The following is a 230,686-nucleotide window of genomic DNA, read 5'->3' as shown; positions in this document are numbered from 1 at the left end:
CTCTCATGGTGTCAAAAAACTGTTGAGGTAGTTTTAATAAGTGTTTGTAATATCCTAATATTAATCGGGTATCGATTTGCTGACCCGTTTTGATCAAAAACACATCTTTATAAACTCCAATCACAAACTTTAGAGCTAATAATCCAATCATAATCACTCCAAGTAAGTTAAGCAGTTTCGTATTTCCACCGACCAATACATAATCCGTTATTTTCTGAATAAAAATAGAAGTAGAAAATCCTAGTAAGGTATATACAATAGCTCCAACTAGTGCTTGTAATACAACCAAACGATGTGGTTTTAATAGGAACCAAAAGCGTTTATAGGAAGAGATTTTTTCATTTCCTTGTTCGAAACTTTCATTTGGCGCTAGTAATACCAATACTCCAGTCCATTCTTTCTTAAACTCCTCGTATGATTTTTTATGCATTTTACCATCGCCAGGATCCATAATTGTAATGTGATTTTTGGTCACCTCATAGATGACTACAAAATGTTGTAGTTTCCCTCTCACGATCACATGGGCAATTGATGGTTTTGGAATTTTGGATAAGCTATCAAAATCTCCACGAACACCTTTAGCTGTAAAACCAATTTTTTGTGCAGCTTCCATCAATCCTAAGATATTGGTGCCTTTTTTATCGGTGCTGGCATATTGACGTATCCTAGCAATAGGTAGTTTTAATTTATAATACGCAGAAATAGATGCCAAGCAGGCAGCACCACAGTCTGTAATGTCATGTTGTTTTATTTTTATTTTAGCCATGATACGTTTTTTATGGTTGAACTTGAGCAATAGTTGGAGTTGATGGATTTAACCAGTCATCTACTTTGTCATACAATAGATCAAAAAGGGTGCGTTCTGTTAACTGAAATCGAGCGCTAAGTGTCATCCCTTTATTAAAATTTCCTTTAAAGCCGTTTTTTAACTCCAGATGTGTTTGATCAATAGCACAACGAACTTTAAAAACAGGTTCGTTATTTACGACGTCTACATCTTTACTAATATCTAGGATTTTTCCTGTCGCTAATCCCCATTGGTTATAGTTAAAGGCATCTACCTGAAAGCTTACTTTTTTCTCTTTGCTTACCAATCCTATATCCGAAGGAGACAGATAGCATTCTACAATGAGTCCAGTATCTGGTGATATTTCGGCTATTGGAGATCCGCTAATGATCATGCTTCCTGGTTCTATTCCTTTTACACTTTTTAGAATCCCATCTATCGGAGCAGTAATAATGTAATCTTTTTGATTTTGTTGTATCTGGGATACATTGCTTTGCAGTTCTCGTAATGCTACAGAGTAATCAGTTAGCTGGGTTTGCCAAGTGTTTTTTTGCTGTTTTCTGAATTGATGTAATGTGTTTATAGATAATTGATGCTCGAACTCGCTATTTTCGAATTCTATTTTGGCAATCACTCCTTTTCCGTACAGTTTTTGATCTCTTTCGAAATCTATCAGTGTTTTTTCGAATCGAGTTTGTAGCTCTCCAATTTTTTGAGTGTAGTATAAAAATTCTTTTTGATAACGTGCTGATACCAGTTTCTCAAAACGTGGATGCGTAGCATTGATTAGATATTTGCAATCTGTAATGAATTCTTGCGTTTCTGAGATTTTGGAGGAAGAAAGTTCTATTTTTTCATCGAGAATTTCTTTATTGGTCATGAGAAGTGTATCTCCTTTTTGCACTTGCTGATTGTCTAGTAAATCTGCAAAAACTACCTTTCCTGATTGCAAAGGAGTAATGGTAATTCTTTCTTTACTGGGTTTTAGCATACCACGAGCCGTGGTATAAATGTCTACTTTTATAAGAGGTAAAAGGATAAACGCAATACAAATAGCAATTAGAATGATACCGTAAATCACTTTACTGCTATTGCGATGTTTAAACTGATGTACCTCTACAGTATTTTCGATAATCTCTTTTGGAAATAATTGTTTCATACGATCCGTTTTTTGTGAGTTAAAAAATGAAATGATATATCGATATCATGACGTCTGCTAGATGAGTGATAATTTTTATGAGTACAGTAACCATCTGGTGTAAATTATTGATGGTTCAAATATAGTTTGGGTAATGACCTTATTACAAGGAGACTACATCGGGATTCTGGGAAATCAGACTCTGTATTCGCGGAATTCAGACATTGTTTTGTAGCGATAAAAAGCTGGTTGATTGCGACTTAAAAAAATAAGGATATCATTTTTAAAAAAAATGAAAGTGGTATATTTGCACCCTATTATTTAGGTAGACTATAGCCCCAAAGACACTAAAATTTCACCACTATTGCAACGATTATTTTGTAGTATGGTTTATATGGATAATAAAAAATAGTCTATATAGATAAGGCATACTTATTGTGAATGGCTATGTATTAAAAATTTAATATTAGGTAGGTACATACCATGTATGAAATGATAAAACGTTACACCAATCACTTTGCAGTTTGCATTATTTTCTTTTTACTCCACCAACTCTCTGCACAGCAAAATCAAATAGTGGATTCTTTAGATATAAAGAGTTATGAGGAACAGTTAATAAAACTTCCTGTACCAGATTCTATTATTAATAAAAACTATTCCTATGAAGAGCTTTATTATTATTATTATAATTACTCTTTTACAAAAAAAAATAAGACACTCGCCACGGCATTCGCCAATGCATATATAAATCTATCAAAAACAAATAAGGATAGCCTTCGTTTGGCTGAAGGATATTATAGTCTTGGCTTTATATTAAATAAGGATTTGGCCACAGTATATATGGATAGTGTTATAACATTAACAAAAAATTTAAATAACCCTAGGTTTCCTGCTTCTGCTTATTATTTTAAAGGTACAATATTTTCAGGTAAAAGAGCATTTAAAAAAGCTTTAGATAGTTATATTCTTGCGAATGAATATGCTCGTAAAAATTATAATACAGATTTGATTTTTAAAGTGAATAACGTAATTGGGTTATTAAAAGATCGAATTGGGGATCATAAAGAAGCTCTCTTTTTATTTAAGGAAAATTATAATTATTTAAAACATAATAATGGTAAAAAAACTAAAAATAGACAGTATTTAAGTAATTTGTTTTCCATTACCACATCTTTTTATCGTTTGAGAGAATTAGATTCTGCTACTTACTATGCTAATATAGGTATGAAAGAATCTTTGGCAAGAATGAATACTGAAAATGTTAACCGTTTTACCATATGTAAAGGTGTTATTGATTACTTAAGAAAGGATTACGATATTGCTCTGAATAGAATAACAAAATCAGTAGAATATTTTCAGGAAGTTGATGATAAACCAAACTTGGCCGTTGGTTATTACTATCTAGGAAAGATTAATTACGAATCTGACAACAAAGAAAAAGGTATTTTTTATTTTAAACAATTGGACACCATTTTTCAGCAACAGAAGGACATTCTTCCAGAAACTCGAAATGGTTATGAGATGCTAATCGACTACTATAAAAAAACCAATAATCCTGAACAACAATTAGTCTATATTGAAAAACTCATAAAGGTCGATAGTGTATTGAATAGTAATTATAGATATTTACAGAAGAAGATCACTCAAAACTATGATACTCCATTATTAATTCAGGAAAAAGATAAAATCATTGGTTCTTTGGAAAACGAACAAGTAGTGTCTCGGTTTGGAATCATAGGGCTAACCGTTATTAGTATTATAACAGGGGTGTTTTTATTTCTTAATTATACTAAAAAGAAGAAATATCAAAAAAGATTTGAAAGTCTTCTTACTAAAAAAGAAGTTCCAAAAGAAACACCTATTGTAAAAGAGTCTGAGAAAAAAGAGGCTGAGGATATTGGGATTTCAGAAACCATTGTACAACATATTTTGGCGTCGTTAGATGATTTTGAGGGCAAAAAAGAATATTTGACTCCAAATATTACTACAGCTGGATTAGCAAAACAATTTGAGACTAATGCAAAGTATCTTTCTAAAGTGATTAACTTTTATAAGCAAAAGAGTTTTATCGCCTATATCAATGACTTAAGAGTAGACTACGTGGTAGAAAAATTACAGACCGATCAGAAATTAAGGAATTATACAATTAAGGCAATTGCACGAGAGATTGGTTTCAATACAACCGAAGCTTTTTCGAAATCTTTCCTTAAAAAAACAGGAATTTATCCGTCTTATTTTATAAAACAGCTAGAAAAGAAGAAAGTTTAGGTAAAAACATAAAAAACTTGTTTTCAGTTTGTTAAAGGTCGGAATTCCTGAATACAGAGATCTACTGTAGAATAATTGGTATAATTACAAGCAGATTTGATTAGTTTTGACCCAGACAAATACTCACAAAAATATTACTCTAATATGAAGAAGAAGAGAAACGAACAAAAACTATCTTTAAACAAATTAAACATTGCACGATTAAATAACGCTCATGTAATAAAAGGAGGATCCTTTTTTGTAGATGCATTTCTAGATGATGACGATGGGACTGATACAGATCATGATGATCCAGATCATCCAAGACCACCGGTATGTGTTACTTCAAAACCTATTGGTCAACTGGGATAATATAAAAGTAAAAACAACCTTATAGCGAAAAGTTATAAGGTTGTTTTTGATTCGTCTTAACCTATATACAGACTAAAAATGTTATATAAGAAGTTCGGTACATATATTTGTTGTTTTCTGTTAGGTATTCTCTCTGATGGAGAGATAATTAGTCAGGTGAAACCAAGTAAATTCAACAAGGAGTTTGCCTCTCAATGGTATTATCAGGATTTATTAAATGATTCTATACCAGGTATTAGTCTAATAAAAGCTTATGAAAGCTTAGATAACATTCCGCAAAAACAAAATGTCATTATAGCCATCATTGATATGGCTATGGATATTGATCATAAAGATTTAGAAGATCAGATATGGACTAATATAGATGAAATCCCTAATAACAATATTGATGATGATAACAATGGATATATAGATGACATTCATGGCTGGAATTTCTTAGGAAATGCAAAAGGTGAGAACGTACTTTTTGCCAATTATGAATACACGAGAATCATTAGAAAATACGATAGTGTTTTTAAGGATAAAGGGATTAATGATATTTCCAATGATCTTAAGGATGATTTTTTACAATATCGTAGGGCTAAAAAAAAGTATGAAGAGCGATTAACATATGCTAAAAATGATAAAGCTTATATCGATTATTATGATATGGGCTATTTAGAAGCTTCTATAGCGTTAATGAATTACTTTCCAAAGAAAAAGTATACTAAGAGGAAGTTAGATAGTCTTAAAAGTCTTTATAAAGATGATAAAATTTTAAATGCTCATTTAGATTACATGTTGGTATACGTGGAGTATAAGCTAACACCAAAATGGATACAAGACTATAAGCAAAAAGCTTATGAAAGATTAGACAAGCTTTTAAATTTAGACTATGACGAGCGTTTGGCGGTTATTGGAGATGATCCACAGGATATTACTAATATTGGATATGGGAATAATCAGGTAAATAATAATACTCATATTATTTCGCACGCAACCAAAGTAGCGGGAACGATTGCTGCTACAACTAATAATCCTAAGGTTAACAAAATCGATAATCAAATCCAACTTATGTCACTGTTGGTTTCTCCATTTGGGAACGAGCATGATAAAGATATGGCGCTCGCTATACGATATGCTGCAGATAATGGAGCAAAAGTGATTAATATAAGTTCTGGGAAAGAATTTTCATTATATCGGAAATGGGTTTTAGATGCCATAAAGTATGCCGAAGAAAAGCAAGTGTTAATAATTACCTCTGCTGGGAATGGTGCTCAGAATCTTGATGAACCATTAGCATATAATTATCCCGATGATACTGATAAAGATGGCAATGAGGTTGCTGCTAACTTTATAAAAGTAGGTGGTACCAGCTCAAGCTTAGATAAAAATATCTTATATAAGTACAGTAACTATGGGAAACGAAAAGTAGATCTTTTTGCTCCTGGTGTAAAAATTTTAACGTTGACGCCTGATAATCAATATAAATTAGAGAGTGGTACATCAATATCTTGTGCGGTGGTTTCTGGAGTAGCGGCTTTGATACGATCGTATTATCCTGGATTATCCGCTAGCCAAGTAAAAGAAATTCTTATGAAATCCGGAACCTCATATGACATAGAGGTTGAGGTTGAACAAAGCGATAAAACCAAAAAAATGATACCTTTTTCAGAGCTTTCTAAATCTGGAAAAATAGTAAACGCATATAATGCTTTACAAATGGCAAAACAGTTTTCTTTGGAATAATTGGATACTTGTTTTTTTGAAAGGTAAGTTCGAAAGATTGCGTATTGTTATTTTTAGTTTTATATCAAAAGAACATAAAGTCTAAAAGCTATATTATAAAGAACCAGCTACAAATCATTGTAACTGGTTTTTTACTTTAATTATCAACTATTTCTTAACAAGCTATGACAGCACTCGAAAGGATTCGAGCGCTAGCGGGGTTGCTAACATTTTATCTTTTGCCTTATGGCAAACTGGACATCCAGATTATCAACCTAAGTAATAGTTAGGATCTTTGTATAAATAAATTCTAGTTGAATTTTGGATCGCTCGGATTTCGAATCTACGCAATTAAGATTATAAACAATATTTTTATCTTTGTGTTATCTTTACATATTGCAAACTCATGTTATCAGGACAAATGAATGAAGATGATAGAGGTACTATTAAAAAGCTAATTGATGCATTTATCACCAAACGTAAACTCCAAAAACTAGCACAGTAAATTCATATGAGATATTTATTATTAACCCTATTGTTATCTACAATAACAGGGTGTTATGCGCAATCAAAAGACTGTAGTAAATTTAAGACTGGAACTTTCAAATATCCTAACGATAATTCAAGTTTTGTAATTACTCGTAATGATTCTATACAGGTTGAGTTTGATAAAAAGAATAATTTTAAAATGGTGGGGTCTGTAGAATGGTTGTCAGATTGTCAATACAAATTAACTTATACTGAAGTTAGTGACCCAAGAGCAAGTAGTCTTGTAGGTGTTTCATTTACAGTAGATATTACCAGTGCCTCTGATAATACTTATAAATATCATGCTTATGATAATGAAAAAGAAATTAAAGGTAAAATGATTAAAATAAAAAACAGTTACAAACATTAAGTCTGTAACTGTTTTATTACTGTTTATGATTAGATGTTAAACTTTTTTTCTATAACCGAAGATTGAGTTCTTTTCAAATAATCTTTAAAACAATTTGCACAAGAACCTGGATCACCACTTATTTTTGAAAATTCAAATTCAAAATCATCTACATTCATCTCATTATTAAATTGAGAAATATTTTCAGATGTGGTAAAGTAATGAATAAAACTTTCGTTAATCTCCTTAATATGAAATATTACCCTAACAATATTAGCCCTTTTCTTTTTTAAAAAGAAATCATGGAGAATCTTACTCATTTGTACAATTTTATTTTCTCCATGTTCTTTGCAAATTATTATCCCCATATATTATTGATTATCAAATAATGTTTTAATAAAACCATACTCTCTTAAAGGACTATTTGAGATGTTAACACCTCCATTTCTAAGTACATTTCCAACATGATTAACGCAAGAATTACATTTCTTATCATAAACACCAAGTTGTTTACCCACCTGACCGTTTTGATAATCCTGAGCTGCCTTAGCATTTGGCAATTGAATTTCCGCTGTGTTTGTTGGATTTTCTGCTGTACGAGTTCTTATCGTGGTTGTTGATAAATCTGCACTAGTAATTACTTGATCTGTCATCACTGAATTTCCATTAAAATTAGTTTCTATTGCATAATGTCCAAATGGATTATCTGGAGTTGCTTCATATTGAAAAACTGTTGCTGTACCTGCTTCATTTACATTTTTAGCAAGTGCTTTGGCACCTTTTTCAATTAGATTAGCCGCTGCTTTAGTAACATCAAGAACATCACTCGCACCACCTGTTGCTTGCGATAAAACTTCATCTTTTGCTTCATTTAGTAAAAAAGCACCAGTAGCAGCTGGACCAGCTTCTAAAGCAGCTACCATAGCAATAGGAGCAGCTACAAATCCTACAGCAATACCAACTGAAAGTTTTGGATTTTCTTGTTTCCATTTACTAACATTAGGGTCTCTAGAGGCTTTAGCAGCGCTCCAAACAGCAAGTTCTAAACCTTCTAGTTCAACCCCCATTCCAATTTTATTCTCTTGAAATGCGTAGGTAGAATTATAGGTGTAATCTTCTGCTAATGGATCAATTTGCCAGAATCGCCCAATTGCAGGATCACTTACACGATATCTCCATTCATGAGTATTTAATCCTAAATCTTCTGTAAATTCCTGATCTTGATAGGTTTTGAGGTTGTTCTTAACACCTCTAAGTGTAGTATTGTAACCTTTATGTTCAAGCCCAAAAGGATAGAAATTTTGTTCTCTTCTGATTTCGTGTGCAAGATCACCGTCACCATCAATATCTGCATTATTTCGAACTAAGTCTATTTTCCCATCATTATCACCATCTGAGTATGTGATTCTTACATTATTCCAGATATCCTTGAGTTGATATACATAATCATAACCACTATTTCCATTGGGTTCTACATATCCTTCAGAGGTATTGAAAAACTGTAACTGTCCATTTTCATAGACATAGTTCCCAGCATATTCTGTTGTTAAAGAACTTCCACCAGAGACGATCTTTTTTTGTTTGACTCCAGTGGCGTCGTAAATATAGCTAATATTTCCCGTGTTGGAACGTACCTGATCATTTATTGCTATCGATGTAGGTAAGTTTAAATGATTGTAAGCGATATTAGTTATTCCTTTATTACAATCGATGGTCATATTCCCGTTCACATCATAAACATAATCATTATTGGTATTAGTGCCATCTATAAAACCTTCATCCTTATGAACTGTGGTTATCGCCTCTCTAACTTTTTCTAATTTATTATTGGAGTACGTATAATAAAGCTCATCAATGGTTTTGGTAGCTCCTCCTCCAGGTCTTCCATTTCTGGTAATTCTTCCGATATTTCCATTTTTATCATATGCAATCCCCCAAATACTATAAGCATCTCCAGCCATTAGCGAGTTGTCTTTAAGACTATTAGCTCTTGTAATTCTATTAAGGGCATCATACTGATAAGAATACGATCTTTTGGTATTATCATTAGCCGTTCTCCAGATGGTTTGGGAAATATTACCATTGTACAACTCTGGTACATCATAAAGCCCTTCTACGTCTGTATAATTAATTTTAAAAGTAAACAGATCGTCTCCTATATTAGCTACATCATTAATATCGGTTAGCCATCCACGTACGTTGTATTTGTAATCTATGGTTTGTAATGGAGCTTGTTCTGCATTTCCTACTTTTTTATTTTCTAACTGTCCCAGATCATCGTAATTGTTTTGTACAATTAATTCTTGTGGATGGGTGCCTATTTGTTGTTTTTGAGTCAATAATCGTCCCATATGATCATAGGTAAAAGTATCTGTGGTAACAATCGCAGCATTGCTCCCTTTAGTATGTGTAGTTTTTACTTGGATTGGTTTTCCAGTAAAATCTAATTGGGTTTCTACAATATCCGTCGTATTTAAATAATCATTACGACTACCAGTCCAAATAACCTGTCCTTTGCTATCATATGCTATTACTGTAGTGATCCACTGATTGGTTCCTAATACACGTACTTTAGATCCTGTGGCTAATCCTTTGGTAGCATTGGTAGTGGCTACACCAAATATAGTAGCTGGTTTGTTCATGCCATCTCTATCGAAGGTATAGTTGTCGTAGTAATTGATGGTATGCATTTCTCCTCCACCAGGAAAGGTGTTATTACTGTAATAAATTTTTATTCCATTCACTATAATGTATTTATCATCAGTTTTTGCTTCATATTGCGCAGCATCTACATCATTATCTAGATTCTGTTGCAATCCAGCTCTTGTTGTATCCCAAGGGAAAGTCTCTAACCCTGTAAATACAACTCTTCCAAAAGCATCGTATTTGGTAAACAACCATTGACGATTAGGTCTTTGCACTGCATCTTGCGTAAGTATAGGTTGATCCAGTTTGTTATAGATGATATACTCCCAACCTTTTCCTGGTATTTTCTTTTCTACCAATCGGTTTCTACGATCATACTTGTATTGATACGCTAGTTCACTAAGCTCCGTACTAGACACACCATTGTTCACTGTAATCTTAGGAGGTAATACAAAGGTTAGATTCCCAAAATCATCATATACATAATACGTGTCATGAGGAGTATTGTTATTAAATGTTCTTTTTAAGATAACCCGTCCTAATTTATCAGTATACTCCTGTGTAGTGTGATCACTTTCATCACTTTCTGTCCAGTTTTCATCTTTGGTAATGGTCACAAAAAGTTCATTTGCTGGATAATTACCTACCTTTTGTAAAATCGGGATTACTGTATTACCGGCATGAAAGTTTACCTTAAAATACACTACATTATCTGCATCACTATTTAAGGTTCTATCCAGTTTGATGGTATGATCATCTCCTGTACTTTGTGCTTGCCAGTCTGCTCCTGGTGCAGCTTGTTTTAATGGTCTGTTTAATGGAGATGCTTCAAAAATAGTTTCCGAATATGGATTAGGTGTATTCTGATATTTTGGAGTGTTATAAAAAGCATTTAGTTCTGCTAGTGGATTGGTATAGATATCACCATTTTGTGTTTCCTCTGATGCGTAAGGTAGGTGCTCTTTGGCTTGTCTACCGTAGTTATCATATGCATAGTGTGTAATGATATCTTTTGGTTTGGTCTGTTGGATGAGTTCTGTAACAGGTACGCCATTTCCATCAATTTTAGTCAACACAGGATTCCAAAAGTACTGACGTACATTGGTGTCTGTAGCATAGTATAAATAACTTCTAAATCGTGAAGTGGTCGTATTGTTTCTCCATTTAAAATCATTTCCTGATTTTACTTTAGTACCATTGATATCATAGACACCACTAATACCAGAATTACCACCACTATAGGTATGCGGATGTACGACTCCAACTAATAAATACCATTGATTCAGATTTGGCATATCTCCAGACCAGAAATAAGGATTATTGTTAGCTGTACCACTTAAATTGTTTACGTTTTGTGTTCCATGGTATGTTCTTCCGTCTTGTGATCCGGTACGTTTTACCCAAACGGTATAACGATAGGCTACATTTTTATCCACTGGGATATAATCAGTATTCCAACCACCATCAGCATCGTTATTGCTATCATTACCACATCTCCATACAAGAGATTCTTCTCCAAAAGGATTAGTGTCAAATATTCTTTGGTTATCAGAAGATTGGCCATTGATGTTAAATAAAGGAGTAGTTCCTGTGCCTACTGTCCAATCATCTGTCCAATCTAGGATATTGGTGTTTTGTTGTTGTCCACCAGCTCTAACGGCTATCGTTTGTTTGGCTCTTCCTAAGCCATCAAAATAATTTACCGATACAATCTTATCACTTTCTAATACTTTAGATTGCTCACCTTCTTGCACATCGGTTTGGTAGGTGGTGGTTTTCACATAGTTTTCTGTTTGTGTCTGTGCGCTAAGGGCTGTAATGCATAATACAGCGATGGCTACTAGTATGTTTTGTAATGTTTTCATGATACTGCTGTATTAGTTGTTTGTATAGTGATATTCATTTTCTGATAAAATGTTTCCATCCTGATCTTTTACTTTGGCTAATCGATGAAAATTATCATATTCATAGTACATCACATATCCTTTTGGGTCTGTCATGCTAGTGACTCCTACAGATGGATTGTAGGTATAGGTAGTTACCTGTGCATTGGCAAAAAATGTGTTATCTCGTAAGTTTTTTAACTGAGTTCTCAGCGTATTTTCTTCGCTAATTGAATTTTCAGAATTAGAGGTTGTTTTTATTTGATTGATAAGATTGGTGACAGCTGTCGGCATTCCTGTATAAGAAGCATTGGCAATTTTTGCAATCGGGTAACGATTATTGTATCCCCACACAAATATGATCGAGGTTCCATTGGCTTGGGTTACTTCTAAAGGATTTCCATGGGAGTCGTATTTTTTATAATACATACGATCTTCTAGCGTGGTATTTCCTTTGGCAAATTGTACCTTTTCTGGTAAAGCAATGCCTTGACCCCAATCTTTGTAAAAGGTTTTGCGAGTAGCTAATTTAAGAGTAGTTTCATCTTCTTTGATGGTGCTGCTTTCTGTTTGGATCACTTCGGTAAGACGATTGCTAGTTACCAGTAATTGACTACCTGCATCGCTAAAATCCTTCGGATAAGAAAACATACTTTGTTCTTTAGCGCCATCGATTCCCGTAGTTGTGCTAGTACGTAGTAAATAGTCTACAGCAGGATCATAGCTCATATTGCTTACTGTAGTAGTTTGCTTGTCATCAAAGTATTGAGTAGACTTCACCTGGATCGTATTACCAGCAGTACCTTGCATAAGATTTCTCTTTAAAGAAAGGGTAGAGAGATCAAATCGTTCAATGCAAGTAGCTCCTGGAGCATCACATCCTGCAGGTCGTTGCGGTGTATAAGCTCTATTTTCTGCCTGTACGATTCCACCAACTCCTGCACTACCTACAAATCCTTGAAACCAAACAGGTTCTAAATGGCGGTACCTGTATTTATTTGTAGAAGCATCGTAATAAATTTGTATGTATTTGATGCTATTGTTTTCATTGTGAGTAAGAGAAATTCCGGCTGTAGAAAAATATAAAGGGTTATTGTAGCTGTTTTCTGAAGAAGAAATGGTATCATTATCAGCATTAAAAACAAAGTTCTTTTTTTCCTTACCCACTTTGTATGTTGGGATAAAACTATTAGTAAAAGGCCTTATTTCGTTGGTAACGATTCCATCGGATCCCGTGTTAAATTCATGAACAGTGCGTCCATTACCTGTACTACCATTTAGAATATTCTCTTCATATATAGTAACTTTTGGGTATACCACATGAGGTTGGTTACTAGATGCTCCTGCTAATCTATGTAGAGTATAAGCAGTAGGATTACCTGGTTGGTTGGTAATTACTTTAGCTGTTGTATATACCAGTGTAGGATCAAAAACTGTTTTACCAGAATTGTATACATATTTTTTAGAAGATACTTTTTGGTTATTACTGTCGTAATCTGTAATTTTTTGGATACGAATTCCTGCTTTTAAGAATTGTCCATTGGTTGTTTCTGTTTCATCAATTTGTTCTTCTCTAAATACCCGAACATTAGAAGTTCCAGATAGAGAATTTACCAAAGTGATTTGATAGGTGCCTGGCTCTAAAAGAATTTGTCTTCTATCCGCGGTACCATAATTACTCCATAAGACAGAAGAGCTTATTTGTCCCGTAGATTGATTTACAATTTGATCGTAAGGAATTACAGTCGGAGTAAAATCAGGATCTATAAGAGGGTTGTCATCTCGATTATCACCAAGATCAATATTTCCAAATACTCTTAAAATATAAGCTTCTCTATTTCCTAGTCCAGTTGTTTTATAGTCTAGTTCGTAATAGTAAGGTTCTGTGATCGTAAATAAGTTACTTTGAATTTTTGGTATTACATCACCAAATTTGTCTTCACATGCATTTCCACAAACATCTGCATTCGAAGGATCATGACCACCGGTTAAACTTGCTCCTCCATATACTACTTCTCTTGTTACAATAGTATTAGAAGATCCTCCACTGGATGCTCTATTGGATCCATAAGTAAAGGTGGTATATCCTCCTGTTGGGTAGGTGATTTTGGTAAGCATCCCTGTTTTAGCTTTGTCAAAATCTGGTAATCGGTTTGCTCCAGTATAGATATCTCCATTTCTAGTGTATTGTGGATATAATACCGAGTTATTCTTGCCATTATAAAATCCCATATAATCCTGAGAAAGGGATTTTCTGGAAGGTACTCCTGGAGCATTATCATATGTAAAAGAATATTGTTGATAGCCATTGTCATTGGCATCCGTAATCTCTATATTATCTAGTTTTAGACGAATATCATAAGCATCACTATTGGCAGGATTTGCTGAAGGAGAGATTCCAAAGTAAGAATGTGTAAATTTTATCTTTTTAAGTATTGGAGCTATTAATCCACTGCTCTGTGGAGTATAAATTCGCAATTCATCTAGTCCACTAGGCACGGTCAGTTTCATGTCATATCTATTTTTAAGAACAGTGGATACGATCAATTTTCCATTGTGTTGTATTTGACTTAAAAAGGACTGATTTAGCTTAGTAACTGGTTGAAAGGTGGATCCACCTGGATTGCTAAAGGTGTTTCCTCCAGGATTATCTGGCATGGGATTGGTAGCATGACTTACTGGAGCCGATGAAAAAGGTTGATTCCAATATCCTGTACTGGTATAGCTAAATTCATATGTATCCTTTAATGTTGGAGACTCTATTTTGGTTAATAACCAAGACGATACATACTCTTTAATCACTCCGCCTGTGGCAGAAGCGTCATTACCCTGAGTATGTGTTTTTTCTTGCTGTTCGAAATAATATTTAGTTCCGTTCTCACTGGTAATGGTCCAATGGCGAATATATCCGGATCTATAGTATTCTACTTTAGTTCTTGGGTTTTTAAGACCTCGAGCCTGTAGAGTTTGCATATCAATGACTACCATCTCGTTAAGACCTGGCGCATTAACACTAAAAAAGTCTTGCTCTATTTCTTTACGTCCTTTATTTACGCTTTCTAAAAAGTAGAAGTAATCGATAGCTTTTTGTTGTGTATCAAAAGAGAAATTGTTTGCAGTATATTCAATAATTTTTGATCTAACGGAATTATCGAAGATGCTTTGATAATCGGAATCGATATAATCATCGGGCATCCCATTTACAATTCTCGAAACACGACCGCCAATAGTAAGGTTCCAACTAAGACCTACCCAAGAGGCTTGCTGTTCGACTTTTACACCTTGTGCATCATATGATAATTGAATAGGTAACCCTAATTCCTGACCTGGATATTGATACAATGGAATACTGATTTCTGGAGTTCCAGTATATAAGCTTACAGGAGTATTACCGAATTTAGTTAAAGTGGCGGCTTCTGGCGCTGTGGCAGCGCTGGCGATTCGAGTGACTTCTTCACTGTAATCTACTATAGGACCTGCACCCCCAGGAATGGCTTGACTATATACCCCCAAGCTCATACTGAGTAGTAGCATTAAAACAATTTTTCTCATAAAGTGATTTTTGATGGATTTGATTTTATTTGTTGTGTTTTAATTCTGTTTTCTATCTCTTTTGTGTCATAAAGAATAAAATTGTTACCTCTGTTTTTTGATTTTTTTCTAAAAATGTTTTTCAGGATTTATTTTAATTTATGAAATAGAGAAGTGTTTGGAAGAATAAGAAATAATGGCGACGCTACTGAGTACTACGTTGAATATAAGTAAGAAGAAGAGCAATATTTTACAAGTATGTAGTGGTTTATCGAAATATCCAACAAAAAAACCCAGCCTACAATGGTAAGCTGGGTTTTTGATTATTATTGTATCACTTCTCCATCTTTATCATGGAAGTGATATTCTAAATACGTGTAAGCGTCTCTAGGTATAACTTTTACCCATCTCTTATGGTCAAAAAACCACTTAGATCGGGCGGATGGAAATCCTTTGGTTAAAAAAGCTGCAATAAAAGGATGCGCGCTTAGCGTCAACTTTTTATGATCTTTTTTAATTAATTTTTCTAAATCGACCTTTATTTTATCTACTAAAACTATGGGCGCCTCAACTTCGCCATTTCCTCCGTTTGGATTGTCCTCACGGGTTTTGATATTCATTTCTGGTCGAACGCGTTGTCGCGTAATCTGAATCAAACCAAACTTACTTGGTGGTAAAATTTTGTGCTTCGCCCTGTCGTCTTTCATCTCTTCTCGTAAGTGGTTGAAGAGTGTTCTACGATTATCAGCATTATTCATATCTATAAAATCGACTACGATAATACCTCCCATATCTCTTAGACGTAGTTGGCGGGCAACTTCGGTTGCACTGATTAGGTTGACTTCTAGTGCAGTGTCTTCTTGGTTCTTGGCTTTGTTAGATCGGTTACCACTGTTTACGTCAATGACATGCATTGCTTCAGTGTGTTCAATTACCAAATAGGCTCCCTTACTCATGGATACCGTTTTGCCAAAACTGGTTTTAATTTGTCTTTCAATACCGTATTTCTCAAATACCGGTACTTTAGACGTGTGTAACTTTACAATTGATTCTTTTTTTGGTGCAATTTCTTGCAGATACTCTTTAATTTGGTTGTAGAGATCTTGTTCATCTACAACAATAGAGGTGAAGGTATCATTAAAAACATCTCTTAATATCGAAGATGCTCTGTTCATTTCACCCAAAATTTTTGATGGATGGTGTGCTTTGTATAATTTTTTACACATAGACTCCCATCGGTCCATCAAGTTTTGCAAATCTCTATCTAGCTCTGCTACTTTTTTGCCTTCTGCTACTGTACGTACAATAATTCCAAAACCTTTTGGTTTGATACTTTTTACCAGTCTTTTTAGACGTTCTTTTTCTTCTGAAGATTCTATTTTTTGCGAAATAGAAACTCTACTAGAAAAAGGTACCAAAACAATATATCTACCAGCAATCGAAAGTTCAGAACTAATTCGAGGGCCTTTTGTAGAAATAGGTTCTTTTACTATTTGTACTAATAGCGATTGATTTGATTTTAACACGTCGGTAATAACGCCGTGTTTATCAATATCGTTCTCAAAAGAAAAATTCTTAAGAGAGTAATCTTTTACTTTACCTGTGCTTACACGTTTAATGAATTTAAGTAAAGAAGATACTTGAGGACCCAGATCATGATAATGCAAAAAAGCATCTTTTTCATACCCTACATTTACAAATGCAGCGTTTAAACCTGGAACAGCTTTTCGAATTTTGGCAATAAATATATCACCAACCGAAAAATTACTGTCGTCTTCTTCCTTATGCAATTCAATTAGTTTTCCATCCTTTAATAAGGCAAAATCTGTAGAGGAACCAGATCTAATGATCAATTCTTTGTTCACTCTGATTAGATTTTTATTCCGAATGATATCGGAATGGATTAAACAAATTTTTTCACAGGAATTTTTAATAATTCCGTTGAAACAAAGTCTTATAAAGGTAGTGATATAAGAAACTCTATTTCGATTTCAAAGAACATTCTTAAATACCAGAAAAAGTAGTTAGAAAACTACTTTTTCTTATGGCGATTAGCTCTTCTTCTTTTTTTACGCTTGTGCGTAGCTACCTTGTGTCTTTTACGTTTCTTACCACTTGGCATAGTGCGTCTTATTTATTGATTATTAATTTTTTACTTAACTTCTACGTTAGTTTTTACACCTTCAACAAACACTTTCGCTGGCTTAAAAGCAGGAATATTGTGTGCAGGTATTTTGATTGTAGTATTTTTAGAAATGTTACGCCCAGTTTTTTCTGCTCTCGTCTTGATGATGAAGCTTCCAAATCCTCTTAAGTATACATTGTCTCCACTCTCTAAAGAACTTTTTACTTCTTCCATGAATGTTTCAACAGTTGCCTGAACATCTCCTTTTTCAATTCCTAGTTTTTCTGAAATTTTTGCTACAATATCTGCTTTAGTCATTATATTACCTATTTAGGGGTTTTTAAATTTTCAAGGGGGCAAATATAGCAATTTAAAATCCAAAATATCAATACTTAAGATGAAATTATCATCTTTTAATGGTTTAATTTTACAAAACTTAAGAATTCCTTATGATTTTCTCTAAAAAACTCATTTCGTGGTACTTACAAAACAAAAGATCGATGCCCTGGCGAGAAACTATCGATCCCTACCGTATTTGGTTAAGCGAAATTATCTTGCAACAGACTCGAGTTGCGCAAGGATTGCCTTATTATTTAGCTTTTACAGAGCAGTATCCAACCGTTTTCGATTTGGCGAATGCAGAAGAGGAACAAGTACTAAAATTATGGCAAGGTTTAGGGTATTATTCGAGAGCTAGAAACCTACACACTACTGCAAAATATGTTGCCAATGATCTTCATGGTGTTTTTCCCACTTCATATAAAGAGTTATTAAAACTTAAAGGAGTAGGAGACTATACTGCTAGTGCTATTGCCTCTATTTGTTATGATGAGGTAGTACCTGTGGTAGATGGAAATGTATATAGAGTGTTATCCAGATATTTTAATATTAGTACTCCTATTAATAGTACAGAGGGAATAAAGGAATTTAAAAAAGTGGCGATAGAGGTTATGGAGCAAGAGGAACCTGCTACGTACAATCAGGCAATCATGGAATTTGGAGCTTTACAATGTAAACCACAAAATCCTTATTGTATAGTATGTCCTCTAAATGATAGTTGTGAGTCTTTGCAAAAAGGAACTGTAGCGTCATTGCCAGTAAAATTGAAAAAATTAAAAGTTAAAAAACGATATTTTAATTATTTGATCTTTTTGGTAGACGATAAGCATACAGTGATTCGTCAGAGAACAGGAAAAGGAATATGGCAGAATCTATATGAATTTCCATTAATCGAAAGCGATAAAGATGTGAATTTGGAATATGTAGAAAAGCATGAAATACTAAAGGAAAGTATGTCAACCTCTTCCTATAATATAACTGTGTATGAAGAAGAGTTTAAAATTCATAAACTTTCGCATCAGCACCTGTACACACGGTTCTATATTATAAGGACAGATAATTCTCCTAAGTTTGATGATTCTTATCAGTTAATACCTATTGATAAAATCAAAGAATATCCTGTTCCTATATTATTAGGTAATTTTATAGATTCCTTTTTTAAGGTATGATGCTTTTTTATTACATTTACTATAATTAATAATAAAGAATATGTCTGGAACGTTGAATAAAGTAATGCTTATTGGCCATACGGGTGATGAGGTAAAGATGCATTATTTTGAAGGAGGAAACTGTATTGGTAGATTTCCACTGGCAACTAATGATTCTTATGTAAACAAAACCACAGGAGAAAGAGTTACTTCTACCGAGTGGCATAATATAGTAGTACGTAATAAAGCTGCAGAGATCTGCGAAAAGTATTTAAAAAAAGGAGATAAGGTATATATCGAGGGTCGTCTAAAAACCAGGAAATGGCAAGACGAACAAGGAAAAGATCGATATAGTACCGAAATACAGTGTACTGATTTTACATTTTTAACACCTAAAACTGAAGGTCAGCACTCTGAAATAGTTCCAGAAAAACAACCAACTATGGGTAATACTCCATCGGTTAGTACACCACAATCGGTTACATCTTCGCCAACAGAAATGGAAGAAGATGATCTTCCGTTTTAATTTGTTTAACTAAAGAGCTATAATTTGGACCCTGATCCTGAACCGTTATTTATTGTTTTAACAACTTTTGATTCGATGCAGGCAATCAATCTGATTGTCCTTGTTATACTATTGATCTGTTCGGCATTGATCTCCGGCAGCGAAGTGTCTCTATTTTCGCTTACGCCTTCTGATCTAAAAATAGAAGGAGAAGAAGAAACAATTCATCAAAAAATAATCTCAAAACTACTAAGCAAGCCAAAAAAACTATTGGCTACGATTTTGGTAGCTAATAACTTCATCAATATTGCTATTGTATTGCTTTTTAATACTCTAGGAGAGGTGTTTTTTAAAGATCTTGATGATTTAGTAATTCCTTGGGCCACCTGGATTGATGTGCGATTTGTAGTAGAAGTAATTTTGGTGGCTTTTCTAATTTTATTATTCGGAGAAATACTACCAAAGATATATGCGAGTAGAAATAAAGTAAAGTTTGCAAGTTTTATGGCGCGTCCTTTGCAGTTTCTAGATTGGATCATTACTCCAATTAGTTTACCTATGCGTAGTGTTACCTTATTAATTCACAATAGATTAGGAAAACAAAAATCCAATATTAGCGTAGATCAACTTTCACAGGCCTTAGAGTTAACATCGGATACTGATACTACTTCCGAAGAAAAGAAAATATTAGAAGGGATTGTATCTTTTGGAAATACAGATACCAAGCAGGTGATGAAGCCTAGGATTGATATTTTTGCGTTAAATAAAGAAAAGAAATATGCAGAGGTACTTCCGGAGATAATAAAACAAGGATATTCGCGTATTCCTGTATATGAAGATAGTATCGATAAAGTGGTAGGGATTTTATATGTAAAGGATCTTTTGCCATACATTAATCATAAAGACTTTGATTGGGTTGGTTTAGTTAGGGATCCCTATTTTGTTCCTGAAAACAAAAAACTAGATGATTTGCTAAATGATTTTAAAGATAAAAAGAATCATTTGGCTATTGTTGTAGACGAGTATGGAGGTACAAGCGGACTAATTTCTTTAGAAGATATTATCGAGGAGATCGTAGGAGATATTAGTGATGAATTTGATGATGTAGATTTGGTGTTTTCTAAATTAGATGATCAAAATTATGTATTCGAAGGAAGAACATCACTAAAAGATTTTTACAAAGTATTAAAACTAGAGGATCATTCTATTTTTGAAAATAAGAAAGGAGATGCAGAAACGATTGCTGGTTTGTTGCTGGAAATGTCAGGAAGTTTTCCTAAAATAAATGATACAATAACGCTGGAACAGTACGTTTTTAAAATAGAATCTTTAGATAATAAGCGTATTAAGAGGATAAAACTAACAATTAATGAGGAAGAGTAGGTTATACATATTTTTGACTTCTATCATAATAGGAGTATTGTATTCATGCGGAGGTGAAACCTTGCCAAAACCAAAAGCAATGTTGCGTTTATCGTATCCATCTCCAAAATATGAAAAAGCCTTGCTAGATTGTTCGTATTCGTTTGAAAAAAATAGTTTAGCATCTTTTCAGAAAGCAAGAAATAAAAAGGCTTGTTGGTATAATCTAGAATATCCACAGCTAAAAGCTACTATCTATTTGTCGTACTATGACATTGATAAAAATTTAGATTCTTTATTACGTGATGCTCAAAATCTAACTCAGGAGCATTTTATAAAAGCTGATGCGATACAGCCTAAGGATTTTGTATATCCAGAGAAAAAGGTCTATGGAAGAATATATGAAGTAAGTGGAAATGCAGCTTCTTCTTGTCAGTTTTATCTAACGGATAGTGTACAACATTTTGTCTCTGGTTCGGTTTATTTTAAGGTGAAACCTAACTACGATTCAATTCTTCCTGCTGCAAAATATCTAAGAAATGATGTAATCCATTTTATGGAAACAGTGCAGTGGAAAGAATAACGCTAAACGTTCGTTAATTTTTCTACATTACGAATTGTAGCTTATTTATTTTATTCATTTTTGCAGCTTATTAATTATCAATGCAACAGACTAAGCTCAAATGGATATACCTTGCGATATTGTCGTTAGTATGGGGTAGCTCATTTATTTTGATCAAAAAATCTTTGATCGGACTTACACCAATGCAGTTAGGTGCATTGAGAACCTTGTTTGCTGCGGCATTTTTATTTTTGATAGGTTTTCGTAGTATGAAAACCATTAAAAAGGAAGAATGGAAATGGGTTATAATATCGGGTTTTTTAGGAACTTTTATTCCAGCATTTCTTTTTGCTTTTGCAGAAACCGAAATAGATAGTGGCGTGGTATCGGTACTTAATTCGACTACTCCTTTAGTTACATTGATATTAGGAGTTGTGTTATTTTCTATAAACTTTAGCAGAAATCAGCTTATTGGAGTCATAGTTGGCTTAATAGGTTGTTTGGCACTTATATTAGAAGGAGCTTCTGTAAATCCAAATCAAAACTATTGGTATGCTGGTTTAGTTCTTTGTGCTTCAGTTTGTTATGCTACCAACGTGAATATTATCAAAAGGTATATGCAACAGATTTCTCCAATTGCCATTGCTAATGGTAATTTTATCGTGTTGGTAATTCCTTCGCTTATTGTTTTGTATTATTCAGATTTTTTTGAAGCTGAAGTTGTTCAAAGTCCAGAAGTACATACCAGTTTGATGTATATATCCATACTTGCGGTTGTAGGTACTGGTATCGCAAAAATATTATTCAATAAATTAGTGCAGATTAGCAGTCCCGTTTTTGCTACTTCTGTTACATACACCATACCTATCGTGGCATTGATGTGGGGATTATTGGATGGAGAGGAATTTTCTTTTTATCAGGTATTGGCAGCAGGGGTAATTATTCTTGGGGTGTATATTGCTAACAGAAAAAAATAAAGGTCCGTATTACTACGAACCTTTATCATCTTTTTTCTTGAATTAGATTTTATTTAAAATCTTCATCACTTACTCCTTCGTTCACTTTAATTTCTGAAACATTAAAATCGAATTTCTGAGGACCAGCAGCAATAGAGATGGTGTGTGGGAACTTAATTCCGTTTACCTCTTTGTAGTTGCTATATCCAACGGTAGAAGAAATCTTTTGTCCTCCTTGTTCTTGGATAACGATATCCTTTATTTTAAGTCCTGTTTCCGTATCAAAGAATGAAGTTTTCTTATCACTTATTTTTACCTTGTATGCTTTTCCGTTTTCGTATGGCTCTATTCCTTCTAGCGTAGCATCTGTATTCTTTAATTCAGAAAATGGATGTGAATCCTTTTTAGCATCAGCAATCTGGGCTTCTGTATAGTCAATTTTCTGGCCTTGCGCCATTACATACCCTTTAGTTCCATCAAAAACATTTTTGTTTACCGAATTTCCGCCGAATAAAATATTAGAAAGTGTTTGGCTTTTAGAGGTCACTTTAAGGATCATGTCTAAGGTAGCTCCTCCCATAGATGCTTGAGCTGTTGTAAATGTAGAAGTAACTGCTTCTAATTTATCTTTTCCTCCAATAGCTTTAAAATAAGCGTCAAAAACAGATTGAGCCGTAACTCCTTCTGGTAATGCAGCGTTATAATCTGGTTTTTCGGTTTTATTTCCGAATTTATCAAAATATAGGATAGGGATTTTCTTTCCTTCGAATTGGATTTTTTCAAGGTTTTCAAGAACATCACTCCCTTTACCAACTAATACAATTCTTGCTTTATCTAAATTAAAATATTTATTAGCAATTCTTTTGATATCTGCTTTACTAACAGCATTAATTTTAGCAATAAAAGTTTCATAGAAATCTTTTGGAAGATTCTGAGTTTTGATATCAATACTTCTAGAAGCAATTGTTCTATCGTTTTCAGAAGCTAGGATAAAGTTCCCTAAGAATTTTGCTTTTGCATTTTTTAATACTTCATCATCAACATCTTCCGTTCTGATTCTTTTGATTTCTTTTAATGTTTCTACAACAGCGCTATCGGTTACCATGTTTCTTACTTTGGCAGTAACTCGAAATGCAGTCTTGAAATTTTTATTTCTAGGCATTGTAGATCTCGCACCGTATGTGTATCCGTGCTCTTCTCTTAAATTCATATTTACATAACTACCAAAAGATCCTCCTAGGATATAATTAGTAACCAACGCAGCATGATGGTCTTCATCTGCCATTTTAAGATCAGAAATATTCATAATTGCCATTTCTGTTTGTACAGCGTTAGGCATATCGATAAAGTTGATCTGTCTGTATTGAGCATCTTTTACATCAGGAATACCAAATGAAGGTGCTTTTCCAGAGGTCCAAGAAGTGAAATACTTTTCTACAAGATCTTTGGCCTTATCGTTATTGATATCACCGCTAATTACCATATAGGCATTTGCAGGAACAAAGTTCTTTCTATAATATTTCTCTACATCTGCTAATGTAATATTGCTTACAGTTTTTTCCGTTATGTATTCTCCTGCAGGATGGTTTTTCCCATAAGCTAATACACTTCGTACTCTACTTGCAACAGCTTCAGCACTGTTTTCTCCAGATTTAATTCCTTCAATAAGTTTCTTTTTTTCTAGATCTAATTCTTCTTGTGTGAAATTTGGATTTAAAGAAGCATCTGCGAATAGTTCAATGATTCGGTCAGAGTATTTTGATAATGACTGTGCAAAACCGCCAGATGCACCAACATTTACAAACGCCCCAAGAAAATCAACTTCTTCATTAAAAGCGTCTTTACTAATGCTTTTAGTTCCTTTTCCCATCATTTCTGAAGCGATTGCTTCAATTCCGGCTTTTTCTCCTTCTGCATTTGGAGGATTGTCTAGGGACAAGCTTACTGTGATTCTTGGTAGCTTTTTATTTTCTACCACAAGTACCGTTAAACCATTACCCATTTTAAAGGTATAAGGTTCTCCTAAATTAATTACAGGTGTAGGTCCTGATTTTGGCATTTTAGATCGATCTATTTGCGCCTGAGCACTAACAGCAACCAATACAAATGCTATGATAAAGATTATATGTTTTTTCATCGTAATATTCTTTTTTATTATTTGCTCGACTCAGGTAAGTAGTCAAGATTAAGACGTTGGTTTTTATTTAAGTATTTTTTTGCAACGTTCTGAATGTCTTCTCTTGTAATAGATCTGTAAATGTCAATTTCTTTATTGATCAAACTAGTATCATTATATAGCATTTGGTATCTAGCTAATGAATTAGCGATCCCTTCTATACTAGAATTGGAATTCACAAAGTTATTTTCAAATTGATTTTGAAGTTTCTTAAACTCTCTCTCAGAAATCAATTCGTTTTGTAATTTTTCGATTTCAGCATCCATTTCTGCTTGTAGTTTATCCAGGCTTACATTTCCGAGAGGCAAGGCACCCATAATATAAGTTCCGTAGTCTTCTTGAGCATCTGTAAAAGCTAGTACCTGCAATGCCATTTTTTTGTCTTCTACCATATTCTTGTACATTCTAGAACTATTACCTCCAGTAAGAATTGTAGATATGTAGTTTAATACATAAGCATCTTTATCTGTTTGTTTTGGTGTTCTGTAAACCAGTACTTTTGCAGGAATCTGAATGTTGGCATCCTTCTCTGTTGCTTTGATCTCTGTAGTAATAGGATCTTCTTTGATTACGGTTCTGGTTATTTTATCGCCTGTATTTTTTATAGGGCCAAAATAATCAGCAATCATCTTCTTGGTGTCTTCAATCTGAATATCTCCTGCTACGACTAAAGTTGCATTATTTGGATTATAGAATTTTTTGTTGAAAGCAATAAATTCATCAAGTTTAGCAGCATCTAAATCTTCCATACTTCCGATCACAGATTGTCCGTAAGGATGCTTTTTGAAGATGTATTTGTTAATTCCAGTTCTGTAGATAATCTTTCCATAAGGAGCGTTATCTATACGTTGTCTTTTCTCTTCTTTTACTACTTCGTTTTGAGTATCTACACCTATCTTATTAATCACTGGGTGTAACATACGTTCTGATTCCATCCATAATCCTAGCTCTAGATTGTTAGATGGCAAAGTCTCGTAGTAGTAAGTTCTATCTTGAGTGGTATTTGCATTATTTCTTCCTCCATTGGCAGAAACGATATCAAACCATTTTCCTCTTTCTATATTTTTAGTACCCTCAAATAATAGGTGTTCGAAAAAATGGGCAAACCCTGTTCTTCCTGTTTCTTCATCTTTAGCGCCTACGTGATACATCACACCTACCGTTACAACAGGTGCTTTGTTTTCTTGATGTAGAATTACATGTAGACCATTATCCAGGTCATACTCTGTGTATTCTACTTCTTGCGCATTTCCTGATACTGCCATCAGGAATCCACAAGCAATTGTGTAAAGTTTAGTTTTCATTTATAACAATTTTGTTTATTGAATTTGTATGCAAAGATCGGATTTTGTTACAATTTAAACGAAAAAGAATTTTAACGTTGTAAATAGCTAGTTGCTAATAAATTAACAGTTCTTTAAGGGTGAAAGCCGTTTATTATCGATAAATTACTGTAAAAACTAAACAAGAAAATTATGAAAAAGTCTACTATTCCTGTTAAATATGGTGTTTTGATTGCAATTGGATTGATTGCTTATTTTTTACTTTTATCATTAGTTGGAGCACAAACCAACCCAGCTTTTAGTTTAGGTAATGGTTTTATTGTTGCTTATGGTCTCTACAGAGCAATGAGGGATTATAAGTTAGAAAAAGGAAGTCAATTTGAATATCAAAAAGGATTTATGGCAGGTTTATTCACTGGATTTAATGCTACTTTAATCTTTACTATTTTCTTTGCTATATACGTTACCAATATCAATACAAACTTTCTTCCAGAAATGCTGGCTAATTGGAGTTCACATTATCATGTAGGAGTTGGTATTGTTGTATTTGTAGCTGCCATAATGGGATTTGCTACAACTTTTGTGCTTACCTTATCCTTTATGCAATTATTTAAAGAAAGTTGGAATATTAAGAAAAAGCATCATTCTCACCCTATAAAGGCGTAAAATATTTGTCAGTTAATTAATTAGCAGTATATTTGCATCCGCTTATTTAATAGGCGGTTGTTCTTTAAATATAAAAAATTAATTAAACGTTACGCTATGTACGCAATTGTAGAGATAGCAGGGCAGCAATTTAAAGTTGCGAAAGACCAAAAAGTTTTTGTTCATCGTTTAGCAGGAGAAGAGGGAGATACAGTTTCTTTCGATAAAGTTCTTCTTACTGCAGATGGAGATAATGTTACTTTAGGCGCCCCGGCTATAGATGGAGCTCAAGTAGGAGCGAAAATCACAAGACACCTAAGAGGTGATAAAGTTATTGTTTTCAAGAAAAAGAGACGTAAAGGTTACCGTGTAAAAAATGGTCACCGTCAATCTCTTACTGAAATCGTAATTGAAAGTATTGTTGCTTCTGGAGCTAAGAAAGCTGCTCCTAAGAAAGAAACTAAGAAGGCTGAGCCAAAAGTAAAAGCTGAGAAAAAAGTAGAAGCACCAAAGAAAGCTGCTCCTAAAAAGGAAGCGAAAGCAGATGATCTTAAAAAGATTGAAGGTATTGGACCAAAAATCGCATCTACATTAGTAGAAGCAGGAATCGCCACTTTTGCTGATTTAGCAAAGACTGATGCTGCTAAGATTTCAGAAATCATCGCTGAAGTACGTGGTAACCACGTAACAGACACTTGGCCTGCACAAGCAAAATTAGCTGCTGAAGGGAAGTGGGACGAATTAAAGAAATGGCAAGACGAATTGGATGGTGGTAAAGCTTAATTGCTTCATTCAATTTTAAGTTTAACATAATAAAACCTAGAAATTATGGCTCATAAAAAAGGAGTTGGTAGTTCGAAGAATGGTAGAGAATCAGAATCGAAACGATTAGGTGTTAAGATTTTTGGTGGACAAGCTGCCGTAGCTGGAAACATCATTGTAAGACAAAGAGGTACAGCACATAAGCCAGGTGAAAATGTTTACGCTGGTAAAGATCATACACTACACGCTAAAGTAGATGGTGTAGTAAAATTCACTAAGAAAAAAGATAATAAATCTTATGTTTCTATAGTTCCTTTTGAAGCATAAGAATATTTTCCTTTGTAATAAAGACGAAGCCCTTTTCAAATAAACTTGAAAAGGGCTTTTTATTTGAATTAAACTTCTTTTAAACCTAAATTTTATGAAATTACTACTAAACCGAATTGTGCTTTGCTTTGTTTTTCTTTTGATCGTAAGCACTGTAGCCTCGCAGGAAATACCAAAATATGATTATTTAGAAATCATAGTTGTCCAAAAAGCTAATAATAGTGGAAGTATTAAAAGAATAAAGGTGGAAGAACAGGAGTCTTTAAAAGGTAAAGCGATTTCGATTAAAGAAGTTGAAGATCTAGATGGGACTTCAGATTTGTTGAATTATATGAATGCAGCCAATTGGGAGTTCGTAGACCGTCAATCTGTAGTTTCTGAAGAAAATGATCCGGTATGGATGAGTTATATTTTCCGGAAACGGAAATATTAACTTAAATATGGTATACTAGTATTGTAGATTAGGTTTGCAAATTTTTATAGCTTAAACCAATAAAAAAACTCCTTGTTTAATAAACAAGGAGTTTTTTGTAAATATATACGTTTTAAGATATTATCCTAATTAATATCTATAGTGTTCTGGTTTAAACGGTCCTTCTACCGTAACACCAATATAATCAGCTTGATCTTTTCTTAATTCTGTTAATTCTACTCCGATTTTAGCTAAGTGAAGTTTAGCTACCTTTTCATCTAAGTGCTTTGGTAACATATATACTTCATTTTTATAGTTTTCGCTATGTTTCCAAAGCTCTATTTGTGCTAAAGTTTGATTGGTAAAAGAATTACTCATTACAAAACTTGGGTGACCTGTTGCACATCCTAAATTCACCAAACGACCTTCTGCAAGAATGATCACATCATTACCATTGATATTATATTTATCTACTTGTGGTTTGATGGTGTCTTTTGTATTTCCGTAGTTTTTATTTAACCACGCCATATCGATTTCGTTATCGAAATGTCCAATATTACAAACAATTGCTTTGTCTTTAAGGGCTTCGAAATGATGTCCTTGTACAATGTCTTTGTTACCTGTAGTAGTAATTACAATATCCGCATTTCCGATTACAGTTTCTAGTTTTTTAACTTCGAAACCGTCCATTGCAGCTTGTAAAGCACAGATCGGATCTATTTCGGTAACCGTAACAATAGAACCAGCACCTCTAAATGATGCAGCTGTTCCTTTACCAACATCTCCGTATCCACAAACAATTACACGTTTACCAGCTAACATTACATCTGTTGCTCTTCTTATTGCATCCACCGCACTCTCTTTACAACCATATTTGTTGTCAAATTTAGATTTAGTAACAGAATCATTTACGTTAATTGCTGGCATAGGCAACGTACCGTTTTTCATTCTTTCGTATAAACGGTGAACCCCAGTAGTGGTTTCTTCAGAAAGTCCTTTAATACCATCCACTAGTTCTGGATATTTATCCAATACCATGTTTGTTAAATCTCCACCATCATCTAGAATCATATTTAATGGCTTACGATCTTCTCCAAAAAACAGTGTTTGCTCTATACACCAATCAAATTCTTCTTCATTCATTCCTTTCCATGCATATACTGGTATTCCAGCATCTGCAATTGCTGCTGCTGCCTGATCTTGAGTAGAAAAAATATTACATGAACTCCAAGTAACCTCTGCTCCAAGAGCTTGTAATGTTTCAATTAGTACTGCGGTTTGGATAGTCATATGTAGACAACCTGCAATACGAGCTCCTTTAAGAGGTTGTTCCTCTTTATATTCTTCTCTTAAGGACATAAGACCTGGCATTTCTGCTTCCGCTAGTTCAATTTCTTTTCTCCCCCAAGCAGCTAATGAAATGTCTTTAACTTTGTAAGGAACATAAGGTACTGTTTTGGTACTCATAGTATCTGTTTTATAGTTATCAAGTGCAATAATTTTAGTATTTCGCACCAAATTATTCTAAATTCGTTTCTCGAAAATTAAGGTCTTCACTCCTAATTTTCAGTTTGCAAAGGTACATAATAACTTTAAGAATTCGCATGCCTCTTTACAAAACTATAACAGTAGATGAAACCACTAATATATTGATTTGGAAGATAGAAGAGTCTTTTGAAGATCTGTCTGATGGAATTGAACTTACGGACCATTGTCAAAATAGAGTTGACAATATGAAATCTGATCTGCATAGAAGAGGATTTATGAGTGTTCGTCATTTATTAGCCATTTTTGGATATACAGATCATGATTTATTCTATGATGATTTCGGGAAACCACATTTAAAAGATGGAAAACAAATTTCTATTACACATTCCTATGAATTTGCTGGTGTTATAATTAGTGATAAATTAGTGGGAATTGATATCGAAAAGCAACGAGATAAGATTGTTAGGATTGCTCATAAATTTGTGGAATCAGAACAGGAATTTGTCGAGCAATTTCAAGAAGAAAAGGTTAGGGTTTTGACGGTTATTTGGGGGGCCAAAGAGTCTTTGTACAAATTATATGGAACGGCAGGTCTTAGTTTTGAGCAAAATATTCATGTAACACCATTTAATCTCGGAATGCCTTTTACAACGGCAAGTTTACATTATAAAAACAAAATTAGCTATTATGATATTACTTTTTTAGAGTTTGAAGGCTTTACCTGTGTATATGCTTTACCAATATAAATCATTTTTTAAAATAGAAATAACTAGGTTTTACACGTTTTTATTTTATATTGATAAACCGAATAATAAATATCAAATAGGCTTTCGAAGCGGAAACTAACTGTTAAAATTGAAAACAAGATTGAATACTGTGTTTTTGTTTCTGACTAATAAAAGAATTTACAAAAGTGAATATTACAGATAAAGATATTAAGCTGATAACCTCAAAAGGATTAACTGTAGAACGGGTATTATCCCAGATAGAAACCTTTAAAAATGAAATTCCCTTTGTTGCATTAAGGAGTGCGGCAAGTTTAGAGAATGGTATTTTGAAGTTTTCAGACCATTATCAAACCGAATTAACTAAGTTATATGAATCTAAGTCCGCAGATTTAGATACGATTAAGTTTGTTCCTGCATCTGGTGCAGCAACTAGAATGTTCAAAGACCTATTTAAGTTTTTGGATAATTACGAATATAAAAAAGAGAGTTTGAATTCTTATACGAATCACGAAAAAGCAACTGCTATACGTTTATTCCTGATTGGTTTAGAAAAGTTTCCTTTTTATGAAACTGTAATGCAAGATGTGAAGAATTCGTATCCTAATTTTGAGTCTCTTTCTGAAGGACGTCAGTTATATATATTTATTGAGATGATGTTAAAAGAAAAAGGTTTGAATTTTGGTTCATATCCAAAAGGTTTATTACCATTTCATAAATATCCAAATAGTATAGCTACTTCTTTCGAGGAACATTTATACGAAGCTGCAGGGTATAATAAGAGCGTTAATGGAGATTCTAAACTGCATTTTACTATTTCAAAAGATCACTTGGATGCATTTAAAGATGAGTTTGAGAGAATTAAGAAAAAGGTAGAGGAGAAAACAGATACTAACTTTATCATTACTTATTCTTTTCAGAAATCAGAAACAGATACTATTGCAGTAGATGAAAATAACGAACCTTTCAGAACGGAAAAAGGTTCCTTGTTTTTTAGGCCTGGAGGGCACGGAGCATTGATCGAAAATTTAAACGAACTGGATTCTGATATTATCTACATAAAGAATATTGATAATGTGGTCGTTCGAAAATATCAGGATGAGGTTTCTGGATATAAAAAGATACTGGCCGGTAAGTTGATAGAAATTCAGGAAGAAGCTTTTAGAATATTACATGCTATTGACAAAAAACCCCCAACTGAAGCAGAGCTAACTGACATAAAGAAGTTCTTGGTAGAGCAACTTAATGTTCGTTTGCCTTTAGACTTTGACAAATTTTCTGAGAAGTATAAAATCGAATTTTTACAGGAATCTTTAAATAGACCGATCAGAGTTTGTGGGATGGTAATTAATGAAGGAGAACCTGGAGGAGGACCTTTTTGGGTTAAGAAAGATAATGGAAGGTTAGTGTTACAGATTATAGAAACCCCTCAGATCAATACACAGGATCATAGACAACGTGAAATATTGGAAAGCGCTACTCATTTTAATCCGGTAGATCTGGTTTGTGGAGTTAGAGACTATAAAGGAAATAAATTTGACTTAACGCAATATATTGATCCAAATGCTGGATTCATAACTACTAAATCATTAAATGGAAAAGTTTTGAAAGCGCTAGAACTTCCAGGATTGTGGAATGGTGCTATGGCAAATTGGATTAGTGTTTTTGTGGAGGTTCCTCTTACTACTTTTAATCCCGTAAAAACTGTAAATGATTTGCTTAAATCTGCTCATCAAGTAAAACTTTTTTCGTGAATACTTCTGTTCTTCTCAGCGAATTGAAATTTAAATCTGTACGAAGTTCTGGAGCTGGTGGTCAACATGTAAATAAGGTGTCCACTAAAGTAGAGCTTAGTTTTCATATACAAGATTCAAAAGGGATTACAGAAGAAGAAAAAGTAAAGATTTATAATAAGCTTGCTTCTAGAATAACAAAATCTGGTCATTTGATCTTACAATGTGGTGATACAAGAAGTCAGCACAGAAATAAGGAACTTGTGATTACTAGATTTTTAGATGTTCTAAAAGCGAGCTTACAGGTGAAAAAGTCCAGAAAACCATCAAAGCCTACAAAAGCATCTGTCAAAAAAAGGTTAGAGAATAAAAAACAACATTCCTTAAAAAAATCAAATCGTAAAAAACCACTTTTTTGATTTGCTGCATTTGTCAAAAAGTGTGTAAAATTTCTACACTTTTATGTGGATTTTACGAGTTTCCACAGTTTTTTGATTTTTCATTTAATTTGTAATTAACTGTTTTACAGTGTTTTGTAATTTTTTCCGTATTACTTATTTTTTGGAACAATTATTCCTTTCTATATAATCGTAAAACCAGTTTTTACATATTAACAAAATGAAAAATTTACAAATGATCATCGCGATAGTAGTAAGTATTATTTCAGCACAAGGAGTGATAGCACAGGATGAGTTAGCTGAAAATGATGGATGGGAGTTTATGGATTACGAATATGAGCTGCAAGAATATACTGAAATTGAAATTGTAGAATTACCTATGATGGTTCAGGATGCAGCCGCTAAGGATTTTGAAAACTTACGTATTTATAGAGCTTATATATCTAAGGATAATACCTATAAAATTGTCCTTAAAGGTAAAGATAACTATACTAAAGTTGTATTTGCAAGCGCTAATGGCGAATGGATTAAGCCAGACGACAAATCTTAAATCTAGGGGTAGAAAAGGATATCGTTTTGCAACCAAAAGACGATATAAAGTTGTTTAGTGCTAAAAAGAGACCCAATCCCAAGGGTCTCTTTTTTATTTTTTACGTTTCTTTGAAGAAGAGAATTATTAAATGTATTTAATATTTAATTTTATATAATACATTTAGAATTAAATGATATCATATGTCCAAATTACTGATTGTTGAAGATGATGTGGCTTTTTGCACAATGCTTAAGACTTTTTTACAAAAAAAAGGATATGAAGTATCAACCTCATTTTCTGGTAGTGAAGCTGTTTTACAAATTCAAGAACATACATTTGATATAGTCCTTACAGATGTTAGACTGCCAGATAGAGATGGAATTACTTTATTAGATGATATTAGAGCAAAAAATCCAAAAACTCAAGTCGTTATTATGACTGGTTATGCCGAAATTAATATGGCAGTTAGTGCTATTAAACAAGGGGCTTTTGATTATGTTTCTAAACCATTTAATCCAGATAAAATACTACAAATTTTAGAAAATGCCTTAAAGGTAAAGGATGTTTCTCAACCCGTAAAAAAAGAATCTTCTAAAAAAGAAGAGGTAGTAGTGTCTCAGAATAATTCCTTTGTCAAAGGAGTTAGTGATGCATCCAAAAAACTAAATGAATATGTAGCTTTAGTGGCTCCTACCAGAATGTCTGTTTTGGTAATTGGTGATAGTGGTACAGGAAAAGAATATGTAGCTAGTAGTATTCATAAAGCAAGTAAGAGAGCAGATAAACCTTTTGTTCCCGTAGATTGTGGAGCAATTCCTAAAGAAATTGCTTCCAGTGAATTTTTTGGACATATAAAAGGTTCTTTTACGGGTGCTGTTAATGATAAGGTAGGTCATTTTGAAGCAGCGAATGGAGGAACTCTATTTTTAGATGAAATTGGAAACCTAAGTTATGAATTACAGGTACAGTTGCTAAGAGCATTGCAAGAAAGAAAGATTAAGCCTGTAGGAAGTAATAAGGAGATAGAAGTAGATATTCGAGTGATTGCAGCTACCAATGAGGATTTAAGTAATGCTGTAAAAGAAGGAGAATTTAGAGAGGATTTGTATCACAGACTAAATGAATTTTCAATAAAAGTTCCACCTTTAAAGGATAGAATTGAGGACTTAATGTTGTTCGCAAATTATTTTCTCGAAGAGTCTAATATAGAGCTAGATAAGCACGTTGTAGGTTTTGCAGATGAGGTTCTCGATACATTTAAGAAATATGATTGGCCTGGAAATCTAAGGGAATTAAAAAATATCGTAAAAAGATCTGTGTTACTTTCGCAAAATGATATGATTACCCTAGATGTATTACCAAATGATGTGGCATATGCTTCACATAATGCGAAACAAACCTATGGGTTGTTTAAAAACCAAAATGAACAAGAATTGATTTTGGATGCCTTAGAAAAAGCTAATGGTAATAAAGCAAAAGCTGCACGCATGCTTGATATAGATAGAAAAACACTTTACAATAAATTAAAGCAATACGATATAAGTCTTTAGTGTTTTACTTTAAGCTTATCAATTAGGTTTTCTATCTTTTGTATCCCTTCTTTAGTGAGAGAAAGAACTTCTTCAGAGTTTAGTTCGTAGTCATCCAGATGTTCAAGTGTATCTAATATAGGTACGATTTCCTTGGCTTTTATCTGTTTAAACATAGGTAGCATTTTATGTGCTAACCTTTTAATTTGTTCTAGATCGCCATCATTAGTTGATACTGCTGTTTTTAATTCTTTTATATGGTCTGTAGTACTATCGCAAAAGGTTTCTAAAATAGCATAAAGAGATTCAGAATCTCCGTGTGCAAAAAGCATCAGATCACTTAAAGAATAATCGGATTCTTCTTCCTGATCAGTAATTGGGTTTTCGTATTCGATATCAGGCGCATCAATTTTTAATACGGATGCAACCAGATCTATAAGTGACTGTGGTGCGTATGGTTTTCGCAAGCTACTAGAAAAACCTGCTACTTCATATTCCGATGCTGTAGTATCGGTTCTGCCTGAAAGTGCGATAATTGGAGTATCCACATATTTTGAGTCTTCTTTTACATTTTTCAAAAGTTCGAAACCATCCATTTTGGGCATTTGAATATCTGTAAGAATAAGGTCATAGCTGTTTTTTTTGAGAAGTTCAAGAGCATCTAAACCATTTTCACAGATATCATAAGATAATCCCATAAGTGAAACAACTTCACTAGTTAGATCTAATTGACTTAAGTCATCATCTACAATGAGTGCTCTTTTATTTGTGAAGTGTTCTATTTTTGCTACTTCATGTTCTTCTTCAGGGATTTGATTTTTAGCAAGTTTAATAGGTATGCAAAACGTAAAATTACTTCCTTTATTAGGTTCACTTTCTAAGCGGATTTTGCCATTAAGTAGTTGGATTATTTTCTTTGTGATAGCCAGGCCTAAACCAAATCCACCATACTTTTTTTCAGTGTCATCATCGCCTTGAGAAAATTCTTCGAAGATATATTTTTGTTGCTCTTTTGTAATACCAATTCCTGTATCCTTAACAGAGATTTTCAGTTCTTTTTCTGCTAGCCCGTTTTCCGTAATTTCTGCATCAATCGTAATGGAGCCTACGTCCGTAAATTTATACGCATTATTAAGCAAGTTAGTAAGTACCTGCTTGATACGGAAGGGATCTCCTAAATATTGTTTTTTTAGTTCATTTTTGGTGTTGATAAAAATATCAAGGTTTTTAGCATCATTTACTGGTATTACGCTTGTAATGGTATTTATTATTAATTTTTTTGGAGAAAAGGGTAATTCTTCGATCACCATTCTACCAGCCTCTAATTTTGATAAATCAAGCAAGTCATTCACTAAATGCAGAATGTAATCCGATGATTTTTTGAGATGGCCTAGATAATGTTTTTGTTTATTGTTTAATCCTGTTTTTTCTAATAAATCGGAATATCCAATCACTGTGTTTAGAGGAGAACGTAGATCATGAGTAACCGTGTTGATTAAAGATTCTCGGGTTTTTAATAAAGACTCTGTGTATGTTTTTTCATTCTCCAATTCATTTCTGAATTTCTGACTTTTAGAAATATCACCAGTAATTAATACAATAAAAATAATAGCAATGACAAGACTTATTGCAGAGATAATAATGATAAACGTAAAGGTTTTATCCATGACCTCACTCGAAGCTTGGAATCTCTTTTTAAATTCGTTTCTCTCGTTTTGTTCAATATGAGCTAAAATATCTCTTAATTTTTGAGTAATAACCTGATCGTTTTTTAAGAGTTTATTTTCTTTATACCAAATCTCATATCTATATCTCCGGTCTTTTGCTTCTAATTCTGCAAGTACTTCCTTTACCGTATTGGTAAGAGATTCTACTGTTTCGTTGGTTAACCTTTTTTCATTGTCCTTTTTTAATAATTCTATCACATTAGAAAAAAGTTTTCTCTTATCAGGAGACTTGTCTTTAAAACGTTTTTCATAGTTGGTGTCATAATCTTCGAAGTTAGCATTGGTCTTTTTTAACTCATCTATAGCTGTTTGATAAGTACCTTTTCGATTACGTTGTTTATAAATGTCTATTAACTCTGCAAAGTTTTTATTTTTATTATCTACTAAAATTTTAATACTATCTATTTTTCTAATCTGAACACTATCGGAGGAAACGTATGCAAGTTGATCAATCGTATTAATAATAGAATCTACTTTGGCAGTGTAATTTTGAAATTTCTTGTTCTTATTAGAAGTTTGAATGATATTTCTTGTAAGGCTTTCCGCTTCATATAATCTGGTAATAGCTTCTCCGACAAGAACTAATTTTTCATTATTTTCATTCTTTATTTTAGTGCTTTCTGTGTAGTTATTTAATTGACTATAGATTATCCAAAAAGAAAGAACGGCCAAAACGGTCGCAAGACTATAGCTAATAATTACCTTTGATGTTATGGCACGTTTGGTATTTTTCATTGGTTTATATGTATTGAGTTTCCAATTTTAAAAGAGGAATCTCTAATAATCAATTTAATTAGATTTAAATTGATAGTAATAACTTATTTCTTAGTATACTAACTTCAAAAAAGGAGAAGCATTGTTTAACCGATTTATAAATTTACAATAAATCATTGGAACCACCTTGTTTATTGATGATACAACTCGCATTAGCATTTCGTTTTGAACAAGGATTACCCTTGTCTTTCTCTAGCATCTAGACTTTAGATTTTCATAAAAAGTTTATAAATAGGAAAGTAGATACTGTATTTATTTTTAGATTCCTTACCTTTACCAAATAAACTTTAGGGGTGTCTCCGAAAAAGGAGTCTGAGAAATACCCTTCGAACCTGATGCAGTTAATACTGATGAAGGGAAAAGTTAATGTCACTGCATTATTGTATGTGATTTTTCTTCTCGTTATAGGTATGTGCCTAAAGTTTATGGATTTAAGATTTTAGAATGACCATAAACGTTAATAATCAAGAAAAAACTGTTTCCGAAAATAGTTCCATAACATCTTTGTTAGAGCAGCTATCCATTGCTAAAGATGGAATTGCAATAGCAATAAATAATGAAGTTGTTACCAAAAAAGAATGGAGCCAGACTTTAATCAAAGTAAGCGATAATATTACTATAATTCAAGCTACTCAAGGAGGATAAATACATTACAGATAAACGATTACCAGAAGCTAAAACAACATGTTTATGAAGAAAAAAGATACCGCACCACAGCAAGAAAAAATTACTACAACACCTTTTCCCAACTCTAAAAAAGTATATGTAAAAGGAAGTATCCATCCACAGATCAATGTGGCGATGCGGGAAATAGAATTGAGTGATACAGTAGATTCGATGACTCGTAAGAAAACGCCAAATGAGCCTGTAGTAGTATATGATACAAGTGGACCCTATACAGATCCTACCAAAGAAATTAATGTTCATAATGGAATTGAACGTATAAGAGAGCAATGGATATTAGATCGTGGTGATGTCGAAGAGCTAGATGGTTTTTCTTCTGAATACTGTAATCAAAGGCTAAATGACCCAAGTTTAGATCACCTAAGATTCAACCATCTTAGAAAACCAAAAAGAGCAAAAGCTGGTAAGAATGTTTCTCAAATGTATTATGCAAAGCAAGGAATCATTACCCCAGAAATGGAATATGTTGCCATTAGAGAAAATCAAAAAATAGAGGAAGCAACTAGAATTGCCAAACAGCATCCAGGTCAGGATTTTGGGGCGAGTATTCCTAAGAAAATTACTGCAGAGTTTGTAAGAGAGGAAGTAGCAAGAGGTAGAGCAGTAATTCCTTCTAATATTAATCATCCAGAAGCAGAGCCAATGATTTTAGGGCGTAACTTTTTGGTAAAAATTAATGCTAATATTGGTAATTCGGCAACTACTTCCAGTATCGAAGAAGAGGTAGAAAAAGCTGTATGGGCGTGCCGTTGGGGAGCGGATAATATTATGGACCTTTCTACAGGTCAGAATATTCACGAAACCAGAGAGTGGATTGTTCGTAACTCTCCTGTACCAATAGGGACAGTACCAATTTATCAAGCGTTGGAAAAAGTAAACGGTAAGGCAGAAGATCTTACCTGGGAAATTTTTAGAGATACTTTAATTGAGCAAGCAGAGCAAGGAGTAGATTACTTTACCATTCATGCAGGTGTTCGTTTAGCATATGTGCCAATGACTGCTAAAAGAGTTACAGGAATTGTATCTAGGGGAGGATCGATCATGGCAAAATGGTGCTTAGCGCACCATAAAGAGAGTTTCTTATATACTCATTTCGAGGAGATTTGCGAAATCATGAAGTCTTATGATGTTGCATTTTCATTAGGAGACGGTTTGCGTCCAGGAAGTATTGCAGATGCTAATGATGAAGCCCAGTTTGCAGAATTAGAAACACTAGGTGAATTAACAAAAATTGCCTGGAAGCATGACGTACAAACTTTTATTGAAGGACCAGGTCATGTACCTATGCATATGATTAAGCAGAACATGGATAAGCAGTTAGAAGCTTGTGGAGAAGCTCCTTTTTATACATTAGGGCCTTTAACTACAGATATTGCGCCAGGATATGATCATATTACTTCAGGAATTGGAGCGGCAATGATAGGATGGTATGGTACTGCAATGTTATGTTATGTAACTCCAAAAGAGCATTTAGGATTGCCTAATAAGGAAGATGTTAGAACAGGAGTGATTACTTATAAGTTAGCAGCACATGCCGCGGATTTGGCAAAAGGACATCCAGGAGCACAACATAGAGATGATGCTTTGAGTAAAGCACGATTTGAGTTCAGATGGGAAGATCAATTTAATCTTGCCTTAGATCCAGAAAGAGCAAGAGAATATCATGACGAGACCTTACCGGCAGAAGGAGCAAAAATCGCTCATTTCTGTAGTATGTGTGGTCCAAAATTCTGCTCAATGAAAATATCTCAAGAAGTACGAGATTATGCCGCTAAAAAGGAAATTGATGATCAGAAAGCGCTAGAACAAGGAATGCAAGAAAAAGCAGAAGAGTTTAAAGAAAAAGGAAGCGAAGTTTATCTATAAGTATCAAGGTACTTGGAGTTGGGTATCGGACATCGAATCTTGTACCCGATTCCATGTCAAATAGAATAGCAAGCAGAAAAATGATCATCGTAATTACATCAGAAAAGGCTTTGCCAAATGAGGCAGAACAAATTAATCAATTGTTTAAAGAAGGCTTAGAAATATTGCATCTACGTAAACCTACATTTACGATAGATGGATATCGCTCACTTTTGGAGCAGATAGACACAAAGTATCATAATAAAATTATGACACATCAATTTCCTGAGTTAACACAACAGTATAATCTAAGAGGGATTCACCTGCAAGAACAAGCAAGAATTGATCTGAAAGATGCGTTAGAAGTAACTATTCAAGTCTATAAAAACAAAGGTTTTTCTGTAACGAGTTCTTTCCATTCTAAAGAAGATATTAAAGCGTGTAAAGCTGCTTTTGAATATGTGCTATTAAGTCCTGTTTTTGGTTCTATATCTAAAGCTGGATATGAAGGTAAAGGTTTCGATGTAACTGATATGGATCATACTATAATTGGTATGGGTGGTATCAATGAAAGCACACTACAAAAAACCTATGATTTAGGATTTAAAGGGGTTGGAATTTTAGGAGGTGTTTGGAATTCAGAAGATCCAATAAAAAGTTTTATTAAGATTAAAGATGTTCATGATGCTGTTGTTAGGATTATGAATTGAAAGTGTATGAAAAAGCGTCCTAATGTATTAACAATTGCCGGTTTTGATCCTTCATCGGGAGCTGGATTAACGGCTGATATTAAAACGATGGAGGCTTTAAAGTGTTACGGATTTGCTGTATGTACCGCCAATACGATACAAAATGATACTGATTTTGAAGAGTGTATTTGGATTGATAAAGAGGTAATGAAAAATCAAATTGCGATTCTTTTTAAAAAGTTTAGCATTGACTTTGTGAAGATCGGAATTGTTCAGAATTGGAAAGTACTAAATGAAATTATCGATTTTTTATTGAAAAATAATAGTAAGATAAAAATCATTTTGGATCCAGTATTGAGATCTAGCTCTTCCTATGATTTTCATTCCGAAAGTGAAAAACTAGATCATGAAGATAGGAAAGATGATAAAAAGTACTTCGAAGAAGTCTTGCAAAAGATATATCTAATTACTCCTAATTACGAAGAGATCGAAAAACTGTATGCTGATAAGAACATAAAAGAAACTATAAATCATATTTCTGGCTATACGAATGTACTTCTAAAAGGAGGGCATCGTAAAGAAATGGTGGGTAAGGATGAATTGTATACTAAAAAAGGTAATTGTTTTACATTAAACCCAAAGCGCAATAGAATCACAGAAAAACATGGTAGTGGTTGTGTATTATCATCTGCTGTTGCTGCATATTTGGCTTTAGGTTTTCCTTTATTGAAAGCATGTTTTAGAGGAAAAAGATATACAGAAAATGTATTAAGGTCTAATAAGACATTATTGGGCTATCATAAGTTTTAGTGGTTAAGTAGTTGAAGAAGTTAAGAATGTATTAATATGATAAACTTACAATATATATCACAAGGAAATTCTCCACAAGAGCATTTGCAGCATATAGGAGAAGTTTGTGAAGCAGGTGTAAGATGGGTGCAATTACGTCTAAAAAATGAAGATCCAGCTACCATTTTAAATACTGCTCTAAAATGCAGAGAAATCTGTGATCAGTATGGAGCGATTATGATCGTAAACGACAGCGTGAGTATTGCGCAGGCATCGCAGGCAGATGGAGTGCATTTAGGATTAAATGATATGAACCCTAAAGAAGCCAGAAATATTTTAGGCCCTAATTTTATTATTGGAGGTACTGCAAATACACTGCAGGACTGTATACAACATAAGAATGATGGAGTAGATTATATTGGCCTTGGTCCTTTTAGATATACTACAACCAAAGAAAAATTAAGTCCTATTCTTGGAATTGAGGGATATCGATCTGTTATTTCAGAATTAGGAGTTCAGGAAATAGAAATGCCAATTGTAGCGATTGGTGGTATTGTTGAAGAAGATATTGCTGGTATTATGGAAACTGGTGTATCTGGAATTGCTGTTTCTGGAATGCTTACCAATCAGGAAAGATTAGAAGAAAAAATACAACATATAAAAGTGCTCATGGCTAACAAGCTTATAGCGAAAGGCTAAAAAATGGATACATTAAAAATTGCAGATAAAGAGTTTTCATCTAGATTATTTACAGGTACAGGAAAATTTAGTTCCTCTGATCTAATGAGAAAATCATTATTAGCATCGGAAAGTGAATTGATAACAGTAGCTCTAAAAAGAGTAGATGTTGAAGATGATAATGATGATATATTAGGGCATTTAGATCATCCCAGAATTAATTTATTACCAAATACATCGGGAGTTAGAGATGCTAAAGAAGCTGTTTTTGCTGCACAATTGGCAAGGGAAGCGTTAGAAACGAATTGGATCAAATTAGAAATTCATCCTGATCCAAAATATTTGTTACCAGATCCTATAGAGACTTTAAAAGCGGCAGAAGAGCTTGTAAAATTAGGATTTGTAGTAATGCCTTATATTCATGCCGATCCTGTTTTGTGCAAAAGACTCGAAGAGGTAGGAACGCAATGTGTTATGCCTTTAGGAGCGCCAATAGGAAGTAATAAAGGTTTAAAGACATTTGATTTTTTAGAGATAATCATTGATCAAAGTAACGTCCCTGTAATTGTAGATGCAGGTATCGGTAGTCCATCACATGCTGCTTTTGCAATGGAAATTGGAGCAGATGCTGTATTGGTAAATACGGCGATTGCAGTTTCTCAGGAGCCTATTGCTATGGCAGAGGCTTTTAGAATGGCTGTTAAAGCAGGTAGGCTAGCTTATAATGCAAAATTAGCGCCTGTTAAAAAACACGCAGAAGCAAGTAGCCCATTAACAAGTTTTTTGAATGAGTAGTTTCAAAGACATATTCGATAAGTTTGATTGGAACGATGTGCTTTCCGATATTTTACAAAAAAATGAACAAGATGTTCAGCAAGCTTTATATACTTCGAAAAGAACTATTGAGGATTTTAAAGCGTTAATTTCTCCAGCCGCAAAACCGTATTTGGAGCAAATGGCACAATTAAGTTATCAACTTACTAAGAAACGATTTGGGAATACCATACAGATGTATGCACCCATGTATCTTAGTAATGAATGTCAAAACATTTGTACATATTGCGGTTTTAGTATGACTAATAAAATTCCTCGAAGGACTTTGACCGATGAGGAAATACTAGCAGAAGTAGCATATTTAAAGTCAAAAGGATATGATCATATTTTATTGGTTACTGGAGAGGCAAATAAAACTGTAGGTGTTTCATATATCAACAACGCGATACGGTTAATTCAGTCAAAATTTGCAAATATCAATATAGAAGTACAACCATTAGATCAACCGGATTATGAGTTGCTTATAGAAAGTGGTTTGTATGCAGTGTTGGTGTATCAGGAAACTTACCATAAAGAAGAGTATAAGAAGCATCACCCAAAAGGGAGAAAGTCTAATTTTGACTATAGGTTAGAAACTCCAGATCGATTAGGACGTGCAGGAATTCATAAAATAGGGTTAGGAGCTTTGTTTGGGTTGGAAGATTGGAGAGCAGATAGTTTTTTTACTGCGTTGCATTTACAATATCTTCAAAAAACGTATTGGAAAACTAAATACTCTATATCATTTCCGAGGTTACGACCGCATAGTGGAGGATTAGAGCCTAAAGTAGAAATGACAGATTCGGATTTAGTACAATTAATATGCGCATTTCGATTATTAGATGAAGATGTGGAGTTATCTATGTCTACTCGTGAGAGTGAAGTTTTTAGAGAAAATATTGTCAATCTAGGTATTACTTCTATAAGTGCAGAATCCAAAACAAATCCTGGAGGATATGCTGTAGAACCTCAATCTTTGGAACAGTTCGAAATTTCTGATGAGCGTTCTACCGAAGAAGTGGTCACTATGCTAAAATCTAAAGGTTTAGAAGTAGTTTGGAAAGATTGGGCACATAATTGGCAATAATAACTAAGGATAAGTCAGTGCTGCATATGTTAAACAAAGAAGAAAACATTCAATATAGTCGCCATATTTTACTCGATGAGATAGGTGTCGAAGGGCAAGAAAAATTAAAATCTGCCAAAGTTTTAGTTATCGGTGCAGGTGGTTTAGGATGTCCAATTTTACAATATCTTACTGCCGCAGGAGTTGGAACTATCGGTATTATTGATAATGATATAGTTGATCAAACTAACTTACAACGACAAGTTTTATATACAATTAGTGATATTGGAAAGTCAAAAGCAAGAGTTGCTTCAGAAAGGTTAGCAGCGCTAAATCCTTTTGTTTTTTTTAAGGTATATGAAGAATTACTAGATAATGACAATGCTGTAGAACTATTTTCAGCCTATGATATTATAGTGGATGGAAGCGATAATTTTCCGACCAGATACTTAGTGAATGATGCTTGTGTACTAGCTGATAAACCACTAGTTTTTGGATCTATTTTTAAATTTCAAGGACAAGTTTCTGTCTTAAATTATAAGGATGGACCAACATATCGTTGTTTGTTTCCTTCTCCTCCATCTCCAGGAGCTGTTCCTAATTGTTCTGATATAGGAGTTTTGGGGGTGTTACCTGGAATTATTGGAAGTCTTCAAGCCAATGAAGTAATCAAAATGGTTACAGGAATTGGAGAAGTATTACGAGGAAAGCTTTTTTATTTTGATACGCTAACGATGCAACAGCAGGTCATTGCATTCAAGAAAAATCATGATATTGAAATAGACCAACTAGAAGAGGATTACGATTTTTTCTGCGGAATAAGTTCTTATGGTTTTGAAGAAATCAATGCAGTAGAACTGAAAAAACATATAGAAGATTATCAAATTTTAGATGTCAGATCTTTCGAAGAGTTTAATCATTTTAACATAGGCGGTACGCATATTCCTTTAGAAAGTATTTCGGATCATATAATGGAATTGAATGGTAAGAAACCAATTGTAGTTTGTTGTCAATCAGGAATTCGTAGTAAAAGAGCAATAGAACTTATTAGAGAAAAAAGAAATGATCTTCATCTCATTAATTTAAGTAATGGATTGTCTGCTTTTTAATTAGAAATTACCAAAATATTTTGCTCTCTTCTAATCTGATATCTCAATAAAGGAAAACCACCTTCTCCTTCTAATTGCTGCCCATTGATGATTTCATAAGCGTTATCATTACCACAATTAGATTCGGCTCTAATACCAGTTACATTTAGAGCTGAACAGTCACTTGGAGTAATATTAGGATCGCTAAGTTCAAAAGCAGAATATAATGTGTTGTCAACATTGTAGATAATCACACCTTTGATACCAACTCCTTCAATTCCTATTACTTCAGAGTTTCCAGGAAATTTAAGATCATTAAATTGTGGAAGATCTAAATTTACCGTATGGTTAAAACTGATTGACGGAAGGTTAGGGTTATTAGAACGATTATCATCACTACTACAAGAAATGATACATAGTGAAATGGATAGTATAAATAGTATTTTTTTCATTTGTTTACTCTTAAAAAAAGAAAGATATTCTTTATTTACAAAAACAGGGATTTTTTAAACGACCAAATTAGTCAAAAATGTGATTCGGTATTATTTTTTCTTATATTTGTTTTAGATAAAGTCCCATAGCTATGGGATTTTTTGTATTTATATAAACGATGAAGTTATGAGCAAAGTATCCTATTACACTGCAGAAGGGCTAAAAAAATTAAGAGACGAGTTAAATAACCTTAAAGATATAGAAAGACCTAAAGCATCACAAGCAATTGCAGAAGCACGTGATAAGGGAGATTTAAGTGAAAATGCTGAATATGATGCGGCAAAAGAAGCACAAGGACTGTTAGAAATGAGAATTTCTAAATTAGAAGAGACTTTGGCTGGAGCTCGTCTTATTGATGAATCTCAGTTAGATACTTCAAAAGTGTTAATACATTCTACGGTAAAGATAAAAAACCAAACCAATGGTGCTCAAATGACGTATAAACTAGTAGCACAAAGTGAGGCAGATCTTAAAACTGGAAAAATATCGGTAGATTCTCCAATCGGCAAAGGTCTTCTAGGTAAAAGCGTTGGAGAGGTAGCAGAGATTCAAGTTCCTAACGGAATTATGAAGTTTGATGTGGTAGAAATAACAAGAGAATAGTATAAATAACATAGAATACGAAAACCTTTCTTAAAAAAATGAGAAAGGTTTTTTTATGATTATTATTTTCCTAGAAATGTTCTATATTTCGTAACAATAAACCAACCAAAATTTATAACAAATGTCTACCCTTTTTACGAAAATAGTTGCTGGTGAAATACCCTCATATAAAGTTGCAGAAGATGAGCACTTTTATGCTTTCTTAGATATTAACCCCAATGCCAAAGGGCATACGCTATGCATTCCAAAGAAGGAAGAAGATAAAATCTTTGATCTAGACGAAGAAACTTATATAGAACTGATGCGTTTTTCTCGTAAAGTAGCAAAGGCAATTGAAAAATCTGTACCCTGTCTAAGAGTTGGGGTTGCTGTAGTAGGTCTAGAAGTACCTCATGTTCATGTGCATTTAATTCCACTTAATGATATGAGAGAGATGACATTTCAGCATAAAGTATCAATGAGTAAAGAAGAGTTTGAAACATTAGCCGAAAAGATTCAATCTAATTTGTAAATGAGTACCTCTTCAGAATTTAAACTTTCACTACAGCTTAGGATTGATTGGAGTGAAATGGATACCTATCAGCACGTAAATAATGTTAACTTCATGAAATACATGCAGAGTGCGCGTGTTCAATTTTGGGAGGTGTCTGGTTTGGCAAAATTATATGCAACAACCAAAAAAGGACCTATGTTGGTTTCTACCAAATGTGATTTCAAAAATCCTTTATTTTTTCCTGGAAATGTATTGATAAAAACAAAAGTAGCCTATATCAAAAATTCAAGTTTTGGTTTGTATCACGAACTTTACAATGATGATGGTACTTTATGTGCTGTTGGTAACGATGTAGCTGTTTGTTTTGACTTTAATATTGATAAAACATTTGTTATTCCTGAGGATCTTAGAGCTGTAATGAATGAATATGCTTAGAGTTTATCAGCAAAAAGATCGGGGAAAAATAGAAATGCTCCAATAGCACAAGAAACTATCAGAATAAGTAAAAAGAGTATTGTGTAAAATAGTTTAGTAAATCTGATTCCAGAAGACGCTACGGATATTGTTTTCTTATGATATTCATAAACTCTTTCGATATCATCGGTCCATCGACCAGGGTAGATAGTGGTGTCACATTTTTGGCAATCCATACTCTCTATAACATCCTTTTCTGTTTTAATGTATAATTTAGAAAGAACCTTTTTTTGTTTAAAAGAAAGTTGTAGGCTTTTTGTAGCGTAACATTCAGGACAATTATTATTTAGAATGGCGTTTTTTAAAATGATATACTCAGTTTTCACGTTACATTTATTTTAAAAGATAACGTGCGTAAAAACATTATGTTATGCTAGAAGCATCATATTTACTTAAAGTAATCTGAAATGTAGTACCCTTTCCTATTTCCGATCTTAGTACTCGAATTTTACCAGAATGGTATTCTTCAATGATTCTCTTAGCCAACGAGAGCCCAAGTCCCCAACCTCTGGTTTTAGAGGTGTAACCAGGTTCGAAAATCTTAGTAAATTTACTTTTTGGGATTCCTTTTCCCGTATCGGTAATCCTAATGTAAACACGTTTACTATCCTGAGATAAATCAATATTAAGATCTCCTTTTCCTCTCATAGCATCTATCGCATTCTTAACCAAATTTTCTATGGTCCAACTATAAAGCTGAGAGTTTAGAAGTACCACAATAGACTCATCGGGAATGTTTATTGAGAAATTAATTAATTTAGAACTTCTACTTTGTAAATACGTGTATGCTTCACTCGTTTCTTTTACAATATCTGATTCTTCCAAGTTCGGTATCGAGCCAATTTTAGAAAATCGTTCTGTAATTACTTTCAATCTAGAAATGTCTTTTTCGATTTCTACAATGTATTCTGGATTTACTTGTTCTGCTTTTAAAATTTCGTTCCAGCCAACTAATGAAGAAAGTGGTGTTCCGATCTGGTGCGCTGTTTCTTTAGCCATACCAGCCCACAATTTATTTTGTTCACTCGCTTTAGAAGTAGTAAAAAAGAAATAAATAACACCAATAAGCAAAAAAATGATCAATGCAATGGCTATAGGGTAGTATTTTAATTTATTAAGAATAGAAGAATTGCCATAATAGACGTATTGTACGGTATCTTTAAGATCTAAAACAATAGGTTCATTTTCTGATTTCATATTGTCCAGATGATCCCTTAATTCAGTTTCGGAAATGTCTTCTGGAAGGTTTAACGTGGTGCCCTGAATGTCAATTCTTCCTTTGGAGTCTTTGATCAAATCTCCTTCTGCATTTGTAATAATGGTAGGTATTGTATTGTTAGTACGATTGATTAGGTTTGATAATTCTAAATAATCATCAAGACTAAGTTCATCCGAACCGTCTATACCAGAACTACTCAGCGCTTTAAAAGATTGAGCCCAAACTTGCATTTTGATACTTTCATCTTTCTTTAAGCGTTGCAAAAACAAAGAGGTGTTCCATAATACAAGACCTGTAATTACAAGAACGGCAAATATTATAAAGTAACTAGCTAAATTACGTTCGTCAGAAAAGTTCATAAAAAGTGTATTGCAAGTCCTAAATATAAACGTTTTTATACGATTTTATTGTTTTATACCAAGGTAAGTAAAACCAAACAAATGAATGTTAATCGGGTTAAAGTTTAATTATCTTTGTCTTATTAGATTTTTATATGATACGAATTGATCCTTTAGAAGTTTCCACTGGAAAATTACACGGAATGATGCTTGGAGCAATAGGCCCAAGACCTATAGCCTTTGCCAGTACAGTGGATAAGGAAGGGAGTCCAAACCTTTCTCCTTTTAGTTTTTTTAATGTATTTAGTGCTAATCCACCTATTCTTATTTTTTCTCCTGCCCGAAGAGTGAGAGATAATTCTACCAAACATACTTTAGAGAATGTTATAGCTACGGATGAGGTAGTAATTAATATTGTTAATTATGATATTGTTCAGCAAATGTCCTTGTCTAGTACAGAATATCCAGAGGGTGTTAATGAGTTTGAGAAAGCTGGATTGACCATGTTGCCTTCAGAAAAGATAAAATCTTTTAGAGTAGCTGAAGCTCCAGTTCAGTTTGAGTGCAAGGTAAACGAGGTTGTTTCATTGGGTGATAATGGTGGTGCTGGTAACTTGGTTATTTGCGAGGTCTTATTGATGCACGTAAAAGAAGATATATTAGATGCTAATGGTAAGATCGACCAATACAAAATTGATCAGGTAGCTCGTATGGGTGGTAATTGGTATTCTAGAGCAAATATGGGAATGTTCGAAGTGCCAAAACCTCTAAGTACTATAGGAATTGGAATTGATGTACTACCAATTCATATTAAGAATAGTAGTGTTTTTACTGGTAATGATTTAGGCAAATTGGGAAATATTGAAAGTATCCCTGAAATAAACAAAGCCAAAGATTTTGTTAATAACAATAGTGATATTAAGGATAAAATTCAGGGTGCTAACCTAATAGAAATTCATAAATTTGCACAGCAGTATTTGGATAAAGATGATATTCAAACTGCCTGGAATATTTTAGCAGCAATACAATAATTAAACACATGGAAGTACAAGGTAAAGTAAAGATGTTAGGTGAAACGCAGACGTTTGGAAGCAATGGGTTCAGAAAACGTGAGATAGTGGTGACTACAGATGAGCAATATCCACAGCATATAATGGTTGAGTTTATTCAGGATAAATGTGATTTATTAAATAACTTTCAGATAGGTCAGGATGTAAAAATAAGTATCAATTTGCGTGGTCGCGAATGGGTAAATCCTCAGGGAGAAACAAAATATTTTAATTCTATTCAAGGTTGGAGAATCGAAAACTTACAACAAGCAGCTCCTTCAGCTCCGGCAGCAATGCCTCCTGCTGATGCATTTGAACCTGCTACCGATTTTAAAGAAGAAGATCACGACGATCTACCATTTTAAGTTCAACATGTTGCTAAAATTTTAAGCAACATATTGAATTACAAAGCAAAAAGTCCGATACATACGTGTCGGACTTTTCATATTGTGGTTTTAGGTTAACCTTTTAATAAAACTCAAAAAAGCAATGATGAACAAAATTTATCTTAAAAGGTCTTAACAAATATTGCGATTTTTTTGGTCAATTCAAACAACTAATTGATATTTAACGTTGTAGAAACGTTAGCGAATTTAGATTTGTACATACTTAATAATTCTATTGCTTTTCCACCAGTATCCGAGGCCAATAACGACGGATTATTAGCAATTGGTGGAGACCTTTCAGTGCCTAGATTGTTACAGGCATATCATCAAGGTATTTTTCCATGGTATGATGAAGATCAGCCAATTTTGTGGTTCAGTCCTGATCCTAGAATGATACTTTTTCCGAATGAACTAAAGATTAGTAAAAGTATGAAGCAGCTGTTACGAAGAAATACGTTTTCTGTAACTTTTAATAAGGATTTTGAAAATGTAATTGACAATTGTGCTTCGATTGATCGAGTAGATCAATTAGGAACTTGGATAACGCCAGATATGAAAAAAGCTTATACTACACTTCACAAAATGGGATATGCAACTTCAGTAGAAGTTTGGAAAGATTCGGAATTGGTTGGAGGTTTGTATGGAGTATGGCTAAAAGACAAGAATGTCTTTTGTGGCGAAAGTATGTTTTCTAAAGTAAGTAATGCTTCTAAATATGGGTTTATTAAACTTGTAGAGTTTTTAAAGGAAAATGAAGTGAAGTTAATAGATTGTCAGGTACATACAAATCATTTAGAAAGTTTGGGTGCAAAAGAAATTCCAAGAGATGATTTTATGAATTTTTTGAAGTAGATTTATATAAGAAAATCAAACCTTTATGATCATACATAATCTTGAAACCGAAAATTCTATTTTAAATCAATTTATAGCAGAAATTAGAGATACAGCTATCCAAAAAGATGCTATGCGTTTTAGGCGTAATATAGAGCGTATAGGAGAGGTTTTGGGATATGAACTTAGTAAAACTTTGACGTATGCTGAGGAAATGACTCAGACGCCTCTTGGAGCTAAAGAAATCTCGGTTCCACAAAAAGATCTTGTATTGTGTGCTATTTTAAGAGCAGGTTTGCCTTTGCATCAAGGACTTCTTAATTATTTTGATCAAGCAGAAAATGCTTTTATATCAGCTTATAGAGATCATAAGGGAAATAGTGATGAATTTGATGTGGTGGTAAGTTATTTGGCATCTCCTTCCATAGAAAATAAGGTGTTAGTATTAATAGATCCAATGTTAGCTACCGGAAAAACATTAGAAAATACCATGAAAGCTTTAAAAAGTCATGGGACACCTAAGCAAATTCATATAGTTTCAGTTATTGGATCCAACAAAGGAGTGGAGTATGTAGAAAAAATATTTCCAGAAAATACACATCTTTGGATAGCTGCTATTGATCAAGAGCTAAATTCCAAAGGATATATAATTCCTGGATTAGGAGATGCTGGAGACCTTTCTTACGGATCCAAATTGTAATTTACACCTCATTGTACCTGTAACAGTCTACGATATGGTCATTTACGATTCCAATTGCTTGCATAAAAGCATACACTACAGTAGATCCAACAAACTTAAAACCTCGTTTCTTTAAATCTTTACTAATCTTATCAGAAAGAGGAGTATTGGCAGGACATTCTTTATGGTCTTTCCAAGCATTTTTAATAGGTTTTCCATCTACAAATCCCCAGATATACGCATCAAAACTTCCAAATTCTTCCTGGATCTTGATAAAGTTCTGAGCATTCGTAATTGCAGAATTTACTTTTAGTTTGTTTCGGATGATACCTGGATTTTGTAATAATTCTTCTTTTTTGTTATCGTCATATCGCGCCACACGTTGGTAATCAAAATTGTCAAAAGCAACTCTAAAATTATCGCGTTTTCTAAGAATTGTAATCCAACTTAATCCTGCCTGAAAGGTTTCTAGAACTAAGAATTCAAATAATAATTGTTCATCGTGCAATGGAACACCCCATTCATTATCATGATAAGATTCATACAAAGGGTCGCCAATACACCATCCGCATCGAGTTTTTCCCATAAAGTATTTTTTAAAAATTATTGTCTAAAATAAAGTATTCCTATTGATATTTTTGAAGTACTGAATAAATGTTTTTTATCGAAATGGTATTTTTGACACTGTAGAAGGGTTTACATGATTTGTAAGTTTTGAAACTCGGTCTCGTCTTAGTTCGTAAGAGAGATAACAACTATGGAAACAACAATGACAATACATAATTTAATAGAAAAAGGAATCGATAATTCATATTCCTATCAGGAATATAGAAGTTTAGTAAGTGACCTATTAGCAGAAGGTAAGTCTACAGGTCATGAACAGTCTGATGCATTAACTAATTACAGTATGCTGAATGATCGTAGAATGAAAAGACTGGACAAAACTTTAAAAATAGATGATCAAGTAAAGGATGCGTTTACGAATGCTAAAACAGATATTACCTGGTTGGTGTTAACCGAAGGTTGGTGTGGTGATGCTGCACAATCCTTACCGGTAATTAATAAGCTTGCAGAAATGAACGATGGAATTAAGCTAAGAATTATTTCTAGAGATGATAATGACGAACTAATGAATAACTTTCTTACTAACGGTGGCAAGTCTATCCCTAAATTAATTGCTTATAATAAAGAAACAAAAGAAGTAGTAGATAGTTGGGGTCCAAGACCATCAGTAGCTACTAAAATGGTAAATGACTATAAAGAGTTACACGGAAGTCTGGATCCAGAATTTAAGCAAGATTTACAGGTTTGGTATAACAAAGATAAAGGGAATAACATCGCAGAAGATTTAGTAAAGCTTCTGTAAGCTATCCTCCGTAATTAAAGTAATATGTGATAAAACCTTTTTGTTCTTCTATTTCAGAAGAGGAGAATAAAGCATCTCGTGCATAATTAATTGCGTTTTCAAAAAGACATTCGTTTCGCGTGGTAGATCTTTTTTTGTCAACTTTGGCATCGGTAACATAACCGTTCTGGTTTACCTCAATTTTAATAACGACTTTCCCACTCCCATTACAAGTATAAATAGGATTGGGGATGTCTTTTTTTTGTCTTCCTTTTAGTGTAAAAGTAACCGAACTATTTCTATTATTAACTTCTTCAGAAATTGGCTTTTCATCTTTTTTAGATTCCTCAACCTTTTCCTCAATGATTTCTTCGTTCACTATTTCCTCTCCTTCTACCATTTCTTCATTATCAGAAGTTTGTTTTGTCGCTTCTGCTGTTTCGGTAAGAGATTTCAGACGTTGTTCGAAATCCTCAGAATCCTCGAAATCTTCGTTAAACGCATCATGAGTTCTTTTCGAGGCGATTAATTCTCTGTTTTCTTCGGGAGCTATTTCTTCTTCGGGTTCTTCTTGTTTTGCAAGTTCTTCCATTAACTCTTCTGGGATTTCCATAAGAATTTCTGACTGCTCTTTCTTTTTATTCACCATATTAATATTGTAGAGCGTCAACACAAAAATACCCATCAACATAGATGTGATAATTAATGCTTTATGTTTTTCTATAAATTGCATAGGTATCTATAACTCCTTTTCTTCTACAATATTTTATAAGGTTTCGATTTCTGCACGTAGCTGATTTTCAAATATTTCAGGGCTTATTGCGTCCGTAACATCAAAAGATCCGATTTTAGTTCTTCTTAATGCGCTCAGATGGCCACCACTTTGCAATGCTTTTCCAAAATCATGTGCTAATGATCGTATATAGGTTCCTTTTCCGCAAACTACTCTAAAATCTACTTCTGGTAATTCTATTCGTGTAATTTCAAATTCGGAAATCGTAATTTTCCTTGCTGCTACGGCTACTTCTTCTCCCTCGCGAGCATACTCATATAATCTTTTTCCATCCTTTTTTAAGGCTGAAAAAACTGGAGGATATTGTTCAATTTCTCCAACAAACCCTTTTATGGTTTTCTGTATATTTTCTGCTGAAATATGATCTATAGGAAAAGTCTGATCTACTTCAGTCTCTAAGTCATAAGAAGGTGTCGTTGCTCCTAAGGTAATGGTTCCAGTGTATTCTTTGGTTTGCCCCATGAATTCCTGAATTCGTTTTGTAAACTTACCAGTGCAAATGACTAGTAATCCAGAAGCTAGTGGGTCTAACGTACCAGCATGACCAACTTTAATTTTTTTAATCCCGAAAGTTTTACGAATACGCCAACGTACTTTGTTAACAACCTGAAAGGAAGTCCATTGAAGCGGTTTGTCGATCAGAACGATCTGACCGTCTTTATAATCTTGTTCGGTTAGCATTACTGGGGACTATTTAATAAAACCAAAGATGATGGCAATTACACCAACAACAATACAATATAAGGCAAAATATGATAATTTACTCTTTTTTACCAAAGAAATCATCCATGTACAGGCAAAAAGTCCAGAAATAAAAGCTGCTAAAAACCCTAGAATTAAAGGGAAACTACTCTCTGAAGAGATGTTTAAATCCCCACTTAATAGGTCTTTGGCAATCTTTCCGAAAATTAAAGGAATTACCATAAGAAATGAGAATCTTGCTGCTTTTGTTTTATCATTACCCAGCAGTACAGACGTAGAAATGGTAGCTCCACTTCTAGAAATACCTGGTAACATGGCAATCGCTTGAGCAATTCCTATAACAAAAGCATTAGACGTGCTTACGATCTTATTAGTGTCTTTTGCCTTATCTGCTAACCATAAAAGAATCGCCGTGATCAATAACATAAAACCAACGAACATAATATTCCCACCAAAAAGCTGCTCTAATTGTTCTTCGAAAAATAGACCAATAAGAACTGCCGGAATCATAGAAACTATAATTCGCAGAGAAAACATAGTTTCTTCATTCTTTTTAAATTGAAAAAGACCTTTTAAGATCTGTAGAATGTCTTTTCGAAATACAACAATAGTACTAAGTGCTGTCGCAAAATGCAAAACAACTGTAAAAAGCAAGGATTCTTCGGGTACACTTTTATCACCTAGAATAGCTTTTCCTAATTCTAAATGACCACTGGAAGAAACTGGAAGAAATTCAGTTAGTCCCTGAATTACACCCAAAATGATAGCATCAATAATTTCCATAAGGAACGTTTTGTAAAATTCGATGCAAATATATAACTACGAGAAGATAAATCGTTTGTTTACTCGCTTTTCTTCTTGTCTGGATTTAGTAAAATGGCATAAACTTCAATTCCAAATCCAATTAATACAATCATAGGAGCTAATCGAATTCTTCTGAAATTGTAAATCTCAGGATTAAAAACATTAGGATCGTCACTTCCACCTCCTGCCATTAGGATAAAACCTAAGGCAATTACAGCAATACCAATTGCCATTACTACATAGTTTTTCTTCCCAAAAACGAAATCTGGTTTGTGCACTGTGCTATTGTTGGATTGTTTACTCATGAATGTCGTTATTTATGATGTTGTTCTATCTAGGTATGCAAGGAAGATAGAATTCCAATGTTTATATTTTTATAACTATTCTTCTTCTTGAATTTCATTAAAAATTACACGATCATCTACTACCAATTTAGAGACATGTCCCATAATTTTGTCACGCGTAAATATAGTCCATCTATGAATAGAATACAAAGTAACTTTTTTGCCTATTAATTCCTCTTGTAACTGTTGGATAGTCAACCCTTGTTCTAATCCTCGATTAATATAATAGTAATGATCATCATTTTCTAAAGTAATGGCGATATCAAAACCGCTTTTCTCTTCTACTTTGGTAACAAAGCCTGTAATTTCTATAACGTCATCAGGTTGCACATCTCGTATTGGTTTAAACGTTTGAATGGCAACCCACATAAAAATGATGAACAATACCGATGATATGGAAAAGAAAATTCTTCCGGTTTTTTTCATGATAGCTTCAGATAATTAATAGTATAATTCATCAGTTCTAAGATTAAGAAAACGCTGAGTAGCGAAGAAAGTACTAAGCCATGTGATGAAAACACCTATTCCAAAAACTCCTCCAAATAAACCAATGAGTAAGATTTTGTCATTCAATAAACCTAGTTCAGGAAAAGCCTGATCCAAATAATATAATACAACTCCTACTCCTATTAATGCAACAATTGCTCCGATCATACCTAGACGAATGCTCTTCCAAACAAAAGGTCTACGGATGAATTTTTTGGTAGCACCTACCATTTGCATTGTTTTAATAATAAAACGTTTTGAGTATACAGATAATCGTATGGAACTATTGATAAGTAACACCGCAATAAATGTGAAAATCCCACTAATAAGTAATACCCAAAAACTTATTTTTTTGATATTGTCATTTAGTAGCGAGATTAAAGGTTTGTCATAAATTACTTCGTCTACAAAATCTTTCTTAGTAATGCTTGTGGTTATTTCATCAATTTTTACTTGATCTACAAAGTCGGCTTTAAGAAATACATCTATAGAATTTTGTAAAGGATTGTATCCTAAAAAATCCATAAAGTTTTCTCCAATATCCTTACTATGCTCTTCTGCCGCTTCATCTTTAGAAATATAAGTAGTAGACTTGGTGTATTCTGCCAACGCTAGACTTTTTTCCATTTGTTTAATTTCTACCTCTTTGGCAGTATCTTTTAAGTAAATGGTCAAAGCAATTTTTTCTTTAAAATGATCGGCTACCTTTTTGGTATTCAACACCAAAAGACCTAATAATCCCAATAAAAAAAGCACCAGAGAAATACTAATCACCACAGAGAAATAAGAAGATATAAGTCTGCGTTTCTGATATTTTTCAAAGGATGAGCTCATAAAGATTTATTTTGCAGGTAAAAATAATAAAGTTAATAGACTTTTGATGCTAAATACATCTCATTTCAGAATTAGTTGCACTAATAATTAAGATCAATTATAATAATCTTTTATCTAATTTTAGTTTCTTTATCAGATAACGTAAACTTACAAACATTGTTATTTTTAATATAACCAAATCATATGCATACAGTAATAATTGGTATAGGAGGAGTAGGAGGATATTTTGGAGGTAAGATTGCTTTTTCGGGTCAGAAAGTATCTATGCTGGCAAGAGGAGCACATCTCGAAGCGATACTCCAGGATGGATTGCAAGTAAAGAGTATTGAAGGAGATTTTGTTACAGCACCTTTTTCGGTAACAGATGATATACATCAAATTGATAAAGCCGATTTAATATTGATTTGTACAAAATCATGGCAAGTTAAAGACGCTGCCGAAATCATAAAACCATTACTTAAAGATACTACTGTTGTAATTCCGTTACAAAATGGAGCTGATAATGCAGAAAAGATCATTTCCGTGATTGATAAGAAATATGTATTGGGAGGTTTATGCAAAATCTACAGCAAGATCGAATCACCAGGAATAATTTCACATTTTGGACACCCACCAGAGATTATTTTTGGAGAATTGGATAAAACTAAATCAGATCGACTAGTTCGTATAAAAGAGGTGTTTGATAAAGCAGGTTTTAAAAATAAAATTTCTGAGGATATTCAGGTAGACATTTGGAGTAAGTTTATGTTTATTGCCACAGTAAGTGGATTGGGAGCGTTAACCAGAGCTACGATTGGAGAGATGTATGCGCATCCAGAGCTTAATAGTATATTGAAAGCTACAGCTTCCGAAATTTATCAAGTTGCTATTGCAAAAAAAGTAGCAATGCCTCCGACCATTGTAGAAGGTATCATGAATTTTATCAAAAATCAGCCTTATGATGCCACAGCATCTACTCAAAGAGATATTATGGAAGGTAGACCTTCAGAGCTAGAAAATTTTAATGGTTTTATTGTAAAAGAAGGTAAAAAACTAGGTGTCGATACACCTACAAATACGTTTATTTATAGTTGCTTACAACCAATGGAAGCAAAAGCAAGATTAAATTCTTAGCATTTTGTTATCCTTTTACAAAGAATAGATACTCAAAAGCTTCGAAATTCAGGAGATGAGGTACGAGTCGACGCGAAGTTTTGAGTATGGTTTTATGAGATTTATCGAATAAAAATTCCTTGTAAAAGGTGTCTTTTTCTTTGTTTCGTTTCTTTTGGACAAGCAAAAGAAATGAAAAGGATTATGTTTATGTTTCAAATTTAAAGCGATCTGTTATTAAACTCACATAAAATCGTAAATTTGCGGTCTTAATTTCAGATCATGAGTTACGACTTTAATACGATTGAAGCCAAATGGCAGGCTTATTGGGCAGAGAATGGAACATTCAAAGCTGAAAATAATAGCGATAAACCAAAATATTATGTATTGGATATGTTTCCTTATCCTTCTGGAGCGGGATTACACGTTGGGCATCCATTAGGATATATTGCCAGTGATATCTATGCGCGATATAAGCGTCACAAAGGTTTTAATGTATTACATCCTCAAGGATATGACTCTTTTGGATTGCCGGCTGAACAATACGCGATTCAGACTGGACAACATCCTGCAATTACCACCAAAGAGAATATTGCCCGTTACAGAGAGCAGTTAGATAAAATAGGGTTCTCTTTTGATTGGAGTAGAGAGGTGAAAACTAGTGATCCAAAATTCTATAAATGGACGCAGTGGATTTTTATCCAACTTTTTGATTCCTGGTATGATAATGATGTTGATAAAGCAAGAGCTATAAATGAACTGGAAGAAGTTTTTTCTAAAGAAGGAAATACAAATGTAAATGCTGTTTGTGATGAAGATGTGGTTATTTTCACTGCTGAGGAGTGGAATGCTTTTTCGTCTACAGAGAAACAAGAAGTCCTTTTAAAATATAGACTAACGTATCTGGCAGAAACCGAAGTGAATTGGTGTCCAAAGTTGGGTACTGTTTTAGCAAATGACGAAATTGTAAATGGAGTTTCTGAGCGTGGTGGTCATCCGGTGATTCGTAAGAAAATGACACAGTGGAGTATGCGAATTTCGGCATACGCACAACGATTGTTGGATGGGTTGGAAACTATTGATTGGCCACAACCTTTAAAAGATGCACAAACCAATTGGATTGGTCGCTCGCAAGGAGCAAGTGTTACCTTTAATGTAAAAGATCATGATGAAGTAATAGAGGTATTTACGACTCGACCTGACACTATTTTTGGAGTGAGTTTTATGACGTTGGCACCAGAACATGAATTGGTAGCTAAAATTACCACTCCAGAGCAAAAAGCAGAGATCGAAACATATATTGAAGCTACAGCAAAACGTAGCGAACGTGATCGTATGGCAGATGTAAAAACCATTAGTGGTGTGTTTACAGGAGCTTATGCAGAACATCCTTTTACCAAAGAACTTGTACCGATTTGGATTGGAGATTATGTATTAGCTGGCTACGGTACTGGAGCAGTGATGGCAGTACCTTGTGGAGATCAACGTGATTATGACTTTGCAAAACATTTCGGGATTGAGATTCCTAATATTTTTGATGGAGTAGATATTAGCGAAGAAGCTTTTGCGGATAAAGAAAAAACAATCATTGCAAATTCTGACTTTTTAGATGGTCTGAATTATAAGAAAGCAACCAAAAGAGCGATTTACGAATTAGAACAAATTGGTCAAGGAAAAGGTAAAATTAATTACCGATTACGTGATGCTGTATTTAGCCGTCAGCGATATTGGGGAGAACCCTTTCCAGTATATTATGTAGATGGAATGCCTCAGATGATAGATCTGAAACATCTGCCTATTGAGTTGCCAGAAGTAGAAAAATATTTGCCAACTGAAACTGGAGAACCACCTTTAGGTCGTGCTGATGTTTGGGCTTGGTGTACAGAAACCAATAAAGTGGTTAGTAATGAAAAAATAGATAACACTAGCGTTTTTCCATTAGAGTTAAATACAATGCCTGGTTGGGCTGGAAGTTCGTATTACTTTAATAGGTATATGGATCCGAATAATGATGAGGTAGTATTTTCTAAAGAAGCAATCAACTATTGGAAAGAGGTAGATCTATATATAGGAGGAAGCGAACATGCAACAGGACATTTATTATATGCGCGTTTTTGGCAGAAGTTCTTATTTGATCGTGAAATCGTTCCTGTAGATGAATTTGCTAAAAAGCTAATCAACCAGGGAATGATTTTGGGAACAAGTGCTATTGTGTATAGGATAAGTGGTACGAATAAATATGTTTCTAAAGGACTTAAGGATCAGTATAAGAATCAGATTGAAGAACTTCGCGTAGATGTAAATATGATTAATGCTTCAGATGAGTTGGATCCGAACGATTTAAGAAATTGGCAACCACAATTTGAAGATGCTGAATTTGAACTAGAAGATGGAAAATATATTGTTGGGCGTGAGGTCGAAAAAATGTCTAAAAGATGGTTTAATGTTGTAAACCCAGATGGAGTTTGTGAGCAGTACGGAGCAGATAGTTTACGCTTGTATGAAATGTTTTTAGGACCACTGGAGCAAGCAAAGCCTTGGAATACTGCGGGTATTACAGGAGTGCATGGATTTTTGAAGAAGCTTTGGAAACTATACCATAATGGAGAAGAGTTTGGAGTAACTGATGCGGAACCTTCTAAGGACAACTTAAAGACATTGCATAAAACGATCAAAAAAGTAGAAGAAGATATAGAGAATTTCTCTTTTAATACTTCGGTAAGTACGTTTATGATTGCAGTGAATGAATTAACTGCTCAAAAATGTAATGCCAGAGCTATTTTAGAACCATTATTAGTATTAGTGTCTCCATATGCGCCACATATTGCAGAAGAATTGTGGAGTAAATTAGGACATAATGATTCCATTGCTACAGCTGCATTTCCAATATTTGATGAGAAACATTTGGTGGAAAGCTCAAAACAATATCCGATATCTTTTAATGGAAAAATGCGTTTTACTATGGAACTTCCCTTAGATATGAGTAAAGAGGATATTGAAGCAGCAGTAATGGCTCACGAAAAGACACAACAACAACTTGCAGGACGAGAACCGAAAAAAGTGATCGTTGTACCCGGTAAAATTGTGAATATAGTAGGGTAATTTTTAGAAAGAAATTTATGTCAGTCTGAGCCTGTCGAAGACTTTTTTTGGTATTATAACACTTCGACAAGCTCAGTGTGACTATGATAGGCTTACAGTTTTTTATCAACAGATATGATCGATTCCATAGAAATATTAGGATTAATAGCCGCTGTATTAACTACAGTGGCTTTTTTGCCTCAAGTATACAAGACCTGGAAAACAAAATCTGCAGAAAGTTTATCGATGACGATGTTATTGGTTTTTGAAAGTGGCGTTCTTTGTTGGTTGGTTTACGGTTTTTTGATCGATAGCTTTCCTGTAATTTTGGCAAATGCGATTACTGCAGTATCAGGAATTTCTCTACTTTATTTTAAATTTCGTTATAAAAACTAAATAAAATTAACGACTCTCTTGTTTTTTAACAACTTTCAATATGTTTTCCTAAATTACGGATAAGATATTTTTTAAAGGTATTTTATTGTTTTATTTCAAGAAAACATCTATTTTCGACCCAAAATTAAGAATATGATAATTGGTGTTCCTAAGGAAATCAAAAATAACGAGAACAGAGTAGGTGTAACACCTGCCGGAACAATGGCACTCGTTAAAAATGGTCACACTGTTTTCATTCAGCAAAATGCTGGTCTTCAGAGTGGTTTTAGTGATGAAGAATATATAGAAGCTGGAGCTAAAATATTACCTACAATAGAAGAGGTTTATGCTACTGCTGAAATGATTATTAAGGTTAAGGAACCTATTGAACCAGAATATAAATTGATTAAAAAGGATCAATTATTATTCACATATTTTCACTTTGCTTCTAGCGAGCCTTTAACAAAGGCTATGATCGAAAGTGGATCCGTTTGTATTTCTTATGAAACTGTAGAAGATCCAGATCGTAGTTTACCTTTACTGACTCCGATGAGTGAAGTAGCTGGTAGAATGTCGATACAGCAAGGTGCTAAGTATCTAGAGAAACCATTGAAAGGAAGAGGAATTCTTTTGGGTGGTGTTCCAGGAGTTGCTCCTGCCAAAGTTTTAATCTTGGGTGGAGGTGTTGTAGGAACGCAAGCTGCTAAAATGGCAGCAGGAATGGGTGCTGATGTTACGATCCTAGATATTAGTATGAAAAGATTACGTTACTTAGACGATGTAATGCCAGCAAACGTAAATACTGAATTCTCTAACGAATATACTATTCGTAAACATATAAAAACTTCTGATTTAATCATTGGAGGAGTGTTAATTCCTGGGGCTAAAGCTCCAAAGTTAATCACACGCGATATGCTAAAGGATATGCGTGCGGGTACTGTATTGGTTGATGTTGCTGTTGATCAAGGTGGTTGTTTCGAAACTACAAAACCTACTACACATCAGGATCCTGTTTATATTATTGATGATGTAGTACATTATTCTGTGGCAAATATGCCAGGAGCGGTACCATATACATCTACTTTGGCATTAACCAATGTAACTTTGTCATATGCAATTCAATTGGCAAATAAAGGTTGGAAAGCCGCTTGTGCAGATAACGAACCACTTAGAAAAGGATTAAACGTTATTAATGGAGATGTGGTGTATCCTGCTATTTCAGAAGCATTTAATCTTCCTTTGGAAGATGTAAATAACTATTTAAGTTAAACTCGACTTATTGGCTAACTCAAGTTTATTTAACTGAAAACCTCGTCTTTATGGCGAGGTTTTTGCTTTTATTATTGTAACTTTAATCTTAAAAGTATTTAATTATGATGGGATATTATATCATAGCGGGTGTTATCTTTTTGGTGAGCTCCTATGTAAGCAATAAATTAAAAAGTAAGTTCAAACATTATTCAAGGGTGCAATTGCGTAATGGAATGAGTGGAGCAGAGATCGCTCAAAAAATGTTAGATGATAATGGAATCAGAGACGTACAAGTTATATCTACACCTGGTATGCTAACGGATCATTATAACCCTAGAAATAAAACTGTAAACCTTAGTGAGGGAGTATATAATCAACGAAATGCGGCCGCTGCAGCAGTAGCAGCTCATGAGGTTGGCCATGCAGTACAGCATGCTACAGCATATAGCTGGTTAACGATGAGGTCTAAAATTGTTCCTGCAGTTGGAATAGCTAGTAAGTTTTCTAACATTGTAATTATGGTAGGTCTAGCTTTGTCTGTAGGTGGTAGCGTATTCGGAAATCTTGTATTTCTACTTGGTATTATATTGTTCGCTGTTACTACTTTATTTACATTTATTACGCTACCTGTAGAGTATGATGCCAGTAATAGAGCGCTTGCTTGGCTAGAAGATGCTAATATGGTTACCAATGAAGAATATGATAGTGCCAAAGATGCTTTAAAATGGGCGGCAAGAACGTATTTAGTAGCAGCTTTAGGATCATTAGCTACGTTACTTTATTTTATTTCAATGTTTTTAGGAAGAAGAGATTAGTAATTGCGAAAACTCGTAGTTTTTCTTATTCAAAGATCAAATATGTGTATCTTTTGCCTTTAATTTTGATAGACTAACAATGTCGAATAAAAAGGTGATTGTTATTGGAGCTGGACCAGCTGGTTTAGCAGCGGCCTACCAATTGATGAAGAATAATGTGCAAGTGGTGGTTTTTGAAGCTTCTCCCTTCGTTGGAGGGATGTCCAGGAGCTTTGATCTTTGGGGTCAACGAGTAGATCTAGGACCTCATAGATTTTTTTCTAAAGACCCTAGGATTAATGCTTTTTTTGATGAATTGATTAAGGAAGATTTTACCCAAGTAGAGAGGTTAACAAGAATCTTTTACAACAAGAACTTTTTTGATTACCCGCTAAAAATTTTTAATGTATTGGGTAATCTTAGTCTTATAACTATCACAGGCATTCTCTATTATTATGCAAAACAACGGGTTTTTCCTATAAAGAATCCAGATACTTTCGAAAAATGGGTGACAAATCGCTTTGGTAAAAAGCTCTACACCATTTTTTTTAAATATTATACCGAAAAGCTTTGGGGCATTCCATGCTCCAAAATAGATGCAGATTGGGCGGCACAACGGATCAAAGGATTGTCACTTTTTGAAGCTGTTTGGAGTGCTTTTAAGGGAAATCGAGGAAATAAACATAAAACGTTGGTTGATGAGTTCTCTTATCCCAAAAATGGAACAGGAACGTTGTATGAACGTGCGGCTGAATATGTAATAGAAAACGGTGGAATTATCCATAAAAATACTCCAATTCAAAACATCGTTATTGAAGATGGTGTGTGTACAGGAGTAATCACTAAGGATGGAAAACAGTATTCAGCGGATCATGTAATATCTTCTATGCCTCTTACCTATCTATTGCATGGTATGAATGATGTTCCTGAAGAAGTTTTGAAGTCAGTGAACAGATTATATTTTCGAAATACTATTCTGGTATATCTAGAAATCGATAGGAAAGATTTGTTTGAAGATAATTGGATTTATGTGCATTCTCCAGAAGTGAAACATGGAAGAATCACCAATTTTAGGAATTGGTGTCCAAGTTTGAATAGAGGAAAGGAGACTACGATTTTATGTTTAGAATTTTGGGCTTTTGATTCGGACCCTATTTGGAAAGAGACGGATCAATATCTTGGTGATTTAGCAATCAAAGAGCTTAAGGCTTTGAAATTAATAGAAGAAACAGAAGTAATAGAAAATACGAAGATTGTAAGAGTTCCAAAATGCTATCCTGTGTATGAAATTGGATATAGATCTCATTTAGACATTATTGAAAATTATTTGATGGGGATCAATAAATTAACTCCAATAGGTAGATATGGAGCATTTAAATATAATAATCAAGATCATTCTATTTTAATGGGCATTCTTGCTGCTGAGAATATTGTAAACAATACTCATGTTGATTTGTGGAAAATTAATACAGATACAGAATATCAGGAAGATGGAGAGGTTAAAGATGTTTTGATCCAGTAAGATTTGATATTTTTATGAAAGAATTTATGCCGTAAATGGCAAAGAAAAAATAAAGAGGGTATATAGGTATTGTGAATCTAGCAGCTGACACTGGTCCTGAAATTCCAGCTAGGAATAAGATAAAAAACAACATTACGTAAAATATTAAATTTATGTTTTTGGCATTCTTAAGCCAAAACCAAATAAATCCAAGGAATTTTACAATGTTGAGTATCAAAATTATTACTAAAGAAATAATAAGAGGAGTTGGTTGAGTTTTTAAAAACTTAAACACCCCGAGAAATCCACCTTTATTAAAGTGGCTTAAAAAACCAACTTCCGAAATTTTGTTGGAATTCGGGTAAAAAAACATGAATAAATCATATCTGCCAGGATCAATAAAAAATTTTATAGAACCTCTTAGATGAAAGAAAAGATACGGTATTAATTCCTTGCTTAAATGATCTATGGATTGAGTTTTAATAAATTCTATTTTTTTCGGATACTCCGAGATCTCACGGGATTTTACCGTTATGTCATGATTGACCTTATTGGCATATTCTTCTCCATATTTGTTCAGATGAAAATATTTCAAATTATAATCTTTTAAGTTAACATGTTGAATACTTGAAAAATCATAAGAACCAGTTCGTTCAAAATTCCAATGACAATATAAGAGTACGATTACTATAGGAATAATAGAAGTAAGTGAAGTTAGCGTAGGTTTTAGAAATACTCTTTTGCAAAATATGAATGTTATTATGATGTTAGGAATTACTAAAAGATAAAAAACGGGTTTTGTTAGTAATAAAAGAGTAATCAATGATTGGTAAATAAGAAGATGTTTTGTTGACTTATATTTTAGAATAAGATTGGCTACATAGATAGTCAAAACAATTAAAAACTGCACAAAAATTTCACTCATTAGCATATTAGCATAGATGAATTGACTTAAAGAAAATATCATAAAAAGATATAATATGATCTTATTGATTTGCTCAAATTGATCTTCAAAAATTTTTTTCGTTACTAGAATACTGGAAATGGATAATAAACTTTGTACGATTATAATTGTAGCTTTAGATGTAAAAAATAAAGATGTAACTAGTAAAAAGATAGAATATAAAGGAGGTCTTCTTGTGTAATATCCGTAATCAATATTCTTAGAAAGGTCTCCACAATAAAATTCGAAATAATGACCAATATTTTTACTTAATTCTAGGTACTCTAGAGAATCAAGCATAGTAAGATAATTGTCATTTACTGTTTGATATATAATAAAAATAAGATGAATAAAGACTAAGAATTGCAAAAAGACATTTCTTTTGAAATAATTAAATATAGACATTCTTTTTGTTTATTAGATCTTTATTTGTCGACTAATTTGTTGATCTAAGGAAATAAAGGTTTCTGTTCGTGAAACACCTTCTATTGCCTGAATTTCTTTATTAAGAACATTCATTAAATGTTCATTGTCTTTACAAAGAATTTTAATAAAAATAGACCAATTTCCGGTGGTGTAATGGCATTCTATTACTTCTGGGATGTCTTTAAGTTGCTTTACAGCTTTAGGGTTGCTTACAGCTTTATCTAGATAAACACCGACAAATGCCATGGTTTTATATCCAAGTATCTTTGGGTCAATGATAAATTTTGATCCAGTAATAAGTCCTGATGCTTCTAGTTTTCTTAGTCTCTGATGAATAGCAGCTCCCGAAATGCCAATCTTTCTTGCAATTTCTAGGATGGGTCTTCGAGCATCTTCCATAAGATTGCGAAGAATCTCTTTGTCTATACCATCAATTTTTAAGTTGCCGTATTGCCCTTTCATAAAAAAGAAGTTTCAAATCTTAACCAAAAATAAGGTATTAGATATGAAATTGAAACTCTTGTAGGGATTATCCTTTTACACCATCAGGATTATAGCCCAGGTATTCTCGATCAATTTCTTTGAATATAATTCCGTATTCTTCTAGTTCTTTAAGAATTGGTGTGTATACTTCTTCCTGAATTGGTATTTGAACTCCTGGAGTTGTGATTTCTTTATTCAGGATTTTTAATGTAGCTATTGCAACAGGAAGTCCAACGGTTTTTGCCATAGCAGTATACTTTTGATCTTCTCCGATACTTACCATTGTGGCATCTATTTGTTTGCGCTCTCCATTTATTTCATAACCAAATTTATGATACATAACGATCATATCCTTATCTCCATGATCCAATGTCCATTTATCCATTAGTATTTTTTGCAGAATTTGCGCTGGTGTAGCATTTGGAATTCCAACTTTTTTATTGGTATTGAAAATATCTAACTCTAGTAATTTATCCCATATGATATCGTCCTGATCAATTTTGAGATAATGACGCAGTTTTAATTCCACAGAATCTGTAGGGGAATATGCAAGGAAAGAGTTCGTGAAATCTCGATAACTCATGTGTTCCGAGTTTTCTAATGTATAATCATCGGCAGTCATACCTAACTGCACAAAAATATTCCAGGCTTTAGAAAAACCAACTCTTCTAATAGTTCCTCTGTATAAAGTTAAAATATCATCTAAACCATAAATACTTTGGTATTTTAGAGAATTTCGATTGGCATAGGCTTCAAATCTACCATATTCTTCTACTTCCAAAAACTCAGTTCTTCTAAACAGTTTGTGATATGGGATGTATTTATAAGTTCCTTCTTGCAAGAACTCAGCAGCTCCTCCTTGTCCAGCAACAACTACATTTCTTGGATTCCATGTGAATTTATAATTCCAAAGATTAGTGTCACTTTCTGGTGCCACAAGGCCACCAGTGAAAGATTCGAATAATATTATTTTTCCGCCCTGATTTCTAATTCTGTCGATCACTTGCATAGCACTCATGTGATCGATGCCTGGATCTACACCAATCTCGTTCATGAAAACAAGGCCTTTATTGGTTGCTTCCTGATCTAGAGCTTTCATTTCATCACTTACATAAGAAGCTGTAACCATTGATTTTTCAAATCGAAGACAATCTTTAGCAACTTCTATATGAAATCTAGCAGGAAGCATAGATACTACAATATCGGCTGATTTTATGGCTTCTTCCCTCGATTTTTGATCAAAAACATCTAGAGCAATTGCATTGGTATTAGGATGATTTGCAGCAAGTTCTTCTGCATTAGTTAGGGAGATATCTCCGATAGTAATGTGTAAATTTTCAGAAGAAGATTTGTCTTGAAAATACTTGATTAAAACAGCAGTTGATTTACCTGCACCAATGACCAATATCTTTCTCATAACTAATGATTATTTTGATAACTTTGATACGAAAGTAATGAATACATCAAAAAGTAAGATCTTGATTTTGTAGTATTCGTTATGTTTTTCTCTAAAATATGTCTAAAAATCATTTTTTAAGCCAAAAAATGATCAATTGTTGCAAAAAAAAGAATGAATAAAACAATTTTGATTACTGGTGCTATATTAGCTTTATTAGCTGTTTTGTTAGGTGCATTTGGAGCACATGGATTGGAAAAATTAGTGGATGCCAAGAATATCAATTCTTTTCAAACTGGGGTTCGGTATCAAATGTATCATGCAATTGGTTGTCTTATCTTAGGAAATATGAATATGCTACAACAGCTTCATAGAAGACGTGTTTTTTATTTATTCCTAATAGGAATTATTCTTTTTTCGGGATCGATCTATTTATTAGTGCTAGATGAAGTACTGGGAATTTCTCTGGAAAGCATTGGTTTTATTACACCTTTAGGAGGTTCTGTTTTAATTTTGGGATGGATTTTCTTTATAATTTATCTCAGTAAGATTAAGTGATTTTTTTGACGGTTGGTGTACTTTTTATTTATAATTTTGCCACACATAACAAACACAACATATTTTTATGGAACCACTGTATCCAATTACGAAAACGATTTCGTTAAAGCATTACGGTATTGAAAATGCGACAATACGTTACCAATTATCTCCTGATGAACTTCAGGAAGAAACGGTACAAAAAAAACAAGGAAGAATTACAAAATCAGGCACACTTGCTGTTAATACAGGTGAGTTTACAGGTCGCTCTCCAATGGATCGTTTTATTGTAAAAGACCAAATTACTGAAGAAAAGATTTGGTGGGGTGATATTAACATTCCTTTTGAGCCAGATGCATTTGATGCTTTATATGATAAAGTGATTGCTTATCTTTCTGGGAAAGAAATATTTGTTAGAGATAGTTATGCGTGTGCAGACCCTGATTACAAATTAAACATTAGGGTGATTAATGAATATCCTTGGTCAAATATGTTTGCTTATAATATGTTTTTAAGACCAACGGAAGAGGAGTTAAAAGATTTTGATCCTGAGTGGACGGTGATTAATGCTCCTGGTTTTATGGCAGATGCTGCCGTGGATGGAACACGTCAGCATAATTTTGCTATTCTAAATTTTACTAGAAAAATAGCACTTATAGGAGGAACAGGTTATACAGGTGAAATTAAAAAGGGAATTTTCTCTGCTTTGAATTTTATCTTGCCAGTATATAAAAATACCTTGCCAATGCATTGCTCTGCTAATGTTGGTGAAAAAGGAGATACGGCGATATTTTTTGGATTATCAGGTACAGGAAAAACAACCTTATCTACAGATCCCGATAGAAAGCTTATCGGTGATGATGAGCATGGATGGACAAAAGAAAATACTATTTTTAATTTTGAAGGAGGATGTTATGCAAAAGTGATTGATCTGTCCGCTGAGAAAGAACCTGAGATATATGGAGCGATTAAAAAAGGAGCTATTTTAGAGAACGTTATTATAGATGATAACGGAGAGGTAGATTATTCAGATACTTCAATTACACAAAATACAAGAGTAAGTTACCCAATACATCATATTGAAAATATTCAGGATTCTTCTATTGGAAAAAACCCAAAAAACATTTTCTTTTTAACGGCAGATGCGTTTGGAGTAATTCCTCCTATTTCTAAGTTAACACCTAGTCAAGCAGCATACCATTTTATCTCAGGATATACAGCAAAAGTTGCGGGAACAGAGGCAGGAGTTGTAGAGCCTACTCCGTCATTCTCTGCTTGTTTTGGTGCTCCATTTATGCCTTTACACCCGGCGAAATATGCAGAAATGCTTATTGACAAAATGAAAGATACTGGAGTAAATGTTTGGTTGGTAAACACTGGATGGACAGGTGGTCCTTATGGTGTTGGTACCAGAATAAAACTGAAATATACGCGAGCAATGATTCAGGCGGTGTTAAACGGAGATTTAGGTCTGTATTCTTATGATAACTATCATATTCATTCGGTATTTGGGGTAGCACAACCAAGAGAATGTCCTGGAGTTCCTACTAGTGTACTTAGTCCTAGAGCAACCTGGAATGATGATGAAGCTTATTATAAGACAGCATTTAAACTAACAAATGCATTTAGAGAGAATTTTAAAAAGTTTGAATCTTATGCGAATGAAGAAATTCGTAGAGGTGGACCACAACGATATGCTTTTTAAATAAAAAGTAATAGATATTAAAAAGCCTGAAATTTAAATTTCAGGCTTTTTAGTTTTATATCGAAATAAAAAAAAATGTCTTATTTTTTATTAGCTTCTTTAATATATTTCTGAAGCGCCATGGTCATAGAAGGAGTTTCAGGCGTAGGAGCTTGAATATTCACTACCAAATCATGTTCTTCGGCTGCTTTTACAGTAGAATTACCGAAAACTGCTATACGTGTATTGTTTTGCTTAAAATCTGGAAAGTTTTCAAATAATGATTTGATTCCAGAAGGGCTAAAGAATACTAAAATATCATAAAATACATCGCGTAAATCAGAAAGATCACTCACTACTGTTCTGTAAAAAATAGCTTGTTTCCAGTCTACTTTTAATGAATTTAAAGTGTCTGGAATTAAAGGTTTTAATTGATCGGAAGAAGGAAGTAAGAACTTTTCATTTTTGTACTTTTTAATCAAAGGTGTTAGTTCTTGGAATGTACGTTTCCCTACATAAATCTTTCTCTTTCTATAAACAACATATTTCTGAAGATAATATGCTACAGCTTCACTCTGGCAGAAATATTTAAGAGTATCAGGTACTTTAAAACGCATTTCCTCAGCGATTCTAAAAAAGTGGTCAACAGAATTTCTACTGGTAAGTATAATTGCTGTGTATTGAGATAAATCTACCTTTTGTTGTCTCACTTCTTTCGCATCTACTCCCTCAACGTGAATAAACGGTATAAAGTCAATTTTTACCTTTTCCTTTTCTTCAAGATCGAAATAAGGCGAATTCTCTACTTTAGGCTCTGGCTGAGACACCAAAATCGTTTTCACTTTCATATATAATCTTTATTAGTACACGTATTCCTAAATTATACCATTAGTTTGTAAAGCATAAAATAGGGCGCGATTTCAAGTGCGCAAAGATACAAAATAAAATAAAACAAGTTCTTTAAAATAATGTTTTCATTTCGTTTATAGGCAGAAAAGAGAGTGATTAAGTTAAGTAGTACCAAAGATCCTATAATAATTAGAAGAACAATTTTTGAAGGTTTTGCAGTATAAATGAAGAATAAATTAAGAGGTAATAAAATTACGCCTAAAAAATTACGATATGATATTTTATAGAATAAATAATCGTCTATCAAGGATTCTATAGAAAAAACAATAGAAACAATTTTTTCGATTAAAATTTTGCATAGAAATACGAATAAATACAGTAAAGTGATCTTGAAATAGAATAACATATTTAATTCGTTTACTTTCCATTGAAAAGTTTCAACGCATAGATATGCAAATAAAGACACAGACAGTATTTGCACTAATATTAGTATTGCATTAAATGCATTAGAGAGTTTATTCCCCTTATGATTTAATACCACATATTTATTTGTGTTAAAAAGCATTGTAAATTCATGAAACAATACTGAGTTCATGAGTTTTGCAGTAGCTAACAATATAAAACATACCAGAAATATAATGGTAATCCAGTCGCTTGTTATAATTTCTCTTGTAATAACTTCCATAATTGATGCTCCAAAATTAAATCATAGTTGCTACATAAGAAAATGAAAATAAAGTAAATAAAGATGCAACACTAATTTCTTCTGGTAGTTATTTTATTAAACTATATTTTTACTGAAAAAAAACTGGAAATAATCTAGTGATTATTTAGTTATATTTGCCTGAAAATACCCAGATGGTAGACGCCTTAGTAATTATACCTACCTATAATGAAATTGAAAATGTAGAGCGTATTATTAAAAATGTGCTTGCATTACAGCGTGATTTCGATATACTGATTGTAGATGATAACTCTCCTGACGGAACTGCGGCAAAAGTTAAAGAGCTGCAAGAAATATATGGAGAACATTTGTTTTTATTAGAAAGAGAAGGTAAACTTGGTTTAGGAACAGCCTATATTACCGGCTTTAAATGGGCTTTGGAAAATTCGTATGAATATATCTTTGAAATGGATGCTGATTTTTCTCATAACCCTAATGATTTAATAAGGTTGTATAATGCTTGTGCCAAAGGATCATCTCATGTGGCCATAGGATCAAGATACGTAACTGGAGTGAATGTGGTCAATTGGCCAATGAGTAGAGTATTACTCTCTTGGTTAGCCTCAAAATATGTGCGTCTAATTACAGGTATGAATATCCATGACACAACAGCAGGTTTTGTATGTTATAAAAGAGAGGTTTTAGAAAAAATAAATCTTGATAAAATTAAATTTGTAGGGTATGCTTTTCAAATCGAAATGAAGTTTAAGGCTTATCTCCTTAAGTTTAAGATAAAAGAAGTCCCAGTAATTTTTACAGATAGAACACGTGGTGCTTCTAAGATGAGTAAAGGAATCATTTCAGAAGCCATTTTTGGAGTTTTGGGAATGAAATTAAAGAGTTTGTTTAATAGTTATGATATATAATTATGAATAGTGTATTGATTAAAAACGCGAACATTGTTAATGAAGGAAAAATTTTCAATGGAGACGTATATATAGAAAATGGGTTTTTCAAAGAAATTGCAGCACAGATAAGTGCAAAATCTCCAGATGTTCAGGTTTTTGATGCAGAAGGGAAGTACCTATTTCCTGGGGTAATCGATGATCAGGTTCATTTTAGAGAGCCAGGATTAACACACAAAGCAACTATCGAAACTGAGTCTAAAGCTGCTGTTGCAGGAGGAATAACTTCTTTTATAGAAATGCCTAATACAAATCCTCAGACAACAACGGTAGAAAAACTTGAAGAAAAGTTTGATATCGCAGCTAAAACTAGTTATGCGAATTATTCTTTTATGTTTGGAGGAACCAACGATAACTTAGAAGAGATAATAAAGTTAGACCCATCTAAAGTGGCAGGGCTTAAATTATTCCTTGGGTCTTCTACAGGAAATATGTTAGTGGATAATCCAGAAGTATTAGAAAAGATTTTTTCATCGACGGATTTAGTAATATCGGTTCATTGTGAGGATGAAGAGACGATTAGAAATAATACAGCAAAATATAAAGAACAATATGGGGATGATATTCCTATCGAAATGCATCCGGTAATAAGAAGTGAAGAAGCTTGTTACTTATCTTCTTCTAGTGCTGTAGCATTAGCTAAAAAAACTGGAGCTAGATTACATGTATTTCATCTTTCTACAGCAAAAGAACTGGAACTTTTTACCAATAAAATTCCTCTGAAAGAGAAAAAAATAACTGCAGAAGTTTGTATACATCATCTTTGGTTTTCGGATGAAGATTATAAGCAAAAAGGAACTCTTATTAAATGGAATCCCGCAGTGAAAACAGCTAAAGATCGAGATGCATTATTTGAAGCATTATTGGCAGATAAATTAGATGTAATTGCTACGGATCATGCGCCACATACAAAAGAAGAGAAGAGTAATGTATACACCAAAGCACCATCGGGTGGTCCTTTAGTGCAACATGCCTTGCCAGCGATGTTAGAGTTTTATCACAGAGGTAAAATTTCATTAGAAAAAATCGCCGAAAAAATGTGTCATAATCCAGCAATTCTTTTTCAAGTATCAAAAAGAGGGTATATTAAAGAAGGATATTGTGCAGATGCTGTTTTGGTAGATTTGAATGCGCCTTGGACTGTAAATTCAGATAATATTGCGTACAAATGTGGGTGGTCTCCTTTTGAGGGTACAACTTTTAAATCTAGAATTACGCATACTTTTATTAATGGAAGTTTGGTGTATAAGAACTTTAAGTTCTATGATGTTAAAAATGCACAAAGATTAACTTTTGATCGTTAAGAAAAGCTTCAATTTTATATTGATAAAACTTTTGAATTAGACAATAAAGTTGATGTGTGTAGTTCTCGGTTTTATGTTTAGTTCTTGATAATCATTAAAATTAAAATATGTGAAAAAAAGTTTTGTTTATAGTGCTTTATTATTGATACTCGTAGGGTTCTCTTGTCAAAATCTGGATAAGATTGATAAACCCGAAAACTTTATCGAGGAAGATAAGATGATTGAAATACTTACGGATATAGCTTTTGTGAAAGCTGCTAAAGGAAGTTATAAAAAGGTTTTTGATATCGAAAAAATAAATCCAGAGTTATATATATTAGAAAAGCATGGTGTAGATAGTTTAGTGTTTGCAGAAAACAATAGATGGTACATGAGTCAGCTGGATGATTATGAAGAAGTTTTTAAAAAAGTAAAAAAAAATATAGAGGTATCAAAAATCAAATTCGAAAAACTTAAGAAGGAAGAAGATTCGTTAAAAAAGATAGAAGACTCTATTAGAAGATTAAAAAAAGGTCTTAAAAATATAGATGAGTTATCAAGTGATATGGAGGAACTCGAATCTATTAAGGAAGAATTAATGAATATTGAAATGGAAGATGCTGTTAAAAAAAGAACTAAACCTTCTCCTCCTTCAGGAAAAAAGAAGCAGTAGTTTCTATAGCATTTTCTATTGGTAAGAAATCATAGGATAATTCCTTTTTGATTTTATCATTCTCATAGAAAGAATTTGTAAACGCACTTTTTATAGAAGACTTAAATAGAATTTTTTTAGTTCTAAAAAGGAAATGACTAAATTCTTGAATATAATATGCTATTTTCATCGTTAACGGAGAAACCTTCTTTTTGGGAATTGATTTTTGTAAAGCTTTTGCAATAAGAGTAAACGCATTTTTAAAGCTCAAATTTTCGGCAACTACCACATAACGTTGATTTTTAATAGCGCTATTTGTGAGACGATACATGATTTCTATTACATCCTCCACAGCAACATAGCCAGTAGTTCCATTGGTGTAATAAGGCATTCCCTTGTGTATTTTTTTAAATAAAAAACCACTTCCAGAATTGTAAAAACCACGACCTATAATTATTCCAGGATTTACAATGACTGCATCTAATCCTTCCTGAGTACCTCTCCATACCTCCATTTCTGCTCCATATTTAGTAATAGCATAAACAGAATCGGAAATTTCAGGATTCCATTCTGAGTTTTCATTAATAGGATTTTGTAATGCGTTTTCACTTAATGTTGCAATAGAGCTTACATAACATAGTTTTTGAACATTGTTTAATAAAGATAGATTTACAATGTTTGCAGTTCCTTCAATATTTGTTTTTCTTAATTTTTTGAAATGTGAAGGATTAAAAGAAATCATGGCAGCACAATGATAAACATGAGTGATGTCTACAAAGGCTTTAGTTAATTCAGGAATGTCATTCAGATCAGTTTTAATCCATTCAATAGTATCAAATGCTTCTCGATCTTCCGGATTACAGCACTTTAAATAGATGCTTTTTGCATAATCTTTTTTTGTTGCTGTTCTGTATGTGGCTCGTATCTGATGTTTTTCTTTTAATAGTTTGATCAGTAAATGAGTGCCCACTAAACCTGTTGCTCCGGTAACTAAAATCATTCTTCTTCTTCTGGAATACTAATGTAAACAATTAGCTATAAATATCTTTGCTCACTGTTCCTATTTTTTTGTTTCTGTACCATAACCCACCTAAAAAGATTATGATAATACTTGTAACTCCTATTGCTATCCAATACCAAAAAGGATTCGTCCCGAATTGGACAGGATCAGAATCTCCTAAAAGATAAAAACCTCCCCAATAGAAAGGGTGGATACGATTGATATTCGCATTTTTAAGATACTCTAATTTTGCCTGTTGCAGAGCTTGTGATTTACTCATGCCATTTTTTAGGTTGATATAAAAATAGGTCATTAAATCTGGAGTAGTCTGATCCGAAACATCCCAACTACTAAGCAATAAGCTCTTAGCTCCTGCATACTGAAACGCAGTTCCTAAACTCATAATCCCCTCTCCTTTCGCAATTTTTCCTGTACCTGTATTACAGGCGCTTAGAACTGTTAGTTCTGCTGGGATGTCCAATGCAAATAGTTCATGGCTATAGAGTAAATTATCTTCGATAGAGTCATTACTCTTTGTAAAAAATAGCTTTGAATTTTCTGGTCGCTCATTATCCACTTCACCATGTAATGCTAAATGTAAGATACTATAATTACTCACATTCTTTTTAAAATTAGTTTCAATAGCCTCCGATCCATAAAAATAATTTCCATTAATAATATTGGCAATGGCCTTAATTTCTTTGCGAGTTCCTGGCAAATCATTTGTATACTGAGTAAGATCTGATAAACTTATGGTATTTGAACTTTGTTTATCAATTTTATTAGAAAAAGAAAAGGCTAGACATTCTTCTTGTGTGTTTTTAAAATTAAATAAGCTTTTATCTCTATCCGAAAATAATAAGTTTGCGGAGTTGGCATAAGAAACAGTATAATCTTTTAGTAAATAGGATAGGTCTTTAGGGTTATTAGTAATGTCGTCTTTACTTAGTAGTAAATCAAAATTAAGATGCCATAAAGCACCATCTGGAACAATGATAAGTTCTTTGCCTAGAAGCTCATTTTTAATTGGAGCTATAAGGTCTTTATACAATAAATGAGCTATTTTCTTATATGTCTTTGTATTTCTATCGGTTATCGTCATTCTGAATTCCGAAACTTTTTCATTTAGATCAAATATCTTTAATTCTTTAACCGCAATTTTATTTTTGGTAATGATAAATGTGTATACAATATCATTGGCTATAAAAAATTCTAAAAGCGTAGATGTTGGGTGTAGCATTTCTTGGATATCATCTACTAATATTATGGAGTTTTGGTATTTTAATTTGTGGTATTTGGGATAGTTTGTTTTTAATACAAAGGATAGAGAGTCTTCTATAAGACTTAACTTATGTAATTTGTTTTCGTATTCCTGAATTTTAGACCCATCGATGTTTGCTTTGGATGTTTCTTCAACTATTCTAGATTGATAAAAAGCTCTATTAATCCTTTGGTTTTTTTCGAGTTCTAATAATTCAGGAGATAAGCCAGCAAACTCTTTAGTCTTTGATTCGTTGATTAAGTCCTTAAGTGTATTTGCTTTGCTTTTTTCTATTAGGTAAATTATTTTTTCAAGAGTATGCTTAGCTCCTATTTCCTTGTAAAACTGAAATTGTGCTTTGATAGCATCCGCATAAATAATTCTAGCACTTTCTGCGAATAAAATTTTCTCTTGATAATCTTGATAGGATTTTCGGATATAATTAATCAAAACATCAGCTTGATCATAGATCTCTAAACTTTTACATAGATCTTCAATATTCTCGTACTCTTCATATTTCGATAGAAGTGTAGTAGCTTTCCCCCTGAGTACGGTTAATAGTAATTTTAAATCATAATATTCGCTAGGATCAAAAACGTTTGTTCTTCGGGTATCATATTTTGATTTTCTATTAGCTTTTACGGCTTTATCATAGTAAGATATTGCTTTAGAAAAGTCTTTTTTCTTATCATACACTTTCGCAATGTTATAGTAGAAATCCGAAGTTAGTATATGTTTATTACCATAGGTTTTTTGAAATGTAATTAACCCTTTTTCATAGTATTGTAGGGCGTCTTCATATTTCTGTTTCTGAATATAAATATTTGCAATTCTTAGATTTAAGTTCACAATTTTTGGATCATTTTCATCTAAAACAGTTGAGTAGGCGTTAAGAGATTTTTGGTAATAAGATAATGAGATGTCATATTCTTTTCTATAGTCGTAGATGTCTCCAATATTAGCGTATAATTCGGCTACATTAATATTGTTTTCTCCATAAGCTTGTATGTGTATTCTTAAGCTTTCTAGATAGTTTGTAAGTGATTTTTCATACTTTTTTTGATCCCTGTAGAGGTTACCAATATTCTGATAACTCTTTCCATTTTCAATATAGTTTTCTCCAAACAGCTTAGTTCCTATAAGAATACTCTTGTTGTAATACTCTATTGCCTTTTCGTGTGCGCCGTTTTTAATGTAAACATCTCCGATATTGTCATAAGTAAAAGCGATCATATCCCTTTTTCTAGAATACTGGAAAATAAGCAGTGATTTCTCGTAGTTTTCTAGTGCTAAATCATATCGCAAAAGGTTTTTGTAGGTAACTCCAATATATAGAAATCCAGTTCCGGTATAAAAATGATACCAACCATATTTCTTAATCGATAGTCTTACAAAAGTTTTAAAATAATCAAGTGCAATTTCATGTTCCCCCAAGTTTTTATAAATAAGACCTATTCTATTGTAATGAATAATTATTTTTTCATGATTCTGACCATATATTTTAGATTCTACATCCAAAGCTTTTTTATAGTATTCTACAGAACGTTCAAGTTTCTTTTGTTCAAATAGAGATTCGGCTTTTTGTAGATATTGTGAGGCTAGTATCGTGTCCTTAGATGACTGTGCTAAAATTTGGCATAATGGAAGAAAAAGAATAGTAATATATACAATCTTAAGAGTAAAAAAATATTCCAGTCGTTCCATTGATGACAATATAAACATCCTTAATGTTAGATTGTTTAATTTTTATCTAAAACCTATCTTAAATCATGCATAGACAATAGGTGTTCTCAGATAAGCTTGTTATTTTAGATAGTTGGTTATGTACTTTTAAAATCAAAAATAGATAACCATTTATATTTATTTATAGTATAGCACATAAAAATGTTACTTTTACAGATAAATAAAAATTAAACTAATAAGGTAACAGATTGCTGTTTTAGGACATTAACCTATGAGTATTAATGATGATCGCAAAATTTTAGAAGGAATTCTAGCTGGTGATGCCAAAGCAATTAAGGCTTTTTACAAAAAAAACTTTAGTTACATAAAAGGTTTTGTTTTAAAAAATTCGGGAGACGAAGAAGATGCTGAGGATATTTTTCAGGATGCATTAATAGTTATTTATGAAAAATTAAAAGCAGGTACTTTGGATATACATTCCAACGTTACAGTTAGAACCTATCTTTATGCGATATGTAAGAACATGTGGAGGAGTCGATTGAGAAAGAAAAAGAAAATGATTGTAGATAATGAGGTGCTGGAAGAAAATGAAGGAATAGAAAAATCTATAAGTGAAGAGATCGAATACAAAGAGCGGGAGCATTTATATAGGAAGTATTTTCTTGCTTTAAGTGATTCTTGTAAAGAAATCCTGAATCTTGTTTTTGATGGTAATAACATGAAAGAAATTGCAAGTATAACAGGATATTCAGACGGATACACCAGAAAGAAAAAGTTTGAATGTAAGAAAGCGTTGTTAGAAAAATTAGAGAAAGACCCTATGTTTCAGGAATTAAAAATAACTTCTGTAAAAGATTAATGTGATGGAAAGAACTCAGGAATTATTTGAAAAAATAGAGCTTTATTTATCAAAAGAGTTACCTGCTCAAGAGGTTATCGCTTTTGAAAAGGAAATCTCTATGGATTCTGAGCTAGAACTCGAAGTGGAAAAGCATCGCGAGCTGCAACGAGTGTTAAGTGATACGGATACGCTTCTATTTAAAGAAAAGTTACATAAAATCAGTACAGAGATCAAACAAGAAAGTTCAGAAGAAAGTACTATTTCTTATTCATTATTCTGGAAAATAGCAGCTTCGATAGTAATTGTTTTTGGAGTTGGTACTTTATTATGGAATACGTTAAATACTTCAGGTGATTTTTCTGATTTATACGCTGCGTATTATGAAATATATCCTGTAGAAGATGTTATCAGAGGAAGTACTCAGGTAGAAAAAGATGTTATTATGAAAAGTTATGCAGAAGGTGATTACCAAAAGGTAGTAGCTATACTTTCTGATAATACTTCATTTCCATTAACGGAACAATTTAGATTGTATTTAGGGAATAGTTACCTCAACTTAGGAAAAGAGCAAGAAGCTTTGGAGCAGTTTCAGCAAATAGGTGATGATAGTAAATATTCAGAAAATGCCAAGTGGTATCAGGCCTTAACTTATTTAAAGCTAAAAGATGCTGAAAAATCTTCAGCCTTATTAAAAGACATTGTTGATTTTGATGGTGTTTACAAAGAAAAAGCACAGGAGCTATTAGCTAAATTAGAAGATTAATTTTTTCAATCAGTTGATACTAATTTCTACAGTATTCATAGGGCTATATAATCCATATTTTTATCTTTGCGCCATAATTTGAACACTACAAAAATGGCTGTAAATTTTATAGAAGAACTTCGTTGGCGTGGAATGTTGCATGATGCAATGCCTGGTACAGAAGAGTATTTATTAGAGCAGATGCGTGCGGCGTATGTAGGATTTGATCCAACAGCAGATTCTTTACATATTGGTAATCTAGTACCAATTATGTTACTGGCGCACTATCAGCGTGCTGGTCATAAACCTTTTGCTCTAGTTGGTGGTGCTACTGGAATGATAGGTGACCCTTCTGGTAAATCTGCAGAACGTAATCTTTTGGATGAAAATACACTTCGTCATAACCAAGAAGCTATAAAACTACAATTATCACAGTTTTTGGATTTTGAAAGTGATGAGCCTAATGCTGCCGTTTTAGTAAACAACTATGATTGGATGAAAGAATTTTCATTCCTTGATTTTATTAGAGATGTAGGTAAGCATATTACTGTAAATTATATGATGGCCAAAGATTCTGTAAAGAACAGAATTTCTTCAGAATCTTCTGATGGGATGTCATTTACAGAATTTACCTATCAATTAGTACAAGGATATGATTTCTTGCATTTGTATAAAGAGCATGATTGTACATTGCAAATGGGAGGTAGTGATCAGTGGGGTAATATTACCACTGGTACAGAATTGATCAGACGAATTGGAGGCGGTAAAGGGTATGCCCTTACGTGCCCATTGATTACAAAATCTGATGGTTCTAAGTTTGGTAAGTCTGAAGGTGGTAATGTTTGGTTAGATGCGAAAAGAACTTCTCCTTATAAATTTTATCAGTATTGGTTAAACACAAGTGATCAGGATGCTGAAAAGTATATCAAGATTTTTACTTTTCTAACGAAAGAAGAGATTGAAAACCTAATTGCCGCTCATAATGAAGCTCCACATCAAAGAATTCTTCAAAAGAAGTTAGCAGATGAGATCACTATTATGGTGCATTCTCAAGAAGATTTGGATAATGCGATCAAAGCTTCTAATATATTGTTTGGTAAATCTACATCAGAAGATTTAAAAGGGTTGGATGAAGCTACTTTCTTAGATGTATTTGATGGTGTGCCGCAAGCAGAAATATCTAAAGATAACATCAGCAATGGTGTAGATATTATTGGAGCATTAGCGGAACATACGGGGTTTTTAAAATCAAATGGAGAAGCAAGACGTGCATTGAAAGAAAACTCTATTTCTGTGAATAAAGAAAAAGTAAAAGAAGGGTATTCTATCACTTCTGATGATTTAATCAACCATCAGTTCGTTCTGTTACAAAGAGGAAAGAAAAACTATTTTGTGATTAGAGCAGTATAAAGAAACAACAAAACCACATAAAAAAACAAAGCCTGCAAGAATCTCTTCTTAGCAGGCTTTGTCAACTAACCAATCAATTATTGAAAAAAACTTAACGTTCTATATGTTTATCGAGAATTTGCTCGATTATTTTTTTGCTTTTATTTTTTGCCAATTCTCATCGGCTTTATTTTTTAAGGCTTCTGCACCTTCATCATTCCATTTGGTCAATGTGTTTATTCCCCAGGAATTATAGAATAAGTACAGTTTACCATCTCTTATTTCATAGGTTTCAGGATCAATATCTACCTTTTCCGCTTTTGCTCCAATTGCGTAGGCACAGTAACCTCCATATTGCGGGACAAATTTTTCTGGATTCTTTTTAAATGCATCCAAATTTGCCTGACTTGCGAATTTATATTTCACATTGTCATGAGTAGTAGTGTATTTACTTTCTCCCTTCACAGCTTTATTATTAAAGTATTCTGTTACATCGTATCCTTCTGCGACAAAACCTTTTTTTAGATTGTAATCAATCTTCTGTGCTGTTAAGTTAGCGGCTAATCCTAAAAACAGTAAGATTAAGAACTTTTTCATTCTGAGTAATGTTTTTTTGTTGTTACACCCATTCAGTCGTAAAAAAAACAGGACATTACAATTTTAACATAATTATAAGTTTTTAATATGTGTTAATATCCAATTTGATATGCGCTGTATACTAAAACCTATACATTTATAAATACGTGTGAACACTTTCTATGTTGCATAAAAAGATCATAAAAGAATCTTAATTGTATAGAATAAAATGAGAAAAGTGAGATTACAATACCATTAGGTTACATCCTCTAATATCACTATTGTCGAATCTGCCAAGAATTTCGAAACTTCCATCTACGTAAGTTTTACCCAGATCTTGTGTGGCAATAAAGGAACAAGAATTAATATTTGCTAAGTCTATAATATTAATTCCACCCGTTTTGTTGTGTTTTAATAAAGTGAGGGCATCTTCTGGATCCCGAGTATATATTTTCATCCAAGGAGGACAATTAAAAAGACCATTGCCTCTAGAGTAGGCTTGTGATAATAATTCGGTCATTCCATATTCGCTATGAATTTTAGAAACACCAAACCCTTTTTTTAATACTTCATGTAATTCTTCTCGGACTATTTCTTTACGCCTACCTTTCATTCCTCCTGTTTCCATGATTACAATATTATCATTTAAATGGAGGGAGTGTTGCTCTGCAATATCTAAAAGTGCAAAAGAAACACCAATTACTAATACTTTCTCTTGTTTTTCTGCTAGCTGATTGATGGTTTGAATCAGTGTATCTATTTCATTAAGATAAAAGCCACTATTAGGTTTGTTACTTGCTTTTATCAATTGATCAGCCATATATACTAAGGAAGAGCCTTCTCTTTCTAAGTATGAAGGTAATAAAGCCAAAACTGTATAATCTGAAATGTCTCCGTAAAAAGAATGAAATGCCTTTCTGAAGCTGTTTTCATAAATCTTTAAATTCGTAATGTAGTGCTTGCTGGTAATACTTCCAGTGGTACCACTACTAGTAAAAATCTGTTGCACATCTGCTGGAGAACTTACAATAGTTTCTTTTTTGAAAAATTCTATCGGAAGAAAAGGTATTTGTGTAGTTCGGGTTACTGAGTTTTTTGTTATTCCTAATAAGTTGCAAAAACGTTGGTATACTTTGCAATGAATGTATTGATGATGAAAAACTCTTATGGCTATCTCTTCAAATTCTGAGTCATTTTCAATTTCAAAAATTCTGTCGGATAGCATAAATTTTTTGGTGTATTTTTGAAACAAAGGTATAAAAAAACACCCTTTATAAATAGGGTGTTTTTTAAGTATTATGGGTTATAATATGCGTTCTCTCGATATCACAAAATATAGTCTATACAGATGGTGTAATTATTGTCTAATTAATTTTTTAGAAAAAATCTCCTTACCAGATTTAATCTTCAATACATATACACCTGGTGGTAGCGCAGAAATATCCAATTGTTCTCTTGTGGTAATTACTTTAAATAAAACCGTTTTTCCTAATACATTAAAAACTCTACACGTTATTGATTTTCCAGATTTGGAAGTGATGTTTAAAACATCTCCTGTAACCGGATTTGGAAATATACTAATTTCTTCTTGATCCTTTATTTCAATGGATGATTGCGCCTGAACTCCCGTAGAAGAGGAGAGGACAAAAATGCCGATAAATATGAGTAGTAAGTAGATTTTCTTCATAAAACTTTATTTTGGGACTATAAAAGTACAATATTTTATTAAAAATAGAGTTAGGGCAACCATTTTTAAATGTTAAATATGTACAAAATAACAAATTTATTTTCACATTTATGGTATATCCTTTTCATAATTAAGGTTTTTCTTTTTTGTTGTCTCGGGAAAAAGTCTCATCTTTGTTTATTATGAAGTTATAAGGATTTATGTATACATTTATGGAAATATCGGATTCGGTATTATTAGGCTAAAAAATCTTCATTTAGTCTTGTTTCCATTTTTCTCTTTTTTTTAAACATAATCCATTTTTCATGGCACACAATAAAATAACCTTAACCAAATTATTTTCTTATTTTAAAATAGCTGTAACAGGCAAAGAAAAAGAATTTTCAACCGGCAGTATTCGCAAGGCGGTATTCATGCTGGCCATTCCTATGATTCTAGAAATGATGATGGAATCTATTTTTGCATTGGTAGATGCATATTGGGTTTCTAGTTTGGGAGCAAATGCAATAGCAACCGTTGGCATCACAGAATCTGTAATTACACTTATTTATGCGGTAGCGATTGGACTGAGTATGGGCGTAACTGCTATTGTAGCAAGAAGAGTTGGCGAAAAAGATATCGAAGGCGCTTCTCAAGCAGCGGTACAGTCTATATTTCTTGGAATTGCAGTAGCAATATTTATTAGTATCGTTGGGATACTGTTTCCGAAAGAAATTTTAGCACTCATGGGGGCAGAAGCGGATCTCATAGCCGAAGGATATGGCTACACTCAGGTTTTATTAGGAGGGAATATTACCATCATGCTTTTGTTTTTGATCAATGCAGTTTTTAGAGGTGCAGGTGATGCTTCGGTAGCTATGATTGTCTTGATTGTTTCTAACGTTCTTAATATTATTTTGGACCCACTATTTATTTTTGGTTTTGGACCTATTCCAGAATTTGGAGTACAAGGCGCAGCTATCGCCACAACCATTGGTAGAGGAACTGCTGTGGTACTACAATTAATGATTTTATTCTTTGGCTGGAGCAAAATTAAAGTAACATTAAAGGATATTGTACTGCGATCTAAAGTGATGCTTAATCTGATAAAAGTTTCTCTTGGTGGAATTGGACAGTTTATTATCGGAACTTCTAGTTGGGTGTTTTTAATGCGTATTATGGCAGAGTTTGGTAGCGAAGTATTAGCAGGATATACGATTGCAATTCGGGTTTTGATGTTTACCTTAATGCCATCTTGGGGTATGAGTAATGCTGCTGCGACTTTGGTAGGACAAAACTTGGGAGCTGGCAAACCTGAGCGAGCAGAACAATCGGTATGGAAAACAGGTAAGTATAATGCAATCTTTATGGTGTTCGTTTCTTTTGTATACTTAATATTGGCCGAATATATTATCGGGTTTTTTAGTGAGGAACCAAAAGTAATTACTTATGGCGCGTTAAGTCTTCGTGTGATTGCTGCAGGGTATGTGTTTTATGCGTATGGTATGGTCATCATTCAATCATTTAATGGAGCAGGTGATACCAAAACACCAACAATTATCAATTTCTTTTGTTTTTGGGTGTTTCAATTACCGTTTGCATATATGGCTGCTATACTCTTTGATTGGGGAGCGATGGGAGTTTTTCTTGCCATTACTTTTGCAGAAGTACTCATTGCTGTAATTAGTATCATATGGTTTAGAAAAGGGAACTGGAAATCGGTGAAGGTGTGAAGGGAAATAAGCTGTTTAAAAAGTACTAAAAAGTTGTATTTATCGCTCTGAGCCGTTCGACAGGCTCAAAACAGGATCTGTTGAAGATTGACTGACAATCAAATGATTAGAAACTTCTGCGCCTATCTGCTTATAGAGGAAGCATAGTTTGACAATTATATATTACTTTTTAGATAGCTTTTTTCTTCTTTTTAGTATAAAATAGGTTAAACATAAAACTAGTATAAGTAAAACAAACCAAGTTATTGTTTTAGATATATCAGACGGAGTTTGAAGATCTATAGCTTTATTGTCTCCAAGTATATAAAAACTTCCCCAATAAAAGGGATGTGATCTTGTAATATCGGCATTTTTTAAATAGTTTAATTTAGCTTGTTGCAGCGCTTTTGATTTACTCATTTTAGATGATAAATGCGTATAGAAATTGCGCATAATCTCAGGAGTATTTTGATCAGGAACTTCCCAGTTTGTTAGTAATAAGCTTTTAGAACCAGCATATTGAAAAGCATTTCCTAGACTCATAATTCCTTCGCCTTCTGCGATTTTACCCGTTCCAGTATTGCAGGCACTTAAAACTACTAACTCGGCAGGAATATCTAAAGCAAATAACTCATGACTATATAACAAATCATCCTCAATTGAGTCATTACTTTTCGTAAAGTATAACTTAGAGTTTTCAGGATGTTCATTATCAACTTCTCCGTGTAATGCTAAATGCAGTATATTATATTGATGAGCTGTCTTTTTAAAGTTTTTTTCTATCGCCTGAGCGCCATAATAATACTGCCCATTTACAATTTCGGAAATGGCACTAATCTCTTCTCTAGTGCCAGGAAGATCTGCATCTGCGTTTCTTAGCATATTAAATGATAAGGATTCAGAATCTGTAATTTGTGTACTATCCGAAAAAGAAAAGGCCAAACATTCTTGCAATAGTTTTGAGTTTTTGTTGGAATGGTTTTTTGAAAAAAGAACATTTACAGAATTAGCATAGGATATAGCATAATCACGAAGCATATAGGGCAATTGCTTTGGATCTTTGCTAGTACTTTCTTTAGTTAATAGTAAATCAAAATTTAGATGCCATAAAGGACCATCTGGAACTATAATCAATTCATCTCCTTTTAGTTGGTGAACTATGGGTTTGATAAGTGTTGTATATAAACTTTCTGCATTATTCTTGTAATCAATAATATTTTTGGAAGTAATATGTTCTCTAAAATGCTGTATTTTCTGTGCAATATTGGGAGTGGCTATTTTAGAAACGTTGATGTCATTTTTATTTAGCGTAAAAGCATACGTAACACTATCAGCAGTAAAAAATTCAAGAATTGTAGTGTTGTTAGATAATCTTTCCTGAATTTCGGGTACTGTAAGAAATGTGTTTTTGTATTTAAGACGATAGTAGTTCGGATGATTTTGTTCTAAGAAATTGGTTAAAGAATCTTGTTTTCTTGTTATATCAAATATTTTATTTTCATAGAATCTAATTTTTGCAGTATCAGGATTTTTCGTCTGTAATTGATTAGTAATGTTTGAAGTGTAAAATGCCAGATTGGTTTTTAGGTGCTGTTCTAATAAGAGCGTTTCTTTAGACAAACCAGCGAAGTTTTTGGCTCTAGTAGTTGTAAGCAAATTTTTAAGAGTATTGGCTTTGCTTTTTTCGCTGTACTCGAAAGCTTCGAATAATAATAAAGAATCTTGTTTTATAGAATACGATAATAATTGATTTTCAATAGCGGTTGAATAAATTTCATGAATGGTATTAGAAAACAAAATTTTGTCCTTACGGTTTGGAATTGTTGGTTTAATATGTTTTATCATAGAATCAGCTGTTTTGATAGTTCTAACACAGCGAATAAGATTGCTAATTCTAGTTTTGTCTTCGGATTTTAAAAGAAGTGTTTTTGCTTTGTTATTCAGGATGGATATTGTTAACAAAGGATCATAGTTTTTCTTCTTTTTGTTGTAAGAATATGTACTTCTATCTTGAGCCTTATCAAAAAATGTTATAGACTTTTCTGTTAACCCCATTTTTTTATACAAACTAGCAATTTTATATAAAGTATATGAGGAAATATAACTGTTCTTTCCAAATGAATTTTCGATAGCCTTTAGACCTTTATTATAATATTCTAGGGCTTTTTTAAATTTATTTAAATTTGAATATGCATTTGCTATATTTAAGTATATGTCTAGTATCTCATAATTGTCGTTTTTATAAAATGATTTTATAATTTTTGATGATTTAAATAGGTAGTGTAATGCATCTTCATTTTTGTTTTTTTTAATTAATAAGGAACCTATGTTATTATAAGAATTAGCAATTGATAATTGGTTTTCTGGAAATAATTTAGTCTTTAAGTTGATAATGTCATTTTGAATTTTTTGAGCATCATCAAATTTGTTATAATTCGCATAAGAAAGAGCAAGGTTGTTACCTAAACCAATTATGAATCTGAAGTTCTTTTCTTGCATATTCTCAAGAAGGGTTAAACCATTTTTGTGATATTGTATAGATTCAGTATAAAATCCCTTTGTCTTGTAGATATTTCCAATATTTGTGTAGGTTAAGGCAATTTTTAAAGTATCTCGATTTTCAATATATATTGGAAGTGCTTTTTTGTAGTTATCAAGGGCTTTGTCGTGCATAAGTAACATTCTGTATACAACACCTTCGGATCTATAACTATTTGCTACCTTTATGCTTTTTTTACCAAATTTTTCAGTTGATAGTTTTCTGGACTTTTCGTAGTATTCTATTGCTTTTTGGTATTGAATATCCCGAAAATAAATAGAACCAATTGCATCGTAAATATTTATAATTTTATTGGAAGAATCAGTTAGATTTTGATAAATATTTAATGCCCTTTTGTAATAATACAAAGAACTATCTAATTTTTTTTGTGAAGACAGATTTTCAGCTTTTTCAAAATGTTGAACTGCAAGTGTTGAATCTTTTTTAGTTTGTGACTTAATTAATTGGAAAGAGAATAGAAATATGATTGTGATTTTTATAAGAAAAGAAGAATTCATTCGTTACCAATTTTATTGTAAAAGATGGCAAATAAATTAAATAATGACATGATTTAAGATGGACTTCGTTTATTTAATGATTTAATAATATGCTAACTGAATTTAGTTAAGGTAGAGTGAGTGTCCATGGATGACTTTAAAATATTAAAAGGAATAGTAGAAAATGATCGGGTAATTATTAAAGCTTTTTACCGAGATAATTTAAAATATATTAGAAAATATATCATACAAAATTCTGGAAATAAAGAAGATGTAGAAGATGTGTTTCAGGATGCTATGGTAGTGTTGTACGAAAAATTGTTATCCGATAATCTGGAGCTTACCGTTAGACTTAAAACTTATTTTTTTGGGATATGTAAAAACCTTTGGAAACAAAGACTAGCGAAGAAGCGTAAAATTTTTCTTACTAATACCCCTCAAGAAGGTGAAATGCAAGATACCACTATAGAAGATCTAACAAATCAAGAAAGGGGGAATTTGTATCGTAAATATTTTGTCTCGTTATCTCTGGCATGTCAGCAACTATTGGAGTTGGTTTTTGAAGATAAAAGTATGCGAGAAATTGCTGAAATCACAGGTTATTCCGAATTGTACTGTAGAAGAAAGAAATATAAATGCAAAAAATCTTTAATGGAACAAATAGAGAATGATCCATTATATGATGAGGTAAAATATGAAGATTTCATAAAATCAAGCTTATGAAACGAACAGAAGAATTATTTGATACCATAGAAAGATTTCTTTCGGATACTTTATCAGCGTCTGAAAGAGCGGATTTTGAGAAAGAATTGGATGCTAATCCTAAATTACAATTAGAAGTAGCCAGACATAAAACCCTTAAAACCGTTTTGCAAGAAAAAAAACTAGTGTCCTTTAAAAAGGAACTTACCACTATAGGTAAGGAAATTGAAGAAGAAAACAAAAATGCGAAACAAAATAACTATAGATATATCGGTATTGCTTCTGCAATTGCCGTCATCATCGGTGTAGGAGTTTTGTTATACACAAATTTAAATTATTCTAATCCAGCGGATGCATTGTATAGTGAGTATTTTAGTCCGTTTCCAGTAAATAATGAAGTTCGGTCAGGAGTATCAAAATCTTTGGAAAATATTAAGATTGCGTACAGTAAAAAATTGTATGATCAAGTGATTCTAGAATCATCCGAGATGTCAGATACCTTATTTACAGACGAAATGAAGGTATATCTTGGGAATAGCTATCTACTCGTTGATCAGGAAAAAAAGGCAATTGCCTTTTTTGAAGAAATACCTTATAAGAGTGGTTATTACGAGGATGCGCAATGGTACTTGTCTCTTACGTTTTTAAAATTAGGTGATTTACAAAGAGCTGTATCTTATGTAAAGAATCTTATCGAATATGACGGTCGTTATCGAAAAAAAGCAATTCAGCTTCTTGAGGAAATCCTAGAGCTGAAAAATTAAAAACCAGAAATCTTAATATCTTATGAAGTAGGAAGATTTCTGGTTTTAATAGCTTAAAATACTTGGAAGTTTTATTATTTCGCTACTTTGTAAGTTTTGTCTCCATTTTTAATGATATAAAAGCCTTTAGGTAGACTTTGAATTAATAATGTTTCATCTTCTTTTGTATAAATGTTTTTTTGAGTTACAGGCATTCCTTGAATATTGTAAACATTTATAATAGACATTTCTTTATTATTTGATGTAAATCTATTTAATGGAAATATACCAATACTATTTCTTTGCCTATTGAGTATGATAGGTAAAGCAATTAGGTTATTACTCAAATCACTTTCTCCTTGATCAATAATTCTTAAAAGAATATATCCAGAAGATCCTTGTTGAATAATACTAGTATTGTTAACATCAAACCATGTTATATTAACAATGCTTCCTTGATATTCAGCATTTGGATTTCTAGAAGGGATGTTTATCTCATTAATTTCACTATCATTCCTTGATTCATAGGTTTTATTCTCGGATATGTAGAATTTTAGTTTTGTAGCACTTGAAGAAGCATTTCCAATATTTTTCACTACAGGCCTTATAGATATTTCTCTACCTTGAAACGGTAGAGAATGGAATTCCCCATTATCCAAGGAATCTTCAAAATTACTATCGCAATTACCGTCATTTACACATTGGCTAGAGATAGTCATTTTCGATGTTACAAATGCGAGATCTGGTTTAGTTGGGCATCCATTATTGGATGCAGGACCAGCTTCATTAGGACAGTTGTCATCATCATTTGGAATGCCATCTCCATCACTATCACAAAATATGTTTTGAAATGTTAATTGACTTTCTCTAAATGAATCTCGATCTCCGAAAGGTTCACTTCTCAGGCTTGAAATGAAAAGATATCTTACACGGTCATCATCATCAATAAATTTATAAAGTTTTCCTATAGACAAGTTGTTGGAGGATGAAAACACTACGTTTAATCGATATCGAGATCCGCTACTGGAAGCATTTCCTGAGCACAAAATTTCTTTAGCATTGTCAAAATTAGAACCTAGGTTTCTGGTTTCGTATCCTTTTTCGATAATCTGTGAGAATGATACTGAGGATAAAAATAATGCAATAATGGTTAATAAAAATAAGTTTTTGTTTTTCATCATAAAATGGTTTTAAAATTAGATATATGTTTTTACTATCGTTAATCCATTTTATGAGAACATTGTGACCGTTAAAAAACAACTTTTTTTTAAATTTTTAGAATAAAAAACCCACTTCAAATTTTGAAGCGGGTTTTAGTGTTCTTATAATAAGGTTATTTAAGTTTAATTACTTTCCTACTTTATAGGTTCTTTGATCATTTTTAATGATGTAAAATCCTTTAGGTAACTCTTCAATTAACTTTTGTTCTTCTTGCTCATCGGTAACTGTTTTTTGTTTTACCAAAATTCCCTGAAGATTAAAAATAGTTAGATTATAAGATTTGTTTGAAATACTACTTTTTGAGTCAAAATCAGAATCAATCGGTACAATAATTCCAATACCTCCTGATGATTTGTCTTTTATATATTTGAAGGCATATCGATTGATGTTATTACTGAATGCAGAAGGAGGCTCATTAGTTACTTCTCTCCAATCAATATGGAAAAACATATAGTAAGTAACTTCATCATATAAAGGGATTGAGCCCATATAATCAAACATGCTCTCGGTGAATTTAAATGTTTTTTCTTCTCCACTTTCTAAAACAGGAACTGTAAAATCTCTATAAACATAAGGTTGTGCTTCACCTGGATCCCAAACTGGATACGAATTTTTATTCGCAGCAATAACTACGTGTAATTCACACGATCTATTAGTTTTACCTGCTCCTTTATTTTTAACCTTTACAGAGAATTCTGCCGATTTATTGTAATATAAAGAAGGGGTATAGGTAATATGATCATAATTATATGTGATTGAACCACCTGTAGATGTTTTCGTTTTGATCGTTAAATTAGCGGTTATAAGATCAGGAGGTAAAGGGCATCCGTTATTTGACGCTGGTCCTGCTTCATTTGGGCATTCATCTTGCGTGTTAGTAACACCATCTCCATCGTTATCACCGTCGGGTATTGTATAGGTATAGGTTCGAGAATTCCCTTGGTATTCTGTAACTAAATAGAATTTTTTTGTGGGATTCGTGTTGAAGCTTCTGCCATTCCAATTGTTAGCAATACTTACCCACATAGATTTTGTAGTATAAGAGCTAAATGATAGGTTGTCATCGCCTTCACGATTCCATCTAATTAATCCAATGAGGTTATTAGATGTTACAGATTCAGCATAGACTTTCAACTTAATTTCGTTATAACCATAATTTCCTCGAATGTCAAATTTGTATTTAAAACGTTGACCATCGTTCCAAGTAAAAGTTTCATTAGTAGGAGAGGTTACTTTAAAGTTTTGAATATCGACTTGCGCTTGCATCATCGACGTTAATAGAATGAATAATACATAGATTTTTTTCATTAGTAAAGTTTTAAAAGGTTTATACCATAGAGTGTCATTTGTACTACTAATGTTACGTGCTAAAAAACTCAATTAATGATTTGTTCATTTTGTGGGATTTTATTAATGTTTCCCTAAGAAAGAAATCACTTTTACTTTACTTATAATCATGAAATAGCCTTTGATTAAAATATGTTATTAATGAACAAGAATGTATAAGATGATAATCATATGACTTTGGTTGGTGTCTAACGAATTTATATTTGTTGATTTGGGGTAAAAAAAAACACCCTCTCGGAGGGTGTTTTTAGTATTCATTTATATTTTAGTTATGATTAGAAACCAGTAGCCCATCCATTAGCCCAAGTTGGTTCTGCTGCACCATTACCAGCTCCAGTATTATCACCTACAGTGATAAAGCTTTGGTTAACACCTCCATAATTGGTTTGTTCAAAACCTGTTGCAGGACTTGCAAATTGCATTGGATTGATAGAAAGAGAGTTAGCTTCAATACGAACAGCTGCTTCTGCATCAGTACTACTAATGTTTACACCAAGATCTACACCTTCAGTATAAAAATTAGTAATCGTAAAGTTTCCTCCACCTTCTTTAAAGAAAAGAGCACCTTCAGTTACTGGTCCTACAACGGTAATGTTAGAAAGTGTTGTAGTAGTAACTGGTGTTGCATTACCATTATCGCCATTATTAGATCCTTCGATACCAGCTTTGGCACCTTTAGAGATATACCAGCTATCTCCGTTTCCTGCCCATCCGTCAGCAAAGTCAATAGAATCATCTCCACTTCCTATAGATACTAAGAAGTTTCCTGATACTGTTCCACCAAAGAACTCTATTCCGTCATCACCTCCGTTTAAAGATTGTACATACTCAAAAGTAGTTCCAGAACCAACACCAAAAAGAGATACACCGTTAAATTCTTTATCGTTAGAGAAAGTAGCACCAGTGTACTCAACTCTTAAGTAACGAATAGATCCAGAATTATCATTAGCAGTATTACCACCATATTGAAGATCAGCAACTTCAGAAGTAACATTAGTTCCTTTATTTGTTGGAGCATCTCCACATATTACTAATCCACCCCAATCAGCAGGAGCAGGTGTTGCCGCACCAGAAGTCATTACAACTGGATTTGTGGCAGTACCATTTACAAAGATTTGAGCTCCTCTTTCTACGGCAATAAAGGCAGCTGTACCTCCAGTAGCTTTGATCGTAGTTCCAGCAGGAATAGTTAAAGAACCACCTGATCTTACATAAAAGGAACTAGTTAATTGATATTCAACATCCGCGCTTAAAGTAACATCGCCTGTTATCTCACCAGCTAAATTTTGCGTGCTAGAAGCACCACTATTGTCAAGACCTCTCGTCCATCCTGCAGCCCAATCTGGAGAAGCAGCGCCGTTACCAGCACCAGTAGCAATACCTTCTGTAAAGAAAGATTGGTTAGCACCAGTATAATTAGTAATATCAAGATCAGTAGGAGCATCCGCAAACTGAATGTTCGTTATAGTTAAGTCACCATTTTCGATTCTAGCAGCAGCTTCGGCATCTGTATCTGATACAGTGATCCCAACATTTACATTACTTGTATAGAAATTGTCTATTGTGAAGTTTCCTCCACCTTCTTTATAAAATAAAGCACCTTCAGTTACTGGTCCAACTACAGTGATATTAGAAAGGGTAGTATTAGTTACTGGAGCAGCGTTACCATTGTCCCCATTATTAGATCCTTCTATACCAGCTTTTGCTCCACCAGAAATATACCAGTTTTCTCCGTTTCCTGCCCATCCATCTGCGAAGTCAATAGAATCATCACCACTATTAGTAGAAACAAGATTTTCTCCATTTACAGTTCCACCAAAGAACTCGATTCCGTCATCACCACCTTCAAAAGACTGAACGAATTCGAACGTAGTTCCAGAACCAACACCAAAAAGAGATACACCATTAAATTCTTTATCGTTAGAGAAAGTAGCACCAGTATATTCAACTCTTAAATAACGAATAGAACCAGAATTGTCATTAGCAGTTGTTCCACCATATTGAAGATCAGCAACTTCAGATGTTACATTATTTCCTTTGTTCGTTGGAGCATCACCACAAATTACTAATCCACCCCAATCACCAGGAGCAGGATTTGCAGAAGCTGAGGTCATTACAACTGGATTTGCGGAAGTACCATTAATAAAAATTTGAGCACCACGCTCAACTGCTATATATGCAGCAGTTCCACCCGTAGCTTTAATTACAGTACCAGCAGGGATTGTTAAAGAAGCTCCAGACTTTACTACATAAGCTCCAGTAAGTTCGTAGTCTAATGATGCGTCTAGTGTGGTATCAGCTATTACATCACCAGATAAATTAGCAGAAGTACAAGGGGTACAAGAGCCACCACAGTCAATACCAGTTTCATCACCGTTTTGTACACCATCAGTACAAGATGCGGTGGAACCTGAATCATCATCACCACTACATGACACGACAAATGCGCCTGTGGCAAACATTAATATTAATGTAAAAAGAACTTTTTTCATTTTTTTGAATTTTAGTTGTGAATAAAAATTGTTCGCTTTTTTATAAAAAGTCATTGTTTAGTTAAAAAGTATAGTTAAAAGACAGCTTTAGGTTGTATCCTTTTTTGTAAGACAACATATCAACATCTCTTTGTTGAAGATCTGTTCCACTTCTTATAGGATTTATATCACCGTTACTGTCTGTTACTTCTTGTTGAAATCTTTCGATTTCGGGATTTAGAATGTTTTGAAATGACAATCCTAAAGAAACTCTCTCGGATAGTTGTGTTTTAGCTATGAAATCTAAAGTTGGTACAGCTTTCTCAATAATATTTCCTTTCCCAAAGTTTCCTAAAGCAAAGATTCTGTCAGAGAAATAATTAGCAGCTAGGGTTAATTGTAGATTTCTGTCTTTTGCAAAATCTTTATAGTAACTTACATCTGCATTTGCAACTAGATCAGAAGCACCAGATAGCCCAGTTTCAGAATATGTTGGGTCAAAACTTAATCCAGATTCATCTAATACTTTTTGACCATCTAATTCTTGATTGTGTATCATGTAAGCTGCATTTATGCCGGCTGTAAAATTTTGCTTTAAGATTTGGTCTTTAACTTCTCTTTCTTGCTGAAATAATAGTTTTCTTACTTCTAATTCTGCACCAAAAGCTGTTGCTTGATCACCTGTATTTGCCCAAGTTATATCGTTTGAAGCTGATTGAATTGTTATGGAATTTATTGGGTTTTCGATAATTTTCCCGAACACGCCTAAGGAAATTATTTCACTAGATTTTGGAAAGTACTCCCATTTAACGTCTACATTATAGTTAGTGGATAGTGTCAGGAATGGGTTACCAAAGTAATCTTGATTCACCTCTTGATATAGGAAAGGAGCTCTTTCTTTGAATTGTGGTAAAGTATATGATTTACTTGCGGCAAGTTTAAAGTTTTGTTTTTCATTATGGGCATACTTTAAAGATAATGAAGGAAGTATTTCTAATTCATCTAGTTCATTTTCTCCTTCACCATTAATTACGGTACTCCATTCTATATTTTGGTTTATTTGTTCTGCTCTAATTCCTGCTAGTAAAGTGAATTTAGATGCAAATTTATATTCCAAACTTAAATATGCTGCATTGATTTGTTGATCTCCCTTATAAAATTGGGGGTTAAGTGCTCCAGGAGTATCTAAAGTTCCTCTAAAAGTTCTGATTCTATATAAGCCTGCGTTTAAGTTTTCTTGATTAAAGTAAGCATCAACGTTTCTTACGTCAACATCTGGTTGAGGAACTCTATTAAAAATTTGAAAGTTGAACTGCTCAGCTTCGAAATCAACATTTTTGAATCTTCCACTATACCCAATAGACAGTTTACCATCGAAAAGGTCTTCTTCATTTCTCTTAAATTTATAGGAAGCCTCAAATCTTCCTGCTATTTCATCTTCAATAAGATCGGCAAAGAATCTATGGTTATCGGAAGCAGCAGACACTAATAAGAAAGACTTTGGTCCATCAGGCTCATTAGGAGTTCTTGGAACTAAAGTTATTTGTCTTCTATCTGGCTCATTATTTTCTAAAAAGTTATAAGATGCTCCCCAGTCAAACTCAAAGTTTTCTGAAATTTTGTGTTCTCCTAATAACTGATGGGTAATTAATGAAGTTCTTAAGAATACAGATCTTTGGATAAAACCTCCACCGTTTGGTGCATCATCCTCCACATCAATAATTCCGAAGAATTCACGTTGTCTTTCGCTAGTGTTGTTAAGATATAGAACATTATATACAACTTTATGATTGCGATATTTTAATCCAATATTACCCATTAAGGTAGTATTGGTATTGTATCCAAAATCAAAATAGTCAAAATCGCTTTGTGCAACAGAGTTTACATTTACACTACCTCGCGAAACACCGTCTTGGTACGTGTAATTATTACTAAAAGATCCAACACCAAAAATGCTAAGTTTTGTCTCTCCTCCAAAGAGATAATATGAATCTCCACCTTTTAAGGAAACATTGGAATTAAATGGATTAGATGTTTTCTCTCTATCCCAACTAGTAGTGAAATTATAATTATTCAATGGGAATTCAGGAGCGTTGGTATCATAAAAGCCAGTTCTACTTGGTCCATCGGTAAGGAAGAATTCATCTACTGCTACAGATTCAGTATTAATACCAGTCGATATTCCAACTTCCATAAACCCAGAGCCTTTGTAATCTTTTGATGTTATATCTATATTGGCACCTGCAAAATCTCCATAATTTCTGACATTATAGGTCTTGTCAATGCCGATAGCTTCGACTATACTAGTGTTAAAAATCCCTAATTGAATATTTTTCTTTGAAGGGTCATTTGATGGTAATGGAAGACCATTTAAGGTAGTCACGTTGTATCGATCTCCTAACCCGCGAACGAAAATATTTCCTGAACCTTCCTGTTTAGAAATACCAGTAGCTTTAGTAACGGCGGTTGCTACATCACCTACACCTTTTTTAGCTAATTCTTGTGCTCCTATTGATATTTTTTGAGTTATTGCATTTTTTTGTTCTAATAATAAAGCTTCTTCTCTTTCTCTATTGGTTTGTACTTTTATCACTACTTCTTCTAGTGCTGCAGCGGTAGCTCCCAACGCAGTGTCGATTACTGTAACTTTATCTGGTTCGATAACCACATCCGGGATACGTAAGGTTTCATAACCCGTAAAACTAAATTCTAAGGTGTACGTCCCAGCGGGTACATTTGGGATTTCGTACTTTCCGTCAAAATCAGAAGAGGTTCCAAGAGTAGTTCCTAATACGACGATGTTAGCAAAGGGTAGTGGTTGGTTGTTTACTTCTTTGTCTAGAAGTGTTCCGGCGATGGTTCCGGTTTCTTGTGCAAAATTTAATCCAAGAATAAACAGTGCGATAACTGTGCAAAATTTTCTCATTTCGTGTTCTTAATAAATCTGGTACAAATAAATACGGTTTTCCAGTAAAGAATTTTACCCTACTATTATCCTTAGTTTAAGGGATTGTAATTTGTAGAACACGAGAATGAAAGTAGATTTGTGTAGTTATTTTTGGTTTTTTGTTAGAAATCTTTCAGGTTGTGTAAATCGTTAAAAATCAATTATATAAAAATAATTTTGTTTCAGTATAGGATCTGAAAAGATGAATTTTAATTTTGAAAAAAACTACCTTTTTATGGTTTTTTAGTTTTTTGAAAAGATTACATAAACATTATGATAATGTTAAACAGAGTATTTTAAAGATCTTTGTGTTAACAATCGCATAAAGTGAATTCATCAATATTCAATATATTTTTGTATTTTTTTGAGAATGAAGTAAGATTTTCTGTACAACGATGTGTCTCTTCTAAAGAAAATATTAAAAAATTCATTTATAGAAGATTATAAAAAATGAGAAGGCTGAAGAGAACCATTATTGTTGTTGGATAATAATGACCTTCCAGCCTTCTACGAACACGTATCGTAGTATGCTATTTAAAGAAAATAGTTTTCCCTATCGTATGTATGTATAAGAAGTTGTTTGTTGAAATTCTGAGATGTCTGATACACCAGAAAACTCGTTCTGAATTAATCGATACAAATAAAAATACTTTGTTTTAGTTAAACTTTACTGGAGTATTATACTTGTATTATGAGAATGTAATCTTAGTGCTAAGAATGAAAAGAAAAGGTTAAGAAAGTAGTTTTCTTGACGACAAAAGCCGTTTAAAAATTTTAGATCATTTTTAAACGGCTTTCTTTTTATAAAATAACATCCGTAGGGATGTGGTAGTGTTTAGTTACGAGTCCAACCAGAGTTCCATGAATTGTAGTCTGCTCCAGTTCCGTTACCTACTCCAGAGATTACATCAGCTTCTCCAAAAGTAGCTCCTGTATCATTTTTAAGGTTTAATGTAATGTCATCAAAAGTAATATCAGTGATAGAGGTTTCGTCATTGATAACACCATTTCCAGTTTCAGTATCATCTAAATCAAAACCTTCAGCAAAACCTTCTAACAATACATTAGTAAAAGTAGCTCTTGTACCAGCACGTAATCTGATCGCTTCATTTTCATTAGAAGAACCAAGACCGTTAATTGTAAGATTTGTTACTGTTGGTGCAGACCAAAATACTGGATTAGAGTTGTTTCCGATATCTGTATTAAATCCATCTCCTTCGATTCCTTTGTCATGAGATTGTCTATGCTCGATATATACATTAGTTAATGTTCCTGTGTATCCTTCTGTCCAGTCTACAGAGTCATCTTGTGCCCCTACAACAGAGATAAAAGAAGCATTTACAGTTCCTCCAAAAAATTCTACTCCGTCATCTGCTCCTTCAAAAGCCTGGATAAATTCGATAGTGGTTCCGTTTCCTACTGCATAAAAAGAGAATCCGTTATTTTCTGAAGCTGCATCTGCTGCTCCTCCAGAATATTCGATACGAACATATCTAAGGATACCAGAATTATCATCTACTACACTACCACCATATGGTAATCCTCCAATTTCTGAAGTAGAAGTTGCGTCTCCACCAACAACAGAATTTATAGGTGCTCTACCTAATAAGATAAGACCTCCCCAATCTCCAGGATTTGGAGTAGAAGTAGCAGAGGTAAATACAATTGGATTAGAAGAAGTTCCTTCGGCATTGATCACTCCTCCTTGTAATACTGCGATATATACGTCAGATCCAGTTGCTGCTCTTACTACCACACCAGGTTCTACAGTAAGCGTAATACCTTCTGGTACAATTAATGCACTAGTTAGAGAGTACTCTGTACCCAATTCTAGTGTAAGATCTGATGATAGTGTTCCTCCGATTACATTATCTGTTGGGTTTACCGGAGAGCCATTACCATCTATATTAATAGTAATATCCGAAGTATCATCACTTGCGCAAGCTGCAAAAAGCATAGCAATGGCAACGATTTTTAAAAGAAATATATTTGCTTTCATGGTTTTTGTTTTAATAAATTTTATTCGTGTTCGTTTTATGTATGTTAAAATGTATATTTAAATTGTAATCCAATGTTTACACCTCTTTTATAACTAGATAGAGCAAACTCTTCTATTGGATTAATTTCGTTATTAGCGTTTCTGCTGAATGGAATTCCTAATGTTGTAAGAACATCTTCTGATATGGTAGCGTTTTCACGTACTCTTTCGATTGTTGGGTTCAACAAGTTTTTAACACTTAGGTTGATTTCAAAGTTGTCACGTACCTCGTTTTTCCATACAAAATCTAATGTTGGTACTCCTTTTTCTACAATATTTCCTAATTGTCCAGCTCCTAAAGCATCAATACGATCAGAGAAATAAGAGAATACCAGGTTTGCTACAGGTTTGTAATCGCCAAAAGTTGGTGTATAGCTTACATCGGCATTGATTAAGAATGGTGATGCACCTTGTAATTGATCAGAGTCTCTGTTAAAATTGGTGTTGAATGTACCAGAAACTGTTTTTAAATCTTGTCTGGTAGAAGTGTAGGTGATATTTACACCAGCAGAAAGAAGGTTTTCTTCTTCAGAAGTTTTTAATAATGCCTTACGTGCTTCTAGTTCTATACCAAATACCTCTGCTTTGTCTCCTGTTCTAAAGAAACGTTGTGTTCCGGTAGCATCATTTGCAGATACTAAGTTTACAGGGTCATTGATCTGCTTTGCAAAAGCTGCGACAGAGAATATCTGACCTTGATCGAAGAACCATTCGTATTTTAAATCTAAATTAATGATCGAAGAGAATGCAGGATCGTTTAATAGATCTGGGTTACCTCCAATACGATCGGTTACATTTTCATATACAAATGGAGCAACTTCTTTAAACTCTGGGTTAGAAACTGTTCTACTTACCGAAAAACGTAAGTTTTGATCTTCATTTAAAGCATATTTTACGTTTAAACTTGGTAATAAAAAGGTTTCAGTAGCTTCATTACGTCCAGGATTGTTAAATGCAAGATTGATTACATCATATTCGATACTCTGGTTAAAAGATTCTACACGTAACCCAGGAACAAATGTCCACTTGTCACCATATTTATAGATAGCATTTGCATACAGTGCATGAATATCTAAGTTTCCAGTATAGGTGTTTTCTGCAAGTCCTGGAAGGTTAGTGTCTCCTAATCCGATAGAAGGATCTAATGGATTTATCACCACTGTATTATACGTAACGCCTAAGTTGTCGATACTAAAGATTGAATTGAAATCATTAACATCTGTAACTTCGGTTCTTGGTTCTATAATACTTAGTCCAAAACGTTGGTTATCAAAATCACGTTGTTTGATTCTTCCGTTGTACCCAAAATTAAAGGATAAATTTTCTTTATGCTCATACGCTACATTTACTCGACCGTTCCATTCTTCGTCTTCAATGTTTTGGAAATAACGTTGGTTGTCGAAATCTACGTTGCGGAAAAGAACTGGGTTTGTAGTAGGATCATTATCCAATGCCAAGTCGAATTGTTCTAGAGCGATACGCTTTCTGTCTGGTTGGCGAGCTAGTACACTGTTAAAACCAATTCCGTAGTCAACTTTTATTTTTTCGTTAATGTTACTTTTTCCAGAAAGTTGGTTTACATAGATCATGTCTTGTTCGAATTGTACATTTTGTGTAAAGAATCCAAAATCATCAATATCGGCGATGGTGTTACGGTTAAACCCGTTTCCATCGATTCCAAAACGTCCTACTTCATCTGTAGCATCATTAATGAATAAAGAGGTGAATTTTAAGCTATGATCTGAATTGATACGATATACAATATTTGTCATTGCAGTAGTAGTTCTGCTATATTCAAAAATTTCAGTATCTCTAAATATTTGGTTTTCTGCTGCAGTTACATTGGCTGCTTCCCCTCTTAGGTATTCGTAACTGTTTCCAAAAGATGCAGTTCCAAATATACTTAGCTTAGATTCTTCGCCAATATCCCAAGATTTTCCTGCTGTAATAGATCCAGAAAGCCCAACAGGTCCTTCTGATGAAACAGGATCTACTCCATGAGATAGTACGACAGCAAAAGGATCATTTTTATACCTATTATAGAACCCAAAGAATCCTGTACCTTCACTTTTTACAAATCTCTCGCCAATAGCATTGGTATTTATACTATTCCCTAAATCAGCATTTATATAAGCTTTTCCTACATGTTCTTTAGCAATTATATCTACATTACCAGCAGCGAAGTCTCCATAAAAATTAGCAGCATAGGTTTTGCTTACTCCAATATTTTGGATCACATCTGAAGCGAACAACCCAAGATCAATATTTTTCTTGTCTACATTGTTTGCAGGTAGCGATAATCCATTAAACGTGGTGTTTAGATATCGATCTCCAAGACCTCTAACATATACATTACCACCACCTTCTTGTTTTGAGATTCCTGAAATTTTAGTAACTGCAGCTGCGGCGTTACTTACTCCTTTGTTAGAAAGCTCTTGTGCACCAATACTTTGTTTTTGTACTACGGCTCCTTTTTGATCCAAAAGAAGTGCTTGCACACTTTCTTTTTTTCTACTAGTGGTTTTAATAACAACTTCATCTAAGGCAGCTGCACTTGCACCGATAGTAGCATTTACTGTGGTAGTCTCATTGGCTTTTACAACAACTTCTTTTTCTAAAGTTTCATAACCAACGAAGCTAAACTCTAAAGTATAAGTTCCTGGAGTTACATTTTCGATAGTGTATAAACCATCAAAATCTGTGGTAGTACCTTTGCTCGTGCCTTTTATAAGTACGTTAGCAAAAGGTAACGGTTGATTGTTTGCTTCTTTATCAAGCAAAGTACCGGCTATAGAGCCAGTTTCCTGCGCACTAACTATTCCAACAACGAATAGTGCACAGAGAATGACAATTTTTCTCATAACGTGTTCTAAATTCGGTGCAAATAACGTTAGCTATTGTTACCTGTGCGTTACTGAAAAATTAAATAAGAGTGATTATAGTGTTACGTAATTGTTATCTGAATAGAGTGTTTTTCATAACTTCTTTTCTGAAAATTGAAGCTATTTAATATTTAAAAACCTAATAATCAGTTTTTTGAAATATTTTTTTCAGGTGGTTATCTAAATGTTAACAATACATTTTTCTGATTTATTGTAAAAATATATTTAATAATTGTTTTTATAAAAAAGTCAAATTTGTACATCTACAGGATTGATTTTTACTCTAAAAACAGGATATAAAAAAAACGCTCGAAATATTTTCCGAGCGTTTTCACATTATAAATTATTGTAGCAAATTTTACTATTGTTTGTAATTTACAACTACGTCACTTTTATTAGACCATGTTGTTACAGAAGCAACAGAATTGTCTGAATAGTTTACTTCTGATAATTTTTCACCTTCCCAGAAGAACCATTTTCCAGTTTTTACACCATTTTCATACTGTCCCATTGAGATTTTCTTTCCTGTCTCATCATAAGACTTCCATTCTCCGTGAAGTTTTCCTTGTTTATTGTAAAACCCTTGTTGACGAATTTCACCATTGTCATAATAATACGTTCCTTTTATAGTATTTCCTTCTTTTTCGAAAGTAGGTTTCACGTCTTGTGCCATAATTGCACCAGAAAAAAGAACTGCTAATGTTAAAACTAAACTTTTCATACTACATTTTTTATTGGGGTGTTCTTAATGATTACATTACAAATGTAACATTAATTTTACTTTTAAACAACATTTAGATAACATTAAATTAACATTAGATCTGTAAATATTTGTAAATCAGTATTTTGTTTTGTAAACAAAAAGGTTTGTTATGGTTTTTTGTAAGGTTTAACAGTTGTATGTAAGATACAATTTGACCGTTTGCAGTGAAAAAAAAACAAGTAAAATCACTTTACAAAGTAACTGAATCATAGGTTTTGTTGTTTTTTATTTACTTTCATGCTTTTGAGATTGCCAGAAAATAAAGGCTATATGAGATTGCTTATTAATTCATCAAGGGATTGATATGTTTTTTATTTTGAAATATATTTATCACAATCAATTTCAAACCCTTGTATATTCATTGTGAATCAATTGTTGTTTTTAAAGAATGTAAACTGCTTTTCGATTATGAAATAGTGTAAAAAAGATAACATTTCAATAACATACGGCAAGATTTTTAGTAACACTTTTGTGGTTTATAAGATTGTGAAGAAAATATGAACGATATTTATATTTTGATGATTGTAGCTTTAGCTTTTTTGGCTATTGCTGATTTGGTTGTTGGTGTTAGTAATGATGCCGTTAATTTTTTGAATTCTGCGATAGGTTCTAAAGCCATTTCATTTAGAACTATTATGATAGTTGCTAGTGTCGGTATTGCAGCTGGAGCTATTTTTTCTAGCGGGTTAATGGAAGTTGCTCGTAAGGGGATTTTTGTACCAGGAGAGTTCTACTTCGATGAAATCATGATCATTTTTATGGCAGTGATGATTACCGATATATTACTGCTGGATTTCTTCAACACTCTGGGGATGCCAACTTCAACAACGGTATCTATCGTATTTGAATTATTAGGAGCAGCTGTTTGTGTAGCCTTACTTAAAATTGCTGCAGATGCGGATCTTTCTGTTGCCGATTTAGGTAACTATATAAATACGAAGAAAGCGGGTGAAATCATCGCAGGGATTTTATTGTCTGTAGTGGTAGCTTTTTCTGTAGGGGCTTTCGTCCAATATATATCTAGACTTTTACTATCTTTTAATTTTGAAAAGAAAGCTAAATGGGTAGGATCTTTATTTGGAGGTATTGCCTTAACAGCAATTTTATATTTCATATTTATTAAAGGTATTAAAGGAACCAATTACGCAAAACTAATTGTAGACACTGTTTCTAATGATACGCGCTTAGGGTTTTTAGAATGGGCAAATGCTTATTTCGAAACCTCATATGAAACGATAAAAGAAATGGCAAAAGCTAAAAAAGATCTTTTTAAGATCGATGCAGAGGCTGGAACCATCTCTACTACTCTACGAGGGTTTTTGGAAACGAATGTATTTACCATAGTTGTCTCTGGGTTTGCATTACTCTCATTGATTTCTTTTGTAGTAATGAACTTTTTAAAGGTTAATATTTATAAGCTTATAATCATAGTAGGAACTTTTGCTTTAGCACTTGCTTTTGCAGGAAATGACTTAGTGAATTTTATAGGAGTTCCTATTGCGGCATATGAAGGGTATGAGATGTGGAGTGCATCTAATATACCTGCGAATGAATTTTTAATGAGTTCTTTGAGTGGAAAAGCAGAAACCCCGACATTATTTTTATTAGGAGCAGGATTAATTATGGTACTCACACTTTGGTTTTCTACAAAAGCCAGAAATGTAGTAAAAACCTCCATAGATTTATCTCGCCAAGGAGAAGGTGATGAAAAGTTTCGACCTAATTTTCTATCTAGAGGTGTTGTTAGAGGTACGGTTTTTATTTCGGAAGTAATTTCTTCGATTACTCCAGCAGCTTTTAAGGATTTTTCTGAAAAGCAGTTTGAGGAAGTTCCAGTTGCGGCTACGACTAGAAAGGAAGATCTTCCTGCTTTTGATATGGTAAGAGCTGCAGTAAATCTTATGGTAGCAGGCGTGTTAATTTCCATCGCTACTTCTATGAAACTTCCACTTTCTACTACCTATGTTACTTTTATGGTAGCAATGGGTACCTCTTTAGCAGATAGAGCTTGGGGAACAGAAAGTGCTGTATATCGTGTGGCAGGAGTATTAAATGTAATCGGAGGATGGTTTTTTACAGCGATTAGTGCATTTTTGGCAGCAGCTTTAATTGCTTTCTTGATTAATTTTAATCAGCCAATTATGACCGGAGTGTTACTTCTAGTAGCAGTCTTTTTATTGGTTAGAAATACCATTAGATATCGAAATAAAACAAGAGCGGATAAAGCAGAAGATAGTCTAAAAAAATCTGAAAGTAGCTCTATACAAGGAGTGATAGAAGAGAGTGCTGACAATATCAAATCTTTTGTAAATCGAGGGAATAAAATCTATGGAAGTACCATTGATAGTTTAGCTAAATATGATCTTGCATCCTTAAAAAAGAGTAGAAAAGGGATCGCTAAATTGGAAACGGAAGTAGAAGAATTGAGAGATAGTATCTTTTACTTTATCAAAAACCTTGATGAATCCAGTGTTGGAGCCAGTAGTTTTTATATTTCTATTTTAGGGCATTTAGAAGATATTACACAATCCTTGGAATATATATCTAAAAATAGTCACAAACACGTAAATAATAATCATAAGAAACTTAGATTTAATCAAATCAAGGATCTAAAAGAAATTGAGGACCAACTACAGGAGTTTTTTGGGAGTATCAAAGATGTTTTTGATACCAGAGAATTTGGAAAATTGAATGCTATCATCGAAGAAAAACAAAATCTCTTTACCTTAGTTACAGATAAAATTAATAAACAAGTAGAACGAACAAGAACAGAAGAAAGTAGCCCTAAAAATACAACTCTTTACTTTGGGTTGTTGATGGAAACTAAAGATCTTGTAACAGCTACTATGAATTTATTAACTACCTACAGAGATCATCAGGATTAGATGATTATAGAATATCTCATAATGTTAGCTTAATGTTAAGGTTATGAAATATTTATGTTAGTTTATTGTTTATGGGTTCTATAATTAACGATACTTCATTTTAAGCTAGTATATTTACCACTACTGAAGTAATTCAATTAGAAAAATGAATAAAAAAGACATCACCATTTTACTTGTAGACGACGAACCTGATATTTTGGAAATTGTAGGATATAATCTAACTACCGAAGGTTACAATGTCTTAACAGCAGAAAATGGAACTGAAGCTGTAAAAATTGCAAAAAAGAAAAAACCACATTTGATTATTTTAGATGTAATGATGCCAGAAATGGACGGAATCGAAGCTTGCGAACAGATTCGTAAAATGCCAGATTTGCAAAATACCATTATTACATTTTTAACTGCACGTGGAGAAGACTATTCTCAGGTAGCAGGATTTGATGCTGGAGCAGATGATTATATCACTAAACCTATTAGACCAAAAGTTTTAGTAAGTAAAGTAAAAGCATTACTTCGTAGACTTAAAGAAAATGATGCTTCCGAAAATGTAGTGAAGATCGGTAATCTTGTTATTAACAGAGATGAATACAAGATTGTAAAGGATAAAAATGAAATTATATTGCCAAGAAAAGAATTCGAATTATTATCTTTATTAGCCTCAAAACCTGGTAAAGTCTTCAAAAGAGAAGATATATTAGACAAAGTTTGGGGTAATGAAGTGATCGTTGGAGGACGTACTATAGATGTTCATATCCGAAAGCTTAGAGAAAAACTAGGAGATGATAGTTTTAAAACCATAAAAGGGGTAGGCTATAAGTTTGTGATATAATGGCAGAAAATTTTAAAAGATCGTACAGGTTTGCATACCTGTCATCTTTATACATAACAATACTACTAACGCTCATAGTGAGCGTTTTTTTATATGTTCAGAATCAATTTAATATTCTGTTTGTATTAGGCTTTATCATTATATGTTATGGAGTTGCTTTTCTAATTATTCAGTATCGAGTTCAGAAATTTATTTACCGTAGAGTTCGAAAAATTTATGATGATATAGAAATGTTGGATGTAGATACCAGAGGCGAAAGTCCAGTTACTACCGATATGAGGACCTTGATAAAAGAGGTAGAAAAATTTGCGCAAAAACGTAAAACAGAAATAGAAACATTAAAAATCAGAGAAGATTATCGTAAAGAATTTATGGGTAATGTTTCTCATGAGCTCAAAACCCCTTTGTTTACAGTTCAAGGGTATATACTTACGCTGTTGGATGGTGCTATGAATGATCCAGCGATTTTAGATAAATACCTTAACAGAGCCAATAAAGGAGTGGAAAGGCTGATCTATATCGTAAAGGATTTAGATATGATCACAAAGCTCGAAGTTGGTGATCTTAACTTAAATTATACCAATTTTGATATTGTAGAATTAGTGCAAAGTGTTTTTGATCTTTTTGAGATGAAAGCCGCTAAGAAAAATATTGCTTTGACTTTTGATATGAACTATCAAACCCCGATCATTGTTCACGCCGATAAAGAACGTATTCAGCAGGTATTATCTAATCTTATTGTAAATTCTATTAAGTACGGAAAAGAAGATGGTACTACAGAAGTCAGCATAGAAAATTTAATACGAAATAAAGTAATTATTAGAGTTACAGATAATGGAGAAGGTATTGCGGAGGCACATATACCTAGACTTTTTGAACGTTTTTATCGTGTGGATAAAAGTGGTTCTAGAAAAGAAGGAGGTTCTGGTCTAGGACTGGCAATTGTAAAGCATATTATCGAAGCGCATCACGAACGTATATATGTAGAAAGCGACTATCGAATTGGAAGTGAGTTTTCATTTACTTTGGAAAAAGTGAAAAAGTTCCCTGTAGTCGATGTCAGTACTAAAACTGCTTAGTCCTTTATACATATTAAGGTCATATAATTTTTTTAAGGTAAACTCATTTTGTTTACAACTTGGAACCAACTTATTATTCGTTAGACGCTGAGCAAGATATTCTTGTTCAAATTGACCAGGAGTAGGTATAAAGAATGCTTTTTTCTTAAGTTTTGCAAGATCCATTACTGTAGTGTATCCGGATCTGGATATGATAATATTACTACTGTTAATGGTATTTTGAAGTGCAATGCCTGTTAGGTAATTATGAACGGTAATATTATTCTTAACATAGGTTTCGTGTTGATCTTCGATGACACCTCTTACAAAAACGATTTTTTTGTCACTACGTTCAAATTCTTGAAATAATTTCTTCTCCAATAAAGTGCGCTGAGGTTCTGGTCCAGAAAGCAATACCATAATATCATATTTCTTTGGCAAATTCTGGTAATTGAACCTGCTTAAAGGTCCTAGATAGGTAACCGGAATATTGCTTCGTTTAGGATGTCCTAATTCTCCACTTAAACTTGGATCGTCGGCCATGTCTGGTACCCAGCAAACATCAAATTTTTTGATATACTTATTATGAATTTTTGTACTTATAGAAGTTGTACTTCCACTTAATACCGTTAGCTGATGTGTAATAAAAACTGATGGGAGGCTTTTATGTCTAACACCCATTCTATTATCCGATATAATGCCATAGTATTCATCAGATTCTATAATTTTTTTAGTAGCCTTTTTTTCAGCTGTAATAGCATGAGCAATTTTTGGACTGTTTAAGAGCATCTTTAATTTAAAGTTACTAGCCTTTTTGGAATACTCTATATTATAGGAAGGAATTTCTTTAGCAGTTAAGTTTGGAAACTCCTTTTTAAGCAATGCAAGAGCTACTCCATCAGAAGCAATAACAGGTTCAAAACCTTCATCGATTAATGCGTTTATTATAGGAATACAGCGAGTAGCGTGACCTAATCCCCAATTTAGCGGTGCAACAAGAACTTTTTTACTCAAAATCAGTTGTTTTGTAAATTAATCATATAAAAAAAGACATCGTCTAATTTTAAAATTAATAGTATTCTCGTAAGTATATATTTCCTTAATTTTACCAAAAAATTATGTTTAGGTTAGTGAAGCTTTACATTCAAAAGCGAAGTGCATTGCATGTATTAGCTGAACTAATCCCGTTGAAGAATGGGATCCATTAGATTATGTGTTTACATTCAAAAGCGAAGCGCATTGCATGTATTAGCTGAACTAATCCCGTTGAAGAACGGGATCCGTTAGATTGTAATTTACATTTGAAAGAGAATCTAATATGAGTATATCATCTTAGTTGTTTGATCTTTTTTAGAAGTAAAATAAATAATTGAGATCTGAGCGTAACATAATCGGCATTAAACAGTCAAATACATATAAGAAGAATAAAATCAGTGGGAAGTAAAAACAAATTAAAGCGTTTTAACGAAAACAAAACTTTTCAGAATGTGGTAGAGCCAACCAGGGAGGAAGTGTTGAACAATGCTCTCGGTTATAAAGGGAAATGGGGTGAGAAATTTTTTAAAAACCAAAATCCGATTGTATTAGAATTAGGATGTGGTAAAGGAGAATATACTGTAGGACTAGCAGAAAAATATCCAGATAAGAATTTTATAGGTATCGATATTAAAGGTGCTCGATTTTGGCGTGGTGCAAAGACAGCCATCGAAAACGAAATGAAAAATGTTGGTTTCATTAGAACACAAATCGAGCTGGTGGAGTATATTTTCGATGCTAATGAGATCGATGAAATTTGGATCACCTTTCCAGACCCTCAGATAAAATATAAGCGTACAAAACATAGAATGACTAACCATCAGTTTTTACAGCGATATAAAAATATCTTAAAGCCAAATGGTATTATGCATCTTAAAACAGATAGTGAGTTTATGCATGGATATACCTTAGGATTGTTACATGGAGAAGGCCATGAAGTACTTTATTCGAACCATAATGTATATCATCAGGAGGGTTCGCCAGAAGAGGTAACTTCTATTCAAACTTTTTATGAAAAACAATACCTAGAACAAAATAAACCTATAACTTACATCCAGTTTAAAATTACCTAAATTGCGTCATCGATTTGGAAACTACTAAACTCTTTTTAGTTACTTTTTTTGCTTCTCTAGTTGGAGTAATTCCTCCAGGATTGATCAATATGACGGTAGCTAAAACGTGCTTAGAAAGGGGGAAGAAAAATGGCATTTTGGTAGCCATTGGAGCATCTTCCATAGTTTTTGTACAGGCATTATTCGCAATATTACTAGCAAAATATATCTTCTTTAATCCGTATGTAAAGAATATGCTGCTTAGAACAGGAGCAGTGATATTTTTTTTAATGGCAATTTATTTTTTTGTGAAGGCAAAACAAAGAAGAACTAAAATGAAGGTATACAAGCATGCAGGTTCTCGCAGTTTTTTTAAAGGAGTAATGATGTCTCTGGTAAATGTATTACCGATACCTTATTTCTGTACTATAGCAGCTGCCATGAGTGTAAGTGGTAAGATAGAATACGATGCGCTTCGAATTTTTATATTTGGAATTGCAGCAGGAGCAGGAACTTTTGTAACGCTCTATTTTTATGTATTATCGTTTTTAAAGATTGAAAAGAAAACTGCTTCTATTACCAAGTATTCTAATTATTTTATGGGAATATTGATGCTTATTTTAGTAATGCTTACCGTTGCAAGGATAATTTATACCTGGAATGAAGGATAATAGGAACACTATGAGTACTAATACAGACAATAATTTCTTTGATAGGGTATATGAGGTGGCTAGATTGATTCCGTACGGAAGAGTGACATCTTACGGAGCTATCGCTAAATATCTTGGAGCTGCAAGAAGTGCGAGAATGGTTGGTTGGGCTATGAATGCATCTGGAAAACAAGAAGATGTACCTGCACACCGAGTAGTAAATCGCAAAGGTGTATTAACTGGCAAACATCATTTTGAGGGTACTAACTTAATGCAGCAGTTATTAGAAAGCGAAGGTGTAGAGGTGATTGAAAATCAAATTCAAAATTTTGAAAAATTATTCTGGGATCCCATGAAGGAGCTATAATCATAGTGAATTAAGAACACTAGTTTTTAAATAAAAAGACCTAACCCAACCGAAATAGTAGAGAAATTAAATCCACCAATTCTCAAGTATTCATACCCTCCAATTATTTTATATTGATTGATATGATAATTCAATAAGCTGTTTAGTCTATTTGAAGAAAAAGAGTTGATAAAAGATTGGTTGTAATTGATTTCAATACTCAAAGGATTTATAAAGAAATATTCTGCACCAATACCGTAGGTAAAACCAAATTCTTCTACCTCGCCAGCAATATATGTAGCTCCTACACCCCAATAAGCATTAAATTTTTCTGTTCGGATTCTGTTATATTTAGCAAGAATGGTATAGGTAGCCAGAGAACTATTGCTATAGAAAGATTCATGTTCCCAGAGCTGTAGATAATTAGCTTCTAAACTCATTCTTTTTAAAAATCGAAAATCTATATGAGCAGTATTGCCATATAATTGGTCTGTATCTTTTAGGAATCTATTAGCGGCTGTAATTCTGTATAGATTCGTGTCTGCTCCCCAATTATATGAGTAATTACCTTTATTGGAGATAAAATAAGGGTGTTTGGTAATAAATGCTTTACGCCCTTTATGTTTTCTTTCCATCGGGCTTTCTATTAATCCATAGTACGTGGCATACAAACCAATCTCCACAAAAACTTTGGTAATTCTTCCTAAATTACGATCATTTTGAGATAAAAGATTATCCGAGCTATTAGGATTAGTTCGAAATATATCAGCGTTATTTTCCTTGGATAATCGCTGTTGTGCAGTTTCTAGTGAACCTTGACCAGAAGCTGTTAGTGCAAAAAATAACAAAAGGCAAATCATGCCGATAATTCTTTTCATTGGGGCTACAGATTTTAAATCTTAATAGCCAAAAACACAAACTGTACCATTTTGGAAAATTTCATTATCAGCATTGCCAATATTATGATAATTCATTTCAATTTATAGGTTTTAGAATCTTAACTTTTAGAGCTATCTTTGCAGTTAAATTTGCTTTAGGAAAAGAATTATTACAAATGAAGTTAGAAAAATCAGAGATCATAAAGGCTTTAGAGACTATCACAGTTGCAGGAGAAGGTAAAAATATGGTAGAAAGCGGAGCTGTGAAAAACGTAATTACTTTTGGTGATGAGGTGATTGTAGATTTAGAACTGTCTACACCAGCGCTACACATCAAAAAAAGAGCTGAAGTTGATGTGATGAAGGCTATCCACGCTAACGTCTATGAAAAAGCTAAGGTAAAAGTAAACATTAAGGTAAATGCTCCAGCACCGAAACCTCAGGAACCTAATGTAATCAAAGGGAAACCGATACCAGGAATTAAAAATATTATTGCTGTTGCCTCTGGTAAAGGAGGTGTTGGTAAATCTACAGTAACTTCTAATTTAGCAGTTACCTTATCCAAAATGGGATTTAGTGTAGGACTTTTAGACGCTGATATTTATGGGCCTTCGGCGCCTATTATGTTTGATGTAGAAAGAGAAAGACCCTTATCAGTAAAGGTAGGTGATAAATCTAAAATGAAGCCTATAGAAAGCTATGGAGTAAAAATATTATCGATAGGATTTTTTACACAACCTAATCAGGCAGTAGTTTGGAGAGGACCCATGGCGGCAAAGGCATTGAACCAAATGATTTTTGACGCTGCTTGGGGAGAGTTAGATTTCCTTTTATTGGATTTACCACCAGGTACAGGAGATATCCATTTATCGATTATGCAATCTTTACCTATTACTGGTGCGGTGGTAGTAAGTACTCCGCAAAATGTAGCATTAGCAGATGCTAGAAAAGGGGTTGCTATGTTCCAACAAGATAGTATTAAAGTTCCAGTTTTAGGAATTGTAGAAAATATGGCTTATTTTACTCCAGAAGAGCTTCCTAACAATAAATATTATATCTTTGGAAAAGAAGGAGCCAAAAATCTTGCAGACGATATTAATGTGCCATTTTTAGGAGAGATACCTTTGGTACAGAGTATTCGCGAAGCGGGAGATGTAGGTCGCCCAGCGGCATTGCAAACAGCTACTTCTATAGAGAAGGCTTTTGAAGAATTGACAAGAAATGTGGTACAGGAAGTTGTGAATAGAAATGAAAATTTACCACCTACAGAAGCAATTAAAATAACAACAATGGCAGGATGCTCTGCAGTAAAAAAATAGAAAATGACATCTGAAGAATTAAAGATTAATGTAGAGAAAGCACTCGATGAGATCCGTCCGTTTTTAGAAAGTGATGGAGGTAATATCTCATTAGTAAGTATTGAAGATGATAAGAGAGTCAAAGTTCAGTTAGAAGGAGCTTGTGTAGGTTGTAGCGTAAATCAGATGACATTAAAATCTGGAGTAGAGATGACCATTAAAAAATATGCTCCTCAGATCGAAGAAGTTGTAAATATAGAATAATCTATATTTCGTTAATACAAACAAAAGCATATGCTCAAGAGGATTATTTCTCTTGAGCATATGTTTTTTTAAGACCAAATAATGGTTGTAAAAACGGGATTTTTAGAATGATAAAATGGTAGATAATCCAGCTAATTAAAAAAGTTCCTAATACCATAATGATAAATTTCAGAGTGATATTCCATTCTAAATTCATCAGATAATATCCTATACCTACAGTAATAGTTTGATGTAGAATATAAAAAGGATATACGGCTCTATTACAATATGCAAGGATGTTACTTCTTCTATTTAAATACTTAGCCGCATAACCAAATAGTACTAATATCCATGACCATAGATTAACTACTTTTACCATACCTTCTGAGAAGTGAATAATTATGCTGTCTTTACCGATTACCCAGATGATAGTTTGTATGATGAATGCAATAATTCCAATCCACAATGCTTTTTGTTTAAATAATTGAATTCGTTCCCAAAAAATAGATTCGCAAGAGATTAACAAGAATCCATAAAAAAATAGTACCATAAAATTGATAAATGTAAACCAGTCATCTATTAGTGCGTGGGTTACTGGGAAAAATGGTTCTATTAATGTTTCTATGAGATATAAAGGAATGATGAAAATATAAAACCCAAAAGGTTTTGTTAGTTGCCTTGAAAGCCATTGTATTATTTTAGTATGTCTGTTTTTCAGGAATACCAGAATGGGAGATAGTAACAATGAGTATAGAAATAAGTATGGTAAAAACCACAAATGGTGCCAGCTGACATTACCTTCTGGATAGACTCCTGTATACGCTTCTGTAGTTAGATATGAAAAATAAGACCCTACAAATTCGTTTGTGGCTAATCTTTCAAAATAAATTTGTGGAGGTACAATTAATAGCATACCAAAGGCTAAAGGAATACCCAACCGTAAGAAACGTTCTAGATTAAATTGCCATAAACTTCTTTTGGATAAAGCGTAATAAGTTCCCATTCCCGAGATTACGAATAAAATAGGAAGCCGCCATTGATTAAGGAATAACATAGGCCACCGCATTCCTTCTGAGATGTCATTGTTTTTAATATGCCATCCCCAAGGAACGAAAAACATTCCTACATGATAAAAAATAAGCAATGCAAATACGATTACTCGTAACCAATCTAAGTCGTATCGACGAATTTTTTGATCCATAACTTTTGAAAATTTGTTTCTCCAAAAGTGAAATAAATCTCTTTTTATTAAAGCAAAAAAGTGTCTAAATACGTCCTATATTGTAATACTACACTTTTTTAAATGGTGTTAAGATGTATTTTGTAAGGTTACAAAAGCTTTCGGAGACAATGCTACATGTTTTTTGAAAGCATTGTAAAAAGCTGATTTTGAATTAAATCCTACCGAGTTGCCAATAGCTTCAATAGTAAGATGAGCATATTCTGGATCTGTTAGTCTTTTTTTAGATAGTTCGATTCTATATTGATTAATAAAATCATTAAAATTTAAACCAGTAGAGGTGTTGATGATTTGTGATATGTAATTAGCACTCGAATTTAATTCCTCAGATAATCTTTTTAAAGAAGCTGTATTGATTAAATAAAACTCTTTACTTTCTACGAAGTTTTTTATCTCGTCTATAGAAATTTCTTGTCCCTTATAACTAGAAGTTTCATATTTATCTGCAATCCAGGAGTTTTCGAAAAATCTCGATTCTGATAACAAAACAATACCTGTTATAGTAACTATTATAGTATGAAAGATAAAAATATAATGATCCCCTCCATCATCATCATAGTTTAAATACACTATAAAAATCAGTAAGAAAAATGCAAGTAATCCTATAGACGTATTCTTAGAAAAATCGAATTTGTCAATCCTAGTATGTTCCGAATTTATCTTTGCTCTTTTGGCTTTATGTATGATGATAAGACGAATAGAAAGTACTATGTAAAAAACAAAACTAAATAAAACTAACCATCGGAACTCATCCTTTATCAATTGATACGTGTAATCTGTGTTTTCTGGAACTACAGCTCTTTTTACATTAGGATAGTAAGCTCCTAAATATGCATTTACTTTTACCGAAATAGGTTCTAAATAATACTGTATTTGTGTAAAAAAGTATAGAATAGCTGGTAAGAAATGTACACTATGCTTTTTTATTGTAATAGGTTTTCTAACCAGAAGAGAGTATACAAATAAGTAAATAGATGGCGCTAAAAGTAAAACTAAAGGTTCTGTACTGTCATTAAAATGGAGTACATATTTTATCAAACCTGTATAACATAAAAAAACATCTGTAGCTATAATGGATTGTATAAGTAATGACCACCCATAAATTCTAAATGCTTTACTTTTTTTAGAAGTTCTTAGAAGAATTACCAAACTGATTAGTAATCCTATAAATATACCAAGACTAATAAAATAGGAAGCAAAATTATGTCGTATAGGAATTTGATCTATGATCTGCTGTACTTGTTCCATAGCAGCAATGGTTTATTCTGTAATAAAATCTGTTAACTTCTGAGGTCCTTCTAACGGGACTCTAATTATTTTTAATGTACCACCATCTGTTGTAGCAATTTGCCATTTGATTAGCGTGATACAACCATTTTCAATTTCAATTCCAGTAATTGATCTGGGATGTACACAGCTTCCATCATTAAAAAGTGCTAATTCACCTGCTTCTGGAAAACGAGGGCGATGCGTATGCCCTATGATTGTAAACTGATTTTTGTGATTCGAAATCCATTTTTTTATTCGCTTCTCTACTTTTTTAGTCTCTCTATAGTTTTTAGCAGGGCTTGTAGGATCTGCGATACCCACTACCTGCAAAGGTTTCCACAACACGCGAACCAAAAATCGATTGATTCTCCACCCAACATAGTTCATAAAGTCTGCCTGATGGCCATGTAATAAAAAAATGTCTTGTTTAGTATTGGTATGTCTTAGAATAATTGCTTCATGATATTCAATATTTGGAAAAAGAGGAACATCATCATCAATCTTTCGATCATAAAAAGAACTTAGATACTTTTTTACATATTTTGGATCTCTATATACCATATCATGATTACCCCAAATCATTGCTAATCTATCATTAAAATAGAATTTCTGGAGTAATTCATACACATTTTTATGTGCTCTTAGAATAGTTTCAAAATGTAAATTTTCCCATAGTTCATCTCCATCTCCTAATTCGCAATAGGTAAATCCTTCGCTAAAGTAATGTTGTAAAGCGTGGAAATAAATATTACGATTATTCGCAAAATCATCGGCAAAACTGTTATCACCTCTATGGCAATCACTAAAAAGAATAAACTTAGAACTGTCATCGAAAGGGATAACTTTTGCGTTTTCATAAGCGCGATCCAAACGGGATTGAGATGACATAGAAGGTACTTTTTGTATAAATATACAATACTCTATGTTTTTTAAAAGCGTAGTACTTGATAAATATTATGAATGACTAAGAGTTCGATTTTTTCTTAAATGGAAATTACTTAAAATCATTAAAAAAGCTACAATATATAACCACCATGTTTGATTGTAGTTTAGATAATAGGCAATAAGTAAAATGAATAATCCAACGGTGTATACTATAATGTTGATCCAGGATTTATTTTTATAATGCTTCCACATTAAAATAATACTTCCCAAGAGGAATAGAGCAAGTATTACATATTTCCATTTAGAATTATATTCTAATTGATCGAAACCGATGTAACTAAAAAATGAAGCATAAGCAGCCCAACAAAATGCACATTTAGGAAATAAAAAAAACACAACAGCGGATAGTATATTTAGAACACTCATCCTTTTTGTAGAGCTACCTGATAGTTTATTAGCATTTTTGGTAGTACAAGAGCAAGGTTTATTTTTAAAGGTATACATATTGCTGTTGCGTTTGGTTATGAAACTTGACTCGATAATTGAGATTACATAATACTTACGTAGTTTTATCGAAAATTAATTTTAAGCGAAACCGTCTATTTTGAGGGTTTTTTAGGCACACCTTTTTCCCATTGTGCTTTGCCTAATAACCAGCTAAAATCACCACTGAGCTGATCTCCAGAAGTTAGCTTTCCGTTCTTGTACAGATAGATGCCAGCACTAGAGTGACATCCCATACAGCTTTCTGTACCAAAAATAGTAATATCACTTACTGGATTTGCTTCCATTAAATTTGAGGCAGATTGATTCCCTCCCTGAAAAAAGGTCTCCATTGTGATATTGGTAAGTAATGCAAGATTTGGATTTCCACCAGGTTTGTTAACTACAGATTCTGGTACTTTATAACCACTTTCTGTGTGATTGCCAGGAGGGACATTCTGATCTAACGGATATTGAGTATCGATTAATCGATAGTATTGCCAAACACTTTTTTGTTGTTTAAAATAGGTCTGCATTTTTTCATTAATTCGCTGTACTCTTACGGGTATATCTACCATTCGTTTTGCCTGAGTTTTCATAACATCACTGTTGGCAAAATATTTATCCGTACTACTACTAGAAATTGTCCAGAAATCTCCATGAACTCCTTTATTATGAGTATATGTCGTTCCGTTTTTTGTAACATCTATGTTTACAGGGCAAATTTCGCAGTTAGGGTCTGTAAGTGATGGAGGAATCACTGTAGTTTTTCCGTCTTTTTCAATTACATTTTGATCTAAATTATCAATATGCTCAAAAGTGGACCATACCCATTGTTTGCCTGTTGGTGTTTTTTGACTAATATGAAAACCAATCATTCCTAAATCTTTTTTAACTAGTGAAGTGCCATCTGGCCCGATAATATATCCTTCTTCCGTATAATATCGATCTTTATAATCCTTGTCAGTAAGTATTTTCCATGCAAATTTGATTTCTACAGCTCCTAATTTATTCTCCTCATAATTCCCTTTAGGAAAATTAGCAATTCCAGTTTCTGAGAACTTAGTCTGACCATTAATATTATAAAGTTTATTAGAAACGATATAATCGAACTCCTCTTTATTCATGAGTACTTCATATACAACTACATTTCCGTTTTGATCAAAAAGTTTTCCGGCGAATGCCTGATCTACTTCATCTGCGATATCAAAGTTTTTACTGCTTGTAGGTGTGTTTTTAGAAAGCACTACACGTGCATCGTTATTAGATAAAATAGCATCTGATAAACCTAATCCCGAGGCAGTTCTTGGGCTTCCCCAAGGAGCTGGAGTTTTTCCGTCTGCTCTGTACACCTGAAATGCTTCTTTCCATCCTAACCAGGTAGGTTCTCCTTTATCTGTAAATTTTTCTGTTGGCTTTCCTTTTTCATCTCTTGGCCACATAATTGCAATAAAAGCTTGCCAACTGTATTCATTGAACTTTTGATTTAGTCCGAAAATGTCTTTTTTGTCTTTGAATTTTTGCTGAATTACTGGATTTACATCTACTGGAATATCGGGAGAAAATGTTACAGGAGCTGGAATTTTTTTGTAATCATTAGTATTTACAGTAACTTCTGCAGTATCGATCTGCTCTTTAACGGTAACCTTGTCTTTACAAGAAAAGAATAACATCGAGATACATGGGATTACCCAAAGCTTATTAAAATAGGTGTATAAAAGTTGTTCTGTGCGTTTCATAATATATAATTTTAGGTTAATTAGTTATTGTTTGTAATCGCTGTCTTCTTTCCCAAAATGAAGAATTAGGGTAACGTCGTTCTTGTGCGTAGTATTCTTGCCTTTTTTTTAAGTACCCTTTATAATCTTGCGTAATAATGTATTGGTACTTTGGTAACGCTAAGGGATCTCCTTTTAAAAAATCAACAGTAGCATAAGCTGCAAATTGACTCATTGTTAGAGATTTGAAAATTCCTAAAGAAGAAATAGGATCGTAGCTGGATGCAGCATCTCCAACAGCCAGCCAGGAATTACCGACAGATGAGCTTAGAAATTGGGTATGTGCAGCAACGATTTGTGGTTCTATGAGACTTGCTGAGTTTTCTGTTCTCGAATTTGTATGGTTTGTTTTAAATAGGTGCTTGTCAAAAATATCGGTTCTGCGAATTTGCATTTTATTTGCAATATCTGCATCTGTCATGTATGCAATTACCAGTTTTTCATTAGGTAGTGCAGCGCTATACCACCATCCATATGTATCGGTTTCTACAAAGGTGCCAGTACCTAAATCTGTTTTATTAGAATTGGCAATATTATAAAAGCGGTAAATACCTACCATTCGATCTTCTTTTATTTTAGTTACTTGTTGAAGACATGAAAAAGCAGCTTTTTTTCCTGTAGCATCAATAACAAAACGGGATTTGATAATTGTTTGTTTCTGATTTGAATTGGTCTTTAAATACCAGAATTCGGATTTTTTTTCGGAGGATAAGACACTAGTTTTAAATTGTATAGATACTCCCTTTTTTTTGGCTTCTTTTATCATAAACTGATCAAAAGTCAGTCTATCCATATGCCAGCCATATCCATAAGTAGAATACATATATTCATTATGATACAATTCAGAAGAACCCCATGAAGCAGAGGTACCATAAGACTGTTGGAAATTACACTTTACGAAAGAATCCCAAATTCCTAATTGTTGTAATTGCTGAGATGCTTGTGGAGGAATGGTTTCTCCAATTCTTGGTAAAGAAGCATCATTGGGTAGCATATTGCTTGCTCGTTCTAAGATCGCAACAGATAAAAATGGCGCTTTATTTTTTAAGGCTATTGCTGTTGCGCATCCTGCAACTCCTCCACCTATAATACAAACATCATATGTCAGTTTTTTGCTGGTCATGAACTAGAATCTTGTTTTACGGCGATCCATTGAGCAACCACTCCAGCTGGAGCTGTAGATTTACTATTAGGCCCTGTAGGATGAGGAATTGCTCTAACGATAGATCCCACAATTGCAGGGCGTTGGTCAACGCCATTCATCCAGTTTGGTATGAAATATCCTAAATAATTATAGATCCATTCGGCTCCTCCAACAATACCTTTTCCTTGGAATTGTAACGTGAAAGGATTGCCGTAGCCAATTGATCCTTTTAGTTTTAATTCCCATCCAGGACCATAAATCAAACCATCTAATGTTTGAAATGGAGCTTCATTTATTTTTATGTTTCCCCTTCCAAATTCTAAAGAGTCAAAGTCTGCATCCAGATCAGGATTACTTAGAAAACTTCGATAGGTCCATATGCCGGTTAGAATTTCCGGTACAGAGTTAATAGCTGTATTCATAATTTTTTAATTTGAATTATTTTCTTTGTTAGATTCCCCAGAACTTTGACCTAAAACACGATTACCTGGTTGTACAGGGTCTCCTAATGCTTCATTATTACGTTCTACCTGATAGAATTGTCGTGTGATTCCTTCTCCTTCGGATATCAAAAATCCAAGATCTTTCCAAGCCTCTACCATTTGAAGATCTCCTGCATTGTTGTTAGGTATTCCAGATGCCCAATACACTTGAGAACCATTCAAAGATTCAGGAACTACAATAGGTCTATGTGCTGGCCACCAAGGAATATTATATGCTATTTGCTGTTCTACAGGATCACCAATGGATTCTGGATAAATATTGTTCCATTTTTCGTAGGTAGTATTGATGTTTTGAAAAGTACATTCATGAAAATCTGCTTGCCATGGAATTCCAATATACTTTGTAAGATCTCCAGGTTCCATTCCAGCAGCGATATTAGGTGCAGTACTTCCATCCTTGTTTGCAATAGGTTGCGGAATGCTAAGTCCTCCAGCGATATAAGTAGCATGTTTTATTCTATAAGGTTCGCTATAGATTGCAGGATTGTCTACAATCCATGAGAGTTCTCCTCCGGGACAAAAAGCACCACCCAATACATTACTTAATACGCCTCTATCAATTCCAATCCCTGTTGTTGGGGGGGTTGCCCAAGGATTTGTGCAGGATGAGTTACTTTCTCCCCATTCATCGCATTCATTTACAAACTTTCCATTTGCCCATTGTTTTAAGAAAAACAGTTGGGTTTCTGTCATAGAAAGAAATTTTTGAGGAGCGGTATTGGTTAATGGATTATCTCCACAAAGTAGTGGCATCAATCTTGGCTTATTAGAAGTTAGGTTGTAATTGCCTTCTACTTCATACGCATTGAGTTGATCCGTTTTCCTCATGATTCCATAAACAAATTGTCGTAACCTGTAATAAGGGTCTTTTCCGTTTTTTGGTGGAATAGAAAGTGTTTTATAATCTAGATTACCTCCTGTTCCTCTATTATGAGGATCACCACCGCCAAAGAAGTCAAAGACAAAAGTGTACTTAAAATCATCTGGTCTTCGTAGTTGTGGCCATAATTCTTTATAAAATTTTGGATAATAATCTGGATTGTAATGTGCTTCATTTCTCCAGATATCAAATTCTTCGGGTGTTTTTGGACTATTAGTTTCTTTGGTAAAAGGAGGAACTCCAAATACCTGTGGATCATAGGCCATTTTACGTACAAAAAGATCATACATCTTTTCATCCATGGTAATCATATCTTCCATTTCTGGCACATATCTTGGATACCCGACGACTACCCATGCTGGGACTTGTACGTCCATCATTCCTGTAGTTTTTACCTTTTTTTCTTTATCACCATCATAAACGGTATCCATAAATGTGTATTCGATCTTGGCGGTTACGGGGCCATCGGAAATATCATCAAACCACCCATCATTATTTACAAAACTTTCGATAACTGGAGTTTTGGTAGATCCTGAATTTCCGTTTCCGCCTAATACGATCAATCGGATGTTTTTTTCTTGTTCATTTACTAATAAACTGCCTAAGGTTTCAATAGTATTTGGTTGAATATCCGAAGGAGGAAATGTTTGTGGATAGGATACCTTTTTGTATTTGCTGGTATCGGTTTTTTTACTTTCTGAACCAAATTTTGCAAAAGATCCTCTATTGTTTTTTAGGTTTACGGTTAATGGTCCAGGATCGATAATCAGCTGTCTTCGAAGATCAGGTTGTGTTACTTCTGGATTGCGAAGTGGATGATCAGGAGCATACCCTTGTTGTCCGTTGGTTTCCTGAAATTCATACCAGGAAGCTTTTTTATTGGCTAGATGAACAGTCCAATCAATGTCTGTAACTTTTCCTTTTACAATTCTTGGGGCAGTAACTGCAGTCTCATATACAAAATTGTAACTGCCTCCTACTTTAATTTCTTCTCCTTTAGTGTCTCCATTTTCATAGGAGAAAATCCTGAATCTTGCTGCTTGTTTTTTGATTTTAGATAAATCATTACTGTCTTTAAAAGAACTAACCCTTATAGGGTTTCCTTTAGAGTCTTTTTGTTCTCTTCCCATTTCATCACAAGCAATTGGTAAGGTCCCAGGTTGTTCTGGAGTTAGATAAAAATCGTCATCTGTATTACCAAGCCTTGCGATTCCAATACTTGGGTGAATTTTAAAAGTGGTATATGTATTGTCCATTATGTGTTGCTTTAATTAGTCCATGAAGTTTAATGATACACCATCGATATAGATAGCATTGTCTATGGGTTTGCCATCGATACCTGCAATAACTAGTTGTACGGTAATATTCTTAGCACCATTGTTTAATATCCTTTGTACAGCATCTGTAGCATTGATTTTATAGTTTCTAGGTTCATGATGATGTAATTGCCTGTAGTCAAAATTTCTTGTTTTGTCTAGTGGTAAATTGCAATGTCCTGGTCCACCATAGCAGCTTCCATGAAATGTGGAGATTTCTTCTACAAAGTGATCATTTCCATTGGTTGGAGTATCTATTGTAGCATCTGGACTGTTTAGAAACACTCTGATATGTGCATTTGGTAAATTACCACGTTGTACACGATGGATTTTTATTTCGGCTTTTCTGTGTGTATCTAATGTATTGGTCGAAATGGTAGCTGGTGCACTATTAAATTTTACCAAGCCTACTTTGCTAGAGACATCATAGAATACAGAATCTCTCATGTAGGTGTACCCGAGTTTCTGAATGCTCATAGTATCTTTAACGGTCATAGACCATGGAGCCAAAACAGCATTCATCTCCTGAGGAGTTCCGTTGTGTAATTCTTGCCATCGTGCCCATAAACGATCTACGTTAGAATGATGTGCCCAAAACAGTGGATCGAAAGCAGTGATTCGATTATCTGTCATCCAGCCGTAAATAGGATTTTCTTGGTTCTGAGGATCTATAGTAAGGCCTAAATCAGCATAAATTTTTTGCCACTTGGTATTTCCTTTATAAGGATAATTGGGATTCGTACCACCAGAGAAGTTATGCATTCCGTTATGTACTTTTTCCAAAGAACCATAATGATGGTCATAGGATGGTCCGCCACCGAAATCACCAAAATTGTCTAGAGAAAGTAATACATCAATGTCATCTTTGGTTGGATAATGAGAAAGAGGTCCCATAGATCCAGGCCATCGATTTGGAAACCAAAGTGGATTTATTTCTTTAAGGGTATTATAGATGGCTCGGATTTTATCAGACCATACAGCAACATTATTTACATTGATAATTTCATAAGGTATTCCAGCTGCTTTTAAAAAACGTAATCCAGAGTTATAAATAGTTCCTTTTTTTACAATTTTTTCTAAGGCAGCAATTTCTTTTTTAGTAAGTATAGATTTTCCTTCGCTTGTTTTTTGATTCTTTAATTGATCTAATCCTTTTTGAGTAAGGAAACAGCCATAAGCCTCAGGAAGTACTCCTAAGTCATATTCTTTGTTATTAAAAGTGTTTTTGTTTTGATCTGCGTAATCTGACCAAGACCAATAGGGTAGCGCAATATCTTGATCATAATCCTTTAATTTTTGTTCGAAAAAATAAAGATAGAGTCTATGCCATGTTGTAAATTGTTCCCACCCATGTTGACAGGAATTAGTATGAATTCTTGCCCAGTAGTCAAAGCTTCTCTCATCTTGCCAATAATCTGTGTATTGAAACATGCAATTCAAAGCTTCTCTAAATGTTCCTAGTTCTTCTGGAGATAAGGAACTTACTTCTTTTCTAATGGTTAATCCTTTATTATCTCTATGATCCTGATTTGTGGTATTAGTAGATACAGGGTGAAGCAATTCTCCGTTCGCTAGAGCAAGATGATTATTGCTGGTAGTTAGGTGTACTTCTTTTTTAGAATTTTCTTCTTCTAGCGTCAGAGGACAATCGGCATCAATCCAATTTGCTATTATTTGAATTTGATCTGCTGAAGCTGTTGCAGTAGCATCCCACAGTAATTTTGGGAAAATACTACCATCAAAAGGATACAATCCTTTTAAGCCTTTAATAATTGCAGACTGATCACTCCTTTTATATGCAGGAGGATGGGTTCCTCCTCCACCTCCTTGCCCTCCTGAAGGCCAACAATCTCCAATAGATGTATGTATTGGTGGTTGTTGTACCGAAGATACTGCTGGCTGTTGAGATGCAGTATCTGAGGATTTTTGTTGAGATCCACAACACCCATCGCTTTTTTTTGTGGGTTGTGAAGCAGGAATATTCATGTGAGAATCATCTTTAGACCCGCAACATCCCTTTGTTTCACTTGAAGTGTTATTTGCCTTTGGTGCAATAAGACGTTGTCCATATAAGGAAGCAGTTATGAAAACTTCTGGATCTAACCAAAAAGCATGCAATCCTTGATAACTAGGAACCGTTTTTCCCTGTAATGAATTTAGAATCTCTTTTACGCTTTCGTATTGAGATATTTTTCTCTTTTTACCGGACATAATTGTGAGTTATAATTTTAATAAAGCAGTGCTTCTCAAAGTTATAATCGAAAGGGAATTTTTGGTATGGGTATAAACCCCTGTTTTATTGATTTTAAGGGTTTTTTAATTAGTAACACGTTGATTTTGTGAGAAAAAGAAAGAACTCTGGTTGCTTTGTTTTGGGGTAAAAGTAGCGCTTAAAAGAACTTAGTAAGCTTGTAATTTATAGTGAAAAAAGGTACCTATTGTAGATTAAAATACTGATTATAGGTTACGAGATTTGTAGGAGGAGATCAATTTAGAATATGGAATTTATTTTTAATAATTTCATCCTTTTTATCTTCAACATAGTTTAAAAAAGCCTCTGCTACTGGAGAAAACTTTTTGTTTTTTAACCATATTAGATTCCATATAGTTTTAATTGGAAATCCTTTCACTGGAATAATTTGTAAACGTCCAGCTTCTAAATCATTTCTAATACCAATAAGAGGCATGATCGAATAACCAAGACCAGCAATTACAGCCTGTTTTACTGCTTCATTAGAAGTAAGTTCCATTTTTTTTCGAACTGGTAGATCGTTACGTTCGATATAGGCTTCCATGGTATGTCGAGTTCCTGATCCTGGTTCTCGATAAATTAATGGAAGTTCGGTAAAAATAGATTTGTTATAATTTTTTTTATGAAACTGTTCAGAAGTATTTCCTACCAAAAATAATTGGTTTTCCATCAATTTAGTTTTCTCGATTTTTAAATGCGTTGGTAGTACTGAAACAAGTGAAAAATCAACAGTGTTTTCTTCTAAACTTTTTATTACTTTTTGCTTATTGGTTACATCTAGTACAAGATCCACACCTTCATGTTGTTTCATAAAATCTGACAGAAAATATGGGATAATGTATTTACCAGTAGAAACAACCGATATTTTTAAAATACCAGATAGCTGTCCTTGATAAGCATTAGTCTTGTAACTTATTTGGTTTACCTCATCGATTATTTTTTTTGCAGCAATAGCGATTTCTTTACCAAAATCAGTAACATAAAGTTTTCTTCCAATTACCTCGGTTAGTGGAATTGGAAACTGATCTTGAAAATTTTTAAGCTGAATAGAAACTGCAGGTTGGGTTAGATGCAGCTCTTCCGATGCTTTCGTAATACTTTGTTTTTCTGCGATTTTTAGAAAAATCTGTAATTGATGCAAAGTATAATTCATAAATATAATTAATGATTGTAATTACAAATATAAATGAAAATATATGAAAAATATCCTGTAAATTAGAGATTATAAAAATAAAGTCATTGATTAACAAATATTTATAAATATTGTTTTGAATCCATAATGAAATAAAGTGTTTCATTTAAAATTTAGATATATGGAGTTATTGAAAAATGCAAAGGACTTCCTAAAAAGAAGTATGAGTAATATGAGTACCAGTGACCGCGTATCTGCTTCTAGAGAAGCTAAATTACTAGTATTAAGTATAAATGAAATATATAAGAAAAGTAAAGACCCAAAACTTATGGATGTTATGAAGCTAATTACTCTGAAAAAAAGAAAAATAGATAAAAGATTGAAAGGACTTATTACTACGTAAACTAAATAATTATTCTAGTCTTTAATTTCAATTAATATGATGTCTATTGTAAAACACAAACTTGAAAAAGAAAAATTAGCTTATACTAAAATTTGAATTAGTTAAAGAACTATATAACGCCCTATATAGTTCTTTATTTGTGATGCTTTCATTATCAATTATTACCTAAGTAGCTGCTTTCAAGGGCAGCTACTTCTTTTTTGGATGTCTATGTGATTTATAGAATAGAGAAATATCTCTAATTTTCTTCTTTTTAGTAATGTACTAAAAACAACATCCTTACTGGACGAACTTTCCCTAGTGTAAAAATATTAGAATCCTTTTGGAACAAGGTTTAATTAAGTGTCGTAAAAGTGATATTGCGTCTATTTACGACATTTTTTTGTCGGAAATTTCTAATCATTTGACGGACAAGTGCTAGCCTTTGCGCTGCTTAGTCAAGTACCTTTGAAACATCAAAAATCAATAAACTTAGTCTAAATCATGGTCGATGTTGTATTAACAGTTTTAAAGGATAAGCTCAATGAGTATTTTAAAAATGTAGTAGGTACTACAGAATCTAATATTATAGACTTTATAAGTACAAATAATAACGATCCTGTTTCTTTTACTAATGATAAAATAACTCCTTTTCTCATTAATATTTCAGAGGATAGAAAATTTAGAAATGCAGATCAATATGCTGGCGTAATCCGAAATGGCATAAAAACCCAAGCAAATCCTGAAATAAGAATTGAGTTATTGATTTTGTTCGTATCCAAATTCAATAAATATGATCAGGCACTTAAGTTTTTATCACATGTTATTAAGTTTTTTCAGGTCAACCGAATCTTTGATCCTCTGAATTCACCGCAATTATCAGATGAAAATATAGAGAAGTTGATCGTAGAATTAATATCACTTCCATTAGAAGAACAAAATCAAGTATGGCATTCTTTAAACACATCATACCTGCCCTCAGTATTATATAAAGTACGTCTGCTATCTTTTATAGACGATCAAAGTATGGAGTTTGTGGGAGAACCAATATCCAAAACGAATCTTAATCTTCATCAAAAAGTATAAGCTTTTAACAAATAGATCTATAAACAAGTCCAATATCGAATCAAATAAAGTATAACATGGAATATCGCGAAATTTTTGACATAGAGGTTTTTCACCCTGTTTTATTAGAATCTAATGCTGTAGTTCTTGTACCTAAAAATGAAACGAGAAAACACTTAAGTAACCTTGGATTTGTAATAAAGAAAACAGAAAAAGGAATAAAGGTTTTAGCTCCTATATCTCAGGGAAATATCGGTTTCCAGCCTTTGAGCGAAGATGACAACTTTACTTTTTATATATATCCAACTTCAGATACTACTCAGGAGATTACAGATTTTTCTAAGATAGATGAAGGTCATATGATCTCATTTTCTAATCAAGATCTTTCAGAAAATAGTCAGGAATTAGTAAGTAGCCAAGTAGCAAAGGAAGGAGTTTTTGGAGGATATCCTGCATTAGGAAGTATTCATATTATAGGTCATAAAATTAATCTTACATCTTTAGAAGAACCAATAATTTTTAAAGCTGTATTTGGAGCAAAGTCGGTAAAGTGGAAATACTATTTTGTTTCTAATACCGAAGATACGGATATCAGCTTAGAGTCTAGAGATAATCAAATTAGTTTCAATGAAGTGATAGTAGATGAAAACACCACGGATCAGATTATAAATTCCATTCAATTAAATTTTCAGAATACCCAAGTTAAGATTTTCGAATCTAAAGATTTGGTTCCCTACAGTAACAAACCCATTAAGAATATCAAACTACTTCAAAACGGTGATATTCTTATCAATCATTTACCCAACCCTCGAGCAGAACAACAAGGAATTCAAATAATTAAAATTAAATAAGAAAGGCGGATCTGGAAAAACGTATTGGTTTTTAGAAAAGCCTAGTATAAACATGTAAAACTATTAGAATATGTCTAGATTTTTAACACCAGATGTGTATACAGAGGAAGTACCTCTATTACCACAATCTGTAGCAGAGGTTTCTACTGCGGTACCAGCTTTTATTGGATATACGGAAAAAGCGGTAAAAAATGGGAAAGATATTACAAACAAAGCCATTAGAGTATCTACTTTATTGGAGTTTAAAGAGGCTTTTGGAGGTGCACAATCAGCATCTTTTAAGGTAAGCATTTCGGATGATGATGCTGTAGAAAATATAGAAGTAGAAGCTCCGAAGCATACTTTATATCATGCCATCGATTTATACTTTAAAAATGGTGGAGGTGATTGTTATATTATATCCATAGGAAGTCATAATGATGATCATGATAAGGAATCATTCTTAAATGGCTTAGAAGCTTTGAGTAAGGAAGATGAACCTACCTTGATTATGCTTGGCGAAGCAACAAAATTAGATGCGCCTGATTATCACGAAGTATGTCAAAGTGCCTTAGCTCAATGTCAAGAGTTAAAAGATAGATTTTGCATTTTTGATATTAAAAAAGATGATGAAGATGGAACATCTTTTAGAAATGGAATAGGTACAAATAATCTAAAATATGGTGCTGCTTATACTCCGTATTTACAAACATCACTTACCTATCGTTACGAAGAAGATCTTGTGGAAGTATCAGGTTCTTCGGCAACTGAAACCTTACAATTAGAAATAGCCGGTGCGATTAGAGTTGAATACAATGGATCTTCGCAAGATGCTCCTAAAGTTAAGATCAACAAAGGATCGGGAAGTATACCTTCTTTTAGTATTGCTGATGCTGTATTAACCATGAATGTTGGAGATGGAACTCCCGCTAGTGAAATTATAAATGAATGGAATACATTTTCAAACAAAGGCGATTTTGATATTATTTTATTAGATGGAGCTGCCGTTGTAGAGTCTTCTACAGGAACCACCGACCTTATTACTACTGGTGGTGATAATGCATCTGTTAGTTTGTCAACTTTCAAGGAGTCTCGTTCTGAGTTATATAGCAGAATTATCAGTGAGGTATCTAAACAACGCATCACGTTACCACCAAGTGCAGCAGTAGCTGGTGCATATGCTACTACAGATAGAGAAAGAGGTGTATGGAAAGCACCAGCAAATGTGAGCTTAAATGCTGTTATCGGTCCTATCGCGAAAATTACTTCTAAAGATCAGGAAAAACTAAATGTTGATGCTACAAGTGGTAAATCTATTAATGCTATCCGAAGTTTTGTTGGAAAAGGAACCATGATTTGGGGAGCTCGTACACTAGCTGGAAATGACAATGAATGGCGATATATACCAGTACGAAGGTTATTCAATATGATAGAAGAATCTACCAAAAAAGCATCTCAGTTTGCAGTTTTTGAATCTAATGATGCCGTGACTTGGTTGAAGATGAAGGCTATGATCGAAAGTTTTTTATATGGCGTTTGGCAACAAGGTGGACTAGCTGGAGCGACTGAAGAACAAGCATATTTTGTAAATATCGGATTGGGAAAAACCATGACGCAACAAGATATTTTAGAAGGAAAGATGATTGTAGAAATTGGACTAGCAGCTGTGCGTCCTGCAGAATTTATCATATTGAAATTCTCTCATAAACTACAAGAAGCATAATTAGCGCAGAAAATTTAATGAACAAGTAAAAAGTAAAACAATGGCTTTAACTAAAGAACAAATAAAGACAGATTACCCTTTAGTCACCTATAATTATAGGGTAGATATCAACGGAGTATCTATAAGTTTTTCGGAGGTATCAGGTTTAGAATTATCCTTCGAAACAACAACATATAAGGAAAGCTTTGCTACAGGAGGAAAAGTAGGCCCGAATATTATGTACATGCCAGGACAGATCCAACCAGTAAATATATCTATGAAAAAAGGATTGGTAAAAGGAAAGAGCATTCCTGTCTTTTATGATTGGATCAATGATATACAATTGAATCAGGTAGATAAAAGAGATATCGTAGTGCATCTTTTAGATGAAACAGGTAGTACTGTAGTGAGCTGGAAAGTTATTGATGCTTTTCCAACCAAATTGACTGCGCCTTCTTTTGATGCAAGTTCTAATGATGTAGCTATAGAATCTATGGATTTAATGGCATTCAGAGTTACTATGGAAGAAGCATAGTAGGTGGATAAACTAAGTAAGTTCTATTCTAGGAAATAAAACCAGAATGATAAGTCAATATAAATTTTAAAAACCAAAGTATTGTGGCAATTGATAAACAGAAAATTAGCGAAACCTATCCGTTACCGGTATACAATTATCAGGTAACGATTAACGGAGTTGAAATCATGTCGTTCTCAGAGATTTCAGGTTTAGAAATTGACCATGATCACGTGTTGTATCGACATGGTTTTAGTTGGGCAGTAGGTGATCATTTGATCCGTGGCCAAAGAAAACCGATTAATATTTCTTTAAAAAGAGGGTTGATCAAACGTAGGAGTGATTTATATGACTGGATTAAATCTGGCGAAAAGAAAGACATTAGAATAGAGCTTTGTGATGAAGCTGGGATGGGCATCATAGTTTGGGAGGTTTCCCGAGCATTACCTTTCAAATTAGATGCTCCATCGTTTAGCGCTAGCGCCAGTGAAGTAGCAATAGAGAGTCTCGATTTAATAGCTCATGACTTACGAGTAAAATACAATTAAAGAGTTACCATATGTTAGATGTTTTAAGAGCAATCAATTTTGCAGATAAAGAGCCTTCATTATCACATAGATTTGGAGTATTCTTTCTATCAGGCGGCGTTATTCCTAATCCAATAGATATTAGGTTTCAAAAAGTAAGTGGTATTAGTACCGAAGTGCAATTGGATACGATAAATGAAGGTGGACAAAACCTACACGCACATCGTGTACCTAAAAAGATGAATTATAACAATTTGGTACTGGAGCGAGGTTTTGTGGCCAGTAGTTTAGCTGATGGTTTAGATAGCCTTAGTCTACCAGGTTTTGGTCAGATGCGTTCTCCGCTGATTTCTGAATTCAATGCGACATTTTCATTTTTTAAGTTTAATCCTTCTAATGTACTAGTCACATTATTTAACGAAAATGGTATTCCGATTGGTGGGTGGTTATTTCTAAAAGCATATCCAGTAAAATGGTCCGTATCTGATTTGGATGCACAATCCAATTCCGTGGCCATCGATACAATGGAGTTAGCATATACACGATTTCAAATTTTAAGATTATAAAAATGGCAGTAGAGATTAAAGAAATTGTCATTCGAGCCATCATATCAGATGCTTCACAGACAGATGAAGATAGACCAACTTTGGATACCGGAAAAGAGCAATATGATATAGTACAAGAATGCGTGCATCAGGTACTAAAAATATTGAAAAAGAAAACCCTTAGATAGATTATGGCATTATTAAGTGAATTAAGTTTTAAACTACAAAAGCTTACCATTATTTCTTTTGATAATGAAGAAAGAACCACTGGTAAGAAGGAATTAGAAGTGATGTTTAATCCCGAATCCGTTAGGCGAAGTTTTGTAAATAAGTTTACCGATAAGGCAAGTAATCCTCAGAATAAAAGTGATGCTAAGTTTATGCATAGCGGATCGTCTACTGTGAGTATGAGTCTAATTTTTGATGGAACCAATGTAGATCAATATGGAGCAGAAATAGCACTTAGATTGTTAAGAGGAACTCAAAAAAGTGTTGCAGAAAGAATTGATGATTTTCGAAAAGACATTACAGAAATAAAAGGTAAAATTCACGAGCCGCGCTATTTAGTTCTTAGTTGGGGAAAAACATTAAAGTTTAATTGTAGACTTTCTAGCTTAGATATTAATTACACCTTGTTCGAAAGAAATGGAGATCCTTTGCGAGCCGAGCTCAACGTTTCTTTCATTGGAGATGATACGCCCAAAGCACAATTAGCCAAGTTGAATTTACAATCTCCTGATCTTACGCATTATCGTATGATAAAAGCAGGTGATCAATTACCATTAATGTGTCAGGAAATATATGGCTCTCCTATGTATTATCCATTGGTAGCAAGTGTAAATAAACTAACGGATTTTAGAAATCTAACACCAGGTCAAGAAATTTATTTCCCACCAATAGAAAAATAAGAGATGTCATCAACTGTAGTAACAAGTACGATTAAAAGTAACGGTAAGATCCTGCCATTAGGATCGTATGAATTATTGTCGATAGATACGAGCAAAGAGTTTAACAAAATACCTTTAGCTGAACTTAAGCTATCTGATGGTTGTGTTGCAAATCAAAAGTTTATCACCTTAGAAAGTAATGCTTTTATACCAGGAGCTGCAATTGAAATCTTTTTGCGGTACGAAGGAAATAATACAAACGAGACGAAGGTTTTTGAAGGTATTGTGATCAATCAGGAAATCGAACGCTCACAATACCAATCAGTACTTACGATAGAGCTTTGCGATCCTTCTATAAAAATGACCAGTTTACGAAAAAACAAAGTATTTCGGAATAAAACGGATAACAAACTTATAAAAGACATTATCAGTACCTACAGAGATGTAAAAGCCAAGAATATAGAAAATACTTCTTTGGCACATTCACAGATGGTACAGTACTATGTTTCGGATTGGGATTTTATAGTATCAAGAGCAGAAGCGAATGGGCAACTTGTACAAGTTGATAATGGAGAGGTTTCTGTTTTTACACCACAAATTGGTAGTACCGATCATACCCTAACCTTTGGGATAGATCTGGCTCATTTTGATCTAAAAATTAGTAGTCGTCATCAATATGAGAAAGTACATTCATTTGGTTTGGATACAAAAAAGAATGAATTAGCACTTAGTATTCCCAAAAAAGGGAAGGAGCAATTATTAACTAGTATTGATTACAAAACTTCACAATTGTCAGATGCAGTTGGAGCTAAAGAAACAAACTTGGTGCATGCTGTACCTACAGATCCATTAGAATTGCAATCTTGGTCAGATGCACAACTTGTAAAGTCAAGACTGTCTCTGGTACAAGGAACCATTAGGATTAATGGAAATGGAAAAGTAAAAGTAGGTCAGACGCTGAAAATCGAAAATGTAAGTCGATTTAATGGAGAACATATCATTACTGGAGTTCGACATGGATTTGTAATGGGTTCTGGATGGTATACCTACCTACAAATAGGAATGGATGCCAATTGGTTTAGTTCGCAATCTGATATTGTAGATACAAAAGCTGCTGGTTTATTACCAGGTGTAAATGGATTACAAGTAGGAACAGTGTTGGAACATGTAGAAGATTCGAAACACGGATTTCTAATTAAAGTTCATATACCAGCTTTTGATCAAGAAGCTAAAACTGCTGAAGTATTGGCCATGTATACGACATTAGATGCTGGAGTAGATCATGGAATTTTCTTTCCTCCAGAAAAAGGAGACCGCGTAGTGATTGGTTTTTTAAATGATGATCCCAGACAAGCAGTTGTTTTAGGAGCAATGCACAGCCACAAAGCACCACATACCGAAAAGAAAAAAAATAAATATAAAGGGATTTTTACCAAGTCTAATTATCAATTGCTTTTTGATGAGGAAAAAGAAGTAATAACATTATCTACAGCGGATAAAGACCAGTCCAATGAGCAGCAATTAGCTATCAATCAGAAGGAGAAAACAATCACATTAGAAGATGCTCATGGTAATAGTATTCTAATGGGTAAAGATGGTATTAAAATAATTAGTGCTAAAGATTTTTCAATAGAAGCTGCAGGAGACCTTGACATCAATGCTAAAGGAAAAGTAAAAGTAAAAGGAAAAAAAGTGGATTTAATATAAGAGCTATGAATAATAAATTTTTAGGAAACGGATGGTCCTTTCCTCCTGCTTTTGGAATTGGAGGCGCTGAGGTTAAACTTACTTCAGGAGAAGAAGATATCAAGCAGAGTCTTCAGATTTTGTTATCCACATCGCTAAAGGAACGAATCATGCACCCAGATTTCGGGTGTGATCTTACGCAATTTTTGTTTGAAGAATTGGATGAGAAATTTGCCAATGAGTTAAGTGATATGGTATCTCGTGCCGTGCTATTATACGAACCAAGAATTGAGGTGAATAATGTTGCTATAACAGATATAGATCCCAAAAATGGTGTAGTACATATCGATATAGATTATATGGTAAGATCAACAAATAATCGATTTAATCTTATCTATCCATTCTATATCAATGAAGCCTCTAGCGTGGCATTTGATTTATAATAAAGTAGATACTTATTAAAACTAAATGAAAAATGGATCTAATAGTGATAGATGGAGATACAGTTAATTTTTTACCAGCTTTTGGAAGTGCGGTTGTTAGTGTACAACCAGGTAAGATAACAGCTTCAGGAAAAACGACTGTAAAAGGTAAAAAAGTATGTGTGGCAGGAGACGAATCTAAAGTGGAAGTTAAAAACTGTTCGTATGTAGCACCTCCATTTGTGATTCCTGGTCAGGGTACATTAACCATTAAAAAATTAGGTCCAGATCAATTAACAACCAAAAGTAAAAGTGGAAACAAAAGCATTATCATAAAGGGGAGCATTTTTATAGCGGAGTTTAAGGTTACTTCTCCAGCAAAACAGCCACCTCCAGCAAATACACCAGATCCTTTACCCATGTATCCTGGACAAGGAAAACTAGTTCCCTCAAATGCAAAAATTAAAGCTACTTAAAATCTAAATAACCTAAAAGTTGTAAAAAGAGATGAATACGATTCAAAATATAGATAACATACTTCTTAGAGATGGAACCAGTCAGAACGATCGCAATTCGGATGCTCTGAGCACTGATTATGTAGCTATCGAAGGACGTAGTTTAGAAGAATTGATTACAGAAGCACAGCGGTTAGCCAAAGAGCTTCAGTTTTTTGATGAACAAAATAGACCTACAGGTACTTGGGAATCATTTCTTATAGATGATCCCAATATATTTAATCAAAACTCTCTGGAAGGGAGAAAAATACAACAAAAACACTGGGCGAAAGAACTAGCAGCATATGTAGAAAACCCAGAGCTGTTTTATAATAACACCGAAAAGAAGGCAAAATTATCAAAACCTCATGTAGTGTTGTTTATCACCTTTCTTAAGTTAATGAATCATGTAAAGTCTAAAATAAATGGACTTACCGAAAAGCATCTCGATTTTTACTACAGAAAGTATCTACAATTAGATCCAAAACAGGCAGTTCCAGATGTAGTGAATGTACTTTTAGAATTAGAAGAGAATACTCAATATCTCGAAGTAGAAAAAGGAACCATCTTACAGGCGGGAGAAGATGCTGAAGGAAACGAATTACAGTATGTCACCAATGAAGATACGGTGATTAGCAAAGCCCAAATTACGCAATTAAAAAGTGTTTTTGTATCCAAGGAAATACGAACTATCCGAAATGTACATCAGGAGCGAAGAAAAACAAAGGATACGGCATTTGTAGACATGATGGAAATGGCATTAGGGCATCCAAATCCTGGTGATGCACTACCAGATTTTCCAGAAGCATTACAAATAGAAGATCTTTTTCAGTTAGAAGAAGCTGTAAAAAATGAGAATGCTGAGGCACTTACTTATGTAAAAGAAGCATTGTTTTTAGAAAGAGATGAATTTGATCGTATTTTTTTAAAGCATCGACAAGACAAAGAAGGTATTCCTATAGATTGGGAACCTGAGTACGAGTTATTAGAAAAGGCGTACGAAAGAAAAATTATTCACCAGAGACAACTAGATTTAAAAGAATTACACAATACCAATGGATTTAATGCCATGCTAAAGAAAGTGTATGGTAATCCAAATCCAGGAGATTCTTTGCCTTTATACAATGGAGAAACAACATCTTTAGAAAAAGTACTTCAAGATTTACAGGCCTCAAATGAGAACTCTGAACAAGCATTAGAATATGTGGAAGTAGAATTATTGTTGAGAAAACAAGATTTTATTCATGTTATGCAAACTAATAGTGATAGTACTATTTCCGAAGAAGATAAAAATAAAGTATACCGTATTTTAGAATTTTCTGAACGTCAGCTGCGTTCTGTGGTAATTCCTTCTCCAGAAACAGAACAATTATCTGATATTTATGATACTGCGAGCGTTAAGGATTTTCTTTTTAGTCAATATGATGAGGAAGAAGAAAGTAAAAGGTTCAAAACTTTTGGGGATAGACTAACTGCTATTGCAGATAATTCCTTAAAACCATCAGAGATTGGATTTGCGATTAGTTCTCCAACTTTATTACTCAAAGACGGAAAACGTACTATTGAAGTATTTCTAGATTTAAATCTTAGCAGCCAAAAAATAAAAGATTTACAAGCTGTTTTTGATAGAGAAGATCCTTTTCAAACCTATTTAAGTAGTGCAGAACAATGGTTTATACCAGATGCGGTTCAGTATTCTTTAGGGAATTACGTAGGCAGTTCATCAGAGAATAATCTAAACGTTGAAATAAAGGATCAAACCATTACCCGATTAGATACGACTAATTTTACTGTAACCGATATAGGCGATTACATCGTGGATGCCTCTCAAAAAATTTATGAGATTGTAGACTTTAAGGATGTGAAAATTGTAGAAATTAAAGAGGTTGGAGTATTAGAAACACCTATAGAAAATACGCAAAAATACAGCAAGGATCAAGTATACCTAAATGCGCTGAGAATCCGAATTAAGCTTCAGGATAATGATTTGCCTATCATTTCATTTCCATCTTCTTCTGCTTTTATAGCATCGGATTATCCTGTTATGCTCTGTGTCTTGCAATCTTCAATAGAAGAGGAAGATGATCAAAACAGGATACGAAGTAGCTATCAACATTTAGTAGATGTGGCATTACAAAAAGCCCATATTCGAGTAGATGTTCAGGAGATGCAGCATAGTATCGTAGAGAATGATGAAGGAACAATTGATACCAACAAACCATTTGAACCTTTTGGCTTTCAACCTGAAATAGGAACTAGTTTTTACATCGCCAATGACGAAATATCACAGAAACGATTGCAAGATGTACAGTTACATTTAGAATGGATAAAACAGCCAACATCTTTTGTGGATTATTACAAAAATTATTGGCTTATTCAGGCAGATCATACCGAGGAAGAACTCGCTGCACTAAATGATGAACAATTGGCCGAACTTATGGATCAAAAGTTAGGTTTTGATGCTGCTATCATTGAGAATGAACATGATTTTAAGGCTGATGTGTTTTTACATGATCGCAATGCAGAGCTGTTACTTTCTACCAAGGTTGAAGATGAACAAGGTAATGAGGTAACAGAAGGTTATCCTCTTTTTAATAAAGAAAAAAAAATATCTATCAATGATATTCCTGCAAGGATAAAAAATACAAGTCCTGATTATCAATATAAAGAACGTTTTGGAATACAGACAGATGATGAAGAAGCATTGCTTTGGGATCGCTATTTTAGAATAGAATTGACTCCAATAAACTTTCAGCATTCGGTATTTAATACCTTGTCTGTCAAACAAGCAATATCCGATAAGGCAGAAATAAAAAATCTAAAGATCAATCCGCCATATCAGCCTAAGCTTAAAAAACTAGGAATTTCATATACGTCTTGTGATACTATTCTAGCAAATACAGCAACGCATAGCACTAACAATAGGATATTTCATATACATCCTTTTGGATATGATGATATAATTCCTGGAGCAACAAGTACATTAATACCTGCGTATAAGGACGAAGGTTCACTATATCTTGGAATTGAAGAGGTAAATACACCTCAGGTACTTTCAATTTTATTTCAAATGGCAGAAGGGAGTGCGGATCCTGAAATAGAAAAACCAGTAGTACAATGGAGTTATCTGCGAAATAATGAATGGATAACATTGGCACCTTCTAATCTGTTACAGGATGGTACCAATGGATTACTAAATACAGGAATTGTAAAAATTAGAATACCCGAAGATGCTACCCAAGGTGGTACGTTAATGCCATCTGATTTACATTGGATGAAGATAAGTGCATTTAAAAATATTGAAGGAGTATCTGATACTATTGATATTCGGAGTCAGGTGATTAGTGCTACACTTGCTAGTGAAACAATAGCGCCAGCACATTTCGAAAATCCATTGCCAGTAGATACAATTACTGAAGAACTCAATCAAATACCTGAAATAGCAAAAATATCACAACCTTTTACATCTAGTAAAGGGAAACCGGTAGAAAAAGGAGATGCTTTATATAAGCGGATCAGTGAACGTTTACGGCACAAGAATAGAGCGCTTACGATGTGGGATTATGAACATATGATATTACATAAGTTTCCTGAAATTTATAAGACGAAATGTCTTCCAGCTTTGGATCGTATTGGAGGAGTAGATGTGATTGTAGTTCCAGATATTAAAGGGAAATTACCATTTAATCCTTTTGCTCCAAAAGTAGCAGCAGATACACTTTTTAAGATCAATTCTTATTTAGAAAATCTGGCTCCAACCTATGCCGAGATATCCGTTTCGAATCCTTCTTATTTACAAGTTTCTACAGAATGTGTTGTGAAATTTTATCCTGGATATGATGAGGTTTTTTATAAAGAAAAGTTAATAGAAGAAATCAAAAGATTCATGTCTCCATGGGCATATGGTGAGGATAGTGAAATTCAAATCGGAGGATCGCTTCATGCTAGTATGATTATCAACTTTATCGCAGAACGTCCTTATATCGATTATGTAGCGAACCTAAAATTATTCCAAAGCGAAGACGGAAAGACATTTACCGATGTACGAAGTCTGAATGATGGTAAATCTATCGTAACGCCTTCACAACCTAATATGATTATGGTAGCTGCCCAAATACACGAAGTCTATGTAGTTAACGAAAGTGGATTCGAAGAAGATAGCTTTGAAGGAATTAATTATATGGAAATCAGCAAAGACTTTATTGTGAAATAAATTCTTAAAACCAAAGTAATAAAATACAGTCTTATGGAAATCAATAAAAGAAACAGAACAGAACTCAAGGAATATTTTAAGATTAATGATAAACCTACTCAAGAAGAGTTTTCAGATTTTATAGAAGCTAGCATTAATCAAGCTGAAGATGGGATTGCGAAAGTTCAAGGGAATCCCTTGTCTATACAAGCCGAAGGAGAGCGAATAGGTACACAAGAGATTGTAGATCTCTATGAAAATTTCACAGATGATAATCCGCAATGGTCTATAAACTTAAACCCAAGAGTAAACGCTGAAGAACCATCAAGCAATCAATCTGGATTTAATATCAAAGACGCAACAGGACAAAGTCGTTTGTTTATCAAATCTGGAGAAGGTAATGTTGGGATTGGTACCATCGAACCTGTGGCTCCTCTTACGGTTAAAGGAAGTACAACTTCTGATAAACCAGTTGGGGCAATGCAAATTTCTGAAGATACAATCCTATTTGGAGGCAATAATACGAATGAGCATAAAGATTCTGCAAAGATTGAAGTAGGAACTACTACTTTAAAATTATTTGGAAAATCAACGAATAGTGATCCTGCCACCAGAAAGCTAGAGATTCTGGCAGATGGAGGAACTCATATTAAAGGAGCAGTATCAGTGCAAGGAGATATGACGGTAAAAAAATTTAAGGCAGAGAATATTTCTACGAGTACAGATTTAGATAAAGAAGGTGCTAGCCATGATAGAATTCCTACCCAAATGGCAGTAAAAAGCTATGTAGATACAAGGATGCCAAAAGGAGTGATTGTCATGTGGTCCGGAAATATTAGTAGTATTCCTGTGGGATGGGCATTGTGTGATGGACAGCAAGGTACTCCAAACTTATCTGGGAGATTTATTGTAGGATTTGACAAAGGAAATTCAGAATATCAGATTGGAAAAACAGGAGGAAAAGAAGAAGTTACTCTAACAACAGGCCAATTACCATCACATAGTCATTCAGGAACTACTGGAGAAGCTGGCGAACACGAACATAATTTTACGGGGGCAGCTAAAAGAGGAGATGGATCCGGTACAGGAAGTTCTAATGATTATTACAAAGCATTCACCAGAACTACCCAACCTGCAGGTAAGCATAGACATTCCTTTAATACCAATAAGACTGGAAGCAATCAACCTCATGAAAACCGTCCACCGTATTTCGCATTGGCATATATCATGAAATTATAAACCAAAAAGAAAAGATTGTAGCAATTACAGAAGATTTAACATCCTAAAAAAATAGAAGAAGTGGAAATCAATAAAAAAAATAGAACGGAACTTAAAGGGTTTTTTAAGATTAATGACAAGCCTACACAAGAGGAGTTTGCAGATTTTATAGAAGCTGTGTTGAACCAGGCAGAAGATGGTGTCGCAAAAGTACAAGGAAACCCATTATCCGTGCAAGCAGAAGGAGAGCGAGTAGGCACGCAAGAAGTGTTGGATCTCTATGAGAGTTTTTCTGACGATAATCCGCAATGGTCTATTAATCTAAATCCCAGAGTAAATTCTGATACACCCAATAGCAATCAACCTGGTTTTAATATCAAAGATACCACTGGACAAAGTAGGCTATTTATTAAGTCAGGAGAAGGAAATGTTGGTATAGGAACCATAGAACCGGCAGCTAAACTAACAGTGGAAGGGAAAGATACAGCTCCGTTAATTTCTATAACTGATACCACCAATACCCCCACTACTATTTTTAAGGTTTCCAAAAAAGAAGGAGTTGCTATAAAAGGAACATTGCAAGTAGAAGGAAACCTGAAGGCATCTAATATTTCGGATAACGAAGAACTGGATAATACTACAACTAGTCATGATAAACTTGCCACACAAAAAGCAGTAAAGACGTATGTAGATACACGTTTGCCTAAAGGATTGATTTCTATGTGGTCTGGACAAGATATCCCCAAAGGTTGGGTATTGTGTGATGGAACTAATAACACTCCTGATTTATCAGGAAGATTTATTGTGGGAATGGAAAAGAATAATCCAGAATACCAAATTGGTGAAAAAGGAGGGGCAAAAGAAGTAACGCTTACTGAAGCACAAATGCCAACTCATACTCATTTAGATAAAGGACATAAACATAATATAACGGATCCTGGTCATAATCATAATCATGGAAGTTTTAATGGATTGGTTAGGTTTACTGGGAAGGATACTACTGATACAATGGATAATAATCCTGGTGCTGGTAAAGAGTTTGCCTTAAATAATTTTGGAACAATTCAGAAGAATAAAACAGATATTTCTATTAATACTGCCAAAGCAGATTTAAAATCAACAGGAGGCAATAAAGCCCATGAAAACCGACCTCCATATTTTGTGTTAGCATACATTATGAAATTATAATCATTTCCAAGGCCACATTAATAGATATATCATTTTGGAGAATACGAACAACAATTACCTTTTACAATGACAGAAACAATCACCATACCTAGAGAAGTACCACAAGACAGTGCGTTGAGCTATGAATTCCTAAGAGAAGAAGGAATGCAGTTGATCCAAAAAATGGCGGGAGATACATGGACCGATCATAATATCCATGATCCTGGTATTACGATTTTAGAACAAGTATGCTATGCCGTTACCGACCTTGCCTATCGTATGGAATTTGATATCCAGGATTTGATAGGGAATGACCATAAGAGTTTGTATAGTCCAGCAACCATTTTGACTACAAATCCGGTGACTCTTATGGATATTCGTAAGATGGTGATTGATATAGAAGGAGTTAAAAATGCATGGGTAGAAAAAGTAGTTCCTAAAAGTGCCAATGAACTTGTATCTAGTATTCCCAAAGGATTGTTTCGTGTGTTTATAGAGAAAGATGGATTATTTGATATTCCCGGTAGTAAAATCATAACTGCCGTTCGAGAAAAATTATATAGCTGTCGTTCTATTTGTGAAGATTTTGAAGAAATTAAACTATTGGATACGCAAGGAGTACGCTTACAAGGTGTAATCGAAATTGCTGATAACGTAGACGATATCCATGAGCTTATTGCAAATATGTTACATCGTGTTGGTACCCATTTTTCGCCACGTATTCCTTTTTACACCTTGCAACAACAATTAGAAAAGGGAAAAACAACGGATGAAATTTTTGATGGTCCTCGATTACATCATGGCTTTATGGAAGATCAGGATATCGTCAAAGCCTATCGGAAAGAGGAAATTCAAACCTCGGATGTGATTAAAGAAATTATGGATCAACCGGGTATTTTGGTGATCGATAAACTGGCACTTGCTACAGGAACCAATACCGTAAAAAATTGGCTCTTACCATTAGATACTTCCAAAACACCTATTCTAGATGTTGATGGTACCTTATCGCAATTATCCTTTACTTCCAAAGGGCTTACTGTAAGTGTTGACACAGAACGAATCAAACAACTATATAATCAAAAAAGAACAGAGGAAGTCTCTAGATTAGGATCGTTAATAGAAAAAGACATCGTTCTACCTACATCCGATGCACTATTATTAGATCAATACTATCCGATTCAGAATCAATTTCCGATGAATTATGGTATCGGAGAAATAGGATTACCAGATGCTGCTTCTGCTACCAGAAAAGCACAAGCAAAACAATTGAGTGGATATTTACTGTTTTTTGAGCAAACCCTTGCTAATTATTTTTCACAGTTAGCAAATTTTAATAAATTAATGAGTTTTGATGGGGACGATACCAGTACATATTTTAATCAAAATTTGTTGAATTGTGTTCCTGGAATTTCAGAGTTGCTAGGCAGTCCAGAGAGTTATACTTCGTATCTAGAGGAAATGACTGCTGATACGAATACAGGACTGTTAAGAAAAAATAAATTCTTGAATCATTTGTTAGCCCGATTTGCCGAGAAGTTTACTTCTTACGGAATGGTATTAAAAGATACTACTGATGATCAGGATACTTCGGATAAAAAATTGATAAAAGACAAAGCACGATTTTTAAAAGAATATCCTGCGGTTAGTGGTTGCAAAGCAAAAGGATATGATATTAAAAGTGATCTTTGGGATACGAAAAATGTCTCTGGATTAGAAAAAAGAATCGCTTTAAAGATAGGGATCGAAGATTATAGTCGTAGAAATCTCGGGAATGGGGAAACCGCAGGTTTACATATGGTAGAACATATTTTGTTGCGATCTAGAAAATCCTATCCCTATCCTTTTGTAGCGGGTTACGGTGCATCACCAATTACAACATTTGAGGCCGCTATCACAGAAGAGTTTACACGATGTATCATCGGTAATCATGATGTGCTACCAGGAGAAGAAGTAGAAATTACCAACAATGATAGTTATAATGGTATCTATACTGTATTAGCTGTTGGGGATGATTTTTTTGAGATTAAAGCACCTTTTCAAGCATCAGAATCAGGAGCCGTTTGGAAGCGTACGCACGATATACGATATTACTTACGTTCGGCTGTTGTTCATAGTTTTAAGGCATCTACAAATACAAACCATACTTTTTGTCACATAGGATCACATTCTTTACAAGTTGGTGACCTTGTAGAGATTACTAAAACCACTCACTATAATGGAACGCATACCGTTATTTCGATATCCAATAATGGTTTTGAAATTGATGTGCCTTTTACTGAGGAGGAGGAAACGGGAAGATGGATGTCCAATAATACTCCACAAGATCCGTATTCTTTGCAGCTCACGTTTATGCTTCCTTCATGGATAGAAAGATATCAGGATGAGGACTTCAAAAAATTCATTGCTTTAACCATTAGAGAAGAAACACCTGTGCATATCAGAACCAATATTCAATGGTTGGATCAGGAAGAGATGCAAGAATTTGACCACGCGTATCATCGTTTTCTTACTGAAATTCAAAACGGATAAAAGACCGGATTATGCTACAGCAAAAACACATAGTTAATAAACAGATTTTAGAAATTCATGTACCGAAACATTCGGATACATCGAAGATACAGCATGAATTGAGTTCGTTGTGTAGAAATCAATTGACGGCTGTGCTGGATCGTGTGCTTAGCCAAGCGAATGTATCAGAATCATCACTTCAGATTGATCGACTAACATTGGATTTGGGGAATGTGTCTTTGCAAAATTTCGAAACTGCTTTTACCGAAAAATTACAAGAAGAACTCATAGCATATCAACGAGCAAATGTAGTTTTAGAAAAACAAAATAGTGATAATACTCATGAAGAAACACCATTAAGAGCTATCATTTATTATCTAAAGACAGGTGTATTACCTTGGTGGGCAAAACAAGGAAACAAAAATGATTTTCAGGAACAATTGTCACTATTGTTGCAACAGCCAAGTAGCATATTTATTAGATTGTTAAAAGAGTTACCATGGAATCCTACCTACCTACAACGCTTTGTATATGCAAGTGTAGAAGATCAATTATTAGCTTCTTTTAGGCTTGTTACTGATCTTTCATCTGCTCAGATACTGAGGATGCAAAACAGTATTCTTGATAACATTCAGAAGAAATATACTCTAGAAAGGAAGAAAATAATCAATAGCTTTTGGAAAACAGCTTTCTTAAAATATTCTGTAGCTACTATCGATTTCGCATTCCTAAAAGAATGCACAAAAGAGGTACTTCTAGATCTGGATATTAATGATAAAGAAGATCTTATAACATATAATAGTCAGTATGCACATCAAATCAAAAGAATAGTAGATTCTTGTAGTGCCTTGTATGCACAAAATGCAATAGGAAAGGAATTTTTTAAGCAAGTATCATCTTTGGTAAATCATCCTTTTTTTGATCGGCTATCGACAAAGATATTGAAAGAGACGAAATCATTACTTACCGATGTAAGCAATACTTCTAAGGGAACTATAGAAGAACTAGATGCCAATAATTTATTGAAGCCTTTAGCATTGCATTTACAAGGATTACAAAAGGAATTGAAACATTTAGGATCAAAGCCAAAATCTATCGCAGCAGAACAGTTGTCTTCACCATTTGATGATACGGATTTTATATCCATACAAAATGCAGGATTAGTATTGTTCTGGCCATTTTTAGAACGCTTTTTTGAAAATATAGGAGTTATGAAGGATAAGAATTTCATAGATGAAGTAGCTCGTAACAAAGCAATTTGTGTATTACAGTATTTATGTGAAACCAAAGAAGAAGAATTGTTTGAAGGTGATTTAGTACTGAATAAAATTGTATGCGGTCTAGATATCGATACGGTAGTATCGCCAATTGAATTATCCGTTGAAGAAAAAGAAATAGCCGAAGGTTTGGTAACTGCTGTAATAGCAAAAGGACCTAAATGGAAAAATCTATCTTCTGATGGATTTAGAGCTTCTTATTTGTGTAGACAAGGTTCTTTGAGAACTAGAGATGGGCATTGGTTATTGCAAGTAAAAAGAGAAACTCATGATATTACATTAGAAAAAATACCATGGGGATTTCATACCATAAAGTTACCATGGATGCAAGAAATTCTGGTGGTAGAATGGTTGTGATGTAGAGGTATTAGATGTTGGGTTTGAGGTTTGAGGTTTGTCGTCACACTGAGCTGTCACACTGAGCTGTCACACTGAGCCTGTCGAAGTGCTGTCGAAGTGTAGGGCAATGCAAAAAAGAAGGTACATAATGATAATAGAAATACGAAAACGAGTGCTGAGGTTCTCGAAGTCCGATTTACGAGGAAGAACTTTAGTACAGTATAAAAAAATAGAGATATGGAAAAATCAACAATCATAGAAACAAAAAATCATCATAAAACTATTACAAACGTAAATAGTAGTAATGCCCAAGTTTTGCAAGCTGAACTTGCATGGTTAAGTTTAGTATTACAAACCCGCTTAGAACTACATTTCCAACAGGAAACACTATATGAATCCATCGAAGAATTAACTCCTCCAGATATAATGGGTAAGGAAGCAAGTTATACCAACTTTATCCAAGAACACAAACTCAACTTTGCAGAAAGACTACTACTAATTCTGGCATTAGTACCACATCTAAAACCCGAAGTATTAGATATTCTACTCACTAAAAATAAGGATTATGACAGACGGTATAGTGAGTTTGGAGGAGTATTATTAGAAGGGCATTTGGGATTAATACCTACCGCAGAAACCGCGATGTTTTTATTGGCAGGAGATGACCTTCAGAAACGACTACAATATCATTCATTACTTACTCAGCATTTTATAGCTATACAACAAGGAATGATTCGTATATCACAAACTAAAGGAAATAGTCCTTTACTAAGCAGTATATGGATGGTATCTAATGAATATGTAGCCTCCATACTAACGGGAATACCCTATCAAGCAGTATATAGCCCTGATTTTCCTGCACAACAGTTGCATACTAAGTTATCGTGGCATGATCTCATCGTCTCTAGATCTACAGCACGGAGCTTGCAGGAAATCAGGGATTGGGTAACCCATGGGCAAACAGTTTTAGAAACTCTAGAACTCGGCAAGCGATTAAAACCTGGCTACAAAAGTTTGTTTTATGGACCGCCAGGAACTGGCAAAAGTATGGCTGCCGCATTATTAGGAAAAAGTACAGGAAAACAGGTGTATAAAATAGATCTGAGTATGACGGTTTCTAAATACATAGGAGAAACCGAAAAAAATCTAGCCAAAGTATTTGATCAAGCACAACAACACGATTGGATCTTATTTTTTGATGAAGCTGATTCTCTGTTTGGGCAGCGTACACAGGTAAGCAGTGCTAATGATCGATACGGAAATCAGGAGATTGGATATTTACTACAGCGTATAGAAGATTTTCCAGGAGTGGTTATTCTTGCTAGTAATTTGAAAGATAACATAGATGAGGCATTTACTAGAAGATTTCAATCCATGATTGAATTTACAATGCCTGGTGTTGACGAACGTTATCAATTATGGCAACAATCTTTTGCAGATAAATTACCATTAGACACTAATGCAGACTTATGGAAAATTGCAGAACACTATGATATTTCTGGTGGGTTGATGATGAACGTGATACGTAAATGTACACTGCAAGCAGTAACTAATGAAAAAGCAACCATCTCTCAACAAAGTTTAGAGATGGCAATACGACAAGAGTTACAGAAAGAGGGAGTGATTATAAGTTAAAAAACGTCAGTTCGAGTGATCACCTGAAGTGTAATGGAAAGTGATTGTATCGAGAACTTATTAAAGCAACTAGTATTGATTGCATCTCGATATCCTCCAAAGGCGGACAGGCAATTTTATCAACCGCTCTTGCTTATGATAAAACCACTCGATGTGATGAAAAAAGACCAATATAAGTAGCAACCATGAAAACCGTCAATTCGAGTGTTTCGACATAGGAGAAACGTATCGAGAATAGGTTTTTGTTAAGCTGAAGTAGATAGTAAAATCTAGACACAAAACACAATACTATGAAAACACAAACAGATAAAACTCAAGAACCGCAGCACTCGATTACCCCGAGAGTTGCTAGTGAATCTAGCAACGGAGGTACGGCGCAACTTATGGATAACCGTACCTCTTCTATTAGTCAAAAAAAACTAAGATCTGGAATGGATAGCTCCGATACCAATAAGAGCCCTATTCAACGAAAAGCTAAAGGTTCTACTCGTTTTCAGAAAATAGCCTCGGTTATGGGGGCAAAATATGGCGTAGATACCTCAAATCTTAATGCTAGGCATAATTCAACTTTTCCTATCAAACTTAATGCAGAAGCAACTATACAAGGGAGTAACATCCATTTTGCTCCTGGTAAAGACACTGACTATAATATAAAGCACGAAGTAGCCCATGCTATAGATAACACTCTACACGGTACTCCAAAAGGAAATAAAATCATAAATGGTCAAAGTATAGATACAACTAGGGAGAAGGTCGTAGATAATATGGCTAGAAATACCTTGGCTCAGAGCAAATCCTCATCTATACTTCAAATGAAAAAAGAATCGAATAGTACAACTTCTGTCACTATACAACTATCAGGGTTTAGCGATGAGCATATGGGTGCTCTCAATCAAATAGAACAAGGTTATCATGATCAAAATCAACGAACTAGATGGGGCAAAAAAAGTTTAGGAGGTACAGATGATGATAGGGATGTTTGGTTATTTGATGAACAAGGAAATAATACCACTAATCAAGATATTGCTCGATACTGGATAGATGCAAGTAATAGAGGTGGTAGATTTGATTCGAGAGGAAGTGAATATCTGGCTTATGAGAGGGCTCGACAAGAAGGATTAAATGCCCCTTTTACTAAAGTAATATCTAGAACAAGCAAAGTTATCTATCAATTTATTAATTCCAAATATTCTTTTGATGTAAAGCATGATGCAAATATACCTCAAGCCGTTTCAGATCAATTACGTCAAGATTTGCAGAATATTAGCGGACAACAAACTTTAAAATTTATGTTCGGAGGATTTTGGTGGAACAAAGGTTTTTGGAGAAATTTCAGAGATGATGTAGCTCAGCTTATCGAAGTAGGGTTTTATGTTCGTGATTTCCAATTTTTAGTGGATACATCAGGTCACTTAATACTTATTGATTTGGAGCAGAGACCAAGTTATGAACACGACCTGAGTAATCATTGGTTGACAGATCTTAAGAACTATCTTGATGGAGTACTTCGGAAATGGACCTTTAATAAAGCACGAGCAGTAAGTCGGCCACCAAATTATCCCGCTGGGTATGATCAAGGAGAAATGCCACCTCGTAGACAAAGACGCCAAGGACAACCACAGTTAAATATTCCTGCAACCAATGGAGTTGTCCCACAAGATTTTTAGAGCAAGATCGATTTTTATAAAATTAGATTCATGAATGAATGGGTACATGAGCTAAATAATTGAATTATAAACGTATAAGTGAAAGGTAACATGAAGGAACCACAAGAAAATACTCAAGAACCACAACAAGAAACTGTACAACGAGTACAACAAGAACTCAGTACAGGTGGCGAAGCTAAGATTGTCGACAACCGACCAGCTGTAGCAATACAACGGAAGCTGAGGTCTGCTATAGGAGGTGTTGATAATGGTGATAATCCTATCCAAAGAAAAGCTAATAGGACAGGCTTACCAGATAACCTAAAGTCTGGTATCGAAAACCTCTCTGGCTATAGTATGGATGACGTAAAAGTACATTATAACTCCAGCAAGCCAGCCCAATTACAAGCGCATGCCTATGCACAAGGCACCGATATCCACTTAGCACCTGGACAAGAAAAACACTTACCCCATGAAGCTTGGCATGTGGTGCAACAAAAACAAGAACGCGTACGACCCACCAGACAATTAAAAAGTAAGGTAAATATTAATGATGATGTGGGGTTAGAAAAAGAAGCGGATGTGATGGGAGCAAAGGCATTAAAATTTTATGAAAAAAAAGAACATAATGGATCTTTAGTATTATCTCCAAATGTAAATAAACCAATCATTCAAAAACGTTGTTATAAGAGAAAAAGCATATCTTATTTTTTAGAAGATGTAAGAAGGCAGAATGAGTATTTTCAATATTTTGACAATAAAACTGAATTTAAAAATGCATTAATCTTAATTTTTGATGATGTTTTTGAAAACGATGAAGCTAAAATGAGTTTATTACAGCAGACCTTTTTAGCAGAAGAATTATGGAAAAATTATGGAGATTCAGATGAAAAAAATATTGATTTGGTTTTACTAAAACAAATATGTAGAGATTTTAAAAAAGCGCACGAAAATTTAATCAATACTCGACACTTTAAAAAAGACTATCATATTAACCTTTTTAAATTTATTAATGAAGGATTAGATGTTCAACATTACGAAAAAAGATCTAAAAACAATAATATTGGGAAAAATGCTCAAGACTATATCGAGAAAGTAGGGTTTTACGAAGGTCATCAAAATGATTCAGTTCAAAATCCTGATAGTGATACTTTAGTACTTGGAAAATATATAACTGAGAATAATGTGCCTACGGATGAATGCTATTTGAAAATTGCTCAGGACAATAATTCAATGTACTTTGATATGGGAAATACTTGGGGAGATTTGGTAAGCGATAGAAGTTTGGATTTAAATGATGAAAGATTGTTTGACCTTTTTAACACAAGAGTTCTAGATAAAGCTGTAGAAAACGAAGCGGATATATTCTTTAGTCATGACCCTCTTAAATATCCTAATAGCGCTTTAGCTAAAGAATGGAGATACCTAGAATTCGTACACGGTTATATAGGGCTTATTAAATGGCATAATAAACGTTTATTATTTCAAGCAGTAAAAAGAACTTAAAATTAGGGAAGGATATGATTATTTTCACCGCTAGCTTATGAGTAGTGGTAATATGATGTAAATCGATTTTTAGTATTAATGTAAAAAAATATCAACTTTTTTAGGACCAGATTAAGGAAATAGTCTAAGAGCACAGTAAGATTTCCACTAAAGGGGCGCTAGAAGTAGCATATATACATAACACTACTATCCAAATAATTCCAAACATCAAAACAATACTTCCAACAATCACTTTAATGGTTCGAAGAGAAAGAGCAAGGGTGATGATCCCAAAAAGAAGCACTTTTAAGAATCAATGTAATTCTTAGATGAGATAGGTTTAGGGTTTTAGGGCTTCATCTTAGGGCATCAACGCCTTAAAGAACTACTTAGAAGGATCATTTTAATCCTTATAACTAGTTCTTTATCCTTTCGAAACAGTTTGTAATGGGGTAACAACTGGTGAAATTACCCAAGTATGGATTATAGTAATCTATGTTTGTACTTCTTTGTAGACTGTAAGCCTTATCAGCATGCCTATAGTAGGATCATATTAAGATTGTCGCAAAATTCCCTTTATTTACCGTTTTTGTGATAGCCGTTAGCTGTCTTGTGATACTACTTTTGGAGAAACATAAATAAGTATATCATGGAACATAAAACATCACTGTATTCACTAAGAAAAACAATTGGAATTTTAGGGCTGGCATTGCCATTATTACTTCTGGCAGCACATCAGGATTTACTCTCTAGTATGAGTCATTATTATTATACCGCTGGGAGTGTATTTTTTATATTGATCTTATCGGCTTTTGGATTGATATTAATCAATTATAAAGGCTATCCCAAAAAAGAAGGAGAACTACTAAGCGATCGGTTTGTTACCACTGCTGCGGGGATTTGTATTTTAATTACTGTATTGATACCTACGAAATCAGAGAATCCATTGGGTCAATTATATTTCACAGGATCTCCATATTTGTTTGGGCACGAATCTAATGGATTCCTAGGCGCTATCCACTTGTTAAGTGCTGCCCTATTCTTCATTTTGTTGGGCTATATGAGTTTTTTCAAATTTGTCTTAAATCACAATGCGTCAGCATCCAGAAATCGATTGTTTAAACGATGTGGTATTATCGTTTGGGCATCTGTAGGAGCGTTGGTTGCAATTTTTGCACTAGAAGCCATATTGGGAATTAATTTCGATACTATTATTCCGGCGTATACCTTTTGGATCGAGTGGGTAGCAGTATATGCATTTGCAGTAGCTTGGTTGGTAAAAGGAAGAATCCATCTAGATGTCGAAAAAATGATGAAGACTTTTAGTCAAGAAAAAAGTTTGGAGAAGCATTAGGGCGTTGTAAGAACTTTTTTGATTTGCAAAAACATCTCGCTAAATCCCTCTTTCATTTCGAAAAGCCAATTACCTGAGGGACTTTTTATTTCCTTACTTAATAGATAGTGTTAGTCCGAATGTTTTTAAGCTTATACATGTTCATACAGAACCTGTCGCAATTTTCCCTCTATTTACCGTTTTTGTAATAGTGATTGTATAGAACTGCCAGTAATTTTGAGGTATTAATAATTATAAATTCGATGAGGTATGAAAGCTACCAGTATTGCCAAGCATGAGAAAAGTTTTTTTGATACCGGAAGAGATACTGCCGGTAAGGAATTTATTTTAACACCAAGTTCAGTTTCTATTAAAGGAAGTCATGAGAAGATGCCATATGTACAATGTCGCACAAAAAATGGAGACACTTCTTTTTATGTAAAAGAAAAACACACCAAAAATCAGATTGTACTACATTATACTGCTGGTTATCTAAAAGGAGATGTTGCCGCTTTGTCTAGACCCAATCATAGAGTGTCTGTACCATTTATTATCGCTAGAAATGGAACAATTCTTAATATGTGGTCTTCGGCTTTTTGGGCTTATCATTTAGGCTCTAGAGCAGTAGGTGGAAATACAAATGGAGGCAGAAGAACTATCGCTATCGAAATGTCTAATATTGGATTTTTGAAAAGAATCGGAGACAATTTAGTAACTGTATATAATGATAATGATGTGTATTGTCATATTAGCGATACACAGTTTTATACCCAATTAGATATTCCGTTTAGAGGAGAACAATACTTTGCGACACACACGGCTAAACAATATAAAAGCTTGGCTTTGTTACTTAAATATTTAACGGCAGAGTATAAAATTCCTGCATCATTTTTACCAGAAGATAAGCGATATGGTATAGTAGCAGAAGAAGAGTTAGTGAATTTCAGAGGAATTACATCTCATGTTAATTACAGATCTTCCGGTAAATGGGATATAGGTCCTGCTTTTGATTGGGATCAATTAATTAATCAATTATAGTTTATTGTTTTTGCTAGTAATAAGTTTAAATACAAGACAATTAATCTAATTACGATATTCAATTAATACAACGTTCCAAAGCAGAGCTTTGAAAATCTTTTTCATCAGTGTAAGATTTATTTTACGTTTAAAAATTCTGAAGCCTTGGAAGAATTTTAGGAAAATAAACCTGGTTTCTAGTGTTACTAAAAAACACCTTGAAAAAGTGCCTTTTCTTTTGTTTCGTTTTCTTTGGGCAAGCAAAGAAAATGAAAAATAATTTTGGATAGATATTTATTGTCAAAAGTCGGAAAATTACTTCAATTTGCCGTTTTTGTAATATAGAATAAGGGGTAATTCCCTGTAATTTTGAATCAAAATAATCCCTTAGATTCATTAAAATTCCCTTAAAATGAGACAAATTCAAACACAAGTTATGCTGTTGCTAATAACAGTGATGCTTTCGGGCTGTGCAAGTTACGGACCCAAAAACAAAGACCTTACGGTAGTATTGTCAAACACCCAACGAAACCTGACAAGTCTACAAGAAAAAATTACAGCTTCTAGTGAACCAAAAGAAAAAGAGTCTTTTGAAAAATTAGTAGTAAAAAGTAAAGAGTTATTTCCGGTATTAGAAAATTGTAATGATAAGTATGCATTGACTCCAGAATATGTAGCTACGCTTAAAGAAACAGAAAGAATTGTGGGTGATCTGGCTAGAAATTATGAAACTATTTCTGATAAGGAATATATCATCAATGCAATCTATCAGGATTATGATGCCAAATTACAGACCATCAATAATACTGCGAAAAATGACGCAACGACAAAAATTAAAGTAATTGTAAATTCAAATGAAGAAGAAGGATTTTTTGTGTTCGGAAAATTGTCCTTTGAGCAGGGACAGGATATTAAAAGATTTCGGTTTAACCAACCTACTCAAAATGCTGTTCAGGATTTTGTGCCTGGGTATTATTTATTTTGGTTAGAAAAAGATGGCCGAGTAGGAGCGCCAGAACTACATCTGATTATGAGTAATGGTGGCGAGGAAGAGAAAACATTGGTATTACAAACCCCAAAATAAGATATCATGTTAGTAGCAAAACTAAAAGAAGTTTGGAAAGAAATTACATTGCTAAGTACTTGGATAGCTTCAGTAGCAGGAGCGTTTATCATCCCATTACCATCTTGGCATGCATCGGATGATAATACCGTGTTTTTGATGAAATTCGGAGTTTTCATCGCTACGGCGCTAGCAGGTTTTCTGATTTTATATTCTTTAAAAAATAAAATGATCCAAACGTGGATGCGATTATCCATTAATTTCATTGTTATTTTAATAGGAACCTATGCTGCCTATCATTTTACCAGAGAAGCAAAAACATTACCATATTTAGAAAAAGACATTGTGATTGGTAATGAATTTAAGAATAGCAATCCTTTTGAAGCGTTTGAAGCTTCTCATGGATTTTTACCAGCTCGAAATGAACAGATGATGATCTTATTAGGAGATCCTGAAAAGGCATGGACCAAAGAAAGTATTGCATCAAACAGGATACAACTAATCGTACTCTTGTTTTTATGCTATATGTTTTCTGCCGGATTTATCATTTCGTTTTGTAATCTTATGATTTTGTATAAAGAGAAATATACAATCAAGGTAGAAGAAAAGAGTAGCGGCGAAACTCTAAAAGAAACAGTCTGAGTAAGGATTTTTATTTTGAAGCTGTGATATCTCATAAGATTGGAATACAAGAGATCATAGGATGATTTATAAAAAGCGTTTCTGGCTATCTGATTGACTTTCTGTTTTTCTTAAATCTGTTTATACGACTTACCATCAAATACTTTATATAACTATCATTTTACATGTCGGAATATTACAAGTCTTTTGCGGGTTTGTTATATCAAGTTTTTTAGAACAGATCTAGTTTTGACCTTCATATAAATATACAGATAATAAACCCTAATTCATCGATTAGGGTTGATAGTCTGTAAAATTTAGAATTAAACGTAAACAAAAAAGTAAGACATGAAAAAAAATTACAAAACCACTAGAAAGAATTATTATACCCTATTGATATTCCTATTGATATCTGTTTGGAATTATGGTCAAAATGCAGATCCAATCGCCGCATGCCAAGACGTTACGGTACAATTAGATGAAACAGGAAATGTTGTTGTAGATGCCGCATCGTTGGATAACGGAAGTTCTGATCCAGATGGAGATCCTATTACATTTTCCTTAGTAGGATCACAAACTGTTTTTGCTCAGGTAAATGAGCGACAAGACCTAACTATTACACTACCTGAAGGTGCGGTAGTTGATGCTGTAGAATTTGCTAGTTATGGGATACCAACAGGATCAAATGGGGATTTTGCCATTGGTAATTGTCATGCAGCCGATTCGCAAGCCATTGTAGAAGGGTTTGCATTAGGAAACAATACCTTTACGATTCCTGCAACCAACGCTATTTTTGGGGATCCTTGTTCAGGAGTGGTAAAAAGACTGGCAGTTGTAGTATCTTACATCGGAAATGTAGAACAAATAACATTAGATTGTAATGCTATTGGAATAAATGATATTACATTTACTGCTAATGATGATCAAGGTAATTCTGCTACTTGTACGGCAGTAGTAACTGTAGAAGACACTATAGTGCCGATCATTACGTGTCAGGATATTACTGTAGCACTTGGTCCGGATGGAACTGTAATTGCAGATGTATTAAATGATGGTTCTATCCTAAATCTTAACGATAATTGTGATCAAACACCTTCCGTAGTAATTACTGGACCTGACGTGTATACTTGTGATGATTTAGGAACTTTTAGTCGTGATATCATTGTTACAGATGCAAGCGGAAATGAGGGTTCTTGTACGGCTCAGGTCACAGTTGTGGATCAATTATCTCCAACAACAGTTTGTAATGATATCATAGTTCAATTAGATGAAAACGGACAGACAAGCATTTCAGCTGCCGATATAGATGCAGGTAGTACGGATAATTGTACTATTGACACCATGAGTCTTAACCAAGATACCTTTGGTACTGCTGATCTAGGAGAAAATGAGGTAACCTTAACGGTTACTGATCAAAGTGGAAATTCATCTAGTTGTACAGCAATCGTCACCGTTATAGCTAATGATTTTCCTGTGGTGCGATGTCAGGATATTACCGTACAATTAAATGAAGGTGGGACAGTCTCAATAACTGCTACTCAGATGGATGCGGGTTCTACCGATACCGAGGGTATTGCGGCTTTTTCTGTTACGCCCAGTAGTTTTGATTGTTCTAATATAGGAGCTAATGAAGTAACGCTAACAGTAACGAATACCCGTGGAAACTCATCGACTTGTAGAGCTATGGTTACAGTAGAAGATATCACTGCGCCAATTATTGCCTGTCCAGAAAATATAACACTGGATTGTCCAGACATAGTAACCTATGAAGTAGCCGTTTCAGATTGCAATTTTGCCGAAGTTCCTAGTATTTTAGATGGTTTTACCTTATTAGGAACTTTAGGAACGAGCACGTATTTTATATCTGATCAAGAAATGACTGCTTCCGAAGCTTTCCAAAAAGCGCAAGAAGAAAGATTGGATATTCTTACCATTAATACTATAGAAGAAAATGAGTTTATACAAACGTTTTTAACCGATAATACGATTGATGGTGTTTTAATTGGATTGAATGATCAAGTTGAAGAAGATACCTTTATATGGCAGAGTGGTCAACCTGCTACTTTTAGAAATTTTAACTCTGGTGAGCCGAATAATGTAGGGAATGAAGATTTTGTAAGGATGATAGCATCCTCTGGTCTTTGGAATGATATTACAGGAGTTATATCCACGAGACTGATTGTAGAATTTCATGATTATACTACAGGTCCTATTTTGATTAGTGGAGAAGAATCTGGTAATTTTTTCTTAGCTGAATCTACGACCAATACATTTTTTGCAAAAGATAATAGTGGTAATATCGCAAGTTGTTCTTTTGATGTTACTATTGCAGATGATACAGCACCCACTATTACTTGTGCACCGGACATCTCAGTTGCGACTGATCCTAACTCCAATGAAGCATCAATTACAATAGCTACACCAGCTTTTGGAGATAATTGTGGAGATCAAGTCATACCAGATACTTTTAATGTATTCTATCGTTTCAATGATTCAGGAGATCTTATCGATACTCCGACTATTTTATCTGGACTCAGCACAACTAATGCCGATGTTACTTTAGAAATAACGTTTAATGGAGATCATAATGATGTTGACAATGAGAAGTTTGTATTAACAGGGCCAGATGATCAAATATTGCTGGAAGAAAATAATAGCGGTTGTTCTATTGTAAAGCAATTCGTAGTTGTAGAACAGGAAACATGGAATACATGGATCAATACGTTCGGAGATGCTATTACGTTTACATTGTTGGAAAATAATTTTGTGGACGATAATCAATGTGGAAGTATAGACAATAACTTTTTTAGACTACGATTACCACAGTTTGGTAACGTTTCAATTGTAAATGATTATACCAATACTTCAGATGCATCAGGTGTATATCCTGTAGGAACCACTGTAGTAAATTGGACAATAGAGGATAATCAAGGTAATAGCACAAGCTGTGAACAACGTATTACGGTAAACGATACAGAGGCTCCAGTAGTTACTTGTGTAGATGATATTGTAATTGATTTAGATGAAACTAGTTGTAGTATGGTAGTAAATTTCGATTTTCCAAGTGCCAGCGATAACTTTGCTGTATTTGATAATACCTTAGATGATATTTTGTTACTTTTTAATCGAAAAAACTCTTTGGTTTCATCACTAATTCCAAATCCATTTGATTTTCAGTTAGACGAGGGACTTAATGCGTCATCTATTGATGATGGAGGAGATGATATGTACGATGATGGAAACTTTATCAGTACGGATCTTTCTACAGGAACGATTACTTATTCAGATAATGTGGTTGTACCTCTTGCTGACTTTGGTACAAATGGTGCATACTTTACCAGAAAAGTAGAAAATTTATGGTTATTAGCAGCCGATTTAGATGGTGTTACTGATTTTGATATTACGGGTGAGTTAGGAGCTGATGGAGATGGCTTAGCAGATGGATTTACAGCAACTATTACCGTAAACACGATCAACTATAACATATTTGTAAAACGAGTAAGAGAAGAGTTAGATGGTAGTTCTAGTGACCCTTCTGTTAACCATTTGATTATTATCCCAGAAAATGTAGAAGCTTCTCAGAATTTTGCGGATGATACCGATGATGATCAGCATCAGGTAACGGGTCTTATAAATACCAATCGATTGTATTATTTATTGTTTGCTAGCATAGATAGTGGATTGGTAGATGATACTACCGTGCAGCTTATAGCAACTAGCTTCATAGATAACATCACCACCGCAACGGGAACAATTACGCAAACTGCAGGATTAGCTAGTGGAAGTGAGTTCCCCGCGGGAGAAACTGTAAATACTTTTGAGGTTGTTGATGAATTTGGAAATACAACAAGCTGTTCTTTTACCGTAAATGTAAATGAAACTACAGCTCCTACTGCTGTATGCCAGGATATAACGGTTCAATTAGATGAAGATGGTCGGGTAAGTATTACTGCGGCAGATATTGATGGCGGATCATCTGATAATTGTGGTATTGCCGAGATGAGTATAGATGTGACTACTTTTGATTGTGGATCGATAGGCGATAATACAGTAACATTAACGGTAGTAGATAATAATGATAATACAGATAGTTGTACCGCTATTGTAACGGTAGAAAATCCTTCAGAACCACAAATTAGTTGTCCTGCTGATCAGACTGTAGGATCAGATGAAGGAAATGACACCTATCAACTACCAGATTACTTTGCTATTGGAGAAGCAATAGCAATAGGAACCTGCGCAAATCCATTGGTCACTTTTACACAGAATCCTGCCCCAGGAACACTATTGTCAAGTGGGACTACAACCGTTACACTTTGTGCAGCAGATGAAAGTGGAACAGAGATTTGCTGTAGTTTTGAGCTTACTGTAGATCCAACACTGAGTACAGATGAATTCGAACTTTTTGCTGGAGTATCCGTATATCCAAACCCGGTAATTGATATATTACATATTACGAACTCAAATAAAGCTACGCTAAACAAAATAGAGATATATGATATCAATGGTAGATTGGTATTAACATCTTCTAAAAGTAAATCGAATGATGACATAGAAATTAATGTTTCAAATTTTGAAAGTGGGTCTTATTTTGTTCGTATTCAAGGTGTAGAAGGAAGTGTTATCAAACAATTAATAAAGAAATAAGAGGTACTAAAATTTATAAAGTAAATTTTCGTTAATACTTTGTAGAAAAGGTCCTGCGTATCCATTCACAGGACCTTTTTAATAACCTTCTTTACCAGTTCTTATATGAAATTACTGAAATACGAAATTGAGCTATTTTGAATTTAGACAAGGAAGAAAATTTATGGATAGCCATAGCTATCGATACATTTTGTGACGAAGCATCAAGTCAAAAGAGACAATTTTATACGGTTATTTCATATGAGAAATGGTATTATACAGAGTAATAAAAATATATAGTATATCGATATGGAAAAAATGATAAATAAATATAGATTGGAATTAGTATTAGTTATTTTCTATGCACTTATATGGTTCATCGGATATGTTATTTTTAGTTGATATTTACTATTATACAGAAAAAATACCCACCCCAAAAAGCTAGATCATATCATTTAGTAGTACTGTGATATGTGTGCAAAAGCACTTTGTTAATCACATAATTCTAGATTTCTTACATCTATCGTACTCGCCTTCTTAAGATTTCACGTTTGTACCATTATTTTTCGTCGGAAATTTACACAGATTATCCGTTTTTGTCCTAGATTCGTCAAAAATGTATTTATACTTTTGAAGAGTAAGTGCAAAGCACCGTAGGTGTCTAAAAAAGCATTAGCACTAGATAATTTAGCTGTAATAGTAAAAGGAAGTTAATAAACCTGAGATAGATGAAATCCATAAATATAAGTACCGTACTTCAAATAGTAGCATTGATCTTTTTGATCATTATTGGTTATATGACTTTTAATAGTAGTGAAAATTGGAAAGTATTAACAACAGAACTGGAAAAGGCAAATAAAGAGCTGGAAATATCAAAGGACACACTCGCTATTACAAAAAATCTTTTAAAAAATTCTAGGATAGAATTTAAGCAGATGAAAGCACAAAAAGATTTACTGATTCATCAGCGCGATTCTATATTGTTTGCTTTTAAAAAGAAAAACGCAAAGGATTGGAACGAACTACAAAACATCAAAGATTCTATTCAGCAAACGAATACTCAGTTGACAAAAGACCGTGTGCTATTAGAAGGATTATTCGGATTAAATCAGTAACAAGGACTTCGTATAAAATTAATATATCATGAATAAATTAATCGTACTCACTTTCATTTTTGTAATACCAAAGGCTTTCAGTCAGGTGGTAGATTCTTTGCAGGTTATCAAGATTCCGGCTGCTTATGCAGATCATTCTGGAGAACCATTGACCGTTAAAAAAGATAGTTTGTATAGGTTTGAAACCGCTGATATTTTCTTAGTAAATAAAAAGTCTTTTTTGGCTATTAAGAACGTATATCAGAGTACGATTGATCAGGATAGAATGACTAAAGAGTTGGTGGAAAAGTATACCCAAACCTTGCGAAGAAATATGGATTTAGAGCGACGATTAGGTTTCAACTTTGCGAAAACTGATAGCTTGGATTTGTTGGTATATCAAAAAACTCAAAACACTTTGGATCATACGCAAAAAGCATTGGAGTATACGATTAATAGTTTGGATAAAGCAAGTACCAGTTTAGAATTGGTAGAAAAGGCAGCAAAACGACAACGAAGAAAGAGTGTTTTTGAGAAAATATTAATTGGGATTGCTGGTGTAGGTGCTGGAGTATTGATCGGAGTTTCATTGTAAAACGAGGAGGATATTTTAGAACCAAAGATGTGTTTTTCATAAATTAAATAGGAATTTAGTGAGATGTTGTCAAAATCTGTTTAGAAGGACAGGTTTTAACAATTCTTAGCGATAGGATTAAGAAAATGATAAGTAGCTTTGTTTTTTACTGTAAACCAATTATTCCTGTAACCCTGATTTTTGATGAGATTCTTTGAGGTACTATCTTATATACCCAAGTACGATGTTATTGGCAAAAACCATAGCTTTTTTATTGTTCTAAGCTTTTTCCTCTGCATCAATCTCACTTTTGCTACACAAAAATCGAAAAAGATTGATAGCCTTCGGAATTTGGCGGAGGCCTATACAGATGAAGATACCATAAAGGTAAACCTTCTCAACACCATAGGATATGAATATTGGATTATGGATGCTAATGAGTCCATAAATTTTGGTTCTGAAGCATTAAAACTGGCAGAAAAATTATCCTATCCAAAAGGAATAGCAAGGGCTAATCGAGTAGTAGGAGTAGCCTATTGGGCACAAGGGAATCTTACGCAAGCTTTACTATTTCTAAACAATGCTTATAAAGCCTATGAAAGTATACAAGATAAAGAAGGTATAGCCAATTCTACACTTAATATTGGAATGGTGTATGCCGATCTTAAAGAATACAAAAAGGCTCAACAATATTATGAGCGAGCTATTAATGAGTTTACTGCTTTAGGATTAAAAGGAAGAATAGCGACCACCTTTACCAAAATAGGAACCATGTTGGTAGAGCAACGAAAATATGAAGAAGCCTTAAAATATCTTACCGATGCATTAAAAATGCATACTGATACCAACTTTACTTATGGTATCGCGGAAGCTCATAACAAACTAGGAATTCTATATCTCTATAAAAATGAAATTGAACAAGCGTATTACCATATTAATAGATCCAAAGATTTAGGCAGTAAGGTAAGTGATACAGATGGACTAACGAATAATCTAATTCTCCATGGTAAAATCTTAAGACTATCAGGTAAATTAGATGAGGCTGTAAAAGAAATTAGTATGGGATTGAGGTTAGCCAAAGAGAACAACCTTAAAAAATATGAACTGTTTGCTTATGAGGAATTAAAGGAGATTAAAAAGCTACAGTCTAAACCCGAAGAAGCCTATTATTTCTATGACAAGTATATTGTGCTACGAGATTCGCTCTTCAACTTAGAAAAATCTAAACAGATAGCGTATATAGAATTTGCGAATGAATTAGAAAAAAAAGATAAGGAATTAGTGTCTTTTAAAGCACAGGAGAAGAAAGATGATATTATCCAGCTTATTTTGGTGCTTAGTGTAATTATCATAACTATTAGTGGTTGTTTTATTTATATCATTTCTGTACAACGTGCAAAAAAGAGTAGCCAATTAGCCGTAAACAAGAAAGAACTATTAAAAAAGGAGTTGGAAAACTCAGAGCTAAAACAAAAAGAATTAAAACAACAATTAGAGTTTAAAAATAAAGAGTTGAGTACCTATACTTTAAACTTTATTAAGAAAAACGAAATTGTACAAAATATTCAGCAAACTATACAGAAAATTAAAAAATCTCCTTCAATAGAAAAAACAAAATTAATTGCTGATCTAAATAAGATCGTTCGAAAGAATATAAGTATTGATAAGGACTGGGAAGATTTTAGTCGATTTTTTGAAGATGCCCATCAAGGTTTCTATGTTTCATTAAAATCAAAACATCCAGACCTAAGCACCAACGATCTAAAAATATGTTCTTTAATTCGGTTAAATCTTAATGTAAAAGAAATGGCTGGTATTTTGGGCATCTCTCCAGATAGTGCAAGAACGGCAAGATATCGACTTCGAAAAAAGCTACAACTAGCTCCAGAACAAGAAATTTTCTCCTATTTGGTACAGCTAGAAAAGGAAAACACCTAAGTATCGTTGTTCACTGAAGTTTTATTGATGTTAACATTTAAATAACTGATATTCAAATAATTAAACATTTGTTGTCTACATAATGTATACGCTTTTTTAACAGTTTCATACAGGTCGTATACACTTTGTACTTACTGTTATTGTGGGTTTCGTGTTGTTGTTTTATAGTTTTACAGAAGTAGATTTTTCTACAGTTTATTAACCTTCTTAAAACGATCACAATGACAAAACCAAAGACAGCTTATGCAAAGAGTGGAGATGTAAATATCGCTTATCAGGTATTCGGTTCGGGACCCGTAGACCTAGTATACATACCAGGATGGGTTTCTAATATAGATCTGATGTGGTCTTGTCCAGAATTGGTTAGTTTTTTCGAAGAATTAGGAAAATTTGCCAGAGTGATTCTTTTCGACAAAAGAGGAACAGGTTTATCCGATAGAGTTGTAGAATTTGCAACATTAGAAGAACGAATGGAAGATATTACTGCTGTTATGGATGCAGCAGGATCCGAAAAAGCTATATTATTTGGACATTCAGAAGGAGGAAGTGTTTCGGCATTGTTTAGTGCTACGTATCCAGATCGTGTTATTTCATTAATTGCTTTTGGAATTTTTGCAAAGAGAAGATATGCAGATGACTATCCTTGGGCGCCAACCGATCAAGAACGTCAGGAAGTGTATGACATGATCGAAAACAATTGGGGAAGCGGTGCTATGAATCTAGAATCGTTGGCACCATCAAAAGCTAAAGATAAGGTGTTTATGGAGTGGTTGGCAAACTACTTTAGATCTGGAGCCAGTCCTAGAGCTGCTATGATATTGACCAAAATGAATACCCAAGTAGACATTGTTAATATTTTAGGTTCCATAAAAGTACCAACATTATTGCTTCAAAGAGTCGGTGATATTGATGTAAAAATAGAAGAAGGAAGATTTATTGCAGATCGAATTCCAGATTCGAGATTGGTGGAGCTAGAAGGAGATGACCATTTGTTTTGGGCAGGAAATACGTTTGAAGTTTTAGAAGAGATAAAGTCTTTTGTTGATAGCATTAAAGGAACTTCCGAACCAGTATATGAAAGAAAGTTGTACACCTTTATGGTTGGACATTTAAAAGCTGCAGAAGCATATCAATATTCGGTGAGAAATTTGGTTAAGAAATTGGCAAATACGTATAAAGGAAATTTGGTAATCGATACTAAAAACTCTTTTACCATTACTTTTGAAGGACCTAGCAAGGCAGTACATTGTAGTACTGAGCTAGTAGAAGCGGTGCAAAGTTTTAATGCTCAGATTTCGATAGGAATTGACATTAGAGAATGTTCTGTAGTAGATTGTATTTGTGAAGAAACTGAAGATTTTGTTGCCCTTGTAGCGAATCAAGCAATCCCAAATCAAATCATATTAACAGAAACCGTAAAGAATCTACTTATCGGTGTAAATATTGATATCACTCCGCAAAAGGCAGTCTTTAAAACCGACTTAGGTACTTCTATACTTTTATATACTGCCTCGAAAAAGCAGAAGTCTGAAAAAATTGTCTCTCATATTCCTAAAGTTAAAGACCCATACAAGGATTCATTTTTACAACGGGTTATTCAAAATATTAATAATCACTTAAGCAATGATTTTTACGGAGTTACAATACTGTGTAGAGAGATAGGAGTAAGTGAACGACAACTACAAAGAAAGCTCAAAGCCATTACTAATAAGTCTCCAAATCAATTGATATCTTCTATTCGATTACATAAAGCCAAAGAATTATTAATGAGTAAACAGAGTACGATTGCAGAAATAGCTTTTCAGACAGGTTTTTCGAGTCCTTCTTATTTCTCGAAATGCTTTAAAAAAGAATTTGAAATCAGTCCTTCTGATTTTATAAACTAAAAAATAGGAAGGATATATTTATAAATTTCCTATCAAAAGTGTCCGTAAAAGGTTTTCCCATATTTCTTTCAAATTAATACCATAATCTGTGCTGGCACACGATTAAAAATGGGTGAAAAATGAGTTTCTGTCTAGTTTTTGTGCAGTAAAAACATAGTGCTGAGATACGAATTATAACTAAATTCGGTAGCGTTTTTTAAAAAATTAGACTAACTCAACTTAACTCATATTTCATGAAAAACATCGCTAAACACAGACAACTAAAACTATTTGTTTTATTATCTATCATTGTTATTAATGGTGTTTTATCTCAAATCAATAATCCCACCTTTGTAAATCAGTTATCTCCTTTAAATTTGAACTATTCTGTTTCTGGTTCATTAGAAAAAAAAGTAACCATTAACGTGTCTACTACTTTTAATTATGCAAACCTTAGTATTTTGGCTGATGGCAAGGTTATTTTGGATAACATTGATATCATTTCTAGTGGGACCCATTCGCTAAATGCTATCGTGCGATTTCCCCAAAGTGGACAAATAACGCTCACTATTGCAACCCGATCGGGTAATGTTACTATTAACCAATTGAATTTTCAGGATCTATCTATTCAATATCCATTATTTACAGATGTAACCGAATCTGCTGGAATTACTACAGGTCCTGCTTTGAAATATGCGGGTCCTACCATAGCGGATATGGATAATGATGGAGATTATGATATGATTTTTAATAATCATAATGACCCTAATAATCCGAGCAAGTTAGTTTGGAACAATGGTAATGGAGTTTTTGATCGCTCTTTTAATTTGGCAAGATGGCGATTACAGGATTTGCATGGATCTTCTGCAGCAGATTTTGATAATGATGGAGATTTAGATTTGGTAGCAACACGTGGAGGAGGAAATGGAACTAGTCCAAATACACCAGATTTTTATATTAACAATAACGGAACGCTAACTTTGGGGAATGATCAGGTAGGCATCACTGAGGGAGCTAGAGGAAGATCAGCAGTATGGGGAGATTTTGATTCGGATAATGATTTGGATTTAGTTTTGTTGAATGCACAATGGAATAATCCTAATGGAGGAAAACATGTGATCTATAGAAATAATGGAAATGGACGTTTTGAAACTATACGGGTTCCAAATTTTGAAAATGCGGCTGGAGATCGATTTTTGCTTACAGATATTGATGGTGATCATATAGATGATTTTATTATTTTCTTTCCAATATCTGTATGGAAAGGGAATGGAGATTTTACATTCACAAATGTAACCTCTCAATGGATACCAGCAGGAGTACAAGGACTTCCTAGCATGCTCGCAATGGCTGACTTTGATATGGATAATGATGGAGATTTGGATATTTATATCTCTCGCGGAAAAACTTATACGCAAGTAGCAGATAAGGCAATTGACTATAATCCGGTCACTCAGATTATGCATGTAAGAGACAGAGGAGATGAAGGGAGATCTCTGATTGATTTTACAGCAGTAGGAGATTTTACCTTAAAAGGTTTTGAAGCTGTTTTTAGAAGTACTTATAATGGAGATTATCCAATATTCTTAGGTAGTGCAAAAACACCAGTTGATCTAACTCAAATTACAGGAGAACGTATTATCAAGCAAAACCAAGCACAAGGTTGGCCATCGGCAAGAAATCAAAATGGGATATATATCGGTCATACAGGTAATGGAAACTGGAAACTAGAATCCGTTAGAACAGGTGTGCTGTACTGGTCGATATCATGGACTCTTGAAGGTATTAGCTCGGCAACTCCAGGTTTTACACCTAACAATAAAAATGTATATGATATTCTGTTAAAAAATGAAGGAAACAAATTTGTAAATGTTGCTAATGATTGGAATGTTCCTTTAGGAGGAAATAGTTGGGGTGTTACAACTGGTGATTTTAATAATGATGGGTTTGCAGATTTATTTGTGAATCGATATCCACTATTGAACGAAAGAGTTGCTGATTATATGCTATTAAATACTGGTAATGGTAAATTTGAAGTGACTACTTCTCATGGAGCTGATGATGCAGGCGAAAGAAGTCATGGAGATCAAAGTCAGGCTTTTGATTACGATCTTGATGGAGATGTAGATATTTTGGACGGAAGTGATGAACGAGGGACTTGGCATTTGTATTCAAACCAAAGAACAGATGCTAATAATTACGTGATAGTAAACGTAGGGTATTCTCCTAATTCGAATATAGATCCAATTTCGGCTGAAATAAGAGTAAAAACCAATACAAAAACATTGTTTAAGCGGGTAGGTTCTTCAGGCTCCGCACACTCTCAAAGTTTACTCAATATGGTTCATTTTGGTTTGGGTAATGATGCTCAAATTCAAGAAGTAACCGTGAGATGGCGCAATGGTGAAACCAAAACATTCACAAATGAATCAGTTAATCAAGTTTTGAGCACAAATGGTAATATAACAGAAGAAGAAAAAGCAACATGTGATTTGATACCGAGTATGATTCCTGCAAAACAATCCATTGTAGTTCCAGTGCGATACACGGCAAATCAAACTAGAGATATTGTGGTTTTAGCTTATGTTAATAATATTTGGGCAGGTACAGGTAAAGTTACAGTTAGCAAAGGCTCTGGAGTTGCTAATGTAGTGATGAATTTTTCAAGTACTCCAGTAGCAGGTACAACATACGAATTTAGAACTTCTATTCGACCTGTTGATGCTCCCTGGCAACAAAGTATAACATTATGTATAAATGAAAATATTGCTGTTGCCAACGGAACTGAACTTGTGGATTGTTCTGTGTTACCTGTTAAAATCAACTCGAATACAAGTATTACGGTTCCGATTTACTACGCTGCAAACACTAATCGAGATGTAATCGTTGCTTTATGGAATACCAATTGGCTTGGAGTAGGAAAAACTACCGTGTCTGCAGGGTCAGGCATTGCAAATGTTACGATTACCGTACCAAATGCCCCTGTTTCGGGAACAACATATTCCTTACGAGGAGCTATAAGACCAGAAGGAACAGGATGGCAGCAAAACATTTCAACTTGTATTCAGGATAATGTGACTGTGCCAAATGGTTCGAAATCAAAAATTGATACTACAAAATATGAGCAACCATTCAGTATTTCACCGAATCCTTCTTATGAAGAAATTCAACTTTTAGGGGTGAAATCTGGAAAGCATAAAGTACTGATTTTTGATTTTGCGGGTAAACTTGTTAAAGATACACTTATTAAAAGTGAGAATCATACAATTGATATCAGAGATCTAAGTAGAGGAACCTATTTTGTAAAAATTGATGATAGTTTAGAAGGAGTTCAGTTTGTGAAGAAATAAAGTGTTTTACAGTAGATCGTGGTTGGGTTTATTAAATCAATATGATGTTTGTATATTCTATTAGTTCGCTTAATTAAGAGATTACTTTCTATATTTTACAATGTTTTGAGGAGACAAAAAAATGTGATAATTTGTACTTCTTAATTAAAAAGAATGCAAGAGATACAACAATCTTCTTTTAAGAAATCATTAGGCTTAGTTCCTGGTACCGTAGTTTATGTAGGAAAAAAAAATACTACAGATGTTAGTATAGAACTCTTTGATTATGATGAGAGTTTTATGGAAGAACATGAATTACATAGCATTGATGATGCCTATCAATATATAGATTCTAAACCGATCACCTGGTTAAATATTAATGGTCTTGGTCATACCCAGACTATCGAAAAACTCGGAGCTTATTGCAATCTTCATCCATTAATAATGGAAGACATTGTAAATACGCATCAAAGACCCAAGATTGATGAATATGATAATTATCTTTTTGTGGTATTGAAGATGTTGTATTTTAATGAAGAGCATGAGTTATGTATAGAACATGTTAGTTTAGTCTTAGGTGATGGTTATGTCTTGTCTTTTCAAGAATCTGATGGAGATGTTTTTGATTCCATTCGAAATCGAATACGAAATAATAAAGGTAGGATTCGGACAATGGGAGCAGATTACCTGTTGTATACGCTAATGGATGCTATTGTAGACAATTATTTCAATTTAATAGAAGTGGTTGGAGATAAGATTGAAGAATTAGAGGATATGTTATTCGAGAATACATCTACCGACGCCATTACGTTCGAAATACAAGGTCTTAAGCGAGAAATCCTAAAAATAAGAAGAGCCGTATTTCCATTAAGAGAAGTAGTAAATAAACTAGAAAAAAACGAACATAAACTCGTGATTAAAAAAACGCGTTTATATCTCAGAGATTTATACGATCATATCATACAAGTTTCTGAAAATGTAGAAATCTACAGGGAGATGACTTGGAGTTTAATGGATATGTATATGACAACGATCAGTAACAAAATGAATGAGGTCATGAAAGTGCTCACGATTATTGCTACGATTTTTATTCCATTAACGTTTTTAGCGGGAATTTACGGGATGAATTTTGAAAACATTCCTGAACTCAAATTCAAATATGGATACTATGTTTTTTGGGCAGTTCTTTTACTAATTTTTATAGGTTTACTGATGTATTTTAAACGTAAAAAATGGTTGTAACGATCGTGTGAAAATCACTTTTTTCCTGTAAGCTTTTCTGTAATACCTATCCAAAAAGGACTGATAACCAGAGTTAATGAAATAAGGCTAATGGTAAAGTTATAACCAAAGTCTTCTATAATATTTAAGCTAAATGCTGTTGAACTTAATAAAAAGCTCAGTTCACCGATTTGTGCAAGAAGAGCACCGCCTAACAATGCTTCTTTCCAATTACAAGAAAAAAAACGTAGAATAACTGAATTTAGAAAATGATTGGTTAAGTAGACAACTAAAATTGCAATAGATATAGACCACAAATTTTTATAGATAAATGAAAGGTCTAATTGCAGTCCTACGCTAATAAAAAAGAAAGAGACAAATAGTATTCGGAACGAATGGAGCGTATCATGAATCCAATCGGTTTCTTTTGCCGAGTTCATTATAATTCCCCCAATAAAAGCTCCTAAAGCAGCCGACAACCCAAACACCAAGGTGAATAGCGCTCCTCCAAAGCATAAAAATATGGCCATAAAAACTTGTAACTCATGGTCACGTTCTATTTTTTTGGAGAAAAAGGGCAGCGTAATGGTTTTCTTTATATAAATATAAACCAAAATGCCAACGATAAGGATTGCTCCTAAGATCATAAGAAGTATGTGTTCTATGGATTCTGATTTGCCTCCTAATTGAGAAATAATTAGAAGCAAAGGAACCAAAGCAACATCCTGAGCTAATAGAATGCTGAGGACATTTTTGCCAACTTTAGTATCTATTAATTTCTTATCCTGAAGTAACTTGATCACAACTGCAGAACTACTTAATGCAATAACAAATCCAAGTACAACTGATCTGGCAAAACTCCAATCATAATAATATCCTATCAGCAATACCATGGCTACACTAAGTCCAATCTGCGAAATAGTACCTATTACGGCAAGTTTCCACTGTTTTATGAAATCAATAAGGTTGATTTCCATGCCTATAAAAAACAATAATAAAATGATACCTAGTTCTCCGAGAAGGTGAATCGATTCTTTATCCTGAACTAAGTTCATTCCGTGCTCTCCTAAAACAACACCTACAAGAATGTAACCTATGATATAGGTTTGGTTTAATTTTTTGAGGATGATACTGATACCAATAATTAAAATAGCAAAAATTGCAATTAGTATAATTATCGGATCTAAGGAAGCTATAAACAACATATGCTTTTAGTAAACAGGATTTCTTTCAAATATACTTTTAAAATGTTTTTAAAATATGAAATCAATCAGATAAATCATTAAAAACAATTTAACTTTGTATGAAGTTTAAAAGTCAGTTTTTTCAAGTTTTAAACTCATGCATTTTTTGGGTTTTTAGAAAATTGATGTATCAAGATTACACTGTTTAATCTGTAAAAATAGTAGTCACATGTTTAATCATCAGAAAGAAATTCTTTTTACAGTCATATTAGTTATAACCATGACTGGGATAATCATATTAACTAAGAGGGCTCTCAGAAGATTTAGTTTTATCCGATCTATCGAAATCAACCGTAGAAAAATCATCTTAAATCTTAGTTATCTCTTTATTTATGGTATAGCTATTTCGATACTTGCTGTAATTTGGGGTGTAGACTACAGACAGTTCATAGTTTTTATTTCTTCGGTACTTGCGGTATTAGGTATTGGTTTTTTTGCTCAGTGGTCTTTACTTTCCAGTTTAACTGCCAGTGTTATTTTGTTTTTTAGTCATCCGGTTAGAATTGGTGATAAGATTCGGGTTTTAGATAAAGATTTTGATTGGACAGGCGAGCTAGTAGATATTACTGGGTTTTATTTGTTCATAAGAACTGATGATGGTAAAAATATTACACTTCCTAATTCTCTAGTAATTCAAAAAGGGATTGAAATTGTTGAAAGAAAAAAAGACAAAGAATAAAAGTAGTTCTTGGGTTGATTGTCTTAATTTTTAATCATTCGGTATGTTCTGGAAAATAAAGCTTCTATTCAGAAACGGTAATACCTTCAGTGGTAAAACTGAAACCCTGTTGACCAGAGACACCTACCATCACTCCTTGAAATAATGGTTTAACATTTGTGTTAGAACCCCAGGTAATTAGAAAGTTTGCACCACTACCTCCAGTAGTATCCTCTTCTTCTATCACATATTCTATAGATTCTAGTGGTTTCAGAAAAATGGGTTGTTGTATATAACCTCTAACAAAATCTCCCGAAGTGTTATAATAGTCAACATTTTTAATAAACACAGAATCTCTCGGACTTGTATTTCTTATGCTTAAAGTAGCAGTTAGCTGAAATCTAAAGTCTTTGGTCTTATTATAAATATCAGAGTAAATAGGAACATATACTTCCTTTTTAATAGGATAATTAAAACCGTCTTCTGATAAGGGCATTTTGTTTTCTTTCAAAATTCCTTGCTCTACTTCTTTATTGGGATTTTTTTCCACACAAGACCATAAAACAATACATATTAAAAAATACATCAAACGCTGTAAATACCTCATGATTCTGATTTATAAAGATTATACAAATAGATCATAACTATTTGCGTAAGCAATATCCGAAATTATATTGGAGGTTGTATACAAAATAACTCAGTTTTTCTAGTGACTTCAAATATGTTGAAAAATGATAGTTATGATTTTTTTAATAAAAAACATGATGTTTTTATTGCATTTCATTTTTTTAAAAAATTTGAATTTTTGATTGAAAAATGATGGTTTTTGATTGAAAAATGATGGTTTTGGCTATTTTTTATCTTGTTTGTAGGCAAAAATATATTTTTTAGTGTTAAATGAATTAAGTTTTTATTAACATATAAGAGGTAATTTTAGAAATACTTATGTTAAAGATTCTTAACTGAAGTTAAAGCCCGTTAAATGCCTTGACAAAATTCTACTGAGCCATATATTACAAGTGTATTGTTTTATAATCAGCATCCCGATTAAAAAAACATTTTCTTTTCTGTTACTTTCTGTAACTAGTTTTTAACTGTTGATGCAATACATACCATTTACGAAATCAAAACTTAAAAAATGAATCATTTAATTATAAATAATAATTTGAGAATTTCTACTATATGGGAGTGTAACGCACTGCTTGCTGATTATCAAATGTATTATCAGAAAATAAGAGATTTTCATCGATATATAGGTAGCATTAAGCAAAATGAATTACATGATAGATTTGAACAATTATATACCAATGCTAAGACTAACATTGATAGTCTGGCAGAAAGAATAACTGATATACAAGACGAGCCTATTTCTGGATATAGAGAATTAAAGAAAATTACTTCGATAGAAAGAGGCTTACTTCCTCAAACAGATGAGGAAATGATAAAAGAGATTATAAGAGATCATGCTGTCTTATTGGATCGTATGAAAAGTATCAGAAATAATACGACAATAACAGGAGATGAAGAAACCAAGGACTTGATCCAATCATATATAAATGAAATAAAAAAATCTAGCGTAACTCTAGCAACCTGGAGTAAGAGACCAAAAATGCACTTGGAAACAGTTTCTCTAAATTTTAATAAGAAATAGTTATGTTCTTATTACAAAATGAAGTTCCGGAATCATTAGAAACTGTTACAGAAAAATTACATAGTTGGTGGGAAACGTTGTTAGCAAACCTTCCTAATATTGGGGTTGCGATAGTGGTCTTAATAACCTCCTATTTAGTTTCTAGATTAATTTATAACGTAACGCTAAAGTTAATTTATAAAAGAGTAAGACAAACATCTATAACAAAACTTATTGCCAGAGGAGCTTCAATTATAGTTGTTTTAGGAGGATTGTTTCTAGCATTAGCAGCTTTAAATCTAGGGCAAGTATTAACAAGTCTATTAGCAGGTGCTGGAGTTTCAGGTTTAGTGATTGGACTAGCATTACAAGGCACATTGTCTAATACTATATCCGGAATTGTTTTGTCTTTTAGAAATAATATTCAGGTTGGTAATTGGATCGAAACTAATGGTTTTTCTGGCGAAGTATTAGATATTAATTTAAACTATTTTGTTTTAAAGGAGGTAGATAACAATACAGTTGTCATTCCTAATAAACAAATTATTGAGAATCCGTTTAAAAACTTCTCATTAACCAAGGAAATGAGAATTTCTTTAGAATGCGGTATTGATTACAAATCTGATTTGGAAGCCGTTCAAAAGCTTACTATCGAAACAATTTCGAACTTATTTGACCAAGAAAAAATTAATAAACAGATAGAATTCTATTACACAGGATTTGAGGACAGTTCTATTAATTTCTTATGTAGGTTTTGGATTGAAGGAATGAGTGGTTTAGACAGATTAAGGGCAAAAAGTAAGGCGATTATTCAGCTTAAAAAAGCTTTTGATAAGAATGGGGTAAATATTCCATTTCCTATCCGAACACTACATGTAAATGAAAAGCACCTAACCAGTGAATTAAAACAATTAGAAACCCTTGGAATAAATTAAAGAATACGAATTGAAAAAATAATTACAAATACAAAATTGAGACATATGAAAACAAATAATAAAGAAAACAAAATATATATCATACTAACATTGACCTCAGTATTTCTATTCACATTTGCTTTAATCAGTGCATTCGCTCAGGAGAATAAAAATGTATTGATAGAGACTATAAAAAAAGAGAACAAAGTGATTAAAGATGGGCAAGAAATTACTTTTAAGCAATTCGAGACAGAGTCTGCAGAGCAACCTATTGTTTTGGATCAAGAAGATAAATATAAACTAAATCAGGATAGGTCGGATATACCACATAAGGTGACAAAAGTAATTATGTTGGATAACGATAGCGATGAGTCTTATGATAAAATGATCTCATTATTTTATAGACGAGGAGAAAAAGAATTATATGATTTTGATCTTACCAGTAAAGGGTTGGCTGTATCGGCAGATGATGAAGAAAATAGCATAAAAGGGATTGATAAAATCGAAAATGGAAAAATGCTTGATACTGATTTATTGAACGATGAAGGGTTATACGAACTCACCTTTGCAAATGGAGATAGACATTTAATAAGTGTAGAAACTTATGACGAATTAAAATAAGCCAGATCTAAAATAATATACACTGTAGAGAAGTTGAGAAATCGACTTCTTTACCAGTTTCAAAAATATAATCACATTAAAGAAAATACTATGACAATATATTACAGATACTTAAGAATATTAATGAATAGCGTGATGAAGTTTGTGAAAGAATTACCCGCTGCCAGCAGCAATGCTATTCATCGATAATGAATTGAAACTAACAATAATACTCATTTAATTTTTGAACTATGAAACATAAAGACCAAATACAAAGACCTGGGCTGAGAAAAAAATATTTTGGAAGCAAAGGTTTTTTAAGAAAACTCCAAAATAAAATAAAACATAATATGAAACCTAAAAAAGCTATATATAGCTAAACGATATGAGAAAAGACAAATATTTGAAAAAAGCATTATCCTGGGTCGAAAAACGATCAACAGTATCTGTAAATTCTATAGCAGAAGATTATGAAGATCCAAAAGCTTTTATTAGTAAATCTTCAAAGGAAAAAATCAGAGCAGATATATCTTTTGTAACCCATGGAGGCGCTAAACACTTTATAGAAATAGCGTTAAAAAATATGGATACTAAAAAGCAAGTTGTAAAATGGAAAGTACTAAGTTTTATCGCAGGTGTAAAAAGAGGAAAATTACATTTGTTAGCTCCCAAAGGACATAAAGCACATGCAGAAAGATTAATAAAAAGATATAACATCAACGCGATGGTATATTCACTATAATAAAAACCACATAAACAAAACCATTTATATTTTGGAAAAAACAGAAAACTCAAAAAAAATAAAAACAGCTATCGACTATTGGAAAAAACAAAATGAAAAAAGAAAGTGTACGGATTTCTCAGAAATGTCTTACTGGGAAGTTGTAAGCACAAACTCAGCTTTATAAGGAAACAAGAGTTTTCTAATCATAAAAAAACGATTTCTGCAAATAAATTGCAGGGACGTTTTTTTTTGGTTTAAATAAAGATGATGCAAAAAATCGAATTTGTTTTAATAAAAAGTTATCTTGTAGTAGATAAAAAATTCCCTAAAAACCAAAGTCTTATGAAAAAATTACTACTTCTTATCCTAGTGTTTAATCTCTCTTACACTTTTGGACAACAGAATATTGATGATTTATTGGCTGCAGGAGTAAATGATGCCCAACGTTTTGCAACAGATTACTTACGCCCAGCTTCAGATGGATTAATTTATAGTATGAATCAAGGTTGGTTTAATAGCGCAAAATCCAAAAAGAAATTTAGATTTGAAATATCTCTTATTGCTAATGCTTCTTTCGTAGGGAGTGATAATAAGTCTTTTATTCTTGATACCTCGCAGTATGAAAATCTTCAGTTTAGAGATGGGAGTATGCAACAAGAAGTAGCAACCGCTTTTGGAGATATTGAAGGAGTTGTTGTTTTTGTTGAAGGAGAAAGTACTATACCAGGATTACCTCCACAAGATGCTGAATTTGAATTACCAACTGGTTTGGGAGAGTCTAATATCAATTTTGTACCGACGGCATTTTTACAAGCAAGTTTTAGCCCGTTAAAAGGAACCGAAATAAAAGCACGCTTTTTTCCGCAAATTAATACAAGTGATGCAAAGGTTGGATTTTATGGAATAGGTTTACAACATGAATTTACTTCGTGGTTGCCAGCTGAGAAATTATTTCCAGTTGCAATTGCTGGGTTAATAGCCTACACGCACTTAGACGGGAGTTATGATTTTACGGATACGAGTATTGTAGATGGTGAAAATCAACGTTTCGAAAATGATACCAATACGCTATTATTTCAGTTGATTGGATCAACAAAATTACCTGTTTTTAATGTCTATGGCGGAATTGGTTATATCTCGGGAACTTCTAATACTGATTTAAAAGGGGTCTACAGAGTACAATCCGGTGTTATATCATCCGAAGAGATTACAGATCCTTTTTCTATAGAGAGTAAAGTATCTGGTGTAAGAGGTACGATAGGAGCAAAGGTCTCTCTTGGATTTTTTAAAGCAAATCTAGAGTATAATATAGCCGAATATAGTGGAGCATCTCTAGGACTCAATTTTGGATTCTAATTGCAGAGATCATCATATAAATTGTTTTACGATTATCAAGAAATCTATTAAAACTTAGAAGCTATAGCAATAGATTTTTTTGTGGTGGTTGTGATTGATTTATAGTCGAAATCACCAGCATCGTTTTTAAATATTAATTTAGAACCTAATCCCACACAATAAGCACCAGAAGAAAACCATTTTTTTAAGTTATCTTCTTCTGGAGTAACACCACCGCTAGGCATGATAAGTGTCCAAGGACAAGGTGCTTTCACCGATTTTATAAAATCAGGACCACCAATTTGACCAGCTGGAAATATTTTTACAATTTCGGCCCCTAATTCTTCTGCATAATTAATTTCACTCAACGTTCCACATCCAGGTAACCAAGCAACTTTTCTTCTATTACATACTTTAGCCATATCAGGATTTAGTACAGGAGAAACGATAAAATTAGCACCGTTTTGGATAAAAATAGAAGCTGTACCTGCATCCACCACAGATCCTATTCCTAATATCATACCAGGTAATTCTTGGTTTACCCATTTTACTAATTCGGAAAAAACTTCATGAGCATGATCACCTCTGTTGGTAAATTCAAATACTCTAGCACCACCATCATAACAAGCTTTTAATACTTTTTTTGCTATCGTAATATCTTCGTGATAAAATAAAGGAACAATCTTAGTGCTTCCCATTGTTTGTGCAACTTCTATTCTAGTATATTTTGCCATGTTTATCTTTTTATTCTCCCTGTTAAATTTCCTTCTATTACCGATACTATTTCTTCTTCGTTTACCAAGTTAGCATCACCTTCAATGGTATGTTTTAACGCGCAGGATGCATTGGCAAATTGTAATGCTTTCTGATCATCATAATGTAATAGTCCATGAATCAACCCAGAGGCAAAGGCATCTCCAGTTCCTATTCGGTCAACAATATGAGTGATTTCTAATTCGCTTGTTTCATAAAAACTATTTCCATCCCACATACGAGATTTTATCCTATGCCAATTGGCGTTTAACGATACTCTGGTTTTATCAAAAACTTTTTCTATATAAGGAAACTTCTCCTGTAAATACTTACAACTTTCAATAAAGTCATCTGTATCATTAGTAAATTCTGTATTTAATACCTCATTGATTTCATTCGGACCTCCGATAAAAATCGTTGATAAACCTGATAATTCAGATAGTGCTTCTTTGGCATCAATACCATAATTCCAAAGGTTTTTCCTGTATGCAGGATCTGCAGAAACAGGAATGTTTTTATTCTTAGCAACTAAAAGCGCATTTTTTAATCCTATATAAGCTTCTTCCGATAATGCTGGTGTTATTCCTGTCCAATGGAACCAGTTACAGTGCTCTAAAATTTGTTCCCAGTCGAGATCTGAAGAATTGATTTTAGAAAATGCAGAATGTGATCTATGATAACTTATAGTACTTGGTCGCATAACAGCACCTACTTCAAGAAAATATAAACCTAAAGGAGCTTCTGAGGTCTGCACAAATTTAGTATCAACTCCATAAGTATTCAAATAACTTGTGGCTGCTTTTCCGAGAAAGTCATTAGTGACTGCGGAAACATGATCTACTTCATTTCCTAATTGCGAAAGGGATATGGCTACATTTACCTCTGTTCCACCAAAATAATATTCCAATTGATTCGATTGGATGAGTTTTTTATTGCCAGGAGGTGAAATCCTCATAATGATCTCACCAAAGGTTACAACTTTTTTCATCTGCAAGGTTTTGTTGTTCTCAATGTAATTTTATAATAAAATAATACGGTATTTAAGAACAAAATGTTGACTTACTTTTAATGATTTCAAAATTACATTTTTTAAATGTAAAAAATACATTTATTTTAAAATAAAAACCCGTTTCGATGTGGTTATACAACTTTATCATCGAAACGGGATTGAGGCAAATTTTGATAGTATTAGAAATTAATTAGTTTCTAATCAATCTTAGTGTTTTAGTCTCTTTTCTAGGATGTTTTATAGATAAGAAATAGATTCCTTTAGATAAATTCTCAATATTAATAGTATGATTTTGATTCAAAGGTGTATTCATATGTGTGGTTCCTTTTATATCATATATACGAATGTGATATTCTAGTTCAGCATCTAAACCATCTAGAAATACTTCTCCCGATGATGGGTTTGGATACATTTCAAGGCTATCAAATTCTTTGGTTAGTTCTTCTTCATTACTTCTATTAACATCTCTAGTAAGTATGATTTTGTCTAAATTCCATTGCCAAGGAGTATTGCTTGACGCTAATATTCTTATAGTGTGTTGTCCTGCTGTAAGATTTACAACACCTCCATTTAATGATTCATAGCTTTCCCAAGACCCATTGTTAGGAACATTAGTGGTAGATGCCAGAACATTATCTGCCAATAACTGAATTTGTGCTCCGTTAGATGGTGTGGAAATTAGATATTCAATATTGTAGAATCCTGTAGTAGGAATAGTAACAGTATACTCTACCCAATCACCATTATTAACATAATTAATGGTAGTAGCTCTTCTATTAACTCCTAATCCTGGACCACCTACAGAAGCATCGTTAAAAGTTCCACCTGTATTGGTAAAATCTTCTGCTTCTATAATTAAATTGTTATTAGCTCCAGAGCGAGTAAAATTCATGGATCCTAAATTAAAACGTCCACGGTCCATAAATACTCTCATTATCTGTTGACCGGCAGGAAGAGATACATTTGATATTGTTTTGTTTATAAAAGAACCCCAATTCCCAGTTGAACTTACAGATTGAAGTCCAGTGACATCATTACCATTAAATTCTATATGAAAGGCTCCATTATTATTTATAGAAGCTACTTGAGCATCAATAGTGTAAGTTCCTGCGGTAGCTACATTAACAGTATATTCTAACCATTCTCCATTAGAAATCCATCCGATATTACCAGCAGGAGTTCTAAACTCGGTATCTACATCGGTATTCTGTCTTGGTCCGGTTCCGTTATTACCAGATCCTGAATCATTATATGCTATTCCTTGACCTCCATTGTCAAAATCAACAGAGTTGATAGTTCCTGGTATAGTATGAGGACTACCACCAAATGGAGTTTGTCCATCTCCTGTAGAACCTCCTGTTACAGTTATGGTAGCAGTATCTGTAAAATTACCATCGGTTGTATTTACAGTAATGGTTGCCGTACCAGCAGAAACTGCTGTAACAACACCACTTTGTGTTACCGTTGCCACAGACGTATTACTAGAGGTAAATGTCATAGTTTTAATTGTTGCATTTGCAGGGGTAACCGCTCCGGTTAAATTTCCTGTTGTTCCTGCAACCAGCGTAAGATTGGCAGGTGTTACATTTACTCCAGTGACAGGAATATTAGTACCTCCTCCAACGGGTTTATATACGCGTATCCAATCTACTTTCATAGTGTTTTTAGCAGGGTCACTTAGATCTGCATCAGTAGGTGTACGATTGGCTAATACATGCCAGTCTTGGGATTCTACATTGATAATAATATCCATTTCTTTGGTAAATCCGTTACCTCCTTGAAAATTAAATGGGTCTATAATACTTACAGAAGATGTATTACTAGCTTGTTTTAGAGTTTGAAAAGAATAAGAAGTTCCTGTTGCAAATTCCGTCATTTGTTGGAAGCCTGTAGCATCAAAATCTAACTGGCCATTTGTCATCGTTGGATATGCATATGTCCAGGTGCCATTTCTATTAGTAGCAACTGCTTTATCATATAGTACACGTACTAGGTTACCGTCTATATAATACTCAAAATGAAATGGACTTATCCAATTCACACCAATGCGAACATATCTTCTGTTTCCATTATTCCAGTGGTGCTCTCCCCATACAGAAACATCTGATTGACTCCACCAACTATTAAAGTCTCTTGGTTGATAATCTGTAAATGGATTTCGAATAAACGAATGATGACTTAGATGAATAAATTCGGAGAAGAATTCATTTCCTTGCTCATCTCCTCCGTAGCATTCGATAATATCGATTTCCTGTGTATCATCAGGGCTTAAAAGCCAAACATCAGATGCTAGTACAATATCGGCAACACTTACACTTGCTTCTACAAAAACTGGAAATTTAACACGTGTATTACCCGTGATACATCCTGAACTTACTCCGTCATTAGGGCGTCCCATTTTATCAGGAAGCCCTGTAATAGGAAGGTCACCGCCAGTGCGATTCCAACGAGATGCCCTTAGTATTAAATCATTACCATCCACGGATACATGATTATATTTCCAGTAGGTGGTACCTGGACCATCCCAGCCATTATGATAAAAGTTATACCATTTGTTATTCCCAAAGTTGGATAATTGATTGGTTTCGTTAAAGGTATAATTAAAATCATCTGACGGAGCTGGCTGAAGCTCCCAAACATTTCCTTGTCCTGCATTGGCAGGTACAGGTATCCCATTCCAATCCTGTGCGATGGAAGAAATAGTACATAAAAAGAATAAAAATAATAGTTGAGTTTGATTTTTTACAAATGAGTTATTTGTAAAGTGTGTTAGAAAGTTCATGGTTTACAATAAATTACTGTTTAGTTAATAGGTTTTAAATGATATTTAGGTTCGTAGAAATCTTTTTGAAATAAACTTTAGAGGATTTGGTTAAAACGTACCACAATCCAGCTTGGAATTTATCCAAAATTTGGTTCTACATTAATATTTGTGATTTATAATTACCTAAAAGTGGGTGGGAAAGTGTAGGAAAAAAATCACTGACTTGCTAGATAATTTATAGCTATCCCTATCATTGAAAATTTAATTTTAACAAAGGGTTTTTTCAGTATAAAATATCACTACAAGAATAAAAGAAACCCTTGTCAATCCATGTTAAAAGAGATAGACAAAAACTGAACAAAATCCGTTAGAAACTAAATAAAACTAGATATAAAATGGTCATTCTTGTATTTGTAAAATCACCTTGTAATTTTCTTATGTACGAAGCAAAAAAATATCATTTAAAACTACCGATTGAAATAGTATTTACATTTCAATCGGTAGTTTGGATTTTACTTTTTGATCAGTTTTAGTGTTCTGTTTCCATCTGTAGGATTTACTACGGTTAAGAAATAAATACCTTGAGGTAAACTTTGTATATTTATGATATGATTTTCGTTTAATTTTTGGTCTACATAAGTAGCTCCTTTGATACCATAAATTCTGATGTTGTGTTGTTTTTCCTGAGATAATCCTTGGATAAATACACTACCAGTAGCGGGGTTAGGGAATAGGTATACCTTTGGTGCTATGGGCTTGGTTGTAGTATCAGGATTAATGCGATTAGCATTATCAGTAGATAATATAATTTTATCCAGATTCCACTGCCATGTTGTATTACTTGATGCTTGTATTCTAATGGTATGTGTTCCTGTTGCTAAAGTTACCGTTCCATCTATAAGAGAAGTAAAGTTATCCCAGGCTCCATTGGAAGGTACATTTGATGTAGTGGCAAGAGTTCCATCTACTAATAATTGAATTTGTGCTCCACTGGAAGGCGTGGAGATCAAATATTCGATATTATACGTTGCAGCTGTTGTAACGTTAATGGTATATTCTGCCCAGTCACCGTTATTTACATAATTAATATTAGAAGAGGTTCTGTTCACTCCTAAACCTGGTCCTCCAGCAAAAGCATCATCAAAAGTACCCCCAGTAGCTATAAAATCTTCAGCTTCTATGATCAAGGATGCGTTAGGAGGTGTTACTGAGTTTCTGATCACTTCTATACTGTTAGAAAGGTCGAAGTTTCCAGAAAGTCCAGATAGATTAGCTCCAGCACTTAATCCATTAATTCCATTTTCATAGCTTAGGTGATAGATAAAACAAGATCCATCTCCAGCTTCATCGAAGTTTACAGCTTCAGGAGTAGGAGGTAGTCCTAATATATTTTGTTGGTCATCGGTTACCACCCATTGTGAATTAGTTCCTGAATTTCCTGTAAGTGTAATTCCAGATACATTATCCTCAATTCCGTCGCCTACAGTAAATACAAAAGGACCACCCGTTATGGTTCCTCCATCTACTTGTATGTTTCCTGTTATTCTAGTCAGTGTAATTCTATCTAAGTTCCATTGCCACGGATTCGATCCAGATGCTACCACACGAACTGTATGTACACCAGCAGTTAGATTAGAGATTGTACTAGATGATACTAATACGCTGTAATCATCCCATTGTCCATTATTAGGCACATTATCTGTAGCTACTACTGTTCCATCAATGAGTAGTTGGATTTGCGCATTATCAGAAGGTGTAGATATTTCATAATCGATTCTGTAAGCACCAGGATTTCCAACGTTAATGGTATATTCTGCATAATCTCCACTATTTACGTAGTTGATATTATTAGTAGTAGCATTTACTCCAAGTCCAGGTCCACCTGCAGATGCATCATTAAATGTACCACCAGTGGCGATAAAGTCTTCAGCTTCAATAATGATCTGATCTCCAGAAGGAGGAATAGAGGTGTCATTAACAGTGATAGTACTAGTAGCAGTAAAGTTACCATCTACTGTAGTTGCTGTTATGATTGCAGAACCCATTACTAAGGCTGTCACCACACCATTGCTAGAAACGGAAGCTACAGAAGGATTACTAGAAGACCAAGTAACTGTTTTATCAGTAGCATTAGCAGGAGCTACCGTTGCTGTAAGTGTTGCAGTATTACCTTGATCTAAGGTTATAGATGTTGGTGAAACAGCAACACCAGTTACTGCTATAGGATCAGGACTTCCTGGTCCTTCATCTGATCTTCCAGGTTTTTTGGTAAATTCCCAAGTAAGGAGGTTTACAACACAAACCTCTCCTACATGACGAAAATCTAATGTAATAGTATTGTTTTGTTGGATTAAATTGGCTGGAACTGGAATTTCAAGAGTTCCAAACCATCTGCTTCTATTTTGGTTTCCTCCTCTCCAGTCAATTGGAGTTTCGACTTCAACGCCATTAAAAACGAATTTATCGATACTTAAAAAGCTGGCAGCATCATTATCATCGTCATTAAAAAGATTGGCAGTAACTTTTAACATTGCTTCTGCTTGATCTGGATTTTGTGGAACAGAGACACCATTTACAAAGAAATTATTATCACCTGGTTGTATCTGGATTCGTTCATTATTACTAACGGCAGCTCCATAAAATTTCCTTTCTATGGAGTCTTCATTTATATTGATGTTACTTGAATAAGTATATTTTAATATCATAGTTCCATCAGCAGCCAACTGTATCGTGGTGGGAGCAACATTATCCGAAGTACTATCCAATCGTATATCTCTTACACCAGATAAGTATAAATGTTTTGTGGTTACATTTTGAAGGTTAGGTGTGTTTCCAAAGAAATTAAGATTTATACTCTTGGCCACAGGTTCTAGATTATTTAGAATTAAGTAGACATCATCACCATCGATATATGCATCTACTTGAATGTCTGGATCAGTCGACTTTGTGTCTACTCTAGTTCCTTTTACTTCAGACCAAAGTTCGAACCACTTGATATAATCGCTCCATTCCCAATTTCCATCACGGTCATCATCTCTAAGCATTTTATATTGATAAAAAAATTCTGGAATACCATCTCCGTTTGAATCCGTATCTCCCCACTGCGCTTTAATCGGAGTGAACGGCATGGATAGTTCTACATAATCAGGCCTTTCTAAGAACTGCATCAACATGGAACTGAAAGGTTTCATAATTTCCCAATCATATCTTGTATCATGAGGTTTAAAATCCCATGCATTATTCACACCTCCATATTCTGATATAACTACTGGTTTTCTATTGTTAACCCCGTTTTTTGATACATCATACCATTCCAACATTTCTAATGTGGCTTCTACATGACCACCTCTTCGAGTGGTTCCGCCAGTAGCATCGTACGTAGGCCAATCATATAAGTGTACAGCGTAAAAATCCATATTATCTCCTGCCGTATCCATAAAGCCTTTCCATAGCACATCCCACTGAAACCAAGGTTGATTTCTATCAATATAAAAAGAAGGTTTGTCTACTTGGCTTCTTGCGTAGGCTTTTGCTATTTCATCAGCCGGAGTATTACCATAAAAACCATTTACATAATCGACAGTTTGAAAACGTGAAAAACCATCACCATTGAACAGGTCATGAAGTCCCCATGTCATACCACCTATTTTTGGAGCTCTGCTTCCCAGTTTTTCCTTGATACCTTTAGCAACCAGATTATGATACTCAAAGATGTCTTCCCAACTAGACATCATAAATTGTCCTGTGTTTAGTACAAAATCAGGTTCATTAACGACTTCCCAATATTTAGGCATCGGCATCTCATTACCTGCATTTTGGGTAAAAAATTCATCCATATACTGTACTACCCATTCGGCTGAAGTTTCGATATCCTGAGGAATCCAAATCGATCCGTTTTCTCTACCCCAAACAGATCCGCTAGGATGACCATAAGATAGTGTAGGATAGGTAGGATGGGGATTAGTCCCCATAATCATACTTTGGATTTTATCTTTAAATTGAACACGATTTTCATCTACCAATCGATCTTCAAAAAAGTCTCTCCAAAATTCTAACATATTGGTTAAGCTATCTCTATCGTGTTTGTTAGGTCTTTCTGTATCGGCAGGTGAAAATCCAAATAGGAAGGATGAGGTTCCGTTGTCTCTGCCAAAATAGACATCCAGATCATCGATTAGGTATTTTGCTTTATCCAGTTCTCCATTCCAGTCACCTTCATATAAATTTGAATGGATGGTAATGTGTCTTTCTCTACCGAAATCGGAGACCCCGTTTACAGAGTGTTTAATGTCTACATTGACATCTACTTCGACGTTTTGAGCTCTGTTTGCTATAGGAAATAGCATAAAAAGCCCCATTACAATAATGAAATTGATTTTTTTCATGATTAATAAAATTGAGTTTATAAAATATATGTGTGTGGTTCGGAGTTTTTCTAATTAGGGTTTAAATTTTGACAATAGATTTCCCTGTTAAAAGCGTATATACTTTTAAAAAAAGATGAGATATATTGAATCAAGAACTAATCGATTGAAATACTTTGTTCTTATGTATTGAGTTTTTGTTATGTTTCAATAATCACATCAAATTGTACATGTTCAAAGTTTTGGTGATGAACATAATTGTGATCGGTAAATCTAATGTCAATTGCTTTTCATCAAGCAATTAAAAGTGTACTTCTATAAAGTATAAGGTTCGTAGAAAATAGGTTTTAAGTATTAATTGAAAAGAGTAATGTTGGTTGAGTTTGTGTTTTAGTTTACATAAGGTAATAGTGATTAATTAGACAAAACAATTCGAGTGGCATTATTATAAGAGTTAAAAGTTTCTTGACTAGCAGAATATGTTAGCACTCACATATTTTATATCCAATATTCCATAGAATTTTTTAGTTTAACCATTCTAGAAAATAGATTCTTTAATCGATAATTATCGATTATAAAAACTTTGGTATAAAAAACTTAAGCTAGGATAATTTATATGAAATTTATCCCTAATCCATGCTTCGTAAAAACAATACTAAAATTATAAGTTCTTAGCGATAAAAGGCTTAAAAAGAGCGTAGACAAAAACTGTACAAAACGATAATATTCCTTAATTGAACTGGATTAATATTCAACAAAATGAAGAATTAATGAATAAACTAATGTGAATACAATATTTTTTTAACTTTTTAAAAGAATAATTAATATTAAAACATCGCAAAAAATGTTGTTATTATATGAAAATTTAAAAAGAGTAATTTGAATGCTTTTTTCATAAAAATTTAATAATACAGGCTATGTATTATAAATTTTATAAGGTTTTTATTTCTAATTTATTACTTGAAATTTTATTGGTAAAGAGGGGTGTTACAAAGTAATCCTATGGGATGTTAATTTAATATATCGAAAGAATATCTATTGAAGCTTAAACAAGAGTAAGTAGTAAGTAAGAAGAAATCTACTTTAATAAAACAAAACCATAATACTTTTGCATATAGAAAAAAGCGTGATAATATACTTTTTCTTATTTTTTTACATCTTCATACTATTAAAATTACCCTGAATTTTCATTTTATTTAACTTGTAGTTTTTCTTTATTCTTTTTTCTAGATAAAATCTTGTAAATGATCTTTTTTAGGTTGCCTTCTCCTATCTCAACGTCATATTCACCTTTTTTCAAAACTTTTGGTTGATACGTTTCACCTTTGACTCTAATTGAGGAAATTAATTCCTTAGTGTAGCTGTCTCTGATGGAAACAACTTGATTTTCTTTATTGAGTAATAGTGTAGGAAGTTCAAAGCCATTTTTAATCTTAAAGTTATCAGTTTGAGAAATGGTTATAGGCCATCCAAAATACTGTTTGCTATTTGGGTCTGTAATATCCACATTTCTCTCCCAACATTCAAATGTGATTGTTCTATTTGGTTTACTGAATTTTATAATTCCTATGCCTGCAGCTCTTGTAGATAATAGTTTACCTTTATTAATTTCATCTTCTGTAGGATTGGCAACAGCCATGACGGTCATTTTATTTCCAAAACCATCTAGAAATTTACCTGTATAACTAGGAGAGTTCTCGATAACTTTATCAATTCTAGCTTGTTCCGAAGGTTTCCACCAACGTAACCATAGATTTGCTATTGCTGGAGTAGCAAAAGAGAAGCCAGCATCTCCCCAATCATCAATTCCGTGTTGCACAAAAGAAGCTAAGTGTTGGTCTCCTGCTATCATGGGAGAAAAGCTTTTTCTGATAACAGACAATGCCTTGTTTCTTGGTGATTGAGGCCAAGCATTACTATCAAAATCTTGAGTAACTTCATTTGTAGATTTACCAGTATAGTTACTTACTTGAGCAAATATCGTTTGAGAAAGGACAGCTTTCATTTCGCTGTCTTTCCAATCAGTAGTCCAATTTTCTAAAAACTCTAATTGTCTTTTTCCTAATAAAGTGGCACCATGGACATCTAATTTTTTAACATTAATATCTTTTCGAAATAAGGTTTCGGCTGGACCATTTTTAAAGATATCTGGATTTTGATTGGTTACCTCTGTTAAACCAGATTTGAATTTACGATCTTCCAAAATTGCAAAACTTATTCCTCCCCATTTTAAATCCGTGTAATATACACCAATTCCTCTATCGATAGGAGTTGGATCATAAGGATCTGGCAAATGGCTTGTTTGTGCTCGCTCTACTTCTTTTATATATTCTATAGGCATATAATAACCTCCGTGAACACCTCTTCTAGAATCAGATTTGATACCTCCTTCTCCCCAAATATTACCTTGGCCGATATCATGATCGTCTGTTATACAAATAGTCGGAGTATTTCGAATAATATCACCAAAATCACGGCCGAACTTCAACCAATGAACAAGATGTTCGCTATGTTCATATACTTGATCACCAGCAAAAAACAATAAATCTGGTTTAATCTTTTTAAAATTTTCTACAATGTCATTTCGAGAAATGTCACCCCCATGATTAGCAAATGAAGAATTACATGAAAGTACTCCCATTACAAATTCGTCTTTATCAATAGGGTTTTTTCTTATAATACCTTCATAAGTTGCTTTTTCATTGTAAACAACACGATATGGAATCTCTCTAGAGTCATCCCAGTTTTCTATACTAAACGGAGCTGTATATCCTGGATAAATTATGTCTGTTTTGGCTATTTCTAACCATTTACCATCTTTTTTTATTTCTAAAGAAGCTTCAAAAGGCTCATAGTTTTTTATAGGATAAAACTGTGCGGTTAGTTTGAGCTTATTTTCATGAACGGTGTACATTGCAAAACAAATTCTATCTTTTAATTTGTTGTATGCTATGTAAGAATAAAGATCCTTTGATTGTGCTTGTATTGTAAAAAAGGGAATTAAAAATAGTATTAAAAATAAAGTTGTTTGTAATTTGATGTAGGTTCGATTCTTTATTTTCATTGGTTTTTCGGGTATAGATTTTTAATAAATTTGGTGTTAATTACAAGTTTGCTTATTCAATTGACCATTTGGTGTATAGACTCTGATCCAATCCACCATCATTTTAGTATTAGGGCCAGATTTTATGTCATTACTGTTCCAAAAAGCATCAACACTTCCATATCGCCACGGTTGTGAAGCCTGACTTATCAACATATGCATCTCTCTAGTAAGACCATCTCCACAAGTAGTATATCCTCTTGGATCTATAGCATCTTCTTCTCTCAAACCATTCACAGTTTTTACTTTTTTTCCATCTATAAAGTAGACTAATTTAGTAGGACTTTCCCATTTAACTCCAAAAATATGAAACTGCTCACTCCAAACTACATCATTATCTCTAGAGCAATCGTTATTATCTTTTTTTCTAGACATCCAAGTATGTTTTTGTGGTTGATAATCAAATCTTTCAGTCTCGGTTTGTCTAAATGTGTGGTGACTAAGATGTATTCTATCCGCGAAGTATGGTCGATCACATTCCTGACCATCTATTCTTATTCGCGGTCCATATGCCTCTACGTTATCGATCTCTTCTATTTGTGTTTCCTTACTGATCATCCAAACAGCATTAGCTAATTGAGAGTTGCTTATTTTTACCTTTGCTTCTTGATAGAGCGGATAGGTACTTGTTTCTTTTGATGAAATCATACCACAACGTAGTCTTTTTTCATTTCCTGTCTCATCAATTATGGCCTGTAAAATTAGTATTCGATTTCCTGGATTGGCAGTGTCGTCTTCAAATGATACTTGATCACCAGTCCATATGGTTGGTAAAGGTTGAAAATTGTTTACATATCCCAGACGCCATTTGTTCTGAAATTCTGGAGATTGTTTCCCTCCTATATAATCAAATTCATCAGATAATACTTCTACCTTTTGCCAGTTTTCCATTCCATTATCAACTAAAGAAGTTTCTTCTATAGCATTATGTACTGGAGTGTCAAATAAATTGGTATCTCCGAATAAGCAATCAGATAAAACGGCTATTGAACCTAATTCTTCTTCTTCTTCAACTTCCTCGTCAGGATCATCTGAATTGTTTTCTGGAAGAATGTTATCATCGTTACTACAAGCAAGGATACAACAAAGAAAAAATATGAAGAATCCCGAAAGGTTACATAAACTTATTTTTCTATTCATTTTCGATAAAACTTTAAATTAAATGGCAACTATAGTAGATAAAAGGAAAATGTTAAAAAAAAAGAGAAAGAGGCCTAAACTGTTTATGACTAAAAAACAACTGTTTAGAATAACCCTGCACTCTTTCTCTCTTATTTCAGATATTAGTTTGGTAATAAATGAAAATAAAAATTGGCTAATATATTATGGTCTAAGTTCAACCTCGCTTACAAATAAATCGTCCATATAAATTTTAATAGGCATATTATTAAACTCATTGTCTCCTCTTATCAGTAATTCTTTTTCTTCAGACGCATTTCCAGTTACTAAAATGGAGCTATATACCCATTCTCCTGTCGGGAACGAAGCACTAAATTCTGGATTTGGACCTGTCCCGAAGTCAGGTGAAGGTCTTAAATAAATTCTGAGATCAGGATTGTTAGATCCTGCCGGAGTATTTCCAACATTTTCTACGAATACCCAAACACCAATTTCATATGTTTTACCAGATTCTATTGGTAATTTGCCAGCTGTATGTGCAATGATCATACCTCCATTTGCTTGCATATCAACAACTCCACTTCTTGTACCTGTTCGTGCTCTGGAAAAATCAATTGAGAAATCATATAATTCCCATTTTCCACCCCAGAATTGATAGGGCCAATTCGCGTCATCAGCAGAATTTTCAAAACTATAGTCAATTGTTGTGGATTCTAATAAGTTTTCTCCTTGTTCAAAAGAATCCATTGGTACATCCATAAAACTATCTGCCTGAACTCCATCTGTAGTGAATAATGATCCCGCAGTATAGGAAACAGTTACGGTGTCATCGATGTAGATTTGGTCTCCGCTTAAAGAAACTAATAAAATATTTCTTTCTGCAGGGTTCACTTGAACACTTTGTATGGTTGCGGAGATCGGAGTTCCATTATTTTCTACGTTGATAGAGAATTGATCACTTACAACGGTAGCTTCATCCATTTCTCTACTAAATTCTAATGCCAAGGTTCCATCTCTTTTTCCTTGAACTCCATCTAAAGTAACAGGATCTGTAGAAGGTATAACTTTCACTAAGTTTGAAAAAGCAGCTATAGCTTGTCCTGCTGGTCTATTGGTATTCGCATCTACATTAATTCCGTAAGTTCCTAAGCGTTTATAGATAACATCTACTTGATTAGTTCCTGTAGCTGTTTCTGGATCTCCACCGTCTATTGTCCAATCGATGTTTAAAGGTTCTCCTACAAGGTCAAAAGTATAACGAACGGCCCTACTAGCAATCACCTCATTTTCGGCATTATCGCTTATAGTTAGTGCAGCTCCCAGAGTACCATCAGGATTAATATAATTAGCCTTTAGATCTATAGCAATTGGTTCTATTACGGTTACCACAATAGTAGTATCTAATTCACGCCCTCTCAGCTCACCATCAACAAAAGCATCTTCTTCAAAAACTTGATTTAAAGTAACGTTGTGTTCTCCTACTTGTGTAAATGTTGCTTTTACAACATCACTATTTGATTGGGTAACATTAGCGACACCTTCTGGAAAGGTCCAGGTTCTTGAAACTACGCCAGTAGAGACATCACCAAAGGTTAGATCTGTATTTACTCTAATTTGATTCGCCTGACTTTGTTCTGAAGTAAAAATTACTCGTTGGCTTGGAACATCAGTATCAACATCATCATTTTGACAGCTAATAATGGTAATCAAACCGATTATCAGTACTGTTATAAATTTTAATAACTTCTTCATATTTGCAGAATTTTAATTACCAATTTCATCATTTGTTTGTAATTCGGCAGCTGGAATAGGGAAATAATCGTGAACAGCCGAGTTATAATTTTGGCTTGCTATACCAAAATCGCGTCTTAATTTTTCTCTAATAAATAAGGGAGCTACACCAACACCGCCAATATCCAGAGCATCAAAATTTGCTTCTCTCCACAATTCATCTTGTACTAATTCATTCAGGACATCTCCTGCAATACCCCATCTTACTAGATCTTTCCATCTATGTCCTTCAAAACATAGTTCCAAAGGTCTTTCTACACGTCTTATGTGCGTCATTACAGTGGCTACAGAAGCCGATACAAAAGGTTGTACACCGTTTACTTGTTCACTAATATGGAATTGAGGAAATCCTCCATTATCATTTATATATTGACTTAAGGTAATGACTCCAGCTCTTCGTCTTACTCTATCGATAAATTCTATTGCTGTGTCAACATCACTAGTTGCTTCGAGAACAGCTTCAGCATACATCAAATACACATCTGCTAAGCGAATATGTCTAAAATTGATTTCGGAACGACTATTTCCATCTTCACTTTCTAAATGATACCAGTTAGAATATTTTTTCGCATAAGAACTTTGGCCAAATACCCAACCAGGTTTATCATTAATAGGTAACCCATAATATAGACCATCTCCATCTACGGGAACGATACTAGCTCCCATTCTTTTGGACTGCATATTTCCATCATTAACAGGATTGTTTGGATCGATTTCATCTCGTACAAAAAGCTCATGAAGATAATAAGTAGGAAGCACAACATTAAATGCTCCGAACTGTAATTGTCCCATTGATCTTGCGATACCACTAGCTTCTGCTCCAGTTTCGAAGGTATTATCATCTACAACATTCCCATTTGCTCCTGGATTAAATTCTACAGAATAAGGAGTTTCTAAAATGGATTCCGAGTTGAATTCCGTTAAATGAGAAAAATTGTCAAGATTGTTAGGGGCTAAGCTATAAAGATTAGAATCTATCACTTCTCTAAATTCGTTAGCAGCTTGTTCCCATTGTTGACTATATAAATATGTTTTTCCTAATAAAGCTGTAGCTGCTCCCCAAGTAACTCTACCCAAGTCGCTGGAAGGCCAAGTTTCTGGTAAATTAGCTTTAGCAAAAATAAGGTCTGGAATGATTACCTGATTAGTTACTTCTTCAATTGAACTAAAAGGAGCTGCTATTTCTTCTGAAGTTCTTGCAACAGAGGTTCTAATAACTGCACCACCATAAGAATGCGCTACCTGGAAATGATAAAATGCTCTTAAGAATCGTGCTTGAGCTTCAATAGATATTGCTTCTTCCGGATCATCAAATACATTAAGGTTTAGTGGAAGTTGCTCAAGTACTTGATTAGCTCTGAAGATACCAATATATAGTTCGTTCCATTTATCTACTACTTGCTCGCTTGCATCACCAAAATTTAAAGAAGCAAATTCAATTTGTCTATAAAAGTTTTCGGTACCTGCTTCATCTCCTAAAAGCATCTCAAATGCTAATCCAGATCCACTGATACCTTGAAACTGAAGCGCACCATACACAGTTGTGAGGGCTGCATCAAAATCATTTGGAGTACTCCAAAAAGTTTCTTCAGTTACAGCATTTGGATTGTCTACGTCTAATTCGCAACTGGATATCACAATAAAACCTAAAATTAGTGTGACGTACGTGTTTAGTTTATGTTTAATTTTCATAATAAATTATATTGTAAGTTTAAAAACCAAGTTGAACACCAAATAAAATTCTTCTGGATACTGGATAGGTCAATTGATCAACTCCTCTTGTAAAAATTCCGTCTCCTCCAATTTCAGGATCAAAACCTGTGTATTCGGTAAACGTAAACGGGTTTTGAGAGGTTGCATATACCCTAAAACTGGAAAAGAAATTTGGCAGCGCATCCTTAGGGATCGAATAGCCTAAGGTAATATTTCGTATTCTCCAATAGGATCCATCTTCTAGAAAAAAGTCGGATCTTGCTCTAGTACTCGCAGTAGATACATTTCCTGCCCTTCTTGCTGGAATGTTAGAGGATGGGTTTTGTGGTGTCCATTGATTGAATTGTTCTTCATGTCTTCCATTGATGTAAGCGGAAAGACGTGCTCCGTTATACACTTCTGCACCATAAGAAAAATAATTTTGTATGAAAAAATCAAAACCTTTATACTCTAGATTTAAACTTAGACCAGCTTCAAAATCAGCTTGTCCTGATCCTGCATACACTCTATCATCATCGTTGATGGTGCCATCAGCAGTATCAGGAATTCCATCACCATTAGTGTCTACAGTAAGTTGATCAATATAAGCTATATCACCTATTCTTGCATCAGGAACTATTTGTTGATAGGCTTGTAACTCTTCTTCTGTTTGGATTACTCCTTCATTTTGAAGTAGAAAAAATGCACCTGCTTCAAATCCTTCTGCTAAAAATGTAGTATTATCAACATTACCTACAGTAAATACGGGAGTTCCTCCAGAAAAACCTCTGCTTGTACCGTTAAGATCTGTTACTTCATTGACATTTCGTGTAAAAGTACCCGCAATGTTCCATTTTAATCCATAAGAAGTCTGGTCTTTATAAGATAATGCTATTTCAATTCCCTGATTTGTTAAATTTCCAGCATTGACAACTCGACTTCTAAAACTTTGATCTCTTGGTGCACTGGTTCCTGTTGATGGCGGAAGTCTTTCTTCTAATAGAAGATCTTTTCGGTCATTTAGGTAATAGTCAGCTGTAAAATTAAGTTTATTACTAAACATGGATAAATCAACACCTACGTTTCTGGAGATTTTAGTTTCCCACTGTATATTAGGATCTACCAAACGTCTTCCGATTTGACCAAATGCCAAATTTTCAGCTTCTCCAAAAATAAAATTCACTCCTGATTCTATTGTTGGTATAAATGGAGTCGGATTAGTACCTGCTATGGTTTGATTTCCTACTTCGGCGATACTTCCTCTAAATTTAAGGTTGTTAATGAAGTCGAGATTTGCATTTTTGAAAAATGGCTCCTCGCTAACATTCCAACCAGCAGAAATTCCATAAAAGACCTTAAATCTATTAGAAGTAGGGAAATTAGAAGAACCATCTCTTCTTATACTTGCGGATAAAAGGTATCTATCATCAAAATTATATTGAACTCTTCCTAATAATCCACTTAATTTATTGGTTATGTCAAACCCAGTTGGATTTATAGGTTCTTGTCCTTGACCTAAAACAGGTGTATTATTACTAGCAAGACCAATAACACCAGTACTTAAATTTTTGGAATCAAATTGTTCATAAGATGTCAGTGCAAGAAGCTTAAGATTATGATTGCCAAAATCTACATTATAACTTAATGAGTTTTCTATCGTATTTCTTTGTGTAAAAATAAAACTCTCTTGTAGAATAGCATCTTCACGTGATGCACCAGGTACGAAATTTCCTTGTACATTGAAAAGAAGATACTGTGGGCGTAAAAAGTTTCTCCTAAAATTCCAATTATTCCTACCTAAATTCACTTTATAGGTTAGCCCTTTAAGAATTTCATAATCTAAACTAAAAGCGATGTTAGAACTTCTTATGCGTCTTTCATCTTCATCATTCAAAAGTCTGGTTAAAAAACTCAACAACTCTGGTTGTCCAGTTCCCACTCCTAATTGTACCACACCATTCACGGGTTGTATATTTGAAATCGGAGGTTGAAAAGGTCTTTGGGCAACTGCTTGCTCTAATAGGGCAAATGGTTCCTGAACTCTCAGTTCATCCGTAATACCAATACTTGTAAAGATTTTTAACCTTTCTTTGGTATACTGTCCTGTAATTCTAGTGGTTAATCGATTAAAACCAGAATTAATAAGTACCCCTTCTTGATCAAAATAAGAACCATTAATATTTAAAGAGAGATCACCAACTCCTCCAGATATATTTAAATTATGGTTTTGTATTAAAGCATTGTCATTTTGAACATCACCCACAAAGTCACTATCAAAATCCAGAGCATTTGGATTTAAAAAGAATGTATTGTTTACTGTTCCATCAGCATCATTTACTGCTTGATCAGAAAAAAGTTGTTGATTCGTATTCATTAAAGGAACACCTGATGTAATATTTTGAACAGCTAAGTAAGTTGAATAATCTACTTTTAATTGTCCTTGTTTCCCTTTTTTTGTGGTTATGAGGATAACTCCATTAGCGGCTCTAACTCCATAAACAGCGGCAGAAGCACCATCTTTTAAAATATCAATAGATTCTATTTGTTCTGGTGCTATATTAGGATTTCCTTGAAAAGGTATTCCATCTACCACAAAAAGAGGACCTAATGATCCTGGGCTTAATGAACCAACTCCTCTAATTTGTATGTTTGCCTCTTCACCAGGTCTACCATTACTCGCTTGGATGTTAACACCAGCAATTTGTCCTTGGAGTGATTCTGCAACATCAGATACAGGTGCTTTAGAAATAATTTCGGCACTTACGCTATTTACTGCTCCCGTAACTTCAATTTTTCGTTGCGTTCCATATCCAATAACTACTACTTGTTCTAGTTCTTGACTGTCCTGCGCGAGAACAACATTGATTGTAGTATTATTGCTTATGGTTATAGATTGTGTAGTGAAACCAAGAGATGAAAATACTAAGACCTCTCCTTTAGAAGCTTTTATTTCATAATTTCCATCAAAATCAGAAACGGCTCCTCTTTTGGTTCCCTCTACTAAAACGTTTACTCCTAATAAGGGCATGCCGGTTTCATCTATAATTTGTCCGGTAATATTCATTTTATCTTGCGCTTTCGTACTGACGAAACATAACATCAGTAGACAGATCAATAACCAATGATACTTTTTGGTTATAGTTGTTTTGTTATTTTTCATAAATGATAATAGAAACTTAGTAAAATTTAATACTTATTAATGATTTCTCATTTTTTTAAACTCAATTCACTGAAATGATCAAAACAAACATATAAATCTTAAAGTTTTATTAAAAAAAAAGAAACTAGACAAAAAATAGACAAGTGTGTTTTTGTAAAAAAAAGTGTTAAATATTTACTTAGAGGGTGTGGAGATAGTATTAACAATTTACAATTTAATAAAGACATGTGATTATTAATGCTAATTCTTCTTTTTGATAAGAAAAACAAATTCAAAAGCCCAATGATCATTGGATTTCGAGGTTTTTTAATTTTTAACATATTAGAAACAATAAGATAACAAATTATTTAAAAAAAGCATCGCTTTTTGGTTTGTTTCTATACAAAAGGTTATTTTTTTTAGAATTACCTAAAAAAATTGTGACCCTCCTATTAGATAAAATTCAGAAGATATTATTTTATCATAATTTTCCAAAACGATGTAGTTTGGTTCAGTTTTAATCTAGTTGCGTATAAAGAATATCTTTTTATTAAATCGTAAGTTTATTTTCTAAAAATTTATATTATGAAAAAATTTACGTTAATTTCTTTTTTATTTGTTATTTCTTTAGGGTTTTCCCAAAGTATTACATGGAACAATCCAATTAGTGCAGTTGCTCCTGGTGAAACTATTAATATGGATATTTCCTATGATGCTGGCTCAGAAGACTTTTTCTATGTGAGCGTTATGTTAAGAGAGCTCAATGCTTCTGGTGGTACTGTAAACAACTATAATGTAATATTTCCTGTTGATGAAAGTGGAGGTCAACAGCCCAATGCTCAAGACAATGTGACATTTAACTATACTATTGATGCTTCCGCTCCTAATTCAACAGCTCTTCCAGCAGGACATAGTTATCGACTGATAATATTTATGTCGTATAATAATGATGGTGGTTTTAGAAATGATAATACTGACATTATTGTGGATTCAACATTATCCATAGGCTCCTTTGACAATGAAAAAAGTATAAGTGGTTTTTATCCAAACCCAGTAAAAGATGTTTTGTACTTTAATGATGAATCGATTTCCGATCAATATACTATTATTGATTTTACAGGAAGGACTGTAAAATCTGTAAAAGGAGCATCATCATTAAATGTCGAGGAATTAACTGCAGGCACCTATTTTATACAAACTGAAAAAGGAACTGGAAAATTTGTAAAAATCTAGTTTAGAGTTATTAGTTTTTTATTGTTTCGTATGATTGGGCGTTTTTTAATGCCTAATCATACTTATTTATACAATACTCCTAAACGAATTATTTGGGGTCATAAAATTATGTCTAAACATTTAATTATGGGTGACTTGTGTCATTAGATCCTATCACATTAGAAGTTTATGATATGAAGTCAAGCCTGGATAAAAAAGTTGAATTAATTAAAAAGAAAAAGAAAATGTTAAAAAAATGGTATTCACAAATAGACTTAAGAATTGTACCAATAGTTGCTTTCGCAATGGTAATGTCTAATTGTTCCAATGAAGAGTCAAAACCAGATACGAATTCTATGGATAGCGAACCAGTAGCTGTAAATGATACTTTAACAGTTGAAGAAGATAGTAGTTCTGGTGAGGCAAATAGAATCAATGTTTCTGCAAACGATATTATTGGAGAAAATGGTGGAGATGGAGATGATTATAGTATATCCACCGAACCTTCGAATGGTACACTTACTGAAATTAGTGATGGTGTATTCGAATATATTCCTAATTACAATTATGATGGAACAGACCGATTTACATATATCATAACAGATGCAGATGGAGATGAAGCAACAGCAAGCGTAAACATAACTGTAAATCCATTTGTGCCTACAGCAGATGATTTTAATAACATAAATCCTGATCTACCATCTTTTGTTTCTATAGATGATACCACACCTCTTGACAAAAAGTGGGTGAAAATGGAAGCAATGTCAGATGAATTTGATGTCTGGGATGCTAATAAGTGGTTTAAATCTACTTGGAACTATGGAGTACCTGTTTTTATGTCTAATTCCAATGAAAATTCTGGTGTTGCTAACGGTAATTTATGGATAAAGGCTACTCTTAATGAATCTAACCCAGAACAAAGGTGGTTTCAAACAGCAAGAATCCATTCCAGAGAGAAAACAAGCTATCCTATGTATACAGAAGCTCGTATAAAAACAGCTCATATATCTGCGTATAATACCTATTGGTTAAACAACGGAGATATTTCTGATAGAGATGAAATTGACATTATAGAAAACAATTCTAAACCTTCTTGTAATTGTCAACCAGACTTTCCAACAACTATGAACTCTCAATATTTTCATGCCGATTCAAATTTGACACCAGTTACTATAAGAAATAAAGGGAATTATAGTAATAATAATTTGTCAGATACCAATCCTCTAAAAGGTATTAGATGGAATGAGGAATATCATATCGTAGGAGTATGGTGGAAGGATAATAAAAATATTCAGTTCTATCTAGATGGAGAACCTGCAGGAAGTGTAGTAGTTGGCAACCATGAAACGGGAGACAATTTTCCGAGTCGTGTTTTTACCAGAGATTTAGAGATAATTTTTGATTTATGGACTAATGAGGCGGATTGGTTAGGAGGACTTCCGCCAAAGTCCGATTTAGGAGATGATACCATTAACACTATGCGAGTTGATTGGGTGAGAACTTGGAAATTAGAAGATAAGTAAGCCGTAGAGAACATTTAAAATATTTAAAAAAGCTTTTAAAACCCTGTAAATTTTATAGAACTAAAAGCGTAATATTATAAAAATGGAAATATCATTCTTATTACTTTTTAGCGTATTTATATCATTAAAATCCTGTTCTAATGGAGATGATATCGCAAATCCTGTAACCATTACTGATCCTGATCCCGATGTGGTTGTCACAGATCCGGATGATCAAGGATTTGATTGGGAAGGAATAGATATTCCTGCAGAAGCAGGAGAGGGCAAGTTTTGGAAATTAAATCAGGAAGCTTCGGATGATTTTAATTACAATTTTACTGCTACGCCAAGTGCAGCGACATTTGGAGGAAAATGGACTAATTTTTATCATAATAACTGGGAAGGACCAGGTCCTACTAAGTGGGTTAGAGAAAATGTTTCTGTTGGAGATGGAGATCTTCAAATCAAGGCTACCAGAGTCCCGGGAGAGACTAAATCTTTTGATGTAGATTGTGATGTAGATGGTGTGGCAGAAACTTGGACTTTACCTACTACTAGAGCAGGTTGTATTACTTCGACGACAAGAGTAAAGTATCCTGTATATGTAGAAGCAAGAGTAAGAGTTGCGGATGCAGTTACGGCCTCTGATGTCTGGCTATTAAGCCCTGATGATACTCAGGAAATAGATATTATAGAGGCCTATGGTGGAACTGGAGAAGATGATAGGAATTTATGGTTAGCAGAGCGTATACACCTTAGTCATCATACTTTTATTAGAAACCCTTTTCAGGATTACCAACCAAGAGACGCAGGAAGTTGGTGGAGAAAAAATGGAGTCAATCAATGGGGTGGTCAATGGGTTCGAATTGGAGTGTATTGGAGAGATCCAAAACATTTAGAATATTACATTGATGGTGAAAAAGTAAGAATACTTTCGGATAATGCGTTTGCAAGTAGAGATGTTAATGGTAATTGGTTGTATACCTATCCACAACCTGTTAGTAATGGTTCCTTGCCAACTGCGGCCAATGGATTCCAAGCAGTTAATCAAGCGAGTAGCTTAGAACAAGCCCAAAGCAACTCTTCTACCAGTGTTATTGATCCACTTAATTATCTTAATAACGGAATGAATTTAGATAAAGAAATGGATATTATCATTAATGTCGAGGATCAAAATTGGAACGCTTGTAATGGGCGAACTCCGTCGAACTCTGAGATTCAAAATGAAGATAATCATACCTTTAAGGTAGACTGGATACGTATATATGAACCTAAAGAAGTTAATTGATTTAGATTAGATTTTTGTTTGAAGTAAGTGAGAAAAGATAAAAGCTTGGTAAGACTCGTTACTTTTAGTTATAAACTAAGCTTTTCTTTTCAAACTTGCTGAAAACTATTGAGAAGTAAGTTCTTAATTTTGAAAAATGAATATCGAAAATTCTATTTAAGAAATCTTATACTATCCTTTAAATATAAAGCTTTGATCTGTTTCCTTTTCATAATCAAACTCATATAAGTAAGCCCCTTTTTTGGAGCTCGATTTATCTTTAATTTCAGTTTTTTTCAAAAAATTTAGAGATAGTAACTTTTTCCTAAAGTTTCGAGAATCTAATCTTTTTTGAAAGATTTGTTCGTATAAGGTTTGAATTTGTGGTAAAGTAAAATATTTCGGAAGTAACTCAAATCCAATTGGAGAAAACCTAGCCTTTTCACGTAGTCTATCCAGTGCATCTTTTACCATTTGATTATGGTCTAATACTAATTCTGGTAACTCATCTAGTGAAAACCAAAATGCACCATGTTTATTCACTAGTTCTTTATTATTCTCATCGATTCGGATTAGAGCATATTGGCCAATAGAAATACAGCGTGCTCCGGGATCTCTATCAACTGCTGAGTAGGTCTTTAGCTCTTCCATAAAAATGTTTTCCAGACCTGTAATATCTTTTAAGATTCTTAAACCAGCTTGATTAGCATTTTCATTTTGTCTGATAAAACTTCCAATCAAAGACCACGAACCTTTTAGAGGTTGTATTTCTCGCTTAAAAACAAGAAGTTTTAAAGTTTCATTGTCAAATCCAAAGATGATACAGTCTACAGCAACCAATACCTGCTCTTTATTTTCATACCAACTATTTTGCTGATTTTTGGCAAACTCCATAAAATATTCTTTAAAAAATAATAAATGTAATAATTACATTTATTATTTTTGTTATAAATAAAGGTTTTAATAATGAACAAAGAAAATACATTTATCCCAGAGCTCATAGTATCTTCTCCAGGGAGAATAAATTTTATGGGTGGTCATACGGATTATAATAATGGTTTTGTACTTCCTACTGCTATTGATAAAAAAATACGTTTTGAGTTTAAAAAAAATGGAACAGCGGATACTTGTAATTTCTATAGTAGAAATTATGATAAATCCTTAAGAGTAGATCTAAATAATATTTCACCTAGCACAGAAAATTGGGAAAATTATATTTTAGGTGTACTACATCAGCTATCTAAAAGATCAGATAAGATTCGAGGTTTTGATTGTTTCTTTTCTAGCGAGTTAGCAATTGGTTCTGGATTAAGTTCATCTGCTGCTCTAGAGTGTGGTCTTGCATACGGTGTAAATTCATTGTTTGAATTAGGGCTTTCTAAAAAAGATATCACTGTACTAAGTAGAGATGCTGAACATGAATATGTTGGTACTAAATGTGGTATAATGGATCAGTATGCTTCCGTTTTTAGTGAAACAAACAAAATTCTTTTTCTTGATTGTAAATCTCTCGAACATAGCTTAATTCCAATTGATTTGGTGGATTTTAAAATACTAATTCTAAATACCAATGTAGAACATAACCTGGCTACTAGTGAGTATAACGTTAGAAGACAGCAATGTGAGGAAGGGGTAGCTTTTATCAAGAAAAGATATCCAAATATCTCGTCTCTTAGAGACGTTAATTTAGATATGTTAGAAGAGGTAAAAGATGAAGTAAGTCAAACTGTTTTTCGAAGATGTCAATATATTATCCAAGAAAATAAAAGAGTTTTAGCAGCTGCGGAGTTTCTAAAAAATAACGAGTTAAATGAATTTGGAGACCTTTTATATCAATGTCACGATGGAATTCGACATAAGTACGAAGTTAGTTGTGATGAATTAGATTTTTTAGTGGATTTCTCCAAAGAAAAGGAATATGTAATTGGATCCAGAATGATGGGTGGAGGTTTTGGAGGATGTACGGTAAATATTGTACATAAAGATTACATCGATGCGTATACAGAAGAAGTGAGTATAGCATATAAAGAACGATTTAATATCGATTTAGATGCTTTTCAGGTAATGCCAAGCAATGGAACAAGTATCGAATTTACAAAGTCTAAAGTATCATAGTAAGCTAAAAAAGATATCACATGATTAACGAAAATCCCCATAGAAGATATAACATACTAACAGGAGAATGGGTTTTAGTATCTCCTCATCGTACTAAACGGCCATGGCAAGGAAAAGAAGAAAAACAATCTATAGCCCAGAGACCTTCTTATGATCCGAATTGCTATCTGTGTCCAGGAAATACTAGAGCAAGTGGAGCTTCAAATCCCCAATATGAAGGACCTTATAGTTTTGTAAATGACTTTTCTGCCTTGTTGTCTGAAACTCCAAAAGAGGTTTTTTCCGAAGGATTGTTGAAAGGAGTATCTGAAAGAGGGGTTTGTAAAGTAGTTTGCTTTTCTCCTGATCATTCTTTGACATTGCCTATAATGAAGGTAGAAGAGATTCAAAATGTTGTTAAACTATGGAAAAGGGAATATGAGGAATTAAGTGAGGTGTCATATATCAATCATATTCAGATATTTGAAAATAAAGGAGATGTCATGGGGTGCAGTAATCCTCATCCTCATGGTCAAATATGGGCTCAGGAGTCTATCCCGCTGGAAGTTTCTAAGAAAACAGCGCAAATGAAGAAATATTGGCTTGATACGAATCAAAGTTTATTACAGGCCTACTTAAAACAGGAATTGGAGACAAGAGAAAGAATAATTTTAGAAAATGATCACTTCGTTTCTCTGGTGCCATATTGGGCAATTTGGCCTTATGAAACAATGATATTGCCAAAAGAACATAAACGAAGTATTAAAGAGCTAAATGAAGAGGAGATAGCTTCGTTTGCGCAAATCATAAAGGATTTAACGATTAGATATGATAATTTATTCAATTGTAGTTTTCCGTATTCTGCAGGGATTCATCAAGCTCCAACAGATGGAGACCCTCATAAAGAATGGCATTTTCATATGTCTTTTTATCCTCCATTATTAAGGTCAGCAACCGTAAAAAAGTTTATGGTAGGTTATGAGATGTTTGCAGATCCACAGCGTGATATTACGGCAGAACAAGCAGCAAAAACTTTAAAATCCTTATCAACAGTACATTATACTACAGGATAATTTTCTTTAAGCGGTGGATAAAAAGTGAGATATGAGTAATCAAATGATGACATTAAAAAAACTTGCAGAGCTATCTAATTTTTCGGTTTCTACCGTGTCAAAAGCATTAGCTGATAACCCTGAGATTAGTATAAAGACCAAAAATAAAATCAAAAAGCTGGCAGAATTTTACAACTATAAACCAAACATAACTGCCAAAAACCTAAAGGAGAGAAAAACAAGGGCCATAGGAGTGATCATTCCTAATATTTTGGCTCATTTTTTCGCTAAAGTTTTATCTGGTATTGAAAAAGAGGCAACAGAAAAAGGATATAATATTATTACTTGTATCTCGGATGAATCTTTTGAAAAAGAAGTAAAAAGTATAGAAATGCTAGCAAATGGAAGTGTTGATGGATTTATCATATCGATATCTAAAGAGACTTTCGTAAAAGAGAATTATAAGCATTTACAAGGAGCTATAGATAAAGGATTACCTATATCCATGTTTGATAGGGTGACTGATAAAGTCTATTGTGATAAAGTTGTTATTAACGATTTTCAATCTTCTTATACCGCTACAGAAAAGCTAATCAAATCTGGTTGTAAAAATGTTGTTTTTGTAACGCCAATTCATCATACAAGTGTAGGATTAGATAGGGTAAGTGGATATGAAAAAGCATTAAAGGACATATTAAAAAGAAAAGGGAAGCCTAAGGTTTTGGTAATTGAAGATTACCAAAAGTTTACAGATAGCTTTACAGCGTTTTTAAAGGATAATAAAGTAGATGGTGTTGTTGCGGCTGATGAACTCTCTGGAATTTATACAATGAATTTGTTAATTGGTGCGGGTCATAGAGTTCCCGAAGATGTTTCTGTTATTGGCTTTACTGACGGGATTCTTGCGGGTAATAGTAATCCTCCATTGACAACTATAGATCAAAGAGCTGTAGAACTTGGAAAAGTAGCTGCTAATAATATAATTAGTAGGTTAGAAGACAACCAAAAGGAAGCTATTACCTATGAAACTACAGTACTGGAAACTTATCTAATAGAAAGAGGTTCTACAAAATTTAAGTAGCTCTCAATCTATTCCATTTCTATGGTTATTGGCCAGCCAATAAATTGTTTAGCCTCTTTTTTTCGAACATCTTCAAACCTTGGCCAACACTCAAAGGTGACAGTTTTTTCTTTTTTTCGAAATCTAATCATACCATAACCAGCTCCATTCGAAGGGCTATCAGGATTGGCATAAGCGTGCATTGTAATCTTGTTATGAAAGCCATCAAGATATTTGCCTATCCAAGGAAGCTTATCAGAAGATGTAGCAGGTTCTGCATCTTCTGGCCACCACCATCGGCTATAAAAGTTGTTTACAATTGCAGGAACAACAAAAGCCCAAGGACCATCATCATATGACTCAATTCCATGTTGTATTACGGTTGCTAAGTGTTGATCGCCGGCAATGTGTATTGCATTGGCATTTTTTATAGCTTTTAAAGCTCTGTTCCTTCCCTTTTGTGGCCATCCGTTAGAGTCCATATCAGCATGTAATCTATTATCCATGGAACCATGTAAATGTGCTCCTCCACAAAATCCAGTTTGTGATAAAACTACTTTAAAATCGGTTGTTTGTTGATCGCTACCCCAAGATTTTAAGAATTCAATTTGCCGATTTCCTAATAATTCTAATCCATCTAGATCCACGGTATTAGGGTCATAATTAGGATCTCTAATATGATCAGGTCTTGGGCCAATTTGAGGAATCTTACCCTTTGGGCCTGATTTAAACTTTCTATCCTCAATAATGGCGAAATCAACACCTCCCCAAATCAAATTGGTATAATAAACGCCAATATCTTGCTGTATTGGTGTTGGATCGTACTGATCTGGAAGATGTGAGGTTTGACATCTTTCAACCATTTTTACATATTCAGGATGGTAAAAATAACCACCATCATCTCCCGCCATAGTAGAAGCTTTCTTACCATATTCGCCCCATAAATTTCCTTGTCCTATATCATGATCATCTGGTATGGTGATACAAGGTCTAGTTCTAAAAACCTCTCTAAACTGCAATCCAAATTTCAACCAAGCAGCAGTATGCTCCTGATGATCGTATGATTGATCCCCAGCAAAAAAGACTAAATCAGGATCCTGAAAATTTATGTTTCGTATATAATTATCTCTATCACCTCTATCTTTGTTGCTATTACAAGAAAGAGCAGCCAAAGTAATTTCGTCTTTATCTGTAGGATCTCTTCTAATAACACCTTCATACCTAGCTTCAGTGCTATGTAAAATTCGATAAGATATATTTTCTTTATAGTTCCAATTATTGATTCTAAAAGTAGCTGACCAACCAAGTTCGTTCACCATTTTTTTCTGGACTTCTCTCCATGTTCCATTTTCTTTGATTTCTAACCGAACTTCTCTAGTTTCATCTGGATACAGCGGGAATAGTTGTGCTGTTAATTTAAGAGTTTCATTACTAACTGTATAAATTCCAAATGCAATAACTTCTCCTCTTGGAACTTTTACATCAATGATGGTGTTCGACTTTCTATTCCACCAATCATTTGTGGCAATAGTATCAATACCTGTAAAAGGTGATTCTATATATGTAGGGTCAGATGCTGTTTCTTTTTGTGATTTTTTATTGGAACATCCTAGAAGTAAAGTAGATAAGATAAGGAAATAGCAAGCTTTTTTCATGATTGGAAATATGAATATAAAAGTTGTGGTTGTGTTATTTATTAGAAATTGAAAATTACAAAGTTCTCTAGTTTGTTAAAAAAAATAGACTGGACAAAAACTAAACAAGAAGAAAATGTGAAGAATCACTACTAAAAAATTATTTACAATTTCTTCTTAGTAGTAAAGGCCTTTTGTTTTGTTTTTCAATACTTCTAGCTAAAAAATTCTGATCAAAAACTAGATACTAAAAACATCTTGTCTTATTCGATTTTTCTTACAAATTGATGAGATTTTTACTGATTTATTCATATCGGTTTAGTTTTAAAACAGTGATTGTATAGTTTTTGTTCAGTCGATGTAGTCAACTTAAAATTGATGATATAGTAGTTTTGGTCCAATAATGTTGTGGAATAATTAATAAAAAATGAAAAAAGGTTATTTTTTGACAATACTGTTTCTTTTGAATATCTGTATAGGTTGTAAGCCTTCATTACCAGAGAAAGTAGCTGATGCATATGAGAAACTTCCTAAAACTATAGATTATAATACGCATGTAAAACCAATTCTATCTGATAAATGTTTTGCATGTCATGGTCCTGATAAAGCAAAGATCTCTGCGGGTTTACAATTACATTCCGAGGAAACTGCTTTTCTGGAATTACCAGAATCACCTGGTAAATTTGCTATAGATCCGGGAAATTTAAAAAAATCGGAAGTTTTTCATAGAATTTTGTCCGAAGATCCTAAACTGGTGATGCCCACTCCAGAATCCTATCTAAAACTCTCTTCTGAAGAAAAAGCAATTTTGATTAGATGGATAGAAGAAGGCGCAGAATATAAAGATCATTGGGCTTTTATTACTCCAAGCAAACCAGAGATACCACGTATAGAAAATAGAACTTTAGAAAAAAATCCGATTGACAATTTTGTAATCAAAAAACTATCTGAAAACAATTTAAATCTATCAAAAAAAGCTAGTAAAGAGTTGTTATTAAGAAGAGTCTCCCTTGATCTTACTGGTTTGCCACCAACCAAGGAGGAATTGCTTGATTTTTTGAATGATGCAAGCTCCAATGCCTATGAAAAGCAGGTTGATAGACTTTTGGCTTCAAAACATTATGGAGAAAAGATGGCAATCGATTGGTTGGATGTCGCAAGATATGCAGATACGCACGGATATTTTGTAGATCGCTATCGTGATATGAGCCCTTGGAGAGATTGGGTAATTAACTCTTTTAATGAAAACATGCCTTATGATCAATTCATAACTTGGCAGTTAGCCGGTGATTTATTAGAAAACCCTACTAAAGACCAAATCTTGGCCACTGGATTTAACAGACTACACCCCCAGAATTTAGAAGGTGGTATTATCGATGAAGAATTTAGAGTAGAGTATGTTTCTGATAGAACCAATGTGGTAGGACAAGGTATCATGGGATTAACCGTTGCCTGTGCTAAATGTCATGATCATAAATATGATCCGATTTCCCAAAAAAATTATTTTGAATTATTCAGTTTTTTTAATCAGGTAAATGAATCTGGTCAAATTCCGTGGGACTGGTCAATGCCTGTTCCTACGATGTTACTTCCGACCAAAGAAGAAGAACAAATGATGGCCTACATTGATGATCTTGTAAATAATTCTCAGCGTAAAATAGAACGTGTCACGGAAAGTGAAAAGGAAAAAGTAAATCAGTGGATTGCTAAAGAAAAATATCGAAGAGATTCATTTACAGATTCTAAACATTTGGTAGCATATTATGACTTCGAGAATTCTTCTTTGCGAAACAATTTAAATTATTTAGATAAAGGGGAAATGAAAACCCAGTTTGCTGGAAATCAAAAAATTATTCTCAAAGAAGGATACAAAGGAAAGGGACTTCAGTTTGATGGTGATGCGTGGTTAGATTTAGATAAAGTGGGAGTGTTCCAGAGAAGTGAGAATTTCAGTATTGGAATACGTGTTTTTATTCCGAAGGATCTCAAAGAAGGAGTAATTTTTCATAAAGCACAAGGGACAAGATTACATAGTTATCGTGGATATCATCTGTCGATTACAGAAGACAACACTTTTGAGTTACTGCTAGCGCACGTTTGGCCAGATAATGCGATCGTAGAGACCACGATTAAAGAAGTGCCGAGAGAAGAATGGGTTCAACTAACAATGACTTATGATGGATCTAGCAAAGCTAGTGGATTAAAGTTGTACGTGAATGGAGAGCATATGCAAACTAATGTAGTAATTGACAACCTATATAAAGATATTATATTTCATGATTTAGAGGATTATATTTATCCAGAACCCATAGAACCTGGTTTACAAATCGGGGCAAGATGGCGTGGTAAAGGGATTGCAGGAGCAATTGTAGATGACTTAAAAGTATTTAGCAAGGAGCTAACTCCTTTGGAAGTCTTAAAACTTTCTGATACTAAGCTTTTGAAACCTTTGATTTCAAAAACGTCCAAAGAACTCTCAGATACCGATAAAAAACTGCTTACCGACTACTATTTGTCAGCGAAATCCATTCCAACGCGAGAAGCCATTTCGTCGCTTCAAGAAGTTCGAACGATCCAAGCAGATAGCGCAGATAACATTAAGGAGATAATGGTAATGAAAGATTCTCCAGGACTCAGGAAAACATATTTATTAGAAAGAGGACAATATGATGCTCATGGAGAAGAAGTTTTCTCAAATACGCCAAGCAGTTTACCAGCAATGTCAGAAGATTTACCAAAAAACAGATTAGGATTAGCTAAGTGGCTAACAGATCCTAAACATCCATTAACGGCAAGAGTAGCTGTAAATAGGTATTGGCAGAATTTCTTCGGAAAAGGAATCGTAGAAACCTCTGAAGATTTTGGTAATCAAGGAAGCTTACCAACGCATCCTGAGTTACTGGATTGGTTAGCAACTAATTTTATAGAGTCTGGATGGGATCTAAAAGCATTAAATAAACAGATTGTGATGTCTCAAACCTATCAGCAAGATTCTAATGTTTCTGAGGAATTAAGAGAGATAGACCCTGATAATTTATTATTGGCTCGAGGACCATCTAAACGGTTGTCTGGGGAAATGCTTCGTGACAATGCATTAGTAGCAAGTGGATTGTTAAACACTAAAATAGGAGGCGAAAGTGTAAAACCATATCAACCAAAAGGACTTTGGAAGATGACACACTTACCCTACAAAAGAGATGCTGGAGATAAGTTATACAGAAGAAGTTTATACACTATCTGGAAAAGAACAGCTCCCAATCCTACCATTGCAACATTTGATGCTTCGACTAGAGAAATATGTATGACACGAAGACAAGAAACGAATACTCCTTTGCAAGCTTTAGTGTTGCTAAATGATCCTACATACATTGAAGCTTCTAAAGTAATGGGTAAAAATATGATAGCTTTTGCTTCTGTAGAAGAAGGTATTAAAGATATCTATATCCGATTAACGGGGAGGCAGATATCTCAAAAGGAGTTACAGTTATTAGTTGCTCTTCAACAGGAAGAATATGATAGGTTTAATAGTAATATTTCAAAAGCAAAAGGCTGGTTGGCATCAGGAGATTTTGCTTTTGATCCAGATGATAACCTATCGATGATCGCAGCAAATGCGATAGTTGCCAGCACCATTATGAATTCTGATGCCACCATAACTAAAAGATAATACGTCTATGTGCAATCACCACGATACCTTACGGTCTGATAATAAAGACCTACAACAAGTAGAAAAAATGATGGATAGGAGAGCTTTTCTAACCAAAACGTCTTTAGGTTTTGGTGCTTTGGCTTTAGGTTCTCTTCTAAATACAGAAAAAGCTTGGAGTGCTGTTAAAAATAATGTACAGCCTGATTTAGGAATGTTTAGCAGAAATGATTTAGGATTACCACATCATGTTCCGAAAGCAAAGAGAGCTATCTATTTGTTTCAGAGTGGCGGTCCTTCTCAAATTGAACTTTTCGATTATAAACCGAAGCTAAAAGATTTATTTGGTCAGGAATTACCAGATTCCGTAAGAAAAGGACAACGTCTTACAGGTATGAGTGCTGATCAAACGTCATTACCTATTGCTCCATCTATTATCGACTTTAAACAATACGGAGAATCCAGAGCTTGGGTGAGTAGTGCTATGCCTTATTTATCAGAAGTCGTAGATGATATCTGTTTTATAAAATCGATGCAAACTGATGCGATTAATCATGATCCTGCAATCACCTTTTTTCAGACAGGTAGTCAGCAACCAGGAAGACCTTCTATAGGTTCTTGGATTAGTTATGGTTTGGGTTCTGATAATGAAAACTTACCCACATTTATCACCTTAATTTCTAAAAACGGTGGAGGGCAACCTTTATATGCTCGACTTTGGGGAAATGGTTTTCTACCTACAGAACATCAGGGAGTACAATTTAGAAGCGGAAAAGATCCCGTATTGTATCTCACAGATCCTGAAAACTATGATGGTCATAATAGGAGAAATATGTTAGATTATCTAGGAAAATTGAATGATGTACAACATAGTTTCTACGGAGATCCCGAAATTAATGCCCGAATGTCTCAATACGAGATGGCTTTCCGTATGCAAACATCGATACCTGAAGTAACTGATATGAGTGATGAACCGGAGTATATTTTTGATATGTATGGAAAAGATAGTCGCGATCCTGGCACGTATGCTGCAAATTGTCTGTTAGGAAGAAAATTGCTAGAAAAAGGAGTCAAATTTGTGCAGTTATATCATCAAGGTTGGGATCAGCATATCGGATGTCCAAAAGGAGTTTTAGGAAATGCCCGAAAAACAGATCAAGCAAATGCTGCTTTGATTAAGGATTTAAAACAACGAGGCATGTTCGAAGATACATTATTGATTTGGGGAGGAGAATTTGGCCGTACAGTATACTCGCAAGGAAAACTTACGGCTACAGATTATGGGCGTGATCATCATCCTAAAGCCTTTACCATGTTTATGGCGGGAGCAGGTGTAAAACCTGGAATTACCTATGGAGAGACAGATGATTTTAGTTATAATGTAATTAAAGATCCTGTGCATACACACGACTTCCAAGCTACATTACTTCATCTTTTCGGGATTGATCATGAACGATTAACCTACAAGCATCAAGGAAGAAGATTCAGATTGACAGATGTACACGGACATATAGTAAAAGATATACTAAGCTAATTTTTCTTCCCATGAATAAAGAAAATTCAAGACGAGAGTTTATTAAGAATACAGCCTTATTAAGTGCAGGTGCAGCAATCGTGCCTTCTTTCGGATTTCATATTCTTAAAAACAATACTGTGAACAAAGAAAATATAATAGGTCACGGAGATTATCGATACAAAATTGTAAGAGATTGGGCAGATGTCAGTACGGTAAGAAATCCTATTCTTAACTGTCATGAGATGCAAATGGATAGCAAGGGCAGATTAATAATGATGGGAGATCATACGGATAATAACATTTTGATTTTTGATAAATCGGGAAAGCTTTTGGATTATTGGGGTACTGCATATCCAGGAGGACACGGTCTTACGTTGTTTGATGAAGGAGGAGAAGATGTTTTGTTTCTCACAGATTCTGGATGGTTTCTAGATAAAAATGGGAAATGGATACATCATAATGGGAGAGTGACAAAAACTACTACTGATGGAAAAGTTATTTTTGATATTGGACATCCTCAAACGATTGGAATTTACAATGCTGGAGATCATTTTTGTCCCACCGAAACTGCCATAGCACCTAATGGAGATATTTACGTAGCAGATGGATATGGAATGGATTATATCATTCAATACGATGCTAACGGAAAGTATATAAGACATTGGGGTGGTAAACAAAATGAGGATCCCAATTATAGATTAGATAATGCGCATGGAGTGGCTATCGATTATCGTGATAAAGAGAATCCATTAGTAGTATGTACGTCTAGAAATGAAGAATGTTTTAAATGGTTCACATTAGAAGGGAAATATGTGAAAACGTTGCATTTGCCAAATATGCAAGTCTGTAGACCTGTTTTCGATGATCAGAATTTATATGCAGGTGTTTGTTGGTCGCAACTTGAAGTTGGACGAACTACCTGGAAAGATCATACAGGTTTTGTAACCATTTTAGAAGATGATAAAGTTGTATCTAATCCAGGTGGTACAAAACCTTCCTATGTAAATGGAGAATTACAGAAATCATATCAGCTTAAGCATAAGCCAATTTTGCACGGTCATGATGTATGTATTGACGAGGATAAGAACCTATATATCTGTCAATGGAATGCCAATGGAACGCCTCCATTAAAATTAGAAAGAGTTTAAGAAAAGTAAAATAATTTTCTCAAACGATTAAATTGGATGTTTGGGAGCTATGGTAATAAAAATATATAAGAATATTCATGAACGAAGTATCTGATTTTGTTTTGTTTTTGGGAAGATTTCATCCACTAGTTGTACACTTACCAATTGGGTTTTTGTTTTTTGCATTTATACTAGAAATAGCAGCAAAATATCAGAAAAAAGAGCTATTGAAAGAAGCTGTGCCATTAGCCTTGTTTTTAGGAGGATTCAGTGCTATTATTGCTTGTGTGTTGGGATATATGTTGTCATTAAGTGGCGATTATGAAGGTGAAGCTTTGGATAAACATTTTTGGTTTGGTATAGCAACTACAGTTAGTACTATACTAGCCTGGTTGTTGAAAACGAAAAGAATTAAAAATATAGTAAAAGAGTCTGTTAGATTAAATATCGCAACACTTACTTTTATTGTTTTGTTATTAAGTATTACAGGACACTACGGAGGTAATCTAACTCATGGATCAGATTATTTAACAGCCTATTTACCTTTTACTACGAAAGAAAAAAAAGAAGTGCCCAAAATAAATACTATTGAAGAAGCAAAACTATTTGCTCATGTTGTTCATCCTATTTTGGATAACAAATGCTTCAGTTGTCATAATAATTCTAAGAAAAAAGGAGGCCTTTCGTTAGCAGATGAGGTTTCAATTCTAAAAGGAGGAAAAAGTGGTGTTGTTTTAATTGCTGGTAATAGTGGACAATCAGAGTTGATTAAAAGAGTTCATCTAGATCCTGATGACAAAGAATTCATGCCACCTGAAGGAAAAACTCCATTAACAGAAGAGGAAATAAAAATAATTGAGTATTGGATAGATCATGGTCAGGCGGATTTTACAGCAACAGAAGGAACGGTAGATACTCCAGAAGAAATTAAAAAATTATTAATAGAACAACTTCAATTGGGGGATGATCATTCTGCTGGGTCAATGATGGGTGTAGCTTCACCAGTGTCAGAAGAAGTTATGGCAAGCTTGATACAACTGGGAGTAAATATGAGAGAAATTGTATCAGAAACAAATCGATATGATGTTTCTATGTTACCTAAAAATAGCAAAGAATTTGATGTGAAAATTGTAAAAGAAATTCTGGAAGAACTCTCAAAAATTAAGAATAATATTGTTTGGTTGTCATTGCCATCCCAAGGAATTACAGATACCCATCTAGAAATAATAGGTGGTTTTAAAGGTTTACAAAAGTTGGCTTTGCAGAAAAATAATATCTCTGATGCAGGTATTCAACATTTAACTAGTTTAGAGCAATTAGAAAGCTTAAACCTACATAGTAACTCTTTAATAACGAATAAAAGTATCCAACAACTTTCCAAATTTAAAAAGCTAGAAAAAATATACCTGTGGAACACTTCTATTAAAAAAGAAGATAGTATAAACAAGAAAGTAATTTTATAGAAACGAAGTATTACTTAATTTGGACAAATTAGATTGTATCTTGACTACTTTTCTTTAATATTTTAACCACTACAGACTTACTAATCGGAGTATTGCTTTTATCTGCATAATGGTTGAAAGGAACCAGAATATTGGTTTCTGGAAAATACGTAGCAATATTTCCCTGAGGGATATTATAGGAAATTATCTTAAAGTTTTCCGCTTTCCTTAAGGTGTTGTCATAGTTGCTAGTAAGATCAACAATTTCTAAAGCAGCTAGATCAAACTTCTCAATGTCTTTAGGATTCATTAAAACCACTCTTCTTTCATTAAAAATACCTCGATAACGATCATTCATACCATAGATGGTGGTATTAAATTGGTCATGAGAACGAATAGTCATCATCAGGAATTCATCTTCTTGTAAATGATGATCTGGTACGGAACAATTACTAAATTGAGCTTTCCCATTTGGTAATTTGCTAAAATCTAATTCACGAACATTATTGGGAAGATAAAAGCCTGATCCTTTGGATTTTTCTTCTAGTCCTTTAAAACCTGCAAGCATCTCTTGTAGTTTTGCTCTTATAGCTGTATAATCTTCGCTTAATGATAGCCAATCTACTGGATGATTTCCTTTAAAATAAGCATCTGCAATACCACCGATGATTTCGGGTTCGCTTTTAAGATTATCTGAAGCAGGAGATAGCATTCCTTTTGATCTGTGTACCTTTCCCATACTATTTTCTACGGTAAAAAATCGTGGTTTCCCATCTTTTAGGTCAAATTCAGATCTTCCTAATGTGGGTAATATTAATGCTGTCTTCCCCGCAGTAGTATGTGTCCGGTTTAGTTTGGTACTTACTTGTACGGTTAACTCACAATTTTGTAAAGCATCAGCGGCATACTGTGTATCTGAAACAGCAGATACAAAATTCCCACCTAGTGCAAAGAATACTTTCGCCTTTCCTTCATGCATTGCTTTTATAGAATGTACAGTATCAAGACCTGCTTTAGTAGGTGGTGTAAAACCAAAGACATTTTCTACAGCACTATTAAATGCTGGAGATGCATGATGTACAATTCCAACAGATCGATCTCCTTGCACATTACTGTGTCCTCTTACAGGACATGTTCCTGCACCAGGTTTGCCTAAACTTCCTTTCAATAATAATAGATTTACACATTCTTTAATGTTTTCTACGCCATTTTTGTGCTGAGTAAGTCCCATAGCCCAACAAATAATAATCTTATTTTTATGAGCTAGTAGTTCTACAACTTGGTCGATTAAAGAAGATAATACTCCTGATTGTTTGATCAATTCTTGGGCATCAAAATTTTGCAGATGTTCCAAAAGTGATTCATACCCTTGCGTGTAAGTTTGAATAAATTCATGATCAAACACTTCTTTTGTTTGTTTATCTAATGCAGCAAGTTTGATAAGAATAGCTTTTAATAATGCTACATCCTGATTGATTTTTACTTGCAAATGAATATCAGTAAGCGCTTCTCCTCCTACAATAAGACCTTTTACTTCCTGAGGATTTTTAAATCTGATAAGTCCTGCTTCTTTAAGCGGATTGATACTGATTACTTTTCCGCCTTGTTCTTTGCATTTTTGTAATGCCGATAACATACGAGGATGATTTGTTCCTGGATTTTGTCCTATAACTAAAATAACTTCTGCTTTTTCGAAATCATCTAGTGTAACGGAACCTTTGCCAATACCTAGCGTTTCACTAAGCGCCACACCACTAGATTCATGACACATGTTGGAGCAATCTGGCATATTGTTAGTGCCAAAAGCACGTATAAAAAGTCCATATAAAAAAGCAGCTTCATTACTGGATCTTCCTGAGGTATAAAAGATAGCTTCATCAGGATCTTTAAGTTGATGCAAGTGTTCGGCAACAAGTTCGTAAGCTTTCTCCCAACTAATCGGCTCATAATGTATACTATCTGGATATAAAACCATGGGTTCCGTAATTCTACCACTTTTCCCAATTTGATAATCTGTCCATTGTGAAATTTCTTCTACCGAGTATTTTTTAAAAAAAGCAGCATCTACTTTTTTATTGGTGGCTTCTTCTGCCAATGCTTTTGCTCCATTTTCACAATATTCTGCAACTTTTGAAGGTGTATCAGGATCTGGCCATGCGCAACCAGGACAATCAAAACCTTCTTTTTGATTCATTTGAGCAAGTCCTTTTAATGATTTTACAACACCCATTTCTTTAAAAGCATGTTGTAAGGCTACTTTTACAGCCTTAGCTCCAGCAGCATAGGTAGAAGGTTCTTTTACTAGTAAATCAGAAAACTCAGTAGATCCAGTGATAGAAATATTTCTTTTGGAATTAGCCATTTTTGTGAAATGAAGAAATTAATGAAATGGAAGATACAATTATCGGTATAATAAATAATCTATTTGTAAAAATAAATAGTCCTGGTATATCGATTTCACGAAGATAGAATGTTGTTGAGAATAGTAATTGTACTATTTTTGCAATAAGTTAATTTTTATTGCCGTATTGAAACCAGTTTCAGAACATCCTAAAATAGAAGTTTCACTAGAAAAAATAGAAACTTCACAACACGCTTCTTTTCATACAGGAGTGTATAAGCAACCTTATTTTAGTGGTAACTGGCATTATCATCCCGAATTTGAATTATTATTGATTGTTAACGGGCAAGGCAGAAGATTAGTAGCGGATCATGGTGAAGATTTTGAAGTAGGAGATTTGGTTTTGCTTGGTGGATATTTACCTCATGCTTGGATTCCGGATGCCCGATTTCTGGAGGAGAGTTCTGAAGAGTACTGTGAGTCTATTTATGTGCAATTTAGAAAAGATATTTTTGGATCTCATTTTGTAGATGTACCCGAACTGAAAGGAGTTCGTAAAGTGCTACAGGCATCTGAAAGAGGTATAAAAATTATAGGAAAACATCGAACTCATATCGCTGAGTTACTTCAGGAAATCCCTAAGCTTTTTCCTTTAGATCAATTGCTAAAACTAATTAAAATACTGGACCTTATTAATCTTTCAGGATATCAGGTATTAGCATCAGAAAATTATTTGAAAAATAGTTTCTATTTTAAATCAAATCGGATTTTAAAAGTGCACGAATTTATAATGGAGCATTATAAACAAGATGTCTCTTTAGAAAAGTGTGCCGAAATGGTAAACATGACGGTATCCGCTTTTTGTAGATATTTTAAAAGTGAAACTAGCTTTACCTTTACCAATTACTTAAATAAAATACGAATAGATTTTGCTAAAAAATTATTGATTAATACAGACATGCCAATCAAAGAAATTGCTTTCGAATGTGGATACAATTCTGTTCCTTATTTTAATAGACAGTTCAAAAAAATAGAAAAGGTTTCACCTTATACCCTGCGAAAATCTGCTAAAGATTAATAGTGGTTTTTTAAAACGGTTTTTATTTTTTTAAGATTAGATTTGCGAGGTTTAGCTTTAAAGAAGAATCCCTAAGATTGGTTTTATTGATTTTTAAGTGTTCTTTAATGGATTTAGTACCTAACACATATGCTTTCGCATTATTGATAGCATCTACAGCCAATAATTCATCATTGTGGAAGTACCAAATAGAAAACTTATAGGTAGTTTCTTCTTCATTTCTAATAATTGCTTCGTTGTAATCAAAAGGTAACCCTACCATTTGTAGCTTAATTTCATATTGATCGGACCAAAACCATGGGATAGCATTGTAAATAACTTCTTTTCCGCAGATTGAAGCTGCCGCAATTTTTGCTTGATCCACAGCATTTTGTACAGACTCAAGACGTACAAAACGATTATAATGAAGGTTATGATGAAACGTACAATCTCCAATGGCATAAATATCTTTGTCGTTTGTTTGACAAGCCTGATTTACTTTTATACCTTTTTCAATTTCTATTCCTGCATCTTTTGCTAGCTCAGTATTTACAATAACGCCAGTGCCTAATATTATTAATTCGGCTTCATATGTGGTACCATCATGACAAGTGATCGTATTTGTATGATTTATGGATGTGACTGAAGAAACATTTTTGTTGGTATGAATTTGAACTCCATTTAAGGTATGTACATCATAAAAAAATTGACTCATTTCTGGAGATGTCACTCTCGCTAGTATTCTGGATTCGCGTTCTAAAAGAGTAACAGAAGTTCCTAGTTTTCTTAAGGAGGCAGCAATTTCTAATCCTATATATCCTCCACCAATAATTAGCACTCTTTTGTTGGTATCCTTTTTAACTTTCTGGCGAATCGCAGTAGCATCATGTGCTGTTCTAAGGGTATATACTTCAGTTGCTTTGTCTAAATCTTTAATAGGTGGAATTAGAGGTCTTGCACCAGTAGCAATTATAAGTTTGTCATATTGATGTATTACACCATCTTCTGTTATGACAGTTTTATGAATACGGTCAATTTTCTTTATCGAAACGCCAAGTTGTAATGTGATATTTTCTTTTTCATAACTTTCCAATGACTTCAGTAAGTTATTATTTGTCTCTTCTGTTGAGGTTAAATAAGACTTCGACAATGGAGGACGGTGATATGGAGTCTCTGGATCCTTGTCAAATATAATTATAGAACCAGTCCACCCTTGTTTTCTAAGAGAAAATGCAAAATTAACTCCTGCATGACTTGCTCCAATAACCAAACATATTGGAACTTTTGTGTTTTCGTTTAGCATAATAATAATTGAGGTAATTAGAGTGGACTGGTTATCATAAATTTATTGAGCAACTGTGACGATCAAGCCATCCAAACTATCACTAATTTCTAATTGACAACACAATCGGCTATATTCGGTTACATTATCATCTAGTTCTAGCATATCTTTTTCTATTTCTCCAGGAGCACCTGTTTTTTCGAAATAATCTGGATGAATAAATACATGACAGGTAGCGCAAGAACAAACACCACCGCAATCTCCGTCAATTCCTTTGATATCAATATCAACAGCTAGCTGCATTACAGATCCTGAAGTTCCTTCTACCGAAATGGTTTCGTTTTCACTAGTGATAAAAGTTATTTTAGGCATACTTATATTTTTTAATTATTTTTTTGAAAAGAGCGTTATTTGTTAAACTTCACGCGTAAGCTATCAAAACCTACTTTTCTTTTAAATTCTCCAAGCTCCTCGATATTTTCTTGAGCGTCAATAATATCTATAGAGGTTACTTTTTTAGTTAAGACTTGTAAGAGTATTTTCATTATTTGACGAGCATGTGTAGCTCCTAAACATTTGTGATGACTAAACCCAAAACTTACATGAGGATTAATTTTCCTATCTAACATAACTTCGTTTGGATTTTCGAATACAGTTTCATCTCTATTAGCAGATGCCCAACATAATGAAATACGAGTATCTTTTTCTACAGCATGCTCGCAAACTGCTGTATCTTGAGTAGCTACTCTTCCCATTTGTGTTAATGGTGCAAAATATCGTATCAACTCTTCTACAGCTTTGCTAATGATCTCAGGATTATCTTTCAGTAACTGTAAAGACTCTTTATGTTCAGCAAAATAGGCAATCGTATTTGTGATAGAATTAATTACGGTATCTCTTCCTCCGGCAAAGGTTAGAATCATAATTCCCTTTACTTCTTCTCTTGTGAGTTTCCTATCTTCAATGTTTGTGTTTAATAAAACGGAGTATAAGTCTTTACCTGGGTTTTTTACTGCGTTTTCAATTTGAGCATCTATATAATCATATAGGATATTAGCTTTGCTACCATCTAATGCACTGTCTTCACTTCTAAATACATGAGTTCCCCAAGAGATCCAAGTTTCAGATTCTTCATACGGAATATTTATTAATAAGGTTAAGGCTCTTGATTGTAAGCGTAAAGCAAATTCTTCTACAACTTCTACAGAACCATTTTTAGTAACGGCTTCATCAACTATATCTTCAATAATGTTAACCAATTCAGCTTGATACTCTGGAAGTAGTGGTCTTTTAAACCAATCTTCAATAAGATCTCTGTAGGTTTTGTGCATCGGAGGGTCTACTTCAAATGGGATTTGTCGCGTATCTCGTATTTGAACTTCTGATGGAATTACAATTCTTCCTGGAGCTGCTCCAGATTGATATGTTTTCCAATTATGGGCGCACTTTCTAACATCTTTAAGACGTAACACCATAGTAACAGGATCATCCTGATCATTCATTTCACCGTATCCCTTTTCTTGTCGAGCTTTATTAAAAGGATCAGAAAACTTACTATTCTTCATAAGCTGAATTATTTAGTGTAACAAAGTAAGTGAGATGTGTTTGATAGAAATTAGCTTATTTTGATAAATAGTTAAATTATTTTAACCTATTTTGCTTATCAGTTTGAAGGATATTATTGAAAAAAAGTATCGTGTCTTTTATGTGAGTTTCCCAATAACTCCATTCATGTTTTCCTGGATGTTCCAGATAAGTGTGCGCTATATTTAATTCTTTTAATTGGCGGTGCAATTTTCGATTACCTTCAATTAGAAGGTCATCTATACCACAATCAAATCGTAGTTTAGGGAGATGTTCTTTGTAGTTTAAGATGGTTTGATAGATGGATTCATTTTCTTTCTCTTCCTGAAAATAAGCATCTAAAGGCTCTTCTACAAAAAGTTTCATTTCTTCTAGTATCGTTATAGAGGATAATCCAGATATGGCCTCAAACTTTTGATGGTTTTTGATTCCCAATCGTAAAGCACCAAATCCACCCATAGATAGTCCGGCAATACATATTTTGGAGTTGGTACTAGCTTGTGGGATCAATTCGATAACAGCATTTATAACATCTTCGGTAATCCATTTCTCATAATCAGCATGTGTATGCGGAAGATAACCACTACCATCGCCCCATAATCCATCAGATGGCATAGTGATAATCATAGGCTCAATTTTACCGTTTTGAATCCAAGATTCCATTTTTAGATGTATACCAGTTTTCTGTGACCAAATCCAGTGACTTCCATAAACACCATGTAGTAAAATAGTGATCGGTAGATCTTTCAGATTTTTACCAGAAGGAACATATACAGTAATATCACCTCTTTGTTTGAGATGAGCACTTTTTACGGTAATATGTCTTAGATGATTGGCTTCAAAACGAGGGTCTGAAATTTCTGTTGTCCTGAATTTTGATGTCATAGCGATGTTTTTTTGATTTTTAATGCCTTATTAAGGTTCAAAAACAATGACACCTTTCGCATTTTTTCCAGCAAGCATATCATCAAAAGCTTGTTGTAACTCTTCGAATTTGTAGGTTGAGGTTACCATTTCATCTAATAGTAAATCGCCTTTGTCATAGAGCTCTAAAATCTTAGGGAAGTCGATATGAGGTCGACATTTACCATATAGTGGGTTGATGTATATTTTGTCCCATTCGAATAATTGCATATCAATGGTTACTTCTTGTTCAATTCCACTTACCTGAACAGCAGTTCCGGCATTACGAATCATTCCTAAAGGTGAAGCACCTAATTCTGGTATGGCAGTACATTCAAATGCAAAATCGGCACCTCTATTGCCTACGATTTCTTTAACTTTTGTCGTAGCTTCTTTTAAACCTTTATCAGATTTTTGCGCTAGTACAAAATGGGTCGCACCAAATTGCTTGGCCATTTCTAATCTTGACTCATTAATGTCTATGGCTACAATTTTAGCTGCGCCCGATATTTTAGCTCCCTGAATTACATTAAGACCTACACCACCAGTTCCAATAACCGCTACGGTAGATCCTGGAGTTACTTTTGCTGTATTTACAGCAGAGCCGTATCCAGTCATTACTCCACAACTAACAATAGATGCGGAACTGAAAGGAATTTCAGTTTGATATTTTACTACAGCTTGTTCTCTTACAACAGTATGGGTAGATAAAGTGCCAATATTAAAAGAGCGTTCTATACCTTTATCATTAAAAGTAGTGCTTTCTAATCTAGCATGTCCTGCTGAAACTTCTCCATCTGGTAAAGCATCTCCTGCAACTACTGGAGAGTTGTTTTCACAAATGTGTTGATTTTGTTCTTGACATTGAAAACAAGTTCCACAAGGAATGGCCCAATTGAGAATTACATGATCTCCTGGTAAAACAGAGGTGACATCGGGTCCAATACCTGTTACAATTCCGGCGCCTTCGTGTCCCAATATTACAGGTCTTCCCCAGTGAAGAGAATCATAATCCGTATGACATAATCCTGCTGCCATTATTTTTACGACAACTTCATCTCCTTTTGGTTCGCTTATCGTTATATCTTCAATGGAAAAATCGCCATTTCCATCAGTAATTGCTGCTTTTGCTAACATCTATAAAAGTATAATTGTTAGCTGCAAATTAGTGTTTAGTAAATGCTAATTATTAAACTGTTTTAGCAATTGATTGTATTATATATTCCCAACTAATAGTTAGATATAAACTCTACTAAGTTGTCATTTCTTTCGAGTTGCAATTTTTTACGCAATCTATATCTCGAAGTATGTACACTTTCTACTGAAATTCCTAGTAATGAAGCCATATCTTTACTGGAAAAATTCAGTTTTATCAAGGCACATATTTTTAGATCCGTTTGTGTTAGTGTTGGAAAGTTAGATTTTAAGTTTTTATAAAAACCTTGGTTTATATTGATAAACCTAGCTTCGAACTCTTTCCAGTTACTTCCCATTCCAGATTGGATGGATTTGATGATTTTATTTACGGAGTTTAAATTTAAATTGTCTTTATTTTCTGCTAGTGAATTTTTTAAGCCAACAATAAACTCATCTTTTTCGATAAGCTGAAGAGCCGATTTCGCCAATTCTTTATTTTTTAGCTCTATAGCTTTTTTACTTTCATTTAGCTTTAAGCGTTGTTTTTGTTTTAACAACCGTTGTTCTCTTTTGTGTTTTCTTTTTAGATTTTTAAAGGTCATTATACCCACAATAATTAGAAAAAAGAGGGTAACAAACAATAATGTGGCGCTAAGAAGAGATATTTTTTGTTTACTCTCTAGTTCCGACAAACGTTGTTCTTTAAGGAGTTTTTCTTGCTTTTCTTTTTGTAGTCGATATTGATCTTTAATTTCAAATAGGTACTCATTATTTTTACTATTAATACCAAATATTTTGTTTTCCAGATCAATGGCTTCCTTGATATGAGAAAATGCACGTTGGTAATCTTTAGAGTCATAGTATAATTGGGATACTTCTTTGTGATTAATAATCTGATAGTTCATATGACTATTATGTACATAAGATACCTCAAGTGATTTGTTATAATGAAATTTACTTTGCTTATAGTCTTTTTTAAGCTGGTATAATCTAGCAAGAAAGTAATGGATAATCACCAAATAAGATTCGTTATTTTCTTTGAAATATTCTTGTGATTTTAGAAGTATTTCTTCTGCCTTTTCAAATTTTCCTTCATTTGCTAAAAGAAATCCTCTTTCAGATTCTAAAAAATAGTTTCGAACTCCTTCATTTTTAGACCTAAAATAGAGATAACAACTATCCAAATAAGTCCTTGCGGTCTCATAATCCTTATTGTATCTATAAAAATTCGCTATAGAAAAATAGTCGCTAATGGTATAATCGATACTAAAACCATTTTTAGAAGAAAGATCTTTGCTAATAGTAAGAGCATTACCAAAATTTTCTAATGCTTTAGTGTTGCGATTATAAAAACTGTATAACCATCCTAGAGATTGATACACTCTGGATTTAGAGAATGAATCATCACTTTTTTCAGCAAGAAATAATGCTTTCCAGTATCCATCATATGCTTTTCCATAATTAAGATTGTGACCATACAATTCAGAGAGTTCGTTAATACTATTAATTAAATTGAAGGTGTCTTTTTTGAATGTAAAAAACTCAATACTCTTTTCGTAGTTATGTATAGCTTTTTCAAAGTTTACAAACTTATTTTCTCTAGCCTTTTCGAGATATTGATTTGTTTTATATAGTTGTTGCGACCATGAGATACTAATGCAAAATGCTATAAAAACTATCGAAATTGGGGTTCTTTTAAACATAACTTTTTCTTCGAGTAAGCCTAAGGCGTTTTTGGGTTATAATTGAAATATTGTTTTATTTCTTCTTTGTTTGCTGATATATTCTTTGTTAAAGCCTGAATACTTTGCGTAATTCATATAAAGTAACGAAAATAAAGAAGCATTAAAGTTGTGTTTCAAGAGGTCTAGGCAAAAATAGTGTTTTTGTCTAGTACTTTTCAACCCAAAATACCTCATGTTCAGTTTATGTCTAGTGTGATTTAAATCAAGATTCTTAAGTAAATGTGATCTTTGTCGAACCTTAATTTTTAAAATTATGAAGATTGCTTTAAGATCTATTCTTAAAATTAGCGTTATTCTTGTTTTTTTCTCATTGAATGCTCAAAATTATTCAGAAATCGGTAATCACGATTTTAACCAGCATTGGGAATTTAAATTAGTAGAAAATACCGGAATATACGATACTCAACAATATGATAATTGGACAAAAATCAGTATTCCACACGATTGGAGTGTGGATTTTTCTTTCGATGCAGAAAAAGGAGAAGGAGCAACTGGATATTTGCCTGGAGGAAAGGGTACGTATAGGAAGGAATTTATGATAAGTGATAAAAAAGAGACTACTACTTATCTATTATTCGATGGAGTTTATAATAATAGTAAGTTTTATCTGAACGATAAATTATTAGGTTTTCATCCTTACGGGTATTCTCCTTTTTATTTCGATATCACGGATCATTTAAATACGACTACAGAAAAAAACCAACTTAAAGTTGATGTCAATCGCGAGAAATATGTAGACAGTAGATGGTATACTGGTTCTGGTATATATAGAAATGTAAAACTAATTAGAAAGAACAATTTGCATATTCCGGTTTGGGGAGTCTTTATAACTACTCCAGAGATTACGACAGAAAAAGCAACTGTAAATATCAAATCTTCTCTAAAAAATAAGTTTCCGGAAAACCAAAATTTTGAGATACAGATCAAGATTTATGATGATCAAGGAGAAGTGGTTTCTCAGACTAGTCAATCTAAAAGTATTGAAGCAATGAGTGACTTAGAGATTGAAAGTACTGTAGAAATATCCAATCCGTATTTGTGGAAACTAGATTCCCCAAGATTGTATAAAGCTGTTGTTTCCATAGTTCAGAATAACAATATTATAGATGAGAATACTATAAAATTTGGTGCTCGCGAGATTGAATTTGATGCCGATAAAGGTTTCTTTTTAAATAAAGAGCATACCAAAATAAAAGGGGTTTGTTTACATCACGATGGGGGTATTGTTGGAGCCGCTGTACCGAAGGATGTTTGGAGAAGAAGATTGCAGAAATTAAAAGATGCTGGTTGTAATGCGATAAGAATTTCACATAATCCAGGTTCTGATGAGTTTTTAGATTTATGTGATGAAATGGGGTTTTTAGTACAAGACGAATTTTTTGACGAATGGGACAATCCTAAGGATAAAAGATTTAACATGAATGAAAGAAGCGTGGATGATATCACTCGTGGTTATACAGAATACTTTCAGGAGTGGGCAGAAAAAGATCTTAAAAACACCATATTGGCACATAGAAATCACCCTTCAATTTTTCAATGGAGTATTGGTAATGAAATTGAATGGACATACCCTAGGAATGCCGATGCAACTGGCTTTTTTAATAATATGGATTGGAGCGGAAACTATTTTTGGGAGGAACCCCCGCATTCTACAGCACAGATTAAAGAAAAATTGGCAACACTTCCACGTGGAAAATATGATATTGGAAAAACAGCTAAGAAACTAGCAGCGTGGACTAGAGAATTAGATACTACAAGATATATAACAGCTAATTGTATTTTACCTTCTGCTAGTCATCTTTCTGGTTATGCGGATGAACTTGATGTCGTAGGGTATAGTTATAGAAGAGTACTGTATGACTATGGACATGAAAACTATCCTGATAAACCAATTATGGGAACCGAAAATTTAGTGCAATGGCATGAATGGAAGGCAGTTAAAGAACGTCCATTTATTTCAGGAACATTTTTGTGGACAGGAATTGATTATATGGGAGAATCTAATGGGCAATGGCCAAGAAAAGCAACGCCAAGCGGAATGTTAGATGTTGCGGGATTCGAAAAACCATCTTATCATATGATGAAAACTCTTTGGAATGACGATCCTCATCTCTATGTAGCAACTCAAAAACTTGAAAAATCAATCTTTAAAGAAGATGAAAATACTGGAGAACCCGTAGAGAGAAAAAAAGGTGCTTGGAAAAAAGCGTTATGGGTATGGCACGACGTAAATGAACATTGGAATTATAAGGATCAGGAAAAAATAGTCATAGAAGTATATTCCAATTATGATGAGGTAGAGTTATGCGTGAACGAACAAAGCTATAAGACAAAAAAACTAGAAGATTTCGAAGATAGAATCTATAAATGGATCATTCCTTTCCAGAAAGGAGAACTAAAAATCATTGGAAAAAAGGATGGTGAGATTGAAGAAATCAAGACAATAAAGACTACTAGTGAACCTAAAAATATTAAACTAACAAGCGATAAAACGGTAATGCAAGCTGATGGATATAGTGTAGCTCATATCATTGCACAATTGGAAGATGCTGATGGAAATCCCGTGAAAAACATAGAGGATAAGATAACATTTTCTGTGGATGGAAATGTTAGCATATTAGGCGTGGATAATGGATCTGCTTTTAGTGTTCAGGATTATAAATCAAATTCAGTTCAAACCAATAACGGAAAATGTTTATTTCTTATTCAGTCCCAAAAAGATAAAGGAGATATCACAATATCTGCTACATCAGAGAAACTAACCAGTAATCAGTTAACCATAAATATTAAGTAGATTCTTGTACTTTACAGTATCTAATCATAGCATATATCATATGAAGCTAAATCATAAAATTGTATTTCATTTATTAGCAATTGTACTTGTTATCAGTTGCAATCAACCTGACAAACAAGAAATTGTGGAAGAGGAAAAGGAAAAACCTTGTGAAACAAAATTAGATCTATCTCCTGAGAAATTAGATCGTTTTGGAATAACCAATAAAGAACACCTAAGTGCAGCTTCAAAAAGAGCACTTCAGTGGAAGTATGTGGAGAACGATTGGTATCGAGTTTTTAATCCAATGAAACCATTGAAAGGAGATTTAGCTTATGAAGAAGGTGTTGTTCGTAGAGATCCTTCTGCAGTAATCAAAGTAGATGGATTATATCATGTTTGGTATTCAAAAAGTGTAGGTGCAACAGATGGATTTGGTGGTGATATTGAAAACGATAAAGTTTTTCCTTGGGATCGTTGTACCGTATGGCATGCAACATCGGAAGATGGATGGACTTGGAAAGAAGATAAAGAAGCAGCAGTTCCTTTAGGAGAGAAAGGATCTTATGACGATAGATCCATATTTACTGTAGAAATTATGGAATGGAATGGGATGTACTATCTATGCTATCAAACTATTAAGTCACCATATGATGTTCGTACCAAAAACGAAGTTGGTTTAGCATGGTCATCATCTCCTTTTGGTCCTTGGGAAAAAAGCAAAGAACCTATTCTAAAACCAGCTGATAATGGTATTTGGAAAGGAGAAGAACAAAATCGTTTTATGGTAGAAAAGAAAGGAGATTTTGATTCACATAAAGTACATGATCCTTGTATTCTTCCTTACAAAGGAAAGTTCTACTTGTATTATAAAGGAGAACAAATGGGAGAAGAAATATTATATGGCGGGCGTCAGATTCGACATGGAGTTGCAGTAGCCGATAACCCGAAAGGACCTTATGTGAAATCCAAGTATAATCCTATTTCCAATTCAGGTCATGAAATCTGCGTATGGCCAATAGATGGAGGGATTGCTTCTCTGATTACTACTGATGGACCTGAACGAAATACCTTCCAATGGTCACCAGATGGGATCAATTTTGAGATTCGTGGTGCTGTAAAAGGTGCAAATATGCCTCATGCGATAGGACTAAACAGAACAATTGAAGCAACAACAGACAATCCAACAGCAATTTTTGATTGGGGATTATCACACGTGTATAATAGTTGGAACTACCAGAGTATTATGCGTTTTGATTCTTACCGCAAAACATCTCACGTAGCACAAGGAGCTAAAGCGCCAGACGGGGAAAAGAAAAAAGATAAGCAAAAAGATAATTAATAAGTAGACAAAATTGAAAGCAACGATATATAAAGGTAATAAAACCTTTAGTGTAATTGATAAGGAGATTGCCGAACCTAAAGAAGGAGAAGTTCGTATCAAAGTGGCATATTCTGGAGTATGTGGAACCGATGTGCATATCTATCATGGGATGATGGATAAAAGAGTAAATATTCCAGAAACCATAGGTCATGAAATGTCGGGTACTATTGATGCTATTGGCGAAGGAGTAACAGGATACGAATTAGGTGATAAGATTGTAGTAAGACCATTAGATGACCGTGCAGTAAAACCATCGGATAAAGGCTTCAATCATATCTGTGAAGAGCTAAAGTTTATAGGTATTGATAGTCCTGGTTCTATGCAACAATTTTGGAACGTACCCGCTTTTACATTACATAAATTAAAAGAAGAAACCGATCTAAAATTAGCGGCATTGATCGAACCATTATCGGTAGCAGTGCATGATGTTCGTTTGAGTGAGTTAAAAGAAGGAGAAACCGCTGTAGTTTTAGGAGGAGGACCTATTGGATTGTTAGTAGCAATGGTAGCCAAAGATACAGGTGCAAATGTTGTTATTTCGGAAGTAAATCCAGTTAGAATAACGAAGGCAAAAGAACTAGGTTTTGAAACAGTGAATCCTGCAGAAGTAGACTTGGTAGCTTATGTACGAAAAAATACAGAAGGTAGATTAGCAGATGTGGTATTTGAAGTAGCAGGTGTTCAGCCAGCGTTGGATGTAATGACTGAGGTGGCAGGTATAAGAGGAAGAATTGTGATGGTAGCTATCCACGGAGAACCTAAACCAGTGAATTTGTTTAAGTTTTTTTGGAAAGAACTAAAACTCATAGGAGCAAGGGTGTATGAGAAGGAAGATTACGAAAAAGCAATACAATTGATAACCACCAATGAACTTCCTTTTGAAGCGCTAATTACGGATGTTCAACCCTTAACCAAAATTCAAGAAGTTTTTGAAAATATAGATAACAATCCAGACGGCTTAAAAGTATTAATGGATTGCCAACAATAAAACTAACCACTTACAATTAATGAGTATTTTGAATAAATTCAGTTTAGAAGGTAAAACAGCATTAGTGACAGGCTGTAAAAGAGGTATTGGAAAAGCTATGGCCATTGGTTTGGCCGAAGCGGGAGCTAATATTATTGGTGTTTCTGCAAGTCTTGAAAAAGAAGGAAGTGATGTAGAAAACGCTGTCAAAAAACTAGGAAAAGAATTTAAAGCATATCAATGTGATTTTTCAGATAGAAAAGCACTGTATGAATTTATCAAAGAAGTAAAATCAGATTTTCCAATAATAGATATACTTGTTAATAATGCAGGTACAATTTTAAGAGCACCTGCAGCAGAACATCCAGATGAATATTGGGATAAAGTAATAGAAGTTAATCAGAATGCTCAATTCATCCTTACCAGAGAAATAGGAAAAGAAATGGTTGAAAGAGGGAATGGAAAGATTGTGTTTACAGCTTCTCTATTAACTTTTCAAGGAGGAATTACAGTACCAGGATATGCTGCTAGTAAAGGTGCAATAGGACAGATGACTATGGCATTTGCGAATGAATGGGCTTCGAAAGGAATTAATGTAAACGCCATTGCTCCTGGATATATAGCAACCGATAATACAGAAGCGCTTAGAAACGATCCTAGTCGAGCAAACTCAATTTTAGCAAGAATTCCTGCTAACAGATGGGGAGATCCCGAGGACTTTGCAGGACCAGTAGTATTTCTGTCTTCAGAAGCGGCAAGTTATATGAACGGATCCATTATGGTTGTTGATGGAGGATGGATGGGTCGATAATTAAATTAAAAACACCTCAAAAAAAGAAAAGATGAAAGCAAAAGAATATCAACTTTTTATTAATGGAGAATGGACTAATGCCACATCTGGAAAGACTGCTGATATTACCAGTCCAATAGATGAAAGTGTTGTAGGTACAGTGCAAATGGGGGTAGAAGAAGATGCAAAAATTGCCCTGGAAGCAGCTGAAAAAGCACAAAAAGAATGGAGAAAAGTTCCTCCTAGAAAGAGAGCAGAACTCATGCGAAAGTTTGCTACCGAAATAAGAGCAAAGAAGCCATATCTAGCAGAATTATTAACCAGAGAACAAGGTAAAATTATTTCCTTGGCTGAAATCGAAGTGGAAGTTACGGCAACTTTTATAGAATATGCTTGTGATTGGGCTCGACATATAGAAGGTGATATTATGCCTTCTGATAATGAAAATGAACATATTTACATACATAAAATTCCAAGAGGAGTTGTTGTAGCAATTACTGCCTGGAACTTCCCTTTAGCTCTGGCCGGAAGAAAAATAGGGCCCGCTTTGGTAGCAGGAAATGCAATCGTAGTAAAACCAACCCAAGAAACTCCTTTGGCGACTTTAGAATTAGGTTTTATTGCCGAAAAAGTAGGTTTACCTAAAGGATTATTAAATGTGGTAACAGGATCAGGAAGAGTACTAGGAAATGCCTTAGTGGAAAATCCAATTACCAAAATGGTTACCATGACAGGTAGTACTCCAGCAGGTCAGCAGAT

General features: G+C 33.7%; 184 protein-coding genes and 1 riboswitch (2 of these 185 only partly in view). Of the genes, 114 read left to right on the top strand and 70 right to left on the bottom strand.

Annotated elements, in window-relative coordinates:
• Together ACWNT5_RS05330 and ACWNT5_RS05325 are read right to left on the bottom strand one after the other, a co-directional pair.
• Nucleotides 1-766, bottom strand: partial view of a peptidase domain-containing ABC transporter gene (locus tag ACWNT5_RS05330; RefSeq protein ID WP_456516834.1) — the 5' end (the start) only. 1,418 nt of this gene lie to the left of the window's left edge; 766 of the gene's 2,184 nt are visible here — the first part of the coding sequence; the start codon lies at nucleotides 764-766; its stop codon lies beyond the left edge, outside the window.
• Between the two features lie 10 nt (nucleotides 767-776).
• Nucleotides 777-1,946, bottom strand: a complete 1,170-nt coding sequence (locus tag ACWNT5_RS05325) for an HlyD family secretion protein (RefSeq protein WP_456516833.1) — start codon at nucleotides 1,944-1,946, stop codon at nucleotides 777-779.
• A gap of 471 nt (nucleotides 1,947-2,417) precedes the next feature.
• Here ACWNT5_RS05325 and ACWNT5_RS05320 point away from each other — a divergent pair, with 471 nt between their 5' ends.
• The 4 genes from ACWNT5_RS05320 (at nucleotide 2,418) to ACWNT5_RS05305 (ending at nucleotide 7,149) form a co-directional block, all read left to right on the top strand.
• Nucleotides 2,418-4,193, top strand: coding sequence for a helix-turn-helix domain-containing protein (locus tag ACWNT5_RS05320; protein WP_456516832.1), 1,776 nt, complete (start codon nucleotides 2,418-2,420; stop codon nucleotides 4,191-4,193).
• A gap of 144 nt (nucleotides 4,194-4,337) precedes the next feature.
• Nucleotides 4,338-4,544: a hypothetical protein gene (locus ACWNT5_RS05315; RefSeq protein WP_456516831.1), complete on the top strand. Its 207-nt coding sequence runs from the start codon at nucleotides 4,338-4,340 to the stop codon at nucleotides 4,542-4,544.
• A gap of 78 nt (nucleotides 4,545-4,622) precedes the next feature.
• Nucleotides 4,623-6,272: a S8 family serine peptidase gene (locus ACWNT5_RS05310; protein ID WP_456516830.1), complete on the top strand. Its 1,650-nt coding sequence runs from the start codon at nucleotides 4,623-4,625 to the stop codon at nucleotides 6,270-6,272.
• 490 nt (nucleotides 6,273-6,762) lie between these two features.
• Nucleotides 6,763-7,149 (top strand): hypothetical protein, encoded by a 387-nt coding sequence (locus ACWNT5_RS05305; RefSeq protein ID WP_456516829.1) that lies wholly within the window; start codon nucleotides 6,763-6,765, stop codon nucleotides 7,147-7,149.
• A gap of 29 nt (nucleotides 7,150-7,178) precedes the next feature.
• Here the strand turns inward: ACWNT5_RS05305 and ACWNT5_RS05300 are convergent, their stop codons facing one another.
• From ACWNT5_RS05300 to ACWNT5_RS05280, 5 genes are all read right to left on the bottom strand, one after another.
• Nucleotides 7,179-7,448 (bottom strand): hypothetical protein, encoded by a 270-nt coding sequence (locus tag ACWNT5_RS05300; protein WP_456516828.1) that lies wholly within the window; start codon nucleotides 7,446-7,448, stop codon nucleotides 7,179-7,181.
• A 51-nt stretch (nucleotides 7,449-7,499) separates the two neighbouring features.
• Entirely contained in the window at nucleotides 7,500-11,639 is a 4,140-nt protein-coding gene (locus ACWNT5_RS05295; protein ID WP_456516827.1) for a DUF6443 domain-containing protein, read from the bottom strand.
• A gap of 12 nt (nucleotides 11,640-11,651) precedes the next feature.
• On the bottom strand, nucleotides 11,652-15,209 hold the full coding sequence (locus ACWNT5_RS05290; RefSeq protein WP_456516826.1) for a hypothetical protein: 3,558 nt from the start codon (nucleotides 15,207-15,209) through the stop codon (nucleotides 11,652-11,654).
• Nucleotides 15,210-15,514: 305 nt separating this feature from the next.
• Nucleotides 15,515-17,053 (bottom strand): Rne/Rng family ribonuclease, encoded by a 1,539-nt coding sequence (locus ACWNT5_RS05285; protein WP_299604988.1) that lies wholly within the window; start codon nucleotides 17,051-17,053, stop codon nucleotides 15,515-15,517.
• A gap of 287 nt (nucleotides 17,054-17,340) precedes the next feature.
• On the bottom strand, nucleotides 17,341-17,631 hold the full coding sequence (locus tag ACWNT5_RS05280; RefSeq protein WP_024768281.1) for an HU family DNA-binding protein: 291 nt from the start codon (nucleotides 17,629-17,631) through the stop codon (nucleotides 17,341-17,343).
• A gap of 131 nt (nucleotides 17,632-17,762) precedes the next feature.
• Between ACWNT5_RS05280 and mutY the strand changes: the two genes are divergently transcribed.
• The 5 genes from mutY to ACWNT5_RS05255 all read left to right on the top strand — a co-directional run bounded on the left by mutY (nucleotide 17,763) and on the right by ACWNT5_RS05255 (nucleotide 22,206).
• On the top strand, nucleotides 17,763-18,821 hold the full coding sequence (gene mutY / locus ACWNT5_RS05275) for an A/G-specific adenine glycosylase (protein WP_456516825.1): 1,059 nt from the start codon (nucleotides 17,763-17,765) through the stop codon (nucleotides 18,819-18,821).
• A gap of 40 nt (nucleotides 18,822-18,861) precedes the next feature.
• Nucleotides 18,862-19,326: a single-stranded DNA-binding protein gene (locus ACWNT5_RS05270; protein WP_299604992.1), complete on the top strand. Its 465-nt coding sequence runs from the start codon at nucleotides 18,862-18,864 to the stop codon at nucleotides 19,324-19,326.
• Nucleotides 19,327-19,350: 24 nt separating this feature from the next.
• Entirely contained in the window at nucleotides 19,351-20,688 is a 1,338-nt protein-coding gene (gldE, locus tag ACWNT5_RS05265; protein ID WP_299604994.1) for a gliding motility-associated protein GldE, read from the top strand.
• Complete coding sequence (gldD, locus tag ACWNT5_RS05260; protein ID WP_299604996.1) at nucleotides 20,675-21,250, top strand: gliding motility lipoprotein GldD; 576 nt, start codon at nucleotides 20,675-20,677, stop codon at nucleotides 21,248-21,250. The genes gldE and gldD overlap by 14 nt, the downstream gene beginning before the upstream one ends.
• Nucleotides 21,251-21,330: 80 nt before the next feature.
• A complete protein-coding gene (locus ACWNT5_RS05255; RefSeq protein WP_299604998.1) occupies nucleotides 21,331-22,206 on the top strand; it encodes a DMT family transporter in 876 nt (291 codons plus the stop codon).
• Nucleotides 22,207-22,255: 49 nt separating this feature from the next.
• On the opposite strand, the gene ACWNT5_RS05250 is transcribed toward ACWNT5_RS05255, so the two are convergent.
• Nucleotides 22,256-24,322 (bottom strand): M16 family metallopeptidase, encoded by a 2,067-nt coding sequence (locus ACWNT5_RS05250; protein WP_456516824.1) that lies wholly within the window; start codon nucleotides 24,320-24,322, stop codon nucleotides 22,256-22,258.
• Nucleotides 24,323-24,339: 17 nt separating this feature from the next.
• Nucleotides 24,340-25,665, bottom strand: a complete 1,326-nt coding sequence (locus ACWNT5_RS05245; RefSeq protein WP_299897717.1) for a M16 family metallopeptidase — start codon at nucleotides 25,663-25,665, stop codon at nucleotides 24,340-24,342.
• 171 nt (nucleotides 25,666-25,836) lie between these two features.
• Here ACWNT5_RS05245 and ACWNT5_RS05240 point away from each other — a divergent pair, with 171 nt between their 5' ends.
• The 4 genes from ACWNT5_RS05240 to ACWNT5_RS05225 all read left to right on the top strand — a co-directional run bounded on the left by ACWNT5_RS05240 (nucleotide 25,837) and on the right by ACWNT5_RS05225 (nucleotide 27,811).
• Complete coding sequence (locus ACWNT5_RS05240) at nucleotides 25,837-26,310, top strand: DUF4199 domain-containing protein (protein WP_299605003.1); 474 nt, start codon at nucleotides 25,837-25,839, stop codon at nucleotides 26,308-26,310.
• Between the two features lie 96 nt (nucleotides 26,311-26,406).
• A complete protein-coding gene (gene rplU / locus ACWNT5_RS05235) occupies nucleotides 26,407-27,072 on the top strand; it encodes a 50S ribosomal protein L21 (RefSeq protein ID WP_299897724.1) in 666 nt (221 codons plus the stop codon).
• A 45-nt stretch (nucleotides 27,073-27,117) separates the two neighbouring features.
• Nucleotides 27,118-27,378 (top strand): 50S ribosomal protein L27, encoded by a 261-nt coding sequence (rpmA, locus tag ACWNT5_RS05230; protein ID WP_211073876.1) that lies wholly within the window; start codon nucleotides 27,118-27,120, stop codon nucleotides 27,376-27,378.
• Nucleotides 27,379-27,472: 94 nt separating this feature from the next.
• On the top strand, nucleotides 27,473-27,811 hold the full coding sequence (locus ACWNT5_RS05225; RefSeq protein ID WP_299897727.1) for a hypothetical protein: 339 nt from the start codon (nucleotides 27,473-27,475) through the stop codon (nucleotides 27,809-27,811).
• A gap of 129 nt (nucleotides 27,812-27,940) precedes the next feature.
• Here ACWNT5_RS05225 and ahcY read toward each other — a convergent pair whose 3' ends face one another.
• Complete coding sequence (ahcY, locus tag ACWNT5_RS05220; protein WP_456516823.1) at nucleotides 27,941-29,257, bottom strand: adenosylhomocysteinase; 1,317 nt, start codon at nucleotides 29,255-29,257, stop codon at nucleotides 27,941-27,943.
• Between the two features lie 137 nt (nucleotides 29,258-29,394).
• Between ahcY and ACWNT5_RS05215 the strand changes: the two genes are divergently transcribed.
• From ACWNT5_RS05215 to ACWNT5_RS05195, 5 genes are all read left to right on the top strand, one after another.
• Entirely contained in the window at nucleotides 29,395-30,024 is a 630-nt protein-coding gene (locus ACWNT5_RS05215; RefSeq protein WP_456516822.1) for a 4'-phosphopantetheinyl transferase family protein, read from the top strand.
• Between the two features lie 167 nt (nucleotides 30,025-30,191).
• On the top strand, nucleotides 30,192-31,757 hold the full coding sequence (locus ACWNT5_RS05210; protein WP_299605015.1) for a DUF4301 family protein: 1,566 nt from the start codon (nucleotides 30,192-30,194) through the stop codon (nucleotides 31,755-31,757).
• The gene (gene arfB, locus ACWNT5_RS05205) at nucleotides 31,754-32,155 is read left to right on the top strand and encodes an alternative ribosome rescue aminoacyl-tRNA hydrolase ArfB (RefSeq protein ID WP_299605017.1); all 402 of its coding nucleotides are present in this window, start codon (nucleotides 31,754-31,756) and stop codon (nucleotides 32,153-32,155) included. Before ACWNT5_RS05210 ends, arfB begins: the two co-directional genes overlap by 4 nt.
• A 199-nt stretch (nucleotides 32,156-32,354) precedes the next feature.
• Nucleotides 32,355-32,684, top strand: a complete 330-nt coding sequence (locus ACWNT5_RS05200; protein WP_299605019.1) for a hypothetical protein — start codon at nucleotides 32,355-32,357, stop codon at nucleotides 32,682-32,684.
• A 182-nt stretch (nucleotides 32,685-32,866) separates the two neighbouring features.
• Nucleotides 32,867-34,216 (top strand): sigma-54-dependent transcriptional regulator, encoded by a 1,350-nt coding sequence (locus ACWNT5_RS05195; protein WP_299605021.1) that lies wholly within the window; start codon nucleotides 32,867-32,869, stop codon nucleotides 34,214-34,216.
• On the opposite strand, the gene ACWNT5_RS05190 is transcribed toward ACWNT5_RS05195, so the two are convergent.
• Entirely contained in the window at nucleotides 34,213-36,657 is a 2,445-nt protein-coding gene (locus tag ACWNT5_RS05190) for an ATP-binding protein (RefSeq protein ID WP_456516821.1), read from the bottom strand. The genes ACWNT5_RS05195 and ACWNT5_RS05190 overlap by 4 nt on opposite strands.
• A gap of 318 nt (nucleotides 36,658-36,975) precedes the next feature.
• Nucleotides 36,976-37,072: riboswitch (TPP riboswitch) on the top strand.
• A 68-nt stretch (nucleotides 37,073-37,140) separates the two neighbouring features.
• Here ACWNT5_RS05190 and thiS point away from each other — a divergent pair.
• The 8 genes from thiS to moeB are packed head-to-tail and all read left to right on the top strand — an operon-like array spanning nucleotide 37,141 to nucleotide 44,369.
• On the top strand, nucleotides 37,141-37,341 hold the full coding sequence (gene thiS, locus ACWNT5_RS05185; protein WP_456516820.1) for a sulfur carrier protein ThiS: 201 nt from the start codon (nucleotides 37,141-37,143) through the stop codon (nucleotides 37,339-37,341).
• A gap of 45 nt (nucleotides 37,342-37,386) precedes the next feature.
• A complete protein-coding gene (gene thiC, locus ACWNT5_RS05180; RefSeq protein ID WP_456516819.1) occupies nucleotides 37,387-39,246 on the top strand; it encodes a phosphomethylpyrimidine synthase ThiC in 1,860 nt (619 codons plus the stop codon).
• Between the two features lie 53 nt (nucleotides 39,247-39,299).
• A complete protein-coding gene (locus ACWNT5_RS05175) occupies nucleotides 39,300-39,935 on the top strand; it encodes a thiamine phosphate synthase (protein WP_456516818.1) in 636 nt (211 codons plus the stop codon).
• Between the two features lie 6 nt (nucleotides 39,936-39,941).
• The gene (locus ACWNT5_RS05170; protein WP_456516817.1) at nucleotides 39,942-40,724 is read left to right on the top strand and encodes a hydroxymethylpyrimidine/phosphomethylpyrimidine kinase; all 783 of its coding nucleotides are present in this window, start codon (nucleotides 39,942-39,944) and stop codon (nucleotides 40,722-40,724) included.
• A 36-nt stretch (nucleotides 40,725-40,760) separates the two neighbouring features.
• A complete protein-coding gene (locus ACWNT5_RS05165; RefSeq protein ID WP_456516816.1) occupies nucleotides 40,761-41,402 on the top strand; it encodes a thiamine phosphate synthase in 642 nt (213 codons plus the stop codon).
• 3 nt (nucleotides 41,403-41,405) lie between these two features.
• Nucleotides 41,406-42,176 carry a thiazole synthase gene (locus ACWNT5_RS05160; RefSeq protein ID WP_456516815.1) on the top strand — a complete coding sequence of 257 codons (771 nt, stop codon included), beginning with the start codon at nucleotides 41,406-41,408 and terminating at the stop codon, nucleotides 42,174-42,176.
• Nucleotides 42,169-43,281, top strand: coding sequence for a 2-iminoacetate synthase ThiH (gene thiH, locus ACWNT5_RS05155; RefSeq protein ID WP_456516814.1), 1,113 nt, complete (start codon nucleotides 42,169-42,171; stop codon nucleotides 43,279-43,281). Before ACWNT5_RS05160 ends, thiH begins: the two co-directional genes overlap by 8 nt.
• Before the next feature lie 26 nt (nucleotides 43,282-43,307).
• On the top strand, nucleotides 43,308-44,369 hold the full coding sequence (gene moeB / locus ACWNT5_RS05150) for a molybdopterin-synthase adenylyltransferase MoeB (protein ID WP_456516813.1): 1,062 nt from the start codon (nucleotides 43,308-43,310) through the stop codon (nucleotides 44,367-44,369).
• Here moeB and ACWNT5_RS05145 read toward each other — a convergent pair.
• Entirely contained in the window at nucleotides 44,366-44,800 is a 435-nt protein-coding gene (locus tag ACWNT5_RS05145; protein WP_456516812.1) for a hypothetical protein, read from the bottom strand. The two genes, moeB and ACWNT5_RS05145, sit on opposite strands and share 4 nt — an antisense overlap.
• 166 nt (nucleotides 44,801-44,966) lie before the next feature.
• On the opposite strand from ACWNT5_RS05145, the gene greA reads away from it, so the two are divergent.
• From greA to ACWNT5_RS05130, 3 genes are all read left to right on the top strand, one after another.
• Nucleotides 44,967-45,443 carry a transcription elongation factor GreA gene (gene greA / locus ACWNT5_RS05140; RefSeq protein ID WP_299605043.1) on the top strand — a complete coding sequence of 159 codons (477 nt, stop codon included), beginning with the start codon at nucleotides 44,967-44,969 and terminating at the stop codon, nucleotides 45,441-45,443.
• A gap of 121 nt (nucleotides 45,444-45,564) precedes the next feature.
• On the top strand, nucleotides 45,565-45,954 hold the full coding sequence (locus ACWNT5_RS05135; RefSeq protein WP_299605044.1) for an HIT family protein: 390 nt from the start codon (nucleotides 45,565-45,567) through the stop codon (nucleotides 45,952-45,954).
• Complete coding sequence (locus ACWNT5_RS05130) at nucleotides 45,955-46,371, top strand: acyl-CoA thioesterase (protein WP_299605045.1); 417 nt, start codon at nucleotides 45,955-45,957, stop codon at nucleotides 46,369-46,371.
• Here ACWNT5_RS05130 and ACWNT5_RS05125 read toward each other — a convergent pair.
• Both ACWNT5_RS05125 and ACWNT5_RS05120 read right to left on the bottom strand, forming a co-directional pair.
• Entirely contained in the window at nucleotides 46,368-46,736 is a 369-nt protein-coding gene (locus ACWNT5_RS05125) for a hypothetical protein (RefSeq protein WP_299605047.1), read from the bottom strand. The two genes, ACWNT5_RS05130 and ACWNT5_RS05125, sit on opposite strands and share 4 nt — an antisense overlap.
• A gap of 37 nt (nucleotides 46,737-46,773) precedes the next feature.
• Entirely contained in the window at nucleotides 46,774-47,988 is a 1,215-nt protein-coding gene (locus ACWNT5_RS05120) for a sensor histidine kinase (protein ID WP_299605049.1), read from the bottom strand.
• Between the two features lie 134 nt (nucleotides 47,989-48,122).
• On the opposite strand from ACWNT5_RS05120, the gene ACWNT5_RS05115 reads away from it, so the two are divergent.
• The 4 genes from ACWNT5_RS05115 to upp all read left to right on the top strand — a co-directional run bounded on the left by ACWNT5_RS05115 (nucleotide 48,123) and on the right by upp (nucleotide 50,933).
• Nucleotides 48,123-48,998, top strand: a complete 876-nt coding sequence (locus ACWNT5_RS05115) for a flavin reductase family protein (protein ID WP_456516811.1) — start codon at nucleotides 48,123-48,125, stop codon at nucleotides 48,996-48,998.
• An 8-nt stretch (nucleotides 48,999-49,006) separates the two neighbouring features.
• Nucleotides 49,007-49,381 carry a DUF3127 domain-containing protein gene (locus ACWNT5_RS05110; RefSeq protein ID WP_299605052.1) on the top strand — a complete coding sequence of 125 codons (375 nt, stop codon included), beginning with the start codon at nucleotides 49,007-49,009 and terminating at the stop codon, nucleotides 49,379-49,381.
• A 234-nt stretch (nucleotides 49,382-49,615) separates the two neighbouring features.
• Nucleotides 49,616-50,254 carry a leucyl/phenylalanyl-tRNA--protein transferase gene (gene aat / locus ACWNT5_RS05105; RefSeq protein ID WP_456516951.1) on the top strand — a complete coding sequence of 213 codons (639 nt, stop codon included), beginning with the start codon at nucleotides 49,616-49,618 and terminating at the stop codon, nucleotides 50,252-50,254.
• A gap of 25 nt (nucleotides 50,255-50,279) precedes the next feature.
• A complete protein-coding gene (gene upp / locus ACWNT5_RS05100) occupies nucleotides 50,280-50,933 on the top strand; it encodes a uracil phosphoribosyltransferase (protein WP_299605054.1) in 654 nt (217 codons plus the stop codon).
• A gap of 1 nt (nucleotide 50,934) precedes the next feature.
• Here upp and ACWNT5_RS05095 read toward each other — a convergent pair whose 3' ends face one another.
• Nucleotides 50,935-51,498, bottom strand: coding sequence for a DNA-3-methyladenine glycosylase I (locus tag ACWNT5_RS05095; protein ID WP_456516810.1), 564 nt, complete (start codon nucleotides 51,496-51,498; stop codon nucleotides 50,935-50,937).
• A gap of 171 nt (nucleotides 51,499-51,669) precedes the next feature.
• On the opposite strand from ACWNT5_RS05095, the gene ACWNT5_RS05090 reads away from it, so the two are divergent.
• On the top strand, nucleotides 51,670-52,278 hold the full coding sequence (locus tag ACWNT5_RS05090) for a thioredoxin family protein (protein ID WP_456516809.1): 609 nt from the start codon (nucleotides 51,670-51,672) through the stop codon (nucleotides 52,276-52,278).
• Between the two features lies 1 nt (nucleotide 52,279).
• Here the strand turns inward: ACWNT5_RS05090 and ACWNT5_RS05085 are convergent, their stop codons facing one another.
• From ACWNT5_RS05085 to ACWNT5_RS05060, 6 genes are all read right to left on the bottom strand, one after another.
• Entirely contained in the window at nucleotides 52,280-52,990 is a 711-nt protein-coding gene (locus tag ACWNT5_RS05085) for a hypothetical protein (RefSeq protein ID WP_456516808.1), read from the bottom strand.
• A 33-nt stretch (nucleotides 52,991-53,023) separates the two neighbouring features.
• Nucleotides 53,024-53,731, bottom strand: a complete 708-nt coding sequence (gene truB, locus ACWNT5_RS05080) for a tRNA pseudouridine(55) synthase TruB (RefSeq protein WP_456516807.1) — start codon at nucleotides 53,729-53,731, stop codon at nucleotides 53,024-53,026.
• A 9-nt stretch (nucleotides 53,732-53,740) separates the two neighbouring features.
• Nucleotides 53,741-54,535, bottom strand: coding sequence for an undecaprenyl-diphosphate phosphatase (locus tag ACWNT5_RS05075; RefSeq protein ID WP_299605064.1), 795 nt, complete (start codon nucleotides 54,533-54,535; stop codon nucleotides 53,741-53,743).
• A gap of 59 nt (nucleotides 54,536-54,594) precedes the next feature.
• Nucleotides 54,595-54,861: a DUF3098 domain-containing protein gene (locus ACWNT5_RS05070; protein ID WP_456516806.1), complete on the bottom strand. Its 267-nt coding sequence runs from the start codon at nucleotides 54,859-54,861 to the stop codon at nucleotides 54,595-54,597.
• Between the two features lie 75 nt (nucleotides 54,862-54,936).
• Entirely contained in the window at nucleotides 54,937-55,326 is a 390-nt protein-coding gene (locus ACWNT5_RS05065; RefSeq protein WP_456516805.1) for a hypothetical protein, read from the bottom strand.
• 15 nt (nucleotides 55,327-55,341) lie between these two features.
• Nucleotides 55,342-56,220, bottom strand: a complete 879-nt coding sequence (locus ACWNT5_RS05060; RefSeq protein ID WP_299605071.1) for a cell division protein FtsX — start codon at nucleotides 56,218-56,220, stop codon at nucleotides 55,342-55,344.
• Between the two features lie 183 nt (nucleotides 56,221-56,403).
• On the opposite strand from ACWNT5_RS05060, the gene ACWNT5_RS05055 reads away from it, so the two are divergent.
• The 6 genes from ACWNT5_RS05055 to ACWNT5_RS05030 all read left to right on the top strand — a co-directional run bounded on the left by ACWNT5_RS05055 (nucleotide 56,404) and on the right by ACWNT5_RS05030 (nucleotide 64,335).
• Nucleotides 56,404-57,333: a ketopantoate reductase family protein gene (locus ACWNT5_RS05055; RefSeq protein ID WP_456516804.1), complete on the top strand. Its 930-nt coding sequence runs from the start codon at nucleotides 56,404-56,406 to the stop codon at nucleotides 57,331-57,333.
• A 261-nt stretch (nucleotides 57,334-57,594) separates the two neighbouring features.
• Nucleotides 57,595-60,414, top strand: coding sequence for a leucine--tRNA ligase (leuS, locus tag ACWNT5_RS05050; RefSeq protein WP_456516803.1), 2,820 nt, complete (start codon nucleotides 57,595-57,597; stop codon nucleotides 60,412-60,414).
• A gap of 114 nt (nucleotides 60,415-60,528) precedes the next feature.
• Nucleotides 60,529-60,789, top strand: a complete 261-nt coding sequence (locus tag ACWNT5_RS05045) for a SemiSWEET family sugar transporter (RefSeq protein ID WP_456516802.1) — start codon at nucleotides 60,529-60,531, stop codon at nucleotides 60,787-60,789.
• Nucleotides 60,790-60,921: 132 nt separating this feature from the next.
• Entirely contained in the window at nucleotides 60,922-62,037 is a 1,116-nt protein-coding gene (ald, locus tag ACWNT5_RS05040) for an alanine dehydrogenase (protein ID WP_456516801.1), read from the top strand.
• A gap of 104 nt (nucleotides 62,038-62,141) precedes the next feature.
• Complete coding sequence (locus ACWNT5_RS05035; RefSeq protein WP_456516800.1) at nucleotides 62,142-62,834, top strand: zinc metallopeptidase; 693 nt, start codon at nucleotides 62,142-62,144, stop codon at nucleotides 62,832-62,834.
• A 79-nt stretch (nucleotides 62,835-62,913) separates the two neighbouring features.
• A complete protein-coding gene (locus tag ACWNT5_RS05030; RefSeq protein WP_456516799.1) occupies nucleotides 62,914-64,335 on the top strand; it encodes an FAD-dependent oxidoreductase in 1,422 nt (473 codons plus the stop codon).
• Here ACWNT5_RS05030 and ACWNT5_RS05025 read toward each other — a convergent pair.
• From ACWNT5_RS05025 to ACWNT5_RS05015, 3 genes are all read right to left on the bottom strand, one after another.
• Nucleotides 64,313-65,662, bottom strand: a complete 1,350-nt coding sequence (locus ACWNT5_RS05025) for a hypothetical protein (protein ID WP_456516798.1) — start codon at nucleotides 65,660-65,662, stop codon at nucleotides 64,313-64,315. The two genes, ACWNT5_RS05030 and ACWNT5_RS05025, sit on opposite strands and share 23 nt — an antisense overlap.
• A gap of 12 nt (nucleotides 65,663-65,674) precedes the next feature.
• Nucleotides 65,675-66,145 (bottom strand): Lrp/AsnC ligand binding domain-containing protein, encoded by a 471-nt coding sequence (locus ACWNT5_RS05020; protein ID WP_299605089.1) that lies wholly within the window; start codon nucleotides 66,143-66,145, stop codon nucleotides 65,675-65,677.
• 67 nt (nucleotides 66,146-66,212) lie between these two features.
• Entirely contained in the window at nucleotides 66,213-67,583 is a 1,371-nt protein-coding gene (locus ACWNT5_RS05015; protein ID WP_299897819.1) for a saccharopine dehydrogenase family protein, read from the bottom strand.
• Between the two features lie 153 nt (nucleotides 67,584-67,736).
• On the opposite strand from ACWNT5_RS05015, the gene ACWNT5_RS05010 reads away from it, so the two are divergent.
• Together ACWNT5_RS05010 and pckA are read left to right on the top strand one after the other, a co-directional pair.
• The gene (locus ACWNT5_RS05010; RefSeq protein ID WP_456516797.1) at nucleotides 67,737-68,120 is read left to right on the top strand and encodes a DUF423 domain-containing protein; all 384 of its coding nucleotides are present in this window, start codon (nucleotides 67,737-67,739) and stop codon (nucleotides 68,118-68,120) included.
• A gap of 67 nt (nucleotides 68,121-68,187) precedes the next feature.
• Complete coding sequence (pckA, locus tag ACWNT5_RS05005) at nucleotides 68,188-69,804, top strand: phosphoenolpyruvate carboxykinase (ATP) (RefSeq protein ID WP_299605097.1); 1,617 nt, start codon at nucleotides 68,188-68,190, stop codon at nucleotides 69,802-69,804.
• 80 nt (nucleotides 69,805-69,884) lie between these two features.
• Here pckA and ACWNT5_RS05000 read toward each other — a convergent pair whose 3' ends face one another.
• Both ACWNT5_RS05000 and ACWNT5_RS04995 read right to left on the bottom strand, forming a co-directional pair.
• On the bottom strand, nucleotides 69,885-70,631 hold the full coding sequence (locus tag ACWNT5_RS05000; RefSeq protein WP_299605100.1) for a uroporphyrinogen-III synthase: 747 nt from the start codon (nucleotides 70,629-70,631) through the stop codon (nucleotides 69,885-69,887).
• A 32-nt stretch (nucleotides 70,632-70,663) separates the two neighbouring features.
• A complete protein-coding gene (locus tag ACWNT5_RS04995; protein WP_366141450.1) occupies nucleotides 70,664-71,317 on the bottom strand; it encodes a DUF4271 domain-containing protein in 654 nt (217 codons plus the stop codon).
• A 173-nt stretch (nucleotides 71,318-71,490) separates the two neighbouring features.
• Here ACWNT5_RS04995 and ACWNT5_RS04990 point away from each other — a divergent pair, with 173 nt between their 5' ends.
• The 3 genes from ACWNT5_RS04990 (at nucleotide 71,491) to ACWNT5_RS04980 (ending at nucleotide 74,217) form a co-directional block, all read left to right on the top strand.
• Nucleotides 71,491-72,222: a polyprenol monophosphomannose synthase gene (locus ACWNT5_RS04990; protein WP_299605103.1), complete on the top strand. Its 732-nt coding sequence runs from the start codon at nucleotides 71,491-71,493 to the stop codon at nucleotides 72,220-72,222.
• A gap of 2 nt (nucleotides 72,223-72,224) precedes the next feature.
• Entirely contained in the window at nucleotides 72,225-73,565 is a 1,341-nt protein-coding gene (locus ACWNT5_RS04985; protein ID WP_299605105.1) for a dihydroorotase, read from the top strand.
• A gap of 109 nt (nucleotides 73,566-73,674) precedes the next feature.
• Nucleotides 73,675-74,217: a DUF4296 domain-containing protein gene (locus ACWNT5_RS04980; RefSeq protein WP_456516796.1), complete on the top strand. Its 543-nt coding sequence runs from the start codon at nucleotides 73,675-73,677 to the stop codon at nucleotides 74,215-74,217.
• Here the strand turns inward: ACWNT5_RS04980 and ACWNT5_RS04975 are convergent.
• Nucleotides 74,180-75,196: an NAD-dependent epimerase/dehydratase family protein gene (locus tag ACWNT5_RS04975; RefSeq protein ID WP_299605109.1), complete on the bottom strand. Its 1,017-nt coding sequence runs from the start codon at nucleotides 75,194-75,196 to the stop codon at nucleotides 74,180-74,182. The genes ACWNT5_RS04980 and ACWNT5_RS04975 overlap by 38 nt on opposite strands.
• Before the next feature lie 31 nt (nucleotides 75,197-75,227).
• Nucleotides 75,228-78,161 carry a CHAT domain-containing protein gene (locus ACWNT5_RS04970; RefSeq protein WP_456516795.1) on the bottom strand — a complete coding sequence of 978 codons (2,934 nt, stop codon included), beginning with the start codon at nucleotides 78,159-78,161 and terminating at the stop codon, nucleotides 75,228-75,230.
• Between the two features lie 250 nt (nucleotides 78,162-78,411).
• Between ACWNT5_RS04970 and ACWNT5_RS04965 the strand changes: the two genes are divergently transcribed.
• The 3 genes from ACWNT5_RS04965 to tyrS all read left to right on the top strand — a co-directional run bounded on the left by ACWNT5_RS04965 (nucleotide 78,412) and on the right by tyrS (nucleotide 81,133).
• On the top strand, nucleotides 78,412-78,999 hold the full coding sequence (locus ACWNT5_RS04965) for an RNA polymerase sigma factor (RefSeq protein WP_456516794.1): 588 nt from the start codon (nucleotides 78,412-78,414) through the stop codon (nucleotides 78,997-78,999).
• A 4-nt stretch (nucleotides 79,000-79,003) separates the two neighbouring features.
• Nucleotides 79,004-79,744, top strand: coding sequence for a tetratricopeptide repeat protein (locus ACWNT5_RS04960; RefSeq protein ID WP_456516793.1), 741 nt, complete (start codon nucleotides 79,004-79,006; stop codon nucleotides 79,742-79,744).
• 93 nt (nucleotides 79,745-79,837) lie between these two features.
• Complete coding sequence (gene tyrS, locus ACWNT5_RS04955; protein ID WP_456516792.1) at nucleotides 79,838-81,133, top strand: tyrosine--tRNA ligase; 1,296 nt, start codon at nucleotides 79,838-79,840, stop codon at nucleotides 81,131-81,133.
• Between the two features lie 126 nt (nucleotides 81,134-81,259).
• Here the strand turns inward: tyrS and ACWNT5_RS04950 are convergent, their stop codons facing one another.
• The 3 genes from ACWNT5_RS04950 to ACWNT5_RS04940 all read right to left on the bottom strand — a co-directional run bounded on the left by ACWNT5_RS04950 (nucleotide 81,260) and on the right by ACWNT5_RS04940 (nucleotide 83,375).
• Entirely contained in the window at nucleotides 81,260-81,709 is a 450-nt protein-coding gene (locus ACWNT5_RS04950) for a YHS domain-containing (seleno)protein (protein WP_299605119.1), read from the bottom strand.
• 223 nt (nucleotides 81,710-81,932) lie between these two features.
• A complete protein-coding gene (locus ACWNT5_RS04945) occupies nucleotides 81,933-82,913 on the bottom strand; it encodes a LuxE/PaaK family acyltransferase (protein ID WP_299605121.1) in 981 nt (326 codons plus the stop codon).
• A 132-nt stretch (nucleotides 82,914-83,045) separates the two neighbouring features.
• A complete protein-coding gene (locus tag ACWNT5_RS04940) occupies nucleotides 83,046-83,375 on the bottom strand; it encodes a T9SS type A sorting domain-containing protein (protein WP_299605123.1) in 330 nt (109 codons plus the stop codon).
• A gap of 305 nt (nucleotides 83,376-83,680) precedes the next feature.
• Here ACWNT5_RS04940 and ACWNT5_RS04935 point away from each other — a divergent pair, with 305 nt between their 5' ends.
• Entirely contained in the window at nucleotides 83,681-85,087 is a 1,407-nt protein-coding gene (locus ACWNT5_RS04935; protein ID WP_299605125.1) for an MATE family efflux transporter, read from the top strand.
• 162 nt (nucleotides 85,088-85,249) lie between these two features.
• On the opposite strand, the gene ACWNT5_RS04930 is transcribed toward ACWNT5_RS04935, so the two are convergent.
• Nucleotides 85,250-88,123, bottom strand: coding sequence for a CHAT domain-containing protein (locus ACWNT5_RS04930; RefSeq protein WP_299605127.1), 2,874 nt, complete (start codon nucleotides 88,121-88,123; stop codon nucleotides 85,250-85,252).
• A 126-nt stretch (nucleotides 88,124-88,249) separates the two neighbouring features.
• Between ACWNT5_RS04930 and ACWNT5_RS04925 the strand changes: the two genes are divergently transcribed.
• Nucleotides 88,250-88,825: an RNA polymerase sigma factor gene (locus ACWNT5_RS04925; protein WP_299605129.1), complete on the top strand. Its 576-nt coding sequence runs from the start codon at nucleotides 88,250-88,252 to the stop codon at nucleotides 88,823-88,825.
• Complete coding sequence (locus tag ACWNT5_RS04920; protein ID WP_299605132.1) at nucleotides 88,822-89,568, top strand: tetratricopeptide repeat protein; 747 nt, start codon at nucleotides 88,822-88,824, stop codon at nucleotides 89,566-89,568. The genes ACWNT5_RS04925 and ACWNT5_RS04920 overlap by 4 nt, the downstream gene beginning before the upstream one ends.
• A gap of 74 nt (nucleotides 89,569-89,642) precedes the next feature.
• Here the strand turns inward: ACWNT5_RS04920 and ACWNT5_RS04915 are convergent, their stop codons facing one another.
• The 7 genes from ACWNT5_RS04915 to ACWNT5_RS04885 all read right to left on the bottom strand — a co-directional run bounded on the left by ACWNT5_RS04915 (nucleotide 89,643) and on the right by ACWNT5_RS04885 (nucleotide 103,174).
• Nucleotides 89,643-90,725, bottom strand: a complete 1,083-nt coding sequence (locus ACWNT5_RS04915; protein ID WP_456516791.1) for a T9SS type A sorting domain-containing protein — start codon at nucleotides 90,723-90,725, stop codon at nucleotides 89,643-89,645.
• 169 nt (nucleotides 90,726-90,894) lie between these two features.
• On the bottom strand, nucleotides 90,895-92,076 hold the full coding sequence (locus ACWNT5_RS04910; RefSeq protein ID WP_456516790.1) for a T9SS type A sorting domain-containing protein: 1,182 nt from the start codon (nucleotides 92,074-92,076) through the stop codon (nucleotides 90,895-90,897).
• Nucleotides 92,077-92,390: 314 nt separating this feature from the next.
• Nucleotides 92,391-94,607 carry a hypothetical protein gene (locus tag ACWNT5_RS04905; RefSeq protein ID WP_456516789.1) on the bottom strand — a complete coding sequence of 739 codons (2,217 nt, stop codon included), beginning with the start codon at nucleotides 94,605-94,607 and terminating at the stop codon, nucleotides 92,391-92,393.
• 61 nt (nucleotides 94,608-94,668) lie between these two features.
• Complete coding sequence (locus tag ACWNT5_RS04900) at nucleotides 94,669-97,512, bottom strand: TonB-dependent receptor domain-containing protein (protein ID WP_456516788.1); 2,844 nt, start codon at nucleotides 97,510-97,512, stop codon at nucleotides 94,669-94,671.
• Between the two features lie 856 nt (nucleotides 97,513-98,368).
• Nucleotides 98,369-99,532 (bottom strand): multidrug transporter, encoded by a 1,164-nt coding sequence (locus ACWNT5_RS04895; protein WP_299897867.1) that lies wholly within the window; start codon nucleotides 99,530-99,532, stop codon nucleotides 98,369-98,371.
• Between the two features lie 44 nt (nucleotides 99,533-99,576).
• Complete coding sequence (locus ACWNT5_RS04890; protein ID WP_456516787.1) at nucleotides 99,577-102,432, bottom strand: TonB-dependent receptor domain-containing protein; 2,856 nt, start codon at nucleotides 102,430-102,432, stop codon at nucleotides 99,577-99,579.
• A gap of 382 nt (nucleotides 102,433-102,814) precedes the next feature.
• Nucleotides 102,815-103,174, bottom strand: coding sequence for a toxin-antitoxin system YwqK family antitoxin (locus ACWNT5_RS04885; RefSeq protein WP_456516786.1), 360 nt, complete (start codon nucleotides 103,172-103,174; stop codon nucleotides 102,815-102,817).
• Between the two features lie 539 nt (nucleotides 103,175-103,713).
• Here ACWNT5_RS04885 and ACWNT5_RS04880 point away from each other — a divergent pair.
• The 3 genes from ACWNT5_RS04880 to ACWNT5_RS04870 all read left to right on the top strand — a co-directional run bounded on the left by ACWNT5_RS04880 (nucleotide 103,714) and on the right by ACWNT5_RS04870 (nucleotide 108,009).
• Nucleotides 103,714-106,101, top strand: a complete 2,388-nt coding sequence (locus ACWNT5_RS04880) for an anion permease (RefSeq protein WP_456516785.1) — start codon at nucleotides 103,714-103,716, stop codon at nucleotides 106,099-106,101.
• 145 nt (nucleotides 106,102-106,246) lie between these two features.
• A complete protein-coding gene (locus ACWNT5_RS04875; protein ID WP_456516784.1) occupies nucleotides 106,247-106,930 on the top strand; it encodes a response regulator transcription factor in 684 nt (227 codons plus the stop codon).
• Nucleotides 106,930-108,009: a sensor histidine kinase gene (locus ACWNT5_RS04870; RefSeq protein WP_299605155.1), complete on the top strand. Its 1,080-nt coding sequence runs from the start codon at nucleotides 106,930-106,932 to the stop codon at nucleotides 108,007-108,009. Before ACWNT5_RS04875 ends, ACWNT5_RS04870 begins: the two co-directional genes overlap by 1 nt.
• Here ACWNT5_RS04870 and ACWNT5_RS04865 read toward each other — a convergent pair.
• Nucleotides 107,947-109,002: a glycosyltransferase gene (locus ACWNT5_RS04865; protein ID WP_456516783.1), complete on the bottom strand. Its 1,056-nt coding sequence runs from the start codon at nucleotides 109,000-109,002 to the stop codon at nucleotides 107,947-107,949. The two genes, ACWNT5_RS04870 and ACWNT5_RS04865, sit on opposite strands and share 63 nt — an antisense overlap.
• Before the next feature lie 419 nt (nucleotides 109,003-109,421).
• On the opposite strand from ACWNT5_RS04865, the gene trmB reads away from it, so the two are divergent.
• From trmB to ACWNT5_RS04850, 3 genes are read left to right on the top strand one after another with little or no spacing between them, the layout of a single operon-like run.
• Nucleotides 109,422-110,096 carry a tRNA (guanosine(46)-N7)-methyltransferase TrmB gene (gene trmB / locus ACWNT5_RS04860; protein ID WP_299605158.1) on the top strand — a complete coding sequence of 225 codons (675 nt, stop codon included), beginning with the start codon at nucleotides 109,422-109,424 and terminating at the stop codon, nucleotides 110,094-110,096.
• A 14-nt stretch (nucleotides 110,097-110,110) separates the two neighbouring features.
• Nucleotides 110,111-110,746: a LysE family translocator gene (locus ACWNT5_RS04855; protein ID WP_299605159.1), complete on the top strand. Its 636-nt coding sequence runs from the start codon at nucleotides 110,111-110,113 to the stop codon at nucleotides 110,744-110,746.
• 10 nt (nucleotides 110,747-110,756) lie between these two features.
• Entirely contained in the window at nucleotides 110,757-111,092 is a 336-nt protein-coding gene (locus ACWNT5_RS04850; protein WP_299605161.1) for an MGMT family protein, read from the top strand.
• 26 nt (nucleotides 111,093-111,118) lie between these two features.
• Here ACWNT5_RS04850 and ACWNT5_RS04845 read toward each other — a convergent pair whose 3' ends face one another.
• Nucleotides 111,119-111,949, bottom strand: coding sequence for a hypothetical protein (locus ACWNT5_RS04845; protein ID WP_299605164.1), 831 nt, complete (start codon nucleotides 111,947-111,949; stop codon nucleotides 111,119-111,121).
• Nucleotides 111,950-112,125: 176 nt separating this feature from the next.
• Between ACWNT5_RS04845 and ACWNT5_RS04840 the strand changes: the two genes are divergently transcribed.
• Together ACWNT5_RS04840 and ACWNT5_RS04835 are read left to right on the top strand one after the other, a co-directional pair.
• Nucleotides 112,126-113,268, top strand: coding sequence for an Mrp/NBP35 family ATP-binding protein (locus tag ACWNT5_RS04840; protein ID WP_299606346.1), 1,143 nt, complete (start codon nucleotides 112,126-112,128; stop codon nucleotides 113,266-113,268).
• 3 nt (nucleotides 113,269-113,271) lie between these two features.
• A complete protein-coding gene (locus ACWNT5_RS04835; RefSeq protein WP_456516782.1) occupies nucleotides 113,272-113,511 on the top strand; it encodes a NifU family protein in 240 nt (79 codons plus the stop codon).
• 43 nt (nucleotides 113,512-113,554) lie between these two features.
• Here ACWNT5_RS04835 and ACWNT5_RS04830 read toward each other — a convergent pair whose 3' ends face one another.
• The 9 genes from ACWNT5_RS04830 to ACWNT5_RS04790 form a co-directional block, all read right to left on the bottom strand.
• Entirely contained in the window at nucleotides 113,555-114,691 is a 1,137-nt protein-coding gene (locus ACWNT5_RS04830; RefSeq protein WP_456516781.1) for an acyltransferase family protein, read from the bottom strand.
• A gap of 108 nt (nucleotides 114,692-114,799) precedes the next feature.
• Nucleotides 114,800-115,978 (bottom strand): helix-turn-helix domain-containing protein, encoded by a 1,179-nt coding sequence (locus ACWNT5_RS04825; protein ID WP_299605170.1) that lies wholly within the window; start codon nucleotides 115,976-115,978, stop codon nucleotides 114,800-114,802.
• Between the two features lie 12 nt (nucleotides 115,979-115,990).
• A complete protein-coding gene (locus ACWNT5_RS04820; protein WP_456516780.1) occupies nucleotides 115,991-116,887 on the bottom strand; it encodes a metallophosphoesterase in 897 nt (298 codons plus the stop codon).
• A 596-nt stretch (nucleotides 116,888-117,483) separates the two neighbouring features.
• Nucleotides 117,484-119,106: a hypothetical protein gene (locus tag ACWNT5_RS04815; RefSeq protein ID WP_299605177.1), complete on the bottom strand. Its 1,623-nt coding sequence runs from the start codon at nucleotides 119,104-119,106 to the stop codon at nucleotides 117,484-117,486.
• A 16-nt stretch (nucleotides 119,107-119,122) separates the two neighbouring features.
• On the bottom strand, nucleotides 119,123-120,268 hold the full coding sequence (locus tag ACWNT5_RS04810) for a tryptophan 7-halogenase (protein WP_456516779.1): 1,146 nt from the start codon (nucleotides 120,266-120,268) through the stop codon (nucleotides 119,123-119,125).
• Nucleotides 120,265-120,711, bottom strand: coding sequence for a hypothetical protein (locus ACWNT5_RS04805; protein WP_299605181.1), 447 nt, complete (start codon nucleotides 120,709-120,711; stop codon nucleotides 120,265-120,267). Before ACWNT5_RS04805 ends, ACWNT5_RS04810 begins: the two co-directional genes overlap by 4 nt.
• Nucleotides 120,712-120,717: 6 nt before the next feature.
• Nucleotides 120,718-122,928: a LodA/GoxA family CTQ-dependent oxidase gene (locus ACWNT5_RS04800; protein ID WP_299605183.1), complete on the bottom strand. Its 2,211-nt coding sequence runs from the start codon at nucleotides 122,926-122,928 to the stop codon at nucleotides 120,718-120,720.
• Nucleotides 122,929-122,943: 15 nt separating this feature from the next.
• Nucleotides 122,944-125,199 carry a tyrosinase family protein gene (locus ACWNT5_RS04795; protein ID WP_299605185.1) on the bottom strand — a complete coding sequence of 752 codons (2,256 nt, stop codon included), beginning with the start codon at nucleotides 125,197-125,199 and terminating at the stop codon, nucleotides 122,944-122,946.
• Between the two features lie 275 nt (nucleotides 125,200-125,474).
• Nucleotides 125,475-126,392, bottom strand: a complete 918-nt coding sequence (locus tag ACWNT5_RS04790; protein WP_299605188.1) for a LysR family transcriptional regulator — start codon at nucleotides 126,390-126,392, stop codon at nucleotides 125,475-125,477.
• Nucleotides 126,393-126,552: 160 nt separating this feature from the next.
• On the opposite strand from ACWNT5_RS04790, the gene ACWNT5_RS04785 reads away from it, so the two are divergent.
• The 32 genes from ACWNT5_RS04785 (at nucleotide 126,553) to corA (ending at nucleotide 169,594) form a co-directional block, all read left to right on the top strand.
• Nucleotides 126,553-126,774 carry a hypothetical protein gene (locus ACWNT5_RS04785; protein WP_299605190.1) on the top strand — a complete coding sequence of 74 codons (222 nt, stop codon included), beginning with the start codon at nucleotides 126,553-126,555 and terminating at the stop codon, nucleotides 126,772-126,774.
• 483 nt (nucleotides 126,775-127,257) lie between these two features.
• Nucleotides 127,258-127,839: a DUF4255 domain-containing protein gene (locus ACWNT5_RS04780; protein WP_299605193.1), complete on the top strand. Its 582-nt coding sequence runs from the start codon at nucleotides 127,258-127,260 to the stop codon at nucleotides 127,837-127,839.
• A 56-nt stretch (nucleotides 127,840-127,895) separates the two neighbouring features.
• Nucleotides 127,896-128,669, top strand: a complete 774-nt coding sequence (locus ACWNT5_RS04775) for a hypothetical protein (protein WP_299605196.1) — start codon at nucleotides 127,896-127,898, stop codon at nucleotides 128,667-128,669.
• A 70-nt stretch (nucleotides 128,670-128,739) separates the two neighbouring features.
• The gene (locus tag ACWNT5_RS04770) at nucleotides 128,740-130,371 is read left to right on the top strand and encodes a phage tail sheath family protein (protein WP_456516778.1); all 1,632 of its coding nucleotides are present in this window, start codon (nucleotides 128,740-128,742) and stop codon (nucleotides 130,369-130,371) included.
• Between the two features lie 40 nt (nucleotides 130,372-130,411).
• The gene (locus ACWNT5_RS04765; protein ID WP_108805100.1) at nucleotides 130,412-130,885 is read left to right on the top strand and encodes a phage tail protein; all 474 of its coding nucleotides are present in this window, start codon (nucleotides 130,412-130,414) and stop codon (nucleotides 130,883-130,885) included.
• 83 nt (nucleotides 130,886-130,968) lie between these two features.
• A complete protein-coding gene (locus ACWNT5_RS04760; RefSeq protein ID WP_456516777.1) occupies nucleotides 130,969-131,412 on the top strand; it encodes a phage tail protein in 444 nt (147 codons plus the stop codon).
• 11 nt (nucleotides 131,413-131,423) lie between these two features.
• Entirely contained in the window at nucleotides 131,424-131,957 is a 534-nt protein-coding gene (locus ACWNT5_RS04755) for a phage tail protein (RefSeq protein WP_299605205.1), read from the top strand.
• Between the two features lie 2 nt (nucleotides 131,958-131,959).
• Nucleotides 131,960-132,124: a DUF5908 family protein gene (locus ACWNT5_RS04750; protein WP_456516776.1), complete on the top strand. Its 165-nt coding sequence runs from the start codon at nucleotides 131,960-131,962 to the stop codon at nucleotides 132,122-132,124.
• Nucleotides 132,125-132,127: 3 nt separating this feature from the next.
• A complete protein-coding gene (locus ACWNT5_RS04745; protein WP_456516775.1) occupies nucleotides 132,128-132,844 on the top strand; it encodes a CIS tube protein in 717 nt (238 codons plus the stop codon).
• 3 nt (nucleotides 132,845-132,847) lie between these two features.
• The gene (vgrG, locus tag ACWNT5_RS04740) at nucleotides 132,848-134,530 is read left to right on the top strand and encodes a type VI secretion system tip protein VgrG (protein ID WP_456516774.1); all 1,683 of its coding nucleotides are present in this window, start codon (nucleotides 132,848-132,850) and stop codon (nucleotides 134,528-134,530) included.
• Between the two features lie 5 nt (nucleotides 134,531-134,535).
• A complete protein-coding gene (locus ACWNT5_RS04735) occupies nucleotides 134,536-134,952 on the top strand; it encodes a GPW/gp25 family protein (RefSeq protein ID WP_456516773.1) in 417 nt (138 codons plus the stop codon).
• 32 nt (nucleotides 134,953-134,984) lie between these two features.
• Nucleotides 134,985-135,407, top strand: coding sequence for a hypothetical protein (locus ACWNT5_RS04730; protein ID WP_299897932.1), 423 nt, complete (start codon nucleotides 134,985-134,987; stop codon nucleotides 135,405-135,407).
• A gap of 31 nt (nucleotides 135,408-135,438) precedes the next feature.
• Nucleotides 135,439-139,638 (top strand): baseplate J/gp47 family protein, encoded by a 4,200-nt coding sequence (locus tag ACWNT5_RS04725; RefSeq protein WP_456516772.1) that lies wholly within the window; start codon nucleotides 135,439-135,441, stop codon nucleotides 139,636-139,638.
• A 33-nt stretch (nucleotides 139,639-139,671) separates the two neighbouring features.
• On the top strand, nucleotides 139,672-140,856 hold the full coding sequence (locus tag ACWNT5_RS04720; protein ID WP_456516771.1) for a phage baseplate protein: 1,185 nt from the start codon (nucleotides 139,672-139,674) through the stop codon (nucleotides 140,854-140,856).
• A 60-nt stretch (nucleotides 140,857-140,916) separates the two neighbouring features.
• Complete coding sequence (locus tag ACWNT5_RS04715; protein WP_456516770.1) at nucleotides 140,917-142,023, top strand: hypothetical protein; 1,107 nt, start codon at nucleotides 140,917-140,919, stop codon at nucleotides 142,021-142,023.
• Between the two features lie 66 nt (nucleotides 142,024-142,089).
• Complete coding sequence (locus tag ACWNT5_RS04710; protein WP_456516769.1) at nucleotides 142,090-144,531, top strand: hypothetical protein; 2,442 nt, start codon at nucleotides 142,090-142,092, stop codon at nucleotides 144,529-144,531.
• A gap of 11 nt (nucleotides 144,532-144,542) precedes the next feature.
• Nucleotides 144,543-146,144: a contractile injection system tape measure protein gene (locus tag ACWNT5_RS04705; protein ID WP_299605233.1), complete on the top strand. Its 1,602-nt coding sequence runs from the start codon at nucleotides 144,543-144,545 to the stop codon at nucleotides 146,142-146,144.
• A gap of 219 nt (nucleotides 146,145-146,363) precedes the next feature.
• On the top strand, nucleotides 146,364-147,761 hold the full coding sequence (locus ACWNT5_RS04700; RefSeq protein WP_299605235.1) for an ATP-binding protein: 1,398 nt from the start codon (nucleotides 146,364-146,366) through the stop codon (nucleotides 147,759-147,761).
• Nucleotides 147,762-148,051: 290 nt separating this feature from the next.
• The gene (locus ACWNT5_RS04695) at nucleotides 148,052-149,428 is read left to right on the top strand and encodes a hypothetical protein (RefSeq protein WP_456516768.1); all 1,377 of its coding nucleotides are present in this window, start codon (nucleotides 148,052-148,054) and stop codon (nucleotides 149,426-149,428) included.
• A gap of 90 nt (nucleotides 149,429-149,518) precedes the next feature.
• The gene (locus ACWNT5_RS04690; protein WP_299605240.1) at nucleotides 149,519-150,913 is read left to right on the top strand and encodes an eCIS core domain-containing protein; all 1,395 of its coding nucleotides are present in this window, start codon (nucleotides 149,519-149,521) and stop codon (nucleotides 150,911-150,913) included.
• 628 nt (nucleotides 150,914-151,541) lie between these two features.
• A complete protein-coding gene (locus tag ACWNT5_RS04685; protein ID WP_456516767.1) occupies nucleotides 151,542-152,246 on the top strand; it encodes a hypothetical protein in 705 nt (234 codons plus the stop codon).
• Between the two features lie 249 nt (nucleotides 152,247-152,495).
• Nucleotides 152,496-153,263 carry an N-acetylmuramoyl-L-alanine amidase gene (locus ACWNT5_RS04680; RefSeq protein WP_456516766.1) on the top strand — a complete coding sequence of 256 codons (768 nt, stop codon included), beginning with the start codon at nucleotides 152,496-152,498 and terminating at the stop codon, nucleotides 153,261-153,263.
• 391 nt (nucleotides 153,264-153,654) lie between these two features.
• On the top strand, nucleotides 153,655-154,326 hold the full coding sequence (locus ACWNT5_RS04675; RefSeq protein WP_299897962.1) for a hypothetical protein: 672 nt from the start codon (nucleotides 153,655-153,657) through the stop codon (nucleotides 154,324-154,326).
• 6 nt (nucleotides 154,327-154,332) lie between these two features.
• On the top strand, nucleotides 154,333-154,947 hold the full coding sequence (locus ACWNT5_RS04670; protein WP_299605250.1) for a hypothetical protein: 615 nt from the start codon (nucleotides 154,333-154,335) through the stop codon (nucleotides 154,945-154,947).
• A gap of 327 nt (nucleotides 154,948-155,274) precedes the next feature.
• Nucleotides 155,275-159,573, top strand: a complete 4,299-nt coding sequence (locus tag ACWNT5_RS04665; RefSeq protein ID WP_456516765.1) for an HYR domain-containing protein — start codon at nucleotides 155,275-155,277, stop codon at nucleotides 159,571-159,573.
• A 137-nt stretch (nucleotides 159,574-159,710) separates the two neighbouring features.
• Nucleotides 159,711-159,839: a hypothetical protein gene (locus ACWNT5_RS04660; protein ID WP_456516764.1), complete on the top strand. Its 129-nt coding sequence runs from the start codon at nucleotides 159,711-159,713 to the stop codon at nucleotides 159,837-159,839.
• A gap of 441 nt (nucleotides 159,840-160,280) precedes the next feature.
• Nucleotides 160,281-160,667 carry a hypothetical protein gene (locus ACWNT5_RS04655; protein WP_456516763.1) on the top strand — a complete coding sequence of 129 codons (387 nt, stop codon included), beginning with the start codon at nucleotides 160,281-160,283 and terminating at the stop codon, nucleotides 160,665-160,667.
• A gap of 28 nt (nucleotides 160,668-160,695) precedes the next feature.
• Nucleotides 160,696-161,241, top strand: a complete 546-nt coding sequence (locus ACWNT5_RS04650; protein ID WP_456516762.1) for a hypothetical protein — start codon at nucleotides 160,696-160,698, stop codon at nucleotides 161,239-161,241.
• 183 nt (nucleotides 161,242-161,424) lie between these two features.
• Nucleotides 161,425-163,158, top strand: a complete 1,734-nt coding sequence (locus tag ACWNT5_RS04645) for a tetratricopeptide repeat protein (RefSeq protein ID WP_299605263.1) — start codon at nucleotides 161,425-161,427, stop codon at nucleotides 163,156-163,158.
• Nucleotides 163,159-163,379: 221 nt separating this feature from the next.
• Nucleotides 163,380-165,044, top strand: a complete 1,665-nt coding sequence (locus tag ACWNT5_RS04640) for an alpha/beta fold hydrolase (RefSeq protein ID WP_456516761.1) — start codon at nucleotides 163,380-163,382, stop codon at nucleotides 165,042-165,044.
• A gap of 233 nt (nucleotides 165,045-165,277) precedes the next feature.
• On the top strand, nucleotides 165,278-168,373 hold the full coding sequence (locus tag ACWNT5_RS04635) for an FG-GAP-like repeat-containing protein (RefSeq protein WP_456516760.1): 3,096 nt from the start codon (nucleotides 165,278-165,280) through the stop codon (nucleotides 168,371-168,373).
• A gap of 153 nt (nucleotides 168,374-168,526) precedes the next feature.
• Nucleotides 168,527-169,594 carry a magnesium/cobalt transporter CorA gene (gene corA / locus ACWNT5_RS04630; RefSeq protein WP_456516759.1) on the top strand — a complete coding sequence of 356 codons (1,068 nt, stop codon included), beginning with the start codon at nucleotides 168,527-168,529 and terminating at the stop codon, nucleotides 169,592-169,594.
• Nucleotides 169,595-169,608: 14 nt separating this feature from the next.
• On the opposite strand, the gene ACWNT5_RS04625 is transcribed toward corA, so the two are convergent.
• The gene (locus ACWNT5_RS04625) at nucleotides 169,609-170,778 is read right to left on the bottom strand and encodes a cation:proton antiporter domain-containing protein (protein WP_456516758.1); all 1,170 of its coding nucleotides are present in this window, start codon (nucleotides 170,776-170,778) and stop codon (nucleotides 169,609-169,611) included.
• A 208-nt stretch (nucleotides 170,779-170,986) separates the two neighbouring features.
• Between ACWNT5_RS04625 and ACWNT5_RS04620 the strand changes: the two genes are divergently transcribed.
• Nucleotides 170,987-171,496, top strand: a complete 510-nt coding sequence (locus ACWNT5_RS04620; RefSeq protein ID WP_299897987.1) for a mechanosensitive ion channel domain-containing protein — start codon at nucleotides 170,987-170,989, stop codon at nucleotides 171,494-171,496.
• A 64-nt stretch (nucleotides 171,497-171,560) separates the two neighbouring features.
• Here the strand turns inward: ACWNT5_RS04620 and ACWNT5_RS04615 are convergent, their stop codons facing one another.
• The gene (locus tag ACWNT5_RS04615; protein ID WP_299605277.1) at nucleotides 171,561-172,082 is read right to left on the bottom strand and encodes a DUF3124 domain-containing protein; all 522 of its coding nucleotides are present in this window, start codon (nucleotides 172,080-172,082) and stop codon (nucleotides 171,561-171,563) included.
• A 531-nt stretch (nucleotides 172,083-172,613) separates the two neighbouring features.
• Between ACWNT5_RS04615 and ACWNT5_RS04610 the strand changes: the two genes are divergently transcribed.
• The 6 genes from ACWNT5_RS04610 (at nucleotide 172,614) to ACWNT5_RS04585 (ending at nucleotide 176,699) form a co-directional block, all read left to right on the top strand.
• Nucleotides 172,614-173,126 (top strand): Dps family protein, encoded by a 513-nt coding sequence (locus ACWNT5_RS04610; RefSeq protein ID WP_456516757.1) that lies wholly within the window; start codon nucleotides 172,614-172,616, stop codon nucleotides 173,124-173,126.
• A gap of 2 nt (nucleotides 173,127-173,128) precedes the next feature.
• A complete protein-coding gene (locus tag ACWNT5_RS04605) occupies nucleotides 173,129-174,040 on the top strand; it encodes a mechanosensitive ion channel family protein (RefSeq protein WP_456516756.1) in 912 nt (303 codons plus the stop codon).
• 45 nt (nucleotides 174,041-174,085) lie between these two features.
• A complete protein-coding gene (locus tag ACWNT5_RS04600) occupies nucleotides 174,086-174,640 on the top strand; it encodes a hypothetical protein (protein ID WP_299605283.1) in 555 nt (184 codons plus the stop codon).
• Between the two features lie 364 nt (nucleotides 174,641-175,004).
• Nucleotides 175,005-175,361, top strand: a complete 357-nt coding sequence (locus ACWNT5_RS04595) for a hypothetical protein (protein WP_299605285.1) — start codon at nucleotides 175,005-175,007, stop codon at nucleotides 175,359-175,361.
• Between the two features lie 31 nt (nucleotides 175,362-175,392).
• The gene (locus tag ACWNT5_RS04590) at nucleotides 175,393-175,527 is read left to right on the top strand and encodes a hypothetical protein (RefSeq protein ID WP_299605287.1); all 135 of its coding nucleotides are present in this window, start codon (nucleotides 175,393-175,395) and stop codon (nucleotides 175,525-175,527) included.
• 158 nt (nucleotides 175,528-175,685) lie between these two features.
• Complete coding sequence (locus tag ACWNT5_RS04585) at nucleotides 175,686-176,699, top strand: DUF6588 family protein (RefSeq protein WP_299605289.1); 1,014 nt, start codon at nucleotides 175,686-175,688, stop codon at nucleotides 176,697-176,699.
• Nucleotides 176,700-176,746: 47 nt separating this feature from the next.
• On the opposite strand, the gene ACWNT5_RS04580 is transcribed toward ACWNT5_RS04585, so the two are convergent.
• The 9 genes from ACWNT5_RS04580 to ACWNT5_RS04540 all read right to left on the bottom strand — a co-directional run bounded on the left by ACWNT5_RS04580 (nucleotide 176,747) and on the right by ACWNT5_RS04540 (nucleotide 196,337).
• Nucleotides 176,747-177,412: a bifunctional 4-hydroxy-2-oxoglutarate aldolase/2-dehydro-3-deoxy-phosphogluconate aldolase gene (locus tag ACWNT5_RS04580; RefSeq protein WP_299605291.1), complete on the bottom strand. Its 666-nt coding sequence runs from the start codon at nucleotides 177,410-177,412 to the stop codon at nucleotides 176,747-176,749.
• A 2-nt stretch (nucleotides 177,413-177,414) separates the two neighbouring features.
• Nucleotides 177,415-178,419 carry a sugar kinase gene (locus ACWNT5_RS04575; protein ID WP_299605293.1) on the bottom strand — a complete coding sequence of 335 codons (1,005 nt, stop codon included), beginning with the start codon at nucleotides 178,417-178,419 and terminating at the stop codon, nucleotides 177,415-177,417.
• Between the two features lie 211 nt (nucleotides 178,420-178,630).
• Complete coding sequence (locus tag ACWNT5_RS04570; RefSeq protein WP_456516755.1) at nucleotides 178,631-181,222, bottom strand: carbohydrate-binding protein; 2,592 nt, start codon at nucleotides 181,220-181,222, stop codon at nucleotides 178,631-178,633.
• Nucleotides 181,223-181,716: 494 nt separating this feature from the next.
• A complete protein-coding gene (locus ACWNT5_RS04565) occupies nucleotides 181,717-185,589 on the bottom strand; it encodes a carbohydrate-binding protein (RefSeq protein ID WP_456516754.1) in 3,873 nt (1,290 codons plus the stop codon).
• Nucleotides 185,590-186,760: 1,171 nt separating this feature from the next.
• A complete protein-coding gene (locus ACWNT5_RS04560; protein ID WP_456516753.1) occupies nucleotides 186,761-188,482 on the bottom strand; it encodes an alkaline phosphatase D family protein in 1,722 nt (573 codons plus the stop codon).
• A gap of 186 nt (nucleotides 188,483-188,668) precedes the next feature.
• Nucleotides 188,669-189,811: a family 16 glycosylhydrolase gene (locus ACWNT5_RS04555; RefSeq protein WP_456516752.1), complete on the bottom strand. Its 1,143-nt coding sequence runs from the start codon at nucleotides 189,809-189,811 to the stop codon at nucleotides 188,669-188,671.
• Between the two features lie 183 nt (nucleotides 189,812-189,994).
• The gene (locus tag ACWNT5_RS04550; RefSeq protein ID WP_456516751.1) at nucleotides 189,995-191,542 is read right to left on the bottom strand and encodes a PKD domain-containing protein; all 1,548 of its coding nucleotides are present in this window, start codon (nucleotides 191,540-191,542) and stop codon (nucleotides 189,995-189,997) included.
• Between the two features lie 12 nt (nucleotides 191,543-191,554).
• Entirely contained in the window at nucleotides 191,555-193,273 is a 1,719-nt protein-coding gene (locus tag ACWNT5_RS04545) for a RagB/SusD family nutrient uptake outer membrane protein (RefSeq protein ID WP_456516750.1), read from the bottom strand.
• Nucleotides 193,274-193,292: 19 nt separating this feature from the next.
• The gene (locus tag ACWNT5_RS04540; protein ID WP_456516749.1) at nucleotides 193,293-196,337 is read right to left on the bottom strand and encodes a SusC/RagA family TonB-linked outer membrane protein; all 3,045 of its coding nucleotides are present in this window, start codon (nucleotides 196,335-196,337) and stop codon (nucleotides 193,293-193,295) included.
• 660 nt (nucleotides 196,338-196,997) lie between these two features.
• Here ACWNT5_RS04540 and ACWNT5_RS04535 point away from each other — a divergent pair.
• The 3 genes from ACWNT5_RS04535 to ACWNT5_RS04525 all read left to right on the top strand — a co-directional run bounded on the left by ACWNT5_RS04535 (nucleotide 196,998) and on the right by ACWNT5_RS04525 (nucleotide 200,414).
• Complete coding sequence (locus tag ACWNT5_RS04535; protein WP_456516748.1) at nucleotides 196,998-197,645, top strand: T9SS type A sorting domain-containing protein; 648 nt, start codon at nucleotides 196,998-197,000, stop codon at nucleotides 197,643-197,645.
• A 173-nt stretch (nucleotides 197,646-197,818) separates the two neighbouring features.
• On the top strand, nucleotides 197,819-199,147 hold the full coding sequence (locus ACWNT5_RS04530; RefSeq protein WP_456516747.1) for an Ig-like domain-containing protein: 1,329 nt from the start codon (nucleotides 197,819-197,821) through the stop codon (nucleotides 199,145-199,147).
• Between the two features lie 82 nt (nucleotides 199,148-199,229).
• Nucleotides 199,230-200,414, top strand: coding sequence for a beta-agarase (locus tag ACWNT5_RS04525; RefSeq protein WP_456516746.1), 1,185 nt, complete (start codon nucleotides 199,230-199,232; stop codon nucleotides 200,412-200,414).
• Nucleotides 200,415-200,585: 171 nt separating this feature from the next.
• Here the strand turns inward: ACWNT5_RS04525 and ACWNT5_RS04520 are convergent, their stop codons facing one another.
• Entirely contained in the window at nucleotides 200,586-201,287 is a 702-nt protein-coding gene (locus tag ACWNT5_RS04520) for an NUDIX hydrolase (protein WP_299898040.1), read from the bottom strand.
• A 72-nt stretch (nucleotides 201,288-201,359) separates the two neighbouring features.
• Between ACWNT5_RS04520 and galK the strand changes: the two genes are divergently transcribed.
• Genes galK through ACWNT5_RS04505 form a run of 3 tightly spaced genes read left to right on the top strand, consistent with a single transcriptional unit; the run spans nucleotide 201,360 to nucleotide 204,620 of the window.
• Nucleotides 201,360-202,508 carry a galactokinase gene (gene galK / locus ACWNT5_RS04515; RefSeq protein ID WP_456516745.1) on the top strand — a complete coding sequence of 383 codons (1,149 nt, stop codon included), beginning with the start codon at nucleotides 201,360-201,362 and terminating at the stop codon, nucleotides 202,506-202,508.
• A 20-nt stretch (nucleotides 202,509-202,528) separates the two neighbouring features.
• A complete protein-coding gene (locus tag ACWNT5_RS04510) occupies nucleotides 202,529-203,560 on the top strand; it encodes a UDP-glucose--hexose-1-phosphate uridylyltransferase (RefSeq protein ID WP_456516744.1) in 1,032 nt (343 codons plus the stop codon).
• A 31-nt stretch (nucleotides 203,561-203,591) separates the two neighbouring features.
• Complete coding sequence (locus tag ACWNT5_RS04505) at nucleotides 203,592-204,620, top strand: LacI family DNA-binding transcriptional regulator (RefSeq protein ID WP_456516743.1); 1,029 nt, start codon at nucleotides 203,592-203,594, stop codon at nucleotides 204,618-204,620.
• 8 nt (nucleotides 204,621-204,628) lie between these two features.
• On the opposite strand, the gene ACWNT5_RS04500 is transcribed toward ACWNT5_RS04505, so the two are convergent.
• On the bottom strand, nucleotides 204,629-206,254 hold the full coding sequence (locus ACWNT5_RS04500; RefSeq protein ID WP_456516742.1) for an alkaline phosphatase D family protein: 1,626 nt from the start codon (nucleotides 206,252-206,254) through the stop codon (nucleotides 204,629-204,631).
• A gap of 442 nt (nucleotides 206,255-206,696) precedes the next feature.
• Between ACWNT5_RS04500 and ACWNT5_RS04495 the strand changes: the two genes are divergently transcribed.
• From ACWNT5_RS04495 to ACWNT5_RS04480, 4 genes are all read left to right on the top strand, one after another.
• Nucleotides 206,697-209,900 (top strand): DUF1553 domain-containing protein, encoded by a 3,204-nt coding sequence (locus ACWNT5_RS04495; RefSeq protein ID WP_456516741.1) that lies wholly within the window; start codon nucleotides 206,697-206,699, stop codon nucleotides 209,898-209,900.
• 7 nt (nucleotides 209,901-209,907) lie between these two features.
• Nucleotides 209,908-211,413 (top strand): DUF1501 domain-containing protein, encoded by a 1,506-nt coding sequence (locus ACWNT5_RS04490; RefSeq protein WP_299605341.1) that lies wholly within the window; start codon nucleotides 209,908-209,910, stop codon nucleotides 211,411-211,413.
• 11 nt (nucleotides 211,414-211,424) lie between these two features.
• On the top strand, nucleotides 211,425-212,543 hold the full coding sequence (locus tag ACWNT5_RS04485) for a 6-bladed beta-propeller (RefSeq protein ID WP_456516740.1): 1,119 nt from the start codon (nucleotides 211,425-211,427) through the stop codon (nucleotides 212,541-212,543).
• A gap of 77 nt (nucleotides 212,544-212,620) precedes the next feature.
• On the top strand, nucleotides 212,621-213,985 hold the full coding sequence (locus ACWNT5_RS04480; RefSeq protein ID WP_456516739.1) for a c-type cytochrome domain-containing protein: 1,365 nt from the start codon (nucleotides 212,621-212,623) through the stop codon (nucleotides 213,983-213,985).
• Nucleotides 213,986-214,013: 28 nt separating this feature from the next.
• On the opposite strand, the gene ACWNT5_RS04475 is transcribed toward ACWNT5_RS04480, so the two are convergent.
• Complete coding sequence (locus ACWNT5_RS04475; protein WP_456516738.1) at nucleotides 214,014-216,326, bottom strand: FdhF/YdeP family oxidoreductase; 2,313 nt, start codon at nucleotides 216,324-216,326, stop codon at nucleotides 214,014-214,016.
• A gap of 166 nt (nucleotides 216,327-216,492) precedes the next feature.
• Between ACWNT5_RS04475 and ACWNT5_RS04470 the strand changes: the two genes are divergently transcribed.
• Nucleotides 216,493-217,383, top strand: coding sequence for an AraC family transcriptional regulator (locus tag ACWNT5_RS04470; protein ID WP_456516737.1), 891 nt, complete (start codon nucleotides 216,493-216,495; stop codon nucleotides 217,381-217,383).
• 22 nt (nucleotides 217,384-217,405) lie between these two features.
• On the opposite strand, the gene ACWNT5_RS04465 is transcribed toward ACWNT5_RS04470, so the two are convergent.
• From ACWNT5_RS04465 to ACWNT5_RS04440, 6 genes are all read right to left on the bottom strand, one after another.
• Complete coding sequence (locus ACWNT5_RS04465; protein ID WP_456516736.1) at nucleotides 217,406-218,665, bottom strand: NAD(P)/FAD-dependent oxidoreductase; 1,260 nt, start codon at nucleotides 218,663-218,665, stop codon at nucleotides 217,406-217,408.
• Between the two features lie 42 nt (nucleotides 218,666-218,707).
• Nucleotides 218,708-219,016 carry a 2Fe-2S iron-sulfur cluster-binding protein gene (locus ACWNT5_RS04460; protein ID WP_456516735.1) on the bottom strand — a complete coding sequence of 103 codons (309 nt, stop codon included), beginning with the start codon at nucleotides 219,014-219,016 and terminating at the stop codon, nucleotides 218,708-218,710.
• Nucleotides 219,017-219,051: 35 nt separating this feature from the next.
• A complete protein-coding gene (locus ACWNT5_RS04455; RefSeq protein WP_456516734.1) occupies nucleotides 219,052-220,209 on the bottom strand; it encodes a cytochrome P450 in 1,158 nt (385 codons plus the stop codon).
• A 76-nt stretch (nucleotides 220,210-220,285) separates the two neighbouring features.
• Nucleotides 220,286-221,113 (bottom strand): alpha/beta hydrolase, encoded by an 828-nt coding sequence (locus ACWNT5_RS04450; RefSeq protein ID WP_456516733.1) that lies wholly within the window; start codon nucleotides 221,111-221,113, stop codon nucleotides 220,286-220,288.
• A gap of 30 nt (nucleotides 221,114-221,143) precedes the next feature.
• On the bottom strand, nucleotides 221,144-222,268 hold the full coding sequence (locus ACWNT5_RS04445; protein ID WP_456516732.1) for a Zn-dependent alcohol dehydrogenase: 1,125 nt from the start codon (nucleotides 222,266-222,268) through the stop codon (nucleotides 221,144-221,146).
• Between the two features lie 92 nt (nucleotides 222,269-222,360).
• The gene (locus ACWNT5_RS04440) at nucleotides 222,361-223,971 is read right to left on the bottom strand and encodes a tetratricopeptide repeat protein (protein ID WP_299898079.1); all 1,611 of its coding nucleotides are present in this window, start codon (nucleotides 223,969-223,971) and stop codon (nucleotides 222,361-222,363) included.
• A gap of 295 nt (nucleotides 223,972-224,266) precedes the next feature.
• Here ACWNT5_RS04440 and ACWNT5_RS04435 point away from each other — a divergent pair, with 295 nt between their 5' ends.
• The 5 genes in view from ACWNT5_RS04435 to aldA are tightly spaced (at most 40 nt apart) and all read left to right on the top strand, a layout consistent with a single transcriptional unit that may run on beyond the window.
• Complete coding sequence (locus tag ACWNT5_RS04435) at nucleotides 224,267-226,807, top strand: glycoside hydrolase family 2 TIM barrel-domain containing protein (protein WP_456516731.1); 2,541 nt, start codon at nucleotides 224,267-224,269, stop codon at nucleotides 226,805-226,807.
• A 40-nt stretch (nucleotides 226,808-226,847) separates the two neighbouring features.
• A complete protein-coding gene (locus ACWNT5_RS04430) occupies nucleotides 226,848-228,128 on the top strand; it encodes a glycoside hydrolase family 117 protein (RefSeq protein WP_456516730.1) in 1,281 nt (426 codons plus the stop codon).
• 13 nt (nucleotides 228,129-228,141) lie between these two features.
• Nucleotides 228,142-229,158, top strand: coding sequence for a zinc-dependent alcohol dehydrogenase (locus ACWNT5_RS04425; protein WP_456516729.1), 1,017 nt, complete (start codon nucleotides 228,142-228,144; stop codon nucleotides 229,156-229,158).
• 25 nt (nucleotides 229,159-229,183) lie between these two features.
• On the top strand, nucleotides 229,184-229,948 hold the full coding sequence (locus tag ACWNT5_RS04420) for an SDR family oxidoreductase (protein ID WP_456516950.1): 765 nt from the start codon (nucleotides 229,184-229,186) through the stop codon (nucleotides 229,946-229,948).
• A 31-nt stretch (nucleotides 229,949-229,979) separates the two neighbouring features.
• Nucleotides 229,980-230,686: the beginning of an aldehyde dehydrogenase gene (aldA, locus tag ACWNT5_RS04415; protein ID WP_456516728.1), read on the top strand. Its footprint extends 745 nt past the window's final position; only the first 707 of its 1,452 coding nucleotides appear in the window; it begins with the start codon at nucleotides 229,980-229,982; the stop codon falls past the right edge of the window.

This window comes from Aquimarina sp. 433 (genome assembly GCF_054054605.1).
This window is presented reverse-complemented; position numbering and strand designations above follow the sequence as displayed.

Bases quoted from the DNA above. Each gene is read 5' to 3' on its own strand.
- ACWNT5_RS05325 (WP_456516833.1), bottom strand. From the start codon at position 1,946: ATGAAACAATTATTTCCAAAAGAGATTATCGAAAATACTGTAGAGGTA.
- ACWNT5_RS05320 (WP_456516832.1), top strand. From the start codon at position 2,418: ATGATAAAACGTTACACCAATCACTTTGCAGTTTGCATTATTTTCTTT.
- ACWNT5_RS05315 (WP_456516831.1), top strand. From the start codon at position 4,338: ATGAAGAAGAAGAGAAACGAACAAAAACTATCTTTAAACAAATTAAAC.
- ACWNT5_RS05310 (WP_456516830.1), top strand. From the start codon at position 4,623: ATGTTATATAAGAAGTTCGGTACATATATTTGTTGTTTTCTGTTAGGT.
- ACWNT5_RS05305 (WP_456516829.1), top strand. From the start codon at position 6,763: ATGAGATATTTATTATTAACCCTATTGTTATCTACAATAACAGGGTGT.
- ACWNT5_RS05300 (WP_456516828.1), bottom strand. From the start codon at position 7,448: ATGAGTAAGATTCTCCATGATTTCTTTTTAAAAAAGAAAAGGGCTAAT.
- ACWNT5_RS05295 (WP_456516827.1), bottom strand. From the start codon at position 11,639: ATGAAAACATTACAAAACATACTAGTAGCCATCGCTGTATTATGCATT.
- ACWNT5_RS05290 (WP_456516826.1), bottom strand. From the start codon at position 15,209: ATGAGAAAAATTGTTTTAATGCTACTACTCAGTATGAGCTTGGGGGTA.
- ACWNT5_RS05280 (WP_024768281.1), bottom strand. From the start codon at position 17,631: ATGACTAAAGCAGATATTGTAGCAAAAATTTCAGAAAAACTAGGAATT.
- mutY (WP_456516825.1), top strand. From the start codon at position 17,763: ATGATTTTCTCTAAAAAACTCATTTCGTGGTACTTACAAAACAAAAGA.
- ACWNT5_RS05270 (WP_299604992.1), top strand. From the start codon at position 18,862: ATGTCTGGAACGTTGAATAAAGTAATGCTTATTGGCCATACGGGTGAT.
- gldD (WP_299604996.1), top strand. From the start codon at position 20,675: ATGAGGAAGAGTAGGTTATACATATTTTTGACTTCTATCATAATAGGA.
- ACWNT5_RS05255 (WP_299604998.1), top strand. From the start codon at position 21,331: ATGCAACAGACTAAGCTCAAATGGATATACCTTGCGATATTGTCGTTA.
- ACWNT5_RS05250 (WP_456516824.1), bottom strand. From the start codon at position 24,322: ATGAAAAAACATATAATCTTTATCATAGCATTTGTATTGGTTGCTGTT.
- ACWNT5_RS05245 (WP_299897717.1), bottom strand. From the start codon at position 25,665: ATGAAAACTAAACTTTACACAATTGCTTGTGGATTCCTGATGGCAGTA.
- ACWNT5_RS05240 (WP_299605003.1), top strand. From the start codon at position 25,837: ATGAAAAAGTCTACTATTCCTGTTAAATATGGTGTTTTGATTGCAATT.
- rplU (WP_299897724.1), top strand. From the start codon at position 26,407: ATGTACGCAATTGTAGAGATAGCAGGGCAGCAATTTAAAGTTGCGAAA.
- rpmA (WP_211073876.1), top strand. From the start codon at position 27,118: ATGGCTCATAAAAAAGGAGTTGGTAGTTCGAAGAATGGTAGAGAATCA.
- ACWNT5_RS05225 (WP_299897727.1), top strand. From the start codon at position 27,473: ATGAAATTACTACTAAACCGAATTGTGCTTTGCTTTGTTTTTCTTTTG.
- ahcY (WP_456516823.1), bottom strand. From the start codon at position 29,257: ATGAGTACCAAAACAGTACCTTATGTTCCTTACAAAGTTAAAGACATT.
- ACWNT5_RS05215 (WP_456516822.1), top strand. From the start codon at position 29,395: ATGCCTCTTTACAAAACTATAACAGTAGATGAAACCACTAATATATTG.
- ACWNT5_RS05200 (WP_299605019.1), top strand. From the start codon at position 32,355: ATGAAAAATTTACAAATGATCATCGCGATAGTAGTAAGTATTATTTCA.
- ACWNT5_RS05195 (WP_299605021.1), top strand. From the start codon at position 32,867: ATGTCCAAATTACTGATTGTTGAAGATGATGTGGCTTTTTGCACAATG.
- ACWNT5_RS05190 (WP_456516821.1), bottom strand. From the start codon at position 36,657: ATGAAAAATACCAAACGTGCCATAACATCAAAGGTAATTATTAGCTAT.
- thiS (WP_456516820.1), top strand. From the start codon at position 37,141: ATGACCATAAACGTTAATAATCAAGAAAAAACTGTTTCCGAAAATAGT.
- thiC (WP_456516819.1), top strand. From the start codon at position 37,387: ATGAAGAAAAAAGATACCGCACCACAGCAAGAAAAAATTACTACAACA.
- ACWNT5_RS05175 (WP_456516818.1), top strand. From the start codon at position 39,300: ATGTCAAATAGAATAGCAAGCAGAAAAATGATCATCGTAATTACATCA.
- ACWNT5_RS05170 (WP_456516817.1), top strand. From the start codon at position 39,942: ATGAAAAAGCGTCCTAATGTATTAACAATTGCCGGTTTTGATCCTTCA.
- ACWNT5_RS05165 (WP_456516816.1), top strand. From the start codon at position 40,761: ATGATAAACTTACAATATATATCACAAGGAAATTCTCCACAAGAGCAT.
- ACWNT5_RS05160 (WP_456516815.1), top strand. From the start codon at position 41,406: ATGGATACATTAAAAATTGCAGATAAAGAGTTTTCATCTAGATTATTT.
- thiH (WP_456516814.1), top strand. From the start codon at position 42,169: ATGAGTAGTTTCAAAGACATATTCGATAAGTTTGATTGGAACGATGTG.
- moeB (WP_456516813.1), top strand. From the start codon at position 43,308: ATGTTAAACAAAGAAGAAAACATTCAATATAGTCGCCATATTTTACTC.
- ACWNT5_RS05145 (WP_456516812.1), bottom strand. From the start codon at position 44,800: ATGAAAAAAATACTATTTATACTATCCATTTCACTATGTATCATTTCT.
- greA (WP_299605043.1), top strand. From the start codon at position 44,967: ATGAGCAAAGTATCCTATTACACTGCAGAAGGGCTAAAAAAATTAAGA.
- ACWNT5_RS05135 (WP_299605044.1), top strand. From the start codon at position 45,565: ATGTCTACCCTTTTTACGAAAATAGTTGCTGGTGAAATACCCTCATAT.
- ACWNT5_RS05130 (WP_299605045.1), top strand. From the start codon at position 45,955: ATGAGTACCTCTTCAGAATTTAAACTTTCACTACAGCTTAGGATTGAT.
- ACWNT5_RS05120 (WP_299605049.1), bottom strand. From the start codon at position 47,988: ATGAACTTTTCTGACGAACGTAATTTAGCTAGTTACTTTATAATATTT.
- ACWNT5_RS05115 (WP_456516811.1), top strand. From the start codon at position 48,123: ATGATACGAATTGATCCTTTAGAAGTTTCCACTGGAAAATTACACGGA.
- ACWNT5_RS05110 (WP_299605052.1), top strand. From the start codon at position 49,007: ATGGAAGTACAAGGTAAAGTAAAGATGTTAGGTGAAACGCAGACGTTT.
- upp (WP_299605054.1), top strand. From the start codon at position 50,280: ATGATCATACATAATCTTGAAACCGAAAATTCTATTTTAAATCAATTT.
- ACWNT5_RS05095 (WP_456516810.1), bottom strand. From the start codon at position 51,498: ATGGGAAAAACTCGATGCGGATGGTGTATTGGCGACCCTTTGTATGAA.
- ACWNT5_RS05090 (WP_456516809.1), top strand. From the start codon at position 51,670: ATGGAAACAACAATGACAATACATAATTTAATAGAAAAAGGAATCGAT.
- ACWNT5_RS05085 (WP_456516808.1), bottom strand. From the start codon at position 52,990: ATGCAATTTATAGAAAAACATAAAGCATTAATTATCACATCTATGTTG.
- truB (WP_456516807.1), bottom strand. From the start codon at position 53,731: ATGCTAACCGAACAAGATTATAAAGACGGTCAGATCGTTCTGATCGAC.
- ACWNT5_RS05075 (WP_299605064.1), bottom strand. From the start codon at position 54,535: ATGGAAATTATTGATGCTATCATTTTGGGTGTAATTCAGGGACTAACT.
- ACWNT5_RS05070 (WP_456516806.1), bottom strand. From the start codon at position 54,861: ATGAGTAAACAATCCAACAATAGCACAGTGCACAAACCAGATTTCGTT.
- ACWNT5_RS05065 (WP_456516805.1), bottom strand. From the start codon at position 55,326: ATGAAAAAAACCGGAAGAATTTTCTTTTCCATATCATCGGTATTGTTC.
- ACWNT5_RS05060 (WP_299605071.1), bottom strand. From the start codon at position 56,220: ATGAGCTCATCCTTTGAAAAATATCAGAAACGCAGACTTATATCTTCT.
- ACWNT5_RS05055 (WP_456516804.1), top strand. From the start codon at position 56,404: ATGCATACAGTAATAATTGGTATAGGAGGAGTAGGAGGATATTTTGGA.
- leuS (WP_456516803.1), top strand. From the start codon at position 57,595: ATGAGTTACGACTTTAATACGATTGAAGCCAAATGGCAGGCTTATTGG.
- ACWNT5_RS05045 (WP_456516802.1), top strand. From the start codon at position 60,529: ATGATCGATTCCATAGAAATATTAGGATTAATAGCCGCTGTATTAACT.
- ald (WP_456516801.1), top strand. From the start codon at position 60,922: ATGATAATTGGTGTTCCTAAGGAAATCAAAAATAACGAGAACAGAGTA.
- ACWNT5_RS05035 (WP_456516800.1), top strand. From the start codon at position 62,142: ATGATGGGATATTATATCATAGCGGGTGTTATCTTTTTGGTGAGCTCC.
- ACWNT5_RS05030 (WP_456516799.1), top strand. From the start codon at position 62,914: ATGTCGAATAAAAAGGTGATTGTTATTGGAGCTGGACCAGCTGGTTTA.
- ACWNT5_RS05025 (WP_456516798.1), bottom strand. From the start codon at position 65,662: ATGTCTATATTTAATTATTTCAAAAGAAATGTCTTTTTGCAATTCTTA.
- ACWNT5_RS05020 (WP_299605089.1), bottom strand. From the start codon at position 66,145: ATGAAAGGGCAATACGGCAACTTAAAAATTGATGGTATAGACAAAGAG.
- ACWNT5_RS05015 (WP_299897819.1), bottom strand. From the start codon at position 67,583: ATGAGAAAGATATTGGTCATTGGTGCAGGTAAATCAACTGCTGTTTTA.
- ACWNT5_RS05010 (WP_456516797.1), top strand. From the start codon at position 67,737: ATGAATAAAACAATTTTGATTACTGGTGCTATATTAGCTTTATTAGCT.
- pckA (WP_299605097.1), top strand. From the start codon at position 68,188: ATGGAACCACTGTATCCAATTACGAAAACGATTTCGTTAAAGCATTAC.
- ACWNT5_RS05000 (WP_299605100.1), bottom strand. From the start codon at position 70,631: ATGAAAGTGAAAACGATTTTGGTGTCTCAGCCAGAGCCTAAAGTAGAG.
- ACWNT5_RS04995 (WP_366141450.1), bottom strand. From the start codon at position 71,317: ATGGAAGTTATTACAAGAGAAATTATAACAAGCGACTGGATTACCATT.
- ACWNT5_RS04990 (WP_299605103.1), top strand. From the start codon at position 71,491: ATGGTAGACGCCTTAGTAATTATACCTACCTATAATGAAATTGAAAAT.
- ACWNT5_RS04985 (WP_299605105.1), top strand. From the start codon at position 72,225: ATGAATAGTGTATTGATTAAAAACGCGAACATTGTTAATGAAGGAAAA.
- ACWNT5_RS04975 (WP_299605109.1), bottom strand. From the start codon at position 75,196: ATGATTTTAGTTACCGGAGCAACAGGTTTAGTGGGCACTCATTTACTG.
- ACWNT5_RS04970 (WP_456516795.1), bottom strand. From the start codon at position 78,161: ATGGAACGACTGGAATATTTTTTTACTCTTAAGATTGTATATATTACT.
- ACWNT5_RS04965 (WP_456516794.1), top strand. From the start codon at position 78,412: ATGAGTATTAATGATGATCGCAAAATTTTAGAAGGAATTCTAGCTGGT.
- ACWNT5_RS04960 (WP_456516793.1), top strand. From the start codon at position 79,004: ATGGAAAGAACTCAGGAATTATTTGAAAAAATAGAGCTTTATTTATCA.
- tyrS (WP_456516792.1), top strand. From the start codon at position 79,838: ATGGCTGTAAATTTTATAGAAGAACTTCGTTGGCGTGGAATGTTGCAT.
- ACWNT5_RS04950 (WP_299605119.1), bottom strand. From the start codon at position 81,709: ATGAAAAAGTTCTTAATCTTACTGTTTTTAGGATTAGCCGCTAACTTA.
- ACWNT5_RS04945 (WP_299605121.1), bottom strand. From the start codon at position 82,913: ATGCTATCCGACAGAATTTTTGAAATTGAAAATGACTCAGAATTTGAA.
- ACWNT5_RS04940 (WP_299605123.1), bottom strand. From the start codon at position 83,375: ATGAAGAAAATCTACTTACTACTCATATTTATCGGCATTTTTGTCCTC.
- ACWNT5_RS04935 (WP_299605125.1), top strand. From the start codon at position 83,681: ATGGCACACAATAAAATAACCTTAACCAAATTATTTTCTTATTTTAAA.
- ACWNT5_RS04930 (WP_299605127.1), bottom strand. From the start codon at position 88,123: ATGAATTCTTCTTTTCTTATAAAAATCACAATCATATTTCTATTCTCT.
- ACWNT5_RS04925 (WP_299605129.1), top strand. From the start codon at position 88,250: ATGGATGACTTTAAAATATTAAAAGGAATAGTAGAAAATGATCGGGTA.
- ACWNT5_RS04920 (WP_299605132.1), top strand. From the start codon at position 88,822: ATGAAACGAACAGAAGAATTATTTGATACCATAGAAAGATTTCTTTCG.
- ACWNT5_RS04915 (WP_456516791.1), bottom strand. From the start codon at position 90,725: ATGAAAAACAAAAACTTATTTTTATTAACCATTATTGCATTATTTTTA.
- ACWNT5_RS04910 (WP_456516790.1), bottom strand. From the start codon at position 92,076: ATGAAAAAAATCTATGTATTATTCATTCTATTAACGTCGATGATGCAA.
- ACWNT5_RS04905 (WP_456516789.1), bottom strand. From the start codon at position 94,607: ATGAAAAAAGTTCTTTTTACATTAATATTAATGTTTGCCACAGGCGCA.
- ACWNT5_RS04900 (WP_456516788.1), bottom strand. From the start codon at position 97,512: ATGAGAAAATTTTGCACAGTTATCGCACTGTTTATTCTTGGATTAAAT.
- ACWNT5_RS04895 (WP_299897867.1), bottom strand. From the start codon at position 99,532: ATGAAAGCAAATATATTTCTTTTAAAAATCGTTGCCATTGCTATGCTT.
- ACWNT5_RS04890 (WP_456516787.1), bottom strand. From the start codon at position 102,432: ATGAGAAAAATTGTCATTCTCTGTGCACTATTCGTTGTTGGAATAGTT.
- ACWNT5_RS04885 (WP_456516786.1), bottom strand. From the start codon at position 103,174: ATGAAAAGTTTAGTTTTAACATTAGCAGTTCTTTTTTCTGGTGCAATT.
- ACWNT5_RS04880 (WP_456516785.1), top strand. From the start codon at position 103,714: ATGAACGATATTTATATTTTGATGATTGTAGCTTTAGCTTTTTTGGCT.
- ACWNT5_RS04875 (WP_456516784.1), top strand. From the start codon at position 106,247: ATGAATAAAAAAGACATCACCATTTTACTTGTAGACGACGAACCTGAT.
- ACWNT5_RS04870 (WP_299605155.1), top strand. From the start codon at position 106,930: ATGGCAGAAAATTTTAAAAGATCGTACAGGTTTGCATACCTGTCATCT.
- ACWNT5_RS04850 (WP_299605161.1), top strand. From the start codon at position 110,757: ATGAGTACTAATACAGACAATAATTTCTTTGATAGGGTATATGAGGTG.
- ACWNT5_RS04845 (WP_299605164.1), bottom strand. From the start codon at position 111,949: ATGAAAAGAATTATCGGCATGATTTGCCTTTTGTTATTTTTTGCACTA.
- ACWNT5_RS04840 (WP_299606346.1), top strand. From the start codon at position 112,126: ATGAAGTTAGAAAAATCAGAGATCATAAAGGCTTTAGAGACTATCACA.
- ACWNT5_RS04835 (WP_456516782.1), top strand. From the start codon at position 113,272: ATGACATCTGAAGAATTAAAGATTAATGTAGAGAAAGCACTCGATGAG.
- ACWNT5_RS04830 (WP_456516781.1), bottom strand. From the start codon at position 114,691: ATGGATCAAAAAATTCGTCGATACGACTTAGATTGGTTACGAGTAATC.
- ACWNT5_RS04825 (WP_299605170.1), bottom strand. From the start codon at position 115,978: ATGGAACAAGTACAGCAGATCATAGATCAAATTCCTATACGACATAAT.
- ACWNT5_RS04820 (WP_456516780.1), bottom strand. From the start codon at position 116,887: ATGTCATCTCAATCCCGTTTGGATCGCGCTTATGAAAACGCAAAAGTT.
- ACWNT5_RS04815 (WP_299605177.1), bottom strand. From the start codon at position 119,106: ATGAAACGCACAGAACAACTTTTATACACCTATTTTAATAAGCTTTGG.
- ACWNT5_RS04810 (WP_456516779.1), bottom strand. From the start codon at position 120,268: ATGACCAGCAAAAAACTGACATATGATGTTTGTATTATAGGTGGAGGA.
- ACWNT5_RS04805 (WP_299605181.1), bottom strand. From the start codon at position 120,711: ATGAATACAGCTATTAACTCTGTACCGGAAATTCTAACCGGCATATGG.
- ACWNT5_RS04800 (WP_299605183.1), bottom strand. From the start codon at position 122,928: ATGGACAATACATATACCACTTTTAAAATTCACCCAAGTATTGGAATC.
- ACWNT5_RS04795 (WP_299605185.1), bottom strand. From the start codon at position 125,199: ATGTCCGGTAAAAAGAGAAAAATATCTCAATACGAAAGCGTAAAAGAG.
- ACWNT5_RS04790 (WP_299605188.1), bottom strand. From the start codon at position 126,392: ATGAATTATACTTTGCATCAATTACAGATTTTTCTAAAAATCGCAGAA.
- ACWNT5_RS04785 (WP_299605190.1), top strand. From the start codon at position 126,553: ATGGAGTTATTGAAAAATGCAAAGGACTTCCTAAAAAGAAGTATGAGT.
- ACWNT5_RS04780 (WP_299605193.1), top strand. From the start codon at position 127,258: ATGGTCGATGTTGTATTAACAGTTTTAAAGGATAAGCTCAATGAGTAT.
- ACWNT5_RS04775 (WP_299605196.1), top strand. From the start codon at position 127,896: ATGGAATATCGCGAAATTTTTGACATAGAGGTTTTTCACCCTGTTTTA.
- ACWNT5_RS04770 (WP_456516778.1), top strand. From the start codon at position 128,740: ATGTCTAGATTTTTAACACCAGATGTGTATACAGAGGAAGTACCTCTA.
- ACWNT5_RS04765 (WP_108805100.1), top strand. From the start codon at position 130,412: ATGGCTTTAACTAAAGAACAAATAAAGACAGATTACCCTTTAGTCACC.
- ACWNT5_RS04755 (WP_299605205.1), top strand. From the start codon at position 131,424: ATGTTAGATGTTTTAAGAGCAATCAATTTTGCAGATAAAGAGCCTTCA.
- ACWNT5_RS04750 (WP_456516776.1), top strand. From the start codon at position 131,960: ATGGCAGTAGAGATTAAAGAAATTGTCATTCGAGCCATCATATCAGAT.
- ACWNT5_RS04745 (WP_456516775.1), top strand. From the start codon at position 132,128: ATGGCATTATTAAGTGAATTAAGTTTTAAACTACAAAAGCTTACCATT.
- vgrG (WP_456516774.1), top strand. From the start codon at position 132,848: ATGTCATCAACTGTAGTAACAAGTACGATTAAAAGTAACGGTAAGATC.
- ACWNT5_RS04735 (WP_456516773.1), top strand. From the start codon at position 134,536: ATGAATAATAAATTTTTAGGAAACGGATGGTCCTTTCCTCCTGCTTTT.
- ACWNT5_RS04730 (WP_299897932.1), top strand. From the start codon at position 134,985: ATGGATCTAATAGTGATAGATGGAGATACAGTTAATTTTTTACCAGCT.
- ACWNT5_RS04725 (WP_456516772.1), top strand. From the start codon at position 135,439: ATGAATACGATTCAAAATATAGATAACATACTTCTTAGAGATGGAACC.
- ACWNT5_RS04720 (WP_456516771.1), top strand. From the start codon at position 139,672: ATGGAAATCAATAAAAGAAACAGAACAGAACTCAAGGAATATTTTAAG.
- ACWNT5_RS04710 (WP_456516769.1), top strand. From the start codon at position 142,090: ATGACAGAAACAATCACCATACCTAGAGAAGTACCACAAGACAGTGCG.
- ACWNT5_RS04705 (WP_299605233.1), top strand. From the start codon at position 144,543: ATGCTACAGCAAAAACACATAGTTAATAAACAGATTTTAGAAATTCAT.
- ACWNT5_RS04700 (WP_299605235.1), top strand. From the start codon at position 146,364: ATGGAAAAATCAACAATCATAGAAACAAAAAATCATCATAAAACTATT.
- ACWNT5_RS04695 (WP_456516768.1), top strand. From the start codon at position 148,052: ATGAAAACACAAACAGATAAAACTCAAGAACCGCAGCACTCGATTACC.
- ACWNT5_RS04690 (WP_299605240.1), top strand. From the start codon at position 149,519: ATGAAGGAACCACAAGAAAATACTCAAGAACCACAACAAGAAACTGTA.
- ACWNT5_RS04685 (WP_456516767.1), top strand. From the start codon at position 151,542: ATGGAACATAAAACATCACTGTATTCACTAAGAAAAACAATTGGAATT.
- ACWNT5_RS04680 (WP_456516766.1), top strand. From the start codon at position 152,496: ATGAAAGCTACCAGTATTGCCAAGCATGAGAAAAGTTTTTTTGATACC.
- ACWNT5_RS04675 (WP_299897962.1), top strand. From the start codon at position 153,655: ATGAGACAAATTCAAACACAAGTTATGCTGTTGCTAATAACAGTGATG.
- ACWNT5_RS04670 (WP_299605250.1), top strand. From the start codon at position 154,333: ATGTTAGTAGCAAAACTAAAAGAAGTTTGGAAAGAAATTACATTGCTA.
- ACWNT5_RS04665 (WP_456516765.1), top strand. From the start codon at position 155,275: ATGAAAAAAAATTACAAAACCACTAGAAAGAATTATTATACCCTATTG.
- ACWNT5_RS04655 (WP_456516763.1), top strand. From the start codon at position 160,281: ATGAAATCCATAAATATAAGTACCGTACTTCAAATAGTAGCATTGATC.
- ACWNT5_RS04650 (WP_456516762.1), top strand. From the start codon at position 160,696: ATGAATAAATTAATCGTACTCACTTTCATTTTTGTAATACCAAAGGCT.
- ACWNT5_RS04645 (WP_299605263.1), top strand. From the start codon at position 161,425: ATGAGATTCTTTGAGGTACTATCTTATATACCCAAGTACGATGTTATT.
- ACWNT5_RS04640 (WP_456516761.1), top strand. From the start codon at position 163,380: ATGACAAAACCAAAGACAGCTTATGCAAAGAGTGGAGATGTAAATATC.
- ACWNT5_RS04635 (WP_456516760.1), top strand. From the start codon at position 165,278: ATGAAAAACATCGCTAAACACAGACAACTAAAACTATTTGTTTTATTA.
- corA (WP_456516759.1), top strand. From the start codon at position 168,527: ATGCAAGAGATACAACAATCTTCTTTTAAGAAATCATTAGGCTTAGTT.
- ACWNT5_RS04625 (WP_456516758.1), bottom strand. From the start codon at position 170,778: ATGTTGTTTATAGCTTCCTTAGATCCGATAATTATACTAATTGCAATT.
- ACWNT5_RS04620 (WP_299897987.1), top strand. From the start codon at position 170,987: ATGTTTAATCATCAGAAAGAAATTCTTTTTACAGTCATATTAGTTATA.
- ACWNT5_RS04615 (WP_299605277.1), bottom strand. From the start codon at position 172,082: ATGAGGTATTTACAGCGTTTGATGTATTTTTTAATATGTATTGTTTTA.
- ACWNT5_RS04610 (WP_456516757.1), top strand. From the start codon at position 172,614: ATGAATCATTTAATTATAAATAATAATTTGAGAATTTCTACTATATGG.
- ACWNT5_RS04605 (WP_456516756.1), top strand. From the start codon at position 173,129: ATGTTCTTATTACAAAATGAAGTTCCGGAATCATTAGAAACTGTTACA.
- ACWNT5_RS04600 (WP_299605283.1), top strand. From the start codon at position 174,086: ATGAAAACAAATAATAAAGAAAACAAAATATATATCATACTAACATTG.
- ACWNT5_RS04595 (WP_299605285.1), top strand. From the start codon at position 175,005: ATGAGAAAAGACAAATATTTGAAAAAAGCATTATCCTGGGTCGAAAAA.
- ACWNT5_RS04585 (WP_299605289.1), top strand. From the start codon at position 175,686: ATGAAAAAATTACTACTTCTTATCCTAGTGTTTAATCTCTCTTACACT.
- ACWNT5_RS04580 (WP_299605291.1), bottom strand. From the start codon at position 177,412: ATGGCAAAATATACTAGAATAGAAGTTGCACAAACAATGGGAAGCACT.
- ACWNT5_RS04575 (WP_299605293.1), bottom strand. From the start codon at position 178,419: ATGAAAAAAGTTGTAACCTTTGGTGAGATCATTATGAGGATTTCACCT.
- ACWNT5_RS04570 (WP_456516755.1), bottom strand. From the start codon at position 181,222: ATGAACTTTCTAACACACTTTACAAATAACTCATTTGTAAAAAATCAA.
- ACWNT5_RS04565 (WP_456516754.1), bottom strand. From the start codon at position 185,589: ATGAAAAAAATCAATTTCATTATTGTAATGGGGCTTTTTATGCTATTT.
- ACWNT5_RS04560 (WP_456516753.1), bottom strand. From the start codon at position 188,482: ATGTACACCGTTCATGAAAATAAGCTCAAACTAACCGCACAGTTTTAT.
- ACWNT5_RS04555 (WP_456516752.1), bottom strand. From the start codon at position 189,811: ATGAATAGAAAAATAAGTTTATGTAACCTTTCGGGATTCTTCATATTT.
- ACWNT5_RS04550 (WP_456516751.1), bottom strand. From the start codon at position 191,542: ATGAAGAAGTTATTAAAATTTATAACAGTACTGATAATCGGTTTGATT.
- ACWNT5_RS04545 (WP_456516750.1), bottom strand. From the start codon at position 193,273: ATGAAAATTAAACATAAACTAAACACGTACGTCACACTAATTTTAGGT.
- ACWNT5_RS04540 (WP_456516749.1), bottom strand. From the start codon at position 196,337: ATGAATATTACCGGACAAATTATAGATGAAACCGGCATGCCCTTATTA.
- ACWNT5_RS04535 (WP_456516748.1), top strand. From the start codon at position 196,998: ATGAAAAAATTTACGTTAATTTCTTTTTTATTTGTTATTTCTTTAGGG.
- ACWNT5_RS04530 (WP_456516747.1), top strand. From the start codon at position 197,819: ATGAAGTCAAGCCTGGATAAAAAAGTTGAATTAATTAAAAAGAAAAAG.
- ACWNT5_RS04525 (WP_456516746.1), top strand. From the start codon at position 199,230: ATGGAAATATCATTCTTATTACTTTTTAGCGTATTTATATCATTAAAA.
- ACWNT5_RS04520 (WP_299898040.1), bottom strand. From the start codon at position 201,287: ATGGAGTTTGCCAAAAATCAGCAAAATAGTTGGTATGAAAATAAAGAG.
- galK (WP_456516745.1), top strand. From the start codon at position 201,360: ATGAACAAAGAAAATACATTTATCCCAGAGCTCATAGTATCTTCTCCA.
- ACWNT5_RS04510 (WP_456516744.1), top strand. From the start codon at position 202,529: ATGATTAACGAAAATCCCCATAGAAGATATAACATACTAACAGGAGAA.
- ACWNT5_RS04505 (WP_456516743.1), top strand. From the start codon at position 203,592: ATGAGTAATCAAATGATGACATTAAAAAAACTTGCAGAGCTATCTAAT.
- ACWNT5_RS04500 (WP_456516742.1), bottom strand. From the start codon at position 206,254: ATGAAAAAAGCTTGCTATTTCCTTATCTTATCTACTTTACTTCTAGGA.
- ACWNT5_RS04490 (WP_299605341.1), top strand. From the start codon at position 209,908: ATGTGCAATCACCACGATACCTTACGGTCTGATAATAAAGACCTACAA.
- ACWNT5_RS04485 (WP_456516740.1), top strand. From the start codon at position 211,425: ATGAATAAAGAAAATTCAAGACGAGAGTTTATTAAGAATACAGCCTTA.
- ACWNT5_RS04480 (WP_456516739.1), top strand. From the start codon at position 212,621: ATGAACGAAGTATCTGATTTTGTTTTGTTTTTGGGAAGATTTCATCCA.
- ACWNT5_RS04475 (WP_456516738.1), bottom strand. From the start codon at position 216,326: ATGGCTAATTCCAAAAGAAATATTTCTATCACTGGATCTACTGAGTTT.
- ACWNT5_RS04465 (WP_456516736.1), bottom strand. From the start codon at position 218,665: ATGCTAAACGAAAACACAAAAGTTCCAATATGTTTGGTTATTGGAGCA.
- ACWNT5_RS04460 (WP_456516735.1), bottom strand. From the start codon at position 219,016: ATGCCTAAAATAACTTTTATCACTAGTGAAAACGAAACCATTTCGGTA.
- ACWNT5_RS04455 (WP_456516734.1), bottom strand. From the start codon at position 220,209: ATGAAGAATAGTAAGTTTTCTGATCCTTTTAATAAAGCTCGACAAGAA.
- ACWNT5_RS04450 (WP_456516733.1), bottom strand. From the start codon at position 221,113: ATGACATCAAAATTCAGGACAACAGAAATTTCAGACCCTCGTTTTGAA.
- ACWNT5_RS04445 (WP_456516732.1), bottom strand. From the start codon at position 222,268: ATGTTAGCAAAAGCAGCAATTACTGATGGAAATGGCGATTTTTCCATT.
- ACWNT5_RS04440 (WP_299898079.1), bottom strand. From the start codon at position 223,971: ATGTTTAAAAGAACCCCAATTTCGATAGTTTTTATAGCATTTTGCATT.
- ACWNT5_RS04435 (WP_456516731.1), top strand. From the start codon at position 224,267: ATGAAGATTGCTTTAAGATCTATTCTTAAAATTAGCGTTATTCTTGTT.
- ACWNT5_RS04430 (WP_456516730.1), top strand. From the start codon at position 226,848: ATGAAGCTAAATCATAAAATTGTATTTCATTTATTAGCAATTGTACTT.